Annotated in this window: 216 protein-coding genes, 2 pseudogenes and 2 riboswitches (1 of these 220 cut by a window edge); of the genes and pseudogenes, 145 read left to right on the top strand and 73 right to left on the bottom strand. The window is 43.1% G+C overall.

The features are described 5' to 3' along the window. Both ACXAF2_RS14840 and ACXAF2_RS14835 read right to left on the bottom strand, forming a co-directional pair. Positions 1-129: the 5' portion of a YueH family protein gene (locus ACXAF2_RS14840; protein ID WP_475139763.1), read on the bottom strand. It extends 120 nt beyond the left edge of the window; 129 of the gene's 249 nt are visible here — the first part of the coding sequence; it begins with the start codon at positions 127-129; the stop codon falls past the left edge of the window. Positions 130-359: 230 nt separating this feature from the next. Further along, positions 360-830, bottom strand: a complete 471-nt coding sequence (locus ACXAF2_RS14835; RefSeq protein WP_475139762.1) for a hypothetical protein — start codon at positions 828-830, stop codon at positions 360-362. Positions 831-1,256: 426 nt separating this feature from the next. On the opposite strand from ACXAF2_RS14835, the gene ACXAF2_RS14830 reads away from it, so the two are divergent. The 4 genes from ACXAF2_RS14830 (at position 1,257) to ACXAF2_RS14815 (ending at position 3,531) form a co-directional block, all read left to right on the top strand. After that, positions 1,257-1,760: a YehS family protein gene (locus tag ACXAF2_RS14830; RefSeq protein WP_475139760.1), complete on the top strand. Its 504-nt coding sequence runs from the start codon at positions 1,257-1,259 to the stop codon at positions 1,758-1,760. 3 nt (positions 1,761-1,763) lie between these two features. Continuing rightward, the gene (locus ACXAF2_RS14825) at positions 1,764-2,471 is read left to right on the top strand and encodes a M48 family metallopeptidase (protein WP_475139759.1); all 708 of its coding nucleotides are present in this window, start codon (positions 1,764-1,766) and stop codon (positions 2,469-2,471) included. A gap of 39 nt (positions 2,472-2,510) precedes the next feature. Then, a complete protein-coding gene (locus tag ACXAF2_RS14820) occupies positions 2,511-2,900 on the top strand; it encodes a VOC family protein (RefSeq protein WP_475139758.1) in 390 nt (129 codons plus the stop codon). Between the two features lie 190 nt (positions 2,901-3,090). Beyond that, entirely contained in the window at positions 3,091-3,531 is a 441-nt protein-coding gene (locus ACXAF2_RS14815) for a Dps family protein (protein ID WP_475139756.1), read from the top strand. A 91-nt stretch (positions 3,532-3,622) separates the two neighbouring features. On the opposite strand, the gene ACXAF2_RS14810 is transcribed toward ACXAF2_RS14815, so the two are convergent. After that, entirely contained in the window at positions 3,623-4,987 is a 1,365-nt protein-coding gene (locus ACXAF2_RS14810) for an MATE family efflux transporter (RefSeq protein ID WP_475139755.1), read from the bottom strand. A 59-nt stretch (positions 4,988-5,046) separates the two neighbouring features. After that, positions 5,047-5,889 carry a MerR family transcriptional regulator gene (locus tag ACXAF2_RS14805; RefSeq protein WP_475139753.1) on the bottom strand — a complete coding sequence of 281 codons (843 nt, stop codon included), beginning with the start codon at positions 5,887-5,889 and terminating at the stop codon, positions 5,047-5,049. 453 nt (positions 5,890-6,342) lie between these two features. Between ACXAF2_RS14805 and ACXAF2_RS14800 the strand changes: the two genes are divergently transcribed. Together ACXAF2_RS14800 and ACXAF2_RS14795 are read left to right on the top strand one after the other, a co-directional pair. Further along, positions 6,343-6,741 (top strand): nuclear transport factor 2 family protein, encoded by a 399-nt coding sequence (locus tag ACXAF2_RS14800; protein WP_475139751.1) that lies wholly within the window; start codon positions 6,343-6,345, stop codon positions 6,739-6,741. A gap of 124 nt (positions 6,742-6,865) precedes the next feature. Further along, on the top strand, positions 6,866-6,988 hold the full coding sequence (locus tag ACXAF2_RS14795; RefSeq protein ID WP_258549680.1) for a hypothetical protein: 123 nt from the start codon (positions 6,866-6,868) through the stop codon (positions 6,986-6,988). A 70-nt stretch (positions 6,989-7,058) separates the two neighbouring features. On the opposite strand, the gene ACXAF2_RS14790 is transcribed toward ACXAF2_RS14795, so the two are convergent. Both ACXAF2_RS14790 and ACXAF2_RS14785 read right to left on the bottom strand, forming a co-directional pair. After that, positions 7,059-8,636 (bottom strand): glutathione ABC transporter substrate-binding protein, encoded by a 1,578-nt coding sequence (locus ACXAF2_RS14790; protein WP_475139750.1) that lies wholly within the window; start codon positions 8,634-8,636, stop codon positions 7,059-7,061. Positions 8,637-8,860: 224 nt separating this feature from the next. Then, the gene (locus ACXAF2_RS14785) at positions 8,861-9,535 is read right to left on the bottom strand and encodes a DUF421 domain-containing protein (protein ID WP_475139748.1); all 675 of its coding nucleotides are present in this window, start codon (positions 9,533-9,535) and stop codon (positions 8,861-8,863) included. 224 nt (positions 9,536-9,759) lie between these two features. Here ACXAF2_RS14785 and ACXAF2_RS14780 point away from each other — a divergent pair, with 224 nt between their 5' ends. Then, positions 9,760-10,608, top strand: a complete 849-nt coding sequence (locus tag ACXAF2_RS14780; protein ID WP_475139747.1) for an STAS domain-containing protein — start codon at positions 9,760-9,762, stop codon at positions 10,606-10,608. 162 nt (positions 10,609-10,770) lie between these two features. Here the strand turns inward: ACXAF2_RS14780 and ACXAF2_RS14775 are convergent, their stop codons facing one another. The 8 genes from ACXAF2_RS14775 to ACXAF2_RS14740 all read right to left on the bottom strand — a co-directional run bounded on the left by ACXAF2_RS14775 (position 10,771) and on the right by ACXAF2_RS14740 (position 18,332). Further along, the gene (locus ACXAF2_RS14775) at positions 10,771-11,484 is read right to left on the bottom strand and encodes a Dph6-related ATP pyrophosphatase (protein WP_475139745.1); all 714 of its coding nucleotides are present in this window, start codon (positions 11,482-11,484) and stop codon (positions 10,771-10,773) included. Between the two features lie 175 nt (positions 11,485-11,659). Further along, complete coding sequence (locus ACXAF2_RS14770) at positions 11,660-12,961, bottom strand: hypothetical protein (RefSeq protein WP_475139744.1); 1,302 nt, start codon at positions 12,959-12,961, stop codon at positions 11,660-11,662. A 4-nt stretch (positions 12,962-12,965) separates the two neighbouring features. Continuing rightward, positions 12,966-13,655, bottom strand: a complete 690-nt coding sequence (locus tag ACXAF2_RS14765) for a response regulator transcription factor (protein WP_475139743.1) — start codon at positions 13,653-13,655, stop codon at positions 12,966-12,968. A 16-nt stretch (positions 13,656-13,671) separates the two neighbouring features. Then, entirely contained in the window at positions 13,672-14,436 is a 765-nt protein-coding gene (locus ACXAF2_RS14760; protein ID WP_475139741.1) for a sensor histidine kinase, read from the bottom strand. 69 nt (positions 14,437-14,505) lie between these two features. Beyond that, entirely contained in the window at positions 14,506-15,486 is a 981-nt protein-coding gene (locus tag ACXAF2_RS14755) for an ABC transporter ATP-binding protein (protein WP_475139739.1), read from the bottom strand. After that, positions 15,483-16,478 (bottom strand): ABC transporter ATP-binding protein, encoded by a 996-nt coding sequence (locus ACXAF2_RS14750; protein ID WP_475139738.1) that lies wholly within the window; start codon positions 16,476-16,478, stop codon positions 15,483-15,485. Before ACXAF2_RS14750 ends, ACXAF2_RS14755 begins: the two co-directional genes overlap by 4 nt. An 11-nt stretch (positions 16,479-16,489) precedes the next feature. After that, on the bottom strand, positions 16,490-17,410 hold the full coding sequence (locus ACXAF2_RS14745) for an ABC transporter permease (RefSeq protein ID WP_113970311.1): 921 nt from the start codon (positions 17,408-17,410) through the stop codon (positions 16,490-16,492). Between the two features lie 16 nt (positions 17,411-17,426). Continuing rightward, positions 17,427-18,332 (bottom strand): ABC transporter permease, encoded by a 906-nt coding sequence (locus ACXAF2_RS14740; protein ID WP_475139736.1) that lies wholly within the window; start codon positions 18,330-18,332, stop codon positions 17,427-17,429. A gap of 239 nt (positions 18,333-18,571) precedes the next feature. Between ACXAF2_RS14740 and ACXAF2_RS14735 the strand changes: the two genes are divergently transcribed. From ACXAF2_RS14735 to ACXAF2_RS14715, 5 genes are all read left to right on the top strand, one after another. Further along, on the top strand, positions 18,572-20,092 hold the full coding sequence (locus tag ACXAF2_RS14735) for a glutathione ABC transporter substrate-binding protein (RefSeq protein WP_475140413.1): 1,521 nt from the start codon (positions 18,572-18,574) through the stop codon (positions 20,090-20,092). A gap of 69 nt (positions 20,093-20,161) precedes the next feature. Continuing rightward, positions 20,162-21,406 carry an amidohydrolase family protein gene (locus ACXAF2_RS14730; RefSeq protein WP_475139734.1) on the top strand — a complete coding sequence of 415 codons (1,245 nt, stop codon included), beginning with the start codon at positions 20,162-20,164 and terminating at the stop codon, positions 21,404-21,406. 18 nt (positions 21,407-21,424) lie between these two features. Further along, the gene (locus ACXAF2_RS14725) at positions 21,425-22,660 is read left to right on the top strand and encodes an amidohydrolase (protein WP_475139733.1); all 1,236 of its coding nucleotides are present in this window, start codon (positions 21,425-21,427) and stop codon (positions 22,658-22,660) included. Continuing rightward, on the top strand, positions 22,657-23,586 hold the full coding sequence (locus ACXAF2_RS14720; RefSeq protein ID WP_475139731.1) for a DMT family transporter: 930 nt from the start codon (positions 22,657-22,659) through the stop codon (positions 23,584-23,586). Before ACXAF2_RS14725 ends, ACXAF2_RS14720 begins: the two co-directional genes overlap by 4 nt. A gap of 208 nt (positions 23,587-23,794) precedes the next feature. Next, positions 23,795-25,114, top strand: coding sequence for a D-serine ammonia-lyase (locus ACXAF2_RS14715; protein WP_475139729.1), 1,320 nt, complete (start codon positions 23,795-23,797; stop codon positions 25,112-25,114). A gap of 135 nt (positions 25,115-25,249) precedes the next feature. Here the strand turns inward: ACXAF2_RS14715 and ACXAF2_RS14710 are convergent, their stop codons facing one another. Genes ACXAF2_RS14710 through ACXAF2_RS14695 form a run of 4 tightly spaced genes read right to left on the bottom strand, consistent with a single transcriptional unit; the run spans position 25,250 to position 29,366 of the window. Next, entirely contained in the window at positions 25,250-26,365 is a 1,116-nt protein-coding gene (locus ACXAF2_RS14710) for a GerAB/ArcD/ProY family transporter (RefSeq protein WP_475139728.1), read from the bottom strand. Positions 26,366-26,382: 17 nt separating this feature from the next. After that, positions 26,383-26,616, bottom strand: coding sequence for a hypothetical protein (locus ACXAF2_RS14705; RefSeq protein ID WP_475139727.1), 234 nt, complete (start codon positions 26,614-26,616; stop codon positions 26,383-26,385). A gap of 6 nt (positions 26,617-26,622) precedes the next feature. Continuing rightward, positions 26,623-27,816, bottom strand: coding sequence for a Ger(x)C family spore germination protein (locus ACXAF2_RS14700; RefSeq protein ID WP_475139725.1), 1,194 nt, complete (start codon positions 27,814-27,816; stop codon positions 26,623-26,625). A 26-nt stretch (positions 27,817-27,842) separates the two neighbouring features. Next, entirely contained in the window at positions 27,843-29,366 is a 1,524-nt protein-coding gene (locus ACXAF2_RS14695; RefSeq protein WP_475139724.1) for a spore germination protein, read from the bottom strand. Positions 29,367-29,772: 406 nt separating this feature from the next. Here ACXAF2_RS14695 and helD point away from each other — a divergent pair, with 406 nt between their 5' ends. Further along, positions 29,773-32,100, top strand: a complete 2,328-nt coding sequence (gene helD / locus ACXAF2_RS14690) for an RNA polymerase recycling motor HelD (RefSeq protein ID WP_475139721.1) — start codon at positions 29,773-29,775, stop codon at positions 32,098-32,100. Positions 32,101-32,164: 64 nt separating this feature from the next. On the opposite strand, the gene ACXAF2_RS14685 is transcribed toward helD, so the two are convergent. Next, the gene (locus ACXAF2_RS14685) at positions 32,165-33,421 is read right to left on the bottom strand and encodes an MFS transporter (protein ID WP_475139719.1); all 1,257 of its coding nucleotides are present in this window, start codon (positions 33,419-33,421) and stop codon (positions 32,165-32,167) included. Positions 33,422-33,724: 303 nt separating this feature from the next. Next, positions 33,725-33,874 (bottom strand): hypothetical protein, encoded by a 150-nt coding sequence (locus ACXAF2_RS14680; protein WP_475139717.1) that lies wholly within the window; start codon positions 33,872-33,874, stop codon positions 33,725-33,727. Positions 33,875-34,116: 242 nt separating this feature from the next. On the opposite strand from ACXAF2_RS14680, the gene ACXAF2_RS14675 reads away from it, so the two are divergent. The 14 genes from ACXAF2_RS14675 to ACXAF2_RS14610 all read left to right on the top strand — a co-directional run bounded on the left by ACXAF2_RS14675 (position 34,117) and on the right by ACXAF2_RS14610 (position 42,764). Then, the gene (locus ACXAF2_RS14675) at positions 34,117-35,079 is read left to right on the top strand and encodes a DUF2268 domain-containing putative Zn-dependent protease (protein ID WP_475139715.1); all 963 of its coding nucleotides are present in this window, start codon (positions 34,117-34,119) and stop codon (positions 35,077-35,079) included. Between the two features lie 30 nt (positions 35,080-35,109). After that, positions 35,110-35,346, top strand: a complete 237-nt coding sequence (locus ACXAF2_RS14670) for a hypothetical protein (RefSeq protein WP_475139713.1) — start codon at positions 35,110-35,112, stop codon at positions 35,344-35,346. A gap of 85 nt (positions 35,347-35,431) precedes the next feature. Beyond that, positions 35,432-35,899: a DinB family protein gene (locus tag ACXAF2_RS14665; RefSeq protein ID WP_475140412.1), complete on the top strand. Its 468-nt coding sequence runs from the start codon at positions 35,432-35,434 to the stop codon at positions 35,897-35,899. Positions 35,900-35,989: 90 nt separating this feature from the next. Beyond that, a complete protein-coding gene (locus ACXAF2_RS14660) occupies positions 35,990-36,433 on the top strand; it encodes a cell wall hydrolase (protein ID WP_475139711.1) in 444 nt (147 codons plus the stop codon). 122 nt (positions 36,434-36,555) lie between these two features. Next, positions 36,556-36,948 (top strand): nucleoside 2-deoxyribosyltransferase, encoded by a 393-nt coding sequence (locus ACXAF2_RS14655; RefSeq protein WP_475139710.1) that lies wholly within the window; start codon positions 36,556-36,558, stop codon positions 36,946-36,948. Between the two features lie 178 nt (positions 36,949-37,126). Beyond that, on the top strand, positions 37,127-37,717 hold the full coding sequence (locus ACXAF2_RS14650) for a kinase (RefSeq protein WP_475139708.1): 591 nt from the start codon (positions 37,127-37,129) through the stop codon (positions 37,715-37,717). 131 nt (positions 37,718-37,848) lie between these two features. Further along, positions 37,849-38,382, top strand: coding sequence for a sigma-70 family RNA polymerase sigma factor (locus tag ACXAF2_RS14645; protein ID WP_475139707.1), 534 nt, complete (start codon positions 37,849-37,851; stop codon positions 38,380-38,382). Continuing rightward, positions 38,382-38,801: a PadR family transcriptional regulator gene (locus ACXAF2_RS14640; RefSeq protein WP_475139705.1), complete on the top strand. Its 420-nt coding sequence runs from the start codon at positions 38,382-38,384 to the stop codon at positions 38,799-38,801. The genes ACXAF2_RS14645 and ACXAF2_RS14640 overlap by 1 nt, the downstream gene beginning before the upstream one ends. Further along, on the top strand, positions 38,794-40,095 hold the full coding sequence (locus tag ACXAF2_RS14635) for an FtsW/RodA/SpoVE family cell cycle protein (RefSeq protein ID WP_475139704.1): 1,302 nt from the start codon (positions 38,794-38,796) through the stop codon (positions 40,093-40,095). Before ACXAF2_RS14640 ends, ACXAF2_RS14635 begins: the two co-directional genes overlap by 8 nt. Before the next feature lie 94 nt (positions 40,096-40,189). Then, entirely contained in the window at positions 40,190-40,462 is a 273-nt protein-coding gene (locus ACXAF2_RS14630) for an alpha/beta fold hydrolase (RefSeq protein WP_475139702.1), read from the top strand. 41 nt (positions 40,463-40,503) lie between these two features. Then, positions 40,504-40,893 carry an alpha/beta fold hydrolase gene (locus tag ACXAF2_RS14625; RefSeq protein ID WP_475139700.1) on the top strand — a complete coding sequence of 130 codons (390 nt, stop codon included), beginning with the start codon at positions 40,504-40,506 and terminating at the stop codon, positions 40,891-40,893. Positions 40,894-40,946: 53 nt separating this feature from the next. Next, positions 40,947-41,387: an NUDIX hydrolase gene (locus ACXAF2_RS14620; RefSeq protein WP_475139697.1), complete on the top strand. Its 441-nt coding sequence runs from the start codon at positions 40,947-40,949 to the stop codon at positions 41,385-41,387. Positions 41,388-41,453: 66 nt separating this feature from the next. Next, positions 41,454-41,639, top strand: coding sequence for a hypothetical protein (locus ACXAF2_RS14615; protein WP_475139695.1), 186 nt, complete (start codon positions 41,454-41,456; stop codon positions 41,637-41,639). A 345-nt stretch (positions 41,640-41,984) separates the two neighbouring features. After that, entirely contained in the window at positions 41,985-42,764 is a 780-nt protein-coding gene (locus ACXAF2_RS14610; RefSeq protein ID WP_475139693.1) for an SDR family oxidoreductase, read from the top strand. A 56-nt stretch (positions 42,765-42,820) separates the two neighbouring features. Here the strand turns inward: ACXAF2_RS14610 and ACXAF2_RS14605 are convergent, their stop codons facing one another. Together ACXAF2_RS14605 and ACXAF2_RS14600 are read right to left on the bottom strand one after the other, a co-directional pair. Continuing rightward, positions 42,821-43,657: a helix-turn-helix domain-containing protein gene (locus ACXAF2_RS14605; RefSeq protein WP_475140410.1), complete on the bottom strand. Its 837-nt coding sequence runs from the start codon at positions 43,655-43,657 to the stop codon at positions 42,821-42,823. A gap of 179 nt (positions 43,658-43,836) precedes the next feature. Continuing rightward, positions 43,837-44,676, bottom strand: a complete 840-nt coding sequence (locus tag ACXAF2_RS14600) for a LysR family transcriptional regulator (RefSeq protein ID WP_475139691.1) — start codon at positions 44,674-44,676, stop codon at positions 43,837-43,839. Positions 44,677-44,779: 103 nt separating this feature from the next. On the opposite strand from ACXAF2_RS14600, the gene ACXAF2_RS14595 reads away from it, so the two are divergent. The 14 genes from ACXAF2_RS14595 (at position 44,780) to ACXAF2_RS14530 (ending at position 62,381) form a co-directional block, all read left to right on the top strand. Further along, positions 44,780-45,628: a sulfite exporter TauE/SafE family protein gene (locus tag ACXAF2_RS14595; protein WP_475139689.1), complete on the top strand. Its 849-nt coding sequence runs from the start codon at positions 44,780-44,782 to the stop codon at positions 45,626-45,628. A 531-nt stretch (positions 45,629-46,159) separates the two neighbouring features. Beyond that, complete coding sequence (locus ACXAF2_RS14590; RefSeq protein ID WP_475139687.1) at positions 46,160-47,446, top strand: M20 family metallo-hydrolase; 1,287 nt, start codon at positions 46,160-46,162, stop codon at positions 47,444-47,446. A 53-nt stretch (positions 47,447-47,499) separates the two neighbouring features. Continuing rightward, positions 47,500-49,110 (top strand): amidohydrolase, encoded by a 1,611-nt coding sequence (locus ACXAF2_RS14585; protein WP_475139686.1) that lies wholly within the window; start codon positions 47,500-47,502, stop codon positions 49,108-49,110. Beyond that, positions 49,107-49,322, top strand: a complete 216-nt coding sequence (locus ACXAF2_RS14580) for a DUF3311 domain-containing protein (RefSeq protein ID WP_475139685.1) — start codon at positions 49,107-49,109, stop codon at positions 49,320-49,322. The genes ACXAF2_RS14585 and ACXAF2_RS14580 overlap by 4 nt, the downstream gene beginning before the upstream one ends. Next, complete coding sequence (locus ACXAF2_RS14575; RefSeq protein ID WP_475139683.1) at positions 49,322-50,788, top strand: sodium:solute symporter family protein; 1,467 nt, start codon at positions 49,322-49,324, stop codon at positions 50,786-50,788. The genes ACXAF2_RS14580 and ACXAF2_RS14575 overlap by 1 nt, the downstream gene beginning before the upstream one ends. Before the next feature lie 120 nt (positions 50,789-50,908). Beyond that, positions 50,909-51,355 carry a hypothetical protein gene (locus ACXAF2_RS14570; RefSeq protein WP_475139682.1) on the top strand — a complete coding sequence of 149 codons (447 nt, stop codon included), beginning with the start codon at positions 50,909-50,911 and terminating at the stop codon, positions 51,353-51,355. 328 nt (positions 51,356-51,683) lie between these two features. Continuing rightward, a complete protein-coding gene (locus ACXAF2_RS14565) occupies positions 51,684-52,517 on the top strand; it encodes an STAS domain-containing protein (protein ID WP_475139681.1) in 834 nt (277 codons plus the stop codon). A gap of 162 nt (positions 52,518-52,679) precedes the next feature. Further along, positions 52,680-53,234 (top strand): hypothetical protein, encoded by a 555-nt coding sequence (locus tag ACXAF2_RS14560; protein ID WP_475139680.1) that lies wholly within the window; start codon positions 52,680-52,682, stop codon positions 53,232-53,234. Between the two features lie 119 nt (positions 53,235-53,353). Next, entirely contained in the window at positions 53,354-53,686 is a 333-nt protein-coding gene (locus ACXAF2_RS14555; RefSeq protein WP_475139678.1) for a hypothetical protein, read from the top strand. Between the two features lie 213 nt (positions 53,687-53,899). Beyond that, on the top strand, positions 53,900-55,963 hold the full coding sequence (locus ACXAF2_RS14550; RefSeq protein ID WP_475139676.1) for a DUF4179 domain-containing protein: 2,064 nt from the start codon (positions 53,900-53,902) through the stop codon (positions 55,961-55,963). Between the two features lie 206 nt (positions 55,964-56,169). Further along, entirely contained in the window at positions 56,170-58,077 is a 1,908-nt protein-coding gene (locus ACXAF2_RS14545; RefSeq protein ID WP_475139675.1) for a PTS mannitol transporter subunit IICBA, read from the top strand. Between the two features lie 85 nt (positions 58,078-58,162). Then, positions 58,163-60,232, top strand: a complete 2,070-nt coding sequence (locus ACXAF2_RS14540; RefSeq protein WP_475139673.1) for a BglG family transcription antiterminator — start codon at positions 58,163-58,165, stop codon at positions 60,230-60,232. A 5-nt stretch (positions 60,233-60,237) separates the two neighbouring features. Further along, positions 60,238-61,377, top strand: a complete 1,140-nt coding sequence (locus ACXAF2_RS14535) for a mannitol-1-phosphate 5-dehydrogenase (RefSeq protein ID WP_475139671.1) — start codon at positions 60,238-60,240, stop codon at positions 61,375-61,377. A gap of 353 nt (positions 61,378-61,730) precedes the next feature. Continuing rightward, positions 61,731-62,381: a 2OG-Fe(II) oxygenase gene (locus tag ACXAF2_RS14530; protein WP_475140409.1), complete on the top strand. Its 651-nt coding sequence runs from the start codon at positions 61,731-61,733 to the stop codon at positions 62,379-62,381. A gap of 35 nt (positions 62,382-62,416) precedes the next feature. Here ACXAF2_RS14530 and ACXAF2_RS14525 read toward each other — a convergent pair whose 3' ends face one another. Then, positions 62,417-63,376: a DMT family transporter gene (locus tag ACXAF2_RS14525; RefSeq protein WP_475140408.1), complete on the bottom strand. Its 960-nt coding sequence runs from the start codon at positions 63,374-63,376 to the stop codon at positions 62,417-62,419. 92 nt (positions 63,377-63,468) lie between these two features. On the opposite strand from ACXAF2_RS14525, the gene ACXAF2_RS14520 reads away from it, so the two are divergent. Together ACXAF2_RS14520 and lysA are read left to right on the top strand one after the other, a co-directional pair. Then, entirely contained in the window at positions 63,469-64,059 is a 591-nt protein-coding gene (locus ACXAF2_RS14520; RefSeq protein ID WP_475139670.1) for a helix-turn-helix domain-containing protein, read from the top strand. Between the two features lie 380 nt (positions 64,060-64,439). Further along, positions 64,440-64,616, top strand: a riboswitch (Lysine riboswitch). A 115-nt stretch (positions 64,617-64,731) separates the two neighbouring features. Continuing rightward, on the top strand, positions 64,732-66,018 hold the full coding sequence (lysA, locus tag ACXAF2_RS14515) for a diaminopimelate decarboxylase (RefSeq protein ID WP_475139668.1): 1,287 nt from the start codon (positions 64,732-64,734) through the stop codon (positions 66,016-66,018). 269 nt (positions 66,019-66,287) lie between these two features. Here the strand turns inward: lysA and ACXAF2_RS14510 are convergent, their stop codons facing one another. Further along, positions 66,288-66,947, bottom strand: a complete 660-nt coding sequence (locus ACXAF2_RS14510; RefSeq protein ID WP_475140407.1) for a GTP pyrophosphokinase — start codon at positions 66,945-66,947, stop codon at positions 66,288-66,290. 463 nt (positions 66,948-67,410) lie between these two features. Between ACXAF2_RS14510 and ACXAF2_RS14505 the strand changes: the two genes are divergently transcribed. The 3 genes from ACXAF2_RS14505 (at position 67,411) to ACXAF2_RS14495 (ending at position 71,718) form a co-directional block, all read left to right on the top strand. Beyond that, entirely contained in the window at positions 67,411-71,136 is a 3,726-nt protein-coding gene (locus tag ACXAF2_RS14505; RefSeq protein WP_475139666.1) for a S8 family peptidase, read from the top strand. 171 nt (positions 71,137-71,307) lie between these two features. Continuing rightward, positions 71,308-71,466 carry a hypothetical protein gene (locus tag ACXAF2_RS14500; RefSeq protein WP_475139664.1) on the top strand — a complete coding sequence of 53 codons (159 nt, stop codon included), beginning with the start codon at positions 71,308-71,310 and terminating at the stop codon, positions 71,464-71,466. Continuing rightward, positions 71,467-71,718 (top strand): hypothetical protein, encoded by a 252-nt coding sequence (locus tag ACXAF2_RS14495; RefSeq protein WP_475139662.1) that lies wholly within the window; start codon positions 71,467-71,469, stop codon positions 71,716-71,718. A 91-nt stretch (positions 71,719-71,809) separates the two neighbouring features. Here the strand turns inward: ACXAF2_RS14495 and ACXAF2_RS14490 are convergent, their stop codons facing one another. Further along, entirely contained in the window at positions 71,810-72,517 is a 708-nt protein-coding gene (locus ACXAF2_RS14490) for a DUF1836 domain-containing protein (protein WP_475139661.1), read from the bottom strand. Positions 72,518-72,674: 157 nt separating this feature from the next. On the opposite strand from ACXAF2_RS14490, the gene htpX reads away from it, so the two are divergent. Both htpX and ACXAF2_RS14480 read left to right on the top strand, forming a co-directional pair. Next, on the top strand, positions 72,675-73,556 hold the full coding sequence (gene htpX, locus ACXAF2_RS14485) for a protease HtpX (protein ID WP_475139659.1): 882 nt from the start codon (positions 72,675-72,677) through the stop codon (positions 73,554-73,556). 230 nt (positions 73,557-73,786) lie between these two features. Continuing rightward, positions 73,787-74,932: an N-acetylmuramoyl-L-alanine amidase family protein gene (locus ACXAF2_RS14480; RefSeq protein ID WP_475139657.1), complete on the top strand. Its 1,146-nt coding sequence runs from the start codon at positions 73,787-73,789 to the stop codon at positions 74,930-74,932. Positions 74,933-75,059: 127 nt separating this feature from the next. Here ACXAF2_RS14480 and ACXAF2_RS14475 read toward each other — a convergent pair whose 3' ends face one another. Together ACXAF2_RS14475 and ACXAF2_RS14470 are read right to left on the bottom strand one after the other, a co-directional pair. Then, on the bottom strand, positions 75,060-75,674 hold the full coding sequence (locus ACXAF2_RS14475; protein ID WP_475139656.1) for a LysE family translocator: 615 nt from the start codon (positions 75,672-75,674) through the stop codon (positions 75,060-75,062). 63 nt (positions 75,675-75,737) lie between these two features. After that, positions 75,738-76,664: a DMT family transporter gene (locus ACXAF2_RS14470; RefSeq protein WP_475139655.1), complete on the bottom strand. Its 927-nt coding sequence runs from the start codon at positions 76,662-76,664 to the stop codon at positions 75,738-75,740. 118 nt (positions 76,665-76,782) lie between these two features. On the opposite strand from ACXAF2_RS14470, the gene pdxR reads away from it, so the two are divergent. Both pdxR and rlmD read left to right on the top strand, forming a co-directional pair. Then, positions 76,783-78,168, top strand: coding sequence for a MocR-like pyridoxine biosynthesis transcription factor PdxR (pdxR, locus tag ACXAF2_RS14465; RefSeq protein WP_475139653.1), 1,386 nt, complete (start codon positions 76,783-76,785; stop codon positions 78,166-78,168). A gap of 111 nt (positions 78,169-78,279) precedes the next feature. Further along, positions 78,280-79,644, top strand: coding sequence for a 23S rRNA (uracil(1939)-C(5))-methyltransferase RlmD (rlmD, locus tag ACXAF2_RS14460; protein ID WP_475140405.1), 1,365 nt, complete (start codon positions 78,280-78,282; stop codon positions 79,642-79,644). Positions 79,645-79,786: 142 nt separating this feature from the next. Here rlmD and ACXAF2_RS14455 read toward each other — a convergent pair whose 3' ends face one another. The 3 genes from ACXAF2_RS14455 to ACXAF2_RS14445 are packed head-to-tail and all read right to left on the bottom strand — an operon-like array spanning position 79,787 to position 82,304. After that, the gene (locus ACXAF2_RS14455; protein ID WP_475139652.1) at positions 79,787-80,380 is read right to left on the bottom strand and encodes a hypothetical protein; all 594 of its coding nucleotides are present in this window, start codon (positions 80,378-80,380) and stop codon (positions 79,787-79,789) included. Then, the gene (locus ACXAF2_RS14450; protein WP_475139651.1) at positions 80,377-81,402 is read right to left on the bottom strand and encodes an ABC transporter permease subunit; all 1,026 of its coding nucleotides are present in this window, start codon (positions 81,400-81,402) and stop codon (positions 80,377-80,379) included. The genes ACXAF2_RS14455 and ACXAF2_RS14450 overlap by 4 nt, the downstream gene beginning before the upstream one ends. Then, positions 81,399-82,304, bottom strand: a complete 906-nt coding sequence (locus ACXAF2_RS14445; protein WP_475139649.1) for an ABC transporter permease subunit — start codon at positions 82,302-82,304, stop codon at positions 81,399-81,401. The genes ACXAF2_RS14450 and ACXAF2_RS14445 overlap by 4 nt, the downstream gene beginning before the upstream one ends. 273 nt (positions 82,305-82,577) lie before the next feature. On the opposite strand from ACXAF2_RS14445, the gene ACXAF2_RS14440 reads away from it, so the two are divergent. From ACXAF2_RS14440 to ACXAF2_RS14405, 8 genes are all read left to right on the top strand, one after another. Continuing rightward, positions 82,578-84,026, top strand: a complete 1,449-nt coding sequence (locus ACXAF2_RS14440) for a protein adenylyltransferase SelO (protein ID WP_475139648.1) — start codon at positions 82,578-82,580, stop codon at positions 84,024-84,026. 131 nt (positions 84,027-84,157) lie between these two features. Next, positions 84,158-84,730, top strand: a complete 573-nt coding sequence (locus ACXAF2_RS14435) for a cysteine hydrolase family protein (RefSeq protein ID WP_475139647.1) — start codon at positions 84,158-84,160, stop codon at positions 84,728-84,730. 161 nt (positions 84,731-84,891) lie between these two features. After that, positions 84,892-85,686 carry a hydroxyethylthiazole kinase gene (thiM, locus tag ACXAF2_RS14430; RefSeq protein WP_475139646.1) on the top strand — a complete coding sequence of 265 codons (795 nt, stop codon included), beginning with the start codon at positions 84,892-84,894 and terminating at the stop codon, positions 85,684-85,686. A 20-nt stretch (positions 85,687-85,706) separates the two neighbouring features. Beyond that, positions 85,707-86,519, top strand: a complete 813-nt coding sequence (thiD, locus tag ACXAF2_RS14425; RefSeq protein WP_475139644.1) for a bifunctional hydroxymethylpyrimidine kinase/phosphomethylpyrimidine kinase — start codon at positions 85,707-85,709, stop codon at positions 86,517-86,519. Then, on the top strand, positions 86,516-87,172 hold the full coding sequence (gene thiE / locus ACXAF2_RS14420; RefSeq protein ID WP_475139643.1) for a thiamine phosphate synthase: 657 nt from the start codon (positions 86,516-86,518) through the stop codon (positions 87,170-87,172). Before thiD ends, thiE begins: the two co-directional genes overlap by 4 nt. Positions 87,173-87,312: 140 nt before the next feature. Beyond that, positions 87,313-87,936 (top strand): TetR/AcrR family transcriptional regulator, encoded by a 624-nt coding sequence (locus ACXAF2_RS14415; RefSeq protein ID WP_475139641.1) that lies wholly within the window; start codon positions 87,313-87,315, stop codon positions 87,934-87,936. 2 nt (positions 87,937-87,938) lie between these two features. Then, on the top strand, positions 87,939-88,640 hold the full coding sequence (locus tag ACXAF2_RS14410) for an ABC transporter ATP-binding protein (RefSeq protein ID WP_475139640.1): 702 nt from the start codon (positions 87,939-87,941) through the stop codon (positions 88,638-88,640). Further along, positions 88,640-90,856 (top strand): ABC transporter permease, encoded by a 2,217-nt coding sequence (locus tag ACXAF2_RS14405; protein ID WP_475139638.1) that lies wholly within the window; start codon positions 88,640-88,642, stop codon positions 90,854-90,856. The genes ACXAF2_RS14410 and ACXAF2_RS14405 overlap by 1 nt, the downstream gene beginning before the upstream one ends. A gap of 69 nt (positions 90,857-90,925) precedes the next feature. Here the strand turns inward: ACXAF2_RS14405 and nei are convergent, their stop codons facing one another. Together nei and ACXAF2_RS14395 are read right to left on the bottom strand one after the other, a co-directional pair. Continuing rightward, a complete protein-coding gene (gene nei, locus ACXAF2_RS14400; RefSeq protein WP_475139636.1) occupies positions 90,926-91,753 on the bottom strand; it encodes an endonuclease VIII in 828 nt (275 codons plus the stop codon). A gap of 140 nt (positions 91,754-91,893) precedes the next feature. Then, positions 91,894-93,246, bottom strand: coding sequence for a glucoamylase family protein (locus ACXAF2_RS14395; protein WP_475139634.1), 1,353 nt, complete (start codon positions 93,244-93,246; stop codon positions 91,894-91,896). A 282-nt stretch (positions 93,247-93,528) separates the two neighbouring features. Here ACXAF2_RS14395 and ACXAF2_RS14390 point away from each other — a divergent pair, with 282 nt between their 5' ends. Beyond that, complete coding sequence (locus ACXAF2_RS14390; protein ID WP_475139632.1) at positions 93,529-95,022, top strand: amidase; 1,494 nt, start codon at positions 93,529-93,531, stop codon at positions 95,020-95,022. Between the two features lie 99 nt (positions 95,023-95,121). On the opposite strand, the gene ACXAF2_RS14385 is transcribed toward ACXAF2_RS14390, so the two are convergent. Further along, positions 95,122-96,021: a Gfo/Idh/MocA family protein gene (locus tag ACXAF2_RS14385; protein WP_475139631.1), complete on the bottom strand. Its 900-nt coding sequence runs from the start codon at positions 96,019-96,021 to the stop codon at positions 95,122-95,124. A 195-nt stretch (positions 96,022-96,216) separates the two neighbouring features. Next, a riboswitch (purine riboswitch) is annotated at positions 96,217-96,320 on the top strand. Positions 96,321-96,489: 169 nt separating this feature from the next. Between ACXAF2_RS14385 and ACXAF2_RS14380 the strand changes: the two genes are divergently transcribed. From ACXAF2_RS14380 to ACXAF2_RS14360, 5 genes are all read left to right on the top strand, one after another. After that, positions 96,490-97,359: a 5'-methylthioadenosine/S-adenosylhomocysteine nucleosidase gene (locus ACXAF2_RS14380; RefSeq protein WP_475139629.1), complete on the top strand. Its 870-nt coding sequence runs from the start codon at positions 96,490-96,492 to the stop codon at positions 97,357-97,359. A gap of 60 nt (positions 97,360-97,419) precedes the next feature. Beyond that, positions 97,420-98,406, top strand: a complete 987-nt coding sequence (locus ACXAF2_RS14375; protein ID WP_475139627.1) for a TRM11 family SAM-dependent methyltransferase — start codon at positions 97,420-97,422, stop codon at positions 98,404-98,406. 181 nt (positions 98,407-98,587) lie between these two features. Next, entirely contained in the window at positions 98,588-99,421 is an 834-nt protein-coding gene (locus ACXAF2_RS14370) for an aldo/keto reductase (RefSeq protein ID WP_475139625.1), read from the top strand. Between the two features lie 344 nt (positions 99,422-99,765). After that, positions 99,766-100,797 (top strand): Delta(5) desaturase DesA, encoded by a 1,032-nt coding sequence (gene desA / locus ACXAF2_RS14365; RefSeq protein WP_475139623.1) that lies wholly within the window; start codon positions 99,766-99,768, stop codon positions 100,795-100,797. Between the two features lie 79 nt (positions 100,798-100,876). Continuing rightward, a complete protein-coding gene (locus ACXAF2_RS14360) occupies positions 100,877-101,368 on the top strand; it encodes a response regulator (RefSeq protein WP_475139622.1) in 492 nt (163 codons plus the stop codon). Positions 101,369-101,439: 71 nt separating this feature from the next. On the opposite strand, the gene rluF is transcribed toward ACXAF2_RS14360, so the two are convergent. Further along, entirely contained in the window at positions 101,440-102,147 is a 708-nt protein-coding gene (gene rluF / locus ACXAF2_RS14355; protein WP_475139620.1) for a 23S rRNA pseudouridine(2604) synthase RluF, read from the bottom strand. A 198-nt stretch (positions 102,148-102,345) separates the two neighbouring features. On the opposite strand from rluF, the gene ACXAF2_RS14350 reads away from it, so the two are divergent. The 3 genes from ACXAF2_RS14350 to ACXAF2_RS14340 all read left to right on the top strand — a co-directional run bounded on the left by ACXAF2_RS14350 (position 102,346) and on the right by ACXAF2_RS14340 (position 103,781). Next, positions 102,346-103,119, top strand: coding sequence for a MerR family transcriptional regulator (locus tag ACXAF2_RS14350; protein WP_475139619.1), 774 nt, complete (start codon positions 102,346-102,348; stop codon positions 103,117-103,119). A gap of 85 nt (positions 103,120-103,204) precedes the next feature. Further along, positions 103,205-103,354: a DUF3934 family protein gene (locus ACXAF2_RS14345; protein ID WP_082051258.1), complete on the top strand. Its 150-nt coding sequence runs from the start codon at positions 103,205-103,207 to the stop codon at positions 103,352-103,354. Positions 103,355-103,580: 226 nt separating this feature from the next. Continuing rightward, positions 103,581-103,781 (top strand): cold-shock protein, encoded by a 201-nt coding sequence (locus ACXAF2_RS14340; protein ID WP_206853758.1) that lies wholly within the window; start codon positions 103,581-103,583, stop codon positions 103,779-103,781. Positions 103,782-103,854: 73 nt separating this feature from the next. Here the strand turns inward: ACXAF2_RS14340 and ACXAF2_RS14335 are convergent, their stop codons facing one another. Then, entirely contained in the window at positions 103,855-104,067 is a 213-nt protein-coding gene (locus ACXAF2_RS14335; protein WP_475139617.1) for a hypothetical protein, read from the bottom strand. A gap of 240 nt (positions 104,068-104,307) precedes the next feature. Here ACXAF2_RS14335 and ACXAF2_RS14330 point away from each other — a divergent pair, with 240 nt between their 5' ends. The 9 genes from ACXAF2_RS14330 to ACXAF2_RS14290 all read left to right on the top strand — a co-directional run bounded on the left by ACXAF2_RS14330 (position 104,308) and on the right by ACXAF2_RS14290 (position 114,796). Then, positions 104,308-104,508, top strand: a complete 201-nt coding sequence (locus ACXAF2_RS14330; protein ID WP_034762315.1) for a cold-shock protein — start codon at positions 104,308-104,310, stop codon at positions 104,506-104,508. A gap of 818 nt (positions 104,509-105,326) precedes the next feature. Further along, the gene (locus tag ACXAF2_RS14325; RefSeq protein ID WP_475139615.1) at positions 105,327-106,772 is read left to right on the top strand and encodes a DEAD/DEAH box helicase; all 1,446 of its coding nucleotides are present in this window, start codon (positions 105,327-105,329) and stop codon (positions 106,770-106,772) included. Between the two features lie 127 nt (positions 106,773-106,899). Then, a complete protein-coding gene (locus tag ACXAF2_RS14320) occupies positions 106,900-107,745 on the top strand; it encodes an AraC family transcriptional regulator (protein ID WP_475139613.1) in 846 nt (281 codons plus the stop codon). A 200-nt stretch (positions 107,746-107,945) separates the two neighbouring features. Next, entirely contained in the window at positions 107,946-108,962 is a 1,017-nt protein-coding gene (locus ACXAF2_RS14315) for a LacI family DNA-binding transcriptional regulator (protein ID WP_475139612.1), read from the top strand. 149 nt (positions 108,963-109,111) lie between these two features. Beyond that, the gene (locus ACXAF2_RS14310) at positions 109,112-111,220 is read left to right on the top strand and encodes an amylo-alpha-1,6-glucosidase (RefSeq protein ID WP_475139609.1); all 2,109 of its coding nucleotides are present in this window, start codon (positions 109,112-109,114) and stop codon (positions 111,218-111,220) included. A 55-nt stretch (positions 111,221-111,275) separates the two neighbouring features. After that, positions 111,276-112,526 carry an ABC transporter substrate-binding protein gene (locus ACXAF2_RS14305; RefSeq protein WP_475139607.1) on the top strand — a complete coding sequence of 417 codons (1,251 nt, stop codon included), beginning with the start codon at positions 111,276-111,278 and terminating at the stop codon, positions 112,524-112,526. Positions 112,527-112,677: 151 nt separating this feature from the next. After that, positions 112,678-113,577, top strand: coding sequence for a carbohydrate ABC transporter permease (locus ACXAF2_RS14300; RefSeq protein ID WP_475139605.1), 900 nt, complete (start codon positions 112,678-112,680; stop codon positions 113,575-113,577). 13 nt (positions 113,578-113,590) lie between these two features. Next, a complete protein-coding gene (locus tag ACXAF2_RS14295) occupies positions 113,591-114,421 on the top strand; it encodes a carbohydrate ABC transporter permease (protein WP_475139603.1) in 831 nt (276 codons plus the stop codon). A 90-nt stretch (positions 114,422-114,511) separates the two neighbouring features. Next, positions 114,512-114,796 carry a hypothetical protein gene (locus tag ACXAF2_RS14290; protein ID WP_475139601.1) on the top strand — a complete coding sequence of 95 codons (285 nt, stop codon included), beginning with the start codon at positions 114,512-114,514 and terminating at the stop codon, positions 114,794-114,796. A 171-nt stretch (positions 114,797-114,967) separates the two neighbouring features. On the opposite strand, the gene ACXAF2_RS14285 is transcribed toward ACXAF2_RS14290, so the two are convergent. The 6 genes from ACXAF2_RS14285 to ACXAF2_RS14260 form a co-directional block, all read right to left on the bottom strand. Then, positions 114,968-118,135: a bifunctional cytochrome P450/NADPH--P450 reductase gene (locus ACXAF2_RS14285; protein WP_475139599.1), complete on the bottom strand. Its 3,168-nt coding sequence runs from the start codon at positions 118,133-118,135 to the stop codon at positions 114,968-114,970. A 77-nt stretch (positions 118,136-118,212) separates the two neighbouring features. After that, complete coding sequence (locus ACXAF2_RS14280; RefSeq protein ID WP_475139597.1) at positions 118,213-118,788, bottom strand: TetR/AcrR family transcriptional regulator; 576 nt, start codon at positions 118,786-118,788, stop codon at positions 118,213-118,215. A gap of 296 nt (positions 118,789-119,084) precedes the next feature. Then, complete coding sequence (locus ACXAF2_RS14275; RefSeq protein WP_475139595.1) at positions 119,085-120,077, bottom strand: LacI family DNA-binding transcriptional regulator; 993 nt, start codon at positions 120,075-120,077, stop codon at positions 119,085-119,087. Between the two features lie 112 nt (positions 120,078-120,189). Further along, positions 120,190-121,020: a carbohydrate ABC transporter permease gene (locus ACXAF2_RS14270; protein WP_113971086.1), complete on the bottom strand. Its 831-nt coding sequence runs from the start codon at positions 121,018-121,020 to the stop codon at positions 120,190-120,192. A gap of 33 nt (positions 121,021-121,053) precedes the next feature. After that, a complete protein-coding gene (locus ACXAF2_RS14265) occupies positions 121,054-121,953 on the bottom strand; it encodes a carbohydrate ABC transporter permease (RefSeq protein WP_148967978.1) in 900 nt (299 codons plus the stop codon). Positions 121,954-122,100: 147 nt separating this feature from the next. Next, positions 122,101-123,336: a sugar ABC transporter substrate-binding protein gene (locus ACXAF2_RS14260; RefSeq protein WP_475139593.1), complete on the bottom strand. Its 1,236-nt coding sequence runs from the start codon at positions 123,334-123,336 to the stop codon at positions 122,101-122,103. A gap of 376 nt (positions 123,337-123,712) precedes the next feature. On the opposite strand from ACXAF2_RS14260, the gene ACXAF2_RS14255 reads away from it, so the two are divergent. The 4 genes from ACXAF2_RS14255 (at position 123,713) to ACXAF2_RS14240 (ending at position 132,407) form a co-directional block, all read left to right on the top strand. Further along, positions 123,713-125,878, top strand: coding sequence for a glycoside hydrolase family 3 N-terminal domain-containing protein (locus ACXAF2_RS14255; RefSeq protein WP_475139591.1), 2,166 nt, complete (start codon positions 123,713-123,715; stop codon positions 125,876-125,878). A gap of 19 nt (positions 125,879-125,897) precedes the next feature. Then, positions 125,898-129,224, top strand: a complete 3,327-nt coding sequence (locus ACXAF2_RS14250) for a GH36-type glycosyl hydrolase domain-containing protein (RefSeq protein ID WP_475139589.1) — start codon at positions 125,898-125,900, stop codon at positions 129,222-129,224. Positions 129,225-129,508: 284 nt separating this feature from the next. Beyond that, positions 129,509-130,591: a glycosyltransferase gene (locus ACXAF2_RS14245; RefSeq protein WP_475139587.1), complete on the top strand. Its 1,083-nt coding sequence runs from the start codon at positions 129,509-129,511 to the stop codon at positions 130,589-130,591. Between the two features lie 247 nt (positions 130,592-130,838). Then, positions 130,839-132,407, top strand: coding sequence for a hypothetical protein (locus ACXAF2_RS14240; RefSeq protein ID WP_475139585.1), 1,569 nt, complete (start codon positions 130,839-130,841; stop codon positions 132,405-132,407). A 152-nt stretch (positions 132,408-132,559) separates the two neighbouring features. Here ACXAF2_RS14240 and ACXAF2_RS14235 read toward each other — a convergent pair whose 3' ends face one another. After that, a complete protein-coding gene (locus tag ACXAF2_RS14235) occupies positions 132,560-132,985 on the bottom strand; it encodes a hypothetical protein (protein ID WP_475139583.1) in 426 nt (141 codons plus the stop codon). A 552-nt stretch (positions 132,986-133,537) separates the two neighbouring features. On the opposite strand from ACXAF2_RS14235, the gene ACXAF2_RS14230 reads away from it, so the two are divergent. The 4 genes from ACXAF2_RS14230 to ACXAF2_RS14215 are packed head-to-tail and all read left to right on the top strand — an operon-like array spanning position 133,538 to position 136,548. Further along, positions 133,538-134,068 carry a sigma-70 family RNA polymerase sigma factor gene (locus ACXAF2_RS14230; protein ID WP_475140404.1) on the top strand — a complete coding sequence of 177 codons (531 nt, stop codon included), beginning with the start codon at positions 133,538-133,540 and terminating at the stop codon, positions 134,066-134,068. After that, positions 134,065-134,520, top strand: coding sequence for a hypothetical protein (locus ACXAF2_RS14225; RefSeq protein WP_475139581.1), 456 nt, complete (start codon positions 134,065-134,067; stop codon positions 134,518-134,520). Before ACXAF2_RS14230 ends, ACXAF2_RS14225 begins: the two co-directional genes overlap by 4 nt. Before the next feature lies 1 nt (position 134,521). Then, positions 134,522-135,616, top strand: a complete 1,095-nt coding sequence (locus ACXAF2_RS14220) for a hypothetical protein (protein ID WP_475139580.1) — start codon at positions 134,522-134,524, stop codon at positions 135,614-135,616. Beyond that, on the top strand, positions 135,613-136,548 hold the full coding sequence (locus ACXAF2_RS14215; protein WP_475139578.1) for a hypothetical protein: 936 nt from the start codon (positions 135,613-135,615) through the stop codon (positions 136,546-136,548). Before ACXAF2_RS14220 ends, ACXAF2_RS14215 begins: the two co-directional genes overlap by 4 nt. Before the next feature lie 106 nt (positions 136,549-136,654). On the opposite strand, the gene ACXAF2_RS14210 is transcribed toward ACXAF2_RS14215, so the two are convergent. Beyond that, complete coding sequence (locus tag ACXAF2_RS14210; RefSeq protein WP_475139576.1) at positions 136,655-137,674, bottom strand: DUF3231 family protein; 1,020 nt, start codon at positions 137,672-137,674, stop codon at positions 136,655-136,657. A gap of 101 nt (positions 137,675-137,775) precedes the next feature. Between ACXAF2_RS14210 and ACXAF2_RS14205 the strand changes: the two genes are divergently transcribed. The 6 genes from ACXAF2_RS14205 to ACXAF2_RS14180 all read left to right on the top strand — a co-directional run bounded on the left by ACXAF2_RS14205 (position 137,776) and on the right by ACXAF2_RS14180 (position 143,631). Then, on the top strand, positions 137,776-138,678 hold the full coding sequence (locus ACXAF2_RS14205) for a CBO0543 family protein (protein WP_475139574.1): 903 nt from the start codon (positions 137,776-137,778) through the stop codon (positions 138,676-138,678). Positions 138,679-139,139: 461 nt separating this feature from the next. Next, positions 139,140-140,405 (top strand): GTPase HflX, encoded by a 1,266-nt coding sequence (hflX, locus tag ACXAF2_RS14200; RefSeq protein WP_475139572.1) that lies wholly within the window; start codon positions 139,140-139,142, stop codon positions 140,403-140,405. 208 nt (positions 140,406-140,613) lie between these two features. Then, positions 140,614-141,090, top strand: coding sequence for a DUF2243 domain-containing protein (locus ACXAF2_RS14195; RefSeq protein ID WP_475139570.1), 477 nt, complete (start codon positions 140,614-140,616; stop codon positions 141,088-141,090). After that, positions 141,080-141,943 carry a cytochrome c oxidase assembly protein gene (locus tag ACXAF2_RS14190; protein ID WP_475139568.1) on the top strand — a complete coding sequence of 288 codons (864 nt, stop codon included), beginning with the start codon at positions 141,080-141,082 and terminating at the stop codon, positions 141,941-141,943. Before ACXAF2_RS14195 ends, ACXAF2_RS14190 begins: the two co-directional genes overlap by 11 nt. Before the next feature lie 68 nt (positions 141,944-142,011). Then, positions 142,012-142,296: a thiamine-binding protein gene (locus ACXAF2_RS14185; protein ID WP_475139566.1), complete on the top strand. Its 285-nt coding sequence runs from the start codon at positions 142,012-142,014 to the stop codon at positions 142,294-142,296. 231 nt (positions 142,297-142,527) lie between these two features. Beyond that, on the top strand, positions 142,528-143,631 hold the full coding sequence (locus tag ACXAF2_RS14180; protein WP_475139564.1) for a PLL family lectin: 1,104 nt from the start codon (positions 142,528-142,530) through the stop codon (positions 143,629-143,631). 187 nt (positions 143,632-143,818) lie between these two features. Here the strand turns inward: ACXAF2_RS14180 and ACXAF2_RS14175 are convergent, their stop codons facing one another. From ACXAF2_RS14175 to ACXAF2_RS14165, 3 genes are all read right to left on the bottom strand, one after another. Continuing rightward, positions 143,819-145,237, bottom strand: coding sequence for an alanine/glycine:cation symporter family protein (locus ACXAF2_RS14175; protein ID WP_475139562.1), 1,419 nt, complete (start codon positions 145,235-145,237; stop codon positions 143,819-143,821). Positions 145,238-145,525: 288 nt separating this feature from the next. Then, entirely contained in the window at positions 145,526-146,629 is a 1,104-nt protein-coding gene (locus tag ACXAF2_RS14170) for a DUF1648 domain-containing protein (protein WP_475139560.1), read from the bottom strand. Between the two features lie 3 nt (positions 146,630-146,632). Next, positions 146,633-147,016 carry a GntR family transcriptional regulator gene (locus ACXAF2_RS14165; RefSeq protein ID WP_475139558.1) on the bottom strand — a complete coding sequence of 128 codons (384 nt, stop codon included), beginning with the start codon at positions 147,014-147,016 and terminating at the stop codon, positions 146,633-146,635. 255 nt (positions 147,017-147,271) lie between these two features. Between ACXAF2_RS14165 and ACXAF2_RS14160 the strand changes: the two genes are divergently transcribed. From ACXAF2_RS14160 to ACXAF2_RS14135, 6 genes are all read left to right on the top strand, one after another. After that, positions 147,272-147,781 (top strand): GNAT family N-acetyltransferase, encoded by a 510-nt coding sequence (locus ACXAF2_RS14160; protein WP_475139556.1) that lies wholly within the window; start codon positions 147,272-147,274, stop codon positions 147,779-147,781. A gap of 142 nt (positions 147,782-147,923) precedes the next feature. Beyond that, a complete protein-coding gene (locus tag ACXAF2_RS14155) occupies positions 147,924-149,624 on the top strand; it encodes a transglutaminase domain-containing protein (protein ID WP_475139554.1) in 1,701 nt (566 codons plus the stop codon). A gap of 147 nt (positions 149,625-149,771) precedes the next feature. After that, positions 149,772-152,003: a sensor domain-containing protein gene (locus tag ACXAF2_RS14150; protein WP_475139552.1), complete on the top strand. Its 2,232-nt coding sequence runs from the start codon at positions 149,772-149,774 to the stop codon at positions 152,001-152,003. A gap of 125 nt (positions 152,004-152,128) precedes the next feature. Further along, the gene (locus tag ACXAF2_RS14145; protein ID WP_475139550.1) at positions 152,129-152,470 is read left to right on the top strand and encodes a zinc ribbon domain-containing protein YjdM; all 342 of its coding nucleotides are present in this window, start codon (positions 152,129-152,131) and stop codon (positions 152,468-152,470) included. A gap of 155 nt (positions 152,471-152,625) precedes the next feature. Next, on the top strand, positions 152,626-153,204 hold the full coding sequence (locus tag ACXAF2_RS14140; protein ID WP_475140402.1) for a DUF402 domain-containing protein: 579 nt from the start codon (positions 152,626-152,628) through the stop codon (positions 153,202-153,204). A 70-nt stretch (positions 153,205-153,274) separates the two neighbouring features. Next, positions 153,275-153,991 carry a sulfite exporter TauE/SafE family protein gene (locus ACXAF2_RS14135; RefSeq protein ID WP_475139548.1) on the top strand — a complete coding sequence of 239 codons (717 nt, stop codon included), beginning with the start codon at positions 153,275-153,277 and terminating at the stop codon, positions 153,989-153,991. Between the two features lie 153 nt (positions 153,992-154,144). On the opposite strand, the gene ACXAF2_RS14130 is transcribed toward ACXAF2_RS14135, so the two are convergent. After that, the gene (locus tag ACXAF2_RS14130) at positions 154,145-154,435 is read right to left on the bottom strand and encodes a DUF488 domain-containing protein (protein WP_475139546.1); all 291 of its coding nucleotides are present in this window, start codon (positions 154,433-154,435) and stop codon (positions 154,145-154,147) included. 236 nt (positions 154,436-154,671) lie between these two features. Here ACXAF2_RS14130 and ACXAF2_RS14125 point away from each other — a divergent pair. Together ACXAF2_RS14125 and ACXAF2_RS14120 are read left to right on the top strand one after the other, a co-directional pair. Beyond that, positions 154,672-154,842 (top strand): annotated as a pseudogene (locus tag ACXAF2_RS14125) (Lrp/AsnC ligand binding domain-containing protein); the annotation flags it as partial. Between the two features lie 10 nt (positions 154,843-154,852). Continuing rightward, positions 154,853-155,473 carry a LysE family translocator gene (locus tag ACXAF2_RS14120; RefSeq protein WP_475139544.1) on the top strand — a complete coding sequence of 207 codons (621 nt, stop codon included), beginning with the start codon at positions 154,853-154,855 and terminating at the stop codon, positions 155,471-155,473. A 99-nt stretch (positions 155,474-155,572) separates the two neighbouring features. On the opposite strand, the gene ACXAF2_RS14115 is transcribed toward ACXAF2_RS14120, so the two are convergent. Then, entirely contained in the window at positions 155,573-155,905 is a 333-nt protein-coding gene (locus ACXAF2_RS14115; RefSeq protein ID WP_475139542.1) for a winged helix-turn-helix transcriptional regulator, read from the bottom strand. A 131-nt stretch (positions 155,906-156,036) separates the two neighbouring features. On the opposite strand from ACXAF2_RS14115, the gene ACXAF2_RS14110 reads away from it, so the two are divergent. Continuing rightward, positions 156,037-156,531: a lactoylglutathione lyase family protein gene (locus ACXAF2_RS14110; RefSeq protein WP_475139540.1), complete on the top strand. Its 495-nt coding sequence runs from the start codon at positions 156,037-156,039 to the stop codon at positions 156,529-156,531. A gap of 120 nt (positions 156,532-156,651) precedes the next feature. Next, a complete protein-coding gene (locus ACXAF2_RS14105; RefSeq protein WP_475139538.1) occupies positions 156,652-157,116 on the top strand; it encodes a GNAT family N-acetyltransferase in 465 nt (154 codons plus the stop codon). 53 nt (positions 157,117-157,169) lie between these two features. On the opposite strand, the gene brnQ is transcribed toward ACXAF2_RS14105, so the two are convergent. The 6 genes from brnQ to ACXAF2_RS14075 form a co-directional block, all read right to left on the bottom strand. Continuing rightward, positions 157,170-158,495 carry a branched-chain amino acid transport system II carrier protein gene (brnQ, locus tag ACXAF2_RS14100; protein WP_475139536.1) on the bottom strand — a complete coding sequence of 442 codons (1,326 nt, stop codon included), beginning with the start codon at positions 158,493-158,495 and terminating at the stop codon, positions 157,170-157,172. A 311-nt stretch (positions 158,496-158,806) separates the two neighbouring features. After that, positions 158,807-160,225 (bottom strand): NAD-dependent succinate-semialdehyde dehydrogenase, encoded by a 1,419-nt coding sequence (locus tag ACXAF2_RS14095; protein WP_475139534.1) that lies wholly within the window; start codon positions 160,223-160,225, stop codon positions 158,807-158,809. Positions 160,226-160,246: 21 nt separating this feature from the next. Then, on the bottom strand, positions 160,247-161,635 hold the full coding sequence (locus ACXAF2_RS14090; RefSeq protein ID WP_475139532.1) for a hypothetical protein: 1,389 nt from the start codon (positions 161,633-161,635) through the stop codon (positions 160,247-160,249). Positions 161,636-161,686: 51 nt separating this feature from the next. Further along, entirely contained in the window at positions 161,687-162,835 is a 1,149-nt protein-coding gene (locus ACXAF2_RS14085) for an iron-containing alcohol dehydrogenase (RefSeq protein WP_475139531.1), read from the bottom strand. 162 nt (positions 162,836-162,997) lie between these two features. Then, a complete protein-coding gene (locus ACXAF2_RS14080) occupies positions 162,998-164,590 on the bottom strand; it encodes a sigma 54-interacting transcriptional regulator (RefSeq protein WP_475139530.1) in 1,593 nt (530 codons plus the stop codon). A 202-nt stretch (positions 164,591-164,792) separates the two neighbouring features. Next, complete coding sequence (locus ACXAF2_RS14075; RefSeq protein WP_475139528.1) at positions 164,793-165,560, bottom strand: DeoR/GlpR family DNA-binding transcription regulator; 768 nt, start codon at positions 165,558-165,560, stop codon at positions 164,793-164,795. Between the two features lie 373 nt (positions 165,561-165,933). Between ACXAF2_RS14075 and ACXAF2_RS14070 the strand changes: the two genes are divergently transcribed. From ACXAF2_RS14070 to ACXAF2_RS14035, 8 genes are all read left to right on the top strand, one after another. Continuing rightward, positions 165,934-167,139, top strand: a complete 1,206-nt coding sequence (locus ACXAF2_RS14070) for a metallophosphoesterase family protein (protein WP_475139526.1) — start codon at positions 165,934-165,936, stop codon at positions 167,137-167,139. Positions 167,140-167,170: 31 nt separating this feature from the next. After that, positions 167,171-167,347 carry a twin-arginine translocase TatA/TatE family subunit gene (locus ACXAF2_RS14065; RefSeq protein WP_149157532.1) on the top strand — a complete coding sequence of 59 codons (177 nt, stop codon included), beginning with the start codon at positions 167,171-167,173 and terminating at the stop codon, positions 167,345-167,347. A gap of 85 nt (positions 167,348-167,432) precedes the next feature. Further along, positions 167,433-168,185, top strand: a complete 753-nt coding sequence (gene tatC / locus ACXAF2_RS14060; RefSeq protein ID WP_475139524.1) for a twin-arginine translocase subunit TatC — start codon at positions 167,433-167,435, stop codon at positions 168,183-168,185. A gap of 118 nt (positions 168,186-168,303) precedes the next feature. Then, complete coding sequence (locus ACXAF2_RS14055) at positions 168,304-169,311, top strand: histidinol phosphate phosphatase domain-containing protein (protein WP_475139522.1); 1,008 nt, start codon at positions 168,304-168,306, stop codon at positions 169,309-169,311. A 224-nt stretch (positions 169,312-169,535) separates the two neighbouring features. Then, positions 169,536-170,594: a putative 2-aminoethylphosphonate ABC transporter substrate-binding protein gene (locus tag ACXAF2_RS14050; protein ID WP_475140401.1), complete on the top strand. Its 1,059-nt coding sequence runs from the start codon at positions 169,536-169,538 to the stop codon at positions 170,592-170,594. 75 nt (positions 170,595-170,669) lie between these two features. Beyond that, complete coding sequence (locus ACXAF2_RS14045) at positions 170,670-171,680, top strand: ATP-binding cassette domain-containing protein (RefSeq protein WP_475139520.1); 1,011 nt, start codon at positions 170,670-170,672, stop codon at positions 171,678-171,680. Continuing rightward, positions 171,681-173,435, top strand: a complete 1,755-nt coding sequence (locus ACXAF2_RS14040; protein ID WP_475139519.1) for a putative 2-aminoethylphosphonate ABC transporter permease subunit — start codon at positions 171,681-171,683, stop codon at positions 173,433-173,435. 37 nt (positions 173,436-173,472) lie between these two features. Then, entirely contained in the window at positions 173,473-173,661 is a 189-nt protein-coding gene (locus ACXAF2_RS14035) for a hypothetical protein (protein ID WP_475139518.1), read from the top strand. A gap of 439 nt (positions 173,662-174,100) precedes the next feature. On the opposite strand, the gene ACXAF2_RS14030 is transcribed toward ACXAF2_RS14035, so the two are convergent. Continuing rightward, positions 174,101-175,078 (bottom strand): DUF4003 family protein, encoded by a 978-nt coding sequence (locus ACXAF2_RS14030; RefSeq protein ID WP_475139516.1) that lies wholly within the window; start codon positions 175,076-175,078, stop codon positions 174,101-174,103. Between the two features lie 139 nt (positions 175,079-175,217). Here ACXAF2_RS14030 and ACXAF2_RS14025 point away from each other — a divergent pair, with 139 nt between their 5' ends. Together ACXAF2_RS14025 and ACXAF2_RS14020 are read left to right on the top strand one after the other, a co-directional pair. Further along, complete coding sequence (locus ACXAF2_RS14025) at positions 175,218-175,430, top strand: helix-turn-helix transcriptional regulator (protein WP_475139514.1); 213 nt, start codon at positions 175,218-175,220, stop codon at positions 175,428-175,430. Beyond that, a complete protein-coding gene (locus ACXAF2_RS14020) occupies positions 175,427-175,792 on the top strand; it encodes a permease (protein ID WP_475139512.1) in 366 nt (121 codons plus the stop codon). The genes ACXAF2_RS14025 and ACXAF2_RS14020 overlap by 4 nt, the downstream gene beginning before the upstream one ends. Before the next feature lie 41 nt (positions 175,793-175,833). Here the strand turns inward: ACXAF2_RS14020 and ACXAF2_RS14015 are convergent, their stop codons facing one another. Further along, on the bottom strand, positions 175,834-176,190 hold the full coding sequence (locus ACXAF2_RS14015) for an ArsR/SmtB family transcription factor (RefSeq protein ID WP_475139511.1): 357 nt from the start codon (positions 176,188-176,190) through the stop codon (positions 175,834-175,836). Beyond that, a complete protein-coding gene (locus ACXAF2_RS14010) occupies positions 176,191-176,616 on the bottom strand; it encodes an SRPBCC family protein (RefSeq protein WP_475139510.1) in 426 nt (141 codons plus the stop codon). A gap of 292 nt (positions 176,617-176,908) precedes the next feature. Between ACXAF2_RS14010 and ACXAF2_RS14005 the strand changes: the two genes are divergently transcribed. The 3 genes from ACXAF2_RS14005 to ACXAF2_RS13995 all read left to right on the top strand — a co-directional run bounded on the left by ACXAF2_RS14005 (position 176,909) and on the right by ACXAF2_RS13995 (position 179,176). Next, positions 176,909-177,766, top strand: a complete 858-nt coding sequence (locus tag ACXAF2_RS14005) for an AraC family transcriptional regulator (RefSeq protein WP_475139508.1) — start codon at positions 176,909-176,911, stop codon at positions 177,764-177,766. Positions 177,767-177,931: 165 nt separating this feature from the next. Next, positions 177,932-178,708 carry an SRPBCC domain-containing protein gene (locus tag ACXAF2_RS14000; protein WP_475139506.1) on the top strand — a complete coding sequence of 259 codons (777 nt, stop codon included), beginning with the start codon at positions 177,932-177,934 and terminating at the stop codon, positions 178,706-178,708. A 33-nt stretch (positions 178,709-178,741) separates the two neighbouring features. Further along, positions 178,742-179,176 carry an SRPBCC family protein gene (locus ACXAF2_RS13995; RefSeq protein WP_475139504.1) on the top strand — a complete coding sequence of 145 codons (435 nt, stop codon included), beginning with the start codon at positions 178,742-178,744 and terminating at the stop codon, positions 179,174-179,176. A 147-nt stretch (positions 179,177-179,323) separates the two neighbouring features. On the opposite strand, the gene ACXAF2_RS13990 is transcribed toward ACXAF2_RS13995, so the two are convergent. Continuing rightward, positions 179,324-180,859, bottom strand: coding sequence for a multicopper oxidase family protein (locus ACXAF2_RS13990; RefSeq protein WP_475139502.1), 1,536 nt, complete (start codon positions 180,857-180,859; stop codon positions 179,324-179,326). A 213-nt stretch (positions 180,860-181,072) separates the two neighbouring features. On the opposite strand from ACXAF2_RS13990, the gene ACXAF2_RS13985 reads away from it, so the two are divergent. The 3 genes from ACXAF2_RS13985 to ACXAF2_RS13975 all read left to right on the top strand — a co-directional run bounded on the left by ACXAF2_RS13985 (position 181,073) and on the right by ACXAF2_RS13975 (position 184,210). Further along, on the top strand, positions 181,073-181,939 hold the full coding sequence (locus tag ACXAF2_RS13985; RefSeq protein ID WP_475139500.1) for a DMT family transporter: 867 nt from the start codon (positions 181,073-181,075) through the stop codon (positions 181,937-181,939). Between the two features lie 117 nt (positions 181,940-182,056). Next, complete coding sequence (locus ACXAF2_RS13980; RefSeq protein WP_475139498.1) at positions 182,057-183,148, top strand: serine hydrolase; 1,092 nt, start codon at positions 182,057-182,059, stop codon at positions 183,146-183,148. A 39-nt stretch (positions 183,149-183,187) separates the two neighbouring features. Continuing rightward, a complete protein-coding gene (locus ACXAF2_RS13975; RefSeq protein ID WP_475139496.1) occupies positions 183,188-184,210 on the top strand; it encodes a beta-carotene 15,15'-monooxygenase in 1,023 nt (340 codons plus the stop codon). 41 nt (positions 184,211-184,251) lie between these two features. Here the strand turns inward: ACXAF2_RS13975 and ACXAF2_RS13970 are convergent, their stop codons facing one another. From ACXAF2_RS13970 to ACXAF2_RS13955, 4 genes are all read right to left on the bottom strand, one after another. Beyond that, positions 184,252-184,905: an ABC transporter ATP-binding protein gene (locus ACXAF2_RS13970; protein WP_475139495.1), complete on the bottom strand. Its 654-nt coding sequence runs from the start codon at positions 184,903-184,905 to the stop codon at positions 184,252-184,254. 1 nt (position 184,906) lies between these two features. Further along, positions 184,907-185,944, bottom strand: coding sequence for an ABC transporter permease (locus ACXAF2_RS13965; RefSeq protein WP_475139493.1), 1,038 nt, complete (start codon positions 185,942-185,944; stop codon positions 184,907-184,909). Positions 185,945-186,016: 72 nt separating this feature from the next. Next, positions 186,017-187,387 carry a sensor histidine kinase gene (locus tag ACXAF2_RS13960; protein ID WP_475139491.1) on the bottom strand — a complete coding sequence of 457 codons (1,371 nt, stop codon included), beginning with the start codon at positions 187,385-187,387 and terminating at the stop codon, positions 186,017-186,019. 1 nt (position 187,388) lies between these two features. Continuing rightward, positions 187,389-188,057: a response regulator transcription factor gene (locus ACXAF2_RS13955; protein WP_475139489.1), complete on the bottom strand. Its 669-nt coding sequence runs from the start codon at positions 188,055-188,057 to the stop codon at positions 187,389-187,391. 184 nt (positions 188,058-188,241) lie between these two features. On the opposite strand from ACXAF2_RS13955, the gene ACXAF2_RS13950 reads away from it, so the two are divergent. The 4 genes from ACXAF2_RS13950 to ACXAF2_RS13935 all read left to right on the top strand — a co-directional run bounded on the left by ACXAF2_RS13950 (position 188,242) and on the right by ACXAF2_RS13935 (position 191,433). Beyond that, on the top strand, positions 188,242-188,925 hold the full coding sequence (locus tag ACXAF2_RS13950) for a sigma-70 family RNA polymerase sigma factor (RefSeq protein ID WP_475139487.1): 684 nt from the start codon (positions 188,242-188,244) through the stop codon (positions 188,923-188,925). A gap of 3 nt (positions 188,926-188,928) precedes the next feature. Further along, positions 188,929-189,528, top strand: coding sequence for an ATP-dependent Clp endopeptidase proteolytic subunit ClpP (gene clpP, locus ACXAF2_RS13945; RefSeq protein WP_475139485.1), 600 nt, complete (start codon positions 188,929-188,931; stop codon positions 189,526-189,528). 249 nt (positions 189,529-189,777) lie between these two features. Further along, positions 189,778-190,296: a hypothetical protein gene (locus ACXAF2_RS13940; protein ID WP_475139484.1), complete on the top strand. Its 519-nt coding sequence runs from the start codon at positions 189,778-189,780 to the stop codon at positions 190,294-190,296. Between the two features lie 78 nt (positions 190,297-190,374). Further along, entirely contained in the window at positions 190,375-191,433 is a 1,059-nt protein-coding gene (locus ACXAF2_RS13935; protein WP_475139483.1) for a C45 family autoproteolytic acyltransferase/hydolase, read from the top strand. 49 nt (positions 191,434-191,482) lie between these two features. Here ACXAF2_RS13935 and ACXAF2_RS13930 read toward each other — a convergent pair whose 3' ends face one another. Beyond that, positions 191,483-192,157: an NAD(P)H-dependent oxidoreductase gene (locus tag ACXAF2_RS13930; RefSeq protein WP_475139481.1), complete on the bottom strand. Its 675-nt coding sequence runs from the start codon at positions 192,155-192,157 to the stop codon at positions 191,483-191,485. Positions 192,158-192,336: 179 nt separating this feature from the next. Between ACXAF2_RS13930 and ACXAF2_RS13925 the strand changes: the two genes are divergently transcribed. After that, positions 192,337-192,627 carry a hypothetical protein gene (locus tag ACXAF2_RS13925; RefSeq protein WP_475139480.1) on the top strand — a complete coding sequence of 97 codons (291 nt, stop codon included), beginning with the start codon at positions 192,337-192,339 and terminating at the stop codon, positions 192,625-192,627. 29 nt (positions 192,628-192,656) lie between these two features. On the opposite strand, the gene ACXAF2_RS13920 is transcribed toward ACXAF2_RS13925, so the two are convergent. Beyond that, positions 192,657-193,616, bottom strand: a complete 960-nt coding sequence (locus tag ACXAF2_RS13920) for a sodium:calcium antiporter (RefSeq protein WP_475139479.1) — start codon at positions 193,614-193,616, stop codon at positions 192,657-192,659. 230 nt (positions 193,617-193,846) lie between these two features. On the opposite strand from ACXAF2_RS13920, the gene ACXAF2_RS13915 reads away from it, so the two are divergent. The 3 genes from ACXAF2_RS13915 (at position 193,847) to ACXAF2_RS13905 (ending at position 196,101) form a co-directional block, all read left to right on the top strand. Further along, positions 193,847-194,404, top strand: a complete 558-nt coding sequence (locus tag ACXAF2_RS13915) for a GNAT family N-acetyltransferase (RefSeq protein ID WP_475139478.1) — start codon at positions 193,847-193,849, stop codon at positions 194,402-194,404. A 43-nt stretch (positions 194,405-194,447) separates the two neighbouring features. Then, positions 194,448-195,056 carry a methyltransferase gene (locus tag ACXAF2_RS13910; RefSeq protein ID WP_475139476.1) on the top strand — a complete coding sequence of 203 codons (609 nt, stop codon included), beginning with the start codon at positions 194,448-194,450 and terminating at the stop codon, positions 195,054-195,056. A 127-nt stretch (positions 195,057-195,183) separates the two neighbouring features. Next, on the top strand, positions 195,184-196,101 hold the full coding sequence (locus tag ACXAF2_RS13905) for a ketopantoate reductase family protein (protein WP_475139474.1): 918 nt from the start codon (positions 195,184-195,186) through the stop codon (positions 196,099-196,101). Positions 196,102-196,124: 23 nt separating this feature from the next. On the opposite strand, the gene ACXAF2_RS13900 is transcribed toward ACXAF2_RS13905, so the two are convergent. After that, a complete protein-coding gene (locus ACXAF2_RS13900; protein ID WP_475139472.1) occupies positions 196,125-196,322 on the bottom strand; it encodes a hypothetical protein in 198 nt (65 codons plus the stop codon). 95 nt (positions 196,323-196,417) lie between these two features. Here ACXAF2_RS13900 and bioD point away from each other — a divergent pair, with 95 nt between their 5' ends. The 3 genes from bioD to ACXAF2_RS13885 all read left to right on the top strand — a co-directional run bounded on the left by bioD (position 196,418) and on the right by ACXAF2_RS13885 (position 198,969). Beyond that, positions 196,418-197,143, top strand: a complete 726-nt coding sequence (gene bioD, locus ACXAF2_RS13895; RefSeq protein ID WP_475139471.1) for a dethiobiotin synthase — start codon at positions 196,418-196,420, stop codon at positions 197,141-197,143. A 16-nt stretch (positions 197,144-197,159) separates the two neighbouring features. Further along, a complete protein-coding gene (gene bioA, locus ACXAF2_RS13890) occupies positions 197,160-198,479 on the top strand; it encodes an adenosylmethionine--8-amino-7-oxononanoate transaminase (RefSeq protein ID WP_475140399.1) in 1,320 nt (439 codons plus the stop codon). A gap of 331 nt (positions 198,480-198,810) precedes the next feature. After that, positions 198,811-198,969 (top strand): hypothetical protein, encoded by a 159-nt coding sequence (locus ACXAF2_RS13885; RefSeq protein ID WP_475139470.1) that lies wholly within the window; start codon positions 198,811-198,813, stop codon positions 198,967-198,969. Positions 198,970-199,058: 89 nt separating this feature from the next. Here ACXAF2_RS13885 and ACXAF2_RS13880 read toward each other — a convergent pair whose 3' ends face one another. From ACXAF2_RS13880 to ACXAF2_RS13850, 7 genes are all read right to left on the bottom strand, one after another. Beyond that, positions 199,059-200,378 (bottom strand): (Fe-S)-binding protein, encoded by a 1,320-nt coding sequence (locus tag ACXAF2_RS13880; RefSeq protein WP_475139468.1) that lies wholly within the window; start codon positions 200,376-200,378, stop codon positions 199,059-199,061. Next, a complete protein-coding gene (glcD, locus tag ACXAF2_RS13875; RefSeq protein WP_475139467.1) occupies positions 200,375-201,787 on the bottom strand; it encodes a glycolate oxidase subunit GlcD in 1,413 nt (470 codons plus the stop codon). Before glcD ends, ACXAF2_RS13880 begins: the two co-directional genes overlap by 4 nt. A gap of 99 nt (positions 201,788-201,886) precedes the next feature. Beyond that, positions 201,887-202,786, bottom strand: a complete 900-nt coding sequence (gene murQ / locus ACXAF2_RS13870) for an N-acetylmuramic acid 6-phosphate etherase (RefSeq protein ID WP_475139465.1) — start codon at positions 202,784-202,786, stop codon at positions 201,887-201,889. A 19-nt stretch (positions 202,787-202,805) separates the two neighbouring features. Next, the gene (anmK, locus tag ACXAF2_RS13865) at positions 202,806-203,966 is read right to left on the bottom strand and encodes an anhydro-N-acetylmuramic acid kinase AnmK (protein ID WP_475139463.1); all 1,161 of its coding nucleotides are present in this window, start codon (positions 203,964-203,966) and stop codon (positions 202,806-202,808) included. After that, positions 203,959-204,873: an ROK family protein gene (locus ACXAF2_RS13860; protein WP_475139462.1), complete on the bottom strand. Its 915-nt coding sequence runs from the start codon at positions 204,871-204,873 to the stop codon at positions 203,959-203,961. The genes anmK and ACXAF2_RS13860 overlap by 8 nt, the downstream gene beginning before the upstream one ends. 17 nt (positions 204,874-204,890) lie before the next feature. Next, positions 204,891-205,979 (bottom strand): DUF871 domain-containing protein, encoded by a 1,089-nt coding sequence (locus ACXAF2_RS13855; RefSeq protein WP_475139460.1) that lies wholly within the window; start codon positions 205,977-205,979, stop codon positions 204,891-204,893. A gap of 18 nt (positions 205,980-205,997) precedes the next feature. Next, a complete protein-coding gene (locus ACXAF2_RS13850; RefSeq protein WP_475139458.1) occupies positions 205,998-206,330 on the bottom strand; it encodes a PTS lactose/cellobiose transporter subunit IIA in 333 nt (110 codons plus the stop codon). A gap of 160 nt (positions 206,331-206,490) precedes the next feature. Here ACXAF2_RS13850 and ACXAF2_RS13845 point away from each other — a divergent pair, with 160 nt between their 5' ends. The 7 genes from ACXAF2_RS13845 to ACXAF2_RS13815 all read left to right on the top strand — a co-directional run bounded on the left by ACXAF2_RS13845 (position 206,491) and on the right by ACXAF2_RS13815 (position 212,699). Further along, positions 206,491-207,357, top strand: coding sequence for a MurR/RpiR family transcriptional regulator (locus ACXAF2_RS13845; RefSeq protein ID WP_475139456.1), 867 nt, complete (start codon positions 206,491-206,493; stop codon positions 207,355-207,357). A 2-nt stretch (positions 207,358-207,359) separates the two neighbouring features. Next, positions 207,360-207,665, top strand: a complete 306-nt coding sequence (locus ACXAF2_RS13840; RefSeq protein WP_044339788.1) for a PTS sugar transporter subunit IIB — start codon at positions 207,360-207,362, stop codon at positions 207,663-207,665. 27 nt (positions 207,666-207,692) lie between these two features. Then, positions 207,693-208,973 carry a PTS sugar transporter subunit IIC gene (locus ACXAF2_RS13835; RefSeq protein WP_315635648.1) on the top strand — a complete coding sequence of 427 codons (1,281 nt, stop codon included), beginning with the start codon at positions 207,693-207,695 and terminating at the stop codon, positions 208,971-208,973. 287 nt (positions 208,974-209,260) lie between these two features. Beyond that, positions 209,261-209,551, top strand: a complete 291-nt coding sequence (locus ACXAF2_RS13830; protein ID WP_475139453.1) for a hypothetical protein — start codon at positions 209,261-209,263, stop codon at positions 209,549-209,551. 19 nt (positions 209,552-209,570) lie between these two features. Then, positions 209,571-210,902, top strand: coding sequence for a 6-phospho-beta-glucosidase (locus ACXAF2_RS13825; RefSeq protein ID WP_475139451.1), 1,332 nt, complete (start codon positions 209,571-209,573; stop codon positions 210,900-210,902). 304 nt (positions 210,903-211,206) lie between these two features. Then, positions 211,207-212,130 carry a DMT family transporter gene (locus ACXAF2_RS13820; RefSeq protein WP_475139449.1) on the top strand — a complete coding sequence of 308 codons (924 nt, stop codon included), beginning with the start codon at positions 211,207-211,209 and terminating at the stop codon, positions 212,128-212,130. A 17-nt stretch (positions 212,131-212,147) separates the two neighbouring features. Beyond that, the gene (locus ACXAF2_RS13815) at positions 212,148-212,699 is read left to right on the top strand and encodes a cysteine dioxygenase (protein ID WP_475139447.1); all 552 of its coding nucleotides are present in this window, start codon (positions 212,148-212,150) and stop codon (positions 212,697-212,699) included. Between the two features lie 39 nt (positions 212,700-212,738). On the opposite strand, the gene ACXAF2_RS13810 is transcribed toward ACXAF2_RS13815, so the two are convergent. Further along, positions 212,739-214,289 carry a glycoside hydrolase family 10-like protein gene (locus ACXAF2_RS13810; RefSeq protein WP_475139446.1) on the bottom strand — a complete coding sequence of 517 codons (1,551 nt, stop codon included), beginning with the start codon at positions 214,287-214,289 and terminating at the stop codon, positions 212,739-212,741. A gap of 235 nt (positions 214,290-214,524) precedes the next feature. Between ACXAF2_RS13810 and mnmH the strand changes: the two are divergent. From mnmH to ACXAF2_RS13755, 11 genes and pseudogenes are all read left to right on the top strand, one after another. Continuing rightward, a pseudogene (gene mnmH, locus ACXAF2_RS13805) lies at positions 214,525-215,658 on the top strand (tRNA 2-selenouridine(34) synthase MnmH). A 59-nt stretch (positions 215,659-215,717) separates the two neighbouring features. After that, positions 215,718-216,068, top strand: coding sequence for a MerR family DNA-binding transcriptional regulator (locus ACXAF2_RS13800; RefSeq protein WP_475139444.1), 351 nt, complete (start codon positions 215,718-215,720; stop codon positions 216,066-216,068). Continuing rightward, positions 216,061-216,522, top strand: a complete 462-nt coding sequence (locus tag ACXAF2_RS13795) for an SRPBCC family protein (RefSeq protein ID WP_475139443.1) — start codon at positions 216,061-216,063, stop codon at positions 216,520-216,522. Before ACXAF2_RS13800 ends, ACXAF2_RS13795 begins: the two co-directional genes overlap by 8 nt. A 906-nt stretch (positions 216,523-217,428) precedes the next feature. Next, positions 217,429-222,027: a glutamate synthase large subunit gene (gene gltB, locus ACXAF2_RS13790; RefSeq protein ID WP_475139441.1), complete on the top strand. Its 4,599-nt coding sequence runs from the start codon at positions 217,429-217,431 to the stop codon at positions 222,025-222,027. Between the two features lie 17 nt (positions 222,028-222,044). Next, the gene (locus ACXAF2_RS13785; protein ID WP_475139437.1) at positions 222,045-223,532 is read left to right on the top strand and encodes a glutamate synthase subunit beta; all 1,488 of its coding nucleotides are present in this window, start codon (positions 222,045-222,047) and stop codon (positions 223,530-223,532) included. A gap of 330 nt (positions 223,533-223,862) precedes the next feature. Further along, positions 223,863-225,311 carry an N-acetylglucosamine-specific PTS transporter subunit IIBC gene (nagE, locus tag ACXAF2_RS13780; protein ID WP_475139434.1) on the top strand — a complete coding sequence of 483 codons (1,449 nt, stop codon included), beginning with the start codon at positions 223,863-223,865 and terminating at the stop codon, positions 225,309-225,311. A 212-nt stretch (positions 225,312-225,523) separates the two neighbouring features. Continuing rightward, on the top strand, positions 225,524-226,240 hold the full coding sequence (locus tag ACXAF2_RS13775; protein WP_475139433.1) for a DUF2161 domain-containing phosphodiesterase: 717 nt from the start codon (positions 225,524-225,526) through the stop codon (positions 226,238-226,240). Between the two features lie 113 nt (positions 226,241-226,353). Beyond that, positions 226,354-228,222 (top strand): squalene--hopene cyclase, encoded by a 1,869-nt coding sequence (shc, locus tag ACXAF2_RS13770; protein WP_475139431.1) that lies wholly within the window; start codon positions 226,354-226,356, stop codon positions 228,220-228,222. Positions 228,223-228,297: 75 nt separating this feature from the next. After that, on the top strand, positions 228,298-229,236 hold the full coding sequence (locus tag ACXAF2_RS13765) for a heme-dependent oxidative N-demethylase family protein (RefSeq protein WP_475139428.1): 939 nt from the start codon (positions 228,298-228,300) through the stop codon (positions 229,234-229,236). After that, the gene (locus tag ACXAF2_RS13760; RefSeq protein ID WP_475139427.1) at positions 229,233-229,721 is read left to right on the top strand and encodes a hypothetical protein; all 489 of its coding nucleotides are present in this window, start codon (positions 229,233-229,235) and stop codon (positions 229,719-229,721) included. Before ACXAF2_RS13765 ends, ACXAF2_RS13760 begins: the two co-directional genes overlap by 4 nt. Next, on the top strand, positions 229,718-230,671 hold the full coding sequence (locus ACXAF2_RS13755; protein WP_475139425.1) for a PDR/VanB family oxidoreductase: 954 nt from the start codon (positions 229,718-229,720) through the stop codon (positions 230,669-230,671). Before ACXAF2_RS13760 ends, ACXAF2_RS13755 begins: the two co-directional genes overlap by 4 nt. Positions 230,672-230,686: the final 15 nt, after the last annotated feature.

Here is a 230,686-nt window from a genome sequence, read left to right as displayed (position 1 = left end):
TTGATTGAATTCTGCAGACCAATGGATTGCTGGTATCGATACAATAAATCGATTGTCCGGAGTTTTATGGAGATACACTTCAGCAAGTTTGTTTCCTGACAGATTTATTTTCTCATAAGAGGTTATCATGACATCACTCATTTCAGGTTTATGGTCGTTAAAGTAAGTATAACAGGATTAAACGTGAAGACGACGTATTAGAAACGGGAGAAATTGTAAAGGAAGTTTTGAAGATGAGATAGACTTAATAAATATGAATAGAAAAAATGTAGAAATAGCAGGCGGGTTCATGTTGGTAGGAAGATGGGGTAAGAATGATTGATGGAATCTTGATCGCTTCGGCTACGTTACGAAGACCATTAACGTTCAACCCGACTTTCAAGATTGAATACTCGCTTATCGATTTCTGTTAGTCTTTTATTCATATAGAGGAATTCAGATTCTGCGTTCTGTTTGGTCACTCTTAACAAAGCAACGACATCATCTGTTTGTGATGTCTCAATTCTTTTTACCGTTTCTTTGATGTCTTTGACATCGGATTGAGTCTCTTTTAAATCGTTACTGATATTTTTGACGTCGGATTTGGTCTCTTTTAAATCGTTACTGATATTTTTGACGTCGGATTTGGTCTCTTTTAAATCGTTACTGATATTTTTGACATCGGACTGAGTCTCTTTTAAATCGTTACTGATATTTTTGACATCAGACTGAGTCTCTCTTACATCATTCCTGATGTTTCTCACATCCACTTTAGTCTCTTGTAGCTCACCTCGAAACGCTTTAAATTCTTTTTGTAGATCTAATAAGAATTCTACCATTTGCTTTTCCATTTATATCACCTCCTGGATTCCATTATATAGCATGTAAATCGCTCATTCTACTCTAATATATTTCCTCTTTTATATGAAAGATTATACTCTCCAGTGGCCATCAATCGTTCACGAAATATTCACTTATGCAGCCTATTCCTTAATCACTATAATGACTAGGTGTGATTGCTTCTGAAAATTTCATCTTTGCTCTTCCTCTTCAGTTTGTCATCATGGGGCCGTTCATTCGCTTTGTCTTTGCTACAATTGTTAAGGGGCAGAGGATCGCTGGATCGGTTCATTAATGCTGGTGTAGACTCTCAAGTTTAGAAGAAGCTTATCTGTCATCAGGTAAGCTTCTTTTTCATTGAGGTCATACTATAAAACATGTCCTTATAGTGGTAAGCTAATGTTTTAGTGATAGGAAAAATTTCAGGAGGTCGACACATGAACCTAAATAATAACGATCTATTAATTCGATTACGATATGCATTGGATCTTAAAAATACAGAAATGGTTGAGATCTTTGAGCTAGGAGGCATTGAGCTTTCAAAGGAAGAAGTGCTGAAGGTTCTCACAAAAACACAGTACAGTGATGATTTCGAGGACGATATCCTTGGGGATGAAGACCATATCCCATGTGATGATGAAATGTTCGAGTCATTCTTGAATGGCTTCATAACGTTTAAAAGAGGGCCAAAACCGGGACAGACGGAACGACCGGAATTGACGTATGAACATGTGAATAACCTTCTCTTAAAAAAGGTAAAGATCGCACTCTCATTAACAAGTGAGGATATGATCGAGATCTTGGATCTGGCTGGAGTGGCGATTACAAAAGGCGAACTGGGAGCGATTATGCGAAGAGAAGGCCACAGCAATTACAGAGTGTGCGGTGACCGGTATGCACGGAATTTCTTAAAAGGATTGGCCATCCGATACAGGGGATAAAAGATGATCCATACTTATTCTGGTGAGACCATACAGTTTGAGATCAAATATAAGAACCGGACATCCATCGGCATCTACTTGGACAGCTTCGGAAACATTGAAGTCCATGCACCTAAAGGGACCCCGGATGAATCAGTGATCCGGCTGCTTGAGGATAAATGGGGTGTGATCCTGGAGAAATCGAAGGAGATGAAGGATCGTCTGAATGGGCTACAGGAGAAGACCTATCAACATGGGGAACCCTTTTTGTATCTGGGGAACTCATTTCCCATACAGGTTCAACACGTTCCATCAATCACACAGGATCATGTCACATTTGACGGAAAGACGCTTCACATCCAAGTAAAAGAGCTTGAAGATGAACGGATCCAACAGGCGTTAAAACGTTTTTACTACAAGCAGTGCAAAGCGATGGTAGAGAAAAGCATTGCGGTTCATCAACGTCACTTTAAAACCAAGCCCCGTTCCATCCGCATCACAGACAGTCAAACAACCTGGGGAACCTGTGATGGGAGAAGGCAGCTGACGTTCAACTGGAAGCTTGCCATGGCCCCTCAGGGTGTCATCGACTACGTGGTCGTACATGAAATGTGCCACATGGTCCACCTCAATCACGACCGATCCTTCTGGCGACTTGTCGGGAAGATCGTGCCGGATTATAAAGAGAAAGAGCGGTGGCTGGCGTTGTCCAGTTGGAAGATGACGGTGTAAATGGGCCAGTCCTATACAATAAAGAAAGAAGTGAGGATTTTGATTCAATATACGTGTCTCCATCATGTAAGTCTTACGGTGACAGATTTGGAAAAAGCGAAAAATTTCTATGGGAAAACGTTATGTTTAAACGAAATACAGCGTCCCGATTTTGGTTTTCCTGGTGCCTGGTATGAAATAGAGGGACAGCAGCTCCACTTGATCGTCGACCCTTCGTCTCAGACCATTCGTCAGGATAAACGCCTATCCAGCAGGGAAGGTCATTTTGCCCTAAGAGTGGAAAACTACCATGATACTCTAACATGGTTAAAAAAGAACGAGATTGAAATCCTTGAAAAGCCCAACTCAAAAAGCGGATTCGCACAAATTTTCTGCGCAGATCCAGATGGAAATCTGATTGAACTTAATGTGGAACAAAAAGATCTATAAAACCAACAGGAGTGATGGACTCAAGAAAGAGTCGCGCTCCTGTTGGTTTTATTTTTGAGAAAAACGTATTTTATCAAAATCAGTGGAAAAAATAATGATGTAAACTATTTATTATAATTCTTATTAGTTGATAATAATTATAAATAAGGATATAATACATTTATAACAAAGACAAAAGGAGAGAACATACATGAATCAACAATTAGTCGTGTCACTCAACAAACAACTTGCAAACTGGAACGTCCTTTATACAAAACTACACAATTATCATTGGTATGTAACGGGTCCGGAATTCTTCACCCTGCATGAGAAATTTGAAGAATACTACAATGAAGCGGGGAATTATATTGATGAAGTGGCAGAAAGAATTCTGACGATAAAAGGGAAGCCGATCGCCACATTAAAAGAATACCTTGAAACGGCTACCATTGAGGAATCCAACGGAAAAGAATCGTCCACTGAAATGGTCGACGCCTTAGTGAACGATTTTGAACAAATCGTAAAGGATTCCAAGAAAATCATTGAGACAGCAGAGGATTCTCAAGACCAGCCTACAGCTGATTTATTTATAGGCATTAAAACATCCCTGGAACAGCATATTTGGATGTTGAATGCGTTTAATACCCGATAAGACGAAAAAAGCATTGACCAATCCCGGTCAATGCTTTTTTATCCTTAAAATAGCCCCTGAAAACTTTCTTATAAAAAGCTATTACACTCCATTACGATAAAAACACTTTCTCCCTCCCATTAAATTTGCTTTGGAAAATGGTTTTTCGTGTGAAAGCAATGATGACCAAAGCGACGATTAATTCTGCTGCCGGGAGTGCAACCCAAATGCCATTTACGCCAAACCATTGAGGTAATATCCAGAGGGCAGCAAGTAGAAGAATAAATCCACGCATGACAATGATCATGATCGATGGTCCAATATGTCCGATAGATTGATAATACGTCATATAGATGAAATTGATGCCCATGAATAAATATCCTGTGAAAAACAGCTGAATTCCCTGGATTGCAAGTGATTTAATTTCACCCGACGTAACACCAAATAATGAGACAAGAAGAGGAGCTCCCATGAACCCAATAATGAAAAATACAGCTCCTAATAAGATTGCTGATTTCTCTGCTATTTTAACCGTATCCTTTATACGGTCTTGTTGATCGGCTCCATAGTAGAAGCTGATCATAGGCTGAATCGCTGAACTGATACCGAAAAAGGCGAGAAACATAAAGGCGTGTAAATAGTTAACAACAGAAAAGGCAGCTACTCCATTCGTACCGGCAAGCCTTTCCATCATCAAGTTATAGCCAATGACAAATATCAATGTTCCCATTTCAGCAAGGAAACTTGGAAAACCAATTGAAAGGATCTTAATGATAGATTGATTAGACCATTTCAAACGTACAAACGTTAATGTAATGTTTTTTTTCAAAAAATGAGTAAGGAGCACTAGTAATCCAACCACTCCAGAGAGGACGGTAGCTAAAGCGGCACCTTTGACCCCTAACTCCAGAGTGAAAATCATGACGTAGTTTAATACTATATTTATGACAGCTGATACCACTAGACTAATCATGGCCAGTTGAGGATTGCCATCATTTCGAATGAAAATACTCAGTGCATTTTCAAGTGCCATAAACACTCCCCAAATAAGTAGGACGCCAAGGTACTCCATAACAAATACTTTGGTATCCTGATTAGCACCTAATAATATGGATAATTGCTCTAAGTTAACGTAACCATATCCTCCGATAATCAATACGATAATCGTGACCATCGCCATTGAAAATGTGAATATTCTTCTTGCCTTTTGGACGTTGTTTTCCCCAAGTGACATAGAATATAGAGCCCCGCCACCTATTCCAATCCAAAGGGAAATAGAAATAATAATGGAAAAGACCGGAACGGCTATGTTCACACTTGCCAATGCAATAGATCCTAATGCATTTCCTACGAAGATTCCGTCTACAACAATGTTGATCGACATGAGCATAAGACCGATTAAAGACGGGATCAAATAGTGGAAGAAGACGTTTTTAACTGGTTGATTCATTAATTTACCTTGGATGTTCGATGACATCAGTATCCCTCCTGTCGTTTCCTACAAGAGAGAGTTTAAACCTTCAAGGAACTTGAAGGTCAATCTGTTTTTTTCTTCTGAACAGGAATTTCTATTTCTGTTACGAAATGTTGTTGATCTTTCACCACAGACTCATCAATAATCCCGATTTCAATCGGTGCGCCAATCATTTTATAACCAGAGATATTGAGTTCATTCAACAACAATGAATAGCTTTTTGCGACAGTTTCATATGGTCCTTTATGAGGGTAACAGGCATATAGCCCTTCTGGTAAATAAGCATCTTCCTCAGTCAGGTTCCTGTTCCACAGTAGTTTAAATAAACTTTTATATAAGATTGGCCCATCATGATAAAGGCTTTTGGGATCGACAGCAGCTCCAATGTCACCGGTGAATACTCCCTGATTCAAAGAGCTTGATTTTTCTTGATTTACCCCTTCAACATAGATTTCTTCAAAGTCAATATTTAAATCAATCGGCTCGTCATGATATAAAAATGAAACCGGTCTTTTAGGATACTTCTTGTAGGTGACAACTTGGTCCTCGAATAATCCCATTCCATTTTCCAAAGTTCTCATTTTATGGTCTATTTTTCGAGCAGTCAATTCCAATGTGCACATTTCCTGCTTTACTTTGGTTAATTTTTTTTGTAATAGCTCATATGTGTTTTCTGGGGTTCTCACTTCCATGTGACATTGAATATCTCTAATATGTAATCCGATTTTTCGTAAAAATATAATGGTCTCAAGATGTACAAACTGATCAGCTGTATAATACCGATACTGATTCTCCTTATCTGTATATTTTGGCTTGAATAATCCTATCTCGTCGTAATACCTTAATGTTGACTGTGGGATGGAGAATAGCTTGGATACTTCTCCCACCTTAAACCTTTTCTTCATGGAGTTCTCCTTTCCACTCATACAATTATTTCTTCTTTTATTGAAAAGCGAATGCTCTCTGCATTATCATTATGGTTGAAAACCATTTAACTATTCAATCAATAAAACCATAAACTAAGGAGGTTATTCAGAAAAAGTCGGTGGGACGAAGTGTCAGGCAGCCCGCTTGAGAGTAGATGATGTATTCGTAAGAGGAAATTGGAGGTAATGAAGGCTTGACCATTGTTAGCTTTTCTGATCATCGCTTGGATTCTAAGTTGGTTTAAATTCTAACAACTTTTTATCAAAGCAATTAAAGAACTTTTAACAAAGAAGTGACAAATGCAAGTTACTATTTCGTCTTTTTTGTATTGGCACAATAGGTGACATCACATTATTTTTTAATAAACTATGAAACCGCTGAGTTTCCATGATATTGTAAGTAGGACTCTGGATATTGAAAGGATGATTGAAATGAAAGAAAGACAGCAAATGAATGATACACTCTTGAACAAAGAGAAAGCAGTCTCGTTTCTACAACTGGTCGCATCGGGGAAAGTCCAGGAAGCATTCGAGCGTCACGTTGGACCTGACTTTCGCCACCATAATCCGTATTTTCCAGGAGATGCAGATTCGCTTAAGTCAGCAATGGAAGAGAATGCAGCCGGAAACCCGGAGAAGATACTTGAAGTCAAACGTACCATCCAGGAAGGTGACACAGTTGCGGTGCATTCACATGTGAGACAGAATCCAGAGGATCTGGGAGGGGCTGTCATTCATATCTTCCGTTTCGAGGATGAGCGGATCGTTGAATTGTGGGATGTTGGGCAAGCCATTCCGGAGGATTCACCCAATGAGAATGGGGTTTTTTAATTTCTTTAAGTCGATTCCTATGGAGTCGACTTTTTTAATGATAGGCCAGAAAAACTTCTAGTGGCTTCATATTTGCTGCCACCCTTGCGCACTATATAAATACAACAAAAAGGGTGGTGAAAGAATGTCTAAACAGAAGAATAAGGATCTAAAGAATAATAAAGCGATGCCGAAGTCCGATGTGGAATTTGCTCAAGATGGACTTGAGAAGGTGGCCATTAAGGCGCAGGAAAGAAAGAATAAGTAAATAGTAATAAGAAATGAGAAGTTAGGCAACTTCTCATTTTTGGTCTTACGGAATCGTTCCGTTAAAAATATTATTGAATGCTACTATCATTGATTTCCAAATAACCGGCAGGACTGATAGCAAAATCTTTTACGTTGTTTCGAATCGCCGCCATGTTCTCAATCACACGAACCGGGATATAAACAGCGTCTTCCATTTCCAGCTCCTGAGACTTCGCGTAGAGCTCCAAACGTTTCTCCTGATCCATTTCAGAACGTGCCTGTTCGATCAATTGATCGACCTCATCATTACTATAGAAAAATGTATTTCCGGCAGGTCCATGGGAATTGCTGTGGAAGAGATTGTATTGATTATAATCCGCATCGCCTGTGGCATTTCTCCAACTGATGATGAACATTTCTGAATTTCCACTTGTGGCTTGCTCTACAAAGCTTCCATACTCCTGAATCTGTATTTCTAAGTCGATTCCAATTCCTTTGAGTTGGGATTGCATGACTTCAGCCAGGCTGATCCTTTCCTTACTGTCCATTGTAAGCAATGTGGTTTTGAAACCATCAGGGTACCCAGCCTCGGCCAGTAACCTCTTGGCTTCGTTTACATTATACTCATATGATTTCATACCCGGATGATAGCCAAACACTTTAGAGCCTAATAAGGAGTTTGCTTTTTTTCCTATATTATTAAATACACCTTTCATGATGGAATCCATTTCAACCGCATGGGAAATGGCTTTCCGGACACGGACATCATTGAAGGGCTCCTTCTGTACGTTAAACCCTACATACTCGGTACCAAAGCCTTCACTTCGGTAGACTTCAACATTATTGGATGCCTTCACTGAATCCATCATCGTGACAGATAGAGGTTCTGCAATATGGGCTTCGCCCGTTTCAAGCATGGAGATTCTCGTTGTCTCTTCAGGTACGACTTTGAAAACCACTTGGTTTATAGTTGGTTGATCTCCCCAATACTTGTCGTTTCTATTAAACACAATCTCTTTTCCTGTTTCCCAGGACTTGAACACAAATGGACCTGTGCCGACCGGCTCTTGGATAATGTCTTTGCCGTATTTTTCAATGGTCTTTGGACTGATGATTCCGCCTTCATGGCTCGCCAGGATGGATAATAAGGGTGAAAAAGGCTCAGATAAAAGAAATTGAACGGTATGATCATCGACTACTTTTACTTCCCTGACCATTTTGAATACAACCGCACGAGGAGAAGCCACCTTTGGGTCTGTTAATCGATCGAACGTTTTCTTGACAGCCTCGGCATTAAATGGTGTCCCATCATGAAACGAGACATCATCTCTTAGCTTGAATTCCCACGTTGTTTCATCCAACTGCTCCCATTCCTTTGCAAGTAATGGCTTGATTTTGGCCTTTTTGTCTCTGCCGACAAGCCCCTCGTAAATTTTACCGTGTGTGACGCTTGCCGCATTGATGGTGGACATAAAATGATGATCAAGATTCTCCACATCGGATAGACGGGCAATGACCAACTTATTTTCTTTGTTGGAAGCCTGTCCATCAGCTTGGTCACCCGAATTTGCCCCCATATTGGTGGAGCAGCCGCTAATTGCTAACATCAGTACCATTATTCCTATCATGACAACCCTGCTCCTGAACCTATTTACCTTCGTCTTCATCTATTCATCCTCCCCTACGTATTTATTTAATTATAAGAATTTTCAGACATATAAAATTAAGATATCTTTACCGTTTTTTTTGTTTTGTTGACCTTTTTTATTGGGAGGATGTTTTGGTAAGGGAGGATGAGTTTATTCTTACGTTCCTCATGGCTAATGGAAAGTGGTCTCAAGCATCCGGAGGCACATTATATACAGGTGAAGCTTATGAGAATGGGGACCGATTAATACGTTTGTACAAAAAAACCGTCATTTTCTAGCCATTCAGCTACAAATATATCTTTATAATCAGAAATGCCTTGCGACTTGAGTTGTTTTTTTAACCAAACCTCATTAAAACCTAAATCAATTAGTTCATCCCATAAAACTACCCCATCGCGAATTAAAGTAACCGGAACATAAACAGATTTTAAAGGCATATTGAAGTCTTCTTGAGTTGTTTTTTGATACTTTGTCTTTTTTAATATGCTAATGGAGCCATTTGATTCTAAATAACAAAAAGCAACCTCCCGGATAGAAAAGGTTTCGCTTTGCCGAAGTAGGCTTTGCAACTGATTGATATTCATTCGGTTTTTTTTCAATTCTTCTCGATCAACTATTCCATTTTTAATAAGGGCAGACGGTTTTCCTTCAAAAATGCCACGAAACGCTAGATACTTTTGTCCAAGATATTCGACCAAGAAAAGTAAACCGCCCCATAATGCCATTGAGTATATAATATAAAAAACACCGATTTCATGGTCATATAATGCGTTACCAAGTAATTCTCCCAATACAATAGCTGCAATAAAAGTGAAGGGGGTAATTTGATTAATGATTTTCTTTCCAACAAACTTAACGATTATAAAAAGAAGGAAAAATCCAATGATTAGTTCAGTGGTAAGATATAGGACTTTCATAATATAAAAACTCCATTCAAGCAAATCATGATAGTGTTCTATTTCTAATCTTTTTATGTTTGACAATACTAGCTAAAAAGATTCTTGATTAATTCAAGAAATAGCGATTTTGAATAGTATTGGTATAAAATATGCATTTTCTATTTGAAACCTTTGTTTTGAAGGGTTTTCATTCATAGAAACGAATAAGGAATATATCCGTAAAAAAAAAGGAGCGTGTTACTATGAGTAATGTATTCCATAATAAGGAAGGAATAGCGGGTTTTCTAACGGCTAACAGAGAGGATTTTGAGCAAAAACTCTTATCTGAAGCTGTTAATGTTAGTAGCAAAATCAATGATATTCTAGAAAAAGGAAACATCGATTTATTAAAGAATGCAAAGATTTTAGCTCACTATATTGTTGAAAATAAAGAAGAAGAGCTGGTTGAATTTGCAAAAATAGAGGGTATTGCATGGGCGCAACATTCTCTCACACTTGCATTCAAACTGGAATGGGTACATGCAATTAGAAGAACTTTATGGTATTTCCTTTATCAATATGATAATCAAAATGAGGACAAAGAATTTCCTCGAAAGAAATTCTTTGATTTGGAAAAAAGAATAAATGACAGCGTTGATCAGTTCCTGAATAATTTCTTTATCAGTTATTCTGATTACAAAGACGAACTGCTATTGTCGCAGAAAAAACTGGTGGAAAATCTATCTGTCCCTATTATCCCGATCAATAGCTCAATTTCGGTATTGCCTTTAATTGGAATGATAGATACCTATCGTGTCCATACACTGGGAGAAAAAGTGTTGATGGGAATCAGTTCTATGAAAATTCAAACCCTTATTATAGACTTATCCGGTATTGCGGAAATGGAACCGGATGTCATTTTTCAATTTGAGAAGATCTTAAACGGAATAAATATGATGGGATGCAAACCAATCCTTACAGGCCTGCGGGTAGAGCTTGTCAGAAAAATAGTTGATACAGGAGTGGCATTTGACAGTCAAATAGAGACAAAGTGTACATTGCAGCAAACACTCAAAGAACATCTAGTGTTGGAATTAGGAGTTCAAAATTAATTTTAAAATTTTATTTATATAAAAAGAAACAAAAGAATGATTAATTGAATGGTGACTCTAATGATATAAACTAACAAAAGACTGTTATTCCAGAAAACGGGGAAAAGCTGAAGATCAATGACCTGATCTCCAGCTTTTTCATTGTTCAATAATCATGCAGTGTTACTTTCTAAAGCGACTATCCGCCACTTGATCCAGATCCAGTGGCAAAAAAGCATAATCTCCATCTTTCATAATTTCACGTTTTATAACGGGAACAGGTTGTTTGAAAAGCGGCCCATCCACTACTGTGGTATGGAACTCTCCACCTTCTCCGCATGGATCGATCCCTCGGGCTTCAAGTTCCTTTATGTATTCGTGGGTTAACGTTCGCCCTAAATCGTCCGGGCGCATACCCAGGGATAAATTAACCGTTACAACAATGGATACAAATCCCAGACTGATGAACTCTTCGACAGCTTCACGATGGTTCATTCCCCATAAAGGCATCCCGAGCTTTAGCCTTGCGTTCTTCGCCACTTTTTCATGCCAGCAGCCGTGTTCAGGCATATCCAGGTCTCCCGTCACTAACACTTCTGCCCCTTGATTCTTTGCTTTTTCTAAAAGGGTCATGAAGGCTTCTTCATAATTTGTCCAACTGGCAGCTGCTGTGAACACGGGCAATCCGATCGATTCTGCTTGTGCACGGATAAGCTCCGGAGGCATCCCGTGGGATCTGGAACGTTTTCCTTCTTCCTCCAGCATCACGATCAGGCCGATCGCCTCTCCATCCTTCGATGCTTTATATAGAGCTAAAACACTATCCTTTCCTCCGCTAAACGACGTGATGAATGAATGCCCGCGAGCACCATGTTTCCATTCCTTTGATTCTGTCATTCTTATCTTTCCTCCTAAATCGTTTTACATATTTTCTAACTGATTTCATCGTTTCTATCATTCTACCACGATGAGGCTATATAGATAACATCATACTAGTAGATGTCTAAGTCCATAAAGACAAGAGAGTCGCCTATTTGACGACTCTCTTACTCGTACCATTACGAGTATGGTCTCATTTTCTAGGAATCCGAATCTCATTAATCACCAGTGATATCACCACTAACCCACTCGACACGAAAAAGCTGATCCAGGTCGATTGTATTGAATTATAGCTTAGGAGGGACAGTAACCCGGTCCCTAAGCCTATCAATGAGCAATAAGGAAGGAGCATCGGGATCATTTTTTTATAAAAGATGACCACCAGCATGGTCGGAATGATGGCTGCATACACCTGGGCAAAAAAGAAGATAAGCTCCATCAGGCTCGGTGACAAGATCGAGCTGATGAGAAAGAGTGAAAGGGAAAGCACACCGGAGACCAAATAGGTCTTTTTCAATTGCTGGTCTTCACTCCAATCGAACTTGTGGTTCAGCATATTGCGGATGACCATGATTGAAGTGGCATGGAGCTCGGCCCCCACGGTGGAGGCAATGGCACTGAAGCAGCAGCCGATAAATAATAGAAGCAGGAACAATGAGTCGATTTTCTCCACCAGCTGACTCAATATGGAGTAAATGTTTTCAAAGCCCTGCCCATAAACCGCAATCAGTACAATCGCGGTGAAGGCAAGGGGAATGGTCGCCCATATGATCCCGGCCATCATAAAGGATGTTCGGACCTTGGATTTTTCAATGATATAGATCCGCTGCCAGCTCGCCCGGTCGATCAATACTTGTCCGAATCCAATCAGAAATGCGGTAAGAATGAACAAGGTGATTTCATTATGTTTCAGAAATAATAAGTAGGGATGATAAAGAAGCAATCCATCATAAACGGGAAAAATACCTTTTTGGATAAAAAAATAAACGGGAATCAGGATGATGGCTGCGAAAATAAACGAGATATGAATCCCTTCAAAGCGATGGATTTGCTTCATGCCTCCTATGGACAACAGGAAGCAGTATAAAAAGAATACGAGTAACCCTACATAGATAGGTGTTTTTAATAGAAAATGAAATAACACACCTGCCCCCAGTGCTTGTATGAGCAGGGAGTCCAGGCTTGTCAGGAGCAATACCCACATGACGAACCAGTATGACTGGCCATGGAGCCTTTCTTTCAATACATCCCCCAGAGTCTTGGAGTTTGGGAATCGTTCCCTGATATAGGGCGTGATCCACCCGAATAGAAAGAGAGCCGTGGCTCCCATCATGGCGTAGCCAATTCCACCAAGCAGTCCATATTTCACGAGTGTTTCAGGAGAGGACAAAATTGTATTGCCGGTCACCCATCTTGCCAGGAGCGAAACGACTCCATACGCTACTCCAAACGTGATCGTTCCTTGTATATACTCACGATACGTTCGTGCCTTCATTGCTTCATACCTTCTCTCTTATCCGATATTCCCTTGGAGTGTATCCTGTTTGCTTCTTGAATAATGAACTGAAATAGTGCTGGCTGCTAAATCCGCACGCTTCAGAAATAGAAGAAATGGACTTTTCTGTATCCTGCCGCAGTAATCGCTGTGCGGCCTGGACTCTGAAATCATTCAGGTATTCAGAGAAGCTGATCCCCATCTCTTCATGAAATTTTCTGCTCAGGTACGTACCGTTGATATGGATCTGGCTCGCCAATGAAGAAAGGGAAAGCTTATCGCTGTATTGTTCATGGATGATCGTTAACGCTTCCTGCACGATATGGGATTGGATGGATGCGTATTTATAGTGGTCGAGAACTTTGAATAATTCTTCCTCAATAATCGGTTTTGTCAAATAATCCTTTGCCCCGAGTCGCAGGGAGGCCTGTGCATAATCGAATGATTGGTAGGCCGTGACCATTATGATGTCGATATGGTCATATTTCTTCATTTCAATCCCGAGTTCGATCCCTGATTTACCGGGCAGTTGAATGTCGAGGAGCGTAAGACGAATCGGATGTTCCGTCAGGATCTTTAACGCCTGTGACGCATCCGCGGCTGTATGAATCGTCCAGTAAGGATATTTTTCGTGAATCATGTAGTTGAGCTGCTCCAGTTCAAGGGGCTCATCGTCAACGAGCAAAATATGCATGGGGCTTCCTCCTTCATCAAGTAATCGTGTCTTCTCTGGTCATATGAGGCCAGAAGATCTGGACACTCGTTCCTTTGGCTTCTTCATTCAGCTGAATGAGGATTTCTTCCTTCGGAAAGAGCATCTGTAATCGCTTCTGGATATTGTGTAATCCAATTCCACGGTCGTCCTTTTGAACATCTAGCGCTTCCAATGTGGTTGATGAGCTGTTCCATACTTCTAAGTACACTTTGTTCCTTTGCTCATTCAGGATGATGATCAGCTTACCTTGTCCGGGATGCTTTTCAAGTCCATGCTTAAAGGCGTTTTCAACAACGGTCTGCAGGAGGTAAGGGGGGACCAGGGAAGACTTGCAGCTCTCTTCCACGCTCCACACTACATCGAGCCGATCTCTGAATCTCAACCTTTGAATGTCGAGATAATATCGGGTGTATTGGATTTCCTCCTCCATGGTGATCAATGGGTCAGTCTGTTTGTATTTGAACTTAAAGTATTTGGAAAGCACCTCGATGGCAGAAATCAGTTCTTCCTTGCGATTCAAACGTGCCAGGCTCAGGATGACATTAAGTGTATTGAAAAAAAAGTGGGGCTGGATCTGTTGGTTCAGTTGGTTGTATTTAGCTTCCTGAAGTTCCTGTTTCAGAAGCAGTTCGTTCTTTTCTTTCTCCAGTTGATCCAGACGTTTTTCAAATAGAAAGAGAAACAATAAGCTAAAAGCCCCAATGATTGGGGCTAATACGGACAGCATGATATAAAATGAAAAGGATTCTTGTGTAATCATGTGAAGAACTCCTAAAGTGGTGAGTCATACTTTCTATTTTATAAGAAAACTAAGATTCTGAAAATATGTTTAGACATAATGGCACCTTGTGAAATGCTCCCCATGACCGGTCATGGGAGGCAGTTCTGCTTTACACAAATCCGTTGCCAGAGGGCAGCGGGTGTGAAACTTACATCCGGACGGCGGATTCAATGGGGAAGGGACATCCCCTTTTAAAAGGATTCTTTCTCTTTTCTTAGAAAAATCAGGTACGGGGATGGCTGAAAGCAATGCTTTGGTATAAGGGTGAGTAGGGTTGTCAAACAGCTCATGCTTTGTCCCGATCTCGACAACCTTCCCCAGATACATGACAATCACCCGATCTGATATATGACGTACAACACTTAAATCATGGGAAATAAAGAGGTACGTCAATTTCAATTCCTTCTGAAGTTTCTTTAACAGGTTCAAGATTTGTGCCTGAATGGATACATCCAGTGCCGATACGGCTTCATCACAGATGAGTACTTTCGGATTGACCGCCAATGCCCGTGCGATTCCGATCCTTTGTCGCTGGCCGCCGCTGAATTCGTGGGGGAGACGGTCGAGTGATGTAATCGGGAGGCCCACATAGTCCAATAATTCCTTCATTCGAGTTTCATGCTTGGAAGGGGGCAGTACTTTTTGTATGGTCATGGCTTCCTTCAGGATCTTTCTGACGGTTTGTCTCGGATTCAAGGAGGCAAACGGATCCTGGAAAATGACCTGGATATCGCCCCTCATATTTCTTAATCCCTTTTTGGATAGACTGTTCAATTGGATTCCTTTGTATTGGATGCTGCCTTCCGTCGGCTTATCCAGCTGTAAGATCGCACGGCCGGTTGTCGATTTACCGCAGCCGGACTCACCTACGATACTGAGGGTTTCCCCTTCATACAGCGTGAAGGTGATATCGTCCACGGCTTTCACCACTTGTTTCGGCTGGAACAACGACTCCCTTTTGATAGGGAAGTACTGTTTCAGGCCCTTCACTTCTAAAATAGGTTTTTTCTCTGTCATCAAAGCGGTCATGTCATCTGCACCTCTTTCTCGGCATTATATAGAAAACATCTGATTTGACTGCCATCCTTCGAGGAATTGAGCTGTGGCTCTTCCTTGTGACATCGTGCGGTCGCCAATGCGCAACGGGGAGAAAAACGGCAGCCTTTTGGCATGTCATAGGGGGAAGGGACACTTCCCGGCATCGTTTCCAGCTCTGCCTGGTCTTCATGCAATTTCGGTAATGAAGACAGCAGCCCATTTGTGTAGGGATGCTTCGGATTGGAGAATAATTGTTCCGTCGAACTATATTCCACCACCTGTCCGGCATACATAACCGCTACTTTGTCACATAGCTCGGCTACCACTCCTAAATCGTGTGTGATGAAGATGATTCCCATATTCAGCTTTTTCTGAAGGTCCTTCATCAGCTCAAGGATTTGTGCCTGGATCGTCACATCCAGTGCCGTAGTCGGCTCATCCGCAATCAGGACTTCGGGATTGCAGGCAAGTGCCATGGCGATCATGACACGTTGCCTCATTCCGCCGCTCAGCTGAAAAGGCTCTTGTTTCGCCCTTTGTTCAGGAGAAGGGATGCCTACTAATTCGAGCATTTCGACCGCTTTCTTCCATGCTTCCTTTTTCCCGAGCTTTTGGTGGATGCGAACAGCTTCTGCAATCTGCTCCCCGACCGGTATGACAGGATTCAATGACGTCATTGGCTCTTGGAATATCATAGAAATTTGGTTTCCGCGCACTTTTCTAAGCTCAGAATCGGACATTTTAAGGATGTCCTTTCCTTTCAATTCAATGGTGCCGTCCACTATCTTTCCGGGAGGGGAGGGGACAAGACGAAGAATCGAAAGGGAGGTCATGCTTTTTCCACAGCCTGATTCTCCTACGATCCCCAGCGTCTCGCCTTCGTGAAGGACAAAATCAATTCCATCCACGGCTTTCGTCACTCCTTTTTTCGACGTGAAATGGGTTTTTAAGTTTTTTACTTCCAAGACCACATTTTTACTCATTACAACCACTCCTAGTTAAGTTCAATTCGTTTGTTAAAGAATCGGTATAAAACGTCTACGAATAGATTGACGATCACGAAGACCAGGGATGCGACCAGTACTCCGCCTTGAACCATCGGTAGGTCACGTGTACGGATCGAGTCAACGATCATCCGGCCGAGACCGTTGATGGCAAAGACGGATTCGATTAATACCGTCCCTCCGAGCAGTGCCCCAAACTGAAGGCCGACTACGGTGATGACGGGAATCAATGCATTGCGCAGGGCATGCTTATAGATAATGGCAAAGCTTTTCAAACCCTTTGCCTGAGCAGTACGGATATAGTCCTGCCTTACGACCTCAAGCATGCTGGATCGGGTCATTCTGGCTACGATGGCAGCTCCTCCGACCCCGAGCGTAAAGGCCGGTAAAATGATGTGCAGCATGCTGTCCCATCCTGCTACAGGTAAAAGCTGAAGTTTGACAGAGAATAAGTAGATGGATAGCAGACCTAGGAAGAAGCTTGGAAGGGAAATCCCTAATAAAGCGACGATCATCACGGAAATATCGGTAGCAGAGTATGGTCTGACTGCCGATATGATCCCAGCGGTCATTCCAAGGACAATCGTAATGAGAATACTGTAAAAGGCAAGCTCAATCGTGATCGGTAAGCGGGTCATGATTTCCTGGATGACAGGCTGTTGGCTCTTCAGAGATTGTCCAAGGTCACCCTGGAAGACATTCATGATGTATTCTCCATATTGAACATACAAAGGGCGGTTCAAGCCGAGCTCTGTCCGTAGTTGGTTGATGGCTTCTTTCGATGCCCCTTCCCCTGCAAGTATGATAGCGGGGTCTCCGGGGACCATCTGCATGATGAGAAAGACAACCAGGGTCACACCGAATATGACGGGGATGATTTCTATTAATCTTCTGAAAATGTACAATATCATTTGCTATTCCTCCTTATTATGATTTCAGTCTCGGATCAAGTGCGTCCCGAAGTCCGTCCCCGAACAGGTTAAAGCCGAGTACGAGAATGGAAATCGCCAACCCCGGGAAGAGGGCGATGTAGGGAGCTGTGAATAAAAAGTCCCTTCCACTGGACAACATCGTACCCCATTCAGGTGAAGGAGGCTGTGCGCCCAAACCAAGGAAAGATAATCCCGCTGCTGAAAGGATGGCGGTGGCAAGCCGCAAGGATCCTTGAATGATGATGGGAGATAAAATGTTCGGCAGGATATGCCTGAAGATGATGATGAAATCATTGGCTCCAAGTGACCGGATGGCATCGATATATTCAAGCTTCTTCGTTTCGAGCGTCGATCCCCGGACAACCCTTGCAAATAAAGGGATGGAGAACACCCCGACGGCAATCATGACATTCACAAGGCTTGGTCCCAGGGCAGAGATGATCGCAAGAGCCAATAGGATCCCAGGGAAAGCAAGCATGACATCCAGGATTCTGCTGATAAAGGTATCGATCCATCCTCCGTAAAACCCTGAAATCAACCCCATGATGATGCCAAAGAAAGCACCGAAGCCGACTGCGGCAAAACCGACCCCCATTGAAAGGCGGGAGCCATAAAGGATCCTTGCAAGGATATCCCGTCCTTTATCATCAGTTCCCATCCAATGTTCTGTGCTCGGGGGCTGGAGTTTATTGTCCAGTTGAATGTCATAAGGATCATAAATAGCAAGTAAAGGAGCAAATGTGGCAATGAGAATATAGAAGAGAATGATTCCTCCACCAACCACTGCTGCCTTGTTTTTCGAAAAGGTGTCCCAGAAGGGTTTGACCCTTTTTTCAAAAACGCTCGGTTTTGAATCGAGTATGGGTGATTGAATTTCTTGAACTTTAAGTTCTGTCGACATGACGTTTCCTCCTCATTGAAATGATTTGTGTAATTCAAAGATAGAGGAAGAGGGGTGGAAAAGGAAGGTGATAAGTTTGAATTGTCAAAATAATTAAAAAGTTGGTAAAGATATTGAAAATCATTCACTGTTTTCTTTTTTATAATGCAGATAGGCACCATCAATACGGAAAAGGGAGAGTGGAGGAATTGAAAGAAAAGAAGAAGTATTTCAGGGGGATCGCAGGATTATTGATCGTGATGGTCATGCTCATCACCCAGGCGTGTTCAACAAGTAATGTAGAAAGTGAAACCGCAAGCAAACAAGGCGGTGAATCAGAAGGCGGAATACTGAAGGTCGTCCGATTATCCGATGCAACCAATTTGGACCCCCACTTCATCACAGATATTCCGTCCGCCAATGTACTTTATCAAAAGGTGTACGAGAGCCTTGTGACGTTTGATAAAGAAATGAACATTGTTCCGTCACTGGCGAAAAGCTGGGAGCAGCCGGACGATACGACGTGGGAATTCACATTAAATGAAGGAATCATGTTCCACGACGGTTCTGAATTTAACGCAGAGGCAGTCAAAGTAACGTTCGACCGCTTACTGGATCCTAACACCGGGTCTCCTCAAAAGGATAAACTCGGGATGATCAAAGAAATCAACGTATTGGATGAATATAAAGTGCAGTTCAAGCTAGATGCTCCTTATGCACCTCTCTTATCGATCCTTGCAAGTAACGAAGGAAGCATCATGAGCCCGAAAGCCGTGAAAGAAAATCCTGAAAGTCTTGCTAAACACCCGATCGGAACCGGGCCATTTGCTTTCGAATCCTGGAAATCAGGTCAGTCCATCACCCTTGAAAAAAATGAAGAGTATTGGGGAGAACAGCCGAATATTGATGGAATCGAGTTTCAGGTTGTACCAGAGGACGCTACGCGATTAGCGATGATTGAAACGGGTGAAGCTCATATCAGTGATCAAGTGCCCGTGACTGAAATCGAGCGCATCGAAAGCTCTGACACATTGAATCTGTATCGAACAGAAGGGTTAGCCGTAGAGTATGTCGGATTCAATACTCAGAAAGAGCCCTTTGATAATGTAAAGGTAAGACAGGCCATTTCCATGGCTATTGAAAGAGAAGCGATCATTAAAGGTGTCTATAACGGAGTGGGTACATTAGCGAATGCCGCCATGAGTCCACAAGTATTCGGTCATAGTGAAAACGTGAAACCATATGAGTATGACCCGAATTCTGCAAAGGAGCTTTTGAAAGAAGCTGGATTTGAGAAAGGTCTAGAACTGACACTGATTACAAGTGACCGTAAAGAACGGATCAATATGGCAGAAGTCATTCAGTCCCAACTGAAGGGAATCGGGATCAAAGTCAATATTCAAGTGCTTGAATATGGTGCGTATATTGAAGCCGTAGACACAGGAGAACAAGATATGTTTATCGGCGGTTGGGGGAATGCAACCGGTGATGGAGACTACAACCAATACAACTTGTTCCACTCTGCTTCCCACGGTTCACCAGGAAACCATTTCTATTACACCAATGAAAAAGTCGATGATCTCATCGAGCAGGCAAGAAAAGAAGTGGACCCTGAAGTCAGAAAGACATTATATGAAGAAGCGATGACCATTGAAATGGAAGAAGCGGTATACATTCCAATTCGAAACTACGAGCATTTAGCAGTGTACAACAATGAAGTGAAGGATTTCTGGTTGAGTGCTGCCAACTACTTAATGGTGAATGACGCAACGATCGAATAGTAAAAGTTACGGATAGTGGATGAGCACCATCCGTAACCTACTAAACACTAAATCTTGGAGGCTGATTTGATGAAAACAGTATGGATGAAAAATGTGAGAATAGAAACGGGATTTGAGAAAGAGAATGAAGTCGTGACAGGAACCCTTACTGAATCTGCCCATGTCAAATTAGAAGGGGGAAAGATTACGGCCATCACGAAAGACGAAACTGAGATTGAAGCTGGAGCAGTTGTATTGGATGCCAAAGGGAAATTGATCCTGCCTTCCTTCCGTGAAATGCACATCCATATCGATAAAACCTATTACAGTGGTCCATGGAAGGCGTGCCGTCCGATCACAAAAGGTATTTTTACAAGAATAGAAGAAGAACAGGAGCTGCTGCCTAAGCAATTGCCTTACGCCCAGGAGAGAGCTGAAAAAATGATTGAGCTGCTGCTTCAAAATGGCCACACTCACATCCGGACGCATTGCAACATCGAACCGACTTCCGGTTTAAAGCACCTTGAAGTCACCGTTAAAGCATTAGAGAAGTATAAACATCAGCTCACTTATGACATTGTGGCGTTTCCTCAGCATGGACTCCTGCGCAGCCATTCAGTGGAACTGATGCGGGAAGCCATGAAAAATGGTGCCACCCTTGTTGGCGGAGTCGATCCGGCGACAGTGGACCGTCATATCGATCATTCGCTTTATACGACGTTTGATATTGCCACTGAGCATAATGCCGGTGTCGACATTCACCTTCATGACCCCGACACACTTGGCGCCTTTACCTTTGAACGTCTTGCAGATTTTACAAAGGAAGCTAACTTGAAAGGGCGTGTCACAATCAGTCATGCCATTGCACTTGGAGATCTTGAGGGGCAATCTCTTACAGACATGATGTCCATTCTGAAAGATCAAGAGATTGATATTACCACCACGATTCCGATTAACCGTCCAACCATTCCGGTTCCGACTCTGGATCAGTACGGTTTACAGGTATCCGTCGGTCATGACAGCTTAACCGATCACTGGTCACCTTTTGGAACCGGGGATACGATCGAGAAGCTGAATATCCTTGCTGAACGATTCAGACTGATCGATGAGTACTCCATCAACCGTACATGGAAATATGCATCCGGAGGTATCACGCCGTTGGATGACGCAGGAAAACGAGTGTGGCCTCAAGTGGGGGACGCAGCAGACTTTGTCCTGGTGGAAGCAAGCTGTTCAGCGGAAGCAGTGGCAAGAAGAGCAAAAATTGATTCTGTTTATAAGAACGGGGAAAAAGTGGTGCTGCCTCATTCTGAATCCGTACTGATTAATAAATAATAGATGGGAGACGTTTCAATGATCTGGCTGAAAAATGTGAAGCTTGAAGTAGGAAATATCGAAACTGAGGGAATGATCGAAACGAAAACAGAGACTTTTCATCTCGGGGTCAAGGAAGGGAAAATCGTCCAACAGCTGCCTCATACACAATCCATACCCGAGAATGCTGATGTAGTCTATGATGTGAAAGGTCACCTGGCCATTCCGACCTTTAAAGAAATGCATAATCATCTAGACAAAACCTATCTATCCCTTGGATGGAAAGCGACGAAGCCCGTTAAAAATCTGAAAGAAAGACTGCAGTTTGAAGCAGTGGAGCTGACAGAACTCGCACCAACGACCAAACAAAGAGCGAAACGGATGATCGAGGAGATCCTTTCAAATGGTTCAACGCATATCCGCACGCACGTAAACATTGATCCATACATTGGATTGAAGAACCTTGAGGGTGTCATCGAGGCATTGGACGAGTATAAACATGCTGTCACCGCAGATATCGTTGCCTTCCCGCAGCATGGATTATTAAGAGATTCCGTGCCGACATTGATGAGAGAAGCGATGCGAAATGGAGCCACCATGGTAGGGGGACTCGACCCTGCAGGGATCGATAACTCGATTGAAAAGTCACTCTATGAAACCATGAATATCGCGACAGAATTCAACGTGGATGTAGACATCCACCTACACGATAGCGGGCATGTAGGAACTTACACGATTGATAAGTGGATCGATATGGTGGAAGAGACGAACTGGCAAAACCGAACAGCCATCAGCCATGCCTTCTGTATCGGGGAGGTGCCGGTAGTGAAACAAATTGAATTGGCAGAGCGTTTGAGGGGAAATGGCGTTTCGATCATGTCGACCATTCCTTTGACAAAGTCCCTTCCGCCAATCCAGCTCCTGGATGATCATGGGGTGAAGGTCCATCTTGGGTGTGATGGATTCTATGACTCCTGGAGTCCGCTTGGGCACGGTGACGTGTTAGAGAAAGTGTATAAATACGGACAGGTGACAAGAAGAAGCGATGAAGTATCCTTAAGGGACAGTCTGAAGTGGATAACGGGCGGAACGACGGCATTGACGAAAACAGGTGAATACATGTGGCCGAAAGTGGAAGATGATGCAAGCTTTATATTTGTTGACGCCGCTTCATCAGCAGAGGTCGTTGCCAGAAGACCGAAACGACTGGCCGTGATGAACAAAGGGAAAGTGGTATATGGGTCTCTCTGGAGTACCCATGAGCTGGTGAAATGAAAGATAAGGTAAATGGAAAGCCCGTGTATCTCTACATGGGCCTCCTTTTTTGTGTGATCTGCTGGGGAAGTAATTTTATTTTCGGTGCGATATTAGTGCAATATTTCAAGCCGATGGAAATCGCTTTTCTACGGCTTATTTTTATTACTCTGTTCCTGCTAATAGTGTTCTTCAAGCCAATTAGACAACTTTCTTCGTTGAAATCCATGATCGTCCCCCTGTTCTTCATCGGTTTCATTGGCGTGACCTTGAATCACTGGAGCTTCTATGCCAGCTTGACCACGGCATCACCCGTAACGGCTGCCTTGATCCTGGCTACGGCTCCCATTTGTACATCCCTTATCAATTCGGCTGTATTTAAGGAACGCAAAAGCCCGTTTTTCTGGATGTGGAGCCTTCTCAGCTTTTTCGGCGTGCTTCTGGTCATCATGAAGAAGGGGACCCTCGTGATCGGTATGGGAGAAGGCTATATCTTCCTCACGATGCTTACATTTTCAGTGTTCATGATTCTTGTGGAACGATATGCAAGGCATCTTTCTTCTATTCTATTAACCTTTTATTCGACCATGGTGGGGTTCATCTTGATGACCGTGTTTTTGCCATTCTCCGACGTTTTTTTTCTGAGGTCCGTCCCCTTCAGTATATGGATGCTGCTTATTTTCACAGCGATCATCATGCATGGGATATGCCCGCTGATTTGGAATCACTGCATACAAGAAGTCGGCTCTACGAATACATCCCTGCTCCTGAATATAGAACCGTTTGTGGCAATGGTCGTCGGGTACATTGTCTTGAAAGAATCGGTAAGCCCTATGCAAATGATCGGGGCAATCACTATACTATTAAGCGTCACAATGGCTCTCCATTCCAATCGAATGGGACAGGGGGACAGGCACCTTGTCCCGACAAACTCAAAAACACTATGATAATTCCTACGGGACGAGGTGGCGGTCGCCTTGTCCTCCAAATTTCTACAACTATTTCCCCGGAAATTGATAAAAAATTATAGAATTCTACAAAGAGTGTTATGCTGATTCATCCATATTCTTCATTTTCAATAAATAGTCAACATTAAACTTCTAAAGGCGCTAAAACTTCTGTAGAATGATACGTAAATTGAGAGGGGGATGAATGATGGAACATACATATGGCTTAAACCCAGCATTACTTTCAGATTTGAAATCAATGAAAGAAACCTTTTGGTCAAACTCTTCACTAATATCCTGCTCTAATTCTAATACAAACCCTGTAGACGGGAGTGATATCTATGAAGCCGAAAAGAGGCTTCTCCGGTTTGCCGCATACATAAGACACGTATTTCCCGAGACAGAAGAGAAGGACGGGATTATTGAATCCCCTACCCAAAGGCTTCCGGGTATGCAGCTGGCACTACAGGAGTTTTATCACTCCACTATACCTGGAAAGCTACTTTTGAAATGTGATAATGAGCTGCCCATTGCAGGATCCATTAAAGCAAGGGGAGGCATCTACGAAGTACTGAAACTTGCAGAAACACTTTTGCTTGACCACGAAATGATTCAATTGACGGATGACTATTCCGTGTTAGCCGATCACTCGATTAAGGAATTCTTTTCACAGTACTCCATTGCGGTAGGTTCGACGGGAAACTTAGCCTTAAGTATCGGGACTATTGGCGCGGCTCTTGGTTTCAATGTGACGGTTCATATGTCGCGTGAAGCGAAAGAGTGGAAAAAGGAGCTTCTCAGAGAAAAAGGAGTAATGGTGATCGAGCATCAGAATGATTTCTCCTATGCCGTTGAAGAGGGGCGAAAGCAATGTGTGAAGGACTCGAATTGTTTTTTCATTGATGATGAAAATTCGAAGGATCTTTTCATGGGTTATTCAGTCGCTGCACTGCGCTTGCGAAAGCAGTTTGAAGAAAAGGGGATTGCGGTCGATAAGGATCATCCATTAATCGTGTATTTGCCATGCGGTGTTGGAGGCGGTCCCGGAGGAGTGACGTACGGATTGAAGCATGTATTTGGCGATCATGTTCATTGCTACTTTGCTGAACCAACCAATTCTCCATGTATGCTTCTTGGGCTTTCGACTGGCAAGCATGAAAACATTTCTGTCCGGGATATAGGATTAAGCAATCGGACAGAAGCCGATGGACTGGCAGTGGGGCGCCCTTCAGCATTAGCTGGAAGGATGGTGCAGGAACTGGTGAACGGCGTGTATACTGTGAACGATGAGAACCTATTTAGAATGCTGGCTCTTTTACAGAAATCAGAATCCATTTCCTTAGAGCCTTCCGCGCTTGCGGGGATGCTGGGGCCAACTTCCCCGCAGATACGAAAGCATCTTGAAACACTTTCGTTAACCAGTAATCAATTAAATCAAGCGACTCATCTAGTGTGGGCGACAGGCGGGGACTTGGTGCCTGCAGCAATTATGGAAAGCTATGTTGTTAAGGGGAGGGGATTCCTATAATGCAGAGGGACGGACCTCTAAATATTAATCCATTCCATATGGAAAGGTCCCCTGATTCACAGTTCTCTAAGGGAAAAGAGCCAGGGACCCTGTGAGATTTGGAGAGACGGACCTCTGCATGCCCTGTCAGAAGAATCACCCCGGTGGGATTTTATTAAGGTTTAGAGAACGACCTTGTCTAATATAGGTGACAATGATCAGTACAACGGGGAAAACCAATCCATAGAGTAAGACGTAGATCTGCATGGTTTCGGTAAATTCAATCATAAATGAGATATTTGGGAATAAATCGATGGATAATACATACATGAGTAAACCGAATGGAAGTGTAAGAACTTTGTAATCATGCAATTCAAATGTTTGAGCGAGACCAAGTGACACGGTATAGGTTAAGATCGTCAATTTCATGAAAACAGTTGTAAACCAAAGGAACGCCATCATCGCTTCCACTCGTTGAATAAAACCGCCTAAGTTGATTTGCTTGGCTAAATCATAGCTTGAATAGACGCTATCGGTTGTTTCTCCAACCCCTATGACAAGGATAGAAAGGGTGGAAATCAGGATCAGACTTCCCCCGCCAATGAATGTGCCTGTTAAAAAGCCTTTTCTGATCTTTTGAGTATTGACATAGGGGATGATCATTAAGAACACAATCAATTCTAAGAACGGAAACGTGAGAAAAGAAATACTTGCATTCATTACAGGTTTAAGACCAAATTCCAGAACGGGTTGAGCATACTTGAAATCGATCTGGGGAGCAACGGCGAATACTAATATCAAGAATAGCAAAAGGATCCATGGTAAAAATAATTCGGCTGTACGGGAAATGGTCTCCAGTCCTTGTCTGACAGCGAAGATGACCACCACTAAAAAGGTAAGAAGAATGACTTCGATCGGCGTTTCAACCATCATCACCGATACCATGAAGTCACCGATATCCCGAAGAACAAACAAACATAATAAAAAAACAAAGGTAAAGAAATATAGAAGCGACATCATTTTTCCCAACCACTTGCCGAGTAGTGCTTCAAGGATCTGAGAAAAATTCTTTCCAGGGAACTTGGATGCCAAGGTGGAATATAAAAAAATGGCAGCTGCACCACTTCCTAATCCAATAAATCCAGATATCCAGGCGTCTTGCTTTGCACCGGATGTGAGGATGGAGGGGATGATTAAGATGGTGCTGCCAACCGTATAGAACAGGACTAATACTGTAAATTGCCTGAGGCTTATCTTTCCTTTCTCTAACATGTTCGATCCCCCTTTCTTTATTCGAATAGTTTATAAAAAGAGTCTGTGATTGGTTTGAGGATATAGTCAATCGCTTTTAATGGAGTAGCGATGGGACCGATAAAGATTTGATAAATCAACAATCCTGTTCCAATAGCCATAAGAATGAAAAATGTCCATAATGCTCTAAAATGGTGATGTTTCCATAGAGAGATTCCATCTATATAGACGAAAACAAGTAATACGACACATATTCCAAGTATCTTCCACATGATTACTTACTCCCTTATTTGATTCACAATCGAGTGATTTCGTTTCCCGGTTTGCCGGATTTGTGCTTTTACCTTAATGGTTACCGGTAATTCAGTAAAATGATCATCCCATTCCTTCTTATTTTCCTGCCAAAACTCAGGGTTCTTCCGGTGGATCACTTCACCAAACCCGAATATATCGCTCTGGTAGTTTTCTTTCGCCGTCTTGACCGATTGCTGCATCTTATCCTTGATATCTCTTTCCACTTGATTTTCCAATTCTTTAATCGTTTTTGCTTTCTTAAAATCCATTTCACACTGAACCTCTCCAACATTTCCGGTTGTCTTTAGATTGACTTCAATGGAAGGCTTCCCCTTAGAGAATTTACTGGAAATTTCTGCCTTCGTTTTCAGAATTTCGATGGATACTTCCCCTTCTTCACTACATGGGACATTCACAACGGTGCTTTTGACATTTCCGACGATATAGTTGTATCCTTTACTTTCCGATTCGTTAAGCCATCCTTGAAGTTTGTCCTCCTTAAAGATAGCTAAATCGGTATATTGCAAACGGACAGGAGGATCAGCTGATTCGAGGTTTGATGAATATTCTCCAATATCGGGGTCACCAAGAATCTGTACTCCTGTGATAACGGCTTGCTTGCCGGGACTCATGAAATCATCAAATAATTTCCCGATTGTTTGAGCGACCGTCGGAGCCCAAACTTTTGATGATGTTTCTAACTTATGGAACAGGTTTTGAGCTGTGATTTTTTCTACGGGTACTAGCATTTTCAGTACTTGATGAGCTTCATGACCTTTTGCAATCACGACGTAAAAATCAGGGCGAAACTCCTGATCTCGTGCAAGCAAATCCATTGATGTTGCAATACCTTCCTTCGCCAATTCCTCACCGATGACTAGTATTCTCAGATGTGGAAAAAACGTTTTAAGAGGAACGGTCTTGGTCATTTTTCTAAGTGCTTCAAATACAGTATCTGCAGTTTCTTGATAAATGACGACGGGAGCTTTGCCCTCTCCTGAATGCTTACTAGAAATTTCACTTGGGTTCACCAATTGAACGGATACAAGAACCTTATCTCCTGCTTTATCAATCCCTAATGCCACTGCAATCCCAATTTCATCAAGCTCTCTGCTATTCCAACAACCACTTAGGAATAGAGAGGATATAGTCAATATAATAAGTAGTTTCCACTTCATTAACTTCACCTTTCCTTGTTGCCATTTCATTCAGGAGTTTTTCCCTGACGTACAATGTTTTTCTGACTAATCAAGCGTGGTCGTGTCACTATATATTTTCGAGGCAGTCTTAACAGTGTATCTTTCTGATCCTGCTTGATAAATGGTGCTATAGGGGACATGTAAGGAACCCCAAAGGAACGTAAACTGCATAAGTGGATGGACACGACAAACAATCCTAAAGCCATTCCGTATAAGCCGAGAGTGGCTGTCACTATCATAAATAGGAATCTCAAAATCCGGATGGAAATAGCGAGATTATAAGAAGGTATGATAAAGTTCGAGATGGCGGTGAACGATACGACGATTACCATGGCAGGTGAGACAAATCCTGCTTCAACCGCGGCTTGGCCGATCACCAGAGCACCAACAATCGAAACGGTTTGACCAATGGTCTTCGGCAGCCGGATTCCAGCTTCCCTTAAAATTTCTAACGTGATTTCCATTAAGATGGCTTCGAATAATGCTGGGAAAGGAACACCCTGTCGTTGGGCAGCTAAACTAATCAGCAGGTTTGTAGGCAGCATTTCTTGATGATAGGTACTTAAAGCAATATAGAGGGACGGACCAAGGAGAGAAACAAATAAGCTGAACACCCTCAATATTCGGATGAGGCTTGCGATATCCCATCTTTGATAGAAATCTTCTGCTGAATGGAAAAATTGAACGAATAGGGCGGGAACCAATAATACAAAGGGGGTTCCATCCACTAATATGGCGATTCTCCCTTCCAAAAGCCCCGCAGCTATTACGTCTGGTCTTTCCGTATTATAAATAGTGGGAAACGGGGAGTAGGATTGATCCTCTATTAATTCTTCAATGTAATTCCCTTCCAATATGCCATCAATGTCAATACGGTCAATCCGTTGCAGCACCTCTTTGACAATACTTTCATCTGCCACCCCATTGATATATAGAATGGAGACATCGGTTTGAGTTGAGCGACCTACTTTCCTCGCGATACTACAAAGTTTGGGATCCTTTATTTTCCTTCTAATAAGAGCGGTATTGGTTTGCAGTGTTTCAGTGAAAGCTTCCTTGGGACCTCTTACTACCTGCTCGGCTGACGATTCAGAAACGTCTCTCACCTTTTGGCTGGATGTTTTCAGAACAAAGCCTTTCGCGATGCCATCAATCAGAATAGGAGTATCTCCCGACAAAATTGATTGAATGAGTGGATCAAAACATTCCACCTCTTGTGTATCCCCAGGTATTGAAGAGCTTGAAATATCCCCGTCTAAATCCAGCTCAATGAGAGCAAGTTTGAACTCTTCTATCATTGTGTGATCAGCCATCCCATCTAAATAGACTAAGCTGGCACACTGATTTTCCACGTCATCGATCAAACATTCACTAAACCGCAAATCTGAAGTTTGGCCAAACACCTTTTTTATATCCCTGATATTTTCAGATAAGTCGCTAGATAGTGGTTTAACAGGTGTTGTTGATTCGCCTAGCTCATCAATGGACCCTCGTGATGTCTCTTGGTTCTTCCTTCTACCGTGCATCATGACCGCTCCTAATGAATCATTTCTAGTAGCTTTCCTCGACTGAAGGAGAATATTCATTTTCAGAGAATGATTGGTAATTGTTTTCTTTCAAGAAATTCTGCTATTATTACAGAAATTAGAAGAGAGTAGGGAGCAAGTGAGGCATGCTAAACCAGACCATGAAGAAAACCGATTATCACTGAATCATGTTCTCAGAAGAAATAGGAGGAAATACAAAAAAGACTGCTGGACAAAATTGATTCGTCCAGCAGTCTGCATGTTTATATTGATTTGAGTGCATATTTATGATAAATTAGAACAGAAACACTTAAATTGAGTAAATTAAAACATATTACCTCAATAATAATTATATAACATAATTTACTCTTTCGTCAACCCTCAATTTTTTACGAAAAGGAGTGCTTGGATGAATCTTGAAATTCGGCAGGAGCAGAAACGTGTGGACCGTGTCATTGAGACAATTGTGGAGCAAATCCGACGCCTGGAGGATGAAACAGGACGGCGCCAGGATGACGTGGTGGAGATACGCAAACACTTCTGGGATGAGGTCAAGGTGAATACGGATACGTTCGATGACTTTCTGGAAACCGTCCTCAGTTTGAGGCAGCAGGCACAAGTGTTGACCGTCAGTCAAAGCACTCACAGGCAGGCAGTAAAAAAATTATCTGCTCTACAACGCATGAAGGGCAAGCCTTATTTTGGACGCATTGATTTTACCGAAGAAGGAGAGACGGCACCTGAAAAGGTCTATATCGGCATTTCCACCCTCACGGATGAAAGTGGTGATGACTTCCTGATCTATGATTGGCGTGCTCCGATTTCAAGCGTTTACTATGATTATCCGCCAGGTCCCGCAGAATACACCACACCCGGTGGGACAATCGGAGGGACGTTGGAGAAAAAATGGCAGTATCTTATCCGGGACGGCGTCATCGACTCCATGTTCGATACCAGCCTGACGATTGGGGATGAAATTTTACAGGAGGTGCTTGGGAAACGGACCGATACCCATATGAACAGCATTGTGGCGACCATCCAGCAGAAGCAGAATCAAATCATCAGGCACGATCACGGCCGGCTCCTCATTGTTCAAGGTGCAGCGGGCAGCGGGAAAACATCTGCCGCCCTTCAGCGGATTGCGTATTTACTATATAAATATCGTGGCAGTCTCAAGGCTGATCAAATCATTCTGTTCTCCCCGAACGCCATGTTCAACAGCTATGTATCGAACGTATTACCTGAGCTTGGTGAAGAGAATATGGAGCAGGTGACCTTTCAAGAATATTTGGATCATCGATTGAGTGCGGAGTTCGAGCTGGAGGGACCATACAGTCAATTGGAATATGTCCTGACTGAAACGGGTGCCCCGTTGTACCGGACCAGGACGGCGAGTATCTCCTTCAAGGCATCGACGGATTTCTTTGACATCATTAAATTTTACAGAATATCGCTGGAGGAATCAGGGATGCGATTCAAAGGAATTAAGTTTCGTGGCAAGCCGATCGTCACAGCCAGACAAATAAAGGAACGATTTTATACCAGTGATACGTCACTGCGATTTCATAACAGGCTGGAAAAATTGACCGAGTGGATCAATAAACAGATCGATGAAGCAGAGAAGCTTGAACGTAGCAAGCCTTGGGTCGAAGAAGAAATAGAACTGATGAGCAATGAGGACTATCACAAAGCGCATCAGCACCTGCAGAAGAAAAATCCTTCGAATGATTATGAGATTGAGTATGAGGCGCTGGCCCGATTGATCGTTCGCAGGAAATTCAAGGGACTGCGAAAAGTTATCGGGAGATTTCAATATGTGGACGTGAAGGGAATGTATCATCAGCTCTTTGCAGATCCGGCAAACATTTCTGCATTATGGGCTGGGGAGATCCCTGAAGAGTGGGAGGATATTTGCCGTTCTACAGTGAGCATGCTCGAGGAAGGGGAACTGTCCTACGAGGATGCGACTCCTTTTTTATTGTTAAAAGAGCTGATTCTCGGCTTTCAGACCAATACGTCGATTAAGCATGTGCTCATCGACGAAGCTCAGGACTACTCACCTTTTCAATTCGAGTTCATCAAGCGTCTGTTTCCATCGGCTAAAATGACCGTCCTCGGGGACTTTAATCAGGCGATCTTTGCCCATGCCCGTAAGCACGTGGATTTCAGCACACTGACAGGACTCTACGGACAGGAAGAAACCAACGTGATCAACCTGAATCAGAGCTACCGTTCCACCAAACCGATCATCGAGTTCACACGCCGGCTTGTGCCTGGTGGCGAGCAGATATCGCCATTTGACCGGGACGGAGAAAAACCGGTGCTCACCAAGGTCGTAGATCAGGAGGAACTTCACCGCCGAATTGTAGCGAAAATAGAAGAATGCCAGGACCGGGACTATCATTCTATTGCCGTCATTTGTAAATCTGCGAGAGAAAGTGAAGCCGCATACGCCTCCTTAAGCGGTGTGGAAGGCATCAAGCTCATGAAAAGCGCTTCCCTTGAATACGAACAGGGTGTGATCGTCATCCCGGCATACCTAGCAAAAGGGATCGAATTTGACGCCGTCATCCTTTATGATGCATCCGCCCGATCATATGGTGACGAAAGCCTCAGCCGTTTATTCTACACAGCCTGCACAAGAGCCATGCATGAGCTGCAGCTATTCAGCGTAGGCGAACCGAGCCCATTCTTTGAACACATCGAAGCTGACCTATATAGTTACGAGCAGTCATAAATTGTCACTAAACTAAGGGACGGACCTTCAAAAAACAATAAAAATCCATTCATAGAAAGGATTTCTATTGAGAATGTAAGGTCCGTCCCTCCTTCTTGATCAACACGACAAACAAACTGGCGAGGATGCAGAATACTCCGGCGAGGAAGAATGCCCAGGTGTAGGAGTTGAAGAGTTGAAAGATCACCCCGCCGCCAAACGCAGCAACGGCGGCCCCGGCCTGGTGGGAAGCAAAGATCCAGCCATAGATGATCCCGCTTTTTGCAACCCCGAAGATTTGCCTCGAAATATTGATGGTAGGCGGAACGGTCGCGATCCAATCCAGTCCATAGAAGACGGAGAAGATGATGAGCAGCGTGACAGACCCTTCAGAAAGAGCAAAGGGAAGCAACACCAGGGAACCTCCTCTTAAGGCATAATACCAAAACAGCAGCCAGCGGTTATCGAAGCGGTCCGAGAGCCAGCCGGAAAGTGTAGTACCGACAAGGTCGAATATCCCCATGAAAGAAAGCAGTGATGCAGCCGTCACCAAGGGAATCCCGTAGCTTAGACAATAGGAAACAAAATGGGTACCGATCAAGCCACTGGTGGACAGTCCGCATATAAAGAAGCTACCGGCCAGTAACCAGAACTCCTTGGCTTTCACGGCGAGAAATAATCCGTTGAACGCCATTGTAATGGGATTATTAGTTGATTTTTCCTCTTCCTCCTGAATCCCTTCTTCATTTCCGTAGGGCTCGATGCCGATATCTTTAGGGGAGCTTTTCATAAAGAAGGCGATGATGAGTAACATGATGATACTTAGAATGATGATGAGGCTGATAGCCCCTCTCCATGAGTAACGGTCTATGATGATGGCTAAAACCGGAAGCAGGATCAACTGACCTGTTGCGGTACTTGCTGTTAATATTCCAACCGCAAGCCCTCGCCGTTTCACAAACCACCGATTGGCCACATAAGGACTCAGCACCGTTAGAAAAAGAGACGAACCTAACCCGATGATGATGCCCCAGATGAGAATAAGCTGCCATGGCTGACTCATGACCAGCGTGAGGAGAGTTCCCGCCAATAAAGTAGCCATCGATCCGATCATGATTTTCTTTAATCCGAGCACTTCAATGAGGGCCGCCATAAAAGGACCGGATATTCCGTACAAAAACAGGCCCACTGCGAACGCAAGGGAAATGATAGACCGGTCCCATCCGAACTCGACCTCAAACGGTTCAATAAACACGCCGGATGAAGACCGGACAATGCCTGCCACGATAATCGAAAAGAAAGAAATGGTTAAAATTATCCAACTGTAATGTAGACGTTTCATATAAATCACCTAATCTCATTATATATAGTTCACTGAAAATAAGTTGAACTATTTTTATATAAGTGAATGAGGTAGGGAATCGTTTGGAAATAATTGAAAATTAAGAATCGGAGGCGTCTGGGTGAAAGAATAAACCGGGGATGTCATGCCAAAAGGGAGTGGTAATGTGGGGGAATTGAAACGAAATTTGAATTTGTGTGAATTCAATTGAAAATAAGGGCTGGCCGAAAAGTCGTATTAACGACTTTTCGGCCAGCCCTTTATCTGTGAATTTCCAATGATTCCGTCCCAATCACAGAAACCTTAAAAATTTTTATCCTTCTCTGATTTTCGTTTAAAAAAGAAGATCGTCGCTACAATAAGGACTAAGATAATGGCCATCGGAATGATAACAAATAACGCAACTCCAGATTCTCCAAAGATGGGAATTCCTCCTCTCAGATGCTTGATCATAGCTTCTCTTTTCCCTTTTATTATTTCGGTAAAACTTTAGGGAGCACACTGGAATACATCGAGGGACGGACCTTGATCGAATAGAAAGAATACTAGAAAAGATGCTCTATTATTAATCAGGTTTTACTATATTTATTGAAAAATGAAACTTTTTCCAATAGTTTGCGTATAGAAAAATAAAATGGGTTTTTATCCCTTTATAGGCAAGCGGATGAGCATGTTAAGTTGGAAGGAGCGGAAGAATGAAAATAATAAAGACACTACTCATACCCTTTACATCTTTGTTATTCATAAGCTGTTCAAATGATCAACCGGTGCATCAGAAGGAACAGGAATCTCCGATTACATTCACACAAGATGAACAAGAGTTCGAGATTATTTACATGTATGATGAAATGAAGGAGTACATTAGCCGCGTACGTGAGAAATCTGGAAGTAGTAATGAAACAGTGTACATTGAAAAGGTTTTTGAACCATTCAAAGAGTTGTCCGATATGGAAGGTTTCAGCTTAGCTTACCCTTTTGAGCCCACGTATGAATTGGACAAGTTAGAGGAATCGATCGCTGCCCTGATTCAGGATAAAGATTCCACCGATCAGATCATCAAAGAATCCTTAATCAATTCGGCAGAGCAGCTTCCGGGAGAAAATAAGAAAATTATTGTCTTACCGGCAAATCCTGAAAATACGCTCACTGTGGAAGAGATGGGCGGTGTCGAAGGGGTCGTCCTGGCGGAGGATGTGATTGTGTTGAAGCTTTCGGCATCATTCGATAAAGACATATTGAAGTATACGGTTGCCCACGAATACAACCATGCCATTGAGGGAGAAAGCAATGATGGCATGAGGCACACTATATTGGGTGCGGTTGTGATGGAAGGGAAAGCAGATGTGTTTGCAAGTACCCTCTATCCACAAATCGATGTCCCCTGGAAAGAACCGATGAATGCAGAAACAAAAGAAAAAGTAGTGAAAGAATTAATGGATCTCTCTGATTCAAGTGATCCAAGACTTTACTTAGGTCTCAGAAGCGGCAATCCTTCAAAAGGTATCCCTCAATGGGCCAACTATAAAATCGGATTTGAAATTGTACAAAGCTATTTGAAAAATCATCCTGAAGTTTCGATTGGAAAGTGGACGAGCATGCATGAGCAGGAAATCATTGCAGGAAGTGATTATGTGGGAATTACAGCGCACGAAGAGTAACCAGAATGTACAAATAATGGAGGAAAAACAATGGACAATACCGACAAAAGAAACCGTTTAGATGAAGCTCCTTTTCAGTATCGGATCAATAAAGATCAAACTGTCTTTATCGAATATGAAGGAAAACGGGTGAAAATTTTAAAAGGGAAGGAAGCGGAAAAGTTTATTAAAAATGTGAATGCGGCTGAAAATGACAAAACCGTCCAACTGATCATGGCGAAGATAACAGGTAATTTTAAAAGGGGGAATGAACGGAAAAAGAGGTGAGTGTGAAGTTCTCATTAAAGGCGGAGGAGGCATCAGTATCCATCTTGAACAGCGTACACGTTACATCTATTTGGAGGAGTTAAAGATGAATCCCTATTGTAAATCAGCATTACATCAAATTCAGATTTGTATCAAAACCCTGGTGAAAATGATCAACCAATTGGAAGAGAAAGACCTACAAATAAGACCTGCTCCAGACAAGCATTCCGTCGGAGAACTTTTAGAGCATATTGCGCTCATTTGTGAAGCGGATTGGCGCATCTCCAATGAAGCTTCTCAAGAGGATATGGAAGCTTATTATTTATCGGTTTCATATCAAGACTTAACATCGATACGAGAAAGATTACTTGAACATTTCGAATCACTTTGTTCTAATTATCAAAACTTATCAGAAAAAGCTCTTCTCAAGGAAACAATCTCCCATTGGGGAGTGACGTATACAAGATATGAATGGCTGTTAGAAATAGTCGCTCATATGTATCATCATAGAGGACAACTACACTCCATGCTGGTGCATTGTGGCAAGGATCCAGGGCTTTTATTGTTTGAATAGAGAGAGGGACTTAAAAACTAACACCTCCTAATTGATAAATAATGACATCAATGTGGGCTTTTTTCATAAAATATTTCTGAGGTGAAAAAAATGCCAAGAGTTAAATACACAGATGCAGATGTTGCTTTGATGGCAAGGATGATGCGAGCGGAAGCCGAGGGTGAAGGGAAACAAGGTATGTTATACGTCGGAAACGTCATCGTGAATCGTGCGAAAGCGGATTGTTTAGACTTTAAAAAGGTGAGAAGTATCCGACAAGTCATATTTCAAGTACAGGGAGGAAATTATTCTTTTGAAGCCGTTCAAAAAGGGAACCTCTTTTATAACAGGGCGAGGTCAGTTGAAAAAAAATTAGCCAAAAAGAATTTGGATTTTTGGGCCCAGCACCCGGCGAAATATGCTCTTTGGTATTTCAACCCCTATGCCCCATGTCCTCCAACCTGGTACGATCAACCTTTTTCCGGTCAATTTAAAAATCATTGTTATTATGAACCGGCAGCGGGATCATGTGCAAGTGTTTATACGGGTGGGTAACTATACTTTTTTCCATCTGGTAAATTTTGAAGGGAGCTTCCTGGTTAGCAGGTGTTCCCCTTTTTTAGTTGAGATATTATGGTAAAATCAGGTTATGAATTCAATTAAGAAAGGAGCATCCCATGAACTTTTATGTTGCATCAAGCTTTCATAACATTAAACAAGTACGTGACGTCAGTGAACGATTGAAAAGAAAAGGGTATATCCATACATATGACTGGACTCAGAATAGCAAGGCTTCCACCGTTGAGGAGCTGAAAAAGATTGGTGAAAAGGAGAAACAGGCTATCATCGAATCCGATGTGATCCTCGTGTTATTGCCGGGGGGAAAAGGAAGTCATGTTGAACTTGGGATAGCGCTTGGCCTCAATAAACGAGTCATTTTATATTCCCCTCATAACGAAATAAGTGACTTTGCTTTGACAACGACATTCTATCATTTGCCAGAGGTTGAAGTATGTACCGGAACCGTTGAGGAGTTAGTGGACTATGTGACTGCAGGAAACGTTCTATGAAAATAGTAAATCAAGAAGAGCACATCCATTATACTTCTCCTTCAAGGCAGGAAGTGGACGACTTTATCAGGGAGCATAACATCCATTCCTAAGCCATCGAAGAAACAGAGGACGCCACCACCCTATTACTTCAAACATTGCATAGGCGACCGATTCTATTAAAAACAGGGAGAACATGATGGAAATCCAATTTGATATAAAAGAACTCCTGACTACCACTCAATCAAATGACAGAACCATCTTAGGAATAGACGGCTTAAGCCGTTCCGGAAAAACAACGTTCGTGGAGCAATTGAGGGAAATCCTGAAAAAAGAAAAGATAGATCACCATATCTTTCATATCGATGACCACATCGTTGAACGCAATCAGCGATATCATACTGGATTTGAAGAGTGGTATGAATATTTTCACCTGCAATGGGACGTTCGTTGGTTAAGAGAAAATTTTTTTCGAAAGCTGAATGAGGACAATGAAATCAGCCTTCCGTTTTATGATCCACATACGGATACCCACGACTATAGAACGATTACCATGCCTCAGTCCGGTCTTATCATTGTGGAAGGTGTTTTCCTCCAGAGAAAGGAATGGGCAGACTTCTATCATCACCTTATCTTTTTGGATTGTCCCCGGGAAAAGAGATTTATGCGGGAAGCAGAGACTGCTAAACAGAAGCGGGACAAGTTTGAGAATAGGTATTGGAAGGCGGAAGAATATTATATGAATACCTTTCATCCAAGGGAAGGTGCGGATATTGTTTTGAAGACTTGAAGATTAGTTACTTATATCACTTACAGTTGTTATTCATACACCTTTTATTACTGGACTCAATAGGGTCCAATTTTTTATTTTAGAAAACCATATTTGTCTTAGCTTCGTCTATTCATGTGGGAGGGAAGACAGTGGAGGAAATATCAGAAATGAAAATTCATTCAATAGATAGAGTGACGATCGAGGAAATGGTAGATCGGTATGGAGAGGATGTGTGGAAGCTGGTATTCTCATATGTCCGACAAGAACAGACTGCCGATGATCTCACTCAGGAAATTTTTATTAAGCTTTATAAAAAGATGGATACATTTGCCGGACATTCAACTTTGCGTACGTGGATATGGAGGGTGGCCATCAATCATTGTAAGGATTATTTAAACAGCTGGTATAAGCGAAAAGTGTTCCCGGAAGAAGATGGGCATTTTCAAATGTTGAGTTCCGGCAGCTCGGTCGAAGGGGCCGTCATTCAAAAGGATGAAGACCGTCAACTGGAAGAGGTCGTTTTGGAGCTTCCTCTTAAGTACCGGGAAATCATTTATTTATTTTACTACGAAGAATGCTCGATTAAAGAAGTCTCTTTCCTTCTCGGTGTTAAGGAAAATACGGTGAAAACAAGATTAAGGAAAGCGAAGCAATTGATGAAGGAAAGGCTGGTGATCGAATGATGGAGGAGCGTTTAAAAAGACTCCGGAAAGCGATGGATGGTGGTACGTTTCAGCGAATGCCTTTTACCAAAGACAAGAACCAAATGATTAAAAGAGGAATCGAGAATTCAAGGGGGAACGACCAGGATATTCTGTTACACATCCTTCAATTGCTAGTGAAGGAGAAGACGGGGCACGAACTGCTTATACAACTTCGTGCCAGGGGAATCAAAAAATATGAAGAGAGACAAGGCTTTCTATATTCCAATCTTCACAAATTGGAGCAGGACAGGATACTGGAATCTTCTTGGGAAGAAGGGACAAAGTTATACAGAATTTCAAATCGGGGCAGAAAGCTTCTTCAACAAATTGAAGAAGGAAACCATAGAAACATGCATTCCTTCAAAGCATTGCCTGAGGGGGGAATAGCCGATGAGTGAAAAGCATATGGAATATTTGGATAAAGTCATTCAGCATGTACGCTACAAAGAAGCGAAACGCTTTGTAGCGGAGGAACTCCGTTACCATCTGGAGCAGGAAATGAAGTTGTTGAAGAAGTCGGGTATGAACGAAAAGGATGCGGAAGAAAAAGCGATTCAGCATATGGGGAGTGCAGAACGTCTCGGTCGGGAAATGAATAAACTTCACCGCCCTAAGGTGGATTGGGTCATGATTGGACTGGTTCTGTTGCTCTCGTTGATAGGAATTCTCCCCACTTTGCACATAAGCGAAGAATTTTATAATGATAATGGTTATTTAGTCAGGAAAATAGTCTATCTTATAATCGGGATTGTCCTTAGTCTTTCGCTGATGATGTTTGATTATAGAAAGCTTCGTGCAATGAAGTGGTGGATTTATGGATTAACTACTTTGCTTCTAATTTCAATAACTGTTTTGCCAAATACCTACCTCAATGGTGAAGCCCAATTCCGAGTCTCAAGCTTTAGCATTGATAGTACAACGGTTTTAACAGCACTTGTAATTTCATGGATGGTTTACCTGGGATCTGCCAAGGCAGGGTTTTGGAGGTCTCTTCCTCTTTTTGCAGTCAGTCTTTGCACATTGATGATAATTCCGAGCACTACTGCCGTTTTCGTGTTCACTTTAACGGTTACAGTCTTGCTTTGGTTTCGTTTTAAAAGAAATAGAAAGCATATTTTATGGGGATACATTGGAATGGCCATTGGGAGTGTGGTATTGATAAGCACCATGGTACCTCTAGTACAGCCTTATCAGTTGGAAAGATTATATGCCTTTGTCAATCCGGGAGAATATAAAAATACGAGTGGTTACATGTACTTTCGAAACCATGAACTCCTGACAAGAGGAGGATGGTTTGGTGAAACTGGAGGAAACGAGGTTATCAATGAACCGCACACCAACTTTGCCTTTACAACCATCACCTACCATTATGGCTGGATAGCAGGCGGTGTTTTAATCTTAACTGGACTCTTCATCATATACAGGATGATCCGTCATATCAAAAGGATCAATGATCTCCTTGGACAATTGATCATCATATGCGGTGTGACGTTATTCTCAACTCAATTTCTCTATAATATCGGAATGATCTTAGGGGTCCTGCCTCTTACCGGGATGTCTCTTCCAATCGTAAGCTACGGATTGAATCCGACCTTACAGACGTCGATAGTAGTGGGGCTATTCCTTAGTGTTTATAGAAGAAAGAATCTCCTGACTTCCAGGGAAGTCGTTACCTTTAATATGAAGCAGTAAGAAAATAAAGTCTTACAATAAATAAGTTTAATGGAATAATATGCTAAAATGGAATTGTGTAAAAAAGGGGGAAGTTATCATAGACAAAATCTATATGCTACATGGTTTTATGGGAACAGCACAAACCCATTTTACAAATCAAATATCCAGTTTAGGTGATCGATACGAACTGATTCTATTAGATTTACCCGGACACGGAAACTCAAGATTGGAAGCAACGGATCACTATTTTGAACATACTCTCGACTTCCTAACCACTCAGCTAAGAGAAAAGGGAGCTGGGTATATAATCGGTTTATCGCTTGGAGCATCATTAGCCATGCATATGGCCTTAAGAGAGCCGGATTTAGTAAACGGAAAGTCCTGACCGGTTATTCACCCTTTATTCCTGCTGAATTGAAAGAGGTCATGGAAAAACAAAATGAGTATTTTCTGAATATTGAACAAAATGATAAAGAGACTGCTCAGCATTTTAACAACCTTCACGGTCATAAGTGGAAAAATACGATCAAAAAAGTACTTCATACAATGACATTTCATTATCCGGCAGTCACCAGGGAGGACTTACAATGCATTAAAGTACCGGTTCTAATGCTCAATGGCAGCCATGATGCGCACGAAGTAGAGGCTGTTACCTATGTTAAAAAATCCAACCCTGACATTGAAGTCGGACTGATTCCAAATGCAGGACATACGGCAAATATCGATCAGCCCGACATTTTTCATCATTTGGTAGATGAGTTTTTTGAAAGAATCAAGGACGATTGGATGAACAAATCTACACTTAGTATGAAGTAAATCATTTTGCCATTACTTAAAGCTTTATCAATTATAGAATGGGGGAAATTCTATTGAGTTCAGGAGATCAACATACACAAACGATTTATTCACCACCCAAACACATCATCTCAGCAGCAACGATCGTACAGAATGAAAAAGGAGAAATCCTGTTAATCAAAGGTCCACGCAGAGGATGGGAAATGCCGGGGGGACAAGTGGAAGAAGGCGAGTCCCTGAAGGAAGCGGCCATCCGGGAAACGAAGGAAGAAAGTGGGATTGATGTTGAAATAGTCAAATTTTGTGGGGTGTTTCAGAATGTAAGCCGTTCGATCTGTAACACACTGTTTTTGGCAAGGGCGGTCGGAGGGAAACCGACCACATCCTCGGAAAGTCTGGAGGTCGGGTTCTTTCCGGTTGAGGAAGCCTTGAGTATGGTCAAGTGGAAGAACTTCAGGGAAAGAGTCGAATACTGTTTGGATGAAACGAAACACCCGTTTTATATCGATTTTTGATACGGCGATGTATCGCAAAAAGGGATAAATTCAATGTGCCTTCATACTTTGTATAAGAGGTGATGAATGATGTGGTGGTTTGCGATCCTCATAGCGGGATCTTTACTATTTGCTTTACTCATCGATATCAGGCGAAAGAAAAGGGGAAACGACCGACATGTACAGGGGGATCACCCTTCTGCTAAACCTGGTGAAGATCGGAATTACACCATGGGAGGGGGCCGTGACTCCGGTGGCGGCTCTGGGCATTGACCTGAAGAGCTTAGAAGTATTTGAAACTACGGCAGCTTTTCAAAAACCATAGATTGTCTATTGAAAAAAATGCCATTATACTTCTAATTGAGAGATGTAGACGAAAGGGGACTTCAATCAGACATGTGGACAATCTTGTAATGATGAACGAGATCAATAGACTATGAACCTATCATTCTGACGGGAGAAGTGTGTCTATTTGACCATCATGTACAAGGAGCACCTGGTGTGATTGAATACCCGACACGCTGAGTGGATACTTGTGTATCCGCTTTTTTTGTGCAGGGATATATACATCTCTTAATGACATCTATTCGCTTCCTGTAAAAATTGGAGGAAAATGCAATGACCAATCTAAAAGGTAAAGTGGCAATGGTGACAGGGACAAGCCGCTCAAAAGGAATAGGGGCAGCGGTTTGCCGTTCGCTTGCCGGTGCAGGGGCAGATATCTTTTTTACCCATTGGACCGTGTTTGATGAGGAGAGTGGAAATGGAGTAGAGAATGAATTTCCGGAAACCTTATGTAAAGAATTAAAACAAATGGGCGTACGTGCCTTTCATATGGCGGCTGACCTGAGTGAAGACGGATCGGACCGTCGAATAATGAATCAGGTGGAAGAAACAGTGGGTACTCCAAGTATTCTAGTAAACAATGCCACATTCGAATCACCGGCCAATTTCCGGACTTTGAATAAAGACCTTCTGGATAAACATTATCAAGTGAACAATAGCGGGACCCTCATGCTGACGATGGAGTTTGCGAAGAGATATGAAATAGCCTTTCCTGAAAGAAAAGACGGGCGGATCATCAACATGGTGTCAAAGGGTCCAGATCCCAATAATCTGGCCTATATCGCATCAAAGGGCATGTTGATTGCCATCACGGAGCCATTATCCGTCGGCCTCGCGCCAATTGGCATCACCGTCAATTCCATTGATCCGGGTCCTACCGATTCAGGGTGGATCAGTGACGAATTAAGGGAACACTTACTTCCAATGTTTCCAATGGGACGCCTAGGTGAACCCGAAGATGCAGCGAAGTTGATCCGATTTTTAGCCAGTGATGACTCCGGATGGATAACCGGGCAGCTAATAAAATCTGAGGGTGGTTTTTTAGGTAAGTAAATAAGAGTGACGGACCTCCAGCTAAGCGGAGGTCCGTCACTCTTTCCCTAAGGAAATTATTTTGGGATTTTATCTTGAATGAATTTCTGGTCGATAAAGGGCATGATCGGAATGATTTCACTTATTCCCTTTTCAGATATGGCGTCTAAGGCAAGTTCATTCAGGTACTCTTTCTTCAGGAAAGGGGCGATTGCGACAATGGATTTAAGTCCGTTATGCTTATACCCTTCTTTCACACAATGAATGAGCATTTCCTCGCTAATAAAGGGTGCCATGGAAGGTAAACCTTTCAGCCCATTTGATTCAAGTTCCAATTTGGCACATGAATCTATGATATCCTGGCTGATGAAAGGTGCCAAGGAGGTCAGGGCTCCCAACCCATAAGACTCACATTCCCTCTTTGCACATTCGTCAATGATATCCTGGCTGATATACGTTGCTATTGACGATAATCCCTCCAGGCGCCTTGATTCAAATTCTTTTAAAGCCAATGCATCAATCGAAGCTTGATTAATGTAAGGTGCTATTAAAGAGAGTTCTTCTGGAGATAATTCTCCCTGCACGTTTTGATAGACCATGTCAGCCTGGTCTAATGTAAGAATGGGTGCCGCGTTTATGAATTCTTCCTTTTGGATGGGCTTGGAATCAGCAAGTGTCTCGTTCTCAACCAGTTCTTTGACTAACCGTGTGCCTTTCGTATGTGATAAAATATCGTCGATGCTGACTTGAAATATCTTTGCAAGCTCAGGTAGTTTAGAGATATCGGGCATTGTCTGCCCCCGTTCCCAGTTACTTATCGCTTGGAAACTGGTCCCTAACAGATCTGCAAGCGCCATCTGTGTAATGTTTTTTTCCTTCCTTAACTGCGCGATTTGTTTCCCAACTTTTTTCATATCGAACAAAACAATCACCTCATTTAATAGTATAAATTAAGTGTAGCTTTCATTAAGGAGAAAACCTATCAAGCATTGCTTGAGTTCCCAAAAAAAACGGATTCAAGTATGAGTTGAAAGGGATGTGGCACGTGAAACATAGGGACGGACCTTCAGCTTAGCGGAGGTCCGTCCCTATGTTAGGAAGGATTCTCAATCAACCCGACTAACTCCCTTACGATTGAACCTGATTTTGCATTTTCGGGATACACAGCATAAAATGGCCGGTAAATCACATAAGGATCAATTGGAACAAGCTTTCCTTGAAAGACTTCATCTTTGACTATTGAGGTTGATAGAAATGCAATCCCGAGCCCTCTTACTGCGAGCTGCTTGATTAAGTAATGACTGCTTGCTTCAAGGATTTCTGTGGGCACGATTCGTTCAGATCTCAGAAAATCGTCGGCATATTCCCTTGTTCCTGATCCGATTTCCCTGAGGATGAGGGGAGAAGTGTGCAGATTCATGCGGATGCTGGCGAAGAAACGCAGTTCGTCCCTGCTGATCACTTCCAATTGAAAGGGCTCCAGTCCACGCGTTCCCTCCACAAGGGCGAGATCAAGATCATGGTGATTCAGTGCCTCCACAATGGTTTCATGATTGTGTATCATCAGTTGAAGGCGGACGTGTGGATAAAGAACCTTTATTTTCTTGACAAAGTCGGGAAGAAGTACGTCACTGACGGTGTGAGTGGCTCCGATCCTTAATAGAATTTCCTCAGTCTTTTGTGTGACCTGTTCCATCTCCCTCAACAGCTCCAACATCTTCTTACCTTGTTCAAACACTTCAAGCCCTGCAGGTGTTAATTGAAAAGCCTGATTGGTAGAGGAACGGTAGATGAGTTCAACTCCTAATGAATGTTCCAATTTCTTGATGTGGACACTGACGGTCGGTTGGGACATATTCAGGAAATCGCTTGTTTTCGTAAAATGTTGAAGCTGAGCGAGAGTGACAAAAGTTCGAATCCAGTCCAATTGCATACAGTCCCTCCATTACAAAACGTAATCGTCTACATTATTATTATTCATTTCTATTATAGCTTAAGGAAATGTATAATGTTAGACGAAGGAAGTGACCAACAATATGGAATGGTTTTTATTTATCATAGGTGGTGCAGTCATCGGTATCCTATCAGGTTTCTTTGGTATTGGAGGCGGGATCGTCCTGACGCCAACCTTACTTGTCCTTGGCTATGAACCGAGCCAGGCGATCGTTCTTTCCTTAATGCTGACATTGGGATCGACTGTGACAGGGACGATGTCACACATTCGCTTAAAAAATGTAAATGTGAAATTAGCGGTTCTCCTCGGGGGATTCGGAGTGATAGGGTCAGTCATCACCGTGCCATTTGTAAAATGGCTAGATTCAATCAATGGAGCTTCTACGGTCATCTCCATTGTCTATATTGGGATATTAAGCTGGTTTTCTTATCAGTTTTTAAGCAAACGACAAAAGGATGCGAAGTCAAAGGGAGGATCTGCGGCTCCCTTGATCGGCCTGTTCACTGGTGTCATCTCGTCTCTTATGGGAGTCAGCGGTGGATTTGTCATGACACCGCTCCTCTCGAAATGGCTGAAGCTTGATCTTACCAAAGCAATCGGAACCAGCATATCGGCAGCTTCCATCATCGTGTTGTCGGGAATCGGCTCGTACCTGTATGCGGGGGAAGCACTCGATTTTCGTCATGGAATCATGCTTATTATCGGAGCCTTGATCGGAACCCCGATTGGCTCCATCCAGTTGAAGCGATTTTCAGGTGTGTCTGTTAAAAAGATGCTGGCTGTTTTGTATATGGTGGTCGCGGTCAGCGTGATTTTCAAGATGTTATCCTATTCCTCTTTCTCACTCGGACTGATCTTGGCATCCGTGCTCGTTTTCTTTGGAATGCTGATTTATTCACAGCAGCGAACTAAGAGAGCAGTGAATCAGTGATGTGATTGAAAGCTGAAAGTCGCTTGAGCAAGTGGTTGAAGCATGTTCGTAGGTTTGACGTTGAGATGCATATCGAAGTAGAGAGGTCGTTCGCATGGCGAGTGATCTCTCTATTTTTTTGTGCGGTTAATGATGTGTTTTGCAATTTATATAAATTTGCTGATTTTTTTCAGAAACGGCTGGATTAGCTTCTCTATACAAATGAATTGATAGAAAGACAGGGAACTTATTGCCACAAGGGGTATCAGTGTCGGCGAAAACCACTGAGTCAATCGCTTCATTTTCAAAAGTCCTGCAGGATTAAGTGAAAATGTTCTAGAAACTAGTCTAAATAGGGGAATGGAAGTCGAAAGGGGGAAAGTATCTGTATTCAGGGAACAGAAGTCTCTGGTTATTTTTCTGAAATTTCATTCTATTTGTCATTCTGTACAAATCGCAAGTTCTTTTGTAGACATTGTGTCTAATGATAAACAAGCCTTTTCAAAATAAACTTAAAATAAGCTAATAAAAAACGAAATAAAGGATGATTCTATGTCAATCAATCGAGAAAGATTAAAGCGTCATCTAGAGGAGTTAGCAGAAATCGGGAAAATCGGGGAGACAGGCGTTTGCCGGTTGGCCCATTCCAAGGAGGATCGCCAGGCGGTGGAAGTAGTGAAAGGCTGGATGGAAGAGGCGGGTTTAACGACAAAGATTGACGGCTTCGGGAATTTGATTGGAAGAATAGAAGGTGCCGACAAGGATAAGCCGATTCTTATGCTGGGCTCCCATATTGATTCTCAGCCATATGGAGGGAGATTCGATGGGACAGCCGGGGCACTGGGAGCGGTCGAAGTGGTTCACACAATGAAAGACAATGGAATCGTCCCGGACCGGACTATTGAAGTGATTTGTTTTTCCGATGAAGAGGGCTGCCGGTTTAACAAAGGAGTATTTGGAGTGCGGGCTATAGCCGGGATGCTGGAGGAAGGTGAACTGGACCGCAAAGACAAAGAGGGCGTTACAAGAAGAGAGGCGTTGAAGGAATTTGGGGTAGAGCCGGATGTAACTGCAAGTCCTGTATATCAAAAAGGTGATATCGCAGCGTTTCTGGAGTTACATATTGAACAGGGTCCGGTCCTTGAAGAAAAGGGGAAACCTGTCGGGATTGTATCAGGGATCTCCGGACCGATCTGGCTGACGGTCACACTCGAAGGATTCGCTGGTCATGCAGGTTCAGTGCCGATGACGATGAGGCAGGATGCACTTGTCGGAGCTTCGGAGATCATTCGGAAATTCGATGAACTGGTTAAAAAAGAAGGAACCGAAACAACGGTCGGAACGGTTGGCAGCATGCAAGTGTTCCCGAACTCAAGGAATATCATCGCCGAAAAGGTGGAGTTCACCATAGACCTTCGAGATATTGACGTTGAAGCACGCACGAAACTTGAGGAAAAACTTTATGGAATCATCGAAAAGGCTGCTTCCGATAACAACCTGAAATACGAGATCAAAGAAGATACCCGGAGCGAGCCGAGATATTGTGCAGACTGGATCAAGAATATCATGAGCGAGGAAGATGAAAAGCTTGGACTGAATACACCGACCTTAATGAGCGGCCCTTTCCATGATGCCTTGTTCATGTCCTATATCAGTGATTACGGGATGATCTTCGTCCGCTGTGAAAAAGGCATCAGTCACAATCCACTGGAGTTTGCGGAGATGGATGATATTGAAAAAGGGGTGGAGCTTCTTTATGCAACGGCATTGAGGATTTCTCAAGGAGATGGGGACAGGCACCTTGCCCCAAAAGGCGGCTCAGCTGTTCATGAAAAGTAAGAGAATTCCGGGACGAGGGCCCTGTCCCTCTGTCCCGTGTGGGAGGTGATCGTTTGAGAGCGACGATGCTCTTCATAAACGGAGAAGTGGTTACTGTGAATTCTGAATTTTCCGTAAAAGAAGCGGTTGCCATTCAGGATAATAAAATACTCGCAGTCGGCATGAATGAAGAAATTTTACGATATGCAGGTGAAGGAACAAAGATTGTGAACTTGGAGGGAAGAAGTCTCCTGCCAGGCTTTATTGACGCCCATGCTCACCTCGAACTTTACGGAACCAATAAGCTGGGGGTGAACGTGAAGGAGGCAGGGAGTATAGTAGAACTCCTCGGGAAGTTGAAGGAGAAAGCACAATTGACTCCAAAGGGGGAATGGGTACGGGGCTGGGGATATAACCAAAACACCCTTTTAGAGGGAAGGCATATAACTCGGTGGGATCTTGATGAGGTTTCCACCGAACTCCCGATCATTGTGGTTCGGACATGCGGGCACATATCCTGCGTGAATTCGAAAGCGCTGGAGCTTGCAGGTATTAATCCTGAAACAGAAGACCCGAATGGAGGGAAATACGGCAGGGAAAATGGCGAATTAACCGGACTGCTGGTAGAAGCCGCACATATGAACATGTTTCTTACAGCCAATTATTCTGAGGAGGAAGTGGAGCAGGGATTGGCCATCGCTTCCCAGGATTATTTGGAAAAAGGAATTACGAGTGTCCATGATGCCGGGGGATATGGGCCAGAACATATTCGATTCCTACAAAAAGCAGTAGGAGCAAAGAGAGTAAGGCAGAGGGTCTACGCACTATACGGCTCGCTGCATGATTCGGTACAAATGGTGGAGAAAGGTCTGGAAAGCGGAATCGGGACAGGCCTTGGGGATGAGTGGATGAAAATCGGGCCTGCCAAAGTGTTCATCGATGGAAGCAGCAGTGGGCCAACTGCTAAAACAAGGGAACCATACTCGAGCAATCCCGATGACTCAGGCATTTTATATTTGAACCAGGAAGAAATAAATGAGTGCCTCGGAAAAGCGCATGAATCGGGATGGCAAATCACCGCGCATGCCATCGGGGACAAAGCGGTTGAAATGATGATCGAAGCCACCCGGACAGCTCTTGAATGTCACCCCCGTGAAAATCATCGTCACCGCATTGAACATTCCGGCATGACCCCGCCGGACCTCATTCAACAGTTAAAAGAGTTGGAGATTGTTCCGATACCCAATCCAGCCTTCATCTATGAATTTGGTGACGGATACTTGAAAGATTATGGAGAAAGGGTCGACGTCATGTTCCCCTTAAGGAGTTTTTCAGAAGCACAGATTCCTTTTGTCATCGGCTCTGACAGTCCCATCACCATCGTGGATCCGCTCCACGGGATATACTCGGCTGTCACTCGCATGAGTAAATCCGGTGAAGTGGTAGGTGCCCGGCAACGAATCAGTATAGAGGAAGCAATTAAGGCCTATACATGGAACGGTGCATATGCGAGCTTTGAAGAGTCCATTAAAGGCAGCATTGAAGCCGGAAAGCTTGCCGATCTGGTGGTGTTGAATGAATCGATTTTACACTGTGAACCTGAAAGATTACGAGAGCTAAAAGTAGAGTTAACGATCCTTGATGGGAAAGTGGAATATGCAGCAAAAAAGGAGGGTGTCATATGAGTAAAAGCAAGTTTACGAAAATCTATTGCTTGTCTCTGATTTTACCGTTTCTTCTATTGATTTTCCCTTTGTTTTCAATTGGAAACAGGGCAACTCCGATCATCATGGGGATGCCGTTTTCGATATTCTGGGTGATTTTATGGATTATCATTACCTTTTTAATCGTTCTTATTCTCTATCGAATCGATCCAGACAAAGAGGAGGTCCATTAATGGCAGATTGGCAGATTGCAATGATCATGATGATCGGCTACCTTGTGATTGCACTTGTAGTTGGTGTGATGGCAGGAAGAGGTCATGATAAACATTCATTAGATGAGTTTACCGTAGCAGGTGGAGGTCTCGGCCTGGTTGTAATGTGGTTCCTGATGGGAGGGGCTGTGTTCAGTGCCTTTTCATTTCTCGGCGCTCCCGGGTGGGCGTATTCCAAAGGAGCCCCCGCACTTTATATTTTAACTTATACCGCTTTTGCGATTCTCCCATGGTACATCATCGGTCCGAAAATCGGAAAAATCGGTCGTAAATTCAATATTTACACGGTTTCCGGCTTTATGAAAAAACGTTACGGAGGCAAGACGCTGCCCATCTTAATCGGGGTCATTGCGTTACTCGCTTCCATTCAATACCTAGCCACGCAGATGAAAGGGATGGCCTACATCTTCAATATCATGACTGAAGGACGTATTCCTCTTTGGCTCGGAGCCCTGCTCGCGTATGGAATCGTAGTTGTCTATGTTGCAACTGGTGGGTTGCGGGCAGCGGCATGGTCTGACGTGTTCCAGGGGATCTTAATGATCGTCATCTCTTGGGTAGTCGGTCTTGCGATAGTGAATAAGCTCCACGATAGCGTGGGCGGGATGTTTACCAATCTCGTCCAGGACAACCCTGCCTTTTTTGAAATCGGGAATGAAGGGTCGGCCATGTCAGGGACAGCGTATACGACCACGATTCTCGTCTCTCTCATAGGGTTTTTAATGTGGCCACACCTTTTTTCAAAGTCATATGCATCCAATGCACGTACGATAAAGAAAACCGTATTGGTGTATCCGATCTTTGCCCTGTTCCTGATCCCGCTCTTATTTGTTGGCTTTTCTGCAGTGAATGTAGTCAATCCGGCTGACATAGGAGCACCGGATGAAATTCTTCCTTATCTGATCACCACCGTCCTTAGCCTTCCAGGCTGGGTTTACGGACTTGTAGGTGCAGGAGCGTTAGCGGCAGCCATGTCTACGGCAGATGCCATCACCCACAGTGCCTCACTGGAATTTACGGACGGGGTCATTAAGAATGTAAAAACGGACCTTTCTGATAAAACCACATTGCTTCTGATGAGAATCGGTGTGTTTGTGGTCGGGGGCCTTGCTTACTTTATCACCGTATTCGGTGGGCAGGGACTCATCGCCTTATTGCTCGGAGCCTATGGTTCCATCGTTCAATTCGCACCAGGCGTATACGGAGCACTCTATTCGAAAAGGGTGACGGGGCCGGCCGTCATCACGGGACTCGTCGTCGGTACGTTTGTCAACTACTATTACCAGCTAGTCGCAGAAACCACGCCATTTGAAATCCATGCTGGTATTCTTGGATTGATCTGCAACATCGTCATCGTGGTTACAGTCAGTGCTTTAACTCAGCAGAAGAACGTTAAGATTGCAGAAGAATATCGTCATATTGGTTAACGTAAAAACAGGGACGGACCTCAAATAGGTCCGTCCCTGTTTTCACTGTCCATACATAAATTTCCCCAGTTTTCACAAAATAAGCAGGCGGATTTTAACCGATAAAGGGGTTGTTTCAGCTTGATAGTAGTATGGGGACTCATTCTCTTTTTAGTAGTCGCTCTGTTGATCGTGCCAAAGAGATTAACCATTAGGGAAAATCTCATCATGTTTCCATTCGTTGGATATTTTGCTGCAGTGGCACATATTCTGGTAGGACTGAAGCTGGATTATGTGGATTTTGGACCAACCAAAAGTGTGGAAATTTCCGATTTTGCACTGGTTGCTCTTGCTCCCTCATTCATTGCACTTTTATTCTTGAATTTTATGAAACCGGATAAGCCCTTGTTTTATGTAATGATCTGGACCGTTTTCTCATTTTTATTAGAAGTATTACTAAGTTTTAACGGCTATATGGAACATTTAGAGTGGAAAATATGGTACTCAATCCCCGTTTATATAGTGGCATTCCTAACGCTGCATTGGTTTTTTCAACATGTAGTCCGAAATGGTTCTAAGAGTCCATAATGATAAAGTAAATTACTAATGAATAAAAGAGGATAGATTGGGATGCTTTTTCTGTATAGCATACATTCTTCTCTCTTTTTTTATGAAAACATGCAATCTTTCAAGGACCAACCGATCATTCTTTTGGGAAAATATAGGAATGAAAATGGTTCGTGTACACCATTTGTTTAACTTTTTCTTTCTTTTTGTGCAAGGACATAGTACATTACTCTTATAAGCATATGAATAAGTCATTTAGGGTATAGACCAATTGAGATAGTCTTATCCCCTTAGGATCATGGCTTATGAACTGATCACAATATCTTGTCTTATAGAAAGTAGGTCGAATATGCACGTATCGGAAAAATTTTATGAATTTATGATTGAACGTACATGGCAGCTGACAGAGAATTGGTATAAGTCACTTGATAAAAATGATCTGTCAGGTGTGTATGCGTCAACAGATCCTCAGGTCATCCAAACGTTGAAGCGTCAAAATCACGAATTCCATGAACGGTTTTGTATCCTTTTTAAGGATGTAGGACAGGATGCATTATGTAATTTCTCCGAATGGATCGAGGAAATTGCAAAAGATGAAGAGCACTTAAAAACCCCCACTCACTATATATTGAGAGAGTTTTTTAGAACCCAGGATCAATACTTGGAGATTTTACAGGAATTTAACCGCCAGCATGGAAGTGAGTTTCCACCGGAGAGAATCGAGTCATTCAGAGAGTTGATTATTAAAACCTTTGGTCTTGTCATTTCCAAGTTTGCCGAAGAAAACTACGAATATGCCCAGAGGCGTCTGAAGGCACAGCAGGAAATGATCAGGGAATTGAGTTCACCGGTCATTTTGATTGATAAGAAAACAGGGGTGCTGCCTCTTGTCGGTGATATCGATACAGGAAGGGCGAGGTATATTCTCGAGAATACTCTGGCCGAATGCGTCGATAAAAATGTTGAGCACTTATTCATTGATTTATCCGGTGTCATCATGGTGGATACGATGGTTGCCCATCAATTATTCCAGATCATCGAAAGCTTGAATTTGATTGGTGTGAAGAGTTCGATTTCAGGCATTCGTCCGGAAATCGCCCAAACAGCCATTCAACTTGGTATATCATTTGAAAATATTTCTGTCACTTCGACTCTTGAACGAGCATTGAGTCAGCAACGGTAGAAAGAAGGCATTCAACGAGCGGTTACACTGTAATCGCTCGTTTCTTTTTGTTGTATGGAAATGATTTGTTTGAAACCAATCTATATAGGGAATACCCCCCATTATAGAGTGAATTTGGTATAGAATGCCCTTGAGGAAATTCACGATAGAAGGAGGGGCAACATGCAATTCGTCAAAATGATCCGATTCGACCAAAATGGATTTACCTGCGGTCCACCTCAATCCGATTCTATCTTTAAAGGGAGAGAGCCGATTTTTATCAATCGGGAGATCAACAATCTTTTTCATACAGGTCAATCGATTTACACGTCCGAAATGATCCTGCCGGGATACACAGATAGGCAATGGTCCGGATGTTCTTGTTATTTGGAGGAGTTCACTCAGGTGGCTGCTGAAACTCGTCATATAGGCTTCCTTCCCAGGGAAAGCGTGATATGGGTGAGAAATAAGAGCCACCTCGGGGACGGGATTCCCTACTTCCATCGCTTCGTTCATCCATTGGTGGAAGAAGGGGCAGTTGATGATGAGCTGAACATTTGTACATGGGTGAAAATGACCGTAGAAGATGCTTTGGAACGAACGTATCTTTGGAAAAAAGAGTATGGCTCACTCCCTGACTGGATCACGGAATGCTTTTTAATGGAGGAGCAAGTGAAACGTCTGGTCTATCCTTCTACTAATGAAAAGACCATGGAATTTTGGTTGAGTAAAAATTAAACATATTGAAAGTCATGAATGTCCCGTCTTTTTGTTATAATACATAGTAATTGATCTTACAATAATGAGGTTGAAGTGTAACGCTTTTCGTTCACTTTCTATGTAAAAGGGGAATTCACTTGAAATTTGAAGAGATTAATCCAGAATTAGTGGCATTATGTCGGACGGCAGATCTATTTCTTATGGCAGAATCTGTGATCGGAGACCGATTAAGAGGATTGGATACCTTGTCGTTAAAGGGAATCGAGCGAAAAAAGGCCCTACCCCGAGACGTGGTCAACCTGTTGATCATCTATTTCTTCTCAGAGGTCAAAGGCACGGTCTATCACAGGAACGCACTTTCTAAGTTATATAATCATTGGGTCTCTAACGAAGTATTTACCTTCTCCAAGGCAAAAAAGATGATCGAGCTGGACATGAATGAGCAGCTTGGTGAAATTGACCGTTTATAGATAGTTGAAAGGTCTGGATCTATTGGGATTCAGGCCTTTTTTGATGATTACTATCTGGATGATGAACGAGCTCAAACTATATCCCTGCTGTTCCGTCATATGGGAATGGGTCTTCTAGTTTTTTTGCCCCAAATACATACCCTTAATATGGTAAAATAGAATTGCATGTTTTATTTTTCGAATATTTCGTTTTTGGAGGAGGGGAATACATATATGGTCACACCGCAAACAGCTCCCTTTTTGGTCAGCGGGATGAGGGAAAAGGACCTGGAATCGGTCATGGATTGGTTTGTGCAGCGTAAACAATCGTTCTATGCCCTTGGACGGATGTATGTAAGTAAGCAAGAGGATCTGGAAAAGTTATTTTATCGTTCGATCATCGTGGTACATAATGAATTACACCGTTTGAAAAAAGAAACTTCATTTGAATCCTGGGCTGTTTCTCACTTTATACATAATGGCCGGGATCTCTCTAACAATAAGAGTTTCCGGGATTCAGAGGATCAGAAAGCTGATCAAACGCTCTTTCATGCCTTATATCAATTAGAGAATCAGCAGAAAGAGGCGATTGCTTTAACGTATTTCAACGAATGCTCTTTTGCAGAAGTTGGACGCATTCTTGATATTTCAGTAGAGAAGGTTAAATCCTGGGTATTTTCAGGTATACGAAAGCTTAGGGAAGAGTTGGGTCACGGTTCTTTCGAGGGCTGCCGGGAATTTCATGGGGGTTATCTTGAGTACTTAGGTAGAACGATGAACAGGCCTGAAAAGGTTGAGTTTGAGATGCATATTTACCATTGTCAGGGCTGTCAGGAGGATTTGGCCTCTTTTCAGGAAGTGGTTCTGACCTTGGCAGGAATGACAGATGCCATAGAGGTCCCTGTTGGATTCATAGAGAGAGTCAAGGGCAAGGTGGAGGAAAGAGAAGCGCGCAGGCAAAGGAAGAAAAAGAAACGGAAATCGGTCTGGCTTGCCTTCGCAGGTATCTTCGCGATGGTCGTTTCAATCGGATTCGTGACAGGTGGATTCTCCAGTCTCTACTATGCATGGACGGAGGAGGATGAACAATTGCGTACCATCCTCCAGCATGACCTGGGGGAACGGCTGAATCTCGAGTCGGAAAGCAATGGGGTGAAGATCACCATCAAGAGTGTCGTCGCCGATGATGTACAGACTCTTGTCTTTTATGAAATAGAGGATACCGAGAAAGACAATCGATATATGATGAATGCTCATGAAGGCGTCCATATCGAGAATGAATATGACGTCATGAGGCGTGATGTGCAAAACATGTTCTACTCTCCTCTTGTCGATCAGGACGAAATACAAAATGAAGAGAAAAATGTGTATAAGGGCACCTTGAGTCTCCTGCCGGTTTCGATGGACAGCGGAACCATTAAATTGAATGTAGCAAGGCTCATGCAAATAGTTCAGGACCCACAAAAGGAAGGGGGTTACCGAGGGGAGATGACATTTGCTGAAGGGGACTGGAGCTTTGACATTCCGTTTACAAAGCAGTCATCCCGAGTGCATAAGCTTGATAAGGAAATCGACATTGACGGGATTCCGGTCCGCTTGGATAAGTTGACGATCGCTCCGACCACGACGCTCCTCCAGTACAGCTTTCAGAATCAAGGTGGGGACAGAAGGATTGATGTCATTACCTTTGATTCCCTGGGAACGGATAAGAAGAATGTAAAGGCAGACCTCTTTGGAGGAAATATGTACGTGGAATCCTTTGAGCAGGAGGGATGGAGTGCCTTTACATCAAGCTTTGACACCTTATATTTTGAAGATCCAAAAGAAGTTGACATACTGTTTGATTCCATTCATCTATCCGTAGACGATCGGAAAACGATCCCACTTGATAATGTCAAAAACTTGCCCCAGGCATTTGAGTATCAAGGGAATACCATTTCCATAGATGAAATCCAGGCCGGAAATCCTGCGAAGGTGGTTCTGACGCATGATGTATCGAAGGATCGTGCCTATGAAAGAGTGCACTACGGGTTCTCCAACGATTATTTGATGAATGAAAATACGTCAATTGGAGTAAGTGATGGCGATGGGGTATTGATGGACAAAAACGGCAAGATCCATGAAATCGATGTATATGAGTATGATAAATTGGATCAACCCCGCTACTTCGAGACGGAACAAACCATTGAATTTTATAACGATTCGTCCAGGGAAGATGTAAACTTGACCAAGCTTGAAATCGAAGGCTACAGCACAACGAAATATGTGGATGACCGGGTGAAGGTGAAGTTGGATTAGGAATATAGAAGAGGGACGGACCTCCTGCTCTAATAGCAGGAGGTCCGTCCCTCTTAAGTGAGAATAACTTCCCCCGCCAGAGAAACAATAGGTTTGTCGTGACAAGGGTGACAAAGTTAGTTTTCATCGTTGTTGAAACCGTCACCATCGGGAGCCTATGATGAATATAAGAGAAATTATTATTCAATCATGAAAGGATGAGAGAAGTGGCTCAATCAAATATGAAAGTCGCGGTACAAAAGTTTGGTAACTTCCTCAGTTCAATGGTTCTGCCGAATATTGGCGCATTTATCGCTTGGGGTTTAATTACAGCGTTGTTCATACCAACTGGGTTCTTTCCAAATGAAAGCCTTGCCAAACTGGTAGGGCCGATGGTTACGTACCTGTTACCGCTCTTAATCGGGTATACAGGAGGTAAGCTCGTACACGACCAGCGCGGTGGGGTCGTGGGTGCAATCGCGACAATGGGTGTCATTGTCGGTGCACCGGATACACCGATGTTTCTGGGTGCCATGGTCATGGGGCCATTGGGTGCGTACGTCATCAAGAAGTTTGACCAGATGATCGAAGGGAAAATCAGAGCTGGATTTGAAATGCTCGTCAATAACTTCTCCGCAGGTATTCTTGGCGGAATCCTTGCCATTCTGGCATTCCTTGGTGTAGGACCTGCGGTGGATGCATTCACGAATCTACTGGTTGCAGGTGTTGATTGGCTGGTAGCTGCAGGATTACTGCCATTGACAAGTATCTTGATCGAACCTGCAAAAATTCTATTCTTAAATAATGCCATCAACCACGGTGTACTATCACCGATCGGGTTGGAGCAAGTTCAACAGGGTGGTAAATCGATCCTGTTCCTATTAGAAGCAAATCCGGGACCGGGTCTTGGAATTCTGTTGGCGTTCATGTTCTTTGGAAAAGGAACAGCAAAGCAATCGGCATCTGGAGCAGGAATCATTCACTTTTTCGGTGGGATTCATGAGATTTACTTCCCGTACGTATTAATGAAACCGATGCTGTTCGTTTCTGTCATCCTTGGGGGGATGAGCGGAGTGTTCACCCTTGTTTTATTAGGTGGAGGATTGGTATCCCCGGCATCACCTGGCAGTATCCTTGCGATTACCGCGGTTACTCCTCCAGAAGGAATGGCGTATCTCGCAAACTTTGCAGCCGTCTTTGTGGCAGCAGCGGTTTCCTTCATCGTGTCTGCCATCGTCTTGAAATCAAGCAAGACCGCAGATGAAGACATCGAAGGCGCAACGAAGAAAATGCAGGAAATGAAAGGGAAGAAGAGTTCTGTAGCAGGCCAAGTGAGCCAAGGAACAATGCCTAAAGAAGTCAACAAGATTGTCTTTGCCTGTGATGCAGGCATGGGCTCAAGTGCCATGGGGGCTTCATTGCTTCGTAAGAAAGTGAAGGCGGCAAGTCTGGATGTCAGCGTGACGAACACGTCCATCAGTAACCTTCCATCAGACGCTCAAGTCGTCATCACACAGGAAGAACTGACACCTCGGGCGAAAAATAAGCTTCCGAACGCCTATCACATTTCCGTGGATAATTTCCTATCCAGTCCTGAGTACGACAAGCTGATTGCTAGTCTTCAGGACGGGATCACAGGTGAGCAGGCAGAGGTGGTGGAGGATGCAGAGGAAGAAGCTGTAAAAGCTGAACCGAATGCAGACCACGATGATGACCTTCTCCTTGAAGAAAACATCTTCATGAATCAGGAATTTGCCACAAAAGAAGAAGCGATCCGGTTCGCAGGTGAAGCCCTCGTCAAAGCAGGATACGTGGAAGAGAGCTATGTAGATGCTATGATTGACAGAGAAGGAATCACATCTACGTATATGGGTAATAATGTAGCCATTCCACACGGTACGGAAGATGCGAAGAAAGCCGTCATCAAGTCCGGATTTACGGTCGTTCAAGTTCCGAACGGCGTCGACTTCAACGGTGAGCAGGCAAAGATGATATTCGGTATCGCAGGTAAGGACGGCACACATCTGGAAATCCTATCAGGCATCGCGGTTGTCTGCTCCGAGCAGGAAAACGTCGACAAGATGGTTCAGGCCAAGTCAGCCAAAGAACTGAAAGACATCATTAACAGCAACTAGAAAAATTCATTCAGAAAGGCGGGGTCCCTGCCTTTCTGTTCTCATTTGTATCGATAAAAGCTAATTCAGGGAAAGAGGGGAAAGCATGTTTATTACATCAAGGGAAAAATCCATCATCGAATTGATCGTAAAAACATCGGGGAAACATACCGTGTACTCTCTTTCAGCATTTCTGAATGTGAGCGGGAGAACCGTTCAGCGCAACCTGAAATCCATCGAAAGCATATTAAAACAATATCATTTAGAGCTGAAGCGGACGGCCAATGAAGGTCTGTTCATCGACGGGAAGAATGAACACATCTATCGCTTGATCCAGAATCTAGCGGAAGTGAATCCGACCGATGAAACACCAGAAGAGCGAAAGCTGAATTTACTGATCATCCTTCTACATGAAGGGCCTTCCTTTAAAAAACAGGTACTTGCACAGCAGTTGGGGATCAGCGTCACGACCCTTACTTCGTATCTCGATGAGCTCGCCGATTGGCTGCAAAAATACGGCATCACCCTGACAAGGAAACGAGGGGTGGGGGTGGAGCTTTTCGCAGATGAAGCCGACAAACGTCATGCACTGGCAAGTTTCTTCCTTGTCTATTTTTATGAAGACATCATTGAGACCCTGTACGGGATGCAACAGGGAAATCACCTGGATGAGCCGGTGCTGGGGTATTTCCAACCAGGCTATTTACTCGCTGTCGACGGGGTGGTGAACCACCACTTGGCAGAGGGGCTGATCACCTTGACGGACAGTGATTATATCGGTCTCGTTGTGTATACTTGCCTGACGATCCAGCGAATAGAAAAGGGCTTCCATTTACAGGAATATGAGCAAGCGGAAGATCATGATTCTACTGAGTATCAGCTGATGGACACGATAGGCAGGGAACTGAAAGAAACACTTTCAGTTCCGATGACGGATCGGGATGTTCAATTTTTATCGGTTATTTTAAAAGGATCCAAAGTTCAGGATCCCGACGTCGTTTACTATGACAGCATCCTCCTCGGGCATCTTATCAAGAATGTCATCAAGGATGTATCGGCAGACCTCCATGTGGATCTGTCTGATGACTTTTCCCTTTTCCAGGGCCTGCTTGCCCATATGGGACCGTCCATCTTCCGCCTGCAGCAGGAGCTGGATCTTTTTAATCCATTGACGGATGAAATCAAGAAGAAGTATCCCGTGTTATTTTTAGCGGTGAAAAAGAGCCTTGAAACGGAATTCAAGGATATCGCTTTTCCCGATGATGAGGTGGCGTTCATCGTCCTGCATTTCGGATCGGCCATGCTGATGAATGAAGAGAAGGTCAGTATTCATGCCGTTGTTGTCTGTCCGACGGGGATCGGCACGTCCAAGATGCTCGCCAGCCGTATTCAGCGGGAGTTGACGATGATCAATAAGGTGGAAATCCTGTCGATCAAGGATTTTCAGACGGCGAACCTTGATGACTATGATATCGTCATTTCCACGGTCAGGCTTCCCTTTACGGAAGTGGAGTATATTTTGGTAAGCCCGTTATTGAGCGAAAAGGACATCGGCTTCATCCAAAGCTATCTGCAGAAAAACGTAGAAAAGCTGACCAGAAAGAAATACTTGAAGGCAGCGCCGCGATCAGGCGAGAAAACGGAAGTCAGGATGCTCCTTAAAGAAATTAAGGATGTCCATTCCAGCATGGAAGCCATACTCTCCAATTTCCGGGTGTACCGGAAGCAGTCGGCGGGAAGTCATCTCAGTATCCTGAATGAAATGGTGGAACAAGCGGAACGGGACGAACTTCTTCATCAGCCGCATGTAGTCGTGCATCAGCTGATGGAAAGGGAGAAAAAAGGAGGACTCGGGATCCCAAAAACGAATATGGGTCTCTTCCATTGCCGGGACCATAACGTGAAGAAGCTGATCTTCCAGGTAGCCCATCTGGATGAACCGTGCATGATCAAGGGAATGGACGGCGTGGAAATGGAGATGAAAAGTCTCCTCCTCATGCTTGCCCCTGAAGAGTTGAGCAGGCGGGAACAGGAAATCCTCAGCCTGATCAGTACAAGCTTAATCGAAGATCAGATAAGCATGATGATTTATTCGTCCACGAACGAAGCGATCATCCTGAAGAAATTAGAAGATATATTTCTGGACTACTTACAAACTAATTTGATAAAGGAATGATGACGTTGAAACAAACCGTACATTTTGGAGCAGGAAACATAGGCAGAGGGTTTATCGGAGCATTGTTTTCCCAATCAGGTTACCACGTGACCTTTGTGGACATCGCCGAGCAGGTGATCAACAAGCTGAATGAAGAAGGTCGCTACCAGGTGAAGCTTGCAACGGAAACGATGGAAACGGAAACGATCGAGAATGTGTCCGGACTCAATAACCTTCATCAAGAAGGGGAAGTGATCGACACGATCGGCCAGTCCACCTACCTGACGACGGCGATCGGGCCGAATATCCTTCCGAGAATCGCACCCCTGATTGCAAAAGGCATTGCTAAGCGTATGGCGTCTACAGATGAGCCGTTATATGTGATCGCGTGTGAAAATCAGATCGGTGCTACGGATATTTTGAAAAAACATATTTTAGAAAATCTTGATGAAGTAACGGTAGCAAAGCTTGAAGGCAAAGTCTATTTCTTCAATTCAGCCGTCGACCGCATTGTGCCGATGCAGGATCAAGGCTCATTGGATGTTCTCGTTGAACCATATTATGAGTGGGTTGTCGAAACTACGGAAACAATTCCACCGGTCGAAGGAATGACGATTGTAGACGACCTCGCACCATTCATCGAGCGTAAACTGTTCACGGTTAATACAGGGCATGCAGTCATTGCTTACCTTGGTTACCTGAAAGGAAAATCAACGATTGATCAAACATTGGCCGATGATGCCATTGCCGATCAGGTCAAGGAGACATTGAAAGAAACCGGTGCTTATCTAGTAAAACAATACGGACTTGATGAAAGCGAGCATCTTGCTTATATTGAAAAGAACATAGAGCGCTTCAAAAATGCCTATCTGAATGATGATGTGACCCGTGTGGGACGCGCACCGATCCGCAAGCTTGGTCCTGATGACCGTTTGATCCGTCCTACAACAGAAGCTCAAAAAGCGGGGCTCCCTTATTCTTATCTAGCCAAGGCGATTGCCGCAGCGCTATTGTTTGACAATCCCGAGGATGAACAAGCGATGGAAATTCAAGATATGATCAAAGAGCACGGTCCGGCTCATGTGTTGAAAGAAGTGAGCGGACTGGATGAAGATAGTGAGATTACGAAGGAAGTATTGGTGCAGTATGAAGGGTTGAAGAAATAAAATGTATGGGGCTGTCGAAATCGATTCGGCAGTCTTTTTTCTGAGTTTGACGCATAAATGCGCATATAATCGATCCGTGTCTTTTCTGTGACGCCCCCGCAACCACGCCAATCCTTCAATCAACCTCACTCCCATCATCTCCCTTATTTTTTATCAAAAAAAAGATAGATTTCCCCTCATACCGGGTGTAAAATATATGAAAATACACATGCAGGAGGAAACAGCCAAATACAATCTACAGTTATGCCTATTGTTGCGATCGTTTTTCCAGATTGGAAGAATATAAGAATGCTTCCACTAACATAAAAATTCAGAATGTTAAAAATACGATAAGAGGTTGATGAAAGTTGACAATGGATACTAATGAAATAGCTGTAAAGGAACAAACGATTTTTCACCATACAGGAAATAAGATCAAGACAGAAGACCGGGATATTCAGATTATCGCGAAAATGGAGGAGCCACTGATCGTCGTTCTTGGCAATGTGTTGAGTCATGAAGAATGTGATGAACTCATCCAGCTTTCAAAGGATCGTGTGCAGCGTTCGAAGATAGGGAATACCCGTACTGTCGATGAACTTAGAACGAGCAGCAGCGTATTCCTTCAAGAAGGCGAACATGACGTTGTGACTAGAGTGGAAAAGAGAGTCTCTCAAATTATGAATATACCTGTGGAGCACGGGGAAGGTCTTCAAATCCTTAACTATAAACCGGGTCAGGAATACAAGGCACACTTCGATTTCTTCTCGGCGTCATCGCGGCCGGTGAAGAATCCGAGAATCAGCACCCTTGTCATGTACTTGAATGACGTAGAGGAAGGCGGAGAAACGTACTTTCCGAAATTGAATTTCTCTGTTTCTCCGCAAAAGGGGATGGCGGTCTACTTCGAATATTTCTATGATAATCAGGAGCTGAACGACTTGACCCTTCATGGCGGGGCACCCGTTGTCATCGGAGACAAATGGGCTGCGACTCAGTGGATGAGAAGAAAGATATTTAAATAAAGGAAAAGAGGAGCATCCCCGATGCCCCTCTTTTTTTAGCTTGCTGATTTAATGGGTTTGATGATTCGGGAGTTCATTTTTTTCACGTTCAGCGTGTGGGTGATCATGCCCGTGATGATCAGAAGGATGCCGATCAGGGCGGATCCTGATGGGAATGGAACGGACAGGATCGCCGCTTCTCCCATGATGACAAACAGGATCTGAGTGGATTGGGTCGCTTCCACCGCCGCAAGCTTGCCAGGATGATGGCGGGACTGATTTGTCGCAATGAAGAAAAGGGATGTCGCAATCACTCCTGAGCAGATGGCGACAATAAAAGATTGTGTCATTTGCGACGTGCTGGGTGCCCCCACCTTGAAATACGCATAGCACGAAAGGATGACCCAGAAGGGAGTGCTTGCAATCGTCATCCCCAGTACACGTTGGAAGGTATCAAGCTTTCCGCCGCACACCTCCATCATCTTCCGGTTCCCAAGTGGATAAGCAAAGGCTGCGATGATTACAGGTAAGACACCTACCACCATTTCTGAAGGTGACAATCCACCGGCATTTTCCTGCTGGATGAAAAGGACTCCCACTAAAATGATAGAGGAGATTGCCAGTGCTCTTTTTTGAATGGATTGCCTGCGCTTCACCGGTCCCGAAGTATAAAACAGGGGAGCAAGCAAGATGCCCGCGACGATGGTAAACTGCCACGTGCCCGCCACGAGCCAGCCCGGTCCGTACGCAGCCGCATAGGTGATAGGGCCATAAAAGAGCACAAACCCGACAAAACTCCATGTCAGCCACTCAAATGGTCGCTTCCTTATTTCAATCCATACTTGATTTACATTCTTCCTTAAACCTACAATAAGGAATAGGAAAGGGAGCATGAACAGGAATCGCAAGGATGAACTCCACATCCAGCTTCCACCCGCTAGCTCCATTGAACGGTTCAGAATAAAGGTGACGGCAAAGAACATAGATGAAATGACACCGAGAGCAAGCTCTTTGATGATGAACACTCCTTTCTGATTCATATACTATAGTTTATTTTATATATATTATAATATACTTACATATGTTGTCTATAGAAAGAGGTAGGAATATGAACAATGACGGTTTGACTTGGCAGGATCCGGAAAAATTGGCACAACACGTCGGGATGACACTGAGACGTATACGACATGAGCGCGGGCTCAATCTGCAGGAGCTCGCCGCATTGACCGATGTCAGTACATTGACTTTGGGCAAGATTGAAAGGGGAGAGGCGAATCCGTCTTTGACGATCATCTGGAAAATAGCGAATGGTTTAGCTATCCCGATATCCGCTCTCCTCGTGGAAAAACAGGAAGTCCAGATTTCCCGGAGAAATGAAGGGAGCAAAGTGATCAGTGCCAATGAGTCCTTGACCTTGGAACCGATGTTTACTTCCTCTGGCTATGGCTCATTGGAAACCCACAGGGCCTTCCTGAAACCTGACAGTGAGTACAGTGCCGATGCCCACCAGCCCGGGGTGATTGAATTTGTCACCGTCATGGAAGGAAGAGTGCGGGTGAAGGTGCAGGATGACGAATTCGAGCTAGGTCAGTATGACTCGATCAAGTTCCATGGTGATAAAGGTCACAGCTACATCAATATGGAATCAACGGAAGCAGTCCTGCATTTTGTGATGATATACACGGGACGGACAGATTGAAGCTTATCGATGAGGATAAGCTTCTTTTTTTTGTAAATAGCCTAACGATGGATGTTGAAAATGGTTAATTCGTTCTTTTTTGGCTTTGGTACCTTTTTTTATTCAGACTTCTTGCATGTTGACTACATCCGATTTACTTAATTGCGTCGAAATCGGACATGATTGCGTCATTTTTCGAGGTGATTGCGTCATTATTAAGTATAATTGCTTCGATTCGAAGATTATTGCGTCGATCTCCAAAGGTTATGCGAATTTTTGAAATAAATGGAAAAACACTCTACAATGCACACCTCCCTCTTTTCACAAACTTAACCGAAAAACCAATTGACAACTATTTCAAGAGAATGATATAGTAATTCCAATAAAATAATAAATCACTCTCTGATAATAGAGGCGCGAGTATGATGAGTACCTTCTTTGAGAATAATGGATTCTGAGAAAAGAAGGGAAAGGCAGATCGCCGAAGCAGAAAATAGCCAATTCTATTTTTTGTTGGGCCAGCATTGAAGAAATGCTGGACTGTCACAATGAAGAAGTTGTGGAGCACTATTGAAGAGATGTTAATACATAGTCTTCATCATGTTTCCAAAACTTTTGATGATAAACCGTATGAGCATCGCTTCATGCGGTTTTTTTGTGTTTTTTTAGAGAGAGTCAAAAGGAGTATAGGATATGAGTACAGTTGATGTGAATGTTCGTGGAGATCTTGAAATCGGGGGAATGAGCACGGGTGAGTTGGTGGAGACCTATGGGACGCCTTTAATGGTCTACGATGAAGGGATGATCCGTGAAAATGCCCAACTTTTCCGGAATGCTTTCAAAGAGAGCGGATTGCAGTTCCAGGTGGCATATGCGAGTAAAGCGTTCCTATGTAAAGAGATGGTACGCCTGGCAGAGCAGGAGGAGCTTTCCCTGGATGTTGTGTCTGGAGGGGAATTGTATACGGCCCTTGAGGCAGGATTTCCAGCGGAGCGTATTCATTTTCATGGGAACAATAAGTCGGAAGAAGAGCTCCTCATGGCACTTGAGGCTGAAATCGGCTGCTTTGTCGTCGATAGTTTTCTGGAGCTTGAACTGCTGCATGACCTGGCCAAGGAGCGTGAGCAAAAGGTTCAGATCCTGATCAGGGTCACGCCAGGTGTGGAAGCACACACACATGAGTACATCACGACGGGACAGGAGGATTCGAAATTCGGATTCAGCATATCTAACGGGCAGGCAAGTACGGCGATTCAACTGGCTATCCGCAAGCCATACTTCTCAATGCTTGGTCTCCATTCCCATATCGGATCCCAGATTTTTGAACGGGAAGGGTTTGATCAGGCGATTCAAGTACTGGCTGATTTCCTGCAAAAAATCCGAATCGAGTTTGATGTGACGATGCCGGTGCTGAATATTGGCGGAGGATTCGGTGTCCGGTACACAGAAGAAGACCAGCCCCTGCCGATACCAACTTATGTGAAATCTATTACCGATAGTGTGAAGACCTATTTTGAAAAGAATGAATATCCGCTCCCTGAAGTATGGGTGGAGCCGGGCCGAAGCATGGTGGCAGAAGCGGGGACGACGCTGTACAAAGTGGGATCAAAGAAAATCATTCCTGATGTGCGTACGTATGTCGCGATTGACGGAGGGATGACAGATAATATCCGTCCGGCTTTGTATCAGGCAAAATACCATGCGGTCCTGGCCAACCGCCCACAAGAGGAGTGCACTGAGCTTGTGAGCATCGCAGGGAAATGCTGCGAATCCGGTGATATGCTGATCTGGGATCTGATGCTTCCTCCGACGAATTACGGTGATATACTTGCTGTCTTCAGTACAGGAGCCTACGGGTATTCGATGGCGAGTAATTATAACCGGATCCCCCGCCCGGCCGTTGTGTTTGTACATGATGGGGAATCACGGGTCGTGATCGAACGTGAATCGTATGCAGATTTAGTTCGCAATGATCGATAAAGGGGTAGTTCTCCCTTTCTGCAATGGTATGGGTACTAGTTCCTGCCCTGAAAGTCCATAACTTAACAACATCTGTATATCAAGAGAAGGCTGCGTCTAATAAGACACAGCCTTCTTTTGATTGCTATTCATATATTCTCTTCCAAAAGTTTTATAAGTAATGGATGAACTTACCTCGCGGGATACAAGGATAGGTCCTCTGTCCCGGTCAGAAGATCCAGGTTCGAATCACACAGAAGCTATTGAAGCATGCAGCCTTCTTTGTATCGTCAATCCTCCTCTTTTGAGAGCTGCATCAGAAGTTGATGAACCTCATTCGGCGTCATCATACTCGAATCCTCTCCATCCTCTTCTTTTAAAATATTGATTTCATGATTGAGCTGTTCCATCTTGCGGTCAAGTAAAGCCGCCTGTGTAGCGGCTTCCTTTAACCCATCCTGGATATGGGCGGGGATCTGCTTGTTATATTTGTAGTAAATTTTATGCTCGAGGCTTGCCCAGAAATCCATGGCGATTGTGCGGATCTGGATCTCCACATACACGACTTCCACGCGATCTGTCAGAAAAATAGGAATCTGCACGATGAGGTGAAGGCTTTGATACCCATTGGGCTTCGGATTCTTGATATAGTCCTTCACTTCTACCACCGTGATGTCATGCTGGGATTGAATCAAGTCCGACACCTTATAGATATCCTCGATGAACGAGCAGGTGATGCGTACGCCTGCAATATCCCGGATTTGTTCTTTCATCTGATCAAAGGAAGGTTTCATGTCCTTCTTGGACATCTTCTTCAGGATACTTTCGGGGGACTTAAGTCGGGTCGAAATGTGTTCGATCGGATTGTATTCATGGATGACCTGGAATTCTTCCCTTAAGATATTGATCTTTGTCCGGACCTCTTCAAGGGCGAATTTATAGGAAAGCATGAAGCGATTCAGGTTCGTTCTCAGTTCTTTCAGGTTAATCTCATTCACGTTGTCTGCTCCCTTAGAGTGTAATGGTACCAGTATACCCAATTTGACCCCTCGACATCTAGTATGAAAACGTGACAAATATGTATCTATTTTCATAAATAAGTTGAATAGAATCCAGTGTTCACATGGAGACTAGTTCTCTACTCCCGAAAAATAACCCCAATTGAGAAATGGCTGTGCTGAGACTTACAATTTAATTAACCACAGACATACAAAATGACTCCTAGAGAAACAAGCTTGCATCCCCGTATTAGCATAAGACTCTGTAAATAAGGAGGTGAACACTGACGAATCTTAACTCTGGTAGTCTACTTAAATATTTTTAGGACTACATACCTTCTTTATTTTTCCCTCAGCAAGAATCTACTCATAAGAATCAATCAACTGACGAAATGAATAGAATAGGAGAATGTTCATGAAAAAGCTTAACGTGAAACCACTTCTTGTTGGTTCAATTGCTGCGACGATGATTTCAGGGTCGATGTTCCAGGTGGATGCACTCGGTATCTCTTCCAATGGGAAGGAACTCGAGGAGTCTAATGTTGATAAGAATGAAGCCATCAAAGGGGAACATACCATCACCCTCATCACTGGTGATGTGGTAAAGGTGTCGACCCTCCAAAATGGCAAACAAATCATTAATGTGGAGCCTGCTGATAAGAATGGCGAAGGTGTCCGGGTCATGACCATCAAAGACGAAACTTTCGTATTCCCGAACTCTGCCATGCCTTTTATGGCCGCTGGAAAAATGGATGAAGACTTATTCAATATTACAAAATTGATCGAGTATAGGTATGATGACAAGAATCAAGCGTCTGTACCTGTCATCGTAGAATACAAAGAAACCAAGTCTAAGACTTTCTCAGCAGCTCCCGCCCCAAAAGGATCGAAGAAAGTGAGAGACTTGGAAAGCATTAATGGAGCGGCCCTTTCTGCAGAGAAGAAGCAGGCAGAATCGTTCTGGAAAGACGTCACTGTTCAAAGCGAAAAGAAAGATTCGGAAAAAACACCCCAATTTGAATACGGCGTAGATAAAATCTGGCTGGATGGCCGTGTAGAAGCAGCCCTTGATCAAAGTGTACCGCAAATTGAAGCGGATTCCGCTTGGGAACAAGGTTTTACAGGAGAGGGAGTCAAGGTTGCCGTACTTGATACAGGAATCGACTCGGAGCATCCGGATATAGCAGGGCAGATAGATGATGCTGTAAGCTTCGTACCTGGTGAAGAAGTGAAGGACGTCAATGGTCACGGAACCCATGTTGCCTCTACCGTTCTTGGGACAGGTGCAGGTGATGGTAAACATAAAGGTGTCGCACCTGATGCCCGCTTACTGGTAGGGAAAGTTTTAAGTGATCAAGGATTTGGGCAGGATTCCTGGATTATCGACGGAATGGAATGGGCTTCAGAAAATGCGAAAATCGTCAATATGAGCCTTGGAAGCGATATGCCGAGTGATGGAACAGATCCAATGGCAGAAGCAGTGAATCGATTGACAGATGAGAATGGAACCTTATTTGTCATTGCTGCGGGTAACAGAGGCGGGGAAGGTACAATCGGTTCACCAGGTACAGCAGATTCAGCCTTGACGGTTGGAGCAGTGGATAAAGAGGATGAACTGGCGTATTTCTCTTCCAAAGGTCCGCGCTATGGGGATATGGGACTTAAACCGGATCTTTCAGCTCCAGGTGTGGGAATCGTGGCGGCACGTTCTCAATACTCCAGTGGGACCGGAGATTACAAAAGTTTAAATGGTACATCAATGGCGACTCCACATGTTGCCGGTGCAGCTGCCATATTAGCAGAAAAATACCCTGAATGGGATGGAAAGACATTAAAACAAGCTCTGATGAATACGACAAAGAAGCTTGATGGTTACCAGCCTTATCATGTAGGAACAGGACGGGTGGACGTAGCTGCTGCCCTGGATTCACAGGTTAGGGCAACAGGTTCGGTCTCATTCGGATTCTTTAAGTGGCCTCATGATCAAGCAGCTCCAGTAGAAAAGGTAGTGACCTATACAAATGATAGCGAGGAAGAGATCACTCTTGAACTCGAATCGACTTTTGCAAATGCGGAGGGAGAAGAGGCACCAAGCGGTATGCTGACAGTCTCTGATCAAACCGTTACGGTTCCAGCAGGGGGAACGGTGGACGTAAACGTTACACTCGATTCAACGCATGGTGAAACTGGCTCCCGTTACCAAGGATTCCTGACAGCCAAAAAGGATGGAACAGAACTTGTACGCACCACGATGGCAATGGTCAAGGAAGAGGAGAGATATCCTCTTACATTGAATGCAACCGATCGTGACGGATCGAAAGGACAGGCTTATGTCGTGCTGTTCAGTGAAAAGATGCAGCCTGAAGTATTTGGAGTAGATGGAACACTCGAGCTTCGACTGCCGCCAGGCACTTATTCCGCTATGTCACTCATGGATGTCGATGTAGATACGGATCACGCCGGAGTAGCCCTTGTTGGAAATCCGGAAGTGAAGCTGAACGGTCCTAAAACCGTCGAGCTTGATGCACGAAAAGCGAAGGAAATCAAAGTTGAGGTACCGAAGAAAGCAGAAGCGAACTATCGTCGTATGGAGTATCACCAAACCATTGGTGAGATGCCAATGACAAGTTTATACTTAATGCCGGTGTGGATCGATAAACTATATGCCGTACCGACCAAGGAAGTGAAAAGTGGCTATTTTGAGCAACTGACACGCTGGCGCCTGACAAAGCCACTACTGACGATCGATTTTAAAGGAAAAGAATTGGATGATATCCCATTGGCAGGAAGCACCTTATTGGATGGAAAATATAATCTGTCCACCGTCTATGCTGGAAAAGGAAGCTCAACTGACTTTGATCGCCTGAAAGCGAAAGGAAAAGCTGTCGTAGTCGATCGAAATGCAGAGTTGAGTGTGTCACAGCAGGCGACCAATGCTGCAGCTGCAGGTGCAAAGTTGCTGATTGTTGTGAACAACGAAGATAAAGAATTCAGCGTATATGCAGGAACTCCGGAATATACGGACAATCCACTGGCTGTTGCCGCCATCAGTAAAAAAGAAGGGGATAAGCTTGTAAAAGCGGTCCGTTCAGGGAATATAAAGTTAAAGGTGGAAGGAAACACAGATTCTCCATTCGTGTATGACCTAATGGATGTCCATGAAGGATCCATCCCTAAGGACTTAACTTATGCACCAAAGGGCAAGGATTTAGCGAAAATCGATACCCGCTACAATTCACATGTAGAAACCGATGGGGGAGAATTCCGTTATGACCTTCGTCCACATACAATGGGTGCGGTAGGTTTCCTTCAAAGGCTTTCAATGCCGAGTGCCCGTACTGAATATGTATCGGCTGTAGAAGGTACAGGCTGGTATCACCAGGCAAACGTACTTGATGCAACGTGGGAGATCCGTCAACCACTCGTTACGTATACAAAAGGACAAAAAATTACAGAAAACTGGTTCTCACCGGTCGTCCGACCAAGTCTTGGACAAGGCTACTGGGGTCCTAGAAGACAAGGGGATTCTCTCCAAATCAATGTCCCTGCATGGGCTGACGCAGGTAAAGGGAACACTGGTGGTACGGATTATAATTTATCTGTTCAAAACCAGACCTCACAATTATACAAAGGGGACACGCTCCTGAAAGAAAGCAAAGGGCAGGCGCTGAATGCTTTCGGAATCTTACCGAAGGAACGCACCCAATTCAGGTTCGTCACAGATGCGAAACGTGATGAAAATCGCTGGAATACATCCACCCGGACCCATTCGGAGTGGACATTCTGGACAGAAGAAACAGATGAATGGCAATATGACCTGCCATTCCTGACTCTGGATTACAAAGTGGATACAGATGTGAATGGGGATGCATTAGCCAATCGCCCGACGAACTTGGAGTTATCCGTCGGCAAGGTGGAAAATGGTGTAGGATACGGAAATGTGGAAGGAGCAACTTTAGAAGTGTCCTTCAACGAAGGAAAGTCATGGAAAAAAGTAAAGCTGAACCAGGATGGCGATACGTTTAAAGTGACCATTCAGAATCCTAAGAAGGCAACGAATGTTTCATTGAAAGCAAGTGCTTGGGATGATGAGGGGAATAAGATCACGCAAGAAATTATTAAGGCTTATGGATTGAGATAATTAAGAAGGAAAGATGCCTCGATATAGTGGAGGCATCTTTTTTTATGTTGCAATAGGAGAGGGACAGTCAATGAAAAAGCAACCGTCAGTGAGGTCATTGAAACTTTTTGAGTATATATACGTATAGTATAATGATAGATCTTGATGTAATTCGTAACAGGGGGTGTCACTTTGAAAATAAGTACCTTTAGAAGCATGACAGAATCAGGTTTGAATAAAAAAGTGAATGACTTCTTAGAAGATCAGACCATTGAAATAATCGATGTTAAATTTTCAATGACCATATTTGATTACGGAGTGATGATACTGTACAAAAAGATGGAGCAATAAATGAACAGTGAATTAGAAAGTATTTTCTTCCTGCCCATTTGGATTGGAGCCTGGATTCAGGAAAGAGTTGGACAAGGAGTAAAAGGGGTCATCAGTTACGTGGCAATCTACTTCATTGTTACGTCATTCCTATTCATCATTACGAATGGAATAGAAGTTTGGTTCATCAATCAGATGTTTTCCTTTTTCAATACATATCTTTTGTTAGGAATGCTATATGTGTTTTTTATTTACTGGAAGAGATCAAAGTAGAAATCCTAGCTGAAGAGTGAACTATCTTTATCTGATTCAATAGAGGGACGGACCTTCATTTGCAAAAATGAAGGTCCGTCCCTCTATTATATTAAGATAGAGCATCCTGTACATACTTCTTCGTCGCAGCCTGATAAAATCCTGCCTGAACTGTCAGTACGGATACGATCAGGACATTCAGGACAATGTTGAGGTTCTCTTCCTTGATCCCGTCAAAGGTCGATAACAGGGTCTTGCATTCTTCCTTGATGAATCCATCGATATGCTCGTTAACCGAACCATCCACCTTCTTTATGGAAGGAAGGGTTTGATGGTGGATCTGGTCAAAGACCGTCGCATAGGCAAGATAAAGATCCGTGGGATTGACGATGTCATCCGTTCGGTCTTCTATGTTGTTGAACACCAGGGTCAAGATCTTCCGGATGGATTCAAAATCCAGGGTAGCTTTGAGGTCTTCGACGATGAATAGCATGGCGGCTTGTTCGATGGTATATTTTTTGCCGAGCTGCGGGGAACCGATCAACCCTTTCACATCCCGCTTCACCCAGTTCTGAACAGTGCTTTGGGGGAAGTTGGTGAATTCGATCAGATTACCCAGGGAGACGATCTCATTGAGTGAAAAACCGGTTTCTCCCTTGGCCGGCTTTAGGAGTTTTTGAATGATGGGAGGAAGGTCTTTTTCTTTATGTAAATCCGTCCACGAATCCTGAAGCACCTCAATCGGGGATCTGCTGGTTATGCCGCTCAGAGAAAGAAGCAGGTCGGCCATATTTTTACGTGTCAGTATAAACGTTTTCATCGTGATTACCCCGTCTCTTTTACAATATCTTCTTTTATACTACTGGTTCGGTCGGGTCTCGTCAATTTCACCTTTTACTTGTATTTTTCCTGAAAAGGACGTATAATAAATTCAGATACAGGTTCATATGAACTTGAAATAGGAGTGAGGAGACAAGATGGGGAAACGTATATTTTATTTCCTTTTAACAAACGTTTTAGTATTACTGACGATTAGTATCATTTTTTCCGTTACGGGAGCAGGGAGCTACATCACTGCCTCAGGCGGAATTGATTTCGGGGCATTATTGATATTCAGTGCGATCATCGGTTTTTCCGGATCATTCATTTCATTGGCCATGTCACGTTGGATGGCGAAGAGAATGATGGGCGTCCAAGTGTTGGATCCGAATGGAGCCTTATCTTCTGATGAACGGGCAGTTGTAGAGAAAGTTCATCGTTTATCAAGAGCGGCTGGCTTAGTTCACATGCCTGAAGTGGGAATCTACCATTCTCCTGAAGTGAATGCCTTCGCGACGGGTCCTTCGAAGAAACGATCACTGGTTGCCGTTTCGACAGGATTACTCCGTGAGATGGATGATGACGCGGTTGAAGGTGTCATTGCCCATGAGGTGGCCCACGTTGCGAACGGGGATATGGTGACGATGACCTTGCTGCAAGGTGTGGTCAATACATTTGTTGTCTTCCTGGCACGAATCGCCGCATGGATTGCGTCACGATTTGCAAGGGAAGAGATGGCACCAATCGTGCATTTCATTGCTGTGATTGTATTCCAGATCGTATTCTCTATCTTGGGAAGTTTAGTCGTCTTCGCTTATTCCCGTCACCGTGAGTATCACGCTGACCGTGGTGGAGCGGACCTTGCCGGTAAGGATAAAATGGTCCACGCCCTGCAAATGTTAAAAGCATACTCAAGTCGTATGAAAGGTGAAGATGACACAGCCATCTCCACATTAAAAATCAACGGCAGACGAAAATCAGCCATCTTCTCGACTCACCCTGATCTGGATGATCGGATCAGTCGGTTAGAAGCGAAGTAAGTGGGACTGGGACAGTTTAGAAGTCCCGTTTCGTTATAAATGAAAAAAATGTCGATTCCATTAGTGGAGTCGGCATTTTTTTGTTGTGTGAAATGTAGGGAGTGCGTATTCTGTTCACTGTGAATATCTATAAATTTCCATCTCTGGACAGGGGCTGATGTTTTTTTGTCCGGCCGTGACCATTTGGACAAGCTGTGAATATTTTACTAGTAGAAGGGGTGATAGATTAAATGGTGAAAGCTAGTGATTATTTGATAGCTTTAGATGATGGTCATGGGATCGGGACAGCCGGGAAACGTACACCTTATATCCAGTCGCTTGGCAGACAGATCCGTGAAAATGAATTTAATGAGAGAGTGACTTTCTTTTTGAAAGTTGAGTTAGAGAGGTGTGGATTCAGGACTATACTGACCGCTCCGACCGATGAGGATACACCATTAAAGTCACGTACAGACTTAGCCAATTCTTTGAGGGCCAACGCCTTGGTTTCCAACCACTTTAATGCCTTTGATGGAACGTTCGATGGTGCAGGAAAAGATGCTGAAGGGCATTCCCTTCATATATATTTCAATGATGTACAGGATAGAAGGCTCGCTGAAAGCATTGCGAAGTACTTGAAACAGGGTACCGGGCAGGTATATCGCGGGATCATCGAGCAGAATCTTCATATGACAAGGGAGTTCAATGGGCCTGGGGTGCTTGTGGAGAACGGATTTATGGACAATGAGAGAGAAGCCTTGCTCATGATCAATGAAAAATTTCAAAGGGAATCGGCAAGAGAGCAGGCTCGTGGGATATGTGATTTTTTCGGCGTTCCTTACGTGGCTGCAGGAAACGTTATGATACCTCCTGAAGCTGGGACAAGCAAGGGTGCTATCGGGAAACGGGTGGAGAGCATATATAGAGGTGCTGAAGGCCTGGACTTTTACAGTAAGCCGACCTTCCGGGATACCTACCGTGCAGGCACTCTGAAGTACGGATATGGGTTTCCAGAGATTATACGGAAGCTTAAGGTGGAAGGTGCTTATATGTATGAGGTCAAAAACTCAAGGGGACATGTGTATTATGTAACAGCAGCCCAGAAGTTTGTGAAGGTGGAAGGAATCGGTCAATCTACCGGGGGATCACTGCCGCCTTCATCTGGACCTGTCGCCATCGGGGAAATCACAATCGTGGGGGTGGCGAATGCCGCCATCATACAGGACCGCCCTGACCGTCTCATATCAAAGGACTTGGGTGCCATCGCAAAGGGCAGGACGATTCCCGTCACAGGCTCCCTTAAAGGGAAAAATAGCGGATCGGGATACTGGGAAGTCATCTACAACGGCAGAAGAGCTTATATTACCGGAGAATTCGGACGTTATAAAGCGTATTAACATGTCAGCAATTTGGACGGGGGACAAGTTCACTGTCCCATTAACGATCCAGAAAAAGTGTGCCTTGATCCTTACATGTTGAAGAATATCAACATGTAAAGGATAAGGCATATTTTTTGTCTTGTCCCTAAGACCGTGACTGGAAGGCCAGTTTCAATCCGAGACTTATGTACACAATTCCGATTCCTTTCCCCAGCCAATTTTTTTTGTATTTTCTATTGAGGAAGAATGCTTCTCCAATGGCTGTGGATAGAAATACGAGAGAAGAAGTATACAGGATGCTCATCAGGACAAAGGTCAATCCGAGAATCAATAATTGCATATTGACAGGAAGGCCATCACTTTGTATAAACTGTGGTAAAAACGCCAGAAAGAAAAGGGCTGTCTTTGGGTTCAACAGTTCGATGACCAATGCCTGGCGAAAGGAAAGGTTGGTCATCCGCCGTTTCTCTATTGGCTTTACTGCCTTACTTGGATGATGGGTGAACGTCTTAATGCCCAAATATATTAAATAAGCTGCACCTACGTATTTCACCATTTCGAAAGCAAGGGCCGATGTCATCAAGATGGCGGATAGTCCCACCACCGCTGCAAGGGTATGAATCAAGTCGCCAGCCGCGATTCCCAGGGCAGTGAGGAGTCCACTTTTCTTTCCACCTTTCATTGTTTGGGAAATCGTTATAAAAACGGCGGGGCCCGGGATCAGAAACATCATGAATACAATCAGAATAAATGCCAGCATAGACTTCACATCCTTCTCTTTTATTCATCATCATAATCTATCTCTCTTTCATATTTTGTCACTCTATGCAATGTTCTCTTGTACATACGTTTTTTCCTCCTTTGCAGGGAGCGACAGAAAGATAACTGACAGGATAATGAGTGTTCCACCCAATAACTGATAGGCCCCGAATGATTCGTTAAGCCAGGTAATCGATAGAATGACCGCGACAAGGGGCTCGATGCTAGCGAGTATACTTGTTTCGGTAGGGGACAGGTAGTTTAGGCTTCCGATATACAGTAGAAATGATAGAGTTCCTATGGTAATTATGGAGACCATCATGATAAATGACTTTATTGATAATAGCTCAGTCATTTGGCCAATACTCAACCTTTCATTCGAGAGGAACAGGACTAATCCTCCAATTAACATACCCCATCCAACGATGTAGGTGGTCCCCCATTTTTTAATCAGCGATGTGGGGTGAAGGGTATAGAATGAAAATCCCAGCATCGTAAGGATTCCAAAGACGATCGCTTCTCTGGATAAAAGAACTTCTTCGACCGACCCGTTTGTCATCATAAAAAAAAGTCCAATCAACGCGGCCAGGACAGCCAGGAATTGAATCATGGACGGCAGCTTCTTACTTTGGAAAGCGACATAGATGGTGATCAAAACTGGTCCAAAGAACTGGAACAGCATGGCTGTCACCGCGTTACTTACATGGAGCGCTTCGATGAAAGCAAATTGAGCACCGAGCATACCGAGTACACCAAAGAGTATCAGGTTCAGCCAATCTTTCGGATGTTTCCAAATGGTGAATACGTTTCTGTTTTTGATGTAGAGGTAGCTTAAGATAAATGCGCCGGCTAATAAAAGCCGGATGACCAGGAAGTTGACAGGTGTCAGTCCTGAATAATGAAAAAGCCATTGAAGCATCGGTCCTGAAAGGCCCCAAAGAGTGGCCCCGCTTATTATCATGATTAATCCGATTGTTCGTTTTGATTTCATATTTATGTTCCTCCTTGCTGAATTAGAGTTGATATATTGATGAATATAGGAGTAGTATAAAATCAATCTGGTATGGTTAGTAGAGTCAGATTTAATAAACTATAGGAGGTCAGATGAAGTGATGGAGTTAACCCCAAAGCTTGATATCAATAAAAAGGAACCTTTATATGTGCAACTGTACGAATCGATTAAACATGAAATTACTTCAGGAACACTTTCAAAAGGGACGAGGCTCCCATCTAAACGTAAGCTGGCTCAACACTTGCAAATTAGCCAGAGCACTATAGAAACGGCTTATGAGCAACTTATCGCAGAAGGGTATATAGAGTCTCTTCCGCGAAAAGGTTTCTTTGTTTGTGAAATGGAACAAAGTCAGTATGACGTAGATGGAAGCCTGCCTTATGTAGAGGAGAAACCATATCGAAATATCCCCTATCACTACGATTTTGCTTATACAGGTGTTGATTCTGACTCCTTTCCATTTGCCCTTTACCGGAAACTGGCGAATGAAGTGGTGAGGGAGGATAATGACGGATTTCTCATGCTGGGGCATCCTCAAGGAGAATGGGATCTTCGTAAAGAAATCGTAAAGTATATGTACGAGTCGAGGGGAGTACGGTGTTCACCCAGTCAAATCATCATTGGGTCCGGTACGCAACAGTTACTCAGAATTGTGTTTCAATTGCTTCAGGAAAGTACGTATGCCGTGGAGGACCCGGGCTATCATCGTCAGCTCTTTACCTTTGAGAAGAGGGTGAATCAGGTGGAGATGATTCCTCTCGATCATGAGGGGATGATCCTGTCCCGGTTAGAGGAAAGTAAAGCGAATGTCGCCGTTCTTACTCCATCTCACCAATTTCCATCCGGAAGCATTTTGTCCATATCGAGAAGAATGCAGTTATTGAAGTGGGCTCAGGCAAAGGAAGACCGATATATCGTAGAAGACGATTATGACAGTGAATTTCGTTACACAGGTAAACCAATCCCTGCCTTGCAAGGTCTTGATACACATCAAAAAGTGATTTATATGAGTACCTTCTCGAAAGCGTTAATGCCTTCCTTGCGAGTAAGTTATATGGTTCTGCCCCTCCCTTTAATTGAGAAATACAAAAGAGAGTACTTTTTTTATACCCAGACCGTCTCAAGGATTGATCAGGAAATCCTCATTGCGTTCTTGAAGAAGGGCCACTGGGGAAAACATATTCAAAAGATGAGGGTGATCTATAAGAAAAAGAGAGATGCACTCGTCACGGCCATATCCACCTTTTTCCCTAAACAGGTTGAAATTATAGGAGAGGATTCCGGACTTCACCTCCTTCTTCGTCCCCATAATGGCTTAACGGAAACGGAACTCATTCAAACAGCAAGGGCTTATGGTGTAAATGTCTATCCAGTCTCTGTCTATGGAAGCAGTAATCATGCCACCGTGCTATTGGGATTTGCGAGTCTAACAGAGAAACAACTGGTAGAAGCTGTACAAATCCTGGTTAAGTCCTGGTTTTAGAGACGTAGGGACAGGTCCCTGTTGCATTCATCCTCCTTTTTTAATAAAGTATAAAGTTAGACACACGTTTTCAAGGAGGACCAGAAATTGACGAATATCAAACCAGAAACAATGGTTGTTACAATAGAAGATTTAGATCAAAAGGGTTCAGGGCAGGCTGTGGTCTGGCGGGAGAATGAGCTCGGCAATCCAAAGAAGCTAAGGTTGACGATTCCTCAGACCCTGCCTGGGGAAAAGGTGGAGGTGACGGTGGATCAGCCTGATCGCCGTAGACGAAAGGCAATGCCGGATGAAATCCTAGAGGCCCACTCTGAGAGAATCCCTGCACCTTGTCCGCACTTTGAACGCTGCGGTGGATGTGTGTGGCAGCATTGGGATTATGATGGTCAGTTAAAGCAGAAGACGGATCATGTGAAGCATGCCCTGGAAGAACAAGGCTTTAATCCTGACCTGGTAAGGGATACGATGGGGATGGATAATCCGTGGCGTTACCGCAATAAAATGGAATTTACGTTTTCTCCTGAAGGTGCCCTTGGACTGCATGAGCAAGGGAATTTCCGTAAGGTCATTTCACTCGAAACCTGCTTGATCGCAAGTGAAGAAATGGTGGAAGCGACGATGGAAGTCGCCGAATGGGTGAAGGACCATGGATTAAAAGGGTATAACAAAGACGAGCACGAAGGGTTACTTCGTCATCTAATGGTCCGTCAATCGTTTGTAACGGGTGAACTGATGCTTGGTCTGTTCGCGACTGAGGCGCCTGAAAATCATCAGGAGGCAGTGGACGACTTAGTTGCCCGCGTAGGTGAAAAATTCCCTCAAGTCAAAAGTTTATTATGGCTTGAAAATACGGCATGGGCCGATCGGACGCAAGCAGAAGAAATTCATCTATTAGCTGGTCGTGACTTTATTTATGATGAAATGGATGGATACCGTTTCCGTCTTTGGTTTGATACGTTTTTCCAGACGAATCCGACACAAGCTCAGAAGCTCGTAGACTTGGCAATTGAAATGGGACAACCGAAGAAAACAGAGAAGATGATCGACCTTTTCTGTGGAGTAGGGACATTTTCTCTTCCATTTGCAAGCAGAGTCGGTGAACTTGCAGGCATTGAAATCGTCGAAAGTTCTATAGAGTCAGCGAAACGAAATGCTGAAGATAACGGCATCTCAAACACGACATTCCTCGCTAAGGATGCTCGAAAAGGAATTGACCAAATGCTGGAGAGCTTCGGTCATCCGCAGCTATTGATGTTAGACCCTCCACGCTCTGGTGCTGGAGGAAAGGTCATGAGACGAATCGGACGTGCCAAACCTGAACGTATTGTGTACGTATCATGCAATCCGGATACATTCGCAACGGATATCAAGGAGCTGGAACCATTCGGATACACTCTGGATGCTGTTCAACCTGTTGATCTTTTCCCTCAAACGGTGCATGTGGAATGTGTCGCGACACTGACACTGAATTCATAAGCGGCATGTAGAGATTCTTGTCCGCATGAAAGAAAATACCCGACCCTATGAGGGTCAGGTGTTTTTTTGTTTAGGAATAAGAGGGACGGACCTCTCATTTGCCTCCCAACGCAAAATTCATTGCAGAATAGAGGTCCGTCCCTCATTTCACAGCCCTGGATTTTTTCGGAATGTTTGTCAGGTTCCATTTAGCTTCATCTCCGTTTGGGTCAGAGATGCTCACGATCGGGGCGACTTTGATCATCCCGGAGATGGTGTTTTCGTTGTACTCGAAATCGAAGTAGCCGATGTTCGGGGCGATGTCCTCCCCCCGGAACCCATAGATTTCCTGAACCTTGGATTTTTGGATGGCAGGGTTAAAGATGACCTCCAGCTTGTAGCGCGATTCCGGATTGACCCGTTCCACCTTGATCTGGAAATTCCCTTTTTCGTCCACCACCCCGGTACTTTCCGTGACGAATTCCTCACTTTCATCTCCCTGCCAGTTGATGACCCTTGCGTAGGATTCGAACTCACCGTAATCCTTGAGCCCGGCAAACATGATGCTATCCTCAGGAAGGTTGGATTGGCCTTCTACAATAAGCTCTTTTCCTTGCAACAGGACCGTTCCGGTTATATCGATCCTGACTCCGGACGGCGCGGCCTGCTTTTGAGGAAGTTCCGTGGCCATTTCAACCCGGCATCCGGTCAGGACAATCAGACTGACAGCCAGCATGTACCTCAGCCAATTCCTCAATGGAATTCCTCCTTTGAGCGGTTTTTGAACGTAAATGGATCTTCCGGTCGTGATGAGGCTACCGTCTTATTGGAAGGGGTCTCGCTTTTCCCGACAGGAAGCGTATCCTCAAGAAGAATCTCTTTTAAAAACCTGCTTATCTCATTGATGCAAAAAATCGAAACGGCAAAAAAAGCAAGTGGTGTCAGCACCAGCCATGTATGCAGAAAGACCATTTGAATATTGATACTCATCGTGGCCGCCCATTCATTTGTATAGGAAAAATATTCAGGTATGTGCTCCATGATCCCGAACTCCTCTGTTTTCAGACCTCCCAAACAAATATGGAGAACCCCAAGTTGAATGAGAAGGTACAGGGTCTGGGAGATTTGCTCGGAGAACATGACAAGGGCATGCCGGCTGAACTGTGGACGTAAATGTCGCTTGATGATATAGAATCTGCTTGCCCCGATTTGTTTGGATACAGTAACGAAATCATTTTTTAGATACTCCTTCATTTCTTCCCCGATATACATCCCAAGTGAGGGGATCACAATGATGGCGATCACCACTATTTCGATCATCAGAAATCGAAATGAATACATCGCCCCTGCCTCGAAGGCAAGCTGGAGAGGGGTAAGAAGAACAAAGGCAATGATCGCAAGTGGGATGAAGTTGAACGTATCCCCGACTCCCCTGATCATCTGTCTCGCCCAATCAGGAAGAAAAGCATACACAATACCGAACGCGAACCCGCCGACCATCCGAAGCAATGCAATGACTATTGCCGATAGCAGCGTATATTTCGCACCGGCAAGGAGTAAATAAAATAAATTCCGTCCAAGTTTATCACTGCCCAAAGGGGGCATTTCCTCCATTGTATATGGAGGATCCGCGATTACCCTTCCAGAATCATCCTTTAAATACGGCGGCCCAGGTTCGAGTAGCTCTGGATATATGGCCGGTATGACGAAGCTCGCTGAAAGCATGACAAGGAGAAAACCAACGGGCAGCCAGAACCGGAATGATTTCAGAATCCTCATGAACTGACCTCCTCTCCGGACAGCCATTTTTTAAGTGAAATAGACCCTAATGTGAACACGATGAAGAATGGTATGTAAATCATCAGCATCCCGATGAAAAAGGCACTTGGCGTATTTCTGGAAACATCAAGGAGCACATTCATAAATCCGTTGATATTAAAAAGAATTTCAATGATCAACAGGTTTGAAAGCATAAGCAGAAATATCGGTTTGATGTGGTAATAAAAATGAATCCACACATTTCGGAACAAGTGAACCCATACTGTATACGCTTTTGAGAAACCCTTCGAATAGGAGTATTCGACATATGGTTTTTCCTCTTCTTCCCGAAGCTGGAACAAAAAATGCTTCGTTAAAAAAGCAATCGGCATGATCGCAAGACAAATGATCGGGAGCAGATAGATTTTTTCATCCCCAAGGGTGTAGATGTCAAACAGCAAAATATCCGTCTTTTTGAAAAACCAGACAATGAAAAGTTGGATAAATACGATAATCAGGACATCCGGAAGGGAATCAAGTGAATCCAGCAAACGGAAGCAGATCTGATATATTTTCTTTGGCAGAAACATAAACAAGTAGCTAACAAGGGAAGACGTGACGGCAGCAAGAAAAAAGGCCAGGAGCAAGAGCGAGAACGAATAGCCGAATAGCTGAAAAAACAACGGATAAATCGGGTAGCTTTTGTAGTCCATTGGATCCCCGATTTTGATGATGATGGAGCCTGGTTGGAGCATTTCACGTCCCATCTCCTGCAAAGTTTGAAGATATTTTCCCAGCATGATGACCAATTCCGTATCATACGCAAGCAGAGAACCGGCCCCGCTGAAAAGGAATAATCCGATACAGGTGAGCAAGAATTGAATGGGAAGACCGATGACATTGAACTTTCTCAGTAAAAACACCCCCAAAGTCTTTTAGAAACATTATATCTTTATATTACAAAAATTTCAAAATAATTTTAATTTTTACAATAATGTTAATTTGCTGGATGTTATTCTTTGAATAGGAATTCATGCCGATGAAAACCCTATCAGTAGTAATACATAAGCAGGTACCATTTAGGACATTAGCCGAGAAGAACGTTATAATGAGGGGGACATAAAAGGGAACTTCAAAAAAATCATAGACAGTCTATGGTTTTTTGTTTTATTAATGAAAAGAAGGAGATGGCGATAATGGGAAATCAAGCAGGTTGGAATCTCGAGAACAGCTATACCACACTTCCAAGTTCTTTTTTTACTAGACAGGATCCGACTCCTGTTCAAGCACCAAAGCTGATCGTACTGAATGAACGAGTGGCTGAGTCGCTGGGGCTGGATGCGGAAAAACTTGGAGAAGAGGTAGAGGTCTTTGCCGGGAACCGAATCCCGGAAGGTGCTGAACCCCTTGCTCAAAGCTATGCCGGGCATCAGTTTGGCTATTTTAATATGCTGGGAGACGGTCGTGCGGTCCTGATCGGTGAACAGATCACCCCATCAGGTGAGCGTTTTGATATCCAGCTCAAAGGTGGAGGGAGAACCCCTTATTCCCGGGGCGGGGACGGTCGCGCAGGACTTGGACCAATGCTCAGGGAGCATATCATCAGTGAAGCCATGTATGGACTTGGGATTCCGACTACCCGAAGCTTGGCTGTAGTGACTACGGGTGAGACGATTTACCGGGAAACAGAACAGCAGGGTGCGATCCTGACCCGAGTGGCGGAAAGTCATCTTCGCGTCGGTACTTTTCAGTTTGCTTCCAAATTCGGAACGATAGAAGATCTCCGCGCACTGGCTGATTATGCGGTGGAGCGTCACTATCCGGAAGGTATGAATGAACCGAACCATTATCTTTACCTTCTAGAAGAAGTAATCAAGCGCCAGGCTGCACTCATTGCCAATTGGCAAATGGTCGGGTTCATTCATGGCGTGATGAACACAGATAACATGACGATCAGCGGAGAAACCATTGATTATGGACCATGCGCTTTTATGGATGTGTATGACCCCGCAACGGTATTCAGCTCCATTGATACCGGAGGGCGTTATGCCTATGGAAATCAGCCTCAAATTGCCGGTTGGAACCTTGCCCGATTTGCTGAAAGCCTGTTGCCGATTCTTCATGACGAACAAGAAGAATCACTGAAACTTGCACAGGCTGCTGTAATGGAATTTCCTAAGCTGTATGAAGCTCACTGGCTCGAAGGAATGAGAGGGAAACTCGGTATTTTCAACGAGGAAGAAGGGGACGAATCCCTTGCAAAAGACCTTCTCGGATTAATGGAAGAGAATCGTGCGGACTATACAAATACATTCCGTTCATTAACAAATGAAGAAGAAATCGATCTGTTTAAAAATCCGGAATTTGTTCAATGGAAAGAACGCTGGGAAGAAAGACTTAGCAGGCAGGAAGAACCGAAAGAATCAACTCATCAGTTAATGCGAAAGCACAATCCAGCTGTGATTCCCAGAAATCACCGTGTGGAGGAAGCGTTGGAAGCTACAGTGGAAAGCAATGATTACAAGGTTATGGAGCGTTTGCTTGAGGTTCTTAAAAATCCTTACCAGTTATCGACAGAACAGTGCGAGTACACGAAACTCCCGGATCCATCTGCTCGTCCTTATCGAACGTATTGCGGAACATGAAGAATGAACCTGTAACAGGAAGCCTATAAAGGTTTCCTGTTTTTTTATGAGTGTAAGAGGACTTTCGCACTGATAAGTCGAAACTATTCAATGATAGATGAGGAGAAAATGGAGATAAAGGAGTTTTTCTATTGAACCAAGCATTGCTCGTGATTGATGCCCAGCAGGAATTAATCGAAGGAAATGAAGGAGAACAAGCTGTTTTTCAAAAAGATACACTGATTGAAAACATTAATCGGGTCATCCAAAAGGCAACCGAAGCGGGCGCACATCTCGTCTTTATACGGGATAAGGATGTCGGAGGCGGGGAAGGTGACGGATTCCAGGTTCATAGGGAGATCCATGTTCCGGACAATGCCGCTGTGTATGATAAATTAGCAACCAATTCGTTTTATGGTACGCCATTACTAAGCTTTTTAAAAGACAATAAGGTTGAACATGTCGTAATTATGGGATGCCAAACGGAATATTGTATTGACACCGCTGTTCGGTATGCAACGGTTAATGGATTGGACGTTACCCTGGTAGCAGATGGTCACTCGACGAAGGATTCACCCGTGTTAAAGGCTGAACAAATCATCAAGCATCACAACAAGGCTTTGGACGGTCATTATAATGTAGATCATTTCTCCGACGTCAGACAATCTGATGAAGAGCTGTTTCAGCCAAAGCATGATTTTTATCGGGAGAAATACGGAATGTAGAATAGGAAAAGCTCATTTTGTCTGGCAGAAAGCAGATGGAATGGGCTTTTTTTGTTCCCGAATTGAAGTGTTTTCTCATTTGGATTCACCCCTGATATGCTATAGTAGTAGCATATCAGGGGCAGGTCCCGTCTTTCTTTCATAATGACAAAGGAGGAACAATGAGAATGTATGATTTAGTTCAGAAAGTACGAGAAGAAAATCCATTAGTACATAATATAACGAACGTAGTAGTCACGAATTTTACGGCCAATGGTTTACTGGCTATCGGGGCATCTCCGGTGATGGCCTATGCGAAAGAAGAAGTAGGGGATATGGCGAAGTTGGCAGGGGCCCTTGTCCTCAACATTGGAACCTTATCGACAGACATCATCGATAGCATGATCATCGCTGGAAAAGCGGCAAATGAAAAAGGGGTACCTGTTATTTTGGATCCGGTTGGAGCAGGGGCCACTTTATTCCGCACCGAGATGGCAAGGAAAATCCTACATGAAGTGAATGTCTCCATCTTAAGAGGGAATGCAGCCGAAGTGGCTCATGTTGCAGGAGAACAATGGTCCATTAAAGGTGTAGACGCCGGTTCAGATGGGGGAGACACGGTGGAATTAGCCCAGAAGGTGGCGGCGCAATTGGATTGTACTGTTGTCATAACCGGGAAAACAGATATCATCTCAAACCTGCAAGGGACTTATTCAGTAGCGAATGGTCATCCGATCTTAACGAAGGTCACCGGGACGGGCTGTTTATTATCTTCGGTTATCGGTGCGTTTGCAGCTATTGAGAAAGATTTATTAAAAGCTTCTGTAACGGCAGTCGCCATTTATGGAATAGCTGCAGAAAATGCAGCACGTGTCACTTCTGAAACGGGTCCGGGAAGTTTTCAAATTGAATTCATCGATCAACTTTCCTCCATTCGTGAAGAAGATGCTGCACTTGCAAAAGTAGAGAAAATCTAAAGGGGAGGGGTGCTACTATCATGACGATCTATAAGGCATTGACGATAGCAGGTTCAGATAGTGGAGGAGGAGCCGGCATTCAAGCCGATATAAAAACTTTTCAGGAGCTTGGTTCCTATGGGATGTCGGTCATCACTGCCGTAACCGCTCAAAACACATTAGGCGTTCAAGGCGTGTATCCGGTTTCCATGGAAGGAATCGTTCAGCAATTGGATGCGATTGGCCAAGACCTTGGACCCCATGCGGCAAAAACGGGCATGCTGCATTCAGGAGAAGTCATTGAGGCGGTAAGTGAACGGATCCATCATTATGGATGGGAGAATCTTGTGGTGGATCCTGTCATGATCGCAAAAGGCGGAGCCAAACTTTTACAAGATGAAGCCATTCGGGCATTAAAGGAACAATTAATACCGCTTTCTGCTGTCATTACTCCCAATTTACCTGAAGCAGAAGTCATCACCGGGATAAAGATTGAAACAATGGACGATCGAAAAGATGCCTCTAAGATGCTGATTGAAATGGGTGCCAAATCAGTCGTCATAAAAGGTGGACATGCCGATGGCGAGCAGGTGATCGACCTCTTTTATGATGGGGTCACATTCGAGGAAATGGTTTCTCCAAGAATGGATACGTCTCATACCCATGGTACAGGATGCACCTTTTCGGCTGCGATTACTGCTCAATTGGCTAAAGGAATGGATATCCGGGAAGCGGTCAAGACGGCTAAAGCGTTTATCCGGGCAGCCATTGAAAACCCGCTCGGTATTGGAAATGGTCATGGTCCGACGAATCATTGGGCTTACAATAAGAAGACATTTGGTGAATGTAAATGATGGATAAACGAGAACAATTAGAGGATTTTCTTACTCTTTATTTTATTATGGGGAGTACAAACTGCTTGAAAGATCCGGTCCGTGTGTTAGAACAGGCAATTGAAGGAGGGATAACCCTCTTTCAATTCCGGGAAAAAGGCTTGGGTGCCTTAGAAGGACAGGAAAAGATGAAACTTGCTGAAAAACTGCAGAAGGTGTGTAAGGTCGCCGGGATCCCTTTTATCATCAATGACGATGTGGAATTGGCTTTAGCCATTGAGGCTGACGGGGTTCATATCGGTCAGGAAGATGAAAGGGCAAGTATAGTACGGGAAAAAATCGGTCATAAATGGCTTGGGGTTTCCACTCATACACTTGCGGAAGCGCAGCAGGCGATTGCCGATGGGGCGGATTACTTAGGTCTTGGTCCCATCTATCCCACCCTTTCAAAAGACGATACAGTCAAAATTCACGGATTGGACATCATCAAAAGTTTTCGAATAAACGATATTCCTATCCCGATTGTGGGGATTGGAGGCATCAGTTCAATGAATGCCAAAGAAGTCATTGATGCTGGTGCGGACGGAATATCGGTGATCTCAGCTATTTCAGGTGCCGAAAACATCACCGAAGCGGCGAGAGAATTGAAGAGAGCCGTTCGTCCCACCCGATAAATAGGAAACCAGGCCTGCCCCAACGCGTTAGTTCAATGAACGTGTTGGGGCAGGCCTTATTTGACATTCAAAAAAATACCAATTAAAATATGAATAGATTCATAAATGAACTTGTTCACTTTTTTGAGAGGAGCAACAACATGGCAGGATTACGTGAAGATAAAAAACGGCAAACACAGCAGAACATAATGGAAGCGGCGAAACATATTTTTTCTGAGAAGGGATACCAACAAGCTTCGATGGTTGAAATTGCAAAAGATGCAGGAGTAGGAACCGGGACCATTTATAATTATTTTCCTTCTAAGGGATCATTGCTGCTCCGCATTTTTTCAGAAGAAGCCGAGGGGATGAAGGGAGCCCTCGATGATCCATACGAGGATGAAGGTGATTTAGTACAGAGTGTGATTGGAGCCATGCACGGGTTTGCGGAGTTATTCCAGCACTATCCGAAAGCGTTTTGGCGTGAACTGTTTCACGTGATGACGGAGGAAGTGGAGGAAAGTATTCGACTGAGGCAGGGGTTATTCGGCATCGATGAAGAGATGATGAAATGGATCATGTTTATGATCGAAAGCCATTCTGGTTGTTTTCTCGTCAAGGTTGACCCACAGGAAGCGGCCTATGCCATCTATAGTGCAGCCATGTCGGATACGATGTTTTACATGTATAACGAATCCATGAGTCACGTAGAGTACAAAGAACAACTATCGAGGCATATACGATTTTTATTTGAAGGGAAGATAAAATCGGGAAAGAAGGAATGAAGATGAGCATCTTGAGTATCAATGGAGTTCATAAAACCTATCAGAGCGGCCAAACGACCTTTCAAGCCCTCACGGATATTCACATGCAAGTGGAGAAAGGGGAAATCGTCGTCATTCTCGGTCCTTCCGGTTCGGGGAAGTCCACCTTGTTAAATGCCATAGGCGGAATTGATGGAATTGATTCCGGGAGTATTAAGATCAATGAGAAGGATATCACCAAGTTAAATGATCGTCATCTCGTGGATTATAGAAGGGAAGACGTTGGATTTGTTTTTCAAATGTATAATCTGATCCCTAATTTAACGGTCTATGAAAATATCGAATTGACGGCGAATATCAGTCGGGAAGCATTGTCTATTCCAGAGGTGATTGATGCCGTAGGATTGTCGGGGATGGAGGATCGCTTTCCACGGGAATTAAGCGGCGGACAGCAGCAGCGTGTATCGATTGCCCGTGCCGTCGTGAAAGCTCCGAAACTATTATTATGTGACGAACCGACGGGGGCTTTGGATTCCGGTACATCGAAAGAAATTTTGCAGCTGATAGAGAAGGTGAATAAAGAGTTTAACACGACAGTCCTCATCATTACACATAATCAGGCGATTAAAAGCATGGCGGACCGGGTCATCACACTTAAGGATGGAAAAATTGAAACAAACTTTGTCAATGAACATCAAACCTCTGCTGAAGGGGTTGAGTGGTGATGCCTCTTCGGAAAAAACGCTTTAGGACCATTATGGAAAAAAAGGCGCAGTTTTTCTCTGCGTGGTTTCTGATTGTGATCAGCTCCATTGTGTTTTACTCGTTTACCGCAGCTGGAGCGAATCTCATTGATCATTTACAGATGTTTTTTAAGGAGAATAAGGTTGAAGATGCTCAATTCATTACACAAGAGCCTTTGAAAGATATCAATGGGATTGAAAAACAGAATGGGGCAGAAATTGAGGAGAGGTATGTAGCGGATATTCCATACAGTAAAGATACGACACTCAGGGTGTTGGATGCCACAGACGATGTTAATCTCCATTCTGTCGTTGAAGGTGAAAACCTGTCCTCGGAGCGGGATATCTTAGTGGATAAAGGTTTTGCCAACGCACATGACATTTCAATTGGAAACGAGGTTGAACTGGGAGGGGAAACGTTCCGAGTTGCAGGATATGTGGCGATCCCGGATTATATCTATCCCTTAAAGGAGGAAGCTGGCTTTCTGAAAAATCCTGATGCATTCGGTGTCGCGGTCGTAAAACAATCTGTTTTACAAAAATGGGAAGACCATCAGATTTACTATAGTGTCCGCTTTTCAGATGCCTCCCCGGAAGAACTGAAGAAGCAAATCAATCAAACGAATCAGATCATTAAATGGACAGATAAAAAAGATAATAATCGCATTTCCTTCATCAAAGGGGATATTGCCGGTGTCAAAAAGATGGGACAATTTCTTCCGGTAGGCATTTTGTTCATTAGTATGGTGATCATTCTCATATTATTGTGGCGTTTAATGAAAAAAGAATATGTTCAAATCGGTACATTGTATGCCCTTGGCTACAGGAAAAGGGAAATTATCCGGCATTATCTCTCCTATGCAGGGATTCTTGCCATATCAGGAAGTGTCGTGGGTACGATCCTTGGCTGGGTATGCTTGCATCCATTGCTATCAACTTTTGCAGCTTATTATAATCTGCCTGTATTAGAAGTGAAACCACATATGGGTTATTTGTTTACTAGCTTATTGTTACCACTTATTCTGTTCATCCCGTTAACCTATTATTTGGTTCAACGTGTCTTGAAGATCCCACCCGTAAGTTTAATAAAAGGTGGGGAACGAAAGGTGAAAGTAAGCAGAATGGAGCGGTTATTTAAACTGAAGAAGCTGCCGTTCGGCCGGAAGTTCGTGCTCCGGGAAATCATGCGAAACCTTCCAAGAGCCCTCTTCTTGATCATCGGTGTCATGTTTGCCTCGTTATTATTGTTGTTCGGCTTCGTCACGAAGAACTCTATGGAGTACCTGGTGACCGATAATTTTCAACAAGTGTACGACTATGAGTATAGCTATCTATTTAAAGCTCCCCAGACCGCCGAGCCCGAATCGGGACAGATCGGAGCTGTGGCGCCATTTATCACAGATAAGGAGAGCGTGACGATCACTGGGCTTAAGCCGGATAATACGGCCATTAGGTTAGTGGGCTCCAATGGGGAAAAGCTCACATTCAATTCAGTCATCATGAATAAATCCCTCTCAGATAAATTAGGGATTCAAGAAGGAGACTCCATTCATGTGACAAATGAATGGACGGACAAATCCTTTACCCTCACCATTGACCACATAGCAGAATCGTATCTCGGAAGTATGATCTATATGCCACTGGATGAATTCAACCAATTAAATGACTATCCTTCAGGGAGTTATACGGAGATTTATTCAAACAAAGAACTCACGATACCACAAGAAAAACTCGTGTCGACAACCGAATCATCAGACACGGTCGACGGATTCAAGGAAATGATCAAGCCGTTGAACTATAGTGTGGGAGCGATTGCCATTGTTGCTGCCATCATTGCGGTCATCATCATCTATATACTGATTTCATTATTAATTGAGGAAAATTCATTCAAAATTTCACTCATGAAAGTCATCGGTTATCGGGAGAAATCAATCATGAACATGATGATCGGCTACAATATTTGGTTTATCATCCTTGGATTTGTCATAGGTATACCCGTGACACTCCTATCAATTTCAGCCTTTATGAATTCGATCACATCTGAGATGAATGTGACGATTCCCGTCAAGCTGGATTGGATGAGTGTCCTCATCAGTTTTATCATCATCATCGCATCATATTATGTATCCCTATGGCTGAATCATCGGAAGTTGAAAGGGATTTCTATGAAGGAAGCGATTAACCGGAGTACGGAATAGAAACGGTAGTTTGACGTTAAACGGATAAAAGGGTACGAGGCATTAAGAATGCCACGTACCCTTTTATCGTTATCGTTCGATTCCCTGACAAACAGGACAAAAGTAAAGCCTTCTTGAAGCAGCCACCGTCTTCTCGATTTCACTTCCACACTTGAAGCAAGCGGCTCCTTCCCTGTTAAAGACCCAGTGACGATAGCGGGAACGCTTCACTCCTTGGCCTTTCAGTTTCTGTGCAAGGTCGAGATCATTGGTGATCCCACCAGTCTTATACGATTGACTCACTAAATCCTTGATGCTATGTGCCGCTTTCTTCAATTGCTTAACTGTGCAGTCGACTGGCCTGAAGGAAGGATGTATACCAGCGACAAACATGATTTCAGATCTCAAATAATTTCCGATTCCTGCTACGAAACCTTGATCCAGCAATAGAATCGACCATTTGCGGTTACGGAATCGTTTGTCCTTCATCCGTTCCATCAGCTCATCTACTGATACCTCTTCGCTTAAAAGATCGGGTCCCACTTTTGAGACGAATGGGTGCCCGGGCACTTCTTCGTCACGAAGAACCTCTATATCGGATGCACTATAGAGAAGTGCCGATTTATTCTCATTATGTATGGCCAATCGGAGCTGGCGATTTGTTTTCGGGTAGTTATATGTGTTTCTGATATACCACTTCCCGTAAAGCTGATTGTGGGAGTAGATGGTATATCCATTGTTAAAGCGGATGAGCATGGCTTTTCCTTTCGTATCGACTCTTGACACCTTTGCCCCCTTTAGAAAATCCCCGTAGTCTTCTAAATGAGGGAAGGCAAAATAAATATCTTCGACGGTTTTATTTTTTAGAGCACGTTCAACGGAATCTGCGGCTCTTCTGATTTCCGGACCTTCTGGCATGATCTATACTCCTTTTTAGTATAGATGTTCCCCGTCTTACTCCGATATAATCTTTCAAACTGTTTCTACTTTGGAAAAAGATTAAAAGCCCAAGCATCATCACTTGGGCTTTCGATTTTTTGAAGAATGAGTCACACCAATTATTTAATCGAAAATGTCTCTTTCATCAACAGATCCTCTGGTGATTCCCCGATTTGATCTTGATGGAAGTAATCTCTGATGACTCCATCCTTTAAATAGTTGACAATTGAGACCATTGTCATACCTTGATCTAAAGCGAGGTAGGCGTTTGTCACTTCACCCGTTTCCACATTAACTGAGTCAAGGAAGCCGTATTTCCCGTACATATCGAAACGTTTCAACGCTTTGATATTTTTGAATGCTTCCATCGGTGCGTATTCAAGTGCAAGGAATGTTGCATGCGGTGTGACAGTGCCATCTGACTTATAACCGTCCATTCCTAGAGGTGTAGCGGCAAATTCTGAATAATTATCCGGTGTGGCTGCTGGTGACATGCCCCAGGCAGCATACCCTTGCTCTTTAGCATATTGAATCTGGATGTCTACATGACGCTTATTGTTCAAGCCGAGTGCGTTCTTCCCAAGTTCTTTCTCCTTCAGTACAAGCTGTGGCATCAATGCTTCAAACATGCTTCCTCCCCAGCTTGGTACATATTTAGTGCCCTTGTAACTGTAATGTCCTTCAAAAACATCTACACCGTCATATGTTTCTGTATATCCTTCAGGAATTTGAGCCTGCCAATCCCAGCTTTCAGGCATGGTACGGAACATTCTCCACCAATGTTCTTCCGGTACGTCCTCTTTTCCGATCGCGATGTAGCTTGCCACGCGGGGTTCCGTATAAAAGGCACCGTAATGGTGAGAAGTATAGCTCTCGGTTGCTACATCATATCCGCCTCGCATTTGTCCTACTTCCGGTGTGTAAAGAGTGGAATAATCCATGTCCTCTACTAATGCGTGGGCCTCTTCATAGAGTTCCGGATACGCTTGTCCCACTACAATGAGACCTGCAGACAGCCATCCATTATCTACAGTTGAGATGAATTGACCCCAATCCGTCATAAGCGTTGCATCTTCTGTAAAGTACCAGTTGTAAAATAACCCGTTCCATTTTTCCATATCTTTTAATGAATTCAACGTCTTTCCGATGTTAGTCACGGCTTCTTCACGTGAGATCAAGCCGACTTCCTCAGCTGAAATCGTACTCATCATATACATGGCAATGTTCGTAGGAGAGGTGAATTTCTGGGCATTGATCTCCCCGTTATCCATACGGACGGCATCATACGTGAGTCCCGTTTTTTCATCTGTAAAATCCTCGAAGTATCGATAGGTATTCTTTGAAATCGCTTTCAATTGTTTGGATAAAGCGATCTCTTTTCCTTTGTTTGAGTGCTTTGCAGAAGCCGCTGCAGGGAGCGTGGCGCTGACGATAAGCAATAAAGCTAACAGCAACGAAAAATATTTCTTCACATTTGACACTTCCTTTCCATTTGGTGAAACGTTTCGATTAAAAGTATACAAGAGTGAGCAGTAGACGTATATCACTCAATAGTAGCAATTATCTGAAAATAACACATAGGTATATAACCTCTTTCTTGAGTCTTTTATACTAGTATCCATCGGCAGATAAACGCTAGATACAGACTCGTTCCCAAATCTAAGGTGCTGCAGTGTTATTGATTTCTATTAAAAAAAGGATATTTTCCCATTATGTAGAAAGTCATAAATACATAGTCAATAGGGGTGAGCAGGATGCAGGGGTTTGATTATAAAAACTACGACGGTTTAGGGCTCGCAGAATTAGTGAAGAAAAAAGAAGTTCATCCTAAAGAATTGGTTGAAGAAGCCATTAAAATAACAGAAGCCCACAACCCGAAGTTGAACGCAGTGATTCATAAAATGTATGAACAGGCGAGGGAGGTTGCAGACAAAGAGCTTACTGGAGCATTCGCCGGTGTACCGGTGCTATTGAAAAATATCACTCAGGAAATAGAAGGGGAGCCTATGACAGCAGGTTCAAGATCGCTTCGAACCTACCGCGCGAAGACAGATTCAGAGTACACCAGGAGATTGCGGGAAGCAGGCGTGGTTATTCTGGGGCAAACGAATGTGCCTGAATTTGCTCTAGTGGCTGTTACAGAGCCTTCACATCACGGTGCGACAAGAAATCCTTGGAACTTGGATTATACGCCTGGAGGTTCGAGTGGCGGTTCAGCTGCTGCGGTAGCATCCGGCATTGTTCCGATCGCGGGGGCAAACGATGGTGGGGGATCAATCAGAATCCCGGCTGCTTATTGCGGGTTATTTGGTTTGAAACCAACCAGAGGAAGAACACCAGTTGGTCCAACCTACGGAAGAACTTGGCAAGGGGCCTCTGTTGAGCATGTTTTAACCCGATCGGTCAGGGATAGTGCTGCCATGCTGGATGAATTAACAACATATGAAAAGTCTGCTGCTTTCTATGCCCCCCCGTTTGAAGGGAGCTACATGGAAGCATCGAAAACTCCGATAGGCAAGAAATTAAGGATTGCCTATTCCACAGCTTCTCCCATAGGTACTGAAGTTCATCCCGAGTGTGAAAAGGCTGTTGCGAAAGCTGCTAAATTACTAGAGTCCATGGGCCACTATGTGGAAGAAAGAGAGGTGCCGGTGGAAGGACATAAGATTGCGAGAAGTTTTTTAACCATGTATTTTGGTGAAACCGCTGCATTGTTAACTTCATTAGAAGAAGTGCTTGGACGAAAAGCTACTTACGCTGATGTGGAACCCTCTACCTGGCTCCTGGGTTTGATTGGAAAGGCCACCCCTGCAGATGAATTCATCCTGAGTATTAGGGAGTGGGATAAAGCAACTTATCAAATGGAAACATTTCATGAAACGTATGATTTCTACCTTACTCCTACAACGGCTTTCCCCCCAGCCAAAATAGGAGAATTGGAACCAACCCACTCAGAGAAATTCTTGATCAGTTCAATAGGGAAATTGGGACTCAGGGGACTGTTAAAAAAGATAGGAATCGTTGATCAATTAGCACAGAAGAATCTGATGCGTACCCCTTTTACACAGTTGGCCAATTTAACAGGACAGCCGGCCATGTCACTCCCCATACATCAAACTTCTGAAGGACTGCCGGTCGGAGTCCAGGTGATGGCAGCGAAAGGCAGAGAGGATTTGCTGTTGCAATTGGCTGGAGAGATTGAGAAGTCTGATTATTGGTTGCAAATAGAGAAAAATCCTATGTTTTAAAAAGAGGAGGGGCGCGGGGACAGGTTCCTTGTCCCAACTCCCTTTTTATGACTGGGACAGTTAACCTGTCCCCCTGTCCCACCCCCTCTGACTTTCCTCCTATTCAATCATCCCGACAATCCTCTCACAAATCTCATGGGTTACCAGTGAATCCTCAATCGATGGGTCAGGGGCTGTACCATTTTCCACACAGTCTATGAAATGATCCACTAAATCATAAAACCCGCGCTTATATAAAGTAGGCTCCCAATCTCCAAATGAAGAAAAGCTGACCTCTTTATTATGATAATGAGTCGTTTCAACGAGACTGTTGACGACATATTTATGATGGCCTGCCGAGTACTCGATGATTTCTTCCGTCACACCGCCGTCCCGGTTCATGATTCCGACTGAGGTGCACTCCTTGCCGATGAGCTGGACGACTAAGTGGTGGAGCATGTCATCTTTTTTTAGAGACTGAACCTTTACATCCTGGACTTCTGTATCCATTAAGAATCGCAGAGTATCCACAACATGGATAAAATCTTCTACGACGAACCTTCTGGCGAAATCAGGTAAAGCATATCTGTTTTTTTGCATAAGAAGAAAGCTCGGTTTTCCATGTTCTTTAAGGTCTCTTACTTTTGGTATGAATCGTCTGTTGAAGCCAACCATAGCGATTTTTCCACTCTCTTTTGCGAGCTGGACGATTCTTTCGGTTTCGTGAATGTTCAAGGAAATCGGCTTATCTATGTATACGTTGATCCCATTCTTTAGTAGTTTTTCCGTTATTTCAAAGTGGGCTTCGGTAGCCGTACTTACAAATGCTGCGTCAATATTGGTAGCAATCAGTTCTTCAACACTCTGAACCTTTTCCTGGATTCGATATTTAGTTGCAAGAGCATTTAGAGTTTCGGCATTCCTTGTGCAAAGCACGAGTTCGATTCCTTCTTTTTCAGTAAGAACTGGCAGGTAGGCTTTCTTGGCGATATCTCCTAATCCGATAAGTCCGATTTTCATGTTTTTCACCCCGTTGTTTTTTTGTTTAACGTTCTTTCATTATATTATTCTCAATTTATATATCAAATCTAAGGCTGTACAAGATGCCCATTATGTTGGGGTGATTCCACTAAAACACGAACATTAAAATTAAAACTTATAATAAAATTCGTATTTTTGTTGATTATCATAGAGAGGTTTGTTATATTATCCATGTACTAATTACATATAGTTACTCGTATATCCTCGGTAATATGGTCTGAGTGTTTCTACCTGGTTCCCATTATAAGAACTGGACTACGAGTTGAAGTATTCGGTTTTACGGTTTTTTGCCGTTGCCATTTTGTGATGGGCATTCCCATCATTCACGTATACTTTAACTTCGAAGGTCTGGAAAGTAGAAACCACTCTACATGTTCTAGATCTTTTTCTTTTGGGCAGAACAACGAGATATCACCATCAAGAAAAAACGAAAAAGGAGAGATTGTGATGAAAAAGAAACTGGCTTTATTTGTATCATTATCCGCACTCGCATTATCCTTATTTACTGGATGCAGTTCCACTTCACAGACTGCAGCTAAGGAAGAAGAGGCAGAGAGACCCATTATGATTCAAGGTCCAATGCCGATTGAAGCTGAAAAGTTTGCAGGGAAATTAGAAAATGTGAAAGAAGAAAAATCGGGATCATTTGTTTTTTACATAGGAACGCTTGATGATTATCCTGTCATCGTTGCCAAAACCGGTAAAGGGATGGAAAACACGGCAGCGGCTACTGCGGTAGCCATTGAGAAATACGATCCGATCGCTATCATCAACCAAGGAACATCAGGTGGACATGACCCTGAACTACATGTATTTGATATCGTATTAGGAGAAAGAACCGTTAACCTGGGTTCATTGAAAACAGCTGACAAAGCTGATAACGAAGGAATTTATCCAACCGTCTGGAAGCCGATGGACTTAATGGCTTCTGAAGGCAGTGCAGGTGAAGACCCAAATGCTGAGAAAATCCGATACTACGATGGAGACGAGGACTTACTCCAAGCTGCCAAAGCAGTAAAGGATACCTACACCGATGGAAAGATCGTCGAAGGTACCATCGGTTCTGCCGACGTGTGGAATAATGAAGTGGACCGCATTCAATGGTTCCATGAGAAATACGGTACTTCTGTAGAGGAAATGGAAGGGGCTGCAGCAGCACAGATTGCAGGTGCTTATGATGTAGCGTTCCTGGGAATCCGTGTACTGTCCAATAACAAGACAAATGGTGGAGCATACAACCCTGAAACTGCATCTTCGAACCAGGAGTATGTCTATGAAGTGGTGAAAGAGTATATTTCCATGATGGAAACTAAATAAGCTGAGGGCCTGACCCCGGTGCATGAATGCGATGGCATGCCGGGGGTCAGGTCTTTTTTTATGTTACAATGGTCTAATGCAACACAACATTTTTATCATCACACGGAGTTGATCATAATAGAAACGAAAAAATATATCTATCATTATTCTTGGGAACCGAACGAAGAATCCTTATGCGCCTTGGAAAGAAGAGTGTTATTCGGAAAAAGTTCTGAATCTAGCATTCTGGAAAGTTCAGTGAAAATAGACCCCAGCAGAAGTCCATTTATTCGAGAGAGACTCGAGATTATCTGCGAGGGGAATGAGTTTGAAGAATTACTTGAAGAAATAGAAGAGTTAGAAGCACTTGATGGGTTCAAGGTCGTTTTTGTTCAAAATCTTGATACCGATAGAGTAGGCTTCAAACAGCTTCGCAAGATCGAAAAAGAAGTAGGATTGCATCTAAAGGGTGAAGCGGAGTTAGTCGATCCGGACATTTGGTTCGGGGTGATGAAGACCAATGATCGCTGGGTGTTTGGCAAATATGTGAGAAATGAAGCGGTTTGGCTGCACCATGTGAAAAAGCCGCACAGCTATTCGACTGCACTCAGTACTCGTGTGGCAAGAGCTGTCGTGAATATCGCAGCACCTAATCCTGAAGGAATCAAAATGATCGATCCGTGCTGCGGGATAGGGACGGTCCTTGTCGAGGCACTATCCATGGGAATCAATATCGTCGGAAGTGACCGCAATCCATTGATCCTCGATGGAGTGAAAGAGAATATCGCTCATTTTGGATACAAAGGGGATGTCTCTTTAAAGGATATTAACGACGTAACGGACAACTATGATGCAGCTGTGATCGATCTACCCTACAATCTTTGTTCAGTTATTACAGATGACGAGCAGCTTGAAATGCTCCGCAGTGCGAGACGATTTGCAGCGAAGGTCGTGATTGTTACCTTGGAAGATGTGGATGCGAATATTGAAAAAGCCGGCTTCGAGATTGTGGATCGTTGTGAAGTGAGTAAAGGAAGATTTGTCCGGCAGATCCTGGTCTGCAAATGATAGAGAATTGAGAGAGTGTGGAGGGTTTTTTCCATGCTCTTTTTTTATGGGAACCTCAGGTACTTTGAAGTACCTATCCCACAAAAAAGTACCTACTTCTCAAGCTCTCTTCCATCGTTCATACTATGTCCAGGTTCTTCTCGTGAGGACCATTCATTTTATGAAAAAGGAGAGTGTAGGTATGAGCGTCCAATCTATCACTTTAAATAATAAAGTAATAATGCCGGAACTGGGATATGGGGTTTTCCGTGTGGATGACGGCCCGAAGCTTGCATCGGCAGTACAGACAGCGATCAAAATGGGGTATCGCAGTATCGATACAGCAGCGATTTATGGAAATGAAGAGAGTGTCGGGAAAGGCATCAATAAAGCGATTGAAGCTGGACTTGTTACCCGGGAGGAACTGTTTGTCACTTCAAAAGTTTGGAATGACGGCCTTTCCTACGATGAAACGATCGCGGCTTATGAAGAAAGCATAAAGAAAATGGGGCTCGACTATCTGGATCTTTATCTGATTCACTGGCCAGGTAAAGAGAAGTATATGGAGTCCTGGAAAGCTCTTGAATCCCTTTATAAGGAGGGGCGGATCAAAGCAATCGGTGTGAGTAACTTCCAAATTCATCACTTGGAACAATTACTACAGGTTGCAGAAATCACGCCGGTTATTAACCAGATTGAATTCCATCCTAAGCTGATTCAAACCGAAGTAAGAGATTTCTGCAGGAAACACAATATTCAAGTCGAAGCGTGGTCTCCGCTTATGAATGCAGAGCTATTAAGCAATGAAATCATTAAAGGGATTGCTCAGGCCCATGGTAAATCACCTGCTCAAGTGATACTGCGCTGGGATCTCCAACACGGAGTCCTCACAATTCCAAAGTCTATGACGGAGTCCAGAATTCAAGAAAACATTTCTATATATGATTTTGAATTAACTTCTGAACAAATGAATCAACTAGATGCATTAAATGAAGATTTCCGCAGTGGCCCGGATCCTGATGAGTTCGATTTTTAATGAGTGAATAGTACAAAGGAGGATGACCTGAAGAAAAACTTTGGGCCATCCTCTTTATTTAATCTGTAGCTGATACAAGAGTATTGAAGAACTTTTTTTATAAACCTCTCTAAAAAATCCCCCAAACAAGAATATTTTTCTAATCACAAAAAATAATATAACCAATTGGAAACGTGAAAAAATTATTGTGAATCCAGCAATATCAACGGTTTGAGCAATTGTGCGATCATGACAAATTCTCCCTTATGACATTTGTCATACCCAGCATATGACACCTACTACTAACGCGATGATATCGCTTATCCTATAATGAATCCAACGCCTTAAATGAAGGGAATTATGACATGACTAATATAAAAACGTTGAAAAAAGAAGTTGCTCCTTATGAAAAGTCAACAACAAAGGAAAGTGTATGGCAAATCATCAACACACTGGGGCCATTCTTTCTATTATGGTTTCTTGCGTATCAAAGCCTTTCGGTATCGTACTGGCTGGCACTCGTTCCAATCGTGATCGCTGCAGGATTCTTAACACGAATCTTCATTATCTTTCATGATTGTACCCATTTCTCTTTCTTTAAAAGCCGTCGTGTAAACCGAATCGTCGGAACAGTTATGGGTGTGTTAACGCTATTCCCGTTCGATCAGTGGGGACATGATCACGCCGTCCATCACGCGACAAGTGGAAATCTGGATAAGCGTGGAACAGGTGACATCTGGACACTGACGATTGATGAATATTTAGCAGCACCTCTTAAGATTCGTTTAGCGTATCGCTTTTATCGCAATCCGTTCGTTATGTTTGTGTTAGGACCGATTTATGTATTCCTTCTGAAAAATAGATTTAACCGTAAAAATGCACGTAAGAAAGAACGTAACAACACGTATTTAGTGAACGTGATCATCGTGGCCCTTATCTCACTACTATGCGTAACACTGGGCTGGCAGGAATTCCTCCTTGTACAAGGATCTATCTTTATGGTTTCAGGATCGATCGGTATTTGGTTGTTCTACGTTCAGCATACGTTTGAAGATTCGTATTTTGAAGAGGACAAAGAATGGCAATATGTGTTGGCGGCTGTTGAAGGAAGCTCCTTCTATAAGCTTCCAAAAATCATGCAGTTCCTGACAGGTAACATCGGTTATCACCATATTCACCATCTAAGTCCAAGAGTGCCGAACTACAAACTCGAAGAAGCACATAAAAACTCAGAGCCATTACAGAAAGTGCCAACAATCTCACTTCTGACAAGCTTAAAATCATTACGATTCAAGCTTTGGGATGAAGAAAACAAAACGTTTGTAAGTTTTAGAGGCATTAAGTCCCTGGATAAGTCAAAATCAAGAATTTCAACTGAAGCCAAACCTGAATTATAATCCTGACCGACTCTCCTTATGATCGCTTCATATAAGGGGAGTCTTTACATGATAAGGCCTTTAAAAGGAGTGAACCTACATGATTCGAATCGTCATTGCAGAGGATCAGGAATTATTACGAGGAACCCTGTCCTCCATCCTCAACCTGGAAGAAGACATGGAAGTAGTCGGCCAGGCAAAGGATGGGCAAGAAGCACTCGCCCTTGTCCACGAATTACTACCGGACCTCTTTATCATGGATATTGAAATGCTTGAGAGGGACGGACCTCTGGAAGCTGTGAAGACAGTGGGATGTCATCTGCTTGTATTAACGACATTTCCGAAAGAGGGATATTTAGAGCGAGCTCACCAATTCGGTGCAGGCGGGTACTTACTAAAGGACAGTCCAAGTGAAGAGCTGACTTCCTCGATTCACAGCATAGTGGAGGGGAAGCGGGTTTATTCTTCGAAGTTAACCGAAGAGGATGAGGAGTCTCAGGAGTCTGGTTCATTCCACATTCCCCACCCACCAGGCCCGGTGAAGAACTATTTTACAATGATTATGGATAAGATGAAGTCACCAGCAGGGTGAAAACCTGATAAAGGGCCTGACCCCCACTTGCGTTAACAATTAACGCGGTGGAGGTCAGGCCCTTTAAAGTTTTACCATTCCTTCGGTTCATAATCCAAATCCTGAAACAATCGCGTCTTCTCTTTCTTAGAAAGGTCGCGCCATTGTCCCACAGGCAGATTCCCCAGTTGAATATTCATGATGCGTGTGCGCTGCAGTCTGTAGACCTCATATCCAAGGACCTCACACATACGGCGGATCTGTCGATTCAATCCTTGAGTCAACGTGATTTGGAACACGTATTTTGACACCTGCTCCACTTTACAAGGCAGAGTTTTCGTACCAAGAATCTTAACGCCCTCTGACATCTGCTTTAAGAATTCCTCTGAAATCGGGCGGTCAACAGTGACAATATATTCTTTCTCGTGCTGATTTTCCGCACGGAGGATTTCATTGACGATATCCCCGTCGTTCGTCAGAAGAATCAAGCCATCTGAGTCTTTATCCAGTCGCCCAATATTGAAAATTCGCAGGGGATGATTGACGAGATCCACGATATTCCCCTTGACACCCTTTTCAGTAGTACTCGTAATCCCAACAGGTTTATTTAATGCAATATACACATTATTTCTTGCTACCCGGACAGGAGCTCCGCTAACTTTCACATCATCCCCGGGATTTACTTGATCGCCAATCTTCGCGGTCTTCCCGTTGATGGTCACTCTTCCTTCGGTAATCAATTTATCTGCACCGCGTCTGGATGCCTTTCCAGCCTCGCTTATATACTTATTGATACGCATGCTCAACACAACCTTAAACTGATAATTAATAATCTAAGAATATCGGACTGGCACTTTATTTTCAAGGGATTCCCCTAAATAGATCCCGCGCAGGCGGGCTATCCTATGAAAGATAAAAAAGCGAACTTTTTTTAAAATTCCCCCTTTACATTTACGCAGCGTCAACCTGTAAAGTAAGAATTGTCAGGAGGTGACATCATGGAATATACCGTCAAGAAACTTGGAGAGATTGCTGGGGTGAGCACGAGGACCCTGCGCTACTATGATGAAATTGAGATTCTGAAGCCCGCCAGGACCAATTCGTCAGGATACCGGATATACGGGCAGAAGGAAGTCGATCGCCTGCAGCAGATCCTCTTTTACAAAGAACTGGGTGTAGGACTGGACGAGATCAAGGATATTCTTGATGATCCTGCCTTTGATGCAACAGATGCTTTGATGGAACACCGCGGAAGGCTATTGGCTAGACGAGAGCAGCTTGATCAATTGATTTCAAATGTAGATAAAACATTACGTGTAAAGGAAGGGAGAATCACCATGTCGGATAAAGAAAAGTTTGAAGGGTTCAAGGAGAAAATGGTGGAAGATAATGAGAAAAAGTACGGGAAAGAAGTGCGGGGAAAATACGGCGACAAGGCAGTGGACGAATCCAACGCCAGAGTCATGAACATGTCTCAGGAAGACCATGAAAAGGTTACAGCACTTGAGCAGGAAATTAAACAAACCTTAGGGGTAGCATTTCAAACCGGTAATCCCGCAAGCGACGCTGCCCAGAAAGCCGCTGACCTTCATAAGCAGTGGATCTCGTTCTACTGGGGGCATTACAGTAAAGACGCCCATGCAGGCCTTGCACAGATGTACGTGGATGATGAACGGTTCAAGGCTTATTATGACACTGAACAAGACGGAGTGGCCGAGTTTTTGCGGGATGCGATTCACATCTATACAGGACAGAAGAAAGAAGTGGAATAAACAAGAAGTACTCTCCTACACCAATAAGTGTTATGATATGGAGACGAACGTGAAAGAACGAACCTTATCATAACGGAGTGAAAAAATGAGTAAACCAAAGAAAAAGAGCGGAACAGGCCAAGGCACTGGAAAGAAAGGCTGGAATCGCTGGCAGGCCGGGGCGAATAAGAAAAAGAGTAACAAGCCTTATACAAGTAAAGGCGTGAAGCATGGGAGTAAGCAGGAAGATAAGTAATAATATGTAAGTCCATTTTCTTTCGGGGAAGTGGACTTTTTATATAGGAAGTTGAAGGATTTATAAAAAGCATTTGCTATTTTTACGATTTCCTGTTATTCTAAGAAAGAATTATTTTTGTTCGGTCTGTAAGGAATGAAAGTATTTAAACTTTTCGCCTTTGATATCTAATTGAGCAATAATAGTAATAAATCGTGGATTTGAGTCCACACAGGAGGATACACACATGCAAGAAGGTACAGTAAAATGGTTTAACGCAGAAAAAGGTTTCGGTTTCATCGAAATCGAAGGTGGAGAAGATGTATTCGTACATTTCTCAGCTATCCAAGGCGAAGGATTTAAATCTTTAGACGAAGGTCAAAAAGTTACATTTGACACTGAACAAGGTCAACGTGGACTTCAAGCGACTAACGTAAACAAAATCTAATTGCTTTGAAAAAGGACCCTCCCCGAGGGTCCTTTTTTATTTTTTAGAAAAGGTGCCGTGCGTTTGACACCAATTAAGCTGATGCATATTTCATGAGTCCTTGAATGTAGACAGAAGCCTCCTTCTCCGTAAATTCCCTGATCTTGATCTTGCCTTCTTTTTCTAATTCTGCTGCGGCTCTTGTGATGGTTTCTCTCTCTTCACTTGATTGCACAGGAAGTTCAATCGAAAAAAAATTCCCTCGACTCGCCTTACTGAGAGTGTTGAGTAAACCGATTTTATTCATTGTTCCAACTCCTTTTTTTATTCTTTCGACAATGTCGGCGGATACTCCTCTAAGAAGAAAGGTTTTTGGGGATTTCCGAACGGATTTGCTTTTTAGCAAAATATCTGTTACTCTTAGTAGGAATTATTTTTGTTCGGTCTGTAAGGAAAGAATAAGTTTTAAACTTTTCGCCTTTGATATCTAATTGAGCAACGATAGTAATAAATCGTGGATGAAACATCCACACAGGAGGAAATACACATGCAAGAAGGTACAGTAAAATGGTTTAACGCAGAAAAAGGTTTCGGTTTCATCGAAATCGAAGGTGGAGAAGATGTATTCGTACATTTCTCAGCTATCCAAGGCGAAGGATTTAAATCTTTAGACGAAGGTCAAAAAGTTACATTTGACACTGAGCAAGGTCAACGTGGACTTCAAGCGACTAACGTTGTTAAAGCGTAATAGCTTTTAAGAAAAAGGACTCTCTCAGTAGGGTCCTTTTTTTATTGTTGCCATCGGTAGAAGTGGGGGTTATTTGTATGGTGCATGCTGAACGAGCCGCCTCCGCTTTTGGTGACATCTAGCTCCGGCGGCTAGAGGCTCGAGGTCATAAGTCAAACATGCCAAAAAGGCAAAGAGCGCCTTTCCGGCATGTTCGCCTTATGCTTGTCGCCTCTGGTCCAGCCGCCTACGCTTTTGGTGACATCCAGCTCCGGCGGCTAGAGGCTCGAGGTCATAAGTCAAACATGCCAAAAAGGCAAAGAGCGCCTTTCCGGCATGTTCGCCTTATGCTTGTCGCCTCTGGTCCAGCCGCCTACGCTTTTGGTGACATCCAGCTCCGGCGGCTAGCCCCTCGAGGTCATAAGCTAAATTGGCCAAGAAGGCAAAGGGCGCCTTCCCGGCCAATTCATCTTATGCTTGTCGGGGCTGAACGATCCGCCTCCGCTTTTGGTGACATCCAGCTCCGGCGGCTAGAGGCTCGAGGTCATAAGTCAAACATGCCAAAAAGGCAAAGAGCGCCTTTCCGGCATGTTCGCCTTATGCTTGTCGCCTCTGGGCAAGCCGCCTCCGCTTTTGGATATAAAAAGGGACCGACAGCGTTCGTCGGTCCCGGAGACAACATGTTACAAGTTAAAAATGGTTAGGTAAAGCATAACACACTATTGGTGGAATACCTAAAGATATTTGAAAAGAATTTGCAGAGGGGATTTTTCCATTGAATAGAATCGACACTTTCCTATGAGAATAAGATTAAATGAAGGAATAAATGAGGTATTGAAATGAGTATAAAGCAATTTAAGGATTATAAGCTTAGTGATGATATTGTAAGGGCTCTATCCGATTTAGGCTATCAGGCTCCAACTGAGGTTCAGTCCAAGGTACTTCCATTGGCTCTGGAGAAGGAGGATCTTGTTGTGCGTTCCCAAACAGGAAGCGGTAAGACAGCCTCTTTTGGGATTCCGATTTGTGAGTTGGTAGCATGGGAAGAAAATAAGCCTCAGGCACTTGTCCTGACGCCAACCCGTGAACTCGCGGTCCAAGTGAAAGAAGATCTCACGAACATAGGGAGATATAAGCGAATCAAAGCGGCTGCAGTGTATGGGAAATCTCCTTTTCACCGACAAAAGCTTGAGCTTAAGCAGAAAAATCATGTCGTAGTCGGCACTCCCGGTCGTGTTCTCGATCATATTGAAAAAGGAACATTTCCACTGGATAAGCTTGAGTACCTTGTTATCGACGAAGCCGATGAGATGCTGAACATGGGATTTATCGAACAGGTGGAAGCGATTATTCAGGAGTTGCCAGCAGACCGGGTAACGTTGACATTCTCTGCTACATTACCTGAGGATGTCGAAGCACTTTGCCATAAATATATGAAAAAACCTGTTCATATTGAAATTAAGGCAACGGGCATTACAACAGATAAGATTGATCATTCCATGATCGAAGTGAAAGAGGATGACAAGCTGACTCTTCTGAAAAACGTGACAACCGTTGAGAATCCCGATAGCTGCATCATTTTTTGCCGAACAAAAGAAAATGTGGATACATTATGTGATGAGTTGGACCGATCAGGGTATCCCGTTGATAAAATTCATGGCGGTATGATTCAGGAAGCGCGCTTTGAAGTGATGGACGATTTTAAAAGAGGGGAATTCAGGTATCTGATCGCTACCGATGTGGCGGCGCGTGGAATTGATATCGAAAATATTACCCACGTCATCAATTATGATATCCCTATGGAGAAAGAAAGTTATGTTCACCGCACAGGAAGAACGGGGCGCGCAGGTTCTGCAGGAAAGGCGATCACCTTCTGCACACCGTATGAAGACAAATTCCTCGCAGAGATTGAAGACTATATCGGATTTGCGATTCCAAAGCTGCAGCCTCCGACACAAGACACAGTGGCAAAAGCAAAGGCGGATTTTGAACGTAAATTAGACACGGAACCTGATTTTAAATCAGACAAAAGTGAGCATTTGAACAGAGACATCATGAAGCTCTATTTCAATGGTGGAAAGAAAAAGAAAATCAGGGCAGTCGATTTCGTCGGAACTATTGCGAAAATCGAAGGAGTGAGCGCTGATGACATCGGCATCATCACCATTCAGGAAAACCTTTCCTACGTGGAGATTTTGAATGGGAAAGGACCGCTGGTATTGCATGCGATGAAGAAAACCACCGTTAAGGGTAAAATGTTGAAGGTTCATGAAGCGAGAAAATAATTAAGTTGGTGGGCCTTCTCTAAAGAGGGGGCCATTTTTATAAAGATCAAATCCTGCAAATTGGTGCACGATAAGTCGGGTTGCTTTATTTCTATCTTGCTATTCTATTGATGAGGAGGTAGTGGAAATGGATTCATTGAGGAATATGAATGACGCTATACGGTACATCGAAGAGAACCTGACTGAAGAAATCAATTTTGAAAAAGTCGCTCAGCGTGCGTATTGCTCGGAGTATCACTTTAAACGGATGTTTTCGTTCCTTGCGGGGATTCCCTTATCGGAATACATCAGGCGCCGCCGTTTGACCCTGGCAGCTCTTGAACTGCAAAACAGCGACGTAAAGGTAATCGATATTGCCATAAAATATGGCTATTCTTCACCCGATTCCTTTACGAGGGCGTTCCAAAAAATGCATGGGATCACTCCGTCACAAGCGAGTGGCCATTCACTCAAAGCATTTCCACCTATGACCTTCCAGTTATCCATCAGAGGAGGCAATGAAATGAATTATCGAATTGTAGAGAAAGAAGCGTTTTCCATTGTAGGTATCATGAAGCGGGTGCCAATTATCTTTAATGGGGTGAATCCTGAAATTGCAGCCATGTGGCAGAGTTTGGACGAGGACATGATCAAGAGATTTAAGAGCATATCAAATGTGGAACCACAAGGATTGGTTAGTGCATCCGTCAATTTTTCCGAAGGCAGGATGGAAGAAAAGGGGGAGCTCGATCATTATATAGGGGCTGCTACAACAGAGGAATGTCCCAACGGCTTATCGAAACTTGAAGTTCCCGATTTGACATGGGCTGTTTTCGAAGCGGTCGGTCCATTTCCCGACACTTTGCAACATGTGTGGGGGCGGATCTACTCTGAATGGTTCCCGTCTTCAAGCTATGAACAAGCGGAGGGACCGGAGATGTTGTGGAATGAGAGTAAGGACGTTGGATCGGATACGTTTAGAAGTGAAATATGAATACCGGTTAGGAAAAAGTAAGGAAAAGGCAGCGAATTCATTTGGATTCGCTGCTTTTTTTAGGATGGGTGGTTTATCAGCGAAACCAGATATTCAAAGATAGACATAACCAACGTTATAGAAAAATAATGTTGTAATCGTTTTCAAGCTGTTGTATTATTCAGTTAAAGGAAATCCGAAACGTTTTGGGAGATGTGCAAGTGACTACAATTAAAGATATTGCAAGAGTAGCTGGGGTATCCGTTACGACGGTGTCAAGAGCGTTAAATGGATATTCTGATGTCAACGAAGACACGAGAAGGAAGATTGCAGAAGTTGCGAAGGAGTTAAATTATAGTCCGAATTCGATTGCCCGAAGTCTGGTCATGAAGAAGTCGAAAACGATTGGTTTACTTGTTTCCGGATTCACGAAGGAAAGTGTGAAGGATAATTTCATCGTGGAAGTGCTGGCAGGGATTAATGAGTTTGTTTCAGGTGCGGACTACGATCTTGTTTTATTCAACACCAATTCTTCGAAGCAGCGGGAAAAGACGTATACACAACTTTGCAGAGAAAGAAGGGTGGATGGGGTCATTATCCAGGGGATTCGAACCGATGATCCTTATCTACATGAAGTCGTCGAAAGTGATATTCCTTGCGTATTAATTGATATTCCCCTTGAGTCCGGGAATGTGAGTCATGTGACGACTGATAATGTATTAGGGGCTGAAAAAGCCGTTCAGCATTTACTCGACAATGGACACAAGAACATTGGGATGATTAATGGACATGAGTTTGCGTTTGTTAGTCAGCAGAGATTGGAAGGGTATAAAAACGCTTTGCAAGGAGCTCAGGTCGAACTCAATACCAAATACGTCGTAAATGGAGAGTTTACAGAAGAAAGTGGTAAGAAAGCGGCTAACGCGTTATTAACCTCACATCCTGAAATAACAGCATTATTTTGCGCAAGTGATTTAATGGCCATCGGTGCGATGAGTGCAGCGAAAGAGTTGAAGATACAGGTACCGGAAAAACTTTCGATTGTCGGATATGATGATATTTTATTAGCTTCCTATGTTAGTCCCAAGCTGACAACCATCCAACAAAATAAGTTTCAGCTCGGGTATGAAGGGGCAAGATTATTGCTGGACTTGTTATCAAATCAGTCCAAGGCCCACCGAATGGTGTTGGAGACGAAGTTAATCAAAAGAGAAAGTACAAATCATAGAAATGAATAAACGTTGGTGAAAATCTAAAAGCCAACTTTTATTCAGGGGATTATCCGAAACGTTTTGGGATATTTTTTACCTTATTTCCAAAACGTTTCGGGAATGGAACAATAAAATAATTCACAAACAATAGCGTATTGAAAGTAGGAGGAACCCATATGAACTACAGAGTGATTAAAGAAAACAACTTATTTCTTCTTACCGATGAGCAGGGAGATATCGTTTCAGATCATAGTTATGGACTTGGTTTATACAAGAATGACACAAGGTACCTTAGCAAGTTGAATGTGAAAATCAATAATGAAAAACCGATTCTTTTACATTCGGATGGATCCGAAAATTATATGTCTACGATTCTATCGACGAACCCCCACCAAGAGGAGGATGGAAATCTTATTTTCTGGAGGGAATCAGTAGAAATTGAACGTAAGCGCTTTATTTATGATGATGTGTTATATGAAACGATTACGACGAAAAATTATTATCCAAAGCCCGTATCGTTTGAGTTGAATGTGGAAGTCGATGTGGACTTCAACGATATGTTTATTGTACGCGGATTTCAAACTGGAAACGTAGGAAAGAGAACAGGTCAGAAAGTGGAGGATCAGTCCCTCACCTTCCAATATGAAGGAACAGACGATATCAATCGTGCCACAAGAATTCAGTGGGATGCCAAAGCGAAAAACGTTAAGGAAAATGGGGAGATTACCTTCCAAGTAGAGCTTCAGCATGAGGAAGAACAGTCTATTACATTTATAATCGTTCCACTGGAAAATGTAGAAACGAGAGATGACATTTTACCTGTCGAAGAGGCTCTTCAAAAATTAAAAGTCTCTTATAAAGAATGGTCTGCTCAGTTAACGAAGGTAGAAACGGATTGCCGGCCGCTTCAACGCCTGGTGGAGAGAGGATTATCAGATCTTCGTGTACTGCTGACGGACACTGGATACGGAAAGTTTCCTGTAGCTGGTCTGCCTTGGTTCGGAGTTCCGTTCGGTAGAGACAGTCTCATTGCGGCCCTGCAAATGATTGCGTTTCAACCACAGGTTGCAAAAGGCACCCTGTTCACGATGGCCAGTGAGCAAGGAACGAAGGTGGATCCTTGGAGAGACGAACAGCCAGGAAAGATCATGCATGAAATTCGATACGGAGAGCTTGCGAATACGAACCAAATTCCGTTCACGCCTTATTACGGAACGATTGATGCAACACCGTTATTCCTGGTTCTTTTAACAGAGTACGTGAAATGGACGGGTGACTTGGATACGTTCCACAAGCTTGAAGACAATGTGAAGAGAGCGCTTGAGTGGATCGACCAGTACGGAGATCGTGATGGAGATCTATTCGTTGAGTACCATCAGGAATCATCAAAGGGAATCGCCAACCAAGGCTGGAAGGATTCAGGGGACTCCATCGTTCATCGAAACGGGGATTACGCTGATACGCCTATTGCCTTAGTAGAGGTTCAAGGCTATGTGTATCAGGCGAAACGTGGATTGGCTGCTGTTTATGAAACACTGGAGAATAATGAAACAGCTTCAAGATTAAATACAGAAGCGAAAAACCTGCAAGAACGATTTGAACAGGAGTTCTGGATGGATGACCTGGAATTCTACGCCATCGCCCTTGATCAAAACAAAGAAAAGGTAGGTACGATTACGTCCAATCCAGGACATGTTTTATATTCGGAAATGATGTCAGGGAACCGCGCTGAAAAAGTAAGTCAAACGCTAACGAATGACAAAATGTTTTCAGGATACGGAATTCGTACCATGGGGAAAGGTGAAGCTGGTTATAACCCGATGAGCTATCACGATGGAAGCATTTGGCCCCATGATAACAGCATGACTCTCCTTGGGTTAAGTAAGTTAGGATTTACCGAAGAATCGAAGAGGGTGATGAATGGACTGATTGATGCATCCCGCCACTTCGAGTACGACCGCTTGCCGGAATTGTTCTGTGGATATGAGTCTGCCATTGGGAAGGCTGTAAAGTATCCGGTTGCTTGTTCTCCACAGGCATGGGCAGCGGGGACACCACTTGTATTTATTCAATCACTATTAGGGTTGTTTCCAAACAGCCTGACAAAAGAAATACATCTCAATCCGATTTTACTTGATGAGATGAACATATTGACGGTGCATGATATTACGATTGGTGATGGAGTACTGTCTCTTTCCTTAACACGAAAAGGAGACAAAGTAGAAACCACCATTTTAGAAAACTCAACAGGCTACGACATTGTGAAAGAAAAGCAAACAGTGTAAACACATCCAGGAATAACAATCCTATTTTAAATAAATCAAAAAAGGGGTTATGAAAATGGCGAAGAAGAAATGGATCGCGAGTCTAGGCATTACGACGATGTTAGTGGGGACGGTTCTTTCAGGGTGCAGTGGATCAGACGAGAAGACTAGTTCAAATGGGGCAGATGGTGAGAAAGTCGAAATCACTCTTGCCGGCTGGGGAGGAAATCCTTCTGAACAGAAGCTTTTGACTCAAACGATCGCTGACTTTGAAGAAAAACATCCAAATATTGATGTAAAGCACGAAGTCATTTCTGAGCAGTATATGGACGTATTGAAAACACGTCTGATTGGTGGGGAAGGTCCTGACGTTTTCTATTTGGATGCATTGGAAGCTCCTGCCCTGATTGAAACGGGGGTTGTGGAGCCGCTGGATGATTACGTAACGGAAGACTTCGATGTCAAGGATTTCGAGAAGCCGATGCTTGAAGCGTTCCAGGTTGACGGGAAGACATATGGTTTTCCGAAAGACTATTCGACTCTAGCCTTATTCTATAACAAGAAGATGTTTGAAGAAGCAGGAGTGGAAGTTCCGAAAACATGGGATGAACTCCGTGAAGTATCAAAAGCTCTGACGAAAGATGGCGTTTATGGATTTGGGGTAGCTCCGGAACTTGCCCGTCTTTACCACATTGCTCAGGCAACGGGCGGGGAAGTCGTGAAGGATGATCAAGCGAACTTTGCTTCAGATAAAGTGGTCAATGCCCTTCAGCCGATCATCGACCAGCATAATGAAGACAAAACTTCTGCACAGGCTTCTGAAGTCGGAGCGAACTGGGGAGGAGAAATGTTCGGTCAAGGGAAAGCAGCTATGGTTATCGAAGGAAACTGGGCGATCCCGTTCCTGGCGGATACATTCCCTGATGTAGAATACGGAACAGCTGAATTACCGACCATCAATGGAGAAAAAGCAACAATGGCCTACACGGTTGGATATGTGATGAATGCGGCATCGGAAAAGAAGGAAGCTTCATGGGAGCTGATCTCGTATCTGACTGGTAAAGAAGGAATGGAAACATGGACGTCCAAAGGGTTTGCCCTTCCGACACGAAAGTCAGTAGCGGAGAAATTAGGGTATGACAAGGATGAATTACGCGGAGCACTAGTAGCCGGAGCACCGTATGCAACGGTTTGGGCAGAAGGAAAGAACCTGCCGATCATCATGAATAACTTCAATAACCAATTTATCGCTGCCTTCCTGGGTGACCGACCTCTGGATGAAGCACTGAAAGAAGCAGAAGAACAAGCGAATAGCGAAATTCAATAATCTTTTTAAAGGTACCTGGCACTCATGATTGTGTCAGGTACAGCTTTACCATTGGCTGTATTCTTTCTTTTGAGGTCTTGGACGCGGACCTGGGCGGAAAGAATACAGGTAATAGCTGAAGATTTTAGACAGATAGAAGGTAGGGATGAGAATGAACAAACAATCTTCTAAGAAGAGATTACAGGATGCAGGACAAGGTTACTTATTTATGTCTCCCACGCTATTTGTATTAGCGGTGTTTATTATTGGACCGATTCTTTATGCCATCTTTTTATCCTTTCATAAGGTTCAACTCCTTGGAGATATGAGTTTTGAATTTGTTGCTTTTGAAAACTTTGCAAGGATCATAGAGGATAATCGGGCTATTATCGCATTGAAAAACACGGCAAAGTACGTCCTGATTGTGGTACCGACACAGACCTTTCTGGCATTGGTTCTGGCTGCAACGTTAAACGCAGGATTAAAGGGTGAGAAGCTTTTCCGGATTGTTTATTTCTTACCGACCTTAACGTCTTCAGCCGTATTAACGCTGATCTTTATGTGGATGTATAACAAAGAAGGGCTGATCAACAACCTATTAGGAAAAGTAGGCTTACCGACTTATAACTTCTTAGGTGATCCTGACATTGCCCTGAATGCGATTATGTTGATGAACATCTGGGCAACGGCACCGTTTTTCATGGTCATCTATCTTGCTGCGCTTCAGGATATTCCGGACTCGTTATACGAAGCGGCTGAACTGGACGGAGCGAATGCGATCCAGAAGTTCTTCTATGTGACCGTACCGTTTCTAAGGCCGGTTACGTCTTTTGTCGTGATCATGGGGGTTATCGGAACGTTCCAGCTGTTTGATCAATCGTATATTTTCTCAGGTGGATCCGGTGGACCGAATAACTCGACGTTAACGGTAGTCCTCCTAATCTATCAATATGCCTTTAAATCACTGGGGACCATGGGATACGCAGCAGCACTTGCATTTGCGCTTGCACTTATCATCCTGGTGGCGACCTTGATTCAACGTAAATTCTCTAAAGAAGAATCACTCTATTAAGGAGGATGGAAGCATGAATTCGAAGAAAAAGGCGTTCAGTAAGCGTCTTCTATACATTGTCCTGATAGGCTATGCGATCACAACTCTGATTCCATTCTTATGGGCACTCTCCTCTTCTTTTAAAACATTAGAAGAAATCATTAGCGGAACGATGAATTTCATTCCAAAGAACTTCACTTTGGATAATTATAAACAGATTTTCATTGAACAGGAGCTATTTCCAAGATGGTTATTCAATAGTTTATTCATCGCAGTAATCGGGACGGCATTGAATATCATCTTTAACTCCATGTCTGGATACGCCTTGGCGCGCTTAAGCTTTCCAGGGAAGAAGGCATTATTCATCATGATCCTGGCCGTCTTGATGATTCCGGCTCAAGTCACGATGATCCCGAACTATTTAATTTTAAAAGAAATCGGCTGGCTTAACTCGTATCAAGGGATGATCGTACCGGCGATGATCAATGCAACCTTCATTTTCATGATGAGACAGTTCTTCATCAACTTCCCGAAGGAACTGGAAGAGGCTGCTCAAATCGATGGTCTAAGCCGTTTTGGAATCTTCTTCAAGGTGGTTTTACCGTTAGCAAAACCAGCCTTGGCCGCACAAGCAATCTTTGTGTTCATGGGATTCTGGAACAACTTCATGACCCCGTTGATTGTCATGACCGATACAGAAATGTATACACTGCCATTAGGATTGAACACCTTTAAAGGCCAATACGTCAGCTACTGGAACTACATCATGGCGGCATCCATGGTCTTTACACTGCCGGTACTCCTTCTGTACGCATTTTTTAATCGCTACTTTATCAAGGGGATTTCGTTTACAGGCGGGAAATAGGAATTGGAGGGCTTCTCATTTTGGGAGCTCTCTTTTTTGAATTATATGAAGAAAGGATATGAAAAAATAGAGGGGGAAGGAGGAATCTTTATGGGTTTACTGCTTTTTATGGTGATTAGGTTGTTGTTCATAGCGTTGGGAGTCATTTTGGCGGTGTGTGGGGGTTCATTTTTTCATCAGAGGTGGATTTATCAGCGAAATATTGGTTTTATCAGCGATATTTTGAATTTATCAGCGAAATCCGGATTATATCAGCGAATGATGGCAATCAAGGGTATGCATCAATCGAAATCGTCACTTCTCTCCGCCTCACATTTTGAGCGGAAATCCATTTACGGCGATATTCTGATTTTAACGGCGAAATTTCAAATATAACGGCGAACGGGACATTAAACCGGGTATATGAGGATGAATACTAGGTGCTAAAAAGATTAGTGCAAGGCACCAAAGGTTTCAATTGCATCTCTAAATGATCCCCAGGATTTCCTGAAGCCCCACAAAAAAACAGCGAACCCAACAAAGGTCCGCTGTTTTCCATATTAAAATTTACGCTCCTGCCCAAACATCCTTGGCAAATCGACCATCTTCTTCTAGTGATCGCAGCCAAGCGGCAGCTTCATCTCTCGTAGTTTGGTAGAAATTCATATAGCTTTCTACTAATGTGCGTTCCACATCCGGTGCCATTTTACCACCGTCTCCACAGATATATAAGCGGCCTCCATCTTTCAGTAAAGGTAAGATGTCTTCAGCGTTTTCCGCCAATCGGTTCTGGACGTACGTCTTTTCTTGACCCGGGCATCTTGAGAAAGCGGTGTGAAGGGTTACGATTCCATCTTGTTCGGCCTTCTCCAACTCCTCTTGATATAAGAAATCATGCTCGGGATTGCGGCATCCGAAGTAAAGGTGGGCTGTACCCAGCGTTTCTCCTTTTTCTTTAAGAATGCGGCGTGCCTGGATAAATCCTCTGAATGGTGCAATTCCTGTTCCAGGTCCGATCATGACGATGGGTGTTTCGACTTGCTCCGGAAGCTGGAAGTGCGATTGAGGTGTAGAGATAAAGCACGCTACCTTATCGCCTTCTAAACGTTGCGCCAGATAGTTTGATGCAATTCCTTTGTATTCTCCCTTTCCGCTCCATGCATCTCCGCGAACGACGCTGACCGTTATGCTAGCTTCTCCTTTTTTGTAAAGGGGGGAGCTTGAAATAGAATAGTATCTTGCTTTTAGCGCCGGGAGTAAAAGCAGGAATCCTTCAAACGGAATTTCACATGCAAGGTACTTTTCCACCAGGTCCAGCATGGTGATTCGTTTACCGAGAATTTCCCTCTTATACGTTCCATCCTCCAACAGCTCTTCAAGCTCTATTACATGGGGAGGACATACCGTGTGAGTCGCGAGTGCCCGGATTTGCGAACGGGTAGCGGGTTCTTGGAATTCCACATAATTGGAAAGTAACTCCTTAAGATTCACCGGCTTTTCTGTTGGAAGGTGGACTGCTTTTCCAGGATCTCCAGTAAGTTGGACATAGTCTTCGCCGTTCAGGTTGAATCGACTGAGAACTCGCTCAACAAGAGTGCTTGGATTCCGGGGAAGCACCCCAAGATGGTCTCCCTCCTGATAATCTACTCCCTCTGGAAGAGCCAACTCAATATGTCTTGTATTCCTTCCACTTTCCACATGCTGCAATTCAACATTCTTACTTACCACCGATGTAAACGCATGATGAGTGCGAGCAAGTGGTGTGTCACTGACATCACTGACAAAATTCATCGTGATCGAGCTGCTTTCTTCACCGTTTTGATGAAGTTCAATGTTCAATTCTTTTGCCAGATTTGGCCAAAGTGCTTCCGACCATTTCTCGTAATCCCCTTCAAAATCGTCGCTTGCATCTCCATTACCGGTTTTCGACAGGCGCTGAGCTCCTTTTTGTTCCATCTGCTCATCAATGAAGGTAGGGATGCGTTGGTACGTAGTCGCCCAGTTGTGATCGCCACATCCGAATACCGCATAGCGAACATCGTTTAGTGTTCCTTCCTCCGTTTCTCTGAGCCACGAAACGAATGCGTCCGCATTGTCCGGCGGATTTCCGTTATAGGAAGCAGAGACAATGAGAACCGCTCCTTCAGTGGGAAGCCCACCCGTATAAACATTTAAAGGAGCAACCTCGGTCATGAAGCCTTGTTGACGGCCTGTTTCAGCAAGATCCCGGGCGATTCCTTCAGCTGTTCCCATGTTTGATCCAAACAGAATATAGAGTGGTGTACCATGAGATGGCTTGATAGAAGCGTCTGCTTCTCTTTCTTCAGATTTCGCTTCTACAGAAGCGGCAGTCGTAAAGGACATATCCGGTTTCCGCGGTGAGACGCGCATCTTGAAATCTTCCGGCTTGAGGGTCAAGGTCTCTTTAACATCCAATTGATAGTAACTATGATCAATCAGGTCAAAGTGCTGCAAAACCATGCCAAGAACAAGAGTCGCTTCGTGAAGGGAAAACTGCTGTCCGATGCAGGCGCGCTGCCCGTTTCCGAAAGGTTTGTAAGCGTGATAGGGGATCGAAGACGGGTCCTCAAAACGCTCTGGTCTAAACGATTCCACGTCATCTCCCCAAACGGATGAATCACGGTGAAGCTCTGGAATGATAAGGGTGAATACATCATCTTTTTTAACTTTGTATTTCCCGTTTAATGTCGTGTCTTCCTTTGCGTATACGGAAAATGCCGGTGCTGTGGGCCATAGACGAAGAGCTTCATTAAGCACCATACGAACATATTTCAATTTCTTGACCTGTTTATAATCTGGAACGTCATCACCCAGCACTTCATCCACTTCTTGCTGTGCTTTTTTCAATTTTTCCGGATTATTCATGAGATAGTAAATGGCAAAGGACAGTAGACCACTCGTTGTTTCGTGTCCTGCAATTAAGAACGTAATGATTTGAAAACGGATGTTTTCATCATCCAACCCTTCACCCGTTTCCGGATCGATCCCTTTTAACATATGAGAGAGCAGGTCATCCTCTCCTTGATCACCATTTTGTTTCCGTTCCGCAATCAATTCATCAACAAGGTTGAACATGTATTGAATGTCTTCCTTGAATTGCTTTTTAGATTTAACCATCAATTTATCTTGAACACCAAGTCGCTGCGTTTGACTCATGGCTTCGTCCATTGCACGAACCATACTGTCGACAAATGGATGGGAGTTTTCCCGGTAAAAGCTGTTAAAGCGGTAATTAAATCCGCAGAGACCGATCGTATCCAAGGTTAAGCGAGTCATATCTTCAGGAACATCGATTTCATCAGCCGGATTTAAGCGGGCCCACTTCTGAATAAGTTGGGTGGCGAGATCGACCATTTTATCATGGTAGCCTTTCATTGCCTGCTGGCTGAAGCTTGGAAGCAGGATATTATGCGCCTTTTTCCAATTGTTTTCCGTCGTTTCGCTTGTGAAAAGGCCGTCGCCGCCAAATGCTCTTACTTTTTGCAGGGCAGGACCGACTTTCTTATCAAATCGTGTTTCGTCACAAATTTCTTCAGCAAGGGAGGCGCCTGATACAAACGTACTGATACGTCCCGGAAATTGAAACTGAAAGATCGGACCGAACTCTCTTGCAAGTTTCATATAGGATTGAAGAGGTTTGTCTTTATCGATGACCGGCAAACTGCCAAGAGGTCCATACGGCTTTGGCTGCGGTAGTTGGTTTGAGTTTATCATTTAGTAGCACCTCTTTTAAAAGATTTATAACGGAATGAACGTTCATTCCGTTTGATGCATGAGAAACCATTTGTTTCTCATACATGTAACCGTACAGCGTCCCACATACTTTCTTCTACATCTTCCAATAGTTTTGCTTCCGGTTCCAGCTCCCCGATGCGAACCAATCGTTGAAGCTCAAGAAACGCTCCGTAAACGATGGCGATCAAAGCGGAGGAAGGAAGTTCCTTGATTTCTTTTTTCTCTTTTCCTGAATCAAAGAAATTCTTTAGGATATCCAGGAGACCTAGAAAGCTATCATGACTTGCTTTGTCTAAAAAGTGGGCGCTGCTATGTGTTTTAATAAAATAAAGTGCTTGGCTTTGTTTTGTCGTGAATAGAATCATGGCTTTAAATATATGATGAAATTGATCCCGAATGGTTTCATCATAAGGGAAATCATTCTCAAGAGTTTCTGTAAATATTCTTACATACTCTTGAAAGAGCGTGTTGCCAAGCACTTCTTTATTTTCAAAGTAACGATAGATGGTACCGGCTCCGACTCCTGCCGATGTCGCAATCATTGGAATCGTAGTCGCATCATATCCACGCTCAGCAAAGAGTACCAACGCGCTTGATATAATGCTATCTCGTTTATTAACTGCAGTTGCCATAAGGATTCAGCCTTTCATGGTTAAATACGGAATGAATATTCATTCCTATTTATTGTATACCCAGTAAAATTCCATCTCAATCACACAATGTACCCAATATTTGTGAAGGTTTTGTTAACGGATGTGGAGGAGGTTCTAGTATGAGTCACTTTAAGAGGGGAGTTGGAATGTGTATTTGTACAGGTGACATTAGAAGTGTGATTTGCAATAAGAAGGGTACGGAAGCTTTTAGAGCCGGTTCCTGAAGATAACGAAAAAAAGCAAACCCATCTTTACGGATTTGCTTCTCTTCAAGTCTACTTTATGTCCTTAACCGATCTCCGCTCCACTAATTCAGTCGTCAGCTTATAATAAGGATCGACTTCCTCTTTAGCTAGCTTCTGAAAGATAAGATGAACAGCCAGTGCGCCGGCTTCGTATTTGGGCTGTCTCATGGTGGTCAATGGGGGAGATACGTACTCTGCCAGTTGAATATCATCAAACCCGATAATGGAGATGTCTTCGGGCACCCGGATATTTTTCTCGGATAGAGCTTGTAACCCGCCAATGGCCATTTCATCATTGGCAAAAAAGATCGCTTCGGGAATATCCTGTTGGGCAATGAGCATTTTCGTTGCTTTATATCCGCCTTCCCGTGTAAATCCACCTGATGTTTTCCATTTGGAGCGATAAGGAATATCATGTTTCTCCAAGGCTTGCTTAAATCCTTGGAAACGAAGTTCGTTATCATGAGAGTTATATGGACCGCTAATATAAGCAATATTCCGGTGACCTTTCCTAATCAGATGTTCCGTAGCCTGAAATCCACCCTCGACATTGTCGACTTCCACCTGGAGAACATGGTCATGTTTAATATCTCGGTCCAACACCACGATTGGGAATCCTTCACGAGTGGATTCCAATATTGTTTCGTCTGTTATGTTATGGGCTAGAATGATAACCCCATCGACCCGTTTTTCTTTCAAAAATTTAATAGCCGTAGATTGGGCACCGCCAATTGAACTGCAGGCTATGAGATCATATCCATTAGTAGACGTCACATCCTGGACGCCTTTGATTAATTCAGAATAATACGGACCTGATAAATCACTTAGAATCAAAGCGATGGTATTCGTGCTGGTCCGTTTTAAATCGGATGCAAGTCCGTTCTTTTGATAGTTCAATTGTTTTGCTGCATCCAATACCTTCTTTCGGGTTTCTTCGCTTACTTTTGTGCTGTTATTTAAAGCGTAGGAGGCCGTTGAAACGGCTACTCCTGAAAGCTTTGCTACATCTTTGATTGTTGCCATTTATTCACATCCTATGATTGCTATATGAATAGCGGTTGTTCATCTCTGTATCCTGCTATATGGTTAAATCCATTATACATTTATAGTAAAGAAGTTACACTTCTCCCCACCATTATTTAATCCCCGACATCGTAAAGCCTTCGACGATATATTTTTGGAAGAAAGAGAAGATGATGATAATCGGTACGACCATGAATGCTGCACCAGCCATTTGAAGACCAAAGTTATTCGCATATTGCCCTTGTAGGAGGGATAGTCCTACTGAAAGGGTATAGAGGCTTTCATCATTGGCAATGATCAAGGGCCATAAGAAGCTGTTCCATGCTCCGATAAACGTCAGGATTCCCTGTACAGCAAAGATCGGCTTTGCGATGGGAACGATTAATTTAAAGAAGATATAGAATTCCCCAGCCCCATCAAGGCGGGCTGCTTCAAGCAAATCAGTTGGAATCGTGGTCATAAACTGTCTGAATAAGAAGATACTGAATGCTGCTGCAAGCCCTGGGAGGATGATCCCGGCCATCGTATTGGTCAATCCCATCTCGTTCAAGATTAGGTAAACGGGAATCATCGTGACTTGTGCAGGAATCATCATGGTTGCAAGCACGATATAAAAGATCTTTTCTTTCCCTTTAAAATGAAACTTTGCAAATCCATAACCAGCCATTGCATTAAAGAATAATCCTAAGAAGGAAAATAAGACGATCACAAGGGTATTTCTCAGATACACACCAAAGTTCATGCTTTCAAATAAGTTAAGGTAGTTCTCCAATGTAGGATTCTCTGGGAACAGGGTAGGTGGGATTTGCAGTACTTCACTTTCAGGTTTGAATGAGCTTGAAATCATCCATATGAAAGGAATGGAAACCAGGATTCCACCAAGAATCATGAGTAAGGCAACCAGCGTTTTTTCGGTTTTTCGTTTCATTGTATTTGCTTTCATTGTTTCAGCCCCGATACTAATAAATTTTCAGACTTAATATTCTGTATCAGATTTTCTAAGCTTGAATTGGAAAAGAGTAATCAAAATGATAAAGATAAATAGAATAAAGGAACCTGCTGCGGCATAACCAAATTCACTGAATTGGAAGCCTTTTTTGTAGATGAATAATGCCATTGATATCGTACCGTCCAATGGACCGCCATTGGTCATGACAAATGGTTCTTCGAAGAATTGCAACCAGCCAATCAGGGTGGTGATCGTCACGAAGAATGTTGCATACCGCAATAAAGGGATCGTGACATTGAAAAGTACCTGCAATCGATTGGCACCATCCATTTCAGCAGCCTCGTAATAGGATTTCGGTATTCCTTGCAAGGCAGCAAGGAATATGATCATATTGATTCCGATTCCCTTCCATACAGCTAAAACAATCAACGATAGTTTCGCAATCGTTGGCTCTCCTAACCAAGGAATTTTATCCACATCCAATAGTGATAATAGGTAGTTGAACAATCCGTACTCTGTATTGTAAAGAAATCCCCAAATAACTGCGACGGCAATGATATTTGTGATGGAAGGCATGTAGTATACGCCCCGAAATACTTTGAACAACGAGCTTGTTCCGTAGTTCAGCAATAAGGCGATTCCCAAAGAGAATATAATGACAAGGGGAACGCCGATGACAACATAAAACAACGTATTAATGATCGACTTATGAAATAAATCATCCGTTATCAGCTTTGAATAATTCTCAAGTCCGATGAAACTGATGTTGGACCAATCAGCCAATCCTTTTAAGTCAAGGTCTGTAAAGCTAATAAAGAACGCTACTATAATCGGAATGATACTAAAGACAGTCAATATGATAACCGCAGGAGCTATAAACACATATGGATGTTTATTGTTTTTACTGAATTTGAATCCATTGCCCATGATATCCCACCTAACTCAAACTACGCTTCGTAAAGGTCAGCTTGCTAAAAATGGAGCTCAGGCAAAGGTGTGATCCATATGCCTGTAACTCCAAATGTACCTTACTATAACTTCCTAATAGAAGCGTTTGTTTCATTTATTTTCGATTTATTCTTCTACCATTTCTTGTGCTTTTTTATTAAACTGTTCTAGTTCTTTGTTTAAGTCAGCGTCGCCAACGGTTACTCTCTCAATAGTGGAAAGGAATTCCTGTGCGATCTTTTCAAACTCTTTGATTTGTGGAGAAGCTTTAGTCGATTTCAGTTGTTCCCCGAACACAGATAATAGTGGATCGTCCTTTAATTTAGGCTCTTCCCATGCTTCTTTTCTTGATGGAAGCGTATTCGACATTTCCAGCCATTCCATTTGTGTATCCACTTCATTCACATAGGAGATGAATTTAAGGGACTCGTCTACATTCTCTGAATTATGGAAGATAGAGAAATTCGCTCCACCCATGCTTGATGTATTTCTTTCTTTCTTCGGCATAACGGCCACTGACCATTTATCCTTAAGATCCGGCGCCTGGTCATTAATGATATTGATCATCCATGGACCACTAAAGAACATTGGTTTCACGCCATCTTTAAACGCTTGGACAATATCCATTCCTTCAGTCGTAGGGCTGATTCCTTCTTTAAAGTAGCTTGTATAGTATTCCATCGCTTCTTTAAATTCCGGACTATCGAAATTCATCTTATCTTTACCTTCAAATTCATATCCATTTTGCCATGCAAAGATAAACGGTGTGATTTGATCGTTACGGTCGATATCAAGACCGTATACATCATCGCCTCTGTCGTTTAACTTCTTCGCTGCATCTTTCATTTCATCCCAAGTAGCAGGAGCTTGATCGTATCCTGCTTCTTTTAACAGGTCAGTTCGGTAGTATAAAACACGAGTATCGATATACCAAGGAATCCCGACCACCTGATCATCATAAGTCATAGAGTCCGCAGAACCTGCGAAATAATTCTCAGGTTTAAAATCCGGGTAATCTTCTAAATATGGAGTCAGATCAAGCAACGCTCCTGCGTCTGCAAACTCCGGAACCCAGGTTGTTCCCAGTTGAAGGACATCAGGTCCATTTTTTGAAGCAACAGCTGTTAATAGTTTGTCATGAGCTGTTTCCCAAGGAATTGCTTGTACCTTTACTTTGATATCCGTGTTTTCTTTTTCAAATTCTTCAGCAAGTTTACTAAGCTTCTTACCTTCTTCACCCATTGCCCAGACAGTGATCGTTTTCTTCCCATCTTCAGAATCGCTTCCACCGCCACAGCCTGCTAATACAGTAGATAGCGCCAGTAGACAAATCATAAAGAAAGACCATGTTTTCTTTTTCATACCTTCATCTCCATTTCTATTAGATTGAAACCCTATTAAAAAAATTGAATCAGAGGTGGTAAGAGTTATTTTCTTGTAATGGAAAATATCTTGCCAGGTGTTATTGAAACGTTTCGATGACTATATTATAATCAAAGGTGTATCCGCTTTCAACACTTTTCTGAAAAATACTATAATTTTAAGTTTCATTCCATATTATACCTATGTGTAACTTATGTAATTTGTTGTTATAACAAGGTTTTTAGGAAAATAGTAGAGTTAGATTCTATAGTTGACTGACCAACCATTTACCTTTATACTTTTCTTCAATTGTTAATCGAAACGTTTCAATAATTTGAAAGAACCAAAATGAAAAACCCAATTGGAGGGTCTACTTATGAATGAAAATAAACTGACAGCATTACTTGACCAAATGACATTGGATGAAAAAATTGCTCAGCTTACCCAGCTCGCTACTCCTTTTTTTAAAGGGGCAAGCGATCAAGGTGAAATTACCGGCCCGATGGTCGACATGGGGATCGACGAGGAAGTTGTCCGAAATAGTGGATCCGTATTGGGAGCTTCTGGTGCAAGGAACGTTATGAACATTCAACGCATTCATATGGAAGAAAACAGACTGGGCATTCCTTTATTAGTCATGTCTGATATTGTACACGGTTTCAAAACGATCTTCCCGGTACCGCTTGGGATCGGATGCTCGTGGGACCTGGAGCTAGCGGAAGAGAGTGCGGAAATTGCTGCAAAAGAAGCATCGGTATCAGGAGTCCATGTAACGTTTGCCCCAATGGTGGATCTCGTTCGCGATCCTCGCTGGGGAAGAGTGATGGAGTCTACAGGTGAAGATTCCTTTTTAAACACCCAATTTGCCAGAGCATTTGTGAGAGGGTTTCAAGGGAAGGATCTAACTCACGACCATAACCGTGTGGCAGCTTGTGTCAAACACTTTGCCGCCTATGGTGCAGCTGAAGGCGGACGTGATTATAACACGGTTGATATGTCGGAAAGGGAACTCAGGGAAACCTATTTACCGGCATACAAAGCGGCTCTTGATGAAGGCTGTGAAATGGTCATGACCGCTTTTAATACAGTGTTTGGGATACCGGCTACAGGAAATAAAAAGCTTATGCGATCCATACTTCGAGAAGAAATGGAATTCAATGGAGTTCTTATATCGGATTGGGGAGCAGTGAAAGAAATGATTCCCCATGGTGTGGCAGAGAATGAGAAGGAAGCTGCCCTTAAAGCAATCACAGCTGGTGTCGATATCGAAATGATGACCTCGACGTATGTGAAATACTTAAAAACGCTGGTGGAAGAAAAAGCAGTAGATGAATCCATCATCGACGAGGGCGTTTTGCGCATTTTAGAGCTTAAACAAAAGTTAGGATTATTCGAAAATCCTTACCGAGGTGCAAATGAATTGCTTGAAAAAGAAGTGGTGTTGAGTTCTGAACACCGTGTGGCAGCTCGTAAACTAGCAGCAAAGTCTTGTGTTCTACTAAAAAATGAGAGCGTTTTACCTTTAAAGCGCAATCAGAAAATTTCCCTCATTGGACCTTTTGCTCAAAACAATGACATCCTTGGGCCTTGGTCATGGTTAGGATCCAAAGAAGATGCCGTGACATTAATGGATGGAATGAAGATGAAAGTGGAATCTTCTCACCTTACGATTGCTAAAGGATCTAAAATTGAATCGGTTTCTGAAGAGCAATTGCTTGAGGCAGAGAGAGTGGCGGAAGAAGCAGATATCATCGTTCTGGCACTTGGGGAGGATTCTGAAATGAGCGGGGAGGCAGGGTGCAGAGCGAATATTAAACTACCTGATGCTCAGCTGGAACTTGTTTCGCGATTGAAAAAATTAAATAAACCGATGGTGGCCATTCTATTTAATGGCAGACCACTGGATTTACATGGGGTCATCGACCAGGTCGATGCGGTACTTGAAGCCTGGTATCCTGGAACGGAAGGCGGGGCAGCGGTGGCCGACCTCTTATTCGGAGATGAAAATCCTTCCGGACGACTGACCATGTCCTTCCCATATAGTGTAGGACAGGTACCGGTTTACTATAATCACTTCAATACCGGAAGACCAAAGGGAGCACCGGATGCCCAGGTCCGTTATGTTTCACAATACCTGGATATTCCGAATGATCCCCTTCTACCGTTTGGTTTCGGTTTAAGTTATACCTCATTTTCGTATAGCGACATGACGATTACTGAATCTGTAATGACACCAAATCAGCCGATTACCGTTTCGGTTACCGTAACAAACACCGGATCTATGAGAGGCGAGGAAGTCGTTCAGCTTTATGTGCGGGATGTGAGCGGGGAAGTGATTCGGCCATTAAAAGAACTTAAGGACTTCCAAAAAATTGTGCTGGAACCGGAAGAGTCGAAGCAGGTTACCTTTACTCTATCGGAACCACAGCTTCGTTATCATCATTCAGATTTACAATTTGACAGTGACCCGGGGACTTTTATTGCCTATGCAGGCCCAAATAGCAAAGAAGGTATGGAGCAATCCTTTACATTAGTAAAATAGACGAAATGAGGGGAACAGAATGAATACTAAACATAAGCTTACATCCGGTGATCTTCAATTCACCTTTTTAAATAGCGGTGATCTTTTTGAAATAAACCATGCATCTACCATGATCAATCAATTATTGACGAATCCCATCGATGGCTCGTTAAACAATCTTTATTTACGAATCTATCAATCATCCGAAATTGAAATTGTTCCATTAATCGGTGTTCAATCAACGAGTGAGGTGCGATTTTCAGAAACGCAGGTGAAGTGGTCAGGGAACCATAAGACCCTTCAATACGAAGTTACCTTTACTTTGACACAAACAGGAGTTTGGTTCTGGGATGTGATGATAGATGGTCGGGACGCCGAGATCGATGTCATTTATGGTCAGGATGTAGGATTGGCAGATAAAGGCGGCGTCCGCTCAAATGAAGCTTATATGTCCCAATACGTGGATCACAAAGTATTTGAAGATGATAAAGGATTTGTCGTCTGTTCCCGTCAAAATCAACCACAATCCAATGGCTTTCCATATATCCAGCAAGGGTCCATCGGAAAGACGGTTGGCTACTCGACGGACGGGTTCCAATTTTTCGGCTTATCCTACAAGGAAACAAACCAACCGGAGATCTTGACGCAGCCTTCATTGGCGAACGAGGTCTATCAATATGAATTTGCTTTTACGGCACTGCAAACGGAGAAGGTCCGATTAACAGGACAAGAACATTTTGTCTTCTACGGTCTATTCAGAGAAAACCATTCTGAAGCGATCACGACGTTAGAATACCAACAAGAAGTGGAACATGCATGGAATGGAGTACAGAAGCTTAATGAGAATTTCAGTGCTCCTCTCGAGAAAGTGATTCTATCACCTGAGATTGGCGAACCCCTTCAAACGGAAGTAATGTCCAAAGAAGAAATTGACGGTCTATTTACTGAGCGTCATACGGAAGAATGGGATGGAGATCAATTACTATCCTTCTTTACAGCCACTCACGAACATGTCGTGTTAAAAGAAAAAGAATTGGTTGTTGAACGTCCTCATGGACACCTCCTCATGTCTGGGGGAAATCATGAGCTGAAGGAAGGGACCATCACAACCACTTCCTTCATGTACGGAGTATTCAACTCCCAACTCGTGATTGGAAATACATCGTTTAACAAGTTGTTAACGAATACCCGGAATCATTTGAACGTCATGAAAACGTCCGGTCAGCGCATTTATGTTGAGGATGAAGGAGTGTATCGTTTATTAACCATGCCTTCCATGTTTGAATTAGGCTTCAACTATGCGCGCTGGTATTACAAGACACAGGATGACACGATCATCATCACAAATTATACGTCGGTTGATTCCCCTGAAGTCCGACTGAACGTACGATCTGACAATGGAAAACAGTACCGCTTTCTTGTTTCGAATCAGATTACAATGAACAACAATGAATATGAAGTCCCTTATAAACTTGAAAAAAAGGGTGATATTCTCTACGTTTCTGCTGATTCTCAATCCGAAAGCAGCCAAACCTACCCTGACCTGTGTTACAAAATAAAGGTCGATGGGGCTGTCGTGGGTATGGGGAAAGAGGAAAGATTCGGTAAGAACGTCCCATCCGGAAGTGCATCACTTTGTGTACTCGACTTAACCGCGACATCAGAATGGACCATGACCATTCAAGGACTTCTTCACGGGGAAGATAGAGAATTCGAAAAGTCTGATATGACCGTTGAAATTGAGCGCTATCGAGAGTACTATCATCAAGTGATGAATGGGTTCAAGCTTTCTCAACATGGGGAGATTCCAAGTGAACTGGCCAAAGTCAATTCCTTATCATGGTGGTACACTCACAACATGCTTGTTCACTTTTCCGTACCACATGGACTTGAACAATACGGCGGAGCGGCATGGGGAACCCGCGATGTGTGCCAGGGCCCGACAGAGTACTTCATGGCCACTCACAACTACCAAAGTGTGAAAGATATCATCAAAACCGTCTATTCCCATCAATATGAAGACAACGGTAATTGGCCGCAATGGTTCATGTTTGACCGTTACTTCAAGATCCAGCAAGATGATAGTCATGGAGATATCATCGTTTGGCCGTTAAAAGTTGTCGGTGACTATATCGCTGCAACCAATGATTACAGTATTCTGGAGGAAGAAATTCCTTATACGAACCGGGATGGCTTTGATTTATCGGAAGGAAAGGCGACACTATTACATCATATTCATAAAGAAATCGCCTACATTAAAGAACATTTCTTGCATGACACATTCCTTTCGTCATACGGCGATGGTGACTGGGATGATACCCTTCAACCGGCAAACTCCCAGCTGAAAAAATTCATGGCGAGCAGCTGGACAGTAGCCTTAACCTATCAGGTATTGAATCAATTGTCTAACGTACTTGAGGGAGTCCGGGATGAAGAAGCTTCGGAATTCAAAGCACTTGCTTCAGGGATACAGAATGATTATAATCGCTATATTTTACAAAATGATGTGATACCAGGCTTCGTGTACATGGAAGATCCGGCACATGCAGAATTGATGCTTCACCCGACGGACACGAAAACGGGAATCGAGTATCGACTGCTGCCGATGAACCGCAGTATCATTTCTGAATTATTCACAAGGGAACAAGCAGAATCCCACTACAAATTGGTGAAGGAACATCTCTATTGCCCAGACGGGGTCCGATTGATGAACCGCCCTGCAAACTACGAAGGTGGAGTAAGCACTCATTTCAAACGAGCAGAGCAAGCAGCCAATTTCGGTCGGGAAATCGGACTGCAATACGTTCACGCTCATATTCGCTTTGTTGAAGCGATGGCGAAGCTCGGAAATACGGAGGAAGTGTGGAAGGGACTTGAAATCATCAATCCGGTCGGGTTGACTGAAGTCGTTCCAAACGCTGAAAGAAGACAAAGTAACGCATACTTCAGCAGCTCCGACGGTAAATTCAATACTCGATACGAGGCGCAAGAACGGTTCAACGAGCTGCGCGCAGGGACCGTACCGGTAAAAGGCGGCTGGAGAATCTACTCAAGCGGACCTGGAATCTACATGAACCAATTAATATCCAACTGCCTTGGAATCCGCCAAGAAGCAAAGGATCTCATCATCGATCCCGTTTTACCAGAGAAATTTGACGGATTGACCTTTGATTTTAAATTTATGAATCATCCAGTGACATTCACTTATCACATGGGAGAAGAGAGTACGCGTATTGTCGTTAATGGTGAAAAAGTGGAGATAGAAGAGATTTCTAATCGATATCGTACGGGTGGTATGAGGATAAAGCGAGAGGTTCTTGAGAGACTTTTGAGTGAGGGATGTAATCGAATTGAAGTGTATATTTAGGGGATTTGTAAAGGGGCAACCATTTAGGGGTTGCTCCTTTTATCCATTATAAGGAGATTTAGGAAAATGGGGAGAGTAGATACAGGTAGCATATTCTCAGTAAGATGTCAGTGTTTCCTAAAACCAATAATCGTATGTGGATTTTTGTGAAAGACCAATGAGCGGTAGAGGGAGCATCCACTCTAAAAAAATATGTAGTTTTTGTAAAAAATGTGATATATTATTGTGTTTTCCAGGTAGTTTAGATATAGTTACATAGATTGAAATTTTTAGGGGGAGATATAATGCAATCCATAAATGATATTGCCATCATTATTCCTGCCTATAACCCTGATGAAAAATTGAAAACTTTGGTGAATGAAATAGTTTCCGCTCATTTTTCTCGAGTTATTATTGTAAATGATGGAAGTAAGAAAGAGTGTTCCAGTATTTTTAAAGAGTTAGAGGAAATCGGAGAGTGTGTGGTTTTACACCATGGTGTAAATCAAGGAAAAGGCCGAGCATTAAAGACGGCTTTTACATATTTTCATGAAAATTATCATGATTCGATGGGCCTCATTACCATAGATTCTGATGGACAACACACATTGGAAGATATGAAAAAGGTTGCTGCTAAATTAAAGGAAAGTCCAACTAGTTTAGTATTAGGGTCGAGAAACTTTTCGGAAGAAAATATTCCATTTAGAAGCCGTTTCGGTAATAACCTGACAAAAGTAGTTGTGAAATTTGCCAGTGGTATTAAGGTTTCTGATACTCAGACTGGTTTGAGGGGGATTCCTACCTTATTTGTAGAAGATCTACTAGACGTTAAAGGCGAACGTTATGAGTACGAGATGAACATGTTGCTAGAATGTAAGAAGAAGAATTATAAGATTGAGGAAGTGAAGATTAAGACTATATATATTGAAGAAAATAAATCTTCTCACTTTAATCCCATCAAGGACTCTATCAAAATCTATTCAGTTTTTCTGAAGTTTATTGCCTCTTCTTTTGCATCGTTTGGTGTGGACATTATCTTGTTTACCATCTTTTCGTTCATGCTAAAAGAAGTACTTCCTGATTCTTTTATTATCGTATCAACTGTGCTGGCAAGAGTTTTATCCTCGTTTATTAATTTTATGATTAATAGAAACGTAGTGTTTAAGTCAAGTTCTTCGAATACCATCGTAAAGTACTATGCACTTAGTATCGTGCAGATGGGTATTTCGGCATTAGGGGTACACTATATTTATTCAGCTGTAAGTTCTGGAGAGGTAGTCATCAAAATCATTGTGGATTCACTTTTGTTCCTGGTCAGCTTTGTGATTCAAAGAGAATGGGTCTTTAAAAATGAAGTGGGTCGTCGAGAGTTGTTGAACAATGAATAACAGTATCTTTTCGTTTTTATTCCTATTCGCTTCTTTTAGCGGATGGGGGCTAGTCTCTTATTATAGGTTAAAAGTACATATTGCTTTTATTCCTATTTTTATCTTCTCATCCATCACTACAGTTGTGTTTTGCGCAGGTTTAATTAATATTATGCCTCTAGTAGTAAATATCATTTACTTCTCGGGGCTTCTTCTCTTTGTTGTTTATCTGATTTTATTTATCAAGGGAAAATACCAGGTGAAAAAATTGTTTCAACCAAGTATCGTTCTATTTTCCCTTTCGTTACTTGGTATGATGATTTACTTAAAAGGGCTTATCTTGACTCACTATGATAATTTCAGCCATTGGGGATTAATTGTAAGGGAAATGGCATTGATCGATGGTCTGCCCGACAGTTCAACGATCGTCACGTTTCAAAACTATCCTCCAGGCAGTGCGGTGTTTATTTATTATATATTAGAAGTACTAGGCAATCATGAAAGTTACGCTTTAATGGCTCAGGCTTTTCTAGTCATTGCATGCATAACCACGATGTTCTATTTTAGTGAATGGAAAAGACCTGAAGTCATTCTTTTGATTGCAGTAGCCGCTTTTTCTTTGTTGCTGGTCAATTGGGGGAGTTTTTATAATCTTCTGGTAGATATCGTTTTAGGGTTGGCGGCTTTAGCAAGTATTCTTGTAGCTTATTATTATAAAGATGATTGGAAAAAGCAATTGATCGTCAATACCCCAATCTTGATCCTATTACTGTTGTTAAAAGATAGTGGTAAAATCTTTTTGGCTTTCAATGTTATACTTATTCTGAGCTTTATTTATTACTATTCCTTACATAAGAAGCGCATCACGAAGGATGAAAGAAAGGTTATATACAGGGCTCTATTATTTCTGATCGGTATTCCGGTTTTTCTAAACTATTTATGGTTGAAATACACTATTAAAGCGTACCAAACAGGCTATGGAGCCAATAAGTTTGCCGTGACACCCAGTAAGGTGACGAATAATGAAAAGTCTAAGGAGTTCATGGATAATATCGGTCCCATGTTATGGAAGGCCTCAACCAATTTAGACTCCAACAACTTTAAAGCTATGGTTATTCTGAATCTCATCGCCTTCTTAATGTTTATTTTTGTTTATAAATTCAGGAAAAAGATTTCAAAACCACTGTTGTTCTCTATTTTGATTACAAATGGATTTTATATTCTTTATATGTTGTCACTATATTTTATGTATGTGTACTTAATGCCTGAATTTGAAGCGGCAAGAATAGCAGGTTTCGGCAGGTATCAATCCACGATCATCATTTATTGCGCAGGTATACTCATGGCAGCCATCATCTACGAGTGGAAGCACGCAATAAACAACCAAACGATGTTAAAGGCTGTTACCTTTCTGCTGATCGGAAGTCTCTTTCTTTACCCGTTTTACGGGAATTTGAAAGTCATTACGGAGAAACCGGAAACGATTACAACAATCAGGTGGGAAGTAAAGAGCCAATTCAACAAGATTGATTCGACTGGGATAGTTGATCCAGATGTGACATATTATAGTCCAAAGAGTAAAGATGATAGGGGCTACTTGAAATATATCGTTTCGTATGAACAGCTATCAAAAAATTATTCCATTATTAATGGATTAAACTCTGAGGATGAAAAGGAAACTTTTTTCAAAAATCTTAGAAAATCTGACTATTTAATCGTATTGGATTCTGATCAAGCAATGAATGAATGGCTATCAAAGTTTATAAACGTTGAAAATTCAGAGGGAGTTTATAAGGTTCATTACACAGAAGATGAGTGGACGTTTACTCCTATTTAATAAAAAAAGACTATGTTCCTTGAATACAAGGTTCATAGTCTTTTTTGTATTCACTTAAATTGAATATATTGTGCTCATAGGACTTGGCGATGAATTTTGGTAAGAGTGCTAAGACATCCTTTATGGAAATGCGAACGGACTTAATAAAGACCCTAGTCCCTTCCTACAGTCTTATTTTTATTAATGTTTTGATAGAAGTACTTGATAACTAGAATCACAGCTGCGACCCCAATATATATCAGGAAAAAAGCAATGTATCCCCACAATCCGATGATGGCATCAATGAACTCCATCTGCCCCCGATTTGTGATTGCCTGCTGAATTTCAATTGCAAAGACCAACACAAACATGAAAGTCAATGTATAGAAGAAAGCTAGTGCGGTGATCCCGAACTTAAGCTTTGATAGAATCTTAGACACAATGTATACAAAAAAGAACACGAAGATTCCGATGGTCCCCATAATCCAAAAGTGCAGATCTTTATCCGTAAGGGTGAAACCTAGCTCACTCGTTATGCCAATCAACATGTCGTGGAGATTGTTAATGATCTCCACTAGTAAGATAATTCCTTCTTTCATCATATTCACTCACTTTTTTATGAAGATAAGTACTTTACGAGTATATCAGGAATGTGGATTTTTTGTTAGGTGGTAAATAGGGGTGATTTTCTGGATGGGGTGGCAGGGGGATGGTAGAGATAAATTTTTATATATTTTAAACGCAATAAATTGGATAAAGTTGTGATGCTGGACCTTTTTATCGTAATCCAACAAATAATCGACAAAATTCGTATTGTTTCGATTAGTAAGAGGGAGCGAAATTCTGGTCCTTGTCATTATAACAGGGAAATCGACCGGTTTATCAGCGGAATTTTCAATATATCAGAGAACGTGCATTCAAGAGGAGATATCGATCCGCAACCTGGTTCATATAATCTCCTGTTGAGTCGATGAGAGATAGATTTAACGGCGAAACCCAAACAGTGAAGTTAAGAGGCATGATCCGCTACGAATTCTATCAAACGCACCAGGCACCACCCCAAACAAAAAATATTTTCAAAAAAACTGTAGGGAATCACCATTTTCTTTCGTCTATTAATATGAGACCACAAGAAAGGGGGAGAGAGGTTGGTGGATCCGCTAATTGAAAAGGCGAAGAATGGGAGTGAGCATGCTTTTCGGATGTTGATCGAAATGCATAAGCAGTATGTTTTTAAATGCATTTACGGCGTTCTGAGAAATCAGAAAGATGCGGAAGATGCATCACAGGAAGCGTGGATGAAGATTTATTCCTCTCTCCCTCAGTACGAGAATCAAGGGTTCAAGACTTGGATGACAAGAATCGCGGTGAACCATGCCATTGATTGTAAGCGAAGGCAGGCAAGACAGAAGGAAGATCTCGTCGACGACCTCCCTGAGAGAGAGTCCAGGGATGCTGTAGAGAGACGATTATTAAAAAATGAACAAAAGCAGCTTGTGTTGAGGCATTTAGAAGAAGTTCCCGAATCTTACAGAGAAGTGATTGAAGGATTCTACATAAAAGAAAAGTCCTATCAGCAGCTTGCAAATGAACAGCATGTGCAGGTGAAGACGATTGAAACAAAGCTGTACCGGGCAAGACTTTGGATGCGGAAGCACTGGAAGGAGGAGGATTTCATATGAGTCATATTGCATTGGAAGAGTGGAAGCATTACGCCAGAGATGAAATGAATGATAATAATCGAACCAAATACGAGGAGCATTTATATAGTTGCGATCAATGCATGAGTCTTTATATGGAAGCAATCGAAATCGTTCAAGACGAGCTTCCTTCCATTGAAGGTCCGTCCCTCTATACACTCTATACAGATGAGGTGATGGACCGAATTCCGGTTGAGAGGAAACCAGTGATGAATCCAGTGAAGAAACATTGGTATGAGGAAAAGGTGTTTCATTATGTGCTGGCTACGGCGATGACGTTGATTTTGATGGCATCTGGTATTTTTGGTGAACTAACGAAAATCACGACTGAATTTGAACGAAACCAGCAGCCTTCCTTTACAGAAAATATTTTAAATAAAACAACGGCTTTACTGGATAGTGTTGAAAAAATTGAAGAACAGGAGGCAGAGTAAGATGGATAAAAAGAAGAATCCGATCATTGCGTTTTTGTTGGCTTTTATACCCGGTGTGGGATTGATGTACTTAGGTAAGGTTTTTAGAGGGGGCTTGTTTATACTCGTATTGATGGCGTCATTTCCCGTTGCATTCGTTGGAGCGCAAGTGTTGAACTGGGATGGTTTTGCTTTTATCACCATTGGGTTTGCGTTCTTATTATATCTTATCAGCATCGTTAATACGGCACTTGTGGCATCAAGAATGTTGAAAGCGAATGAAACTTCACGAGAACCGGTGGTAGAAAGTGATTCTGGGCAGCTGAGCACGGAACGCTTCTATACCATCATCCTATCCATGATACCAGGGCTTGGTCATTTTCAACTGGGATTGATGAACCGTGGTGTCACATTTCTGGCAACGTTCCTCGGAGTGGCTGCGATGATTCTGTTTGTAACAGCGATGACGGGGAGAGGGGAGTTTATGGTATTCTTGATCGTTCTGCCTGTCGTATGGGTATACAATTTCTTCGATACGATGCAACTGCTGAATAAAAAGCAGGCAGGTGAAGTGCTGACTGATCGGTCTGTCTTGGAAGACCTGGAAGCCCAGCATGAAGGCGGTAGAAAGAGTAAGGCATTCGCCACATTTTTATCGATGTTTCCGGGAGCGGGGCATCTGTATCTTGGTTATCAGCGTCGGGGCATTCAGCTTATGGCGGTGTTCTTATTCTCTATTTATATATTAGACGTACTTCGGTTAGGGATTTTTCTATTCTTAGTTCCGATCATCTGGTTCTACAGCTTCTTTGATGGATTGCAACGTGCTTCTAAACACGGAAAGGAACCTTTAGAAGATACGCCGATTGTGTCTTACTTAATCAATCAGCAGAAGTGGGTGGGAATCGGATTGATGGTGCTTGGGGTTTATTATTTGGCTACGAACATCCTTATGCCCTTATCATTACCGTTTTTAGAGACGTACGGCATTGATTTGTATCATGTGATGTATAGCTATATCCAGCCGGGAATTGTCTGTCTTCTCCTGATTGGGGGAGGAATCAAATTGGTTGCCGGAAGTAAAAGAGCCCATTCAAAAGAGGAGGTATCAGAATGAGAACTTGGAGAGTCGGATCCATATCAATGGGGGCATCCCTGCTCTTTTTAGGGGTCTTTTTACTCCTATCACAACTTTTAAAATGGGATTCAGCCTATGTGCTGGCAGGTTGGTGGCCTATACTGCTGATTGTGTTAGGGGCAGAAATCCTAGTGTACTTATTCTTATCAAAGCAGGAGAAGCCAATATTAAAATATGATTTCCTTAGTATTATATTTGTGGCTGTCATAGGAACGGTGGGAATCGGATTTACGGTGTTACAGGCGACAGGATTGATAGATGAGTTGCAAACTTTCTTTGATTCTGAAGTGAGTACAGAGGATCTACCTTCTTATAACCATCAGGTAGGTGATGAAGTGAAACGGATCGTCGTTGATTCCAGTCATTATCCAATAACGGTTGAGACCGTTACAGATAAAGAAGTGAGTGTGTTTGGTACGTACCGTTCGTCCTTCACAGGAGGTAAACCGTCACTTTCAATTCCGGAAGATTACCTGATGACGGCACAAAAAGGAGACACACTGTATATCACATTGAAAAGTCTTCCCGACTCCAATGGCTGGATGCAATCAGGAAGGGACTTGAAAGCGACACTCGTCATCCCGGCATCCAAGTCTTTGGAAATCTCCAGCGACTACAATGAAGTCACATTAAAGCCAAGGACCATTTCAAGCTCATGGGAAGTATCAAGCTCAGCGAGGGTCAATCTGGTTCTCGCTTCATCGGAGGACCTGACCATCAATGCCGAAAACGTAGGGGACATTCAAGGGGAGTACGTTAAATGGCAATATACAGAACAAACCGCTGTATCCGACACTGACGTAAACAACGAAGAAATTCCAAACAAATCCGCCACCCTCAAGCTAGGAAGCGGTCAGTACCCCATCACTATTTCCTATTCCGATCAAGTAAATGTATCGATCAAGAACTGAGGGACGGACCTCCAAATCTCCCATCATTCCGCTTGGAAATCAAGTGGGATAGAGATGATTTGGAGTTTTTTTCTTTAGGGACTAATGTGATGAGGGACGGACCTCATCACTTATCTTCCGCCAACTTCTTTCGATCGGCAGACTGTGGTGGTTCTTCCAGCCAACCGTTATCGATCATGATGTCTGCACCACTTTTGCCTAATTCCGCGACCTCGAGTATGAGTCTGAAGTAACTGGATACCAAGTCAACTCTCATACTTGCCGCTGCTGCTGTACCATAGTTTCCCATCCCGGCATTGCTTATCAGGGTGGTGTGGAACATCATCAATTTATCTGAGAAAGCAGGGGTAGTTGAACCTTTGACATTGGTATCCCAAGACATAGGAGCCTGCATATCGTTATTGATGAAGGAATCACTGAAGATATTTAGGTGCTTTTGAGCAATTTCCTGTGTCCTGGTCATGAATTTTCGTACTTCTTTTGATTGCGCCATTTGGGCGAAGCTTGTAGCAATCATGCTCCCGAGTAAATTGGTTTCCGTGTTAAGGAATAGATGTGAGATTTCAATTGCATTTAGTGGCCGTCTATTGACAAAGGGATTCAGGCTGGAACTCATATAAGATTTTTCTTTGATAAACTCAACCTTTTCAGGATAATCAATATATGGAGGCCTGACTAAAATACCTTTTTCTTTTCCAGTTTCCGTTGTTTTTTTGTAGAGGTTACTAGAAAATTGAAGGGCTTGTTGGAAGAATTCAAGGATGTCTTCTCGAACGGTCAAGGAAACGGCTCCGCTATAGGTAATCATCCCAACCTTTGCCATTTGTCGAAGATACATTAAGAAAAAGGTGTCGCCATAAATGGCTGGGGCATCCGGAAACACGTCCTTTTCCTTTGAAAATCCAATAGGTATAGGGATTCGTTCCTCTTTAAAAATGGTTGAGATGAATTCAATATGCTGCTCAGATTTTTCTTGAGCTAAACGAAGAATGGATGCTGTATCGGGATCCTTATTTTTTGCAATAAAATATTCAAATACACAAAGGGCCAAAGAGTCACTTTGATAGGTGGACCAAAGAGTGGCCATTTCAGCTGAGGTTAGATTTGTTTTGGGATGAACTGACATGTATATGCCTCCTACTGTTCAGTAAATGTATTCATTAGTATGGTTTGTCTTTATAGAATTATTTATGGTGGTGGTATTGGTGGTTTTTAGAATACATTCCCATGAGTTATGTGAATAATGAAGACATTATAAGAATGTCTGGGATGATGTTTATGCTATTGATGTGGATAACAATCTTTGCCCTGAATGGTTTAGTTTATATCGTAAGAAAAAGGCTTTTGGTCATCGAGATGTACGTCACCTCTATATTTTCGGTTTATTTAGCTTTATTTGCAGATTCCATTTTGGGTGGAAGGTTCAAGTTATATTCCTATTTCGAAGCAGGGGTGGACTGGATTGATTTTGTAGGTGCAATTGGCATTTATCCAGCTATTAATATCCTGTTTTTAGCTTTTTTTCCTGCAAAGAAGAATTTAATCATCAAGGGGATGTACATACTGGGGTGGACAATCTTTGCATTATGTTATGAGTTTGTGGCCGCTCACTATTCTAGCTTCTTTCAGTACAGTGGCTGGAGACTAATATACTCCGTTCCTATTTATCCAATCTTATATATGACTTTGTTATATAACCTTCGACTCGTTGATAAATTATTGGGTATCAAGAAGACGCTCTTTCACTTGACGCCTCTGGAATGGTATAGAAGCATATTCTTTATCTTATATATGACTTTGTTTATAGACGCGGTATTGAAGGGGAGATATGAGTTTTATTATTATGTTGTGAAAGACGTACATCCGTTTGATTTCTTCTATCGGTTGATATTTTTATGTGTTCCACTTTTGGTTTTTCTGAGCAGACAAGCGAATTATCCTACCCTATGGAGATACCTTGTTTGGATTGCGGTCTTGAGTGTGATTCAACAATGCGCAGCAGCGCTGAATCTCTTTCACACCAATAACTGGGACATCTCACTCTCCATTGCTCAATTTGCCGTCATCCTCCTTCTGTCCTGGCTGAACCTGCGGCTTTTCCGATATATGAAGAGAGGGACGGACCTCTAAACTAGCTTTTGCTCGAATTATACGTGTTGAAGGTCCGTCCCTCAAACCATATCTTCCCATCCACAGCTGTTTGTGGTAAGATGATTATAATTTATGAGAAATGGAGGTTTTCCTTTTGATTTTAATTAGACTACGCATCCGCAATTTGAACGCTTAATTGAATATGTTCAAAGGCTCTGCCTGTGTGCAGGGTAAATGGGATCGGTCTGACTATTTTTAAAGGAATTCTTCATTTGACGTTGAATGGAGGAAGGGATGCTACATGGCTCCTCTTTCTTCTTTTTAAAAATAGAATTGAATACTTGCCGAGTGTTACTATAGGGGTCTTTTGTAAAAAAAGCCTTGAAGAAAATGCGGTCTTCTTCACCCGTCACCGGTTTATTCAAATCCATTTACGAAAAGCACAGGCAGAGGCCTGTGTTTTTTTCTGTACCCACTAAAAGATAGGAAGTGACGAAGGAATGGAAGAACGTTTAAAAGCAATCGCCATAGGCGTTAATACAAAGGATAAGAATAATGACTTCGAATATTCGATGCTTGAGTTAAATGGATTGGCAGAAGCGAGGCATATTGATGTTGTCGGTGAACTGACACAAAACCTGCCCCGGCCAAATCATGTTCATTATATTGGTAAGGGGAAGATTGAGGAGCTCCTGCCACTTATTGAAGAGTGGGAAGCGGAGGTACTCATTTCGAATGATGAGCTGTCTCCTTCGCAAATTCGTGTACTGGAGGAGAAGCTCGATATTCGGGTAATGGACCGGACGATGTTGATTCTCGATATCTTCGCAGAACGTGCGAAAACCCGGGAAGCGCAACTTCAAGTAGAGGTAGCTCAGCTGCAATACATGCTTCCGCGTCTTATCGGACGGCGTGAGTCACTGGGGCGTCAAGGTGGCGGCTCGGGACTTGCGAACCGTGGCGCGGGTGAAACGAAGCTTGAGCTTGATCGACGTAAGATCGAAGAGAAAATCACAGCGTTGAATAAAGAGCTGGATTCCCTTGTAGACTTGCGAAGTACACAGCGTAAGCAGCGTCGAAAGAGTGAGATACCGGTCGTATCCCTTGTCGGATACACAAATGCCGGGAAGTCTACGACGATGAATGCTTTCGTAGAAAAATTCCATCCAAACGAGAACAAGCAAGTGTTTGAAAAGGATATGTTGTTTGCGACACTTGAAACATCGGTGCGAAATATCACTCTGCCTGATAACAAAGCTTTTCTGCTGACGGATACGGTTGGATTCGTTAACAAATTGCCCCATCAATTGGTAAAGGCGTTCCGTTCGACTCTTGAAGAGGTAGTGGAGGCTGATCTCATCATTCACGTTGTGGATTATTCCGATCCTCATTACGAGAAATTGATGAAGGTGACCGATAAAACATTAGAAGACCTTGGAATAGGCGATACACCAGTCATCTACGCGTTTAACAAAGCTGAACTCATGGAAGAAGATTTACCCAGAGTGGAAAAGGACCGCATTTATTTTTCTGCAAAAAATAGAATTGGAATCGACGAACTGCTTCAAGTGGTGAGAAGTTATATTTTTAAAGACTATAAACGCTGTCAAATGCTGATTCCATTTGATAAAGGACATTTGATTTCTTATTTCAATGAACAATCGAATGTATTGGAAACAGAATATGAAGAAACTGGGACGAAAATGATTCTTGAGTGTAAGGTAAGTGACTTTGAAAAGTATCAACAGTATGTCATTCAGGAATAACCAGGAAAAACAGGACCTTTTCTAATCAAAAGGTCCTGTTTTTATTTTAAACACTATAGTCAGTACTTTCTAATAAAGCTTGGATTTAATAAGGTGAGACATGAATTCTGATGCATCTACTAAACCCTTTTGACCTACTTATGAAAGTTTACCTCCATAAAGGAAAGGGTAGAATGGCTAATAATTTACAAAGGAGGCTCCTGTAACCATGATAGCCAACTATACAAAAACGTCTTCAACCCGCAATCTGTGGTCCGGTATCTTATTTGGGATGGGAATCGTGGCATTTATCGATGAGACAGTATTCCACCAGTTGCTTCATTGGCATCATTTTTATGACAAGTCCACCACAGCTATAGGGCTCGTATCTGATGGTTTTTTTCATGCGTTTAGCTGGTTTGCTACAATAGGCGGGTTGTTTATGTTTGCCGATTTACGCCGAAAAAAAGCGTTATGGATGAAGAGATGGTGGGGAGGCATTCTGCTTGGTGCCGGAGGCTTTCAATTGTATGACGGGACCGTGCAGCATAAGCTGATGGGTATTCATCAAATACGCTATATAGAAAATGTCCTTGTGTATGATATTGTCTGGAATGTGATTGCGGCTGCTATGATTCTTGCAGGATTCGTAATGGTTGTAAATACTAGATATAAAAAGAATGAGACTGTTGCCAATGCACGCTGATCATTCTATCACACATGTATCCCAAGACTTCGGATCGGTTTCTCAGATTCTTCTAGCCATTCCTTTAATAGTGGTATTGGTACTGTATCTGCTAGCTTTAATCGTTTCCAATCGTAAACATAAAAAATGGTCGATCTCCCGTACAATTCTATGGATCATTGGTGTCTGCTGTGCCTTAAGCGCTGTATCAGGACCATTGGCTCATCGGGCACATATGGAGTTTACTTCCCATATGCTTGGTCATTTGCTTATCGGAATGTTGGCCCCTCTTCTCATGGTACTCGCTGCACCGATAACACTTTTACTTCGGACGCTGCATGTCACTAAGGCCAGGAGGCTTTCACGTATACTGAAAAGCCGTTTCATGAGGATTATCAGTGATCCCATCGTCGCTGTCATCCTCAATGTGGGAGGGCTTTGGATTCTTTACACAACCAGTTTGTACGGAGCTATGCATCAATACTTTCTCCTTTATTTATTTATACATATCCATATTTTTCTGGCTGGATATTTATTTACGATTTCCATGATTTATATTGATCCTGCTCCACATAGAACCGGCTATATTTACAGAGGGACTGTATTGATCCTTGCCTTGACCGGTCATGGCATTTTGTCAAAATACATTTATGCATACCCTCCAGCCGGTATACCCCGTGAACAGGCACAGAGTGGAGGGATGCTTATGTACTATGGCGGAGATTTGATCGATTTGATCCTGATCATTATCTTCTGTTACCAGTGGTATAAGGCAGCCCGGCCGAGAGCCGATGCTAGAAAGAGTATAGACAGTAAGAATTTCTTGGGGACGCTGGACCTCGGGGAACAAAGGAGTTCAAGTGCATCTCGGTAAAATTCTACATGTTTATTTGTTTGTGTAGGAGGTAGAGGTATAGAACTAGTCGAGAAAGGAGCATGCAGATGCCAACATTAACTGTAGGATTTCAAACCATGCCAAACGGAAAAGACGTGGATACACATGGAGTTATCCCCAAAATGATCGAAGTGGTAAAAGAATCGGGTTTAACATACGAAGTAGGCCCGATGGAAACGGTGGTCGAAGGTGAATATGATAAAATAATGAGTGTTATCAAAGAGACCCAGGAAGTAGGGATACAACACGGAGCCACCGAGGTTTTCACAAATATCAAAATGCATTATAAATCAGACGGAGTATCAATCGCAGACAAAAAGAAGGATGTTTGAAAACCACTTCCAATCAAATAGAGTATGATGATAAGCACCTATGTTTTTGGTGCTTATTTTTTTATGGTGAAAAAATGGATGTTTCTTACGCTATATTTGTTTCCAGCAAGCAAGTTCTAAAGCTTTACATTTTCTCAAAAAAGTATAAGGGAAGGTTACTCATTGTCAATAAGTGTACTTGCTCCTCTAATTGGGCTCCTGCATAAAGTAAATGCAGAGGAGGGATGCAGTATGTTTTTTCCACGGCTATATCCTGTGATACCGTGTGATGTTCAACAAGAATGTTATCCGTATTGGCCAGAAGTCAGAGACCATTATGAAGATGGTCTGTTACCACATACTTATCAACAGTACTATCCACCATATGGACAACAACGTGAGTTCACGTATTATCCACAACAACTAAACCATTATAATCCTTATCAAGGATTCTATGACCAACCAGTCTACGAAGATCCATTTGATTGGCGGGCAAGCTGGCGGGAATGGGAAGACCTTGGGGCACCACCGCGGGGGATGAAGGGATCACCGGCAGTTGCTTCATGGCAGGCGAACCGGCTGGATACATTTGTTCGAGGTGAGAATGACAGAATGTATCACAAATGGTGGAACGGTTCCCGATGGAGTAATTGGGAGGATCTCGGTGCACCAAGAAGAGGTTTAAGGAGTTCCCCGGCTGCCGTGTCATGGGGACCGAACCGTATTGATACGTTTGTCAGAGGGAATAGGGATACACTTTGGCATAAGTGGTGGGATGGCTCGAGATGGAATGAATGGGAAGACCTTGGGGGACCACCACGTGGGTTCAAGGGAGATCCGACGGTTGCATCATGGCAAGCAAATCGTCTCGATGTTTTCGTCCAAGGGAATGACAACAATCTCTGGCATAAATGGTGGGACGGAAGAAGATGGAGCCAATGGGAAAACCTTGGAGCTCCAAGAGGCGGCTTGAGGGATTCTCCAGGTGCCGTATCATGGGGTCCGGATCGAATCGATTGCTTCGTAAGAGGAAACAACGACCGGATGTGGCATAAGTGGTGGAACGGTTCCCGCTGGAGTAACTGGGAGGACCTCGGTTCACCGCCTAGAGGATTCGAAGGTGCTCCTGCAGCATCTTCATGGGCTCCGAACCGGATCGATACCTTTGTCCGAGGAGATAACAACAATATGTGGCACAAATGGTGGAACGGTTCCCGCTGGAGTAAATGGGAAGACCTTGGTGCACCAAGAGGAGGCGTTCGTTCTTCACCGGGAGCCGTGTCTTGGGGCGGTAACCGGGTGGATGCCTTTGTAAGAGGCAGAAACGATCATATGTGGCATAAGTGGTATGCTTGATAGATGGAACCGTCCCTGTGTGTAAATAGGGATGGTTTTTTCTTTTAAATGAAGGAATTGACAAAGTTTATGTCCAAATGATGGGTAAGTGGGTACTCTACCAAATTTGGAAGGGAGAAAAAGGCTTGCTTTTTAAATTCTATAAAAATAAAACCCGGCATGATCATACATCACGCCGGGTTACTTTTTAACTGGCTTTCTTCCTTGGTTGTGCTTCCATCATGGGCATGTACTCATTGAAGTAATGATTCGTTTCACGAACGATGACCTTATAAAGCAAAATAAGGGCGATCAAGTTTGGAATCATCATCAACGCGTTAGACATATCAGCGAATGCCCATACGAGCTCCAGGTTCGCGACGGCACCAAGTCCGGTTGCTAAAATGTAAATGAGTCTGTAGGAGTTTGCGAAACGATAATTCGTCAAATACTCGAAGCATTTCTCTCCGTACATATACCATCCGACGATCGTCGAGAATCCGAAGAAGATGACGGAGAACGATACGATATATTCCCCGACAGTACCAAGGGCGTGCCCAAATGCCGCACTCGTCAGTGCCCCGCCGTCAAGACTTGGCGCATGCTCGACACCTGATATCGCTCCGCCGGTCGGATCCCAGAAGCCTGTGATCAAGAGGACTAACCCCGTCATCGTACAAACGACGATTGTTACAATGAACGTACCTGTCATTGCGACAAGGGCCTGTTTAACCGGGTGATCGGTCTTTGCATTACCTGCAATCAGGGCAGCTGTACCAAGTCCGGCCTCATTGGAGAAAATCCCACGTGAAACCCCGCTGCGGATCGCTTCACTGATAATGATTCCAGTGAAACCTCCAGCGGCAGCTACAGGATTGAAAGCATAGTAGAAAATCATTTCAAATGCCGGAATGATCATGTCATAATTCAGTACGATGATGATCATTGAACCACCAATGTACAGGAATGCCATGATCGGTACAAAGAAGGAGGCGACTGTACTGATCCGTTGAATACCTCCGAAGATGATCAAACCTGTCAGGACTGCTAAAACGATTCCTGTTACGAGATTGTTAATTTGAAAGCTTGATGTCATAACGTCTGCAATCGTATTGGACTGTACACTGTTTCCGATTCCGAGGGCCGCGAATGCGCCGAATAAAGCGAAGGCAACAGCAAGCCATTTCCACTTGCTTCCGAGACCTTTTTCTACGTAATACATCGGCCCGCCGGAGTATTCACCATTTTTATTTTTTACACGGTATTTCATGGCAAGCAGCGCTTCTGCGTATTTCGTCGCCATTCCGAGAAGGCCGACAACCCACATCCAGAATATGGCGCCTGGTCCACCAATCGTCAATGCCGTCGCAACCCCGGCAATGTTTCCGTTACCGATTGTCGCTGACAAAGCAGTCATCAACGTTTTGAAGTTACTGATATCTCCTTCCGATTTGTCAGCGGAAGAAGAGGGTTCTTCTCTTGTAAAAGCAAGTTTAAATGCATACAATAGCTTCCGGAACTGCAGCCCTTTAAGCATAAATGTTAAGAAAAGGCCTGTCCCAAATAGCAGTACTAAACTTGGTGTCCCCCATAAAAATGAATTAATCTTGTCTAGCACATCTAACATAGAATCCTCCTTGTTCATCTCATGTTGTAAACGTTTTCTTTGTGAGTTTCCATCTACTATTTATATAGTATTCCGAACAATCTGTCCATAATAAAAGGCGAATTTCCAGAGATTGAGCCTTTTTTAGTAGTAGGAGTAGTTGGAGGGACGGACCTCGGATTCAGTCACAAGAGAAAGGTGTCTCAAGTGTTATTGAAGGGGGAAATCGCATAACAAAAGGGACGGATCCTCTTCAGCTGATCGATGATGTAACTTTATCGCTCAGTTTGAGAGGTCCGTCCCTCACTGTTATATCAGTGTAATGAGTACTATCACGAGCAGCGGTCCGACCAGAATGAGGTATCCGAGAGGTCTGGCGAAGTTTAGGGTCCAGCCTACTCCGAAGCGTTTTTCGACGAAGATCGAGGGGTCTTCAGGGTTGAAGTAGAAGAGTCCCCCTTTCCAGTATTGATCGTCATCTGCATTGATTGCTTCGCCGGTGCCTTCATCGATGACTTCTACGTCCAAGTCTGAATCCTTTTTACCGACCTTGATCGCCATAAGGATCGTCCCTATCAAGACGAGTGCAGAGAAGGCCAGTGGCATGGTGATGATCATCAGGTCGCTGACGCTATTTTCATACAGGGTGGTGAATTGCAGGAATGTAAAGAGCATGGAAATCAGAATGGAGATGAAGAATAACAGCCAGCTTGTGTACTTTCGCAAACGGAGCTGTCGGACACGTGATGCCTTTATATTTCCTGCACTCAGCTTGATCCCGGAATTCCTTGTGAGCTCATTGATCCCGAGGAACATTGCATTCATCACCAGTAATACAAGTGGCAGGGTCAAAGCAGACAGATAGGTTTTGGTCATAAATGAATCCGGTTTGCCATCGGGTCCCCAATGGGTAGGAATCTGATCCGGCAGGCTATTGTAATTCACCAATGTAAACACGATTAATCCGGCGGTGATCACCATGGGGACTACATATACGATCCAGGGCAGCATTTCATCTTTCGTTCTTAGATTCAATTCTGAAACCTTCACCTGTTTGCGATCCTTGAACCATTGCTTTTCCCTTTTCAGTGTAGTCACTTTCATATGGAAATAGAAATAAAGGGACATCGAAATAAATAGGATGACAAAAGGAAGTAATAAGCCTGCTAAAATGAGGTGATTTTCAGTGGATGGGATGTCATTTGACCAAATAAAATAGAGAGCCAATGCTCCAATGGAAATGAAAAATGTTAAGATAGCGTAGAGTTTTTTGTAATATAGCAACTGTTCGTTCCGTATTTCATCAACAGGTATCGTTACACCAAAAACCACCGTTCGTTTTACGATAAAAGGAATAGTGATTTGCAGAACCATTAAAAATGCCACCGTGACGAATAAAAGCGTCATTTCCATTTGTTACTCCCCCTTAACCTTTCGCATAATAGATGTAACTAATTCTTGAATTTCCTTTTCACTCATGCCGATCACCATTGATTCCACTACAATCGGCCGCAAGTCTTCTGATATCTGTTCCAATCGGGATGGCGGAATTTCTCCCTCATGTGGTGTACAAATAACAGCTCCAGACTTTGGAACAATCCGGATCACCCCCTTGCTTTCCAATTCATGATAGCTTTTATTCACCGTGTGCATGTTTACGCCCAGGTCACCGGCAAGACTGCGAACGGACGGGAGGATATCACCTGGCACTAATTCCCCGCGAACGATCCCCTCCATGATCCCATTCTTGACCTGAGTATAAATCGGTACATCTGATTGAGGTTCTATTTGGATAAACAAGGATTCACCCCCTAGTTTGTTATATATTTAGTATAACAAAATTGTTCTAGTTTATGTATAACAAAAAGTATTTTTCCATAAAAAGTTAGATTGTTGAAGTGTCCCTCGTTATAATTTGATTATATAAAAAGAGGTTTCAGAGAACTAAAGCAATCAACATCCATACCTTGTCAACACATCTGACAAATAGATTGCACAAACTAAATTGGACCATTGTAATTAAGACGGGAAGATATGCTAAGGAGTGAGATGTTCATGAAGAATCAAGGACTAAAAATCGTAGAACTGACATCGATAGACCAGCACATAGAGGAACTGTGTGATCTTTTGATGAAAGTAGTGGATGATGGGGCTTCCATCGGTTTTTTATCCCCAATGGCTAGCGCGGCAGCAATGGACTACTGGCATCATGTACTGAATCCTCATGTGTTTCTATATATAGCCTGGATAGATGATACGATTGCAGGGACCGTACAGCTTCACCTATGCACCAAACAAAACGGCACCAACAGAGCCGAAATCGCAAAAATGATGGTCCACCCTAAATTCCGCCAAAAAGGAATTGCCCGGTCGCTCATGGAAATAGCGGAGAAAAGAGCGAAAGAAGAGGGACGGACCTTGCTCATCCTGGATACGGTAGAAGGGGCACCTTCTAATCATTTGTATACTTCCCTTGGATTCGTTCAGGGAGGCCGGATTCCTGACTACGCAGCTTCACCATTTGGGGAATTAGAGGCAACCATTATCTACTACAAACAGATTTAGGAGTTTGTAAGAATAAAATAGTAAGAGGGACGGACCTCGAATCCTCAAATCGCTCCATATTCAGGTGCTTTTAAACGTATAGAGGTCCGTCCCTCCAAATAGACCGTTTGAGCAGTAAGCATATTTATTTTAGGAGGAAATCATGCAGAAGAAAAATCACTTTTTGATTCTATTTTTGAGTTTGTTAGCAAGTGTCTTGTTTTTGACGGCATGCAGTGATTCGAATGCCAAGAGCGAGGAAACGATAGCGGATAAGGAAGAAGAAGATCTGTATGAAAAAGAAAAGAGAGAAATGGACGATGAACTAGGTGAAATGGTGCCACTTCAATTAACTTCCTACAGCGAGGAAATCGGTGTCACAATGAATGAGCCGTTATACCAGGAATTTGCCGCAAATGGGCATGTGACCGTTGACGGGGAAATTGAACAGCATTCTGAGCTGAAGTCGGACTACGCCTGGATCAAGGTTAGAGCAAGCGAAGAAGGCCCTGCCGGAAAGCAGCTCGAATACTACACTCCCATCCAAAACGGTAAGTTCAAACAGAATATCCACTTTTTCAATGGAGAAGGTGAGTACAATGTGTCTGTGCAGCTGCCAAGCAAAGATCGTGAGAATTATTACTATGATACTGCTTCCTTTACCGTTCACAATGTAAACCCTGATGCAAAGAGGGATGTAACGGTGACTCCATTTGGCCAGGATGCCGAATTGACCTTAAACACCAAAACAAGCTATTTAAAAGAGGAGGAAGTCTTTTCTTTGAAAGGAGAGGCTGCTAACCTTTCTGATGAAGATACCATCATGCTCAGGCTAGAGAAGGATTCAGATGAGTGGACACATGTCATTCCTGTTAAAAACGGAGAATTCAATTACGAAGTTCCTTTATTTTTCGGAAAAGGGATACACGAACTTGAGGTACTGGTACCGGATAAAGACCGTGAAAGCTACTACCAGACGGCCACCACTCTAATCATTGATAATGAATCTGTTAGGGTGATGAGTCCGATTGAGTACGCTGATAAATATCGTGAGCGTGGCGTCACTCTGGAATCCCCTCAATTTGGTGGTGAGAAGTCGGATGGTGTTTACTCTATCAAAGGAAGCATCGATCCAAAAGCTGAATTCGGTCCGGAAACGACGCATATTTATATCACCACGAAGAAAGGGGAGGACGAAGCTCTGGATGTGATTCCCGTTGAAGATTTTACCTTTGATGATTCCTTTTATCTCCGGTTTGGACCAGGTACCTATGAGGTGACCCTCAGCGTACCTGAAATCAAGGAGGAGAATAGCGACTATTTCAGATTTTTCGGTTTTGCGAAGTTTGAAGTGGAATCGACAGGTGAAGACAAGCGGGACCTGCTTCCATCCCGTGGAGTGCAGTCAGATGCGCAGGAAATCAAGGAGCAGGCGAATACCGTCACAGTCGGGCAAACTAGCGACAGGGACAAGGCGAAAGCGATCTATGATTTTGTCGCAAAAAATGTTTCCTATGATGTTGAAAAATATGAAAATGACGACTTTAACTGGGATGATAGTGCATTAAAAACTCTGGAAACCAGAACCGGTGTGTGCCAGGACTACGCTTACCTGGCGATTGCCCTGCTTCGTGCCAGTGACATCGAGGCGAGGTTCGTTGAAGGAAGAGCAGGGGGGATTTTCCCGGGAAGGCATGCTTGGGTGGAAGCGAATCTTGATGGGGAATGGGTCACTTTGGATCCGACATGGGGATCAGGCTATTTAAAGGACGGCAGGTTTATACCGGCTTTTAATGAGGATTATTTTGATCCGGATATGTATGAATTCAAGAAGACGCACACAAGGACAGGTGTGTCGTATTAGAATGCATCTTCTAAAGGGACCGGCTCCAGTCGATGGAGTTGGTCCTTTTTTAATAAAATAAAGGTAATAATTAGCTATATTGTGAATGAATGCCATAAATAGTACACTTGATTAATGGAAGAATTCTTATATTCAGGAGAGTAGTGAATGGATTTTACACAAAATAAGAAAACAGTATTCATGCTTTTTATCATAATGATCTTTTTAGAGATCGCAGATTTTTCTTGGAAAACAATTGATGACTCAAATGGAGAAGTGTCGCTAGTTCTCCATATAGGTTTAGTGTTCTGTATGCTTGCATTATTATTTCTACTGTTTAGAGGAAATTGGAGTGCTTCAAAGGAATTATCCAAGAGCAATAAAAATTTAAACAACATTTTCGAGACGCTGGATGTTGCCATTTGGTCTCATGATATGAAATCAAATGTCCTCTTGATCACACCTGGAATTGAGAATTTGTATGGATATCCTTTGAATGATTTTTATCAGGATACACTTCTTTGGAAAAAAGTGATACATCCAGATGATATGCCGGTATTAAATGAGAGGGAAGAAAAACTTGGTTCCGGTCAGGCATGTGTGAGTGTATACCGCATCATCAAGCCGGATGGTAAAGTTCGCTGGATCCAGGATAGAGGCATCCCTACCTTGGATGAAAACGGAGAAATGCTTTCTTTTACCAGTGTGCTCTTTGATATCACCAATCGGAAAGAAAGTGAAGATCAATACCGTAGTTTAGTAGAAATGTCTCCAGATATCATTGCGGTCATTAGTAATCAAAGGTTTGATTATATCAATGAAGCTGGCAGCAGATTGATTGGTGCCAAATGCCCCGAGGACATCATGGACATGGATGTTTCCCAGTTTACCAGTCTTGAAAATATCAAGAAAATAAGGGAGCAGACAAAAGATTCGACCGCAGGGGAACGATTTGAACTGACCATTTATCGCCTGAACGGAGAGGCAATAGAGTTGGAGATTTCCGCGATGCCCATTTTATATGGCGGAAGGATGGCCATACAGTTGGTCGGACGGGATATTACGAATCGTAAAAAGGCTGAGAAAACGATTCATACCATGGCCTATTATGATTCATTGACAGGGCTTCCAAATCGAAACAAATTTAAGCAATACTTAAATGAGTCAATTCGTGAAGCTCCTGATCAATCGATTGCCATCTTATTTCTGGATCTCGATCGATTTAAAGTCATCAACGATACGAAAGGGCATTCTACAGGCGATATGATACTGGAGAAGGTTGCCCTCCAATTGAAGAATGTGGTGAAAGACAAAGGGATAGTGTTTAGGCAAGGGGGAGATGAATTTATTATCTTACTCTCCAGTTTGAATGAGCACGAGGTCGAAGAAACGACGGGTGAAGTATTACATAGTTTCAACAGTCCGATCATCATTCATGAACAGGAGTTCTTTGTGACACCCAGTATCGGTATCAGTATGTATCCAAAGGATGGTGAGGATCAGGAAAGTTTAATTAAACATGCCGATACAGCCATGTATTTAGCGAAGGAACGCGGTAAGAACAACTATCAATTCTATTTTCCTGAGCTTGAAAAAGCTTCTTCAAGGAATATGGAGCTTGAAAATGGATTAAGAAAGGTGTTGGAACTTGAGCAATTAACTCTCCATTATCAGCCCAAGGTGGAACTCGAAACGCTTAATATTATGGGCGTAGAAGCCTTGATTCGCTGGGAGCATCCGGAACTTGGAATGGTCCCTCCGAGTGAATTTATTCCACTGGCAGAGGAGACGGGGTTGATCGTTCCGATTGGGGAGTGGGTTCTTCGAGAGGCTTGTCAACAAAGTCAGGAGTGGGAAAAGAGAGGATTAGGCATCATCCCTGTTGCAGTTAATATATCTGTCAGACAAATAAAAGATGATGGGTTTGTTGATATGGTAAAAGAAACCTTATCATGCCTCCAGTTTGAGCCAGATCGACTTGAGCTTGAAATAACCGAGAGCATCATGCAGGACTTCGAAAAATCAACGAGCGTTCTCAATAAGCTGAAAAAGCTTGGCGTCATTATTTCCATGGATGACTTTGGAACAGGTTACTCTTCTTTGAATAATTTAAGGCATTTACCGATTGATAGCATTAAAATAGATAAATCGTTTGTAGATGATATCATGGAAGATTCAAATCAAGTTTCAATCGTAAAAGCGATTATTGATATGAGTCAAAATATGAACTTTACGACTATTGCTGAGGGAATTGAAACAGAAAATCAAGTCTTGTTCCTGAAACGGAATGCCTGTCAGGTAGGTCAGGGATACCACTTTAGCCGTCCAGTGCCTGGACCATTATTAGAAAAGTTTCTGGTGGAGTGGGAAAGGGAACATTCTGAACGTGTTTGGCTGTGACGAAAACGCTTTGACTAAAAGGATGAGCGAAGATTGATATATAACTCGCATCGGGTCAGGTATAATGAAAGGCGATGTCTTTTGGATTTAACATGAAAAAACAATCATTGGAGGAAATGAACACGATGTCAGAATGGCCAAATTGCCCAAAGTGTAACTCAGAATACACGTATGAAGATGGAAGTCTGTTCGTCTGCCCCGAGTGCGCTCATGAATGGACAACAAATGCAGCAACAGAAACGGCAGAAGAAGAAAATGTGGTCAGAGACTCAAACGGAAATCTCTTAACCGATGGTGACTCCGTTTCGGTCATTAAAGACCTGAAAGTAAAAGGAAGCTCATCCGTCCTCAAGATGGGAACCAAAGTCAAAAACATCCGACTAGTCGAAGGAGACCACGACATCGACTGCAAAATCGACGGCTTCGGCGCAATGAAACTAAAATCAGAATTTGTGAAAAAGATATAATGCGTGTGTAATATGAGAGGGACGGACCTCTGATGAGCGATTAACCAGATGGTTTGCTGATCATAGGTCCGTCCCTCTTTCAGATTTACGGAGATGATAAACGTATATAGCAGGTACTCAGAGTTAAGGAGGGATGAATGGTGAAAGAGAATGCAATGGGCAGTCCCCTTCAGGTTGGTGCCCCGATAATAGAGAGAAAGTTAGGTTATGACGGAAAATTGGTGGAACATCACTGCCGGCTCTTGAAGGCGGGAGTTGAAGATGTGGTCCTTTTTCATAGAATAAAAGATGCTTTTACCATGACAACAAACCAATCAAGTTTAACCATCCCTGAGGGTAGCTACACCCTGGCGTACTATTGGAAGGACCGCGCTTATAATGTGTATATTTGGAGAAATCATAGGGGTGAGTTTTTAGGGGCCTATTTTAATATTGTCAGAAATACTATCATAGACAATGAAGTAGTGTCTTTCGAAGATCTTATCATAGACGTTCTCGTATTCGACGATGGTAATGCTTTTGTTCTAGATGAAGAGGAGCTACCCCTTCCCATGGAGGAGTTTGAGAACGGGTATGTAATGGAGGAATTGCAATTATTAATGGATAGCCTTGGGAGTTTCCTTCCAAAGCTTATTTCTGAGACGAGGGTTCATTTTCCTCATGATGATCTTCTTAGGTGGCTTAGCGATTCGAAAGATAGAAGGGAGGTCTCAGAGCATAAGGATGAAGTTTAATGAAAATAAAGAATTGATCAATCCAGCTTCAGGACCCGTCGTCTGAAAGAATCACCAGGGGGAATGTTTCTTGAGTACGTTTATCTTGTTTATGGTTATCATTTTATTTGCATCGATATTGCAAACCAGTACGGGCTTCGGATTTTCAATAATGGCAACACCATTTTTATTGCTCTTGTTTCCACCTAAAGAAGCGATCCAGATTAATTTGATCTTATCCCTTGTGATCTCACTGGCACTTATTGTGAAAATTAGACGGAACATTGATTTTTCCCTTGTAAAAAGGTTTGTGGTTGGGAGCATACCTGGTTTACCCCTGGGAATAATGGTTTTTACTCTTATGGATATGAGTCTCTTAAAGGTATTAATCAGCCTGATCATCATAGTGCTGACGGTTTTACTTATCATGAACTTCCGCATCAGGCAGTCCAAAATGCGGGACTTTCTGGCAGGGGGATGGTCTGGAGCACTGACCACGAGTATCGGTATGCCAGGACCACCTCTGCTTCTATATTTTTCAGGCACTGAGACAGGAAAAGAGAAACTTCGGGGAACAACTCTTGCCTTTTATTTGTTCATCTATCTCGTCAGCCTAGCAATCCAGGTGAAAGTGGCGGGTACTACGCTAACAGTTTGGAAATCAAGCTTGCAAGCATTACCGGTAGTAGCTATAGGTCTAGTGTTAGGACAAGCACTATTCAACAAAATCAATCAAAAAATCTTCCAAATCGTTACCTATATACTCCTGTTATTTACGGGAATCTATCTGTTGATAGCAAGCATTTAATTTAGAGGACCAAATTTAGAGGGACGGACCTCCAATGAGTGATGAGCGACTATCCTAATGGTTTTCTGCTGATTCAGAGGTCCGTCCCTCTCACATATCGTCTAAAACTTCTTTTAACACAACCGCATGGTTGTACTGCTTATCTTTCGCACCCTAGAGAAGCACTAAGCGTTCGTTAGCAGACATTTCCCTTAGTGCCTGTAGCTTTTTTTGTTTATCATCTTGATTAAGTTCTTCTTTGTAGGCTTTTTTAAATCCCTCAAACTTTTCCTTCTCATGATTAAACCATTTCCTTAAGGGGGGACTTGGCGTAATTTCCTTCATCCACTCATCCAAGTTGGCATCCTCTTTTGAGATTCCACGTGGCCAAATCCGGTCAATCAAAATGCGGTGACCGCCTAATTGGGGAGGTTCATCATAAATTCTCTTTAGAACGATAGACATTGCTCATCCTCCAATCCTTGTTCACTTACTATAAGGATAAATTGAATCGAAGCATGAAGCAAAGATCCTTTATCTTTAGTTTCTCCGAAAAAAGTACATAAAGGATTAGAAACTCCGCATATATTAAATGAACTACTTTATAGCTTGACCGAGTTATTCAAGGGGGAATCCGAATTGAAGGTCCGTCCCTCTTTTACGAATAAAAACATGCATGGTAACATTTCGCCGGGAAGGGTGATTATCTTTTGAAAGTACGGAGTAGAAATATAATGGATCTGGATCACATCATCAGTCATGAAATCAAGAGCCTGCCGGCAATAACGATGATAACAACGACGATTGCAATGGATTCGTTCAAAGAGAGTTTGAATCTGCGACTACATCCTTATAAGTTTTCTTTAGAATAGCGGCAGGACCATGATTGATACCACTTTATTATTAAAGAGTCTCATCATAGGAGTCACCATTGCTGCTCCTGTTGGTCCGGTCGGTATCCTTTGTATTCAGCGGACATTGGCATTTGGGAGAAGGACAGGTTTTGTGTCGGGGTTGGGAGCTGCCACTGCAGATGCACTATACGGTCTGATCGCTGTCATGGGGCTTACAGTTGTTTCCGACTTCCTTCTTAGTCACCAATTCTGGATTCAATTATGGGGAGGGGTCTTTCTATTCTTATTGGGATTTAAGACATTCACTTCACAGACGGCAACATTCAAGGCTGGTGAACCGCAAACCACTTCTTCATTGAAGGGGTTCTTCTCAGTCTTTCTTTTGACGCTTACGAATCCAATGACTATCATTGCATTTATCGCCATCTTTGGTGTCTTTCAGGTAACCGGTTCTGATGGGGGCGTAGTATCCGCATTGCTCGTCGTTTTGGGCGTGTTTTGCGGATCCGCTTTATGGTGGGGAACGGTTGCCCTGGTAGGTGGATGGTTAAGCAGTCGGATTGAATCAGACTCGTTAACAATGATCAATCGGGTAGCGGGAATCATCATTACAATATTCAGCTCGTACATCCTCATTGACTTGATTTAATTTCTGATCTTGTTAAAAAGTGTGTGGAGGGACGGACCTCCAACCCCCCCATGAACCCCTGATTCCAACTATATAATGAATTAGAGGTCCGTCCCTCCCCTAAAACTCACCATGCTCCTTGCCCCAGACATGCATCTGCTTGAGGATCGGCATTAGGGTCATACCCAATTCTGTCATGGAGTATTCTACTTTTGGGGGGATGGTATCGTACTGGGTGCGATTGATGAAGCCGTCTTCTTCGAGTTCTTTTAGTTGCTGGCTCAGGACTTTATGGGCTACACCAGGTAGTAACCTGCGCAATTCGTTGTACCTGAGAGTCCCGTCTGTCCCTAAATGCCAAAGAATGACGGTCTTCCATTTTCCTCCGATTTTCTTCAGTGTGTACTCGATGGAGCACTTCAATTTTCCTTCTTTATCGATGGGTGTATCCATATACGTTTCAGTCCTTTCTTACCTTAAGGTTAGTTTCTCACAAAAAAGTGCATTCTTACATTAAGAAGCTCAGCTTCGTATAATGAGGACGTGTTAGATGAAACTAATCAAAATGAGGAGGAATATTGACAATGTTACCATATCCAAGATCGTTTTCTCATATTGGACTATCCGTCCCAAATCTTGAAGAGGCCATTGTATTCTACACAGAGGTGTTCGGATGGTACACCATCATGGAGCCTTCCGATGTGGAAAATGATGATACAGCAATCGGGCAGATGTGCCGTGATGTATTCGGGAATGATTGGGAGACATTCAGAATTGCTCACTTGGCCACGGGTGATAAAATTGGGGTGGAACTGTTCGAGTTCCCACACAACGAAAAGCCGGAGAATAACTTTGAGTATTGGAAAACAGGACTATTCCATTTCTGTATCCAGGACCCCGATGTAGAAGGCATGGTTGAAAAAATCAAACAGCACGGCGGTAAACAGCGCATGCCGATCCGTGAATATTATCCCGGTGAAAAGCCTTATCGCATGGTGTATGTTGAAGATCCATTCGGGAATATTTTTGAGATTTACTCACACAGCTACGAATTAACGTATTCAGATGGGGCTTACTGATCAATTAATGAGGGCACGTTCAATTGATAGCGTGTCTTTTTTATTCAAATAAAGGTTTTCCTTTCCCAATGAAGAATCCTATAAAGATACTTCTATTTCAGTTAAGAGAGGAAAACAACAATGAAAATATTGGAGCTACAAAAAGATTCAAGTATTTTTGAGGAAGCAGTGAACGCTTTCTGGGAACAGTGGGGAAGTGAGGAGAATTACAGGTTCTATCACGATTGTATGTTCCATTCCTGCCGGACCGAAGAAGACTTACCGCGATTTTATATCGCTTTACAGGAAGAAAAAATCATTGGGACGTACGCACTGCTCAGAAACGACCTGAATAGTAGGCAAGACTTGATTCCATGGTTTGCTTGCCTCTACATCGAACCGGATCACAGAGGGAAAGGACTGGGTTCGAATCTCCTCAAGCATGCTTTACAGGAAGCCCATGAAAAAGGCTACAAACATCTATACCTAACCACGGATCTGGAAGGTTATTATGAAAAATATGGATGGACTCACACGACAGAAGCCATTGGACTGAGTGGTGGTTCCATGAATGTCTACCAAAAAGCAACAGATCAAACTTCCTGAAAAAAAAGCAGTAAGGCATGAATGGGAAATTCACTCATGCCTTACTGCTTTTTTTAGAGGTCCGTCCCTCTCTTGGAAGGAAAGGTAACCTTCCCTTGGGAGATGTCTATGGCGTACCCAAGGACGACGGCCGCTAGGGTAGGCAGGGTCCAGGCCAGGCCATTTTCACTTAGGGGAAGGAATTCCAAGATAGCATGAATTCCTTCCATTTGAATTTCCAGCGTCACCAGCATTTCGTAAAAGGCAAATAATGTGGCGACCCCAACCCCATACACATACATTCTCTTACTTTCTCCAAAGAAATGCTGAAAGAGGGAGAGGACTACAAGCACAATAGCTACAGGATAAATCAGAACGAGTAACGGTGTGGCCACTTTCAGTATCAAATTCAGTCCAAGATTGGTCACGGCCAACCCGATCAGGATGAAAACCATTACATAAGTCTTATATGAATACCTCGGGAAGTTTTCATTAAAAAAACGTCCGCATGCATTGATGAGGCCAATACAAGTCGTTAAACAAGCAATCATTACGATGGCTCCAAATAACACATTCCCGCTGTATCCAAATAATTGATGAGAAGCAAGAACCAATATTTCCGCCCCATTTTGAAGTGGCTCTTCATGGGGAACAACACGACCGATCCATCCAAGTGAAAGATACACCAAGATTAAGCCGACTGCTGCAATCATACCTGAACTGATTGTTCCTCGTATCAGATCCCTTTTATCCGTCGCTCCTTTATCCTTCAATCCATTGATGATGACAATCCCAAAGGCAAGGGCTGCCACGGCATCCATGGTGAAGTAACCTTCCAGAAATCCTTTGAGAAACGGATCGGACTGGAAGGTTTCAGTTGCTTGTGCGTCCGTATAATCAAAGATCATAAAGGCCCTTACACATAATATCGCTAATACAATGAGCAGGGCAGGCGTTAAAAACTGTCCGACAAGATCAATCACCTTTTTTGGATTGATACTGAGGAAGTAGGTCAAACCGAAAAAGACGAGGGAGAATAAGAATAAGGGGAACCATCCATCCACACTGATCACTTGCATAAATCCCAATTCATAGGCAACATTCGACGCCCTTGGAATACCGTATAGTGCTCCAATCGACATATAAATGACGATGGCGAACACAAGTCCAAAGACAGGATGAACCCGTTGTCCAATGGACAATAATCCGTTAGTAGATAACGAAACGGAAATGATCGTTAAAAAAGGCAGGAACACTGCTGTTAAAATAAACCCGGCAATTGCGGCGGCAAAGTAGTCTCCAGATTCCATTCCGAGATAAGGCGGGAATATTAAATTCCCTGCTCCGAAAAATAGAGAAAATAGCATAAAACCTGAAACCAGCACATCGTTCTTTCTCAAAAAAAAACCCTCCAAATCCTTACCAAACCATGATAGCTTCTCATAATAGCTTCTATTGATTATTCTGATTATTTCACATAAAAAAACCCGCCCCTGACCAGGGACGAGTAATATTTTCTCGTCGTGGAATTTAATTAATAAACACAATCTAGCATAGGAAGAAAGCGCAGTCAATAAGTTTTCCTAATATAATATCAATTTCTATTTTTCTAGATTTGTGTAAAAATATCAATCGGTAAAAATTGTATAAAATACACTTTCATTAAGTTTAATCTAAAAAAGGCACACATGTAATTGTGTGCCTTCAAGGTTTACAACCCTAATGAAACATATTTAATTTCCAGATACTCTTCAATGCCATGATGTCCGCCTTCACGACCAAGGCCACTTTGCTTGAATCCGCCAAATGGGGCCTGCGGGGTGGAAGGTAATCCATCGTTCAATCCTACAATCCCATATTCCAGTTGCTCGCTGATTCGTATTCCTTTTGTGATATTTTCGGTGAATACATAAGCAGCAAGGCCGTAGATGGAAGCATTTGCCCGTTCGATGGCTTCTTCTTCGGTTTTAAACGTAGTGATTGGAGCGACCGGACCGAATGTTTCGTCTTTCATGCAAAGCATGTCATCAGTTACGTTAGTAAGAACAGTTGGTTCAAAATATAACCCGCCTTTTCCATTGCCCCCGTAGGCAATAGAAGCTCCTTTGTTTACAGCATCTTCCACGTGTTTCTGGACTTTCTCGATTGCATTTTCATCAATTAATGGGCCGATATCGACACCTTCTTCCAGACCGTTTCCTACTTTTATATCTTTCACTTTTCCCACTAATTTTTCCGCGAACGAATCCACGATGGATTCATGAACATAGACACGGTTGGAGCAGACGCAGGTTTGCCCGGCATTTCTGAACTTCGAGGCAATGACGCCATCCACTGCTTTTTCTAGGTCAGAGTCAGCCATTACGATCACCGGTGCATGGCCGCCAAGTTCCAATGATATTTTCTTGACAGTATCAGCCGAACCTTTCATCAGGACCTTCCCGACTTCCGTTGATCCCGTGAATGTCAGTTTCCGTACGCGTGTGTCTTCCATCCACGCTTCGCCAATGGATTTCGAATCACCAGTCACAACATTGATGACTCCTTTAGGGATGCCGGCTTTCTCTGCAAGTAACGCCATCTTTAAAGCGGTCAAAGGGGTTTGGTTTGCCGGTTTAATCACGACAGTACAGCCGGTTGCGAGTGCCGGTGCAACCTTACGAGTGATCATGGCGGCAGGGAAGTTCCATGGTGTGATGACAGCTACGACCCCGACAGGCTGCTTATGAACAAATAGACGTTTGTTTCGTTGAGTGGCGGGAATCTGTTCACCGTATACACGCTTTCCTTCCTCTGCGTACCAGGAGATGAAGCCGTTGGCATACTGGATTTCACCAAGCGCTTCCTTTAGTGGTTTCCCTTGCTCCATGGTCATGGTCCGGGCAAGGTCCTCTTTATTCTCATCAATTAAATCATACCATTTTCGAATGAGTTCACTTCGTTCGTATGCAGAGTATTGGGACCAGTCCTTGAATGCACCATAAGCCGCGTCAACAGCACTGGCAGCTTCTTTTTTGCCTCCGTTCGGGATAGTGGCAATGACTTCTGAGGTGGCTGGGTTGGTCACATCCCGTTTAGAAAGATAAGATCCTAATTGTTCTCCGTTGATTATCATATTGTAGTGTTGCATAGTGATCCTCCTTTTAATCTTTTATGAGATTTTCTTGGCATCCTTATTTTCAAGATCTTTTGTGAAAATTTCGTCGTTTTCTCCGATGAAGAATTTTTTACCGTAAATCAATAAGCATAACAAAATTCCAACTGCGAATGCCCAAGTAGCACCTTTGGTGGCGAGTACTGCCCCTATTACTCCGGCAATGCCAAGGTCACGGTGACTTCGGGATTCTAATATCCCTACGCGAACGCTTACATAACCTTGGATAAGCAAAGTTAAGGCGAGGGCGATACCTAGAATTGGTTGTACTAAACTTACAATAGGGAGAAGTAAGAGTCCAGTATTTGTACCCCATCTGAAGGACCCAGAACCCCCAAATAGTGAATGCATAGCTTTTTTACCTTCTTTAAACCGTTCAATTACGACAACCTGCATGGCTGCCCATAGTGGACCTGCCATTGTGACATCAGGACCAAGTATACTCATAATGGTGTTGCGTCCACCGAAGACCATATGGGCACGATTCGGATTGTAATCGATCTTTTCATCACGGCGCACATCGTCCGCTTCATCGATTAGAGCCTTACTTTGTAAAACGTCTCCGAATAGGACGATATAAGCGGCTAATACAGTAGGCAAGGCTGTTACAAATAACATTGCCGGAGGGAAACCGAGCCCAAAGATGGTGTATTCACTCCAAAGTGTACCGAAGTCAGGATTAATGAGCCCCCACTCAATCGTTGGCCAAGGTGCTTCTCCAAAGAGAGGAGCGATGATGACAGCTAGAATAATAATCGGAAAGATTCCCAGTTTTCCAATAAGTCCCCATAGTGAACTTTTGGCTTTCAGCTGATTGAAATGTTGAGAGAATATAATATAAAAGGCAATCCCTACTGCGATGGAAATGGTCCATGGAAAACTTTCAAAACGCCCGCCAACCTGGAAGACAGAAATGATTGCTGCAAATCCTGCTCCTAAGATCACCCCGGATTTAATCGCCGGGGGAACGAATGTAACGACTTTTTTCGCTAATCCTGTCACCCCTAACAGGATGGAAAGTAAGCCCAGTGTAAGCTGGAAGGCGACTAGTGCATGCACACGTTCCGGTCCTTCTGGAAATGCTGATACATAAGCCATGATTAATGGAATCGCTGGTGTGATCCATCCGGGAACGACGGGATCGCCGAGTAAGTGATGAGTTAAATAGAGAATCCCATTCAACAGTACAACGGCTAATGCGACTTCAAAAGGCATGCCGAGAAGTTCAATCATTAATGGAATCGCAGCCAAATCTACTGCACACATTAGCAACCCTTGGACATAATCCGGCCATTCAAATTTGTAGTGAATAAACGGGAGTCTTAATTTAAAAGGTCCCATTGGAATATATGGTGATTCCTCACCATCTTTTCGATTTCTCCACATCCTATATACCCCTTTTCTTAATTTGATAACAATGAGCTGAAATCCTTTTTATTAATAAGCAGATTGATAGATTTGTTCAATTTCACTTTTGTTTAACTGACGTGGGTTATTGTTTAATAGTCTTTCAATCTTACTTGCATCTTCAGCCATATCAGAAAGTGCCGTTTCCGGAATGTCAAAGGAGCGTAATCCAGTCGGGATATTGACTGCAGTGCATAATCGTTTCATGGAAATCACGGCTTTATCTGCTGCTTCTGCGTCCGATAAGGAACGAACGTTTTCGCCCAGTGCGGCCGCAATGTCCCTGAAGCGCTCCATACAGGCAATTTTATTCCATTCCATGACATATGGAAGCAGGAGGGCATTACTGACCCCATGAGGAATATGATAGCGACCGCCTAAAGGATAGGCGAGTGCGTGAACGGCACCGACTCCAGCATTACCAAAAGCCATACCGGCCATTAAGCTTGCAGTCGCCATTTTTTCACGGGCTTCCAAATGGTTAGGATTGGCGTATGCTTTTGGCAGATTCTCTGAAATCATTCGTATCGCATAAATGGCCAACGCATCTGTTATGGGTGAAGCGTGAACCGAAATATATGCTTCAATGGCATGAACCAATGCGTCCACTCCGCTTGCTGCTGTGACTGAAGGTGGCATGGTCAGCGTCATTTCCGGTGCCACAATCGCCACATCAGGAAGCAAGTAGTCACTCACGATTCCTTTTTTGAGCTGAGCTTCTGTGTCAGAAAGGATCGATATATTCGTTACTTCTGAACCTGTTCCAGCAGTTGTCGGTAGGGTGATGATAGGTGCGCCTTTTTGTGGAACACGGTCTGTACCGATCAGTTCTGACAGGCTGCCATCAAAACCTGCGTATACAGATACACTTTTTGCGATATCGATCGCACTGCCACCGCCGATAGCAATCAAGCCATCATGTTTCCCTTCTATGAAAACTTTCGTGCAATCTTCCACAATAGAGAGCTCAGGGTCAGGTTTAACGCCTGTGAATATTCCGAAAGTAAGCCCTTTCAAAAATGGGGTGATTTGATCAACCACTCCGACTTTTTGGAGGACTTCATCTGTGACGATTAGTGGGTTTTGAATCTGGAGGCGCTTGATTTCGTCGGGTAAAACTTCTGTTGCTCCTTTTCCTGTAACCAATTTGTTAGCAATTTTAAAAGTTGAGATTGTCATGAAAAGTATCTCCTTTCGATTCTTCTATAAACAATAATGCAAGTTCTGTGCCAACTTTCTGAAAAGTATGAACAGAAGGGAGGAGGTTTGTGAGGCTGTCGAAAAATGGTCAAATCCGATTATAAAAATAATCAAAAAAGAGAGCTTTGATTCGAAAAGTAATCAAAGCTCCCATTTTTTCATTTTTTGGACAATCGTGGATTGGCTGACTTCGAGAATTTCGGCTGCTTTTCTCGTTGTTTTATATTTTCGTATTGCATTGGTGATTAATTGTTTCTCTACTCGATCCACGGCCTCTTTTAAAGGAAGAATTTCTCCTTCATAAAATGCGTCTGGTTTCTTGATGGATTCACTTAATTCAGGTGGGAGATCTTCACGTCCGATTGTTTCTAAAGGAGTGATAACGACTAAGCGCTCAATCAAATTTTTTAATTCTCGAATATTACCAGGCCAATCGTATTCATGTAAACAATCCAATGCCTCAATGCTCATCACTTTGCTTGATCCATATTCATCATTGAAGCTTTGTAAAAAGTGTTGAGAAAGCGGAATGATTTCTTCGCGACGCTGACGCAGGGAAGGAATTTGAACTGGAACGACGTTTAAACGGTAATATAAGTCTTCCCGAAATTCCCCTATTTCCACTAAGTTCTTAATGTTTTTATGAGAAGCGGCGATGATGCGAACATTAATTTGTTTGAGTTTTGAAGAACCAATGGGGATGAACGCTTGATCTTCAATGACCTTTAATAGTTTTACTTGAAGCTCCAAAGGAAGATCTCCGATTTCATCAAGGAATAACGTGCCATTATCCGCCACTTCCAGCAATCCTTTTTTTCCTTTAGATAAAGCACCGGTGAAAGCACCTGATTCATAGCCGAATAATTCTGCCTCTATTAAACTTGGAGGGAAGGCTCCGCAGTTAAGCTCTAGAAAACTACCGGTCGAACGATTCGAATGCTCGTGTATGTATTTTGCAATCATCGTTTTACCAACACCGGTTTCCCCCTGCAAGAGAACTTTTACATCAGTTTTGGCTACTCGATTAATGGTGGTGAAAACCTTCTTCATCCTTTCGCTGGAATAGATGGATGACTTCTCTGCTTCATTAGAAAACGTAGCATTCGTACTTTGGCGGAGGTTCTTTAGTTCTTGCAATTCATCAATTTGCAGCTTTAATTTTAACAGTTCGGTGATATCACGAACACTGTTTACAACATATAAAATTTCATCGTCATCATTGAAAATCGGTGTACCGGACACGATGATTTTTCTTCCATTGTGAATGGACTGCATCAATGTAATCGGTCTTTTTTCTTTCAAGACCTGGATGGAGGCAGACTTGGAAATATATCCAGCCTTGATGAGCTCTTCCATATGATAGCCGATTAGTTGCTCGGATTTCAGGTCAGCTATTCTTTCATAGGATTTGTTTACTTTGACTGTAATACCATATCCATCTGTAATGAAGACCCCATCATAAAGAGAGTTGATTATATCGTTGAAAACAGGACTCTCTAGTAAATCACTATATTGGTTTTTCTTCCGTTTTGGTTCTTGAAGAGAAGATGGATGTGAGATGCTTTTTGGGAGAATTTCACCGACCATACCACCTAAATGGCCATCATGAAAAATTGCACCTAAATCTTCTAGTGTAAGAATTCCTACAATCTCATCCTCATGATTCACTACCTCAAGTGCATCCACCTCTGATTGAGAGAATAACTCAATCGCACGTTCCACTTTATCTGTCATATAAAGCCGCATCCTAAACAACCTCCAAGCAAACAAAAATCAATTACTCTAAATTAATTCTATCATACACTTACGCGTTGAGGGACGGACCTATGGCTCTTGATAAGGTATACGAATAATAAAAGATACCAATATTTCACATGATAATGGTTGTTCTAAAAGGGGTTCTTCAACAGGAGTTGGGTATGTAAGTCCTGTAGGTTCAAACTTTTATCCATTCAACCTTATTAATCATTGAATCTTTCATCCATTCTTTAGGTATAGAAACATCCGAGATCACACAATCAATAGATGAGAATGGTCCGATGTGAAAAAGAGCATTTTGATTCAACTTGGATGAATCCGAAACAACAAACACTTTCCTCGTTTTCTTGATCATAATGGAAGATGCAGCAGCTTCATCAATATTAAAATCACATATTCCCTCTTTATTAATTCCACCACATGATATGAAGGCTTTATCGAAAAAAAAATTCTCTAATAATATATTCGTTAACGAGCCGCTTACTGAACGTTGCAATGGATTCGTCGCTCCACCCAGTACAATAACATTTCCATCAAATAGATGGTTTTCCAAGCGTGTGTTCAGAATGTCTGCCGCAGCTAAAGAGTTGGTCACAATCGTTATATTTTGAACATCCTTTATCGAGCTGGCGATATGCAAAGTGGTTGAACCAACATCCAGAGCGATCGTTTCTCCATCAGTAATAAATGTAGAAGCAACTTCCCCAATTCGCTTTTTTTGATCATGAGAGATTCCAATTTTTTTATTGAAATGAGGTTCTCTTATTAAACCATAGTACGGAATCGCTCCCCCGTGAATTCTCCGTAATTTCTTCTTTTGTTCCAGGAGGATTAAATCCTTTCGAATCGTTTCTGGGGTTACCTTTAACTTTCTTGATAAATTTGTCACGCTGACCTTATTTTTTATCTCTAACTCTCGTACGATTGATTTTTGTCTTTCTGTCATCACGGGATATTTCTCCCCTTTCCCCCAATTTCTTCATTGCTTACATTTTAGCCAATTATAAAAAGTGATTATGAAATGTATGCTACGAAATTATTAACTTTTGTAAATTAATCAAAAGTAACAAAGAAAGCAAATCAATTTCTTACGCGTTTTTGTCTCTTTCATTTACTAGAGTACGAAGGGGAGTCGAGTAAATAGGGTTTTTTGTCATTTGAACGGGAATTTTGTTTTCATTTGTTTTCTGTGTTTTGTTTACTTTTTCTCCTAACGTCTTTAATAGTCTTTCAATAATTATGTCTTAGGATGAAGAAGTAGAGCAGGAGGAATGAAAGACTCCCGACTAAACAAACAAAGATCATGGAGGTAGGGTGTTATGAGGCATAAGGATCAGAACAAAGAGTTAGACAGGAGAAGCTTTTTGAAAATTGGTGGAATGAGCACAATTACTTTATCGCTTGCTACAGCAGGTTTACCGGGGGATTTGCTAACCAACACTGCGGAGGCGAAAAAACATAAGCCAACAAAACTCCAATTTAACTCGGATGGAAAGTTTAAGGTTGTCCAATTTAATGATACTCAGGACGACGAGCGTATTGATCGCAGAACGATTGAGCTCATGGAAAAAGTGCTGGATTCAGAGAAACCAGATTTCGTTGTGATTAATGGTGATTGTATTACTGGAGGCTGTGATACGGAATTAGAAATGAAACAAGCGTTGAATAATGTAGCATCCCCGATGGAAGAAAGAAAAATTAAGTGGGCCGTCACATTCGGAAACCACGATGAAGATTCTTCAGGGAAAAGCGGGATGTATGAAGAGGATATGCTCAAGTTCTATATGAACTATCCATGCAATATGAATGAACCGGGAGAAAAAGGTCTGACGGGTACCGGAAATATGAATCTCCTTATTAAACGTTCCAAGGGAAATAAAGCAGCATTTAATCTTTGGTTACTGGATAGCGGCAGATATGCTCCTTCACAAATCGCCGGACAAAATTTTGCTGGATACCCCCATTGGGATTGGCTTCGTTTTAATCAAGTCAATTGGTATTATGAAGAATCAAAAAGTATTGAAAAGAAATACGGGTATAAAGTACCATCCCTTGTTTTCATTCATATCCCTTTATGGGAACACCGTTTCATGTGGCATGGAAGTGTTGATAGCAGAACATCCTCAAGCCACGAACTTGCAGTGAAAAGACATGGCATTGTAGGAGAACGAAATGAAGCGGAGTGTCCGGGACCAATCAATAGCGGCTTGTTTACTGCGATGCTGGATAGAGGAGATGTAAAAGGTGTCTTCTGTGGCCATGATCATATCAACACCTATTGCGGAAACTACTATGGCATCATGCTTGGGTATGCCGGGAATACAGGGTTTGGCACATATGGATTACCAGGGGCAGATCGAAACAGATTGCGTGGAGCAAGAGTATTTCATTTGGATGAAAACAAAGAGGGCGTTCTTGTTGATACTCATATGGTATTCGCAAAAGATTACGGAATTGATTTGACTGCCAATGATCAGAGCATTGATCCACTTCCACTAAATGAAAAAGAAAAAGTAAAAGCATAATAGTCAAATACGTAAAAATGGAGGAAAGCATATGTTGCAAAATATAGGGGTTCCCGGTCTGATCCTGATCCTGGTTATCGCTTTGATCATTTTTGGTCCATCCAAGTTACCTGAAATCGGCAGGGCATTTGGTCATACATTAAGAGAGTTTAAAAACTCAGCTAAGGACCTTATGACAGATGAAAAGGAAGAGGAACGTACCAAGTAAGTGATTAGGGGCTGACTCAGGTTAGAAAGCTTTACCTTTCTTGAGTTGGCTTTCTTATTTTTATAAGAAAGAAGGTTGTATCTGTATGAGTACTGAAGGGCAAACACTTGTAAACCATCTGGGAGAGCTGAGAAAGCGTATCATCATCACATTACTCTCTTTTCTTACTTTTCTTGTTGGTTCCTTTATCTTCATTCAGGACATGTACAAGTGGCTTATTCGGGATCTAGATAAGGAATTGGCTGTATTGGGGCCAAGTGAGATTATTTGGGTGTATTTCATGATCTCGGGGGTTTGTGCCATGGCGCTGACGATTCCGATTGCGGCCCATCAAACGTGGCTGTTTGTGAAACCGGGACTGACGGAGAAAGAAAGGAAAACCACATTAGCGTATATACCGGGATTGTTTTCATTATTTATCACTGGACTTAGCTTTGGATACTTTGTGGTGTATCCAACCGTCCTCACTTTTTTATTGACCTTATCTAATGGACAATTTGAAACGATGTTCACGGCAGAAAAATATTTTAAATTCATGATCAATCTGACATTGCCATTTGGTTTTTTATTTGAGATCCCACTCATTGTCATGTTTCTGACATCAATAGGGATCATCAATCCCATGCTGTTGTCCAAAGCGAGAAAGGTGTCTTACTTTGTCTTGACGGTTATCGCCATATTCATCACTCCACCGGATCTTATATCCGATATCTTGGTGATCGTGCCGCTTCTGGTCCTATATGAATGCAGCGTGACTTTATCAAAGATCGTGTATAAAAAGAGGAATAAAAGACAATCAGAAGATGACAATGTGATTCGTATGAAGAAAACGTCCTAATAGGTCGTTCATCAGCCTTGATCATGAAAGGTCTTATTGTTAATTAATTTAGATCCTACAAGAAAAAGAAGTTAATTGAATCAAAAGTATTACCTAGAACGTACGGGAGGTTTAACCATTGTATTGCGATTACCATGTGCATTTAGAAGAAGGTCCCTATTCATTCAACTGGATGAAAAGGACCTATCTATCCTATGAAATGCTGAAACAAGTCCATGATCAAACTCATTCCAAAGAATGGCTCGAACATACATTGAGGCTTATGCTCAATCGGGTTCAAAAAGGATCGTATGATGAGCAATGGCTGGACCTATATTTACAAGTGGCCATTGAGAAAGGTCTTAAAGAAGTGGGAATTGTGGAGCACTTATATCGATTTAAAGAAATGCGAGGATATTTTGAACACCATATCGATCTTGGTTCGTCAGAACTTGGGAAGCTTCAAACAAAGTGGTTAGATCTAGTCATGACAGAGGGAGTAGATGAGTTTCTTTACGCAACTGAAAGAGCGAAGAAGAGATGGGAAGAAAAAGGGGTCAGGCTAAGAGTCGGAATAGAAGCTGACTATTTTGATGGAGGGGAGCAGGAGTTGGCTAGTTTCATTCAGCCAATTGACTGTGATTTTATCAGCGGCTCTGTGCACTTCCTTAATGGGTGGGGTTTTGATAACTCGTCTGCAAATGGGCTATTCCTTCAATATGATCTTAAGACATTGTATTCACAATTCTATCAGACGATTGAGAAAGGGATTAAAACGGGATTGTTTCAATACATGTCACATCTTGATAATTTGAAGGTCTTTGGACATCGTCCGGATGAAGCGGATCTTATTCCTCATTACCAATCAGTTGCGAGAGCCTTAAGGGATCATGATGTAGCGACTGAAATGAATTCCGGATTATACTACCGCTTTCCAGTCAAAGAAAAGTGTCCTAGTCAATCATTCACATCTATTTTAGTAGAGCATGGCGTACCTTTTACTCTATCATCAGATGCTCACTTTCCAGAGAACATAGGAGCTTATGTTCATGAGAGCATGTCTGATTTGAAGAGTCTGGGAGTTAGAAAGATTGCCACGTTTGAGCAAAAGAAGCGAATAATGGCAAATCTACCGAAAACAATATAAAGCAACAAAAAACAACAAATTTACAATAAATTAATATGGTATTTATTTTGCGATTGAAAAATAACAAGTAAATTTTAAGTGTGAAGCAAACCAAAATAAATAAAAACAACAAAAACAAAAGCAAGGATCAAACTTTTGTCATGAAAGAACGATACCCTAATTTACCGGAATCTACTGAACCTATTACAAAGATCTAAAGGAGAGTGTTCAATATGAAGGTGTATATGAAGAAATTAATTTTTCTAGTAATGGCTGTCTGTTTACTGGCAGCGTGTGGTAAAGAAGATATGTCTAAAGAAGCAGCAGGGACCAATGAAGAACTTTCTGGTGAATTAACGGTCTATACTGCGATTGAAGAGGAATTAATCCCTGAATACACAAAATCATTTGAAGAAATGTATCCTAACGTCAAATTAAACCTGGTTCGGGATTCAACCGGTATCATCACGGCTAAACTTCTTTCTGAAGGTGAAAATACAAATGCAGATGTAGTATGGGGTCTTGCTGCTTCCAGCTTACTTGCCCTGGATCAAAAGGATATGCTGGCAGAATATACGCCAGAGGGCAGTGAGAAGATTCTGGATCTTTACAAAGATTCAAATCAACCAATGAAATGGGTAGGGAATACGGCATTCATGACAGGTGTTGTCATCAACACGGCTGAGCTTGAAAAGCTTGGGCTGGAAGCACCGAAGACATATGAAGATCTTTTAAAACCTGAATTTAAGGACTTAATCGTGATGCCTCACCCCGCTTCATCCGGTACAGGCTTCCTGACAGCATCTGCCTGGCTGCAAATGATGGATGAAGAAGAAGGCTGGAATTATATGAGTAAGCTTAATGAAAATGTCGCAACTTATACACATTCTGGTTCAAAGCCTGCAAAGCTTACAGCAGCAGGTGAGTTTCCAATTGGCATCTCCCTTGTTTACAGTGGAGTAACTCAAAAGCAACAAGGAGCACCAGTTGAAGTGATTCTTCCTAAAGAGGGTCTGGGCTGGGAAGTAGAAGCGAATGCCCTGATTAAGAAAGAAGGGAACAATGAAGAATTGGCAAAAGTATTTTTAGATTGGGCGATTACGGACGACGTGATGAAGAAATATTATGATGCGAACGGATTCTCTACTATGGAAAATGATTTTCCCAAGCCGAATGGCTTCCCTTCTGGAGTTGAAGAGAAGATGTATAAAGAAAATGACCTGAACTGGGCTGCAGAAAATCGAGACAGTATCTTAGAAAAATGGGATTCCAACTTTGGAAGTAAAGCTGAACCGAAGGAATAATCGATCCTATGCTCATGTAGGAGATTCCCTCTCCTGCATGGGGGGATAGCTTCAAGAAATGGAGAGGATAAACGTATGGCACAGCCGTTCTTAGAGATCAGCAACATTTCGAAAACATTTGGAGACTTCTCAGCTTTACGAAATATTTGTTTCGATATTCAAAAAAAAGAATTTGTTTGTTTATTAGGTCCAAGTGGATGCGGCAAAACAACGCTTCTACGGATCATTGCAGGACTGGAAGAAGCGGATAGAGGGTCGATCAAAAGACATGGCGGAGAGTTATTACATCTTTCCCCGGCGCAAAGAGAGTTTGGAATTGTGTTTCAATCGTATGCATTATTTCCTAATCTCACCGCTATCCAAAATGTTGAATATGGATTGAAAAATAAAAAGGCTTCTAAAGCCGAACGAAGACAGAGAGCGATTGAAGCCCTTCGAATGGTAGATCTTGAATTAATAAAAGACAAATATCCAGCTCACCTATCTGGTGGTCAGCAGCAACGGGTCGCCTTAGCAAGAGCGATTGCCTTATCCCCATCATTCTTATTATTGGACGAGCCGTTATCTGCTTTGGATGCAAAGGTAAGACAGAAGCTCCGTCATGAAATCAGGGCGATTCAAGATAAATTGGGGATAACCACGATCATGGTGACTCATGACCAGGAGGAAGCGTTAACGATGGCGGACAAAGTGGTTGTGATGAACAATGCAGAAGTCATGCAAGTGGGTACACCTGAAGAGATCTATTATCGTCCCGCAAATCCTTTTGTAGCGGACTTCATCGGATCGATCAATATGTGGAATAACTTAGAAGGCGGTGTGACACAGGCGATTCGTCCTGAACATATTCAGCTTTCCCATCATGAAGGAATCGAAGCAGTTATTCATACGATGGAATTCAGGGGCTCGACCTATCGACTCCGGCTGACGATTACAGATCTTTCTTCCAAACTACATAACCAAACAGTGGAGGTTGATTTGTTTGCCTCATTCATTCAGGAATTGGACTTACAAAACGGATCTTCCATTTACGTGCAACTTCCTGAGTCCCAAGTTCTATCTTATAAAGAACAGGTGGTTTATTAAATGGATTTGGTAAAGAGGTTGGATTTTGTTACTCGTTTGAATAAGAAGAGGACTCGTCAGGGGAAAAATGAACAGATTCAAACGATTCTCATTGTGTTTTTGATTCTATCGTTTGTCGTGGCTCTTGTACTTCCATTATCCGCCTTGTTCAGTCAAACCTTATTTGATAGGGAAGGGAATTTTGCTGGATTGAGCAATTTCATCCAGTATTTTAAGAACCCTACCCTAGTAGCCTCCCTCCAAAACACAGTCTATGTATCTAGCGTTACGATGTTTCTCTCAGTAGGCCTTGCTTTCGGATATGCCTATGCCCTGACGAGAACGAGGATGATAGGGAAGACGTTTTTTCGATACACAGCATTGCTTCCATTGTTTGCTCCCACGATGATGCATGGCATAGGACTAATGTATCTGTTTGGGAATCAGGGGCTGATCACGAATGGTTTTTTTGGAGCGATACCTGGATTTCAATTTGAACTGTATGGACCGCTTGGAATCATCTTAGCAGAAACTATATATACGTTTCCTCAAGCGTTCCTTATTTTGTATATTACCTTGCAACACACAGATTATCGATTGTATGAAGCAGCAAATACGTTAGGGAGCAGTAAGCTTAAACAATTTACTTCGATTACCCTTCCAAGCGCAAAGTATGGTTTGATCAGTTCGATGTTTGTCGCATTTACATTAAGTTTTACAGACTATGGTGCACCAAAAGTAGTGGGTGGACAGTTCAGTGTCCTGGCCACAGACATTTATAAACAAGTGGTCGGACAACAAAATCTTTCCATGGGAGCAACGGTTGGTGTCATGTTAATGCTTCCCGCCCTGCTTGCTTTCTTTGTGGATCAATTTGCACAAAAGAAACAATCGACATACGTCACTTCGAAATCAATGGCTTACAAAATAAATCGAAATATAGGCAGAGATTTCTTGGCATTCGCTTATTGTTTTCTTTTTACAGGATTTATCTTTCTTATATTCTTCGCTGTATTGGTAGCGGCAAGCGTGAAAATCTGGCCATATAATATGGGGTTTACCCTAGATCATTTTAAGTTTACCAGTCTTTCAGGGGATGGACTAGCAGCGTATAAGAATAGTTTACTAGCTGCAGGATTAACCGCATTCTTTGGGACGATATTCACTTTTGTATTCGCCTATACCATCGAAAAGATACGAAAATTGACTCAGCTTCGTAAACTTGGGTACTTGTTTTCAATCATTCCACTATCCGTACCTGGACTTGTGATTGGGATCAGCTATATCTTCTTTTTCAGCAAGCCTGATATCAACCTATTAGGAATCAGTTTATCAAATCCGTTCCACTTTATGTATGGAACGATCGCCATTATCGTACTCGCAAATGTATTGCACTTTTATTCGGTGGCTTTCGTTACGGCTACCACTTCCTTGAAGAAATTAGATAAGGAATTTGAACTTGTTTCAGAAACAATGGGAGTTCCGTTTTACAAAACGATGTTCAAGGTCACGATCCCCATGTGTCTGCCGGCCATTCTTGAGATTGCCATGTTCTACTTTGTAAACAGTATGGTTACCATTTCTGCCGTGGTGTTTCTATATTCAGCAGACTTTAAACTTGCATCCATCTCGATTGTAAACATGGACGATGCAGGAAACCTGGCATCAGCGGCAGCGATGAGCATACTCATCGTTCTAACAAATATTGTGGTAAGAGTTTTGTATGAATGGGTTTTAAAAGGAGTCAGAAAAAAGAATGCCTTCTGGCAAAGTTAAGAGAAAAGAAGAATGAAGAATTGAGAAAAGCGGAGTTATGTTTGACTGGGCTGGAACTACCATTGATTATGGTTCTTTTGCTGTAGAGTCTGTGAGTGGCAGCGTCATCCCTATTGCCTCTGAAAAACTACTGATCGCTACTAATGGTGCATACGGTAATAGAATCATAGAAATGGGGAAGATTCTAGTCATTCCGCACAACATCAGTCGCTCGGCTGAAAAGTGAGCACTTAAAAGAAGAGGGTACCTGCTGGCTGACAGTGCGAAGATAGGGGTCAAAGCCACTTATCGAATAGCACAATTCGACCAATTTGACTTCATCATCAGCGACGTAGACGCTCCATTAGAATGGAATGATGCAATCATAAAAAAGAAATGGGTCACTGGATGAAAACAGATGAGGGTTCTAATTTTTTCATATATGATCGTTATCAATTCCATCATAAATAAGTAGAAATAATATCGCACCTAAAAGGGCGCACGCTGCTACTCCAGGACCTATAAAAGCAAAAACTCCTCCCAAAATAAACCCAAGTAAAATAAACAAAAATCTCAAAACCTGATCTCCCATTTAAATATCCATTTAAATAGTAACGTGAGAATTCATTTCATTGAAAGAGCTTGAAATCTTGAAGTCGATCGCAAATAAATCGATATAGTTCATCCTAAGACTCTCCGCCAGAGGTTGTCACAGACACAGCCGAAATGGTTGCAATCATCGTAGCTTGCTGCGCTTGTATGAGTGTCTCAATGGCAGTCGATAAACTCGCCTGCATCACTGTAGAGTTCGCAATCTTATCACTGATCAAAAGGTTCACCGCCATCATAAAATTGATATCTTTGTGCCATTTGAAGTACTTATCAGAGTTAAGTTCTTCCCAGACATCCTTTACTTGATTCACTAAGCTTGAGTCGGCATTCACAAAAGATAGTAGAGCGATTTGGGGATAGAACATCGCCTTCGTCTTGATGCCTGCTTGCTTCATGGTATCAAACAAATGGATGCAGCGGCTGACAAGCTCATCTTGAGAAGCTTCATCGTGCAGGGATAGGATGTGACTCGTGCTCTGCAGATCATTCCCCTTCCTGAATCCGGCATCGTTCAATTTCGTATAGAAGCCTTCAATCATGGAGATCAACTCACTCTGATCACCTTCTCTTTGAGCAAGCAGAGTGGCAAAGGGATAATCACTATGCCCTGTTAAAAAGAAATGCTTCTCTCTCATTTTCTTATAAACCTTCATTGCATGATAAGGCAGGTCTGTACTGTAATCATCATTCGAAAGCAGGGTCATGGCTGCTATATAGGTGAACGTTCCTCTCGAGAATCCAGCTTCTACTAAAGAATCATATAAGGAAAGGAATTCATGGAACTTTGCTTCAGGCGTTTCAAAACGTGTATCAAGCATTGCCGCAAAAGTAAATCGGATTTCATGCTTTAACGTCGAAAATGCACCGACTTCATTTTTAATATAATCACTGATTTCTACAAAACGGCCGAGATCAAAAGCTCGTTCATTGGTTACGTATAATGAAGAGACCATCATTAATGAACGGGAATCTGATACCTTCCAACGCAATCGCTTCTTTAATTGTGAATAAATATCCTTATATTCATTCACTTTATTCATCACATCTTCCATCCAGTTCACATCCCTTAATTTTTTAGTTAGTAGGATATACGATTGAATGATAAAAAAGTTTCGTTCGTAATATGTAAAGGGAACTTGACGTTAAGTTCCCTTTACAATATGATATGGAAATATAAGGAGGTATCCTTCTTTGAAAAATAAACTAGTAGAATACCGAAAGACGTTTGGATACTCACAGGAAAGATTGGCGGCTAAGTTAGGGGTATCAAGGCAAACCATCATTTCCATTGAAAAAGGGAAGTATGACCCTTCTTTGAATCTGGCTTTTCGGCTGGCAAATGTATTTGAAACGTCAATTGAAGAGATTTTTGTGTATGAAGAGAAAGGGGTAGAGGAATTGTGACGAAGGGGTATCTGATTATAGGATGGGTTATGGCGATGCAGACTGCTTTCTTGTTTTTCGTCGGCATAACGGCAGAAGAATTTCCATATTTCGCTCTTACTCCCATGTCCTTGACTGTGTTGAGTTTTTGCATGCATTATCTTTATCCACAGTTTAAGCAAAAGGATGAGAGGATGAAGATGATCCGGGAAAAGGGGATCTTTTACTCGTACTTTGCCATCCTGGTGTTTTACGTCATTTTTATGACAATCCTGCAATTTGACTGGATTCAGCTAACAGCCATGAATCTATTAAATGTCCTCACCAGCCTCACCATCATGACCGTATTCATCTCTATGGTGATTGTGGCGAGAATCTACTGAAGAAGAGAGGGACGGACCTTGTAAAGGTCCGTCCCTCATCATCAATCCTTTTCTACATCCACCAATTTCAAAGGGGAATCCTCTTCACTATCTTCCACTATATGTTTCAGTTTGGTCAGCTTATTGGTCCAGAACTGTTCATAATAGACTAACCAGTCCTTTAGTTCTGCCAACGGCTCAGGCTGCAGGCGATAGATCTTCTCCCTGCCCACTTTTTCTCCATGAACCAATTCAGCCTCAGAAAGAATGGTGAGATGCTTGGCAATGGCAGTCCGGCTCATTGGGAAATGGGAAGTCAGAGCCGAAATGGGCATTTCTTTTTCAGAGAGCAGTCGAAGGACTTCCCGGCGGGTCGGGTCTGCAATCGCTTGAAACACATCATGTTTAACAGCGGACATTTAACCTTCTACAACCTTTCTCAGTTTTTCACCCACAATGCCAACCCAACCGTTGGCCATTCTGTCGCGGATGACAGAGCTTTTTTCATGAGCTTTGGATACAACCGCATCATCATGTTTCCAGCCGCCATGGATAAGCGTAAATTCTGTTTGATCTCCTACCTCTTTTAAAAGAAAAGATACCACCCATCCATCTGTATCCCAAGAAAAAGACAACTTATGAGGAGGATCAATCTCCAATACCTTGCAAGGAGAAGGTCCAAAAGGGGATTGAATATGGAATTCATGTCCAACCTCAGGTTCGAAATCATTGGGCATGAACCATGAGGAAATCCCATCTGACGTAGAAACTGCGTCCCATACCTTTTGGATGGGAGCGTTGAATAGAACGGTTTGTTTAATATCTTCTAATTGATTTGACTTCATGAATGTCTCCTGCTTTCTTTAGGAATAAGTAACACCATTTGGTTTCGTTTTTATAATATAACACCATATGGTTTCGTGTCAATGTGTTGAAATGAAAAAAGAAGGATATAGATGGACGTTTGTAGAAGTAGAGTTTCGGCGTGAAAAATGTGTATATGTTTTGCAGGTGAAGTTTAATCGGTAAACACGGTGGTCATATCATAATATAGCCATCGGTCACATAAAAGCACAGAATGACAGGATGACTCAAATTGAGAATGATACATTTAAATAGTGGGGAGGAGAAACGCGAGTGGAAATGCTGCACAGGATGAATGATTGCATTCAGTATATAGAGGACAACCTGGATGGGGCAATCGAGATGGAAGAACTTGCACGGTTGTCATTCAGTTCGAAGTTTCACTTTCAAAGGCTGTTTTCTCTTGTAACCGGGTATACAGTGGCTGATTATGTCCGGAAGAGAAGGCTCACATTAGCCGCCCAGGAACTGATCAACCATAACGCAAAGGTCATTGACGTTGCTTTCAAGTACGGATATGAAACACCGGAATCCTTCTCGAAAGCCTTTCGGAAGGCCCATGGAGTTTCGCCGTCCCAAGTAAGGGAAGCCGGAACCTCCTTGAAAGCATTTCCGCGAATTTCCTTCCAAATACAGCTTAAAGGAGAAGTCGAAATGGATTATAAAATTGTGGATAAAGAAGCATTTCAAGTGATTGGAAAAGGAAAAAGAGTGTCTACCTGTAACGGTGAGAATTTGAAAGACATCCCTGCATTTTGGGATGAAGTGAACACGACTGACTTAGACAGGTTGATTTGTGAGGCAGCAGGAAATAACGAGATGCTCGGAATCTGTATGGAGTTTGACCATCCAAATGAAGAGTTCACCTATTTTATCGGTGCGGAGAAAAAGAATGAGGAAGATCGTTCATTGGAGGTAAAAGAGATTCCGGCTGCGACCTGGGCAGTCTTTGAATCTGTCGGCCCGATGCCACATGCAATCCAAGGAGTATGGAAGCGAATCTACTCTGAATGGTTTCCCTCTACCGGCTATGAACATGGCGGAGGGCCGGAGTTTGAATTGTACCCGCCTGGAAACCCGAATGGCGAGAATTATCGTTGTGAGATATGGATTCCGATAATGAAGAAATAAGGTTAGAAAGCCCCTTTGCGGATGACGTAAAGGGGCTTTACGTATGGATAAGCTGGACAGTTTTTATACGCTCTTGACCCAGTCTTACTTATCATGTTACCATAAAGTCACATATTACATGTGACCAATCAACCACATGTAAAACACAATGAAAGGATCGTTAATATGAAGGACGAACTTTCCACATTATTTAAGGCGCTGGGCCACCCGATAAGAAGGGAAATCCTGGACCTGTTGAGGCAGTCAGCAAGAACAACCGGTGAACTGAATGAGCGTTTTCCCGAGGTGACAAGATATGCGATCATGAAACATTTGACGATCTTGGAGGAAGGGAATTTGGTGGTGGTGAAGCGGGAAGGGAAGTACCGACGAAATTACCTTAACGCGGTTCCACTGCAGGAAATGCACAATCGGTGGGTAGGAAAGTATATGGAATCTACCGCCAATTCACTGTTAAAGTTACGGGCATTAGCAGAAAACAAAGGAGGAGAAGAAGGAATGGAACAAAGTAAAGTATTTCGTATTGAGCAAGAAGTAATGATAGATGCACCAAGGGAACAGGTATTTAAAGCGTTAACCGAGCAAGCGGGGGATTGGTGGGAGTTTAAATTGGCTCCTGAGGGAGTAAGTTCACAATTCACATTTGATCCTGTACCTGGTGGGCAATTTATTGAGAAGTGGGGTGAAAATGAGGGGGCACTTTGGGGAACGGTGTATTATGTAAACGCTCCTGAGGAAATCCGTCTCCATGGCCACCTTGGTATGCAAGGTGCCGTAAACAGTGCATACACATACCGTTTGATTGAAAAAGGCGATTCCACGCTTCTTCAGCTATCCCATACAGCATCAGGAGTCATTGAAGACGATTGGCAGGAAAAGCATTCAGAAGGGTGGAGTTACCTACTGGGTACCCTGCTGAAAAAATATGTGGAAGAGAAATAAAAAAGCGAAAACTGTTCATAAAAGGAGATAACAATGGTAGATGTACTGACAGAAATTACGATTCGCTGTCCGCTTCATAGGGTTTCAGAGTATGCTGCCGATCCGGATAATGCACCAGAATGGTATGTAAATATCGATACGGCAGAATGGGTGACGGAAAAGTCTTTATCCATTGACTCTCAAATTGCATTTAAAGCGAAATTCTTATGGAAAGACCTCTCCTACGTTTATGAAATCACGGAGTTTATCCCGGACCAGAAGCTTGTAATGAAAACCGCAAACGGACCGTTTCCAATGGAAACCACCTATACATGGGAGGCACTTGATGAACAAGTGACAAGGATGACTCTCCGAAATCAAGGAAAGCCCACCGGTTTTTCAAAATGGGTGACGCCTCTTATGTCTACCATGATGAAAAAAGCGAACAAAAAGGATTTAAAAAGAATCAAAGACATTTTGGAGAGCTAACAGGAAGAAGGCTGTTTTCTTTTGAAACTAAAGAATTCAGCCTTCCTTTTTCTTGTGGAATGATGGGCAAGAAAATTCTGGTGTGTATCCCACGTATGCCTAAAAAAGTCTGCTCCTTAAAAAGGGGCAGACTTTCTGTATTCATGGTCATTTGATCACCACATAAGGCCTCATCATTTCATAATCCTCATGCTCTAAAATATGACAATGCCAGACATATAATCCTGTATAAGGACCGAATGGCACAATAATCCGTGTCATTTCCCATGGGTTTGCACAAACCGTATCTTTCCAGCCCTGCTCATTGGCCTCGGGTTTGATACGAGGTCCAATGGGTACGACACTACCTTCCGTTTGATAGATTTCCTTATCGAATCTCTGCCGGTCGAGGACTTGAAACCTGACTAAATGCAAGTGGATGGGGTGTGATTCTTCCGTTACGTTGATGAAATTCCATATCTCAATACTCCAAAGATGGGGCATTTCTGTAATTGGATCTGACCATAATTGATTATTTAGAAGGTGAATTTCCCGCTTGTATTGATCGTTACTCATATTCAACAGAAGATTTCTGGTTTGATAAGCATTTCTCTCTTTCAACCTTGGTACAGCATTTAATGTTGATGGAATCTTACTCGTATCTGTACATAAGAGTGGTTCGCTCACACGGAACTGCATCAGGACTCCCGTCGTATCAGGATCAGGGAGGTCACCCGTTGGAAAGGGTGACGGCGCATCGTTTTGAATGGTAATAACTTGCCCTCTCATGGAAGAGAAGTCCAGGATGACATCCGCCCGTTCAGCTGGAGCGAGTAAAATTTTCCAGACGTTTACAGGTGCAGGGAGAAGACCTTGATCGGAACCGATTTGGATAAACGGATTATCGTTTGAGAGTGAGAGTTGATACGTCCGGGAATTAGAAGCATTGATTATCCGAAAGCGATAGCGGCGTGGTTGAACTTCTAAGTAAGGCCATACCATCCCGTTAATCAAGATCGTGTCTCCAAAGAAATTAGAGCGGATGGAGGGATTGACTCCAGTAGTGGGAGGATCAGGCTGTGAAGGATAATAGAGTGATCCATCTTTATTGAAGGAACGATCCATGATCAATAAGGGAATATCGTATGGAATCCGGGGTAAGGACAAAGAGCTCTCCTTTTCGTCATGGATGATATAAGCACCTGCGAGTCCGGCATATATATTCAGGCGGGTGATCCCTACTGCATGGTCATGGTACCAAAGAGTTGTGGCGGGCTGTTGATTGGGGTACGTGTAGGCTTTCACGGCAAAGAAAGGACCAACCTCTTTAAAGTCCTTTGTAAACCAGGCATCTGGATAACCGTCGCTCGTATCAGGGGTAGCGCCACCATGAAGATGAACCACGGTACGGACCTCCGGGTTATCCTTTTCCGCCCCGTGAACGGTTGAATCGATGGGGAGGAAATGTTCCTCTGGAAGTTCATTTTTCCATAATACCTGCAAGGTTTGATTGCGTTTCACTCTAAAAGTGGGACCGGGAAATCTTCCATTATAGCCCCATACTTTAGTCGGTGGTAAATCACTGTGCAGTTTCTGCATGACTTCTTTCATGGAAACTTCAAAATATAAAATATTCTTTCCATAAGAAGAGGGCTGAATCGTTTCCATAACAGGAAGTGGATCGACGAATTTTTTAAGCATCATATTCCTCCTTTATATGGAATCACTTATTGATATGTATTTCGGTCGTTGCTTAAATATCCTCTTTCCTATAAAAATATGTTTCAAGTGAAGGTTAATAGTGTCAAAAATCATATTAAAAGTAGGTTCTATTACATAAGTTTAAATTCTCCATAAATCATCATAAATTTGTTACACTGTCTAAGTTGCTAAATCGTTCAATCATTGGAGGAAGTCATGTCAAATCGAAATAAAGGAATACTTTTATTACTTCTATCAGCGTTTGGTTTTTCATTGATGGCGGCGTTCGTGAAGCTGTCAGGAGATGTGCCGACGATTCAAAAAACATTTTTCAGGAACATCGTTTCTGCATTTATCGCATTCGGTTTTGTTCGGTATCATAAGGAACGTTTATTCGGGAAGAAGGAAAATCAGAAGCTGCTGTTGCTGCGCTCCAGTTTAGGTGCTGTCGGGATTGTCTTGTTCTTCTATGCGATCGATCATCTGGTGTTATCCGATGCAGATATGCTGAACAAACTCAGTCCGTTTCTGACCATCATCTTCTCGGCTATTTTCTTGAGGGAGAGGACACGTGTATTCCAGGTGGTAGCGATTATCATAGCGTTTATCGGAACATTGTTTATCATCAAACCAGCGTTCTCCTTTGATGTTATTCCATATTTGGCAGGAGTGTTTTCCGCTATTTTCGCAGCCGGTGCCTATACGGTCCTACGCGTATTAGGGAGCAGGGAGAAGTTTTATACGGTCGTTTTTTACTTCTCATTCTTTACGACGGTCGTGCTGCTACCATTTGTCATCGGATTTTATGAACCGATGAGCGCTCAGCAATGGATTTATCTATTATCCGCCGGCGTTTTCGCGACAGTTGGTCAGTTCGGAATCACGATAGCCTACAAGTTCGCACCGGCAAGGGAAATATCAATTTTCTTCTATTCAACCGTCGTGTATTCCGCCATGATCAGCATCTTCTTATTCGGGCAGATTCCTGACGTATTAAGCATCATCGGATACGTCATCATCTTTGCTGCTTCGTTTTATATGTTTTTGAAAAACAATCAAGCAGCCAAAAGGAAGGAAGCATAATCGACAAGTACCCATCTCTAAATATAGGGATGGGTATTTTTTTATGGATGTAAAATGAAACATTTTCCATTTTTAATTCGTAGATATACTATCAAGGTTATGACAGGAGTGATTGGAATGAAGATTGCTTTCATTATCGTTGGCGTCTGTATTGTCATTGGAATCGGTGTAGTCATTGCAGGGAGACACTACTTAACCAAAGAAGATCCAGAATATCTATTAAAATACCTAAAGAACCACAATAATAGCAGCCTAACCGTTTCAAGGAACGGACAAACCCTAACCGCTATCAGGAAAAATGAAATGTTCCCGTTAGCAAGTACGGTGAAAATCATGATTGCGATCGAGTACGCGAAACAGTGTGATGAAGGAAGGTTAGATCCATCAAAAATGGTATCACTTGAAGAATTAGATCAGTATTATCTCCCTGGTACAGACGGTGGAGCGCATGAAACATGGATTGAATACGCCGAAGAAGAAGAGTTACTTCTAGACGGGTCATCAACCCTGGAAAACGTCGTGAAGGGAATGATCCTATTTAGCTCCAATGCTAATACCGAATATTTGATGAACCTTCTGGGAATCGACAACATCAATAAAGTACGGGATGAGATGAAAATGGAGCAGCATGATCCTCTGTTCCCCATCAGTTCATCCATGCTGATCCCTACTTATATAAAGAATAAGTATCCAGCTTATTCAGAGAAACAGATAGAAAACAAACTGAGAGACATGTCTAAAGAAGAATACATCGAGCTTTCCCATCTTATTTTCACTTCATTAAGAAAAGGCGAAAAGCACATATATATTGAAAGTATACACACCAACAAGTCCCTGCAGAAAATGTGGTCAGACAGACTGACGAAAAGTACGACGGCCGAATATGCGGAGATCATGAGGAAACTGAATTCAAAGACGTATTTTTCAAAAGGAGCACAGGAAAGATTGGATGCGGTGATGGAAGGAATGATGGAGAATCCAAAGAACCAGGAATGGTTAAAGCATGCCGGTCAAAAAGGCGGATCTACATTATTCGTTGCCACAAATGCTGCATACGCAACCGATGGAGATGGAAACTCGACGGAGATCGTCTTTTTTGCCAATGATCTAGAGGAAGTGGAACGTCAAAAGATCTTAAACAATTTAAACGGTTTTAATTTAAGAATATTGAGAGATGAGGATTTCCGAAAAAAGGTGGAAGAGTTATAATGTAAGTATATGGAATTTGTTGTGGAGAGGGGAGTTTTCATGGTACTGCGCGAAACGAAATTAGCCAAATGGGCAATCGCTTTAATAGGTGTCGTTCTCCTTAGTAATCTTTTATTATATCAACCCGTGGTTCAACGATTTCTTGCGATTGAATTGGAAAGCGGAGTAGTTATAGGATCTCTGCTGGATTTGATGATTATCTTCCCGCTCCTGGCCTATGCAGCGTTTAAATTGTCAAGAAAGCAGGTCATTGGATTGATGGTATTCGGCCTTGTGTTAGCCAGATTCATCATTCCTGAAGAATTATTTGCACCGTTCACTATCCTTCTATATTCCGGGATAGGATTGGAAGTAGTATTCGTGGCAGCAGAGTTGGGGCTTATCTTCCTCGCTGTACGAAAATTTCCCGAGATTCGATCTGCCATGAGATCATCCGGAGTAGGACCGATCTTTTCTTTCCTTCCTGCAGTAGAGAAGAAGGTGACCAGAAACATTCTGATCCGGATTCTTTCATCAGAAGTGTTAATGGTTTACTATGCCCTATTCAGCTGGCGCCGCAAGCCGGTTGTCCATGATGGTGCTGTAACGATGCATCATAAGACCAGTGCTGTTGCCATGAACATCATGCTCATCCATGCCATCGTGATCGAGACGATCGGTATCCACTGGTGGCTTCATTCCAAGTTCCCGATTCTGTCTTTCATTCTTTTGATTCTGAACGTTTATACCGTTCTATTGTTTATAGCTGAAATTCAGATTACCAGACTGCATCCACTGGAAGTAAAGAATGGTCATCTTTATGTGACGCAAGGATTGATGCAACGAACAGGGATCCCCCTTGGTCAAATTGAAAAAGTTGAATGGGGGAAGGAGCCGGGAAAGGAAGCACTCGTTTTCATGCATAAAGACTTTGAAGAAATTCAGCCACAAATGGTGCTGTTTCTGAAAGAACCGGTGGAAGCGACAATGTTTATGGGAAGAAAACAGCTGGTAAAAGAGGTTGCCTTGCGAGTGGATGAACCGGAGAAGTTAAGGAGATTGTTGGATGAAAAGAGTTCGTGATGAAAAAGTGCCTGACTCTTAATTTGCCAGGCACTTACTTCTTACGTCATCCGATACACCCAATCACAATGAGCAATCATCGTTTCATCGTGAGTCACCATGATGGTGGCGATATTTCTTTCCTTCGTTTCCATGGCGAGAAGTTCCACCACGGATTTACCGCGAGCTTGATCCAGGCTTGCAGTAGGTTCATCTGCAAGGATCAATCGGGGTTCATTCATGAGGGCACGGGCGATGGCAACCCGCTGCTGTTCCCCACCTGACAGCTGTTCAGGATAATGGGAACTGCGTTCATCCAATCCGAGATGAGCCAATAATTCCCCTGCACGTTTCCGAAGTATGTCCCCCTGTTTGTTCAGCTTGCCAACAAACACTAATTGCTCTTCCACCGTTAAAAAAGGTACAAGATTTGATTGCTGAAAGATAAAGCCGATTTCTTTGAGGCGGAGGGATGTTTGTTCTTTCTCGTTTAGATTGTGGACGTTTCGCCCGTTCATTTTCACTTCACCACTGGATGGACTGGTTAAGGCTCCTATGATGGAGAGAAGCGTACTTTTCCCCGATCCGGAAGGTCCTAGTATGGCACCGAACTCACCTGGATTTACCCTCATGGATACATGGTCCAATACCGTCAGTTTCTCATTTCCCTGTTCATATGTTTTGCTCACATCATGTAACTCTAAAATGGCTGTCATCTTATTTCACACTCCCGATTGCTTGTAATGGATCCACAGTCACAATGCTTCTAAAGGATAAAAGGGAACCGATCCACGCCATCAGAAGAATTAATGCACTGTTGAATAGAATCATGGTGACCGGTAATTCAAAAGGTATGCCTGCGGGAATCACTAGTGTAAGTCCAAAGGTAACGAGATTCCCTGCAACGATGCCAGCGATGGTAAGAGTGGAAATTTGCGCAAATAGTGCACGGAGAAGAATGCCCGCTTTCGTCCCGATCGCTTTTAGAACACCGTATTGGTGAAGCTTTTGCAAGGTCATGACATAAAAGAAAGTGGCTAGGACAATCGCTGATATGATGAGCAGAAAGATCACCATCATATTCAGTGATCCTTGTTCTGCAGAATAGCCAGGCACATTGGATAGAATGTCTTCTTTAGAGGCGATATCCATTTTTGAAGGCGTGTCTATCGTACCTTCATTCGTAAATAGAATGGCTTGGTATGTGAGGGAATCTCCAAAAAGATCCTCCCATGTTTCTAAAGAAGTAAAAATGGCCGGCGTGTGCCCGTAGCTGAATCGCTTTTCAGTAAACCCCTTGACCATCCACTTTTTGTCGTCGTAGGTGAATGAATCCCCAATTTCCACCCCTTCCTCCTTCAAGCCCGGATCAGCCAAGACTTCATAGGGAGCAAGCTTCTGGTGATCTGCTGTCGTTGGCATAAAAGTACTATCGGGGTCAGTGGCAAATAGGCTTACATTCACAGCGCTGCCTTCATGATTGATCTCTACCATTTTCAGACCAAGAGGGGACCCCCCTTTTATAGAAGAAATGTCTTGTTTTGTTAACTGTGATCGTTCAAGCTGATGCGTGTCGCCCGCTTCCACAAAAAAGGTATCAGCAGGCATATTCTTTATAGCCGAAGCGTTATCCACCGATAATCCATTGGCGAGTCCTGAGATTGATAGGACCAGGCTTGTGATTAATGTGATGATGCCGATAATTAATAAAAACTTTACCTTCGCATAACGCATTTCTTTCCATGCTAGAAACAAAAAAATCACCTTCCCTTTCATTACTTCCCCTTTATGATAAAAGAGAAGTATGAACGGAAGATGAACATAGGATTAAGGAAGAGTCACCGTAAAGGTGGATCCTTTATTGGCTCTGCTTTCAACATGGATGTCCCCTTGGTGCAGGGTAATGATCTTTTTGACAATGGAAAGGCCAAGGCCGCTGCTATCCTTTTCTTTACTCCGTGAGGAATCGGCTTTGTAGAAACGGTCGAATATTTTTCCCTGGTGTTCAGGAGGAATTCCGATTCCGGTGTCTTGAATAATCAACCTGATTCCCCTGTGATGTTTGTGAAGGAAAAGGTTGATTTCGCCACCTGGTGGAGTGTATTTGATACTATTTGCCAACAGGTTTTCAAATGCCTGATAAAGTAGCTCTTCGTGCCCGTTATAGGTCACATCATCGGCATCGATGGACACAGCGAGGTCTTTTCTTTCCCACAGCCATCGTGTTTGTTTTATGAGACTTTGAAGCAATTGAGTCAGGTTAATGGGTTCATGTTGAATCAGTCCAGTATCCTTATCGAGAGAAGCCAGGGTCAGCAGCTGCTTACTCAGCTTCGACAACCGGGTACTTTCTGATTCAATTACCTTTAAATAGTGTTCCCGATCCTCTTCTGACAAGGAAGGGGAGAGAAGCAGATTGGCATAGCCCTTCATGGAAGATAGGGGCGTTTGGATTTCATGAGATACATTCGAAACGAACTCCTGTCGCATATTCTCCACCTGCATCAGCTGTCGGCTCATGGATGTAAAGGAACGGGCAAGGGTGCCGATTTCGTCGTTGCGACTTTCATTTAATTGAATCGAATACTCCCCACCAGCGATTTTCTTCGTGGCATTCGTCAATTCACGAATCGGTTTCACAAGATAGCGGGTACTGAAGAACACGATCAGCATGCTGAGTAGTATTGTGAATAGAAGCAGGACGGATAAAAGAATATGAATTTCATTAAATTGTTGTTTCACATTGGGTCTCATGAATAGGGCATGGTTTTTTCCGTCTATTTCAATGGGAACACCAATGCTATTGGTTAATTCATTGGAAAAGAATCCAGTCACAAATGTGGTAGAGGGATAATTCGCAATTCCATGGTAAGTGGATCCGTTCACAACACTTTCTACAACTTCTGGAGAAAGGCTTCGATCACGAAAGTCCTCTCCATAGAATGATCCGGGAGCTTTGCCATCTGTTACATAAAATTGATAGCTGAGCTTCGCCGTTTTCTGAAAAAAAGCAGAAGCATCCATTGAAGCTGCACTATAAAGATCAACGATGTCTTTCGCGATTTCAGTATTTTTTTCATCATTGGCAGGCTTTAAAATATGCTGATAGTAAAGGTTCGAACCGATGAAAGCAATGACACTGCTCGTCATCATGATAAGAAGGGTGACGACAACAATCCGGACATACAGCGAGCGCATTTTAAGTCACCTCTAATTTGTAGCCGATTCCACGAACAGTAGTAATCAAGAAATCATCGGAATGACGGAAACGTTCACGCAGCCTTTTAATATGAACGTCAATCGTTCGGTCATCCCCTTCAAAATCCATTCCCCATACATGTTGAATGATCTCTTCGCGTGAAAAGGTTCTGTTAGGGAAATTCGCTAAATAATATAATAACTCAAATTCCTTAAGAGGAAGAATGATTGTTTTCGTTCCGTCCTTCACTTCGTACGATCGTTTATCAAGGATCATTTCATTTAGACGTATTTTCTGGGGAGCGGCACGGTGAAATCTCCTGAGAATCGCTTGTACACGAAAGAGCAGCTCTTCCTTTTCAAAGGGCTTTACCATATAATCATCGGTTCCGGCTTCATAGCCTTTTGCTTTATCCGTAAGACTGTCCTTGGCGGTCAAAATAATAATCGGGATATCGTGGTTTTCCCGAATTTCCTTCGCCAATTGAAACCCATCCTTATTCGGCATCATCAAATCGACAATCGCGAGATCGATTGACTGTGCTTCAAGAATGACAGAAGCACAGTCCCCGTCTTGTGCTTCAGTAACCAAATAGCCATTCTGCTCTAAATGAACACGGATAAGCTTACGTAAATGGAGGTCGTCATCCACGACAAGTATTGAAATCATCACTAATCCTCTTTTCCTTCACCAGTTTTTATGAATCAACTTTAGCACAACTCACGCTGCATAAACCAATTTATGACCCATTTCAGTACTGTTGGATATAATAGAGATAAAAAATACTTTCACCCATATCTTTTTCACCAATACATCCGTTATAAGTATGAGAGGATTCAAAGGAGTGAGGACGATGCAAACGAGGTCAGGCTTAATAAAGAATGAAGGACAGCCAAACGATGAAGTCATGGAAGGGCTTGTTCCAAAACTCTATCGATACTGCTATTTTTTGACGAAGAGCAAATGGGACGGTGAGGACTTGGCTCAAGAGTCCATCTGTAAAGCATTGAGTCATTACCCTGCTCAACAGTGGAGGTCATCTTTACTTAATAAAATCGCTTATCATCTATGGGTGGATAAAGTCCGCAAACAGAGTAAGGAATCGATTGGCGAAATCCCGGAAGTGAAGGCAGAAGAAACGAAAGAGGGGATCAGTCTTGAAACCATTGAAAAGCTTTCAAGAAAGATGACCCCCAAACAGTTAGTCACATTTGTTCTAAAAGAAGCGTTTCAATACAAGATTTCTGAAGTGGCAGAAGTTCTGGGGATGACGGAAACCGCTGTGAAAGCCTTGCTGAATCGATCGAGGGAAAAGCTGAAAAAATTTTCCGATGATGGAGACGGGAGCGGGGTTCAAACCTACTGGAATGAAACTCTTCAGGAAGAGTTGAACGCGATATTATTCCGCAGCCTAATGGCACAGGATCCAAGTCTTCTCTTGGCATACATTCCAATCTTGCTTGCACATGCACCTGCCCAAGGACGATTTGTACGAACGTCTGAATCTCCTTCAAGCGTCCTCTCATTAGCTGCATAACGAATGAAGGAGGAAGAATGGATGAATACCATACCTTATGTCATCGAACAGTCAAGCAAAGGGGAACGGTCCTACGATATTTACTCACGATTGTTAAAAGACCGGATCATCATGGTGAGTGATGAAGTGAATGACCAGATGGCCAACAGCATTGTGGCACAATTGTTATTCCTTGCTGCAGACGATCCTGAAAAAGACATTTCCTTATATATCAATAGCCCGGGTGGCTCCACTTCAGCAGGGTTCGCCATCTTTGATACGATGAACTATATAAGTCCCGATGTTCGAACGATCTGCACCGGAATGGCAGCTTCCTTTGGCGCAATGCTCCTGCTCGCAGGAACAAAAGGGAAGCGCTTTGCCTTACCAAACAGTGAAATCATGATACATCAGCCATTAGGTGGTGCCCGGGGGCAGGCGACAGATCTGGAGATTTCAGCGAAACGGATTCTGAAGCTAAGACAGCATATCAACGAAATCATTGCTGAAAAAACCGGACAGCCCGTTGAAAAAGTTGCGCTGGATACCGATCGTGATTATTTCATGAGTGCGTATGAGGCGAAGGAATATGGGATTATTGATGAGATTATTGAGAAGAAATGATGGAAGATGGAGCGGTTATTGTGACCGTTCCTTTTTGTGTTTATGGGAGGTATGTCATTCAGCTGCTGATATTTGAGGGAAATTCAGCAGCTGAATGAAGGGGGGCGGGTGAAGCATGAACAGGACGTTGAATTTGTAACTGGTGCATTCCTCACCATACCCTATATTATCAAGAGGGTATGGTAAAATAAACCATGTCATGCTCGTAAATGAAGATTTCATTATCAACTGTGAAGGGAGGAACAGCCGTTGACATTGGTTATGGTATTTGGGATTATTGGGATTTTTATTTTCATGAGAAAGCCGAGTGAGAAAAACTATTCGTTTAAGTGGATTCATAAACTAAATAAGTATGCGTGGTTTCAAAATCCTTGGAAAGTCGGATGTTTATTATTTGGGACGAATCTGGTCTTATTCGGCACAACAGGACTGTTATTGTATGGTATTGCCCTGATGATGATTCCATTCCTTCACCTTGTTATCATGGTGGCCGCCGTTGTGGTGAGCATTCTGGTGTGGAGTTCACTTATAAGTGCGAAAGTGTGGGAGAAAGGTGAGCGCCTGAAGGTCGGTATGGTGGGGAGCAGTTTTTATTTGCTTCTTTTTTTGTTCATCCTGTATCAATGGGTCACGTATGTACCTCAGTATCCAGGTGAGGACGGGGTTATGACCTCCGTCGGTTTTTTTCTTGGGCTATTGGTATCGGGGATGGCTTTTGTCATATGCTTTGTGATGGTGGTTTTTCAACCTGTTGATAGACGTATGTAGGAGGATTCCGATTACTTTCTTTTTCCCATCCTTTCTATTATTCTTATAGAATACATTCTGATAAAAAGAGGTTCAATCATGAAAACAATACATAGCGATGTGATTCAGTTCCGTGGATCGCATTACGATTTTGGTTATATGCAGGGGGAAAGGATAAAGGATTCGATTACGGTGAAAAACCGTGAGAATCAGTGGAAGGTACGAAAGCCGCGCTTCTCCGTCTGCATAGAGGAAACGAAGGGAGCGATCAAAAGATTTGCCCCCGGCATCTGGGATGAACTTCTTGGATTACAAGAGGCGCTCGGCTGGCCGATGGAAAGAGTGCTGAAAGAGTTTGGCGGATATCGTGTTGAATACACAAAATCAGGCTGCTCAATTATGACAGGTGAAGATTATTTGATCCGAAATTACGATTACCATCCGAAGACGTACGAGGGAAGGTATACGTTTTTTCAACCGACAGATGGTGGATATAGTATCATCGGTCCCAGTCAGCGGGTAACAGGACGGATGGATGGCATGAATGAAAAAGGGTTGGCGATTGGATATAACTTTATGCATCGGAAAAATCCAGGGGATGGCTTTATTTGCTGTATGATCGGGCGATTGATACTGGAGGTATGTGGAGATGTTTCGGAAGCCGTTGAGATGTTAAAAGAAATTCCTCACCGGCACTCGTTTAGTTATGTGGTATATGACAAAAGCGGTGAAACGTTTATTGTTGAAACGTCCCCTCGTGGCGTGGAGGTTCGGCAGTCAAATGCGTGCACGAATCATTTTGAAGTGATGAAGCATGAAAATAGAAATCATTTAGTGGATTCGAAACGAAGATTAAAAATCCTTCAAGAAAATGAGTCTTCAGATGCTCTATGCGCCTTTCGCTTAATGAACGACACGCATAATGGCATTTTCTCAGATTTATACGGAAGCTGGGCTGGCACCATCCATACATCGGCTTATTTTCCGAAAGAAAGGAAAGCATGGTTTGCCCTGGGTGGAGATCGTGAACCGGTTGTCTTTGATTTTGGCAAGTGGCTTGAAGGAAAAGATGTTGTCCTTGAAAAGATCACAGGTGAGGTGGATACAGACATTCCGTTTGTGCATATGGATGAAGGAGCCGATTGGTTTAAACATTAGAAGCCCTTAAGAAATGCCCCCGGTTCTTTAACCTGGGGCATTTTTAAAATTAAACGTACTTCACGATATCTTCGTATGATCGACGCGTTTTCGGTGCCGGCTCCTTCACTCGGTAACCGAACGCCACCATGACGGAAATGCTGAATCGGCCATCTTCCAATAACCCTTCCTCATCTAATAGCTTATTCATCTTTTTGATGTCAAAGCCTTCGATCGGACACGAGTCGACACCGATTTGAGCGGCTGCTGTCATCATGTTTCCAAGAGCTAAATAGGTTTGCTTACCGGCCCAATCGTATAGGGGACGTTCACCTTCCAATAAATCGAAATCAACCTTTTGAAACTGCTCGATTTTTTCTAAGTATTTTGCCATATGATCTTCAGGCAGGTTTTTCACGTTTTTAAAATGATCCTGTAAGTATTGTGAATCGTATTTCGTATCTTTTTTTGTTCTGGCCAGGATCACGACGAAATGACTGGCTTCAGGCAGTTTTCCGTATGCACCCCAAGCTGTATTTTTAATTTTTTCCCTAAGTTCAGGATTTTGAATCACGACGAATCTCCAAGGCTCGAAGCCAAATGAGCTTGGCGACAGACGACCTGTTTCCATAATGAATCGGAAATCCTCATCGGATACTTTCTTGTTTGGGTCGAATTCCTTTGTTGCATGTCTGAAATGGTAAGCATCTAAAATGTCTTGCTTTACTTGTTCTTTACCAGCCATTAAATATTCACTCCTTATCCATTGATTCAATCATGTTTAATTTATCATAAGTGAAGAGGGGAATCATGTGATGTGCCTGAATAACATTGTTTTGATCCCAATTGTGGGAAAATTGAAACATAAGGCCCGTCTGGTGCGTATATAAGGCAATAGTTTTGCAGGGAGAGGAGAAGAGAGTGATGGAATTTGTCTGGATAATAATTGCAGGCATTGGTCTATTCGTTTTATTTAATAGGCTTATGGGCTACCGAAAAGGACATATCCAAATCGATTTTGAAGAACGATATATTAAGGAAAAAGAATATATAGAGGCAATCAAAAGAGAGCTTGAAGATCAGGGAAGGGACGTTCAATATAAAGGGAATCGAAAATTTGTGGTGGATGGACAATCCTACTTATTTATCGAGAGGAATGTACCAATGGGCGGTGTGCCGTTGCAACGAACGATTTTAAAGCCTGAAAAAGAGTGAAGGCGTGCCGAGGCACGCCTTTTGAATGTCTAGAATAAAACATACGATACGACAATATACAAAATGGTTATAATAAAGGATGGAGCCATATATCTCCACTTATTCAGAACATTGGCAGGCCGCAAAAGCAAGTATACGATGACGAGTGTCATCAATAATCCCAGTCCTGCGATAAAGATATGTGACGTGTCGACTGCTTCAAGTATGGCACCTTTTCTGTAAAGGGCATCGGTCAGGACGAGCAATTGTATGTTAAACAGGTTGCTTCCGAGAATTGAGCCGATCGCCATATTGTAGTTTGCCAGTTTAAAAGCAGCAAGGACCGTCACGAGTTCAGGCAGGGAAGTCGAAGCAGCGATGAGGAAGCTCCCGACAAAGCTTGCATTCATGCCCGTTGCCTTTGCCAATTGGTCACCTGCAATCGATAACACACTCCCTGATGCAAATACGACCAGTGCAGCAATGATAAAACCGATGACGGCTGTTTTCAGGGAATAATCCTTTGTAGGTACGGATTCTCCTTCAGTATCATCGCTGGAAACGAATTTCACCGCAACGAAGTACAGGGTCATGATGATGAACATCTCAATCCCAACACCAAGAAATTCAATGGAACCCGGCATAAAAAGGGCGAAAATAATGATCGTGAGAAACAGGAATCCAAATAGGGCAGAAGGAATATTTGCTTTCCTGTTCACCTTTTGAAACAATCTTCTTTTACGATAAATCAGATCGACCACTGCCAGGATAAAGAGATTGAACACATTACTACCGAGCATGTTCCCTACGGCAATATCAGGGTTATCGATATAAACCGCCGTTAAACTCGTTGTTAATTCAGGGAGTGACGTTGCCCCTGCAATGAGGAATGTCCCTACGACAGCCCCACTTAATGAAGACTTCTTACTGATGACATCTCCGAACTGATTCAGGTAAATAGCGGCTGCAACTACGAGGGCTGCAGCGAGTAAAAAAACAATGTAAACCATATAATCCCCTCCAAGCCAGCGCACACAAAAAAGACCCCGGCACAAATTTTGTACCAAGGTCTTGCGTGCTGAAGAATGAGCTAAAGCCTGATGAACCAGGTATTTTCATACCGGGATGACGATTCATCAGCCGTTTACCGGTCGCTACTCCCCTTGTTACTATTAATGTATTAGGATTTTGAAGGTTTGTCAACACAAGTGCTTATATTATTTTATGAGGAGGCGAACGTGTGAAAGTGGAAAGGGAATATCAAGTGAAACAAATAGTCGATTATGATATCAAAGGAAAAATGGAAGCTGAAATACAAGAATTATTAAATGAATGTTTTGGAGATGACTATCCTGATGATAGAATTTACTTTAAACAGATTCCTCATTTCAGGTATCTCGTCCATAACGAAGATCAACGTTTAGTGGGGCATGTCGGGGTGGATTACCGAGTCATGAAATTGGAAGGTGAGCCTATAAATGTATTGGGGATAATCGATTTGTGCGTTTCAAAGGGGAGTCGCTCCCTTGGAATCGGATCGCAGCTTCTCTTCGAATTAGAAAGGTTCTGTGATGGCCGAAATATCGATTTCCTTCTCTTATTTGCAGATGATCCATCCTTATATGAAAAAAATGGCTTCCAATCGGTGTCCAACCTATGCACGTGGATGAAGATCAACGACCAAAACCAGACCACCCGGGGCATCGGCACAGAAACCATAAACGAACTCATGATCAAACCAATAGGTACCAAAAAATGGTCAAGCGGCCAACTGGACATGCTTGGTTACCTCTACTAAACTTTGAGGTCCAAGAGGGACGGACCTTCAAAAAGGAGTATGTATGAAGGAAGAGTATTATGATGAATTGTTAGGGGTTCGTACGAGTGAATTGCAGATGGGGTTTCACCGGTCATTTCATTATCATCGGTACGAGCCGACTCCCTATCAGGCACTGGATGAATTATTCCGACATTATAGATTGACTGGCAGCGATCGTGTGGTCGATTTCGGTTGTGGAAAAGGACGATTGAATTTCTTCATTCACCACCTATTTCAATCCACCGTTGTTGGCATCGAAATGAATGAGGAGTTTTATGAAGAAGCCGTGGCGAATCGGGAAAGCTATTTAAAAAAGGCGAAAGCCAAACGTAATGATATCTACTTTTATCACTGCCTGGCAGAAGAGTATACGATCCATCCCAAGGATAACCGATTTTACTTTTTCAATCCGTTCTCTGTTCAAATTTTCATGAGGATCATCAATAACATCCTCTTTTCAGTGGAACAATCACCACGTGATATCGAGATCGTGTTGTATTATAGCTCGGATGAGTATGTGCATTATTTAGAAGATCACCCCCTTTTCGTTTTGCGGAAAGAGGTGAATTTGTCAGGGGATTATGAAAAGAATGAGTATGAGCGATTCTTGGTGTACGGTTTGATGTATTGAATGGGGTGTCTCCTGACTAACTTTGGGAGGCACCTTATTTTTCTGTAAAGCCACTATTTTTGATTTATGCGCTTTCATATCGGAGAATAGTAACATGGCATGTGAAAAGTAAAAGGAGGCGATTGGAATGAGAATACTAGTTGTTGGTGCAGGTGCCGTTGGTGGCTACTTCGGTGGTAGATTGATAGAGAAAGGCGAGGATGTAACGTTTCTCGTCCGTGAGCGAAGAGAGCAGCAACTGAAAGAGCATGGATTGCATATTGAAAGTGTACATGGTGATTTTCACTGCGAGCCGAAAACGCTGAGATCAGGAGAGAATGCAGAGCCCTTTGACGCCATTATCCTCTCAACCAAGGCCTATCATCTTAGGGGAGCAATCGAGAGTCTTCACTCCTTCGTAGGTGAAAATACGATGATACTTCCACTATTAAACGGAATGTCTCACGTCGACGATCTTATAGAAGCATTCGGGGAAGAAAGAGTGATAGGCGGTTTATGCTTTGTGGAGTCGACGCTTGACGAAACAGGGAAGGTCATTCAATCAAGTCCCATTCATGATCTCGTTTTTGGAGAAAGAAGTGGTGAGCGAACGGATAGAATTGTGAAGCTAGAAGAAGCCTTTTCAGGGACGAAGGCAAACTTTCGATTATCTGACACCATTGAACAGGATATGTGGCATAAGTATTTATTTATCACCACACTTTCAGGTGTAACATCCTTATTCCGGGCACCGATTGGACCGATTCGGGAAATAGGGGAGGGGGCAGATAAGATCAAAGGAGTCCTTTATGAAGCGGCTATGATTATGAGAAACTTGAAAGCGCCACTTGCTGAGAAAATAGAAGATGCTCAATATGACAAAATCAATCAGATGGGCTATAGTATGAAATCATCCTTACAGCGGGATATGGAAAAAAACCTTTCCGTGGAGGCAGAGCATTTATACGGTTATTTATTGAAGGCTGCTGAAGCTCAGGGAATTGAAGCCCGTGAGTTGCGTTTGATTTATGGAAATCTGAAAATATATGAAAGTGCAAATACGTAAGGAATGAGAAACATCCGATACTTTTAAATGGTGTCGGATGTTTTTTTATGGGTCAAGCTGTTGAATTGGTGGTGGGATGGGCAGCTGAATACCACATCACGGAGATGCCCATCCCAAACACATTTCCATTTCTCGTATACCTTACTTATTAAAAGAGGAGCGCCCACAGCCATTAATGCAGCAAATAGACCACATAATACCATTTCTCTCGTTTTTCCCATTTCCATTTTCTCCTACTTAAAACTGTGGTATGATTGTTATTATCATAAATGTTAACTAATATTTAAATAATGTTAACATAAAAAGGAGGGAAATGATGAAAGGGTTTTTCATTACTGGCACAGATACGGATATCGGAAAAACGATAACGACTGGATTGTTAACAAAGTACTTCTTGGAAAAGGGCATTGAGGCATTCCCTTATAAGCCCGTGCAAAGTGGAGCTGTCTTGAAAAAAGATAGACTAGTGGCACCGGATACTGAATTTTACGAAGAGGTCACTAATCATTCTTTTGGAAAAGATGCGAATACATATTTATTAAAAACGCCAAGCTCTCCTCATCTGGCAGCTGCAATTGACGGTGTTTCGATTGAATTGAAGCCAATTTTAGATCAAGTGGAGAAGTTACAATGCATGCACGAACTTTTACTGATTGAAGGAGCGGGAGGACTGATTGTCCCGTTAAATGAAGAAGCAACCATTCTTGATTTAATCGAACGAGTGTCATTGCCTGTCATTCTTGTCGCGCGAGCTGGACTTGGCACCATTAATCATACGGTACTGTCTGTGATGGCTTTGAAACAGCGAAGTATTGAAATCGCAGGCATCATCCTGAATCAGACATCAATAGATGAAATGCCGGAGATCGAGCGGGACAACAAACGAATGATTGAAAAATTAACCGGCGTACAGGTAATCGGTGTACTGCCAAACTTATCTCAGGAGTCTTTTGCAACAGTCGATGTAGGTGAATTATTTAAGAATTGGAAACTAGAAGAGTCAGAGGAGGATATACAGAGTGAATCAACAACAGCTTATTGAAAAAAGCAGTCAGTATATGTGGCTTCCGTTTACACAGATGAAGGATTATGATGAGAACCCGTTGGTGATTGAAAGCGGGGAAGGCGTTTATCTTCGGGATATCTACGGGAACGAATATCTTGATGGCTATTCTTCCCTTTGGCTAAATGTCCATGGACATCGCAATGAGGAAATCAATCAAGCGATCAAGGATCAGCTCGATAAAATCGCTCACTCTACCTTACTGGGTGCCACCAATGTTCCATCCATTTTGTTAGCCGAGAAGCTGGTTGAACTTTCTCCGGAGAGATTAGCGAGAGTCTTTTATTCAGACAGCGGTGCAACCTCTGTTGAAATTGCCATTAAAATGGCCTATCAATACTGGCAGAATAGAGGGAAGCCGGAAAAACAGAAATTTATCACTCTCCAAAATGCGTACCACGGAGATACGGTTGGTGCGATCAGTGTAGGGAAAGTTGATATTTTTCACAGAGTCTACAAATCTCTTATGTTTGAATCACTCGTTGCTCCGTTCCCGGACGCGGTTCATCATCCTGATTTAGGAGATGAGGAAAAGATTCGGGATCGTGCACTTGAGGAACTGGAAGGGATATTGAAAGAGCGCCACCATGAGATTGCCGGGATGACAGTGGAGTCGTTGATACAGGGTGCTGGAGGCATGAATATTATGCCAAAAGGCTACTTTAAAGGGGTCGAAAAGCTTTGCCGTAAATATGAGGTGCTCCTGATTGTCGATGAAGTGGCAACAGGCTTCGGCCGTACAGGGAAAATGTTCGCTGTCGAGCATGAACAAGTCCAGCCGGACATCATGACAGTGGCAAAAGGAATCACCGGAGGGTACCTACCGATTGCAGCCACCCTTACCACCGAAGAAATCTATGAAGCGTTCTATGATGATTACACATCATTGAAAACCTTCTTCCACGGCCATTCCTATACAGGGAACCAGCTTGGTTGTGCTGCGGCATTGGCGAATCTGGAGATCTATGAAAAAGAAAATCTGATCGGGAAAATTCAAGAGAAAGTGAGAATCATTGAATCCCTGTTGGCTCCATTAAAGGATCATCCCCATGTAAGCAGCATTAGACAGCTAGGCATGATATGCGGCATTGAGCTGGTACAGGATAAAGCCAGTAAAAAACCGTTTCTATGGGAAGACAGAGTCGGCTACCGGACCACCATTAAAATGCGTGAACTGGGTATGCTGACCCGGCCGATCGGAGACACCATCGTCTTCATGCCACCACTCGCCACAACCGAAGAAGAGCTGAAGAAAATGGTGCAGATTATGAAAGAAGCAATAGAAATCACAACGAAGGAAGCAGTTGGGGTTTAGGGACGGACCTTCAACCACCCGGCGCAGCTAATCAAAACGTTAGATAGAGTAGAGAGAGGGACGGACCTTGGTTGGGTTCGTCTTTTTTGTTTGGTATGGTGGTGGTTTAATAGTTGAAAAAAACGCTGGAAACTAACAGGAGAAATATCGATGGAATTCAACAGTCGAAATATTTTGATTTGTAAGGGGTGCAAAAAAGCGAGAATGTACCAGGTACAAAACCCCTGAATTGTACCAGGTACACACCAAAATAACCACAAATAAGGAAACCATTCCTCCGCCAAAACGTATATATCAATATCCATCACTTTGTATCAAAAGGAGGTCCAAAATGAACAAAACAATCTGGATGAGCGCACCCATAGTCCTCATCGCTGCCATATCTATCTGGCTTACATCAAACGCCACTAATGCCCTCACTCTATTAGCTGCCTATGGTATCATCCTATCCTTCCTCGTCTATTTTTCATTTTTTAATATCAAAAAATGAAAAATAGAAGGGACGGACCTCCAATCACCCCACCCAAAACCAAAACGTTGATTTTATAGGATTAGAGTAAAAGAAGAGGTCCGTCCCTCTCACTGAATGGCTTCCAATAAAAAGTCTACGATGTGGATTGCACGCATTTTATTGGATAGGCCATCTCGTTCGATGCCGAGTTTCATTTGGAGGAGGCAGCCCGGGTTTGATGTGATGATGGTGGTTGCCTGGGTTTGTTCGACGTTGTCCATTTTGTGATCGAGGATCTTCATGGACATTTCGGATTCAACGATGTTGTAGATTCCGGCTGATCCACAACAGTGATCGGCTTGTTTCATCTCGATGTAGTCAGCACCTTCCACAGATTGAAGGAGGAGCCTTGGTTCCAAAAATGTACGCTGCACGTTTCGCAAGTGACATGAATCCTGATAGGTGATTCGTTGAGAGGAAACGTTCAATTCCTTTTTATGAAACTCTAATTCTACAAGAATGGACGAGATGTCTTTGATTTTATTTTTAAATTGAACCGCACGTTCATTCCACTCAGGATCATCCTTCAGTAAGTGATCATAATCGACGAGAAAGGCTCCGCAGCCCCCGGCATTGGTGATGATGTAATCGACTCCCGACTCTTCAAAAGCCGCAATGTTTCGCTTTGCCAAATCCTTTGCCGAGTCCTTTTCACCGCTATGACCATGCAAGGCTCCGCAACAGGTTTGCGTTTTCGGAATCACGATGTCACAGCCTGCCAGCTGTAATAGTTTCGTAGTGGCATTGTTTGTTTCCAGAAACATCGTATCCATTAAACAGCCAGAAAAAAAAGCGACTTTCTTACGGACGTCACCAATCGAGGAAAGAGACGTTGGGCGCTCCTTCATGGCTTTCATCTTGGGAACTTGTGGAAGCACGCGTTCCATTGTTGCCATGCTTTCCGGAAATAGTTTCATAACACCCGTCGTGTGTACCACCTTCTGCAGTCCTGAGCGTTGATAGATTCCAAGAAGGTTTGTCACCATTCTCATTCTGTCAGGGTGCGGGAATAATCCTTCAAAAACGGTTTTTCTTAGAACCCGTACAGGAAGCGAGTGTGTTTTATTTTGATTGATGATATCACGTGCCTCTTCTAAAAGGTGTCCGTAGTTCACACCGGATGGACAAACGGGTTCACAGGCTCTGCAGCCTAAGCATAAATCCAATGTTCGTTCGACTTCTTCGTCGGGTTCGATGACACCATCCACCACTGCCTTCATTAAGGCGATCCGACCTCGGGGAGAGTGGGATTCTTTAAATCCTGACTCAATGTAAGTAGGGCAGGAAGGGAGACAGAAACCGCATCTCATACAATTCAAAAGTTCATCTTCATCCATGCGGTCTTTGAATTCCTGCTGTATCTTTTGTTTTTCTAAAAGGGTTGTCATCTTGAAATCACCACACGTTTTCTTGATTCTTTCGCGAATACTTTATTCGGATTCATAATGTTGTTCGGATCGAATGATTGCTTGATCATTTTCATGGCTGTAATGCCTTCAGGTCCCAGTTTCCATTCGAGATAAGGGGCTTTCATCATGCCGACGCCGTGTTCTCCGGTGATGGTGCCGCCTAATTCGATGGCATGAGCAAAGATTTCTTCAAAAGCCGCTTCGACACGTTCCATTTCATCATGATCCCGGGCGTCAGTCGCAACCGTCGGGTGAAGGTTTCCATCCCCGGCATGTCCAAAGGTACAAATCTTCAACTCATAGCGCTCGGAAATATCATTGATCGCTTTCACCATCTTGGCGATTTCAGAGCGGGGAACCGTCGCGTCCTCTAAAATCGTCGTCGGTTTGAGACGGGCGAGTGCCGATAAGGCAGAACGGCGGGCGGTACGAAGGGCATCTGCTTCTATTTCTGTTTTGGCTAATTGAACGGATACAGCGTTGTTCTGTGAACATACTTCTTCCATTCGTTTCATATCACGGGCAACCACTTCCGGAGGACCATCCTGTTCGATCAAGAGCACTGCTTTTACATCGGTCGGCAAGCCGATTTTGGCGAAATCCTCGACCACCTCCAATGTAGGCTGATCTAAAAATTCAAGGGTAGTCGGAATGATGCGATTGGCGATGATACTGGAAACGCTTTGGGCAGCTGCTTCAATATCCTGATAAAGGGCGAGCATCGTCTGCTTTGTTTCAGGCATGGGAACGAGCTTTAATGTCGCTTCGGTAATGACAGAGAGCGTTCCTTCCGAGCCCACAAAAAGACGGGTCAAATCATAGCCAGCAACATCTTTCGCAAGCTTCCCCCCGGTACGGATGATGTCTCCATTGGGGAGGACGGCTTCCAATGCCAGCACATAATCGCGGGTTACGCCATATTTCAGTCCTCTCAAACCACCGGAGTTCTCATTGATGTTCCCACCGATCGTTGATATTTTCATGGAACTCGGATCAGGAGGATAGAAGAGCCCCTTTGCTTCAACTGTATGAATGAGATCCAGGGTTACAACACCAGGCTGGACGGTAACGGTAAGATTCTCTTCATCCACCTCCAGAATCTTGTTCATATGGGTGAATAAGAGAACAAGGCCGCCTTCAGTAGGACAGGTGCCTGCGCAGAGATTCGTACCGGACCCCCTTGGAACGATGGGAATGCGATGCTCATTGCAGATTTTCACAATTTCTGATACTTCCTCTGTCGAGCGGGGAACGATGACCCCGTCAGGCATGGATTGGTAATTAGGAGTTGCGTCATAGGAATAGACAAGCTTTTCCGCAGGAGTATCCCGGTAATTTTCGTCGCCGACGATTTCGATGAACCGTTTTTTGATGTCAGGAGTGATCATACTAATTTCCACCTTTTTTAACATGTTTTTCAAATCTGGTATAAAAAGAGTAAAGAGACGATACCTGACGATGGGTCAAGGTCCGTCCCTCCTAAAAGGTTATTTAATTGCGGCTTTGATGGCTGAGCGCAGGTGGCCTTTGTGAAGGGTGAGAAGGTTGTAGACTTCTTTTTCTTCGAGGCCAGTCAGAAGCGATAGGATGGCTGGTTTGACGCTGCCGTATGTTTCAAGGGCTTTGGTTGCTTCTTGTTCGGTGACGTCCGCTGCTTCCATGATGATGTTGCGCGCTCTGACTTTCAGTTTAGCGTTTGAAGGCATCACGTCGACCATGAGGTTACTGTATACTTTGCCAAGTTTGATCATGGATGCCGTTGTGAGCATATTCAGGATCAGTTTTTGGGCTGTTCCGGCTTTCATGCGCGTCGAGCCTGTGACGACTTCCGGACCGACTTCAGCGACGATCGAGTGATCGGCCACTTCACACATCGGGGATTGAGGTGAGCATACAACAGACGCCGTTACAGCACCTCTTGATTTTGCTTCCTTTAAGGCCCCGATCGTATAAGGCGTCCGTCCGCTTGCGGCAATGCCAACGACGACATCATGTACACTGACTTCACGGATGGCGATTTCGTTGCGGCCACCTTCTTCATCATCCTCTGCGCCTTCGAGGGGAAACTGGATGGCTCTTTCACCACCGGCGATGATCCCGATTACTTGGCCGGGGTCTGTACTAAAGGTAGGCGGGCACTCTGATGCGTCAAGGATGCCCAGGCGTCCGCTTGTTCCTGCACCTACATAAAGAAGACGTCCGCCATTTTCTAAACCTGCAACGATGGAATCGACCACACGTGAAACAACTGGGATGGTTTTTTCCACGGCGTATGCAACGGTTCGATCTTCTCCGTTGATTTTTTCTAAAATCTTCTCCGTGCTTATCGTATCTATGTTCAATGTATTAGGATTTCTTGTTTCCGTCAGGATCTTATGAAGGTCCATTTGTATTGTTACCTGCCTTTCAAAATATGGGACGTGGTGTGATGGTGCCTAATATAACAGACTTATTGGCCCCCGTTGCTCCAGGTACGTTGCTTGGATTACCATGCAGCGTTTCGTTTGCCAATAGGGCAAAGGCAATCGCCTCTTTCGCATCGGAAGAATAACCGATATCTTCTTGAATAAGAATTTTCAATTCTGGAAGAAGGTCCCTCATCATACGGAGAAGCGTCCCATTATAGCTTCCTCCGCCGCTGATGATCACTTCATTTATCGAATGTTCAGGAAGAACGAAATTCTCATAGGCATCCGCAATCGTCAGAGCTGTAAAGTAGGTTGCCGTCGCAATAAGGTCTTCTTTTGAAAGATCACCAAACTCGTCAATGATCCGATTTACGAATACTTCTCCAAACAGCTCACGACCCGTTGACTTTGGATGCTCTTTAAGGAAGAAACCCTTCTCCCATTCCATCCATTTCTGTGCGACGTCTGTGTGGACCGTTCCACTCTCAGCAATCGCTCCATTCTCATCAAAAGATCGACCGAATAGTCGCTCGCATAATCCATCTATGACCATATTTCCGGGACCGGTATCAAACGCGAATACTTCGTGAAGAGCGCAATCTTTAGGAAGTACGGTCACATTCCCGATACCCCCGATATTCTGAAGAAGTCTTCCCTGGTCTTCTTTTCGATAGAGAAGGAATTCCGTATAAGGTACAAGGGGTGCCCCTTCACCGCCGGCCGCCATATCCATGGAGCGGAAATTGGAGACGACTCTAGTGTTTGTACGGTACGCAATCACGCTCGGCTCACCGATTTGGAGAGTGGAAGGAACCGAATCTTCCGTATGAAAGGGCTGGTGATAAACCGTTTGCCCGTGAGATCCGATAAAGTCTAACTCTTCTACTGAAACGCCAGCCTCTGAACATACCTTCAAAACTGCATCGGCATAAACGTCTCCAAGCTCAAAATGCAAGCTGGAAAGGAGGGGAGTGGATGATTCTGATACACTCATCACTTCAAAGATTTTCTTTTTTACCTTTGGAGGGAAGGGAGCCGTTGAATAATGGGCGAGCTCCACTTTTGTATCCGTGCCGCTGCCTTCAATTGAAACAAGGGCAGCATCCACCCCATCCACGGACGTACCGGACATTAACCCGACAGCTAAACGTTTACTCATTAGACAACCTTCCTTCCCTGATGGCTTTTGTCACATCGACTGCCCCGGTGGCAGGGGATGTTGAGTCGTCGATATAGGATGCGTTTGGAAAACGCTCTGAAATTCTTTCTTTAAAAACGGATTGCACCACCACATTATGTTCAAGGACACTTCCTTTTAAGGCGATAACCGGTTTCGTACGGATCTGTAGTTTCTCCAATAAGGAAATCGTCTGTCGGGCCAGCTGCTCCCCGGCATTTTTAAATAAAATAAGGGCCGATTCATTACCATTCTCAGCGTGCTTGTGAACCACTTTCGCAAGCTTTGCAATTTCACCTTTGGCAGAAGAATAGATAAACCCTTTTAAACCCTTCCCATCACTTGCACCGATTTCATTTAATATGTCACGGGAGAGAGGGGAAAGTGGTTTCCCGGAATCCATCTCCAGGGAAATCTGTTTACATATTTCTATCGCAATATGATAAGCACTGCCTTCGTCACCAAGAAGATGTCCCCAGCCGCCGGTTGTTCCTTCCTGTTTCCCGTTTCGTCCATAACAAATCGAACCCGTTCCCGCAATGGTCATCACACCGTTCTGATTCCCGATTAAACTGAAATAGGCGAGGGTGGCATCATTCAAAAGGATAATAGGCAGGGAAGTCATCCTTTGTAACTCCGTCTTGATGCGATGAGCCAGATTACCGGACTCGGCACCTGCCATCCCGATCACAATATGAGTCACCTCTTCAGAAGAAGTGTGATCCAAGCATTGGTGAATAACGGATGAGAGATTGGTTAATGCCTCTTCAAAGGAAACCGTGGGATTACCGTGTCCGGATAAGCTTTGAAACAGGATGTTCTTCTCTAAGTCAAGAACGAGTCCTTGTATTTTCGTCCCGCCTGCATCGATTCCTATTACTCTAGTCATCTATAGAAACCTCCACTTTACTTGGTTTGAAAGGCAAATTTACCCCAAGGCTTCAGGTAATCCAATAAGAAGATTTCTTCTTCGCGGATCCGTCCCACCACATTGGTTTTGCCTGAATTCTCCATATCTTGAAGCGCTATCTGGAGTTCTCCTGCATACTGGGCATATAGGTCGTTTTCAATCACAATATCGCCTCGTTTAATGTCTGCCGTATTATGGGGAGCAAATTCTCTTCCACGATATTTCACGCGGCTTTGAGTCGAGCGGATCATATAATCAGACACGTCACCACGATAGAAGTGCGGCTCTTCAAAAATAATCGTCTTTTCTAAGTCTGTTGTCGTTTCATGGGTTTCGACTGTAAAGGTCAGCTTCGATGTGTTCAGTTCGCTAAGCAGTTGCATTTCACGTTCTGATGCATAAGCGTTACTGATAATGACATCATCAATCAACCCTGTGGCAAAAAGATGCTTCGCCTGAACATCGATCGGCAGGTTCCTATGCATTTCTAATGTGGGCAATCCTTCCGTGACCGGCCAGGGACCGAATGTTGCATCGGAAGAAGAGACAAACGCAGCTGTTCTCATCCCAAAGTCTTTAAACTTTTTACTGCAATCTATGAAGAATGAATAAGATAAACCGGAATAGCGGTGCGGATAGAAGTTATGACATCCGAGTAATTGGTCCTTATTAGGCTGATATGTCATAATGTTATCGATGTACTTCGTAGCATTACTCATATTAAGTTCAATTTTCAGATCATAAGGGTTGTATGACATCATCGATTCTTCATGCCCGGTATACCCGAGATCAAGGCGGATACCGTGAGCCCCCAGATCGGCAAAAAAGGATAAATCATCATACGAGATGTTCAGTTCTTTGAAAATACGGGGACTGATGTCAGCAATGACTTCCATATTTTTTTCACGGGCAAACTTAATCGTTTCCTTAAATTTCGAGATGATTCCATCCTTGTCACCATCTACTGATAGTAAACAGGTGAACACACGCTTAAAACCGTAAGACGCAGCCAGTGCAAGATATTCTTTATCCTTTTCAGTTGTGGAATGGTTCGGGTATATAGAAACTCCCAGTCTTTTACTCATTGGTATGCCTCCTTAAAATTAGTTGTTTTCAAGTTTATCTATTCTTTTTAACAAGGGTATCATTTGTTCAATCAATGAGATTTCACTGATAGAGGTCATCAAGTGGTCCTGGGCATGAATCATTAAAAGTGATTTTTCGAAATTTTCCCCATTGATTTCAGCCTGAATGAGACTCGTTTGCGTTTTGTGAGCTTTGTTCAGTTCAGCATGGGCTGTTTTCAGCATCTCTTCAGCTTCATCAAACTTACCTTCGTGTGCCTTTGCCAGTGCCTCATATGCGGTGCTTTTTGCATTCCCACCGTTTGATATAATTTCAAAAATCTCCATTTCTACGTTGCGTACCTCTGCCATTGCGTATTCCTCCTCATTCCTGTTTAGAAGTGGTTTCTACTAGAATAGTAAAATAAAAGTTTAAATATTTTAAAATAATATTGAAATTTAATTTCATTATCGCATATAATCATATTAAACTGAAAGCCTTTTCAAGACAATCATTTTTTTGGAGGTGACTATGACGGAATTTCAAGTGTTAAAACACATCAAAAGTCAGATGGAGAGCTACACCCCGTCTGAAATAGCGGTTGCTCAATATGTGTTGGAGTTTCCTGAGAAAGTAATGGAAATGACGACTAAGCAACTTTCACAATCATGCGGCAGCAGTGAGGCAGCCATCATCCGGTTCTGCAAACGAATCGGAATCAATAGTTTCAGCGGTCTGAAGATCGAACTGGCCAAAAGTACGAATAGTGAAGAAACAAAGAGTCATGACATCAACACACTCCTGCACTTTGAAGACAATCTAGAAACCGTATTCAACAAAGTACTGGTGAACACCTATCAAGCGATCAAGAACACGGAAAAGCTTTTTTCCATAGATGAACTGGATCGGGCTGTGAGCGCGTTCCATAAAGCTGAAAGGGTATACCTGTATGGAGTAGGCGGTTCTGCAGTAGTAGCGGAGGACTTTACGCAAAAGCTGTTGCGACTGAACTATCTCGCATTTCAAGCAAGTGATATCCATGTGCAAATGATGATGGCCGCGAACTTAACCGAAAGAGACGTCCTCTTTGTCGTCTCAACATCAGGTCAGACAAAGGAAATTTTGAAGCTGATGAACGTCGCTCAGGAAAAAGGGGCCACAATCGTTCTATTGACACAGCATGGGAAATCCCCGGCAAGAAAGCTCGCAGATATCGTTTTGACGATTTCAGAGGAAGAACACAATATCAGAATCGGGACCATGACGGCAAGAATTGCTCAACTCGTCGTGATTGATGCATTATTCGTCGCTTTATGCATGAAAAAAGGACATGGCGTTTACGAGCAAATTATTCATACACATGAAGTAGTTCAAAGGATGAAAGAGGAGGAAGAGTAGAAATGAGAGTATTATTCGTATGTTCAGGTGGAATGTCCAGCGCAATTGTCGTGAATGCACTGAAAAAAGAAGGGGACAAAGCAGGGATTGAGATGGAAGTCCATGCAATCGGGACCGGTGAAGTATCTGAGGAGATATCCAAGGGATGGGATGTGTGTATGGTAGCACCGCAGATCCGTCACCGTTTTGACCAAGTGAAGAAAGCCGCTGATGAAGCGAATGTCCCTTGTGGTCCGATTCCTCCACAAGCGTACACGCCACTTGGCGGTCCTACTTTACTGAAAACAGTAAAAGAATTAACCAACTAATTTAATAGGAAACAAGGGGGTACAAACATGCAAAAGTTTGTGAATTTTCTAGAGAACAACTTGTCAGGTCCAATGGCCCGACTCTCTGAACAAAGGCACTTGCAAGCAATCCGGGATGGGGTTATTTCAGCACTGCCATTTATTATCGTTGGTTCATTTTTCCTGATCTTAGCTTTTCCACCGCTCCCTGATGGCGGAATATTCGGAGACATCAAGCAGTGGGCCGCTGACAACATCGTCGAAATCCTGATTCCCTACCGACTGACCATGTTTATCATGTCACTCTATATAGCCTTCGGGATCGGATACAACCTCTCGAAAAGCTATAACCTGGATCCATTATCCGGTGCGCAAATTTCAGTAGCTGCACTTCTACTAACGATTACACCTAAAGTAATGGACGGAGAAGGCTGGGTCCTGCCAATGACCAACCTCGGTGGTCATGGATTATTCGTTGCCATGGTCGTCTCGATTCTGGCAGTTGAAATTCTACGGTTCTGTAAGACGAAAAACATTACCATCAAAATGCCTGAGCAAGTACCGGCATCTGTATCACGAAGCTTTGAAGCACTTATTCCTGTAGCGATTGTCATCATTTTAGTTTCATCCATCACAGTTTTAGCTGGAGTCGACCTCCATCATATAGTTGGTGTCGCTGTTGCTCCATTGGTTACAGCAGGTGACAGTATTTTCGGAGTATTGGTTCCAGTATTCCTTATAGATTTCTTCTGGTCATTCGGAATTCATGGTGTATCAGTTGTAGGAACGGTAGCACGTCCGCTTTGGGAAGTATTCCTTGTGAACAATGCTGATGCTGTTGCCAGTGGCAATCCGATTCCACATATCGCTCCAGAAACGTTCTATCAGTGGTTCATTTGGATCGGTGGATCAGGAGCAACTCTTGGATTGGTTCTTGCTATGGTCTTCTTTGCACGTTCGAAATACTTGAAAGCACTGGGGAAAACATGTCTAGTACCAGGTGTATTCAATATTAATGAGCCTATCATCTTTGGAGCTCCAATCGTATTGAATCCGATTCTAATCATACCTTTCATCACGGTTCCTTTAATAACGGCAACGATTTCGTATGTGGCAACGACAGTCGGATTAGTGTCACCAACTTACATCATGCCGCCATGGACTCTTCCTGCACCGATAGGAGCTTACCTGGCAACGGGTGGTGACTGGAGAGCGATCGTTATGGTTCTGATCAATATCGGAATTTCCTTCGCAATCTACTTCCCATTCTTAAAGATGTACGATAAAAAAATGTTAAAAATGGAAGAAAACGAGCAACAAGCGGCATAAAAGAAAAGCGGAGGCGGCTTGGTCAGCCCCGACAAGCATAAGGCAAGTCCACCGGAAAGGCGTTCTTTGCCTTTTTGGTTGAGTTGACTTATGACCTCGAGGGGCTAGCCGCCAGAGCTGGACAAAAAGAAAAGCGGATTGGCTTATGACCTCGAGCCTCTAAGCCCCGCAGCCGGACAAAAAGAAAAGCCGAGGGGCTTTGCCTCTAGCAGAATACGATCATATCAATAAGCAGAAGTGGGGGTCCTAGGATTCCCACTTCTTCATTAGCAATAGGAGTGATTCAAATGACAGAAACGGTTGTCCCGAAGCGAATCGGTTTTAGAAGTGTGTTTGTTCTTCTAATCTCCGTATCCATCGGACTTTTACTACTTTCCAAACCTTTAATGAGTGCAGGACTCGAAAAGGATTGGAGCGTATTTTTAGCAACGGGGATTTCGGCTTCGATTGGGCTCTCATTTGTTCTTTTGAAAATTGAAGGTCCCGTTGAAGATGCTTCTGTTAAAAGGAAGCGCGTTTTATTGGCAGTAGTTGTAAGTTTCTTAATAAGCTTTATTTTGGCCTTTGTTGCAAAGTAATCTCGGGGAGGCATTCACAATGAAGAACGGAATCAAGGTCGTTACGATCGGCGGGGGGTCAAGCTATACTCCCGAGTTTGTTGAAGGATTGATCAAGCGTTATGATGAGCTTCCAGTGAGTGAGTTGTGGCTGGTGGATATTGAAGCAGGGAAAGATAAGCTCGGCATCGTCGGAAATTTGGCAAAAAGAATGGTAGAAAAAGCTGGGGTTCCCATGGAAATTCACCTTACACTGGACCGGAAAGAGGCTCTCGCAGATGCTGATTTTGTCACCACTCAAATGAGAGTCGGACAACTAAAAGCGAGAATTCAAGATGAAAGGCTTCCGATCAAGTACGGGATGATCGGTCAGGAAACAAATGGGGCCGGGGGATTGTTCAAGGGAATGAGGACGATTCCTGTTCTGCTTGAAATCTCAGATGAAATGCAGGAGCTTTGCCCGGACGCCTGGTTGATCAATTTTACGAATCCTGCAGGCATGGTGACAGAGGCTTTACTGCGTTACGGGTCACACCCTAAGGTCGTCGGCGTATGTAATCTTCCCATCAATACGAGAATGACATTGGCCAAGCTTCTTGATGTGGAGGTAGAACGACTCCATATCGACTTCGCCGGATTGAATCATATGGTGTACGGCTTGGACGTTTTGGTGGACGGTGAGTCAGTTTTAGGGGACGTTCTGGAGATCATGAGTAACCCTGACAAGCAGGTCAGCATGAGGAATATCGCGCCTCTTCCATGGGAACCTGAATTCATCAAGAGTCTTTCAATCATTCCATGTCCTTATCATCGTTATTTTTATAAACAGAGTGATATTTTAGAAAAACAGCTAGAAGAATTCAAGACGGGGACCACCAGGGCAGAAGTGGTTCAGCAATTAGAAAATGAGCTTTTCGAACTTTACAAGGATGAAAACCTCGATATCAAGCCTCCACAGCTTGAACAAAGGGGAGGGGCTTATTACAGCGATGCGGCTTGTAATCTCATCTCATCCATTTATAATGATCGCTGTGACATTCAAACCCTGAATGTCCGCAATGACGGAGCGATCAGTGATCTACCACGGGGATCTGCTGTGGAAGTGAACTGCGTCGTTACGAAGTCTGGTCCTAAGCCGATTGCAGTCGGTGAGCTGCCGGTGGCTGTGAGTGGGCTTGTTCATCAAATTAAATCTTTTGAACGTGTTGCTGCGGAAGCATCTGTAACAGGGTCCTATGAGAAAGCGTTGCTTGCCATGACGATCAATCCGTTGGTGACGAGTGATGTGAAGGCGAAACTACTGCTGGATGAAATGCTTGAGGTGCATAGAGAGTATTTACCGCAGTTTCGGGAACGATTAAGCCATAGTTAAGGAAGGAGAGTGTCTCAAATGGTGATTTGGGGCACTTTTTTGTTTGGATTGTCGAGTAGAATGGAGGTTGGGAGTAGTTTTGGTAGAGATATTCTCGACTTTTCGGATATATTATCGAGTTTGGCAAGTATATTATCGACTTACTATCGATAAGCGATGCTCCAGCGGGTTAGGAATCAGATTTATTTTCAAAACCGCCTAACTCATCCCATCCCACACGAAACTCCACCACAATCCCCACATTTTTCTCCTGGACGAGCATACCATGATACAAAGACCTTCTTCTGAAAGGATACCCACGCCCATGAATCCCGTAAAAACCAAGATTGCCGCCTCCTTGTATGCCACGATGTCAATCAGCTTTTGGGGCATATCATTTGTATCAACGAAAGCAGTGTTGGACACCCTCGACCCGTATACACTGCTCGTTCTTCGATTTGCGATCGGAGCTCTGTTTCTGCTCATGCTCTTACTTTTAAAAAATTATCGTCTAGCCATTCCGATCAGGTATATTCCGCACCTGATCGTGTTGGGGGTACTTGGCGTCTTCGTTCATCAAGTGATCCAGGCGACGGCACTCCTTACAATTGATGCATCATCTGCAGGCTGGATGATTTCATTTTCTCCTGTATTCACCGTAATCCTTTCCATGATTTTTTTACATGAAAAAATGACGATACCAAAAGCGCTGGGCATGATTATAGCAATTACTGGTGTGCTGATGGTGACCACAGCGAGGAGCGGGCAGTCTATCGGATTTGCCGTTAATATCGGTTATATCCTGATGATCCTCAGTACACTGAACTGGGCCATTTACTCTGTGTTGCTGAAGAAACTTCGTATCGAGCTGCCATCCCTCGTCATCACCTTTTATATGAGTCTATTGGGTTTCAGCTTAACCATTCCGTTTCTCATCCGAAACCGGGGCTGGGAAGGCATTTCTCTTTTATCAAATGTGGAATGGGCCCATTTGATGTTCCTCGGTGTGTTTGTGTCTGGCATCGCGTATTGGTACTGGGGAAAAGCACTTGAGGTATTGGATGCGTCAAAGGTGTCGATGTTTCTCTATTTAGAGCCCGTTACCACACTCATTGCGGCAATCCTTCTTCTGCATGAGAAGATTTTTTTCATAAGCATCCTGGGTGGAGTCATAATTATAATAGGAGTTGTGATTGTAAATGGCCAGATGATTTCTGTTTTCCATCGGTTTCTATGGAGGAAACGATAACACAAGGAGGAATCGCGGTGACCTTAAGGGATACGATAAAGGATAGATTGGATGAATTGACCACCCCTTCCACGAAAGAACTTAAAGAAGTCTTGCAATCTCTTCAAATAAGTCTCGATGATTTACAGCCATACTTACAGTCTCCGGAAGGTAAACCATATTATCGGAAGCTCCTTTATCAAAATGAAGTAGCAGAGCTCCTCGTGATGAATTGGTCCGACATGGAATGTGCTCCACATGATCATGGGGACTCAAAAGGATGGATCCAAGTTCTGAGCGGGACTTCAGTCAATACAATCTTTGAAGTAAAAGAAAACCAGCTTCCACAGGAGATATTCCATCGTGAATACAGGGAAGGTTCTTACTTTTTTGCACCGAAAAAGGGTGTCCACAAGATGAAGAGGGGGTGTGGGGAAGACCTGGTGACCCTTCACCTTTATTCTCCGCCTATTCAGGGTATGATGGTGTATGACTTGGAAAAATGTGCAGCCTGTGTGGTATCGGAAGAATGCGGGGCATGGTGGCCGGATCATATCAGGCAAAAAATAAAAGAAATGCAGTTGAAGTAGAAAGAGCGTTTCCCCATAACGGGGAAACGCTCTTTCTTATTAACGTACTCGTACGGTTTTGGCATCCTTACTTTCCACACCTGTGGGAGAAACAGACGTAACACCATATGTGTACATTCCACCTTCTTCAGCTGAAGTATCTTCATACGTTGTAAGTCCTTTTTGAGAATACACGACATCCACAATGTTAGCTGGATTCTCGTAATCTCCTTCTTTTACGCCATCAAAGCGATAGATGACATATTTTCTGGCATCGGTATGCTTCTTATCATCGATCTTGATCGTGATTCCATCTTTATGTGTATCTGCTTTCACAGTGTTCGGCTTCTTTGGAAGTGTTTCATCGTTCCAAGGGGTGGCGGGGGTTAAAGCAGGCTCGGTGTAAACCTCGTTTCGTAAAATGTCGGCATAACCAAGCGGGTTTTCAAGTATTTGTTTGAGAGAGAAATGCATTTGCCCAAGGGCAGTTCCATTTTCACGGTTGTCCATGATTTGCTCAGGCAGCTCGTAAGGATTGTACCATTCCTGGTCAAAATTGTCCCCCACTTTATAGTCAGCCATCCCTATATAAAGGTTAACGGGGTGATTATACGCATACTCATTCACTTCCTGACTCCACCAATCTAATAGAACGGAGTAGTTGGCAACAGCCAGATTCCTGGACCAATAGATTTGAGGGGTTATATAGTCAATGCTTCCATCTTTGATCCATTGACGTGTGTCTGCATACAGATCGTCATAATTCGTTTGTCCGGCTTGTGTATCGCTTCCAGTCGGATCATCAGCACTATTTCTCCATACACCAAATGGGGAAATCCCGAATTGTACCCATTCTTTAATGTCTTTGATGGCTGAATTGATGTCAGCTACAAGAACATCAACGTTATTTCGTCTCCAATCTTCAATATCGTCAAAAGAGTTGCCATATTTCTCGTATGTATCTTGATCTGGGAAGGTTTCTCCTGCAATTCGGTAAGGATAGAAGTAATCGTCCATGTGAACGGCTTCGATATGATAATGACTCACTAATTCTTCGACTGTATCAATCAAGTATTCTTGTACTTCAGGTATACCTGGGTCTAAATAATATTGCTTGCCATATTTCACGACCCATTCAGGATGAAGCTTGGCTACGTTATGATCTGCAAGTGACTCGATCGTTTGGTTTGGCATCGTGATTCGATAAGGGTTCACCCATGCATGAACCTCGATTCCGCGCTTATGAGATTCATCGATCATGACCTGAAGTGGATCATATCCCGGATCCGTTCCTTGTTTGTCACCTGTAATGTACTGAGACCAGGGAGCCAGTTCAGAAGGATAGAAGGCATCTACAGTAGGTTTCACCTGATAGATGACGGTATTAAACTTCAACTCTTTCAGCTCATCAAGGGTCTCTTCCACCCAATCCGTATACTCCTGCTTGTCCATTCCGGCTTTTACATCAATGTTTTGAACCGTGGCAATCCATGCTGCACGCATTTCATGTTTAGGCGCATGAGTTTCCGAAGCTTTTGCTTTTCCTGAAGAAAAAGGAAGGGCAAGAGAGAACAACAAGACGGACATAATCATGTACTTCACTGCTTTCATCAACAAATCCCCCGCTTTCATTAACTGATTTCTTATACAAGAAACCGTTTTCATTTAATTGAAATATTACTTCACGAAATAATGAAAAAACGTGAAATAATATTTCTATTTTCATTATAAAGTGTTGCGTTAATATGGTATATAGTACCAATGAGGTAAAAAAACTGAATATTCTATCGGTAAGAGGGAGAATTTGACTAGATAAATCGTTCTAAAAAGAAAAGAAAGGGAAAGAATGATTACAGAATGTTGCGAACAATCAGGTTGGAGTGGTGGTAAAATAGGAGTTAAAGTGAAGAGGAGAGTTGATGAAATGTTCAAGGATATAACGATAGATCGATGTGATGTCAATAACTATACATTCGTAGATGTGAGATCTCCTTCTGAATACAGGGAAATGACGATTCCGGGCAGTATCAACATACCCGTCTTCAATGATGAAGAGAGAGCAGAAGTCGGGACTCTATACAAGCAAGTAAGCAAAGAGAGGGCAACGGAACGGGGATTGGAAATCTTCTCAGGAAAACTCCCGGATTTTATAAAAGAGTTTAAGAAACTGGAGGGTGAGATTGTGGTTTTCTGCTGGCGGGGTGGGATGCGAAGCAAAGCAGCTGCCACCTTCCTGGATTTAATGGGTGTGAAAACTTCCCGTATTCAAGGAGGGGTCAGGGCGTATCGTCACTGGGTGTTGAATGAACTGGAGACATTCGATTTAAAGCCTCAAGCCTTAGTGTTAAATGGAGGAACCGGAGTTGGCAAAACAACCATCCTGAAACAGCTCCAAAAGGAAGGGTACCCGGTCCTGGATATCGAAACGTTAGCCAACCATCGAGGCTCCATTTTTGGACAAATCGGGTTGACACCAAGCAACCAGAAAACCTTTGATTCCCTTCTGCTTAAAGACCTGAAATAGCTTACGGAATCTCCCTATATTTTATTCGAAGCGGAAAGCAAACGGATCGGAAAGCTGCTTCTCCCTGACTTTTTAGTAGAGAAAAAGGAGAGGGGTTTTCATATCTTTATTGAGATGCCACTGAAAGAAAGAGTCAATCATATTTTAGAAGAATACCGTTTACACGAGCATCATGATGAATTTGCAGAAGCGTTTCGGTGTATCAAGAGACGTATACATAGCCCGATTGCCAATCAGATTGAGAATGAGCTGAAAGAGAAGAACTATGTACGGATCTTGGAGCTTTTATTGGAATACTATTATGATCCAAGATATTACCATACGGCGAGTCAGTATCCTGGAGATAAAAAGGTGACGATAAAAGCATCTTCTATTGGAGAGGCATGCGAAGAAGTGAAGAAATTCATAAAAGGAAGCGTATCTATTCATGAAAAAGCTCGGGAAATCATTTTATAGAAAGGGATTGACCGTGTGGTGCACCACATGGTTTATGATTTAGGTGTGAGGTGGAAAGAATGTACAAGGTGAGCGAGTTTTCCAAGATGACAGGACTGAGTAAGGAAACACTGCGTTATTACGCAGAGATCAAATTGCTGGAACCTGTGTATATCGATCCTGCAAACAACTATCGCTATTATGATAATGGGTCCTATCTAGTGGGACGATTATTGGTCTACTTAAGGAGATTTAACTTTTCCATTCAAGAAATGTTAACCGTCGTAAATGACGAGTCCTTTGAGAATTTGGAACAATTGATACGTGCGAAGAAACGGGATTTAGAAGCGGAAATTCAGCGAATACAAACAGTGATCGAAGAAATGGATGATTTCATCGAGATGGGAATAGGAGAGGATAAGAATGATTAAATGGCAAGAAGAACGGATCATTCCAGTCAATATTGAAACGATTTGGCATTTGTTTGAGCTTGAGAACATTCAACGAATCATGCCGAACGTCGTTGAAAACAAGGTACTGGAGCAAAAGGAAGGTGTGGTAGGATCCACTTACCAACAGAAATACAAAGAGGGGAAAAGAATCGAGACGTATATCGTAGAAGACCTCGAGTATGAGAACACCCCTGAGAAAAAACACAATAAGATTGGCTTCACACTTGCAAAAGCTTTTGAAATCGAGGCTGAATTCACCCTTCACAAAATAGACGAGAGCCAAACCACATTCATCTATAAAGGTGAAAACAGAGGACGGAACTTCCTTGGAAAAGTCTTATTAAAACTTGGCGGAGAAAAAAATAATAACAAAGTCGTCACCGAATTCATGGACCGTGTTGAAAGCGAAGCATTGAAAGAAGCGAATAAGTAGTGAAGAAGAGGGACGGACCTCTGAGAGATAAGAAGTCTTGCCGAGGAGAGAAAAAGGGTGGTTAGTCACTGTCCAGTATGGGAGACGCACATAAGGGAGAGAGGGATGTAGTATCCGATCATCTGCACCCATCTTGAAAATATCTCTACTATACTAAACATAATGGGAATATATTCAGGATAACGGAATAATGTATAGAAAATGCTTCATTCTAATCCGTACACTTTGTTTTAAAAAGCAGTTATAGAAAGCCCCTGAAGAATACTCAATTTGGCTTCCCAGAGCCACGTGATAGAGAAAGGAAAGATTTCAAGGGCTTCCTGTTATAAATAGTATTGTTCTGCATATGCTAATATGCCTGGGAATAAATAACTAATGATGTGTTTGATAGGCATTCAAAGAAGAGGGACGGACCTCCACGAAGTTGGAGGTCCGTCCCTCTTCAGTGTGGTTTGAGTTTTAGAGTATATGGGAATAGAAGAAGAGTTTCAGCAGCTTGACCGGTAATGTATTTCATCCGTTACCCCCGCTATCATTCGATACGTCCATCCTAAACAGCAAAAACATGCAAAATTACGTGTGAGAAAAATTTTTTTTAGTGATTATTTTGCATGAAAATTCATGTTGAATATTGATGAAAAATGTTCCAGTGAGTGATTTTTTGAAAGCGATTTCTTTGTGATTACATCAAGCTTTTAAAGTTTCTGAATATTAAGTCAAAATAAACATTTATATATCAGCGTTCATTCACTCCAATACATATATATTTGGAAAAATACCTCTTTTCCCGTTAACTTAATTTTTCGTTTTTTCTAAATTTCATGATATACTAACGAAAATTAAGAAAATTTAATTAACCGGTTAATTATTCAAAAAATATACAAGTTTGGTAGAGGAGGACATTGGATGAAAACGAATCTTCCTGTAGCGCAAGGGATGTATGATCCTGCGCAAGAACATGAAGCATGTGGAATTGGAATGATTGCAAATATTGATGGGACGAAGAGTCATAACATCGTTCAAAATGCCATTAATATTTTATGTAACTTAGAGCACCGCGGAGGACAATCTGCCGATACAAGTACTGGGGACGGTGCAGGTATCCTTACTCAAATCCCCCATCATTTCTTCAAAAAGCAATGTGAGAAAGAAGACATCATTCTTCCCCGAAAAGGTGAATATGGAATTGGAATGGTATTCCTTCCTGAAAATTATGAGAAGCGTATGAAGAGTAAAGAAATCTTCGAACGCATCATAGAAGAAGAGGGTCAGAAGACTTTAGGATGGAGACCAGTGCCCCTAAACGATTCTTTTGTCGGAAAAGTGGCTTCCAAGTCGAAACCTTTCATCCGCCAGGTATTCATTGGGGTCTCGGATGATATACAGTCCCGGATGGATTTCGAACGAAAGTTATATGTAATCCGGAAACGAATTGAAAAAGAAGTGGCAACTGTTGAGGGACAAGAAGATGTCTATCTATGTAGCTTGTCTTCCACGACCATCGTTTACAAAGGGATGCTCATACCTGAACAGCTCGATTCCTTTTATATTGACCTCAACCACCCTGAGTTCCGGTCAGCTTTAGCTCTTGTACATTCCCGCTTTAGTACAAACACTTTCCCAAGCTGGCAGCGATCTCATCCAAACCGATATACGATTCATAATGGAGAATTCAATACATTAAGAGGTAATGTGAACTGGATGCGCGCTCGTGAGAAGCTGTGCCATTCAAGTGCTTTTAAAGAAGAAGATCTGGAAAAAATCCTTCCTGTCATTGATGAGACAGGCAGTGATTCCTCCATGTTTGATAACTGCTTTGAATTCCTTCATTTATCAGGTAGATCCCTTGCTCACACGGCTATGATGATGGTACCTGAACCATGGGAAAATGATGACACGATCCACCCTAAGAAAAAGGACTTCTACGAATATCATAGCTGTTTGATGGAGCCATGGGATGGACCTGCAGCGCTTGTGTTTACAGATGGAAAACAGATTGGCGCATGCCTTGACAGGAATGGACTTCGACCTGCCCGCTACTATGTGACAAAGGGCGGCATGATCGTTCTTGGTTCTGAAGTTGGGGCCCTTGATATTTTTGCCGACGATATTGTGTACAAAGACCGATTACAACCGGGGAAAATGCTGTTGGTGGACCTTGAAAAAGGTAGAATCATTCCGGACGAAGAGATCAAGTTGCGGGTTGCTTCCGAACAACCATACAGACATTGGCTGGATAACAATAAGTTTGAGCTTGAGGATTTGCCTGAAACGACCCAGGAAGTGGTTCAACTGGATTCAGAAGAAGTTCTCCTGCAACAACAGGCATTTGGCTACACAACAGAGGAATTAAACAAACTTATCAAGCCGATGGTTACAGATGGGAAAGACCCGGTCGGTTCCATGGGATATGATTCACCTCTTGCTGTATTATCGAAAAAACCGCAACTTCTTTATAACTACTTCAAACAACTATTTGCTCAAGTGACAAACCCGCCGATCGATGCGATTCGAGAACAGATCATTACATCTGTGGGAACAACGATTGGAGCAGAGGGTAACCTGGTTAACCCGGGTCCTGAAAGCTGCAGGCATATCCATTTAAAGACACCGATTTTAACCGGGGAAGAGCTTGAAAGGCTTCGTCATCAAAACGAAGAGGGCTTCAAAGCCGTTACTTTATCGATTTTATTTGATGTAACCGATGAAGGAAATCAGCTTGAAAGCACCCTGGATGCACTGTATGAAAAAGCTGACCAGGCCGTTGAAGACGGGGCGACCCTGCTTATTTTATCAGACAGAGGAGTTGTGAAGGATAGGGCAGCCATTCCAGCGCTTCTTGCCGTTTCAGGACTGCATCATCACTTAATTCGCCAGGGAACCCGTACGACTGTCAGCATTCTTTTAGAATCAGGGGAACCAAGGGAGGTTCACCATTTTGCAACCCTGCTTGGATATGGTGCAGAAGCGATCAATCCGTATTTAGCCTATGAAACACTGCGTGATCTGATCGATAAGGGCGAGCTGCAGGACACCACTTACGAACAAGCGGTGCACCGTTTTGTGAAATCAGGGACTGACGGTGTCATCAAGGTATTATCTAAAATGGGGATCTCTACAATTCAAAGCTACCGTGGAGCACAAATATTTGAAGCGGTAGGCATTCATAAAGATGTGATCGATAAATATTTTACCCGTACAGCCTCAAGGCTCGGCGGAATCGGAATGGATATCATCGAAAAAGAAGTGCTCTTAAGACATAGAAAAGCATTTAATGACCGTAAAGACAATCAAAGTACATTAGAATCCGGGGACGAATTCCAATATCGTAAAAATGGAGAGGATCATGCGTACAATCCAAGTACGATTCACACTCTTCAACATGCATGCCGTACGAATAATTATGAGTTATTCAAGAAATACTCCACCATGCTGACAGACGAAAAGCAAAATCTTCAATCTCTGCGCGGACTTCTTTCTTTTAAAGAAACGAAGCCTATCCCGATTGAAGAGGTAGAGTCAGTGGAAGAAATCTGTCGCCGTTTCAAGACAGGTGCCATGTCATTCGGCTCCATCAGCCAGGAAGCCCATGAAGCATTAGCAATTGCCATGAATAAAATAGGCGGACGGAGCAACTCAGGTGAAGGCGGGGAACACCCTAGCCGTTTCACGCCAGACGAAAATGGGGATTCCAGAAGAAGTTCAATTAAACAAGTAGCATCAGGACGCTTCGGTGTAACGAGCCATTACCTTGTCAATGCGGATGAAATCCAAATCAAGGTCGCACAAGGAGCTAAACCTGGCGAAGGAGGGCATCTCCCTGGAAAGAAAGTGTATCCTTGGGTTGCTGAAGTGCGGGGATCTACTCCTGGAGTGGAATTGATTTCACCACCGCCTCATCATGATATCTATTCGATTGAAGACCTTGCCGAGCTGATTTATAACCTGAAGAATGCGAACCCGCAAGCCCGCATCAGCGTGAAGCTGGTATCAGCTGTGGGTGTTGGAACGATCGCTGCAGGTGTGGCAAAAGGCCGGGCGGATGTTGTGTTAATCAGTGGATATGACGGAGGGACAGGTGCTGCACCAAGAACGAGTCTGAAACATACAGGACTGCCATGGGAGATCGGTCTTGCCGAAGCTCATCAGACCCTGTTACTGAATCGTCTTCGTGACCGGATTGTCGTCGAGACTGATGGGAAAATGATGACGGGCCGGGATGTTGTGGTTGCATCGCTTCTAGGAGCGGAAGAGTATGGATTCTCGACTGCACCACTTGTTGTCCTTGGGTGTGTCATGATGCGTGTTTGTCATATGAATACATGTCCAGTCGGTATTGCGACTCAAGACCCTGAGTTACGTAAAAAATACACAGGTGACCCTGAGCATGTAGCGAATTTCATGCGTTTTGTTGCCCAGGAAACGAGAGAGCTTATGGCTCAACTTGGTTTCAGAACGATCAATGAAATGATCGGTAGAACCGATATCCTTGAAGCAAACGAAGCAATCGATCATTGGAAAGGGAAAGGAATTGACCTCTCTGCCCTACTGTATCAGCCGGATGTGCCTGAAAAGGTGGGCCGCTATGCGACAAGAAAACAGGATCACGAACTTGAGAAAACACTGGATTATCAAGAACTGATTCCCCGCTGCCGCCAAGCCATTGAAAAGGGAATACCGGTTGAATGGACGACAGCGATCAGGAACATTCACCGTGTAACCGGCACGATGCTTGGAAGCGAAATTACAAAACGTTACGGTGCAGAAGGCTTACCGGAAGATACTATCCGCCTGACGTTTAAAGGATCTGCAGGACAAAGCTTCGGTGCCTTTATTCCGAAAGGACTGACGTTGAGACTTGTCGGTGATTCAAATGACTTCGTAGGAAAAGGTTTATCAGGCGGGAAAATCATCGTTCATCCTGATCCAACCGCTACGTTCATTCCTGAACGAAACACAATCATCGGGAACGTTTCCTTCTACGGGGCATCAGGTGGAGAAGCATATATTTATGGAGTGGCCGGCGAGCGCTTCTGTGTCCGAAACAGTGGGGCGCAGGTAGTCGTTGAAAGTGTTGGCGATCACGGATGTGAATATATGACAGGTGGAAAAGTGGTTGTACTCGGTCTGACAGGCCGAAACTTTGCAGCCGGTATGTCAGGCGGAGTCGCTTATGTACTGGATGAAGATGAAAATTTCCGATCAAGATGTAATCAGGAACTGGTTCTTGTTCAACCATTATTTGATCCGGAAGAAATGAAAGATGTATACCACATGATCGAGAAATACGTTCATTATACAAACAGTAACAACGGCAAGAAGATTTTAGCGAACTGGGATTCCTACGTGTCAAAATTTGTACGCGTAATTCCGAAATCGTATCTCAAGATGAGAGAACGGATCAGTGAGCTTGAAAATAGTGGATTAGAGAAATTCGATGCCGAAATGGCAGCATTTGAAGAAGGTACAAAAGAAGAGAAAAAAGTGTTAGAACCTGCGAAATAAAGAGGGAGGGGGATATTATGGGAAAGCCAACTGGATTCATGGAATATAAAAGACAAACATTAGACGAAAGAAATCCAGCTGAACGAACGAAGGATTGGAACGATTACACCTCTCCTCTTTCGGAAGAAGAAGTCAAGAAACAGGGGGCGCGCTGTATGGATTGCGGCGTTCCTACCTGTCAGTCTGGAATGGAAATCAACGGAGCAACAACTGGGTGTCCTGTTTATCACTTAATACCGGAGTGGAACGATCTTGTGTATCAGGGACAATGGAAAGAAGCCCTTAAGCGTGAGCATCAGATGAACAACTTTCCCGAATTCACCGGTTTTGCTTGTCCTGCACCATGTGAGGGAGCATGCGTACTGGGAATCAACGAGCCGCCGGTTGCGATTAGAACCGTCGAACGCTCGATCATCGAAAAAGGGTTTGAAGAAGGCTGGGTCATTCCGGAACCACCCGAATATCGCACCGGTAAACGGGTGGCGGTCGTGGGATCAGGTCCTGCAGGATTGGCCTCAGCTGCTCAATTGAATAAAGCAGGTCATCTTGTGACCGTTTTTGAAAAGAATGATCGTGTAGGAGGATTATTAACGTATGGCATTCCAGAAATGAAATTGCCTTATTCAGTCGTTAAGCGCCGCGTCGATATTTTAGAAGAAGAGGGCATTGAATTCGTTACGAATACGGAGGTCGGGAAAGACTACACAGTCGAAAACCTGCGTGAAAACTTTGATGCGGTAATCCTTTGCGGGGGAGCTGCCGTTCATCGTGACATCCAAGTGGATGGGCGGGATTTGAAAGGCGTTCACTACGCAATGGAATTCCTTCATGCGAATACAAAAAGCTTATTGGATTCCAACCTGAAAGACGGAAATTATATTTCTGCTGAAGGGAAGAACGTCATCGTCATCGGTGGTGGCGATACAGGTACAGACTGTTTGGCCACTTCTGTAAGACATAATTGTAAGAGCCTCACACAGTTTGATATCTATGATAAAAAGGGCGCCATGCGTGATGAAATCGGCAACCCTTGGCCGCAATACCCGGTCATTCACCGGGTGGAGTACGGTCAAAAAGAAGCAGCAGAAGTACTTGGAGAAGATCCACGAGCTTATGCTGTCATGACTAAGAAGTTTGTCGGCGACGAGCATGGTCATATCAAAGAAGTTCATACGATTAACGTAAAGCTTCGTTATGACGAAGATGGAAACAAAATCCGTGATGAAATTCCCGGAACGGAAAAAGTATGGCCAGCTGATCTTGTCCTTCTGGCAATCGGATTCAGTGGTCCGGAACAAGACCTGATCAAAGAGCTTGAAGTTGAAACAAACAGCAATTCAACGGTGAAAGCAGAGTACGGCAAATACCTGACCAACGTCGATGGCGTCTTCGCTGCAGGAGACATGCGCCGAGGCCAAAGCCTCATCGTCTGGGCCATCAACGAAGGCCGTGAAGCAGCGCGCGAATGCGACCGCTACCTCATGGGCACAACCGAATTACCTTAATAGAGGGACGGACCTCCGTCGGGCTTGATGCCTGACGGTGGTTTTTTTGCTTGTTTAAAGAGGGACGGACCTTCCCTCACAACCCATGCACTACCTCCAATCCCCTTAACCACACCATTTTTTTCAGTCATATTCAAAGGTCCGTCCCTCAATCTCCTTCCTAAATGGTCTCAATTCACTATAGAACATGTAAGTGAAAATAAATGTGTAGGGGTAGCATATTCACTTCTAAACAGGTTGGAACCAGAATATTTTCTATGGGAGAGGTTTTGTCCTATCTACTAGGCAAAGCATCTTGAGTGAAAAATAGACTGATAGGGGGAAAACAAAATGATGAAATATCTTCAGCGCATTGGTCGTTCGTTGATGCTTCCGGTTGCCGTTTTGCCGGCTGCAGCGATTCTGATGGGGATTGGGTATTGGATCGATCCGACTGGCTGGGGCGCGGAAAGTCCGGTTGCAGCCTTCTTAATCAAGGCTGGCGCTTCGATCATTGATAATATGTCGATTCTGTTTGCAGTCGGTGTAGCACTGGGTATGGCCAAAACAAAGGATGGTTCTGCAGCACTGAGCGGCTTGGTCGCTTATCTCGTGATTACGACCCTCCTTTCAACGGACTCAGTTGCACTGCTTCAAGGTGTGGATGCCGCAGCGGTCAATCCGGCATTTGAGAAAATCGGTAATCAGTTTGTCGGGATTTTGTCAGGGATCGTTGCGGCAGCTATGTACAATCGCTTCAGTCACGTAAAGCTTCCGGATGCCCTTGCCTTTTTTAGCGGAAAACGATTGGTTCCGATCATGTCGGCGGTTGCCATGCTGGTTGTATCAGGTGTGATGCTGTTTGTTTGGCCTGTCATCTACACCGCTCTTGTATCATTCGGGAAGGAAATCAGTGAATTAAGCTTCACGGGTGCGGGTTTATATGGATTCTTTAATCGATTATTAATTCCAACCGGTTTGCATCATGCCTTGAATTCCGTGTTTTGGTTCGACGTTGCCGGTATTAATGATATCGGGAATTTCTGGTCAGGTAAGGGGGAAAAAGGAGTTACAGGTATGTATCAGGCTGGGTTCTTCCCGGTTATGATGTTTGGTCTCCCTGCAGCGGGACTCGCCATCTATCATGCTGCGAAGCCAAGTAAGAAGAAGCAGGTGGCATCACTGATGCTGGCAGCCGGCTTTGCTTCCTTTTTCACAGGAGTGACAGAGCCTCTGGAATTTGCCTTCATGTTTGTGGCACCAGCCCTTTATGTAGCACATGCTGTGTTGACAGGATTATCCCTGGCCATTGCCTCCTTCTTCCAATGGACCGCTGGGTTTGGCTTCAGCGCAGGGTTCGTCGATTTTGTCCTGAGTTCAAGACTTCCGTTAGCGAATCTTCCGTACATGCTGCTCATACAAGGTATCGTATTTGCCCTTCTCTACTACTTCTTGTTCCGTTTCATGATCGCGAAATTCAATCTTATGACGCCTGGGCGTGAAGAGGATAGCGAAGAAGCAGTGGGGGAGAGTGCAGCGGTGCTCACTCAAGACGAAAAGTTTGCTGTGATGGCATCTGAGATCTATGCCGGACTCGGCGGAGATGCAAATGTAACATCCGTTGATAACTGTATAACAAGATTGAGAGTGGAAGTGAAGGATATGGATGTCGTGGATCAGGCGAGGATCAAAGCGACTGGGGTTCCGGGCATTCATATAGTTGGGGAAAATAACATCCAGGTGATTGTCGGCACGTCGGTGCAGTTTGTGGCTGATGAGATTGAGAGGATTCGAGGGTAGAATAAGGAATGGGGACTTGGCGTTTTTGGTAGAATGGCAGATGAAAACTGTTTTTGGCAGATATATTTCTTAAACGGCAGATAAACCAATTCCAATAGCTTCCCCCAACTTCCGCACCATGGGTTGGGGTCTCTTTTTCTCCCAAACTGCAAAAATCTCTCGAATAGTCTATACTTTACCCTATAGAATTCTTTCCCAGAAAGGTTTTTACCATGAAGAAACTTAAAGAATCGGATCTTTATCAACCGATCCAAAAACATTTTCACAAACAGGGTTACCAGGTAAACGGTGAAGTGAACGATTGTGATGTGACTGCCTTTAAGGAAGATGAACTCGTGATTGTAGAATTAAAGCTTTCATTGAATGTCGAACTTCTTATTCAAGCGACAAAGCGGCAGAGACTCACAGACCTTGTATACATAGCAATCCCGAAACCAAAGCGTCCCCGAACAAAGCGGTGGAATGATGTCTGTCACTTGGTGCGCAGATTAGAGCTCGGTCTGATTACCGTGTCGTTTACAACGAAAACCCCAAAGCTTGATTTTGTCATACATCCGGAAACCTTTGACCGGAATAAGAGTATGAAGAACAGCAAGCGGAAACGGGCAGCTCTTGTAAAAGAAATCGAAGGGCGCAGTGCAGATTACAATGTAGGCGGAAGCAATAAAACGAAAATCATGACGGCTTACAAGGAAAATTGCATTCAGATTGCCTGTTACCTGGAAAAACACGGTCCCATGTCACCGAGGAACTTAGCCAAGTTGGGCACGGGTGCGAAAACTCCATCCATTCTTCAGAAGAATTATTACCGCTGGTTTGAGCGGGTGAAAAGGGGAGTTTACCAGATAACGGAGCAAGGAAAAAAAGAGCTTGAGAAGTATCCCGAGCTTGCAAGCTACTACTCTAAGAAAATAGAAGAAGAACAATAGAAAGAGCCTGCCCCGCAACCGGAGAGCAGGCTCTTCTTTGCATCTCACTACTAGTACCCGCATTCTTCACATATACATTACATCAGAGCAGCTATGGGAGGAAGGATACATGTATGAAAAAGAAGATTGAGAACACGATTAATAAAATGGTGAGTGATCTTCAGCAGAAACAGAATGCAGATGGAAGCTGGTCCTTCTGCTTTGAAAATAGCGTGATGACCGATGCGTATATGATCATCCTTCTGCGTTCCCTTGAGATGGATGATGAAGAGCTCGTGGAACGGCTGGTGAACCGACTTTGGAAAGTACAATCCAGGGAAGGGACATGGAAGCTTTTTGATGATGAGAACGAAGGAAATCTGTCTTCAACGGTTGAGGCATACTTTGCCCTCTTATTTAGTGGATTGGTGAAGAAGGAGGACAAGAGACTGGAGAAAGCCCAGCGTTTCATAGAGAAAAAGGGTGGTTTTCAAGGGGCACACTCGATTACGAAATTCATGCTTGCCATTCATGGACAATATGATTGGAGGCATTTGCTTCCGGTTCCCATCGAGTTTTTAATGATTCCAAAGCAATTCCCATTGAACTTCTGGGATTTCAGCAGCTATGCACGAGCTCATTTGGTACCACTATTGCTATTAAAAGATCAGCGATTCTCTTTAAAGACAACCAGCACTCCTCATATAAAACATCTGTCCCGTGCATCCCATGAAGTACGCTACAACGACCGTGAGTTGAAAATATTCTCGAAAATCAACGAGGGACTACAGTCCCTTATCAGCATCCCATCCCAGCTCCATCAACAGTCACAACAATTTGCCCAACAGTATATGCTGCAAAGAATAGAATCCGACGGGACGTATCTTAGTTATTTCAGCACAACGTTTTATATGATTTATGCCCTGCTGGCTTTGGGATACAAAAAGAGTGACCCTATAATCGTAAAGGCAATGAGTGGACTAAAAGAGATGACCTGCGAAACGAAGAAAGGCGTTCATATTCAAAATTCTCCCTCAACCGTGTGGGACACAGCCTTGATCAGCTATGCCCTTCAGGAAGCAGGAGTGGATGCACGAGAACACTCCATTGAGAAATCGGTGGAATACCTTCTTAAGAAACAACATTTCCGCTATGGAGATTGGGCGATGGAGAGCGGTGTGAAGCCTGGGGGCTGGGGCTTTTCAAAGAGCAACAGTATACACCCTGACGTGGACGATACGACGGCTGCACTCAGGGCCATTACCTATTCAGCCGCTGAGAAACCACTTGTGCGGCAATCGTGGGACCGGGGGCTCGAATGGACACTTGGCATGCAAAACCGTGATGGAGGCTGGCCGGCTTTTGAAAAAAACAAGACGAAAGGTATCCTTACTTCATTTCCTATGGACGGGGCAGAGGCAGCGGCGATCGATCCATCTACCCCTGATCTAACAGGAAGAGCACTGGAGTTTCTAGGAAACCGGGCAGGGTTGACCAAGGACCATCCTCAGGTCAAAAGAGGGGTACAATGGCAGAAGCTGATGCAAAAGGACGATGGATCGTGGTACGGGCGCTGGGGTGTCTGCTATATCTATGGAACATGGGCGGCCATCACGGGAATGAAAGCAACGGGAGTACCCTCTTCAGATAAACATATCCAAAGAGCAAAAACATGGCTGGAAAGCATTCAACACAAAGACGGGGGCTGGGGAGAGTCCTGTTACAGTGATCAGGAAAAGACATACGTGCCTCTTTCCTTCAGTACCCCCTCACAAACCGCATGGGCACTTGATTCTCTCATCTGTATCGAAGACAAACCCACTCCCGCCATTGACCTCGGCATCATGGCCCTGCTTGAATTCATGAACGGAGAGGCAGATGCCCCCTCCCAAATGTACCCAACAGGAGTAGGCCTGCCAGGAAACTTTTATATCCATTACCATAGCTATCAATGGATATGGCCATTGATTACGCTGAGCAGGTACAAAGAAAAGTATAGCTGAGGGACGGACCTCTTGAGGTCCGTCCCTCCATACGATAGAATAAAAGTAAGAATTTTCTGTAAAAAGGGTGGTTGTATGGTAAATGTGGATTCGTTTCCCTATCCCTTTAAGGGGGAGGTGTATCGCTATTCGAATAATTCGGTTCCTTTGGATGAACCGAGTAGTGTCGAGGTTACATCCTCTTATCAAAAACAAATCAAACTTAAACGGGAACTGCTTATGCATCATCCCGAGCGGTGCTTTCAGTCCCAGCGGCATACCTTGAAAGCTCAATGGGAAATAACAGAGCTGGTCATTCTACATCTCACTACGTACTATCCTCAACACTTTTCCCTTGAAAAAAATGAGGGGAAATGGACGTTCCATAATCACATTCTAAATGAACAAACAACTTTTTCACTCGGGGATGAGACCATTTTATCCTTGGAGCCACTCGATTTTATCGGTCGACATGTACAAGAGGACCTGATTTTCATGATGAAGCGTGACGGGGATTTATATTTGGATGCGGGACAGCTTTGTTTTCCTGCTAATTGGTCCCTTGCGTTTAATACAGGAATGAGTTTTAAGGAGATCCATAAACCGATTCCAGGTTTTAAAGAAGAAGGCTTGGATCAACGGATTCTGACGTTTTTAATGCGTATGGAAGCAGGAGATCCATGGGTCAGGAGGAATTGGTCGTTAATGGCGGGAAATCGCTTGGATACTTCACTTGAAACCTTTGATCAGTGGGGAAAGAACAGAAGGCAGGTTACAGGGGAAAATGCGGGTGAATTCGTTCATTTGCGGGTAGAGGTACAGAAACTGTTCCGTTTACCGGGCTCGAATGGATTACTGTTCACGATTCATACCTACCTCCTCTCACTGGAAAAGTTCACTCGAAACCCGGAATGGACTGAAGAGTTTTATCAGATCCTGCAGGAGCTTCCTTCACATATCTCTGATTACAAAGGGATTTCCTTATTTAAAGATGTGGTTATCGAGTACTTGAACAAGAAACGGGTGATGAAATGAAGACCGGGACGCAGCCAGCGTTCGTCACGGGCAAACGAAAGTATTTATTTTGTGGTGATAATAAGGGATTGGAACGACTGACTCCCATCATTAAAAATGTGATGAAGGAGAATGTCTCCTTTGAAGTGGTGTATCTTGGTGAAAAGGAAGAAACAGATATCACACTATGGTTGCGAAATCAGAAGATGGGCACTTTTCTTTACATAGCAATGGAGTGGAGTATGTTGGAAGACTTCAAGCATCTGGCTCTGGAATGTGGTTTTTCTGAAGAGGAAGCGCAGTTTATTGGTCACGGTGTCAGAATGATCGATGTGTTCTGTTGCAAATGCCATCAGAAAACAAAGATTAAAGGCGAGGATTTTGGTAGACTACTGATGACCTGTTCCCATTGTCACTTAAAATTGTCTGTATCCGATCACTATTCTCTATTACGGGGGTCATACCTCGGTTCCCCTATCTTGGAAACGGGGAGTGATGGAAAGTGAATATATATAATACGCTCCCCGTCCAAGTCAGTTCCATTCATCAGGAAACCCCTCATGTGAAGAGGTTTACGCTTGTCCATGAAAATTACGAAGCCCTTCCTTATTTTAGCGGAGGTTCCCATATCACTACCTATGTTGAACTGGATGGACAAACCATTGCCAGATCGTATTCCTTAACGAATCCACCTGGTCAAACGGCCGCCTATCAAATCGCCATCCGTTTAAATGAATCGTCACATGGAGGGTCTTTTTACTGGCATGAACGGATGAAAGTGGGGGACACCTTACGAGTGGGATTTCCACAAAACCATTTCCCACTGAGTTTTAAAGCGAAACATCATGTATTCTATGCAGCTGGAATCGGCATTACCCCCTTCATGTCCATGATGGCGGAACTTATGGAAGAGGGACGGACCTTTGAACTCCATTATGCGGTGAAATCGAGAGAGACTTGCCCTTTTTACTCTTTTCTATCGGAAACCTATCCTGAACAGACACACTTTTATATTTCAAAAGAAAAGAGATTAACGGATGCAAGTCTTTGGCACCAGAAAGTGGGTACCCACGTTTACTTCTGTGGTCCACCTTCATTTATCGAAGAATATACAAGAAGTGCCCTGGAAATAGGATTTCCTTCGTCAAGTATTCATTATGAACGATTCACCCCTCCACAATCAATAACACGGAGAAGGTTTGTAGTGGAATTAACGAGTGGTCAAACCGTTTCTGTTTCGGAAGAAGAAACTTTGTTAGAGGCACTTCTCGAGTCAGGGATCAAGGCTCCCTATTCCTGCCGGGCTGGCCGGTGCGGAACGTGTGAATTAAAAGTGTTAGAGGGAAAAGTCGATCATGCTGATTCCTTTCTGAATGAGGAAGAACGGAATGACCACCGCTCGATTCTGTCTTGTGTATCCCGTGCCCAGTCTGGGAAGTTACGAATTCAACTGTGACAGTGGCATACAGGT

Source organism: Rossellomorea sp. ABR4_004, from assembly GCF_056159585.1.
Note: the sequence above shows the minus strand (reverse complement) of the source record. Positions and strands in the feature narration are given on the sequence as shown.

Excerpts from the sequence above, each read along its gene's own strand:
- ACXAF2_RS14380 (WP_475139629.1), top strand. The coding sequence starts at position 96,490 with ATGAAAAAGAAACTGGCTTTATTTGTATCATTATCCGCACTCGCATTA.
- ACXAF2_RS14170 (WP_475139560.1), bottom strand. The coding sequence starts at position 146,629 with ATGGAAATGACGCTTTTATTCGTCACGGTGGCATTTTTAATGGTTCTG.
- ACXAF2_RS14770 (WP_475139744.1), bottom strand. The coding sequence starts at position 12,961 with ATGAAGGCACGAACGTATCGTGAGTATATACAAGGAACGATCACGTTT.
- ACXAF2_RS14255 (WP_475139591.1), top strand. The coding sequence starts at position 123,713 with ATGAATGAAAATAAACTGACAGCATTACTTGACCAAATGACATTGGAT.
- tatC (WP_475139524.1), top strand. The coding sequence starts at position 167,433 with ATGAGTACTGAAGGGCAAACACTTGTAAACCATCTGGGAGAGCTGAGA.
- ACXAF2_RS14660 (WP_475139711.1), top strand. The coding sequence starts at position 35,990 with ATGCCAAGAGTTAAATACACAGATGCAGATGTTGCTTTGATGGCAAGG.
- ACXAF2_RS14650 (WP_475139708.1), top strand. The coding sequence starts at position 37,127 with ATGGAAATCCAATTTGATATAAAAGAACTCCTGACTACCACTCAATCA.
- ACXAF2_RS14180 (WP_475139564.1), top strand. The coding sequence starts at position 142,528 with ATGTTTTTTCCACGGCTATATCCTGTGATACCGTGTGATGTTCAACAA.
- ACXAF2_RS14205 (WP_475139574.1), top strand. The coding sequence starts at position 137,776 with ATGAGTTATGTGAATAATGAAGACATTATAAGAATGTCTGGGATGATG.
- rlmD (WP_475140405.1), top strand. The coding sequence starts at position 78,280 with ATGGTTGTTACAATAGAAGATTTAGATCAAAAGGGTTCAGGGCAGGCT.
- ACXAF2_RS14615 (WP_475139695.1), top strand. The coding sequence starts at position 41,454 with ATGATGTGGTGGTTTGCGATCCTCATAGCGGGATCTTTACTATTTGCT.
- ACXAF2_RS14270 (WP_113971086.1), bottom strand. The coding sequence starts at position 121,020 with ATGAAAGCAAATACAATGAAACGAAAAACCGAAAAAACGCTGGTTGCC.
- ACXAF2_RS14675 (WP_475139715.1), top strand. The coding sequence starts at position 34,117 with ATGAAAATAATAAAGACACTACTCATACCCTTTACATCTTTGTTATTC.
- ACXAF2_RS14475 (WP_475139656.1), bottom strand. The coding sequence starts at position 75,674 with ATGCTGGCATTTATTCTGATTGTATTCATGATGTTTCTGATCCCGGGC.
- ACXAF2_RS13925 (WP_475139480.1), top strand. The coding sequence starts at position 192,337 with ATGGAATTTGTCTGGATAATAATTGCAGGCATTGGTCTATTCGTTTTA.
- ACXAF2_RS14595 (WP_475139689.1), top strand. The coding sequence starts at position 44,780 with ATGGAATGGTTTTTATTTATCATAGGTGGTGCAGTCATCGGTATCCTA.
- ACXAF2_RS14305 (WP_475139607.1), top strand. The coding sequence starts at position 111,276 with ATGGCGAAGAAGAAATGGATCGCGAGTCTAGGCATTACGACGATGTTA.
- ACXAF2_RS13820 (WP_475139449.1), top strand. The coding sequence starts at position 211,207 with ATGAATCCCGTAAAAACCAAGATTGCCGCCTCCTTGTATGCCACGATG.
- shc (WP_475139431.1), top strand. The coding sequence starts at position 226,354 with ATGAAAAAGAAGATTGAGAACACGATTAATAAAATGGTGAGTGATCTT.
- ACXAF2_RS14825 (WP_475139759.1), top strand. The coding sequence starts at position 1,764 with ATGATCCATACTTATTCTGGTGAGACCATACAGTTTGAGATCAAATAT.
- ACXAF2_RS14710 (WP_475139728.1), bottom strand. The coding sequence starts at position 26,365 with ATGTTAGAGAAAGGAAAGATAAGCCTCAGGCAATTTACAGTATTAGTC.
- ACXAF2_RS14045 (WP_475139520.1), top strand. The coding sequence starts at position 170,670 with ATGGCACAGCCGTTCTTAGAGATCAGCAACATTTCGAAAACATTTGGA.
- ACXAF2_RS14275 (WP_475139595.1), bottom strand. The coding sequence starts at position 120,077 with ATGGCAACAATCAAAGATGTAGCAAAGCTTTCAGGAGTAGCCGTTTCA.
- ACXAF2_RS14635 (WP_475139704.1), top strand. The coding sequence starts at position 38,794 with ATGAGTGAAAAGCATATGGAATATTTGGATAAAGTCATTCAGCATGTA.
- bioA (WP_475140399.1), top strand. The coding sequence starts at position 197,160 with ATGTGGCTTCCGTTTACACAGATGAAGGATTATGATGAGAACCCGTTG.
- ACXAF2_RS14140 (WP_475140402.1), top strand. The coding sequence starts at position 152,626 with ATGGGCAGTCCCCTTCAGGTTGGTGCCCCGATAATAGAGAGAAAGTTA.
- ACXAF2_RS14575 (WP_475139683.1), top strand. The coding sequence starts at position 49,322 with ATGGCAGATTGGCAGATTGCAATGATCATGATGATCGGCTACCTTGTG.
- ACXAF2_RS14720 (WP_475139731.1), top strand. The coding sequence starts at position 22,657 with ATGAAAGATAAGGTAAATGGAAAGCCCGTGTATCTCTACATGGGCCTC.
- ACXAF2_RS14015 (WP_475139511.1), bottom strand. The coding sequence starts at position 176,190 with ATGTCCGCTGTTAAACATGATGTGTTTCAAGCGATTGCAGACCCGACC.
- ACXAF2_RS14105 (WP_475139538.1), top strand. The coding sequence starts at position 156,652 with ATGAAAATATTGGAGCTACAAAAAGATTCAAGTATTTTTGAGGAAGCA.
- ACXAF2_RS14375 (WP_475139627.1), top strand. The coding sequence starts at position 97,420 with ATGTTACAATGGTCTAATGCAACACAACATTTTTATCATCACACGGAG.
- ACXAF2_RS14120 (WP_475139544.1), top strand. The coding sequence starts at position 154,853 with ATGATTGATACCACTTTATTATTAAAGAGTCTCATCATAGGAGTCACC.
- ACXAF2_RS14730 (WP_475139734.1), top strand. The coding sequence starts at position 20,162 with ATGAAAACAGTATGGATGAAAAATGTGAGAATAGAAACGGGATTTGAG.
- ACXAF2_RS14440 (WP_475139648.1), top strand. The coding sequence starts at position 82,578 with ATGGGAAATCAAGCAGGTTGGAATCTCGAGAACAGCTATACCACACTT.
- ACXAF2_RS14035 (WP_475139518.1), top strand. The coding sequence starts at position 173,473 with ATGTTTGACTGGGCTGGAACTACCATTGATTATGGTTCTTTTGCTGTA.
- ACXAF2_RS13850 (WP_475139458.1), bottom strand. The coding sequence starts at position 206,330 with ATGGCAGAGGTACGCAACGTAGAAATGGAGATTTTTGAAATTATATCA.
- ACXAF2_RS14640 (WP_475139705.1), top strand. The coding sequence starts at position 38,382 with ATGGAGGAGCGTTTAAAAAGACTCCGGAAAGCGATGGATGGTGGTACG.
- ACXAF2_RS14265 (WP_148967978.1), bottom strand. The coding sequence starts at position 121,953 with ATGGGCAATGGATTCAAATTCAGTAAAAACAATAAACATCCATATGTG.
- ACXAF2_RS14050 (WP_475140401.1), top strand. The coding sequence starts at position 169,536 with ATGAAGAAATTAATTTTTCTAGTAATGGCTGTCTGTTTACTGGCAGCG.
- ACXAF2_RS14235 (WP_475139583.1), bottom strand. The coding sequence starts at position 132,985 with ATGAAAGAAGGAATTATCTTACTAGTGGAGATCATTAACAATCTCCAC.
- ACXAF2_RS14830 (WP_475139760.1), top strand. The coding sequence starts at position 1,257 with ATGAACCTAAATAATAACGATCTATTAATTCGATTACGATATGCATTG.
- ACXAF2_RS14665 (WP_475140412.1), top strand. The coding sequence starts at position 35,432 with ATGAATCCCTATTGTAAATCAGCATTACATCAAATTCAGATTTGTATC.
- ACXAF2_RS14160 (WP_475139556.1), top strand. The coding sequence starts at position 147,272 with ATGAAGAATCAAGGACTAAAAATCGTAGAACTGACATCGATAGACCAG.
- ACXAF2_RS14250 (WP_475139589.1), top strand. The coding sequence starts at position 125,898 with ATGAATACTAAACATAAGCTTACATCCGGTGATCTTCAATTCACCTTT.
- ACXAF2_RS13955 (WP_475139489.1), bottom strand. The coding sequence starts at position 188,057 with ATGATTTCAATACTTGTCGTGGATGACGACCTCCATTTACGTAAGCTT.
- ACXAF2_RS13810 (WP_475139446.1), bottom strand. The coding sequence starts at position 214,289 with ATGAAAGCAGTGAAGTACATGATTATGTCCGTCTTGTTGTTCTCTCTT.
- ACXAF2_RS14580 (WP_475139685.1), top strand. The coding sequence starts at position 49,107 with ATGAGTAAAAGCAAGTTTACGAAAATCTATTGCTTGTCTCTGATTTTA.
- ACXAF2_RS14700 (WP_475139725.1), bottom strand. The coding sequence starts at position 27,816 with ATGAAGTGGAAACTACTTATTATATTGACTATATCCTCTCTATTCCTA.
- ACXAF2_RS13985 (WP_475139500.1), top strand. The coding sequence starts at position 181,073 with ATGTCAAATCGAAATAAAGGAATACTTTTATTACTTCTATCAGCGTTT.
- ACXAF2_RS14195 (WP_475139570.1), top strand. The coding sequence starts at position 140,614 with ATGATAGCCAACTATACAAAAACGTCTTCAACCCGCAATCTGTGGTCC.
- ACXAF2_RS14715 (WP_475139729.1), top strand. The coding sequence starts at position 23,795 with ATGGAACATACATATGGCTTAAACCCAGCATTACTTTCAGATTTGAAA.
- ACXAF2_RS14080 (WP_475139530.1), bottom strand. The coding sequence starts at position 164,590 with ATGACAGATAAAGTGGAACGTGCGATTGAGTTATTCTCTCAATCAGAG.
- ACXAF2_RS13905 (WP_475139474.1), top strand. The coding sequence starts at position 195,184 with ATGAGAATACTAGTTGTTGGTGCAGGTGCCGTTGGTGGCTACTTCGGT.
- ACXAF2_RS14330 (WP_034762315.1), top strand. The coding sequence starts at position 104,308 with ATGCAAGAAGGTACAGTAAAATGGTTTAACGCAGAAAAAGGTTTCGGT.
- ACXAF2_RS13845 (WP_475139456.1), top strand. The coding sequence starts at position 206,491 with ATGACGGAATTTCAAGTGTTAAAACACATCAAAAGTCAGATGGAGAGC.
- ACXAF2_RS14630 (WP_475139702.1), top strand. The coding sequence starts at position 40,190 with ATGCTACATGGTTTTATGGGAACAGCACAAACCCATTTTACAAATCAA.
- ACXAF2_RS13910 (WP_475139476.1), top strand. The coding sequence starts at position 194,448 with ATGAAGGAAGAGTATTATGATGAATTGTTAGGGGTTCGTACGAGTGAA.
- ACXAF2_RS14695 (WP_475139724.1), bottom strand. The coding sequence starts at position 29,366 with ATGATGCACGGTAGAAGGAAGAACCAAGAGACATCACGAGGGTCCATT.
- ACXAF2_RS14765 (WP_475139743.1), bottom strand. The coding sequence starts at position 13,655 with ATGCATATTTTGCTCGTTGACGATGAGCCCCTTGAACTGGAGCAGCTC.
- ACXAF2_RS14610 (WP_475139693.1), top strand. The coding sequence starts at position 41,985 with ATGACCAATCTAAAAGGTAAAGTGGCAATGGTGACAGGGACAAGCCGC.
- ACXAF2_RS14215 (WP_475139578.1), top strand. The coding sequence starts at position 135,613 with ATGAGAACTTGGAGAGTCGGATCCATATCAATGGGGGCATCCCTGCTC.
- ACXAF2_RS14605 (WP_475140410.1), bottom strand. The coding sequence starts at position 43,657 with ATGAAAAAAGTTGGGAAACAAATCGCGCAGTTAAGGAAGGAAAAAAAC.
- ACXAF2_RS13860 (WP_475139462.1), bottom strand. The coding sequence starts at position 204,873 with ATGACTAGAGTAATAGGAATCGATGCAGGCGGGACGAAAATACAAGGA.
- ACXAF2_RS13880 (WP_475139468.1), bottom strand. The coding sequence starts at position 200,378 with ATGACAACCCTTTTAGAAAAACAAAAGATACAGCAGGAATTCAAAGAC.
- nei (WP_475139636.1), bottom strand. The coding sequence starts at position 91,753 with ATGCCAGAAGGTCCGGAAATCAGAAGAGCCGCAGATTCCGTTGAACGT.
- ACXAF2_RS14480 (WP_475139657.1), top strand. The coding sequence starts at position 73,787 with ATGGTGAAAGCTAGTGATTATTTGATAGCTTTAGATGATGGTCATGGG.
- murQ (WP_475139465.1), bottom strand. The coding sequence starts at position 202,786 with ATGGACCTTCATAAGATCCTGACGGAAACAAGAAATCCTAATACATTG.
- ACXAF2_RS14755 (WP_475139739.1), bottom strand. The coding sequence starts at position 15,486 with ATGACCGCTTTGATGACAGAGAAAAAACCTATTTTAGAAGTGAAGGGC.
- ACXAF2_RS14295 (WP_475139603.1), top strand. The coding sequence starts at position 113,591 with ATGAATTCGAAGAAAAAGGCGTTCAGTAAGCGTCTTCTATACATTGTC.
- ACXAF2_RS14040 (WP_475139519.1), top strand. The coding sequence starts at position 171,681 with ATGGATTTGGTAAAGAGGTTGGATTTTGTTACTCGTTTGAATAAGAAG.
- ACXAF2_RS14280 (WP_475139597.1), bottom strand. The coding sequence starts at position 118,788 with ATGGCAACTGCAGTTAATAAACGAGATAGCATTATATCAAGCGCGTTG.
- ACXAF2_RS14780 (WP_475139747.1), top strand. The coding sequence starts at position 9,760 with ATGAGTAATGTATTCCATAATAAGGAAGGAATAGCGGGTTTTCTAACG.
- ACXAF2_RS14310 (WP_475139609.1), top strand. The coding sequence starts at position 109,112 with ATGAACTACAGAGTGATTAAAGAAAACAACTTATTTCTTCTTACCGAT.
- ACXAF2_RS13900 (WP_475139472.1), bottom strand. The coding sequence starts at position 196,322 with ATGGGAAAAACGAGAGAAATGGTATTATGTGGTCTATTTGCTGCATTA.
- ACXAF2_RS14095 (WP_475139534.1), bottom strand. The coding sequence starts at position 160,225 with ATGCAACACTACAATATGATAATCAACGGAGAACAATTAGGATCTTAT.
- ACXAF2_RS14070 (WP_475139526.1), top strand. The coding sequence starts at position 165,934 with ATGAGGCATAAGGATCAGAACAAAGAGTTAGACAGGAGAAGCTTTTTG.
- ACXAF2_RS13990 (WP_475139502.1), bottom strand. The coding sequence starts at position 180,859 with ATGATGCTTAAAAAATTCGTCGATCCACTTCCTGTTATGGAAACGATT.
- bioD (WP_475139471.1), top strand. The coding sequence starts at position 196,418 with ATGAAAGGGTTTTTCATTACTGGCACAGATACGGATATCGGAAAAACG.
- ACXAF2_RS14335 (WP_475139617.1), bottom strand. The coding sequence starts at position 104,067 with ATGAATAAAATCGGTTTACTCAACACTCTCAGTAAGGCGAGTCGAGGG.
- ACXAF2_RS14090 (WP_475139532.1), bottom strand. The coding sequence starts at position 161,635 with ATGTGGAGAAATCGAAAAGATGGTGAGGAATCACCATATATTCCAATG.
- ACXAF2_RS13760 (WP_475139427.1), top strand. The coding sequence starts at position 229,233 with ATGAAGACCGGGACGCAGCCAGCGTTCGTCACGGGCAAACGAAAGTAT.
- thiD (WP_475139644.1), top strand. The coding sequence starts at position 85,707 with ATGACGATCTATAAGGCATTGACGATAGCAGGTTCAGATAGTGGAGGA.
- ACXAF2_RS14210 (WP_475139576.1), bottom strand. The coding sequence starts at position 137,674 with ATGTCAGTTCATCCCAAAACAAATCTAACCTCAGCTGAAATGGCCACT.
- ACXAF2_RS14415 (WP_475139641.1), top strand. The coding sequence starts at position 87,313 with ATGGCAGGATTACGTGAAGATAAAAAACGGCAAACACAGCAGAACATA.
- ACXAF2_RS14600 (WP_475139691.1), bottom strand. The coding sequence starts at position 44,676 with ATGCAATTGGACTGGATTCGAACTTTTGTCACTCTCGCTCAGCTTCAA.
- ACXAF2_RS14705 (WP_475139727.1), bottom strand. The coding sequence starts at position 26,616 with ATGTGGAAGATACTTGGAATATGTGTCGTATTACTTGTTTTCGTCTAT.
- ACXAF2_RS14030 (WP_475139516.1), bottom strand. The coding sequence starts at position 175,078 with ATGGAAGATGTGATGAATAAAGTGAATGAATATAAGGATATTTATTCA.
- ACXAF2_RS14550 (WP_475139676.1), top strand. The coding sequence starts at position 53,900 with ATGGTCACACCGCAAACAGCTCCCTTTTTGGTCAGCGGGATGAGGGAA.
- ACXAF2_RS14625 (WP_475139700.1), top strand. The coding sequence starts at position 40,504 with ATGGAAAAACAAAATGAGTATTTTCTGAATATTGAACAAAATGATAAA.
- ACXAF2_RS14085 (WP_475139531.1), bottom strand. The coding sequence starts at position 162,835 with ATGACAATCTCAACTTTTAAAATTGCTAACAAATTGGTTACAGGAAAA.
- ACXAF2_RS14000 (WP_475139506.1), top strand. The coding sequence starts at position 177,932 with ATGAAGGACGAACTTTCCACATTATTTAAGGCGCTGGGCCACCCGATA.
- ACXAF2_RS13785 (WP_475139437.1), top strand. The coding sequence starts at position 222,045 with ATGGGAAAGCCAACTGGATTCATGGAATATAAAAGACAAACATTAGAC.
- ACXAF2_RS14130 (WP_475139546.1), bottom strand. The coding sequence starts at position 154,435 with ATGTCTATCGTTCTAAAGAGAATTTATGATGAACCTCCCCAATTAGGC.
- htpX (WP_475139659.1), top strand. The coding sequence starts at position 72,675 with ATGGGGAAACGTATATTTTATTTCCTTTTAACAAACGTTTTAGTATTA.
- ACXAF2_RS14370 (WP_475139625.1), top strand. The coding sequence starts at position 98,588 with ATGAGCGTCCAATCTATCACTTTAAATAATAAAGTAATAATGCCGGAA.
- ACXAF2_RS14490 (WP_475139661.1), bottom strand. The coding sequence starts at position 72,517 with ATGAAAACGTTTATACTGACACGTAAAAATATGGCCGACCTGCTTCTT.
- ACXAF2_RS14785 (WP_475139748.1), bottom strand. The coding sequence starts at position 9,535 with ATGAAAGTCCTATATCTTACCACTGAACTAATCATTGGATTTTTCCTT.
- ACXAF2_RS14220 (WP_475139580.1), top strand. The coding sequence starts at position 134,522 with ATGGATAAAAAGAAGAATCCGATCATTGCGTTTTTGTTGGCTTTTATA.
- ACXAF2_RS14590 (WP_475139687.1), top strand. The coding sequence starts at position 46,160 with ATGTCAATCAATCGAGAAAGATTAAAGCGTCATCTAGAGGAGTTAGCA.
- ACXAF2_RS14350 (WP_475139619.1), top strand. The coding sequence starts at position 102,346 with ATGGAATATACCGTCAAGAAACTTGGAGAGATTGCTGGGGTGAGCACG.
- ACXAF2_RS14530 (WP_475140409.1), top strand. The coding sequence starts at position 61,731 with ATGGATACTAATGAAATAGCTGTAAAGGAACAAACGATTTTTCACCAT.
- ACXAF2_RS14760 (WP_475139741.1), bottom strand. The coding sequence starts at position 14,436 with ATGATTACACAAGAATCCTTTTCATTTTATATCATGCTGTCCGTATTA.
- ACXAF2_RS14795 (WP_258549680.1), top strand. The coding sequence starts at position 6,866 with ATGTCTAAACAGAAGAATAAGGATCTAAAGAATAATAAAGCGATGCCG.
- ACXAF2_RS14325 (WP_475139615.1), top strand. The coding sequence starts at position 105,327 with ATGAGTATAAAGCAATTTAAGGATTATAAGCTTAGTGATGATATTGTA.
- gltB (WP_475139441.1), top strand. The coding sequence starts at position 217,429 with ATGAAAACGAATCTTCCTGTAGCGCAAGGGATGTATGATCCTGCGCAA.
- ACXAF2_RS14670 (WP_475139713.1), top strand. The coding sequence starts at position 35,110 with ATGGACAATACCGACAAAAGAAACCGTTTAGATGAAGCTCCTTTTCAG.
- ACXAF2_RS14810 (WP_475139755.1), bottom strand. The coding sequence starts at position 4,987 with ATGTCATCGAACATCCAAGGTAAATTAATGAATCAACCAGTTAAAAAC.
- ACXAF2_RS14320 (WP_475139613.1), top strand. The coding sequence starts at position 106,900 with ATGGATTCATTGAGGAATATGAATGACGCTATACGGTACATCGAAGAG.
- ACXAF2_RS14685 (WP_475139719.1), bottom strand. The coding sequence starts at position 33,421 with ATGAAACGTCTACATTACAGTTGGATAATTTTAACCATTTCTTTCTTT.
- ACXAF2_RS14655 (WP_475139710.1), top strand. The coding sequence starts at position 36,556 with ATGAACTTTTATGTTGCATCAAGCTTTCATAACATTAAACAAGTACGT.
- ACXAF2_RS14245 (WP_475139587.1), top strand. The coding sequence starts at position 129,509 with ATGCAATCCATAAATGATATTGCCATCATTATTCCTGCCTATAACCCT.
- ACXAF2_RS13970 (WP_475139495.1), bottom strand. The coding sequence starts at position 184,905 with ATGACAGCCATTTTAGAGTTACATGATGTGAGCAAAACATATGAACAG.
- ACXAF2_RS13980 (WP_475139498.1), top strand. The coding sequence starts at position 182,057 with ATGAAGATTGCTTTCATTATCGTTGGCGTCTGTATTGTCATTGGAATC.
- ACXAF2_RS13765 (WP_475139428.1), top strand. The coding sequence starts at position 228,298 with ATGGTAAATGTGGATTCGTTTCCCTATCCCTTTAAGGGGGAGGTGTAT.
- ACXAF2_RS13825 (WP_475139451.1), top strand. The coding sequence starts at position 209,571 with ATGAAGAACGGAATCAAGGTCGTTACGATCGGCGGGGGGTCAAGCTAT.
- ACXAF2_RS13830 (WP_475139453.1), top strand. The coding sequence starts at position 209,261 with ATGACAGAAACGGTTGTCCCGAAGCGAATCGGTTTTAGAAGTGTGTTT.
- ACXAF2_RS13995 (WP_475139504.1), top strand. The coding sequence starts at position 178,742 with ATGGTAGATGTACTGACAGAAATTACGATTCGCTGTCCGCTTCATAGG.
- ACXAF2_RS14075 (WP_475139528.1), bottom strand. The coding sequence starts at position 165,560 with ATGACAGAAAGACAAAAATCAATCGTACGAGAGTTAGAGATAAAAAAT.
- ACXAF2_RS14385 (WP_475139631.1), bottom strand. The coding sequence starts at position 96,021 with ATGAAAATCGGACTTATCGGATTAGGAGATATCGCCAAGAAAGCCTAC.
- ACXAF2_RS14360 (WP_475139622.1), top strand. The coding sequence starts at position 100,877 with ATGATTCGAATCGTCATTGCAGAGGATCAGGAATTATTACGAGGAACC.
- lysA (WP_475139668.1), top strand. The coding sequence starts at position 64,732 with ATGAGTACAGTTGATGTGAATGTTCGTGGAGATCTTGAAATCGGGGGA.
- nagE (WP_475139434.1), top strand. The coding sequence starts at position 223,863 with ATGATGAAATATCTTCAGCGCATTGGTCGTTCGTTGATGCTTCCGGTT.
- ACXAF2_RS13930 (WP_475139481.1), bottom strand. The coding sequence starts at position 192,157 with ATGGCTGGTAAAGAACAAGTAAAGCAAGACATTTTAGATGCTTACCAT.
- ACXAF2_RS14285 (WP_475139599.1), bottom strand. The coding sequence starts at position 118,135 with ATGATAAACTCAAACCAACTACCGCAGCCAAAGCCGTATGGACCTCTT.
- ACXAF2_RS14155 (WP_475139554.1), top strand. The coding sequence starts at position 147,924 with ATGCAGAAGAAAAATCACTTTTTGATTCTATTTTTGAGTTTGTTAGCA.
- ACXAF2_RS13775 (WP_475139433.1), top strand. The coding sequence starts at position 225,524 with ATGAAGAAACTTAAAGAATCGGATCTTTATCAACCGATCCAAAAACAT.
- thiE (WP_475139643.1), top strand. The coding sequence starts at position 86,516 with ATGATGGATAAACGAGAACAATTAGAGGATTTTCTTACTCTTTATTTT.
- ACXAF2_RS14405 (WP_475139638.1), top strand. The coding sequence starts at position 88,640 with ATGCCTCTTCGGAAAAAACGCTTTAGGACCATTATGGAAAAAAAGGCG.
- ACXAF2_RS14300 (WP_475139605.1), top strand. The coding sequence starts at position 112,678 with ATGAACAAACAATCTTCTAAGAAGAGATTACAGGATGCAGGACAAGGT.
- ACXAF2_RS14390 (WP_475139632.1), top strand. The coding sequence starts at position 93,529 with ATGCAGGGGTTTGATTATAAAAACTACGACGGTTTAGGGCTCGCAGAA.
- rluF (WP_475139620.1), bottom strand. The coding sequence starts at position 102,147 with ATGCGTATCAATAAGTATATAAGCGAGGCTGGAAAGGCATCCAGACGC.
- clpP (WP_475139485.1), top strand. The coding sequence starts at position 188,929 with ATGAAGGAGGAAGAATGGATGAATACCATACCTTATGTCATCGAACAG.
- ACXAF2_RS13960 (WP_475139491.1), bottom strand. The coding sequence starts at position 187,387 with ATGCGCTCGCTGTATGTCCGGATTGTTGTCGTCACCCTTCTTATCATG.
- hflX (WP_475139572.1), top strand. The coding sequence starts at position 139,140 with ATGGAAGAACGTTTAAAAGCAATCGCCATAGGCGTTAATACAAAGGAT.
- ACXAF2_RS13920 (WP_475139479.1), bottom strand. The coding sequence starts at position 193,616 with ATGGTTTACATTGTTTTTTTACTCGCTGCAGCCCTCGTAGTTGCAGCC.
- ACXAF2_RS14735 (WP_475140413.1), top strand. The coding sequence starts at position 18,572 with ATGGTCATGCTCATCACCCAGGCGTGTTCAACAAGTAATGTAGAAAGT.
- thiM (WP_475139646.1), top strand. The coding sequence starts at position 84,892 with ATGAGAATGTATGATTTAGTTCAGAAAGTACGAGAAGAAAATCCATTA.
- helD (WP_475139721.1), top strand. The coding sequence starts at position 29,773 with ATGAATCTTGAAATTCGGCAGGAGCAGAAACGTGTGGACCGTGTCATT.
- ACXAF2_RS13855 (WP_475139460.1), bottom strand. The coding sequence starts at position 205,979 with ATGAGTAAAAGACTGGGAGTTTCTATATACCCGAACCATTCCACAACT.
- ACXAF2_RS14470 (WP_475139655.1), bottom strand. The coding sequence starts at position 76,664 with ATGAAATCAAAACGAACAATCGGATTAATCATGATAATAAGCGGGGCC.
- ACXAF2_RS14510 (WP_475140407.1), bottom strand. The coding sequence starts at position 66,947 with ATGCTTTCCTATAAATTCGCCCTTGAAGAGGTCCGGACAAAGATCAAT.
- ACXAF2_RS13950 (WP_475139487.1), top strand. The coding sequence starts at position 188,242 with ATGCAAACGAGGTCAGGCTTAATAAAGAATGAAGGACAGCCAAACGAT.
- ACXAF2_RS13835 (WP_315635648.1), top strand. The coding sequence starts at position 207,693 with ATGCAAAAGTTTGTGAATTTTCTAGAGAACAACTTGTCAGGTCCAATG.
- anmK (WP_475139463.1), bottom strand. The coding sequence starts at position 203,966 with ATGAGTAAACGTTTAGCTGTCGGGTTAATGTCCGGTACGTCCGTGGAT.
- ACXAF2_RS14495 (WP_475139662.1), top strand. The coding sequence starts at position 71,467 with ATGAACAGTGAATTAGAAAGTATTTTCTTCCTGCCCATTTGGATTGGA.
- ACXAF2_RS14450 (WP_475139651.1), bottom strand. The coding sequence starts at position 81,402 with ATGAGGATTCTGAAATCATTCCGGTTCTGGCTGCCCGTTGGTTTTCTC.
- ACXAF2_RS14190 (WP_475139568.1), top strand. The coding sequence starts at position 141,080 with ATGCACGCTGATCATTCTATCACACATGTATCCCAAGACTTCGGATCG.
- ACXAF2_RS14805 (WP_475139753.1), bottom strand. The coding sequence starts at position 5,889 with ATGAAGAAAAGGTTTAAGGTGGGAGAAGTATCCAAGCTATTCTCCATC.
- desA (WP_475139623.1), top strand. The coding sequence starts at position 99,766 with ATGACTAATATAAAAACGTTGAAAAAAGAAGTTGCTCCTTATGAAAAG.
- ACXAF2_RS14110 (WP_475139540.1), top strand. The coding sequence starts at position 156,037 with ATGTTACCATATCCAAGATCGTTTTCTCATATTGGACTATCCGTCCCA.
- ACXAF2_RS14150 (WP_475139552.1), top strand. The coding sequence starts at position 149,772 with ATGGATTTTACACAAAATAAGAAAACAGTATTCATGCTTTTTATCATA.
- ACXAF2_RS14010 (WP_475139510.1), bottom strand. The coding sequence starts at position 176,616 with ATGAAGTCAAATCAATTAGAAGATATTAAACAAACCGTTCTATTCAAC.
- ACXAF2_RS14290 (WP_475139601.1), top strand. The coding sequence starts at position 114,512 with ATGGGTTTACTGCTTTTTATGGTGATTAGGTTGTTGTTCATAGCGTTG.
- ACXAF2_RS14520 (WP_475139670.1), top strand. The coding sequence starts at position 63,469 with ATGAACAATGACGGTTTGACTTGGCAGGATCCGGAAAAATTGGCACAA.
- ACXAF2_RS13800 (WP_475139444.1), top strand. The coding sequence starts at position 215,718 with ATGTACAAGGTGAGCGAGTTTTCCAAGATGACAGGACTGAGTAAGGAA.
- ACXAF2_RS14345 (WP_082051258.1), top strand. The coding sequence starts at position 103,205 with ATGAGTAAACCAAAGAAAAAGAGCGGAACAGGCCAAGGCACTGGAAAG.
- ACXAF2_RS14790 (WP_475139750.1), bottom strand. The coding sequence starts at position 8,636 with ATGAAGACGAAGGTAAATAGGTTCAGGAGCAGGGTTGTCATGATAGGA.
- ACXAF2_RS14745 (WP_113970311.1), bottom strand. The coding sequence starts at position 17,410 with ATGATATTGTACATTTTCAGAAGATTAATAGAAATCATCCCCGTCATA.
- ACXAF2_RS14815 (WP_475139756.1), top strand. The coding sequence starts at position 3,091 with ATGAATCAACAATTAGTCGTGTCACTCAACAAACAACTTGCAAACTGG.
- ACXAF2_RS14725 (WP_475139733.1), top strand. The coding sequence starts at position 21,425 with ATGATCTGGCTGAAAAATGTGAAGCTTGAAGTAGGAAATATCGAAACT.
- ACXAF2_RS14175 (WP_475139562.1), bottom strand. The coding sequence starts at position 145,237 with ATGTTAGATGTGCTAGACAAGATTAATTCATTTTTATGGGGGACACCA.
- ACXAF2_RS14565 (WP_475139681.1), top strand. The coding sequence starts at position 51,684 with ATGCACGTATCGGAAAAATTTTATGAATTTATGATTGAACGTACATGG.
- ACXAF2_RS14340 (WP_206853758.1), top strand. The coding sequence starts at position 103,581 with ATGCAAGAAGGTACAGTAAAATGGTTTAACGCAGAAAAAGGTTTCGGT.
- ACXAF2_RS14065 (WP_149157532.1), top strand. The coding sequence starts at position 167,171 with ATGTTGCAAAATATAGGGGTTCCCGGTCTGATCCTGATCCTGGTTATC.
- ACXAF2_RS14115 (WP_475139542.1), bottom strand. The coding sequence starts at position 155,905 with ATGGATACACCCATCGATAAAGAAGGAAAATTGAAGTGCTCCATCGAG.
- ACXAF2_RS14750 (WP_475139738.1), bottom strand. The coding sequence starts at position 16,478 with ATGAGTAAAAATGTGGTCTTGGAAGTAAAAAACTTAAAAACCCATTTC.
- ACXAF2_RS13935 (WP_475139483.1), top strand. The coding sequence starts at position 190,375 with ATGAAAACAATACATAGCGATGTGATTCAGTTCCGTGGATCGCATTAC.
- ACXAF2_RS13795 (WP_475139443.1), top strand. The coding sequence starts at position 216,061 with ATGATTAAATGGCAAGAAGAACGGATCATTCCAGTCAATATTGAAACG.
- ACXAF2_RS14560 (WP_475139680.1), top strand. The coding sequence starts at position 52,680 with ATGCAATTCGTCAAAATGATCCGATTCGACCAAAATGGATTTACCTGC.
- ACXAF2_RS14835 (WP_475139762.1), bottom strand. The coding sequence starts at position 830 with ATGGAAAAGCAAATGGTAGAATTCTTATTAGATCTACAAAAAGAATTT.
- ACXAF2_RS13885 (WP_475139470.1), top strand. The coding sequence starts at position 198,811 with ATGAACAAAACAATCTGGATGAGCGCACCCATAGTCCTCATCGCTGCC.
- ACXAF2_RS13975 (WP_475139496.1), top strand. The coding sequence starts at position 183,188 with ATGGTACTGCGCGAAACGAAATTAGCCAAATGGGCAATCGCTTTAATA.
- ACXAF2_RS14775 (WP_475139745.1), bottom strand. The coding sequence starts at position 11,484 with ATGACAGAATCAAAGGAATGGAAACATGGTGCTCGCGGGCATTCATTC.
- ACXAF2_RS14740 (WP_475139736.1), bottom strand. The coding sequence starts at position 18,332 with ATGTCGACAGAACTTAAAGTTCAAGAAATTCAATCACCCATACTCGAT.
- ACXAF2_RS14145 (WP_475139550.1), top strand. The coding sequence starts at position 152,129 with ATGTCAGAATGGCCAAATTGCCCAAAGTGTAACTCAGAATACACGTAT.
- ACXAF2_RS13840 (WP_044339788.1), top strand. The coding sequence starts at position 207,360 with ATGAGAGTATTATTCGTATGTTCAGGTGGAATGTCCAGCGCAATTGTC.
- ACXAF2_RS14800 (WP_475139751.1), top strand. The coding sequence starts at position 6,343 with ATGAAAGAAAGACAGCAAATGAATGATACACTCTTGAACAAAGAGAAA.
- ACXAF2_RS14225 (WP_475139581.1), top strand. The coding sequence starts at position 134,065 with ATGAGTCATATTGCATTGGAAGAGTGGAAGCATTACGCCAGAGATGAA.
- glcD (WP_475139467.1), bottom strand. The coding sequence starts at position 201,787 with ATGATCACTCCTGACATCAAAAAACGGTTCATCGAAATCGTCGGCGAC.
- ACXAF2_RS14185 (WP_475139566.1), top strand. The coding sequence starts at position 142,012 with ATGCCAACATTAACTGTAGGATTTCAAACCATGCCAAACGGAAAAGAC.
- ACXAF2_RS14540 (WP_475139673.1), top strand. The coding sequence starts at position 58,163 with ATGTTTATTACATCAAGGGAAAAATCCATCATCGAATTGATCGTAAAA.
- ACXAF2_RS14260 (WP_475139593.1), bottom strand. The coding sequence starts at position 123,336 with ATGAAAAAGAAAACATGGTCTTTCTTTATGATTTGTCTACTGGCGCTA.
- ACXAF2_RS14680 (WP_475139717.1), bottom strand. The coding sequence starts at position 33,874 with ATGATCAAGCATCTGAGAGGAGGAATTCCCATCTTTGGAGAATCTGGA.
- ACXAF2_RS14410 (WP_475139640.1), top strand. The coding sequence starts at position 87,939 with ATGAGCATCTTGAGTATCAATGGAGTTCATAAAACCTATCAGAGCGGC.
- ACXAF2_RS14505 (WP_475139666.1), top strand. The coding sequence starts at position 67,411 with ATGAAAAAGCTTAACGTGAAACCACTTCTTGTTGGTTCAATTGCTGCG.